The sequence below is a fragment of the Arthrobacter halodurans genome (assembly GCF_041877255.1).
Lineage (GTDB): Bacteria > Actinomycetota > Actinomycetes > Actinomycetales > Micrococcaceae > Arthrobacter_N > Arthrobacter_N halodurans.
The window spans coordinates 286,281-516,749 of the sequence record NZ_JBHDLJ010000001.1 but is presented as its reverse complement, the minus strand read 5'-3'; the positions used below and the strand labels follow the sequence as shown (position 1 = coordinate 516,749).

The 230,469-nt window shown below is 71.9% G+C and carries 201 protein-coding genes, 1 tRNA gene, 1 other RNA gene and 1 pseudogene (1 of these 204 cut by a window edge); 136 read left to right on the top strand and 68 right to left on the bottom strand.

Annotated elements, in window-relative coordinates:
* Positions 1-403 (bottom strand): hypothetical protein (locus ACETWP_RS02320; RefSeq protein ID WP_373970565.1); only part of this gene is annotated, 403 nt, incomplete at its 3' end.
* 206 nt (positions 404-609) lie between these two features.
* On the opposite strand from ACETWP_RS02320, the gene ACETWP_RS02315 reads away from it, so the two are divergent.
* Both ACETWP_RS02315 and ACETWP_RS02310 read left to right on the top strand, forming a co-directional pair.
* Entirely contained in the window at positions 610-1,002 is a 393-nt protein-coding gene (locus ACETWP_RS02315) for a chorismate mutase (protein WP_373970564.1), read from the top strand.
* Positions 1,003-1,040: 38 nt separating this feature from the next.
* The gene (locus tag ACETWP_RS02310; RefSeq protein ID WP_373970563.1) at positions 1,041-2,033 is read left to right on the top strand and encodes a uroporphyrinogen decarboxylase/cobalamine-independent methonine synthase family protein; all 993 of its coding nucleotides are present in this window, start codon (positions 1,041-1,043) and stop codon (positions 2,031-2,033) included.
* On the opposite strand, the gene ACETWP_RS02305 is transcribed toward ACETWP_RS02310, so the two are convergent.
* From ACETWP_RS02305 to ACETWP_RS02280, 6 genes are read right to left on the bottom strand one after another with little or no spacing between them, the layout of a single operon-like run.
* Positions 2,030-3,091, bottom strand: a complete 1,062-nt coding sequence (locus ACETWP_RS02305; RefSeq protein WP_373970562.1) for a phosphotransferase family protein — start codon at positions 3,089-3,091, stop codon at positions 2,030-2,032. The two genes, ACETWP_RS02310 and ACETWP_RS02305, sit on opposite strands and share 4 nt — an antisense overlap.
* A gap of 4 nt (positions 3,092-3,095) precedes the next feature.
* On the bottom strand, positions 3,096-4,388 hold the full coding sequence (locus ACETWP_RS02300) for a DUF58 domain-containing protein (protein ID WP_373970561.1): 1,293 nt from the start codon (positions 4,386-4,388) through the stop codon (positions 3,096-3,098).
* Between the two features lie 12 nt (positions 4,389-4,400).
* Positions 4,401-5,372 carry an AAA family ATPase gene (locus ACETWP_RS02295; protein WP_373970560.1) on the bottom strand — a complete coding sequence of 324 codons (972 nt, stop codon included), beginning with the start codon at positions 5,370-5,372 and terminating at the stop codon, positions 4,401-4,403.
* Positions 5,369-6,571, bottom strand: a complete 1,203-nt coding sequence (locus ACETWP_RS02290; protein ID WP_373970559.1) for a DUF4350 domain-containing protein — start codon at positions 6,569-6,571, stop codon at positions 5,369-5,371. The genes ACETWP_RS02295 and ACETWP_RS02290 overlap by 4 nt, the downstream gene beginning before the upstream one ends.
* On the bottom strand, positions 6,568-7,266 hold the full coding sequence (locus ACETWP_RS02285) for a DUF4129 domain-containing protein (protein WP_373970558.1): 699 nt from the start codon (positions 7,264-7,266) through the stop codon (positions 6,568-6,570). The genes ACETWP_RS02290 and ACETWP_RS02285 overlap by 4 nt, the downstream gene beginning before the upstream one ends.
* Positions 7,267-7,270: 4 nt before the next feature.
* The gene (locus tag ACETWP_RS02280) at positions 7,271-8,512 is read right to left on the bottom strand and encodes a DUF7847 domain-containing protein (RefSeq protein ID WP_373970557.1); all 1,242 of its coding nucleotides are present in this window, start codon (positions 8,510-8,512) and stop codon (positions 7,271-7,273) included.
* A gap of 145 nt (positions 8,513-8,657) precedes the next feature.
* Here ACETWP_RS02280 and mtrA point away from each other — a divergent pair, with 145 nt between their 5' ends.
* The 8 genes and pseudogenes from mtrA (at position 8,658) to secA (ending at position 18,648) form a co-directional block, all read left to right on the top strand.
* Entirely contained in the window at positions 8,658-9,335 is a 678-nt protein-coding gene (gene mtrA, locus ACETWP_RS02275; RefSeq protein WP_373970556.1) for an MtrAB system response regulator MtrA, read from the top strand.
* On the top strand, positions 9,332-11,095 hold the full coding sequence (gene mtrB / locus ACETWP_RS02270) for an MtrAB system histidine kinase MtrB (protein WP_373970583.1): 1,764 nt from the start codon (positions 9,332-9,334) through the stop codon (positions 11,093-11,095). Before mtrA ends, mtrB begins: the two co-directional genes overlap by 4 nt.
* Positions 11,088-12,779, top strand: coding sequence for an LpqB family beta-propeller domain-containing protein (locus tag ACETWP_RS02265; protein ID WP_373970555.1), 1,692 nt, complete (start codon positions 11,088-11,090; stop codon positions 12,777-12,779). Before mtrB ends, ACETWP_RS02265 begins: the two co-directional genes overlap by 8 nt.
* A gap of 94 nt (positions 12,780-12,873) precedes the next feature.
* On the top strand, positions 12,874-13,785 hold the full coding sequence (locus ACETWP_RS02260; RefSeq protein ID WP_373970554.1) for a ComF family protein: 912 nt from the start codon (positions 12,874-12,876) through the stop codon (positions 13,783-13,785).
* Between the two features lie 111 nt (positions 13,786-13,896).
* Entirely contained in the window at positions 13,897-14,592 is a 696-nt protein-coding gene (gene hpf / locus ACETWP_RS02255) for a ribosome hibernation-promoting factor, HPF/YfiA family (protein ID WP_373970553.1), read from the top strand.
* 25 nt (positions 14,593-14,617) lie between these two features.
* Positions 14,618-15,406 (top strand): annotated as a pseudogene (locus ACETWP_RS02250) (DNA glycosylase AlkZ-like family protein); the annotation flags it as partial.
* Positions 15,407-15,524: 118 nt separating this feature from the next.
* Positions 15,525-15,878, top strand: coding sequence for a DNA glycosylase AlkZ-like family protein (locus ACETWP_RS02245; RefSeq protein WP_373970552.1), 354 nt, complete (start codon positions 15,525-15,527; stop codon positions 15,876-15,878).
* A 46-nt stretch (positions 15,879-15,924) separates the two neighbouring features.
* On the top strand, positions 15,925-18,648 hold the full coding sequence (secA, locus tag ACETWP_RS02240; protein WP_373970551.1) for a preprotein translocase subunit SecA: 2,724 nt from the start codon (positions 15,925-15,927) through the stop codon (positions 18,646-18,648).
* Here the strand turns inward: secA and ACETWP_RS02235 are convergent.
* Both ACETWP_RS02235 and ACETWP_RS02230 read right to left on the bottom strand, forming a co-directional pair.
* Entirely contained in the window at positions 18,645-19,193 is a 549-nt protein-coding gene (locus ACETWP_RS02235; protein WP_373970550.1) for an Rv3235 family protein, read from the bottom strand. The genes secA and ACETWP_RS02235 overlap by 4 nt on opposite strands.
* Before the next feature lie 31 nt (positions 19,194-19,224).
* The gene (locus tag ACETWP_RS02230) at positions 19,225-19,983 is read right to left on the bottom strand and encodes a LysM peptidoglycan-binding domain-containing protein (protein ID WP_373970549.1); all 759 of its coding nucleotides are present in this window, start codon (positions 19,981-19,983) and stop codon (positions 19,225-19,227) included.
* A gap of 125 nt (positions 19,984-20,108) precedes the next feature.
* On the opposite strand from ACETWP_RS02230, the gene ACETWP_RS02225 reads away from it, so the two are divergent.
* The 5 genes from ACETWP_RS02225 to ACETWP_RS02205 all read left to right on the top strand — a co-directional run bounded on the left by ACETWP_RS02225 (position 20,109) and on the right by ACETWP_RS02205 (position 29,075).
* Positions 20,109-20,663: a hypothetical protein gene (locus ACETWP_RS02225; RefSeq protein ID WP_373970548.1), complete on the top strand. Its 555-nt coding sequence runs from the start codon at positions 20,109-20,111 to the stop codon at positions 20,661-20,663.
* Positions 20,664-20,779: 116 nt separating this feature from the next.
* Entirely contained in the window at positions 20,780-21,430 is a 651-nt protein-coding gene (locus ACETWP_RS02220; protein ID WP_373970547.1) for an SAF domain-containing protein, read from the top strand.
* A complete protein-coding gene (locus tag ACETWP_RS02215) occupies positions 21,427-22,704 on the top strand; it encodes a CpaE/TadZ family protein (RefSeq protein ID WP_373970546.1) in 1,278 nt (425 codons plus the stop codon). The genes ACETWP_RS02220 and ACETWP_RS02215 overlap by 4 nt, the downstream gene beginning before the upstream one ends.
* A gap of 62 nt (positions 22,705-22,766) precedes the next feature.
* The gene (locus ACETWP_RS02210) at positions 22,767-27,602 is read left to right on the top strand and encodes an NAD-glutamate dehydrogenase (protein ID WP_373970545.1); all 4,836 of its coding nucleotides are present in this window, start codon (positions 22,767-22,769) and stop codon (positions 27,600-27,602) included.
* A 3-nt stretch (positions 27,603-27,605) separates the two neighbouring features.
* Positions 27,606-29,075 carry a sensor histidine kinase gene (locus ACETWP_RS02205; RefSeq protein WP_373970544.1) on the top strand — a complete coding sequence of 490 codons (1,470 nt, stop codon included), beginning with the start codon at positions 27,606-27,608 and terminating at the stop codon, positions 29,073-29,075.
* Positions 29,076-29,101: 26 nt separating this feature from the next.
* Here the strand turns inward: ACETWP_RS02205 and ACETWP_RS02200 are convergent, their stop codons facing one another.
* Positions 29,102-30,448, bottom strand: coding sequence for a LysM peptidoglycan-binding domain-containing protein (locus tag ACETWP_RS02200; RefSeq protein ID WP_373970543.1), 1,347 nt, complete (start codon positions 30,446-30,448; stop codon positions 29,102-29,104).
* Positions 30,449-30,657: 209 nt separating this feature from the next.
* On the opposite strand from ACETWP_RS02200, the gene ACETWP_RS02195 reads away from it, so the two are divergent.
* Positions 30,658-31,011, top strand: a complete 354-nt coding sequence (locus ACETWP_RS02195) for an Rv2175c family DNA-binding protein (protein ID WP_373970542.1) — start codon at positions 30,658-30,660, stop codon at positions 31,009-31,011.
* Positions 31,012-31,028: 17 nt separating this feature from the next.
* Here the strand turns inward: ACETWP_RS02195 and ACETWP_RS02190 are convergent, their stop codons facing one another.
* Positions 31,029-32,171, bottom strand: a complete 1,143-nt coding sequence (locus tag ACETWP_RS02190; RefSeq protein ID WP_373970541.1) for a polyprenyl synthetase family protein — start codon at positions 32,169-32,171, stop codon at positions 31,029-31,031.
* Positions 32,172-32,275: 104 nt separating this feature from the next.
* On the opposite strand from ACETWP_RS02190, the gene dinB reads away from it, so the two are divergent.
* From dinB to nrdR, 25 genes are all read left to right on the top strand, one after another.
* Positions 32,276-33,484 carry a DNA polymerase IV gene (dinB, locus tag ACETWP_RS02185; protein WP_373970540.1) on the top strand — a complete coding sequence of 403 codons (1,209 nt, stop codon included), beginning with the start codon at positions 32,276-32,278 and terminating at the stop codon, positions 33,482-33,484.
* 176 nt (positions 33,485-33,660) lie between these two features.
* A complete protein-coding gene (locus ACETWP_RS02180; RefSeq protein ID WP_373970539.1) occupies positions 33,661-34,029 on the top strand; it encodes a DUF3040 domain-containing protein in 369 nt (122 codons plus the stop codon).
* 291 nt (positions 34,030-34,320) lie between these two features.
* A complete protein-coding gene (gene mraZ, locus ACETWP_RS02175) occupies positions 34,321-34,752 on the top strand; it encodes a division/cell wall cluster transcriptional repressor MraZ (protein ID WP_373970538.1) in 432 nt (143 codons plus the stop codon).
* Positions 34,753-34,871: 119 nt separating this feature from the next.
* Positions 34,872-35,903: a 16S rRNA (cytosine(1402)-N(4))-methyltransferase RsmH gene (gene rsmH, locus ACETWP_RS02170; protein WP_373970537.1), complete on the top strand. Its 1,032-nt coding sequence runs from the start codon at positions 34,872-34,874 to the stop codon at positions 35,901-35,903.
* A gap of 2 nt (positions 35,904-35,905) precedes the next feature.
* A complete protein-coding gene (ftsL, locus tag ACETWP_RS02165; RefSeq protein ID WP_373970536.1) occupies positions 35,906-36,628 on the top strand; it encodes a cell division protein FtsL in 723 nt (240 codons plus the stop codon).
* A 66-nt stretch (positions 36,629-36,694) separates the two neighbouring features.
* Positions 36,695-38,542: a peptidoglycan D,D-transpeptidase FtsI family protein gene (locus tag ACETWP_RS02160; RefSeq protein ID WP_373970535.1), complete on the top strand. Its 1,848-nt coding sequence runs from the start codon at positions 36,695-36,697 to the stop codon at positions 38,540-38,542.
* Positions 38,539-40,179: a UDP-N-acetylmuramoyl-L-alanyl-D-glutamate--2,6-diaminopimelate ligase gene (locus ACETWP_RS02155; protein ID WP_373970534.1), complete on the top strand. Its 1,641-nt coding sequence runs from the start codon at positions 38,539-38,541 to the stop codon at positions 40,177-40,179. Before ACETWP_RS02160 ends, ACETWP_RS02155 begins: the two co-directional genes overlap by 4 nt.
* A gap of 13 nt (positions 40,180-40,192) precedes the next feature.
* The gene (locus ACETWP_RS02150; RefSeq protein ID WP_373970533.1) at positions 40,193-41,659 is read left to right on the top strand and encodes a UDP-N-acetylmuramoyl-tripeptide--D-alanyl-D-alanine ligase; all 1,467 of its coding nucleotides are present in this window, start codon (positions 40,193-40,195) and stop codon (positions 41,657-41,659) included.
* Positions 41,656-42,762, top strand: a complete 1,107-nt coding sequence (gene mraY / locus ACETWP_RS02145; protein ID WP_373970532.1) for a phospho-N-acetylmuramoyl-pentapeptide-transferase — start codon at positions 41,656-41,658, stop codon at positions 42,760-42,762. Before ACETWP_RS02150 ends, mraY begins: the two co-directional genes overlap by 4 nt.
* Complete coding sequence (gene murD, locus ACETWP_RS02140; RefSeq protein ID WP_373970531.1) at positions 42,744-44,285, top strand: UDP-N-acetylmuramoyl-L-alanine--D-glutamate ligase; 1,542 nt, start codon at positions 42,744-42,746, stop codon at positions 44,283-44,285. The genes mraY and murD overlap by 19 nt, the downstream gene beginning before the upstream one ends.
* Before the next feature lie 9 nt (positions 44,286-44,294).
* Positions 44,295-45,665, top strand: coding sequence for a putative lipid II flippase FtsW (gene ftsW / locus ACETWP_RS02135; protein WP_373970530.1), 1,371 nt, complete (start codon positions 44,295-44,297; stop codon positions 45,663-45,665).
* A gap of 42 nt (positions 45,666-45,707) precedes the next feature.
* On the top strand, positions 45,708-46,850 hold the full coding sequence (murG, locus tag ACETWP_RS02130; protein ID WP_373970529.1) for an undecaprenyldiphospho-muramoylpentapeptide beta-N-acetylglucosaminyltransferase: 1,143 nt from the start codon (positions 45,708-45,710) through the stop codon (positions 46,848-46,850).
* Between the two features lie 4 nt (positions 46,851-46,854).
* Complete coding sequence (gene murC, locus ACETWP_RS02125) at positions 46,855-48,249, top strand: UDP-N-acetylmuramate--L-alanine ligase (protein ID WP_373970528.1); 1,395 nt, start codon at positions 46,855-46,857, stop codon at positions 48,247-48,249.
* Positions 48,246-48,998, top strand: coding sequence for a cell division protein FtsQ/DivIB (locus ACETWP_RS02120; RefSeq protein ID WP_373970527.1), 753 nt, complete (start codon positions 48,246-48,248; stop codon positions 48,996-48,998). Before murC ends, ACETWP_RS02120 begins: the two co-directional genes overlap by 4 nt.
* A gap of 206 nt (positions 48,999-49,204) precedes the next feature.
* The gene (gene ftsZ, locus ACETWP_RS02115) at positions 49,205-50,419 is read left to right on the top strand and encodes a cell division protein FtsZ (protein ID WP_373970526.1); all 1,215 of its coding nucleotides are present in this window, start codon (positions 49,205-49,207) and stop codon (positions 50,417-50,419) included.
* Positions 50,420-50,448: 29 nt separating this feature from the next.
* Positions 50,449-51,168: a purine nucleoside phosphorylase YfiH/LACC1 family protein gene (locus tag ACETWP_RS02110; RefSeq protein WP_373970525.1), complete on the top strand. Its 720-nt coding sequence runs from the start codon at positions 50,449-50,451 to the stop codon at positions 51,166-51,168.
* The gene (locus ACETWP_RS02105; RefSeq protein ID WP_373970524.1) at positions 51,165-51,944 is read left to right on the top strand and encodes a YggS family pyridoxal phosphate-dependent enzyme; all 780 of its coding nucleotides are present in this window, start codon (positions 51,165-51,167) and stop codon (positions 51,942-51,944) included. Before ACETWP_RS02110 ends, ACETWP_RS02105 begins: the two co-directional genes overlap by 4 nt.
* A 67-nt stretch (positions 51,945-52,011) precedes the next feature.
* Positions 52,012-52,527, top strand: coding sequence for a cell division protein SepF (locus tag ACETWP_RS02100; protein WP_373970523.1), 516 nt, complete (start codon positions 52,012-52,014; stop codon positions 52,525-52,527).
* Between the two features lie 18 nt (positions 52,528-52,545).
* Positions 52,546-52,833, top strand: coding sequence for a YggT family protein (locus ACETWP_RS02095; protein WP_373970522.1), 288 nt, complete (start codon positions 52,546-52,548; stop codon positions 52,831-52,833).
* A gap of 173 nt (positions 52,834-53,006) precedes the next feature.
* Positions 53,007-53,681 carry a DivIVA domain-containing protein gene (locus tag ACETWP_RS02090; protein WP_373970521.1) on the top strand — a complete coding sequence of 225 codons (675 nt, stop codon included), beginning with the start codon at positions 53,007-53,009 and terminating at the stop codon, positions 53,679-53,681.
* A 94-nt stretch (positions 53,682-53,775) separates the two neighbouring features.
* On the top strand, positions 53,776-54,348 hold the full coding sequence (gene lspA / locus ACETWP_RS02085) for a signal peptidase II (RefSeq protein ID WP_373970520.1): 573 nt from the start codon (positions 53,776-53,778) through the stop codon (positions 54,346-54,348).
* Positions 54,345-55,268, top strand: a complete 924-nt coding sequence (locus tag ACETWP_RS02080; RefSeq protein WP_373970519.1) for an RluA family pseudouridine synthase — start codon at positions 54,345-54,347, stop codon at positions 55,266-55,268. The genes lspA and ACETWP_RS02080 overlap by 4 nt, the downstream gene beginning before the upstream one ends.
* A 26-nt stretch (positions 55,269-55,294) precedes the next feature.
* Positions 55,295-58,858 carry a DNA polymerase III subunit alpha gene (dnaE, locus tag ACETWP_RS02075; protein WP_373970518.1) on the top strand — a complete coding sequence of 1,188 codons (3,564 nt, stop codon included), beginning with the start codon at positions 55,295-55,297 and terminating at the stop codon, positions 58,856-58,858.
* Positions 58,859-58,952: 94 nt separating this feature from the next.
* Positions 58,953-60,362, top strand: a complete 1,410-nt coding sequence (gene hisD / locus ACETWP_RS02070; RefSeq protein WP_373970582.1) for a histidinol dehydrogenase — start codon at positions 58,953-58,955, stop codon at positions 60,360-60,362.
* Between the two features lie 102 nt (positions 60,363-60,464).
* Positions 60,465-60,953 (top strand): transcriptional regulator NrdR, encoded by a 489-nt coding sequence (gene nrdR, locus ACETWP_RS02065; protein ID WP_373970581.1) that lies wholly within the window; start codon positions 60,465-60,467, stop codon positions 60,951-60,953.
* Between the two features lie 78 nt (positions 60,954-61,031).
* Here the strand turns inward: nrdR and ppgK are convergent, their stop codons facing one another.
* Together ppgK and map are read right to left on the bottom strand one after the other, a co-directional pair.
* A complete protein-coding gene (ppgK, locus tag ACETWP_RS02060; RefSeq protein ID WP_373970517.1) occupies positions 61,032-61,835 on the bottom strand; it encodes a polyphosphate--glucose phosphotransferase in 804 nt (267 codons plus the stop codon).
* A gap of 122 nt (positions 61,836-61,957) precedes the next feature.
* The gene (map, locus tag ACETWP_RS02055) at positions 61,958-62,833 is read right to left on the bottom strand and encodes a type I methionyl aminopeptidase (protein WP_373970516.1); all 876 of its coding nucleotides are present in this window, start codon (positions 62,831-62,833) and stop codon (positions 61,958-61,960) included.
* 133 nt (positions 62,834-62,966) lie between these two features.
* On the opposite strand from map, the gene ACETWP_RS02050 reads away from it, so the two are divergent.
* Positions 62,967-63,155, top strand: a complete 189-nt coding sequence (locus ACETWP_RS02050) for an SPOR domain-containing protein (protein ID WP_373970515.1) — start codon at positions 62,967-62,969, stop codon at positions 63,153-63,155.
* 24 nt (positions 63,156-63,179) lie between these two features.
* Here the strand turns inward: ACETWP_RS02050 and panB are convergent, their stop codons facing one another.
* Complete coding sequence (gene panB / locus ACETWP_RS02045; protein WP_373970514.1) at positions 63,180-64,046, bottom strand: 3-methyl-2-oxobutanoate hydroxymethyltransferase; 867 nt, start codon at positions 64,044-64,046, stop codon at positions 63,180-63,182.
* Positions 64,047-64,190: 144 nt separating this feature from the next.
* Here panB and glnA (ACETWP_RS02040) point away from each other — a divergent pair, with 144 nt between their 5' ends.
* Genes glnA (ACETWP_RS02040) through ACETWP_RS02030 form a run of 3 tightly spaced genes read left to right on the top strand, consistent with a single transcriptional unit; the run spans position 64,191 to position 68,920 of the window.
* Positions 64,191-65,531 (top strand): type I glutamate--ammonia ligase, encoded by a 1,341-nt coding sequence (gene glnA / locus ACETWP_RS02040; protein WP_373970513.1) that lies wholly within the window; start codon positions 64,191-64,193, stop codon positions 65,529-65,531.
* Positions 65,532-65,540: 9 nt separating this feature from the next.
* A complete protein-coding gene (locus tag ACETWP_RS02035; RefSeq protein WP_373970512.1) occupies positions 65,541-68,555 on the top strand; it encodes a bifunctional [glutamine synthetase] adenylyltransferase/[glutamine synthetase]-adenylyl-L-tyrosine phosphorylase in 3,015 nt (1,004 codons plus the stop codon).
* A gap of 35 nt (positions 68,556-68,590) precedes the next feature.
* Positions 68,591-68,920, top strand: coding sequence for a cupin domain-containing protein (locus ACETWP_RS02030; RefSeq protein WP_373970511.1), 330 nt, complete (start codon positions 68,591-68,593; stop codon positions 68,918-68,920).
* 289 nt (positions 68,921-69,209) lie between these two features.
* Here ACETWP_RS02030 and glnA (ACETWP_RS02025) read toward each other — a convergent pair whose 3' ends face one another.
* On the bottom strand, positions 69,210-70,634 hold the full coding sequence (gene glnA / locus ACETWP_RS02025) for a type I glutamate--ammonia ligase (RefSeq protein ID WP_373970510.1): 1,425 nt from the start codon (positions 70,632-70,634) through the stop codon (positions 69,210-69,212).
* Between the two features lie 209 nt (positions 70,635-70,843).
* Here glnA (ACETWP_RS02025) and ACETWP_RS02020 point away from each other — a divergent pair, with 209 nt between their 5' ends.
* A complete protein-coding gene (locus ACETWP_RS02020) occupies positions 70,844-71,278 on the top strand; it encodes an RDD family protein (protein WP_373970509.1) in 435 nt (144 codons plus the stop codon).
* A 145-nt stretch (positions 71,279-71,423) separates the two neighbouring features.
* Here the strand turns inward: ACETWP_RS02020 and ACETWP_RS02015 are convergent, their stop codons facing one another.
* Genes ACETWP_RS02015 through lipB form a run of 3 tightly spaced genes read right to left on the bottom strand, consistent with a single transcriptional unit; the run spans position 71,424 to position 73,897 of the window.
* Positions 71,424-72,185, bottom strand: coding sequence for a DUF4191 domain-containing protein (locus ACETWP_RS02015; protein ID WP_373970508.1), 762 nt, complete (start codon positions 72,183-72,185; stop codon positions 71,424-71,426).
* Positions 72,186-72,215: 30 nt separating this feature from the next.
* Entirely contained in the window at positions 72,216-73,220 is a 1,005-nt protein-coding gene (gene lipA / locus ACETWP_RS02010) for a lipoyl synthase (protein WP_373970507.1), read from the bottom strand.
* Positions 73,217-73,897, bottom strand: a complete 681-nt coding sequence (lipB, locus tag ACETWP_RS02005; RefSeq protein ID WP_373970506.1) for a lipoyl(octanoyl) transferase LipB — start codon at positions 73,895-73,897, stop codon at positions 73,217-73,219. The genes lipA and lipB overlap by 4 nt, the downstream gene beginning before the upstream one ends.
* 95 nt (positions 73,898-73,992) lie before the next feature.
* On the opposite strand from lipB, the gene ACETWP_RS02000 reads away from it, so the two are divergent.
* Together ACETWP_RS02000 and ACETWP_RS01995 are read left to right on the top strand one after the other, a co-directional pair.
* On the top strand, positions 73,993-75,567 hold the full coding sequence (locus ACETWP_RS02000) for a serine/threonine-protein kinase (protein ID WP_373970505.1): 1,575 nt from the start codon (positions 73,993-73,995) through the stop codon (positions 75,565-75,567).
* A gap of 61 nt (positions 75,568-75,628) precedes the next feature.
* Complete coding sequence (locus ACETWP_RS01995) at positions 75,629-79,123, top strand: S41 family peptidase (RefSeq protein WP_373970504.1); 3,495 nt, start codon at positions 75,629-75,631, stop codon at positions 79,121-79,123.
* Between the two features lie 83 nt (positions 79,124-79,206).
* Here the strand turns inward: ACETWP_RS01995 and ACETWP_RS01990 are convergent, their stop codons facing one another.
* The 5 genes from ACETWP_RS01990 to ACETWP_RS01970 all read right to left on the bottom strand — a co-directional run bounded on the left by ACETWP_RS01990 (position 79,207) and on the right by ACETWP_RS01970 (position 85,292).
* Positions 79,207-79,644 carry an OsmC family peroxiredoxin gene (locus tag ACETWP_RS01990; protein ID WP_373970503.1) on the bottom strand — a complete coding sequence of 146 codons (438 nt, stop codon included), beginning with the start codon at positions 79,642-79,644 and terminating at the stop codon, positions 79,207-79,209.
* 153 nt (positions 79,645-79,797) lie between these two features.
* A complete protein-coding gene (locus ACETWP_RS01985; RefSeq protein ID WP_373970502.1) occupies positions 79,798-80,151 on the bottom strand; it encodes a hypothetical protein in 354 nt (117 codons plus the stop codon).
* Between the two features lie 113 nt (positions 80,152-80,264).
* Positions 80,265-82,031, bottom strand: a complete 1,767-nt coding sequence (gene sucB / locus ACETWP_RS01980) for a 2-oxoglutarate dehydrogenase, E2 component, dihydrolipoamide succinyltransferase (RefSeq protein WP_373970501.1) — start codon at positions 82,029-82,031, stop codon at positions 80,265-80,267.
* Between the two features lie 143 nt (positions 82,032-82,174).
* Positions 82,175-83,554: a dihydrolipoyl dehydrogenase gene (lpdA, locus tag ACETWP_RS01975; RefSeq protein ID WP_373970500.1), complete on the bottom strand. Its 1,380-nt coding sequence runs from the start codon at positions 83,552-83,554 to the stop codon at positions 82,175-82,177.
* A gap of 208 nt (positions 83,555-83,762) precedes the next feature.
* Positions 83,763-85,292 (bottom strand): leucyl aminopeptidase, encoded by a 1,530-nt coding sequence (locus ACETWP_RS01970; protein WP_373970499.1) that lies wholly within the window; start codon positions 85,290-85,292, stop codon positions 83,763-83,765.
* Positions 85,293-85,495: 203 nt separating this feature from the next.
* Here ACETWP_RS01970 and ACETWP_RS01965 point away from each other — a divergent pair, with 203 nt between their 5' ends.
* The 4 genes from ACETWP_RS01965 (at position 85,496) to ACETWP_RS01950 (ending at position 90,587) form a co-directional block, all read left to right on the top strand.
* Positions 85,496-86,431 carry a proteasome assembly chaperone family protein gene (locus tag ACETWP_RS01965; protein WP_373970498.1) on the top strand — a complete coding sequence of 312 codons (936 nt, stop codon included), beginning with the start codon at positions 85,496-85,498 and terminating at the stop codon, positions 86,429-86,431.
* A 17-nt stretch (positions 86,432-86,448) separates the two neighbouring features.
* Entirely contained in the window at positions 86,449-87,783 is a 1,335-nt protein-coding gene (locus ACETWP_RS01960; protein WP_373970580.1) for an MFS transporter, read from the top strand.
* 122 nt (positions 87,784-87,905) lie between these two features.
* The gene (locus ACETWP_RS01955) at positions 87,906-89,033 is read left to right on the top strand and encodes a DUF4192 domain-containing protein (protein WP_373970497.1); all 1,128 of its coding nucleotides are present in this window, start codon (positions 87,906-87,908) and stop codon (positions 89,031-89,033) included.
* 240 nt (positions 89,034-89,273) lie between these two features.
* Positions 89,274-90,587, top strand: coding sequence for an RNA polymerase sigma factor (locus tag ACETWP_RS01950; RefSeq protein WP_373970496.1), 1,314 nt, complete (start codon positions 89,274-89,276; stop codon positions 90,585-90,587).
* Positions 90,588-90,796: 209 nt separating this feature from the next.
* On the opposite strand, the gene ACETWP_RS01945 is transcribed toward ACETWP_RS01950, so the two are convergent.
* Complete coding sequence (locus tag ACETWP_RS01945; protein ID WP_373970495.1) at positions 90,797-91,024, bottom strand: DUF7455 domain-containing protein; 228 nt, start codon at positions 91,022-91,024, stop codon at positions 90,797-90,799.
* Positions 91,025-91,281: 257 nt separating this feature from the next.
* Here ACETWP_RS01945 and ACETWP_RS01940 point away from each other — a divergent pair, with 257 nt between their 5' ends.
* A complete protein-coding gene (locus ACETWP_RS01940; RefSeq protein WP_373970494.1) occupies positions 91,282-93,387 on the top strand; it encodes a DNA gyrase/topoisomerase IV subunit B in 2,106 nt (701 codons plus the stop codon).
* Positions 93,388-93,438: 51 nt separating this feature from the next.
* On the opposite strand, the gene ACETWP_RS01935 is transcribed toward ACETWP_RS01940, so the two are convergent.
* Positions 93,439-94,371: a M56 family metallopeptidase gene (locus tag ACETWP_RS01935; RefSeq protein WP_373970493.1), complete on the bottom strand. Its 933-nt coding sequence runs from the start codon at positions 94,369-94,371 to the stop codon at positions 93,439-93,441.
* 27 nt (positions 94,372-94,398) lie between these two features.
* Entirely contained in the window at positions 94,399-94,776 is a 378-nt protein-coding gene (locus ACETWP_RS01930) for a BlaI/MecI/CopY family transcriptional regulator (RefSeq protein WP_373970492.1), read from the bottom strand.
* Positions 94,777-94,972: 196 nt separating this feature from the next.
* Between ACETWP_RS01930 and ACETWP_RS01925 the strand changes: the two genes are divergently transcribed.
* From ACETWP_RS01925 to cydC, 3 genes are read left to right on the top strand one after another with little or no spacing between them, the layout of a single operon-like run.
* Entirely contained in the window at positions 94,973-96,550 is a 1,578-nt protein-coding gene (locus ACETWP_RS01925) for a cytochrome ubiquinol oxidase subunit I (protein WP_373970491.1), read from the top strand.
* A gap of 12 nt (positions 96,551-96,562) precedes the next feature.
* Positions 96,563-97,585 carry a cytochrome d ubiquinol oxidase subunit II gene (gene cydB, locus ACETWP_RS01920; protein ID WP_373970490.1) on the top strand — a complete coding sequence of 341 codons (1,023 nt, stop codon included), beginning with the start codon at positions 96,563-96,565 and terminating at the stop codon, positions 97,583-97,585.
* Positions 97,586-97,591: 6 nt separating this feature from the next.
* The gene (gene cydC / locus ACETWP_RS01915; protein WP_373970489.1) at positions 97,592-101,191 is read left to right on the top strand and encodes a thiol reductant ABC exporter subunit CydC; all 3,600 of its coding nucleotides are present in this window, start codon (positions 97,592-97,594) and stop codon (positions 101,189-101,191) included.
* A gap of 137 nt (positions 101,192-101,328) precedes the next feature.
* Here cydC and ACETWP_RS01910 read toward each other — a convergent pair whose 3' ends face one another.
* Complete coding sequence (locus ACETWP_RS01910; protein ID WP_373970488.1) at positions 101,329-104,001, bottom strand: DNA gyrase/topoisomerase IV subunit A; 2,673 nt, start codon at positions 103,999-104,001, stop codon at positions 101,329-101,331.
* A gap of 124 nt (positions 104,002-104,125) precedes the next feature.
* On the opposite strand from ACETWP_RS01910, the gene ACETWP_RS01905 reads away from it, so the two are divergent.
* The 3 genes from ACETWP_RS01905 to ACETWP_RS01895 are packed head-to-tail and all read left to right on the top strand — an operon-like array spanning position 104,126 to position 108,813.
* Entirely contained in the window at positions 104,126-106,921 is a 2,796-nt protein-coding gene (locus ACETWP_RS01905) for a bifunctional acetate--CoA ligase family protein/GNAT family N-acetyltransferase (RefSeq protein WP_373970487.1), read from the top strand.
* Between the two features lie 31 nt (positions 106,922-106,952).
* On the top strand, positions 106,953-107,633 hold the full coding sequence (locus ACETWP_RS01900; RefSeq protein WP_373970486.1) for a DUF5998 family protein: 681 nt from the start codon (positions 106,953-106,955) through the stop codon (positions 107,631-107,633).
* A gap of 4 nt (positions 107,634-107,637) precedes the next feature.
* Positions 107,638-108,813: an alkaline phosphatase family protein gene (locus ACETWP_RS01895; protein WP_373970485.1), complete on the top strand. Its 1,176-nt coding sequence runs from the start codon at positions 107,638-107,640 to the stop codon at positions 108,811-108,813.
* Between the two features lie 67 nt (positions 108,814-108,880).
* On the opposite strand, the gene sepH is transcribed toward ACETWP_RS01895, so the two are convergent.
* Positions 108,881-110,044, bottom strand: a complete 1,164-nt coding sequence (gene sepH / locus ACETWP_RS01890) for a septation protein SepH (protein WP_445012764.1) — start codon at positions 110,042-110,044, stop codon at positions 108,881-108,883.
* Positions 110,045-110,409: 365 nt separating this feature from the next.
* On the opposite strand from sepH, the gene ACETWP_RS01885 reads away from it, so the two are divergent.
* The gene (locus tag ACETWP_RS01885) at positions 110,410-110,709 is read left to right on the top strand and encodes a DUF4193 domain-containing protein (protein WP_373970483.1); all 300 of its coding nucleotides are present in this window, start codon (positions 110,410-110,412) and stop codon (positions 110,707-110,709) included.
* Between the two features lie 110 nt (positions 110,710-110,819).
* Here ACETWP_RS01885 and ACETWP_RS01880 read toward each other — a convergent pair whose 3' ends face one another.
* Complete coding sequence (locus tag ACETWP_RS01880; protein ID WP_373970482.1) at positions 110,820-111,290, bottom strand: DUF3093 domain-containing protein; 471 nt, start codon at positions 111,288-111,290, stop codon at positions 110,820-110,822.
* A 105-nt stretch (positions 111,291-111,395) separates the two neighbouring features.
* On the opposite strand from ACETWP_RS01880, the gene dut reads away from it, so the two are divergent.
* The 4 genes from dut to ACETWP_RS01860 all read left to right on the top strand — a co-directional run bounded on the left by dut (position 111,396) and on the right by ACETWP_RS01860 (position 113,844).
* A complete protein-coding gene (gene dut, locus ACETWP_RS01875; protein WP_373970481.1) occupies positions 111,396-111,893 on the top strand; it encodes a dUTP diphosphatase in 498 nt (165 codons plus the stop codon).
* A 70-nt stretch (positions 111,894-111,963) separates the two neighbouring features.
* On the top strand, positions 111,964-112,800 hold the full coding sequence (locus tag ACETWP_RS01870) for a DUF3710 domain-containing protein (RefSeq protein WP_373970480.1): 837 nt from the start codon (positions 111,964-111,966) through the stop codon (positions 112,798-112,800).
* On the top strand, positions 112,793-113,146 hold the full coding sequence (locus tag ACETWP_RS01865; protein WP_373970479.1) for a hypothetical protein: 354 nt from the start codon (positions 112,793-112,795) through the stop codon (positions 113,144-113,146). The genes ACETWP_RS01870 and ACETWP_RS01865 overlap by 8 nt, the downstream gene beginning before the upstream one ends.
* Positions 113,143-113,844, top strand: coding sequence for a DUF3159 domain-containing protein (locus ACETWP_RS01860; RefSeq protein WP_373970478.1), 702 nt, complete (start codon positions 113,143-113,145; stop codon positions 113,842-113,844). Before ACETWP_RS01865 ends, ACETWP_RS01860 begins: the two co-directional genes overlap by 4 nt.
* Here ACETWP_RS01860 and ACETWP_RS01855 read toward each other — a convergent pair.
* Entirely contained in the window at positions 113,841-114,575 is a 735-nt protein-coding gene (locus tag ACETWP_RS01855; RefSeq protein WP_373970477.1) for a potassium channel family protein, read from the bottom strand. The genes ACETWP_RS01860 and ACETWP_RS01855 overlap by 4 nt on opposite strands.
* Complete coding sequence (locus ACETWP_RS01850) at positions 114,572-115,270, bottom strand: potassium channel family protein (RefSeq protein ID WP_373970476.1); 699 nt, start codon at positions 115,268-115,270, stop codon at positions 114,572-114,574. Before ACETWP_RS01850 ends, ACETWP_RS01855 begins: the two co-directional genes overlap by 4 nt.
* Positions 115,271-115,420: 150 nt before the next feature.
* On the opposite strand from ACETWP_RS01850, the gene ACETWP_RS01845 reads away from it, so the two are divergent.
* Positions 115,421-117,499, top strand: a complete 2,079-nt coding sequence (locus tag ACETWP_RS01845) for an APC family permease (protein ID WP_373970475.1) — start codon at positions 115,421-115,423, stop codon at positions 117,497-117,499.
* Positions 117,496-118,947 carry a class I SAM-dependent RNA methyltransferase gene (locus ACETWP_RS01840; RefSeq protein WP_373970474.1) on the top strand — a complete coding sequence of 484 codons (1,452 nt, stop codon included), beginning with the start codon at positions 117,496-117,498 and terminating at the stop codon, positions 118,945-118,947. Before ACETWP_RS01845 ends, ACETWP_RS01840 begins: the two co-directional genes overlap by 4 nt.
* A gap of 95 nt (positions 118,948-119,042) precedes the next feature.
* On the opposite strand, the gene ACETWP_RS01835 is transcribed toward ACETWP_RS01840, so the two are convergent.
* Positions 119,043-119,537, bottom strand: a complete 495-nt coding sequence (locus ACETWP_RS01835) for a MarR family winged helix-turn-helix transcriptional regulator (protein WP_373970473.1) — start codon at positions 119,535-119,537, stop codon at positions 119,043-119,045.
* A gap of 246 nt (positions 119,538-119,783) precedes the next feature.
* Between ACETWP_RS01835 and acnA the strand changes: the two genes are divergently transcribed.
* From acnA to ACETWP_RS01815, 4 genes are all read left to right on the top strand, one after another.
* The gene (gene acnA / locus ACETWP_RS01830; protein WP_373970472.1) at positions 119,784-122,489 is read left to right on the top strand and encodes an aconitate hydratase AcnA; all 2,706 of its coding nucleotides are present in this window, start codon (positions 119,784-119,786) and stop codon (positions 122,487-122,489) included.
* A 152-nt stretch (positions 122,490-122,641) separates the two neighbouring features.
* Complete coding sequence (gene dxs, locus ACETWP_RS01825) at positions 122,642-124,609, top strand: 1-deoxy-D-xylulose-5-phosphate synthase (protein ID WP_373970471.1); 1,968 nt, start codon at positions 122,642-122,644, stop codon at positions 124,607-124,609.
* Entirely contained in the window at positions 124,606-125,214 is a 609-nt protein-coding gene (locus ACETWP_RS01820) for a DUF402 domain-containing protein (RefSeq protein WP_373970470.1), read from the top strand. The genes dxs and ACETWP_RS01820 overlap by 4 nt, the downstream gene beginning before the upstream one ends.
* Positions 125,211-125,783: a hypothetical protein gene (locus ACETWP_RS01815; RefSeq protein ID WP_373970469.1), complete on the top strand. Its 573-nt coding sequence runs from the start codon at positions 125,211-125,213 to the stop codon at positions 125,781-125,783. Before ACETWP_RS01820 ends, ACETWP_RS01815 begins: the two co-directional genes overlap by 4 nt.
* 150 nt (positions 125,784-125,933) lie before the next feature.
* Here ACETWP_RS01815 and ACETWP_RS01810 read toward each other — a convergent pair whose 3' ends face one another.
* Entirely contained in the window at positions 125,934-126,182 is a 249-nt protein-coding gene (locus tag ACETWP_RS01810; protein WP_373970468.1) for a WhiB family transcriptional regulator, read from the bottom strand.
* 267 nt (positions 126,183-126,449) lie between these two features.
* On the opposite strand from ACETWP_RS01810, the gene ACETWP_RS01805 reads away from it, so the two are divergent.
* A complete protein-coding gene (locus tag ACETWP_RS01805) occupies positions 126,450-126,869 on the top strand; it encodes a hypothetical protein (protein ID WP_373970467.1) in 420 nt (139 codons plus the stop codon).
* On the opposite strand, the gene ACETWP_RS01800 is transcribed toward ACETWP_RS01805, so the two are convergent.
* The 4 genes from ACETWP_RS01800 to ACETWP_RS01785 all read right to left on the bottom strand — a co-directional run bounded on the left by ACETWP_RS01800 (position 126,866) and on the right by ACETWP_RS01785 (position 134,621).
* Positions 126,866-127,561 (bottom strand): potassium channel family protein, encoded by a 696-nt coding sequence (locus tag ACETWP_RS01800; protein WP_373970466.1) that lies wholly within the window; start codon positions 127,559-127,561, stop codon positions 126,866-126,868. The two genes, ACETWP_RS01805 and ACETWP_RS01800, sit on opposite strands and share 4 nt — an antisense overlap.
* Positions 127,554-129,008, bottom strand: a complete 1,455-nt coding sequence (locus ACETWP_RS01795) for a TrkH family potassium uptake protein (RefSeq protein WP_373970465.1) — start codon at positions 129,006-129,008, stop codon at positions 127,554-127,556. The genes ACETWP_RS01800 and ACETWP_RS01795 overlap by 8 nt, the downstream gene beginning before the upstream one ends.
* 129 nt (positions 129,009-129,137) lie before the next feature.
* Complete coding sequence (locus tag ACETWP_RS01790; RefSeq protein ID WP_373970464.1) at positions 129,138-130,481, bottom strand: phosphoribosyltransferase family protein; 1,344 nt, start codon at positions 130,479-130,481, stop codon at positions 129,138-129,140.
* A 288-nt stretch (positions 130,482-130,769) separates the two neighbouring features.
* A complete protein-coding gene (locus ACETWP_RS01785; RefSeq protein WP_373970463.1) occupies positions 130,770-134,621 on the bottom strand; it encodes an FtsK/SpoIIIE domain-containing protein in 3,852 nt (1,283 codons plus the stop codon).
* Positions 134,622-134,831: 210 nt separating this feature from the next.
* Between ACETWP_RS01785 and ACETWP_RS01780 the strand changes: the two genes are divergently transcribed.
* The 24 genes from ACETWP_RS01780 to ssrA all read left to right on the top strand — a co-directional run bounded on the left by ACETWP_RS01780 (position 134,832) and on the right by ssrA (position 155,887).
* Positions 134,832-136,058: a TadA family conjugal transfer-associated ATPase gene (locus tag ACETWP_RS01780; protein ID WP_373970462.1), complete on the top strand. Its 1,227-nt coding sequence runs from the start codon at positions 134,832-134,834 to the stop codon at positions 136,056-136,058.
* The gene (locus ACETWP_RS01775; protein WP_373970461.1) at positions 136,055-136,906 is read left to right on the top strand and encodes a type II secretion system F family protein; all 852 of its coding nucleotides are present in this window, start codon (positions 136,055-136,057) and stop codon (positions 136,904-136,906) included. The genes ACETWP_RS01780 and ACETWP_RS01775 overlap by 4 nt, the downstream gene beginning before the upstream one ends.
* The gene (locus tag ACETWP_RS01770; protein WP_373970460.1) at positions 136,903-137,844 is read left to right on the top strand and encodes a type II secretion system F family protein; all 942 of its coding nucleotides are present in this window, start codon (positions 136,903-136,905) and stop codon (positions 137,842-137,844) included. The genes ACETWP_RS01775 and ACETWP_RS01770 overlap by 4 nt, the downstream gene beginning before the upstream one ends.
* 87 nt (positions 137,845-137,931) lie before the next feature.
* Complete coding sequence (locus tag ACETWP_RS01765; RefSeq protein ID WP_373970584.1) at positions 137,932-138,168, top strand: hypothetical protein; 237 nt, start codon at positions 137,932-137,934, stop codon at positions 138,166-138,168.
* 78 nt (positions 138,169-138,246) lie between these two features.
* A complete protein-coding gene (locus ACETWP_RS01760) occupies positions 138,247-138,594 on the top strand; it encodes a TadE family protein (protein ID WP_373970459.1) in 348 nt (115 codons plus the stop codon).
* Positions 138,587-139,036, top strand: coding sequence for a hypothetical protein (locus ACETWP_RS01755; RefSeq protein WP_373970458.1), 450 nt, complete (start codon positions 138,587-138,589; stop codon positions 139,034-139,036). The genes ACETWP_RS01760 and ACETWP_RS01755 overlap by 8 nt, the downstream gene beginning before the upstream one ends.
* Positions 139,033-139,479 (top strand): hypothetical protein, encoded by a 447-nt coding sequence (locus ACETWP_RS01750; RefSeq protein ID WP_373970457.1) that lies wholly within the window; start codon positions 139,033-139,035, stop codon positions 139,477-139,479. The genes ACETWP_RS01755 and ACETWP_RS01750 overlap by 4 nt, the downstream gene beginning before the upstream one ends.
* A 53-nt stretch (positions 139,480-139,532) precedes the next feature.
* Complete coding sequence (prfB, locus tag ACETWP_RS01745) at positions 139,533-140,654, top strand: peptide chain release factor 2 (protein ID WP_373970456.1); 1,122 nt, start codon at positions 139,533-139,535, stop codon at positions 140,652-140,654.
* A gap of 353 nt (positions 140,655-141,007) precedes the next feature.
* On the top strand, positions 141,008-142,213 hold the full coding sequence (locus ACETWP_RS01740; protein ID WP_373970455.1) for a substrate-binding domain-containing protein: 1,206 nt from the start codon (positions 141,008-141,010) through the stop codon (positions 142,211-142,213).
* A 53-nt stretch (positions 142,214-142,266) separates the two neighbouring features.
* Complete coding sequence (locus ACETWP_RS01735; protein WP_373970454.1) at positions 142,267-143,028, top strand: ABC transporter ATP-binding protein; 762 nt, start codon at positions 142,267-142,269, stop codon at positions 143,026-143,028.
* Positions 143,025-143,816: an ABC transporter ATP-binding protein gene (locus tag ACETWP_RS01730; protein ID WP_373970579.1), complete on the top strand. Its 792-nt coding sequence runs from the start codon at positions 143,025-143,027 to the stop codon at positions 143,814-143,816. Before ACETWP_RS01735 ends, ACETWP_RS01730 begins: the two co-directional genes overlap by 4 nt.
* Entirely contained in the window at positions 143,813-144,685 is an 873-nt protein-coding gene (locus ACETWP_RS01725; protein ID WP_373970453.1) for a branched-chain amino acid ABC transporter permease, read from the top strand. The genes ACETWP_RS01730 and ACETWP_RS01725 overlap by 4 nt, the downstream gene beginning before the upstream one ends.
* Positions 144,682-145,890 carry a branched-chain amino acid ABC transporter permease gene (locus ACETWP_RS01720; protein ID WP_373970452.1) on the top strand — a complete coding sequence of 403 codons (1,209 nt, stop codon included), beginning with the start codon at positions 144,682-144,684 and terminating at the stop codon, positions 145,888-145,890. Before ACETWP_RS01725 ends, ACETWP_RS01720 begins: the two co-directional genes overlap by 4 nt.
* Positions 145,887-147,449 (top strand): class I adenylate-forming enzyme family protein, encoded by a 1,563-nt coding sequence (locus ACETWP_RS01715; protein ID WP_373970451.1) that lies wholly within the window; start codon positions 145,887-145,889, stop codon positions 147,447-147,449. The genes ACETWP_RS01720 and ACETWP_RS01715 overlap by 4 nt, the downstream gene beginning before the upstream one ends.
* On the top strand, positions 147,446-148,084 hold the full coding sequence (locus tag ACETWP_RS01710; RefSeq protein ID WP_373970450.1) for a TetR/AcrR family transcriptional regulator: 639 nt from the start codon (positions 147,446-147,448) through the stop codon (positions 148,082-148,084). The genes ACETWP_RS01715 and ACETWP_RS01710 overlap by 4 nt, the downstream gene beginning before the upstream one ends.
* Entirely contained in the window at positions 148,081-148,854 is a 774-nt protein-coding gene (locus ACETWP_RS01705) for a 3-hydroxybutyrate dehydrogenase (protein WP_373970449.1), read from the top strand. Before ACETWP_RS01710 ends, ACETWP_RS01705 begins: the two co-directional genes overlap by 4 nt.
* On the top strand, positions 148,851-149,789 hold the full coding sequence (locus tag ACETWP_RS01700; RefSeq protein ID WP_373970448.1) for an alpha/beta fold hydrolase: 939 nt from the start codon (positions 148,851-148,853) through the stop codon (positions 149,787-149,789). Before ACETWP_RS01705 ends, ACETWP_RS01700 begins: the two co-directional genes overlap by 4 nt.
* Before the next feature lies 1 nt (position 149,790).
* On the top strand, positions 149,791-150,594 hold the full coding sequence (locus tag ACETWP_RS01695) for a CoA transferase subunit A (protein WP_373970447.1): 804 nt from the start codon (positions 149,791-149,793) through the stop codon (positions 150,592-150,594).
* Between the two features lie 3 nt (positions 150,595-150,597).
* Entirely contained in the window at positions 150,598-151,254 is a 657-nt protein-coding gene (locus ACETWP_RS01690) for a CoA transferase subunit B (protein ID WP_373970446.1), read from the top strand.
* Positions 151,255-151,602: 348 nt separating this feature from the next.
* Complete coding sequence (ftsE, locus tag ACETWP_RS01685) at positions 151,603-152,376, top strand: cell division ATP-binding protein FtsE (protein WP_373970445.1); 774 nt, start codon at positions 151,603-151,605, stop codon at positions 152,374-152,376.
* Positions 152,373-153,287, top strand: coding sequence for a permease-like cell division protein FtsX (ftsX, locus tag ACETWP_RS01680; RefSeq protein ID WP_373970444.1), 915 nt, complete (start codon positions 152,373-152,375; stop codon positions 153,285-153,287). The genes ftsE and ftsX overlap by 4 nt, the downstream gene beginning before the upstream one ends.
* 89 nt (positions 153,288-153,376) lie before the next feature.
* Positions 153,377-154,852: a peptidoglycan DD-metalloendopeptidase family protein gene (locus tag ACETWP_RS01675; RefSeq protein ID WP_373970443.1), complete on the top strand. Its 1,476-nt coding sequence runs from the start codon at positions 153,377-153,379 to the stop codon at positions 154,850-154,852.
* A gap of 56 nt (positions 154,853-154,908) precedes the next feature.
* The gene (gene smpB / locus ACETWP_RS01670; RefSeq protein ID WP_373970442.1) at positions 154,909-155,385 is read left to right on the top strand and encodes an SsrA-binding protein SmpB; all 477 of its coding nucleotides are present in this window, start codon (positions 154,909-154,911) and stop codon (positions 155,383-155,385) included.
* Between the two features lie 114 nt (positions 155,386-155,499).
* Positions 155,500-155,887: a transfer-messenger RNA gene (ssrA, locus tag ACETWP_RS01665) on the top strand.
* A gap of 275 nt (positions 155,888-156,162) precedes the next feature.
* Here ssrA and ACETWP_RS01660 read toward each other — a convergent pair.
* Positions 156,163-157,026, bottom strand: a complete 864-nt coding sequence (locus tag ACETWP_RS01660; protein WP_373970441.1) for an SAM-dependent methyltransferase — start codon at positions 157,024-157,026, stop codon at positions 156,163-156,165.
* Between the two features lie 636 nt (positions 157,027-157,662).
* On the opposite strand from ACETWP_RS01660, the gene ACETWP_RS01655 reads away from it, so the two are divergent.
* Entirely contained in the window at positions 157,663-158,433 is a 771-nt protein-coding gene (locus ACETWP_RS01655) for a hypothetical protein (RefSeq protein ID WP_373970440.1), read from the top strand.
* A 362-nt stretch (positions 158,434-158,795) separates the two neighbouring features.
* Here the strand turns inward: ACETWP_RS01655 and ACETWP_RS01650 are convergent, their stop codons facing one another.
* Positions 158,796-159,827: a class I SAM-dependent methyltransferase gene (locus ACETWP_RS01650; RefSeq protein ID WP_373970439.1), complete on the bottom strand. Its 1,032-nt coding sequence runs from the start codon at positions 159,825-159,827 to the stop codon at positions 158,796-158,798.
* A 563-nt stretch (positions 159,828-160,390) separates the two neighbouring features.
* Between ACETWP_RS01650 and ACETWP_RS01645 the strand changes: the two genes are divergently transcribed.
* Entirely contained in the window at positions 160,391-160,837 is a 447-nt protein-coding gene (locus ACETWP_RS01645) for a YrdB family protein (protein ID WP_373970438.1), read from the top strand.
* Positions 160,838-160,860: 23 nt separating this feature from the next.
* On the opposite strand, the gene ACETWP_RS01640 is transcribed toward ACETWP_RS01645, so the two are convergent.
* The 11 genes from ACETWP_RS01640 to ACETWP_RS01590 all read right to left on the bottom strand — a co-directional run bounded on the left by ACETWP_RS01640 (position 160,861) and on the right by ACETWP_RS01590 (position 169,515).
* Complete coding sequence (locus ACETWP_RS01640) at positions 160,861-161,289, bottom strand: FluC/FEX family fluoride channel (protein WP_373970437.1); 429 nt, start codon at positions 161,287-161,289, stop codon at positions 160,861-160,863.
* Positions 161,286-161,768, bottom strand: coding sequence for a fluoride efflux transporter FluC (locus ACETWP_RS01635; protein WP_373970436.1), 483 nt, complete (start codon positions 161,766-161,768; stop codon positions 161,286-161,288). Before ACETWP_RS01635 ends, ACETWP_RS01640 begins: the two co-directional genes overlap by 4 nt.
* A complete protein-coding gene (locus ACETWP_RS01630; protein ID WP_373970435.1) occupies positions 161,765-162,385 on the bottom strand; it encodes a metal-dependent transcriptional regulator in 621 nt (206 codons plus the stop codon). The genes ACETWP_RS01635 and ACETWP_RS01630 overlap by 4 nt, the downstream gene beginning before the upstream one ends.
* Positions 162,382-163,239: a metal ABC transporter permease gene (locus ACETWP_RS01625; protein WP_373970434.1), complete on the bottom strand. Its 858-nt coding sequence runs from the start codon at positions 163,237-163,239 to the stop codon at positions 162,382-162,384. Before ACETWP_RS01625 ends, ACETWP_RS01630 begins: the two co-directional genes overlap by 4 nt.
* Positions 163,236-163,997, bottom strand: a complete 762-nt coding sequence (locus tag ACETWP_RS01620; protein WP_373970433.1) for a metal ABC transporter ATP-binding protein — start codon at positions 163,995-163,997, stop codon at positions 163,236-163,238. Before ACETWP_RS01620 ends, ACETWP_RS01625 begins: the two co-directional genes overlap by 4 nt.
* Entirely contained in the window at positions 163,978-164,982 is a 1,005-nt protein-coding gene (locus tag ACETWP_RS01615) for a metal ABC transporter solute-binding protein, Zn/Mn family (RefSeq protein ID WP_373970432.1), read from the bottom strand. The genes ACETWP_RS01620 and ACETWP_RS01615 overlap by 20 nt, the downstream gene beginning before the upstream one ends.
* Before the next feature lie 134 nt (positions 164,983-165,116).
* Positions 165,117-165,614 carry a hypothetical protein gene (locus ACETWP_RS01610; protein ID WP_373970431.1) on the bottom strand — a complete coding sequence of 166 codons (498 nt, stop codon included), beginning with the start codon at positions 165,612-165,614 and terminating at the stop codon, positions 165,117-165,119.
* 90 nt (positions 165,615-165,704) lie between these two features.
* On the bottom strand, positions 165,705-166,508 hold the full coding sequence (gene hisN / locus ACETWP_RS01605; protein ID WP_373970430.1) for a histidinol-phosphatase: 804 nt from the start codon (positions 166,506-166,508) through the stop codon (positions 165,705-165,707).
* A gap of 40 nt (positions 166,509-166,548) precedes the next feature.
* Complete coding sequence (gene rsgA, locus ACETWP_RS01600; RefSeq protein ID WP_373970429.1) at positions 166,549-167,652, bottom strand: ribosome small subunit-dependent GTPase A; 1,104 nt, start codon at positions 167,650-167,652, stop codon at positions 166,549-166,551.
* A 2-nt stretch (positions 167,653-167,654) separates the two neighbouring features.
* Positions 167,655-168,977, bottom strand: coding sequence for a 3-phosphoshikimate 1-carboxyvinyltransferase (gene aroA / locus ACETWP_RS01595; protein WP_373970428.1), 1,323 nt, complete (start codon positions 168,975-168,977; stop codon positions 167,655-167,657).
* Positions 168,978-168,987: 10 nt separating this feature from the next.
* Positions 168,988-169,515, bottom strand: a complete 528-nt coding sequence (locus ACETWP_RS01590; protein WP_373970427.1) for a DoxX family protein — start codon at positions 169,513-169,515, stop codon at positions 168,988-168,990.
* Between the two features lie 177 nt (positions 169,516-169,692).
* Between ACETWP_RS01590 and ACETWP_RS01585 the strand changes: the two genes are divergently transcribed.
* Together ACETWP_RS01585 and rsrA are read left to right on the top strand one after the other, a co-directional pair.
* The gene (locus ACETWP_RS01585) at positions 169,693-170,418 is read left to right on the top strand and encodes a sigma-70 family RNA polymerase sigma factor (protein ID WP_373970426.1); all 726 of its coding nucleotides are present in this window, start codon (positions 169,693-169,695) and stop codon (positions 170,416-170,418) included.
* Complete coding sequence (rsrA, locus tag ACETWP_RS01580; protein ID WP_373970425.1) at positions 170,415-170,681, top strand: mycothiol system anti-sigma-R factor; 267 nt, start codon at positions 170,415-170,417, stop codon at positions 170,679-170,681. The genes ACETWP_RS01585 and rsrA overlap by 4 nt, the downstream gene beginning before the upstream one ends.
* A gap of 100 nt (positions 170,682-170,781) precedes the next feature.
* On the opposite strand, the gene ACETWP_RS01575 is transcribed toward rsrA, so the two are convergent.
* The 5 genes from ACETWP_RS01575 to ACETWP_RS01555 all read right to left on the bottom strand — a co-directional run bounded on the left by ACETWP_RS01575 (position 170,782) and on the right by ACETWP_RS01555 (position 177,206).
* Complete coding sequence (locus tag ACETWP_RS01575) at positions 170,782-170,856, bottom strand: 50S ribosomal protein bL37 (protein WP_369299106.1); 75 nt, start codon at positions 170,854-170,856, stop codon at positions 170,782-170,784.
* Positions 170,857-170,963: 107 nt separating this feature from the next.
* Positions 170,964-171,695: a PadR family transcriptional regulator gene (locus ACETWP_RS01570; protein ID WP_373970424.1), complete on the bottom strand. Its 732-nt coding sequence runs from the start codon at positions 171,693-171,695 to the stop codon at positions 170,964-170,966.
* Entirely contained in the window at positions 171,695-172,552 is an 858-nt protein-coding gene (locus ACETWP_RS01565; RefSeq protein WP_373970423.1) for a DUF4097 family beta strand repeat-containing protein, read from the bottom strand. Before ACETWP_RS01565 ends, ACETWP_RS01570 begins: the two co-directional genes overlap by 1 nt.
* A gap of 138 nt (positions 172,553-172,690) precedes the next feature.
* The gene (locus tag ACETWP_RS01560; RefSeq protein ID WP_373970422.1) at positions 172,691-173,296 is read right to left on the bottom strand and encodes a GDSL-type esterase/lipase family protein; all 606 of its coding nucleotides are present in this window, start codon (positions 173,294-173,296) and stop codon (positions 172,691-172,693) included.
* A gap of 106 nt (positions 173,297-173,402) precedes the next feature.
* Positions 173,403-177,206, bottom strand: a complete 3,804-nt coding sequence (locus tag ACETWP_RS01555; RefSeq protein ID WP_373970421.1) for a multifunctional oxoglutarate decarboxylase/oxoglutarate dehydrogenase thiamine pyrophosphate-binding subunit/dihydrolipoyllysine-residue succinyltransferase subunit — start codon at positions 177,204-177,206, stop codon at positions 173,403-173,405.
* A 435-nt stretch (positions 177,207-177,641) separates the two neighbouring features.
* Between ACETWP_RS01555 and ACETWP_RS01550 the strand changes: the two genes are divergently transcribed.
* The 5 genes from ACETWP_RS01550 (at position 177,642) to ACETWP_RS01530 (ending at position 182,863) form a co-directional block, all read left to right on the top strand.
* Positions 177,642-178,967 carry a hemolysin family protein gene (locus tag ACETWP_RS01550; RefSeq protein ID WP_373970420.1) on the top strand — a complete coding sequence of 442 codons (1,326 nt, stop codon included), beginning with the start codon at positions 177,642-177,644 and terminating at the stop codon, positions 178,965-178,967.
* A complete protein-coding gene (locus tag ACETWP_RS01545) occupies positions 178,964-180,055 on the top strand; it encodes a hemolysin family protein (protein WP_373970419.1) in 1,092 nt (363 codons plus the stop codon). Before ACETWP_RS01550 ends, ACETWP_RS01545 begins: the two co-directional genes overlap by 4 nt.
* A gap of 51 nt (positions 180,056-180,106) precedes the next feature.
* The gene (locus ACETWP_RS01540; RefSeq protein ID WP_373970418.1) at positions 180,107-181,066 is read left to right on the top strand and encodes a metal ABC transporter solute-binding protein, Zn/Mn family; all 960 of its coding nucleotides are present in this window, start codon (positions 180,107-180,109) and stop codon (positions 181,064-181,066) included.
* A gap of 124 nt (positions 181,067-181,190) precedes the next feature.
* Positions 181,191-181,979: a metal ABC transporter ATP-binding protein gene (locus ACETWP_RS01535; RefSeq protein ID WP_373970578.1), complete on the top strand. Its 789-nt coding sequence runs from the start codon at positions 181,191-181,193 to the stop codon at positions 181,977-181,979.
* A 2-nt stretch (positions 181,980-181,981) separates the two neighbouring features.
* Positions 181,982-182,863: a metal ABC transporter permease gene (locus ACETWP_RS01530; protein WP_373970417.1), complete on the top strand. Its 882-nt coding sequence runs from the start codon at positions 181,982-181,984 to the stop codon at positions 182,861-182,863.
* On the opposite strand, the gene ACETWP_RS01525 is transcribed toward ACETWP_RS01530, so the two are convergent.
* Complete coding sequence (locus ACETWP_RS01525; RefSeq protein WP_373970416.1) at positions 182,860-183,282, bottom strand: Fur family transcriptional regulator; 423 nt, start codon at positions 183,280-183,282, stop codon at positions 182,860-182,862. The two genes, ACETWP_RS01530 and ACETWP_RS01525, sit on opposite strands and share 4 nt — an antisense overlap.
* Before the next feature lie 174 nt (positions 183,283-183,456).
* Here ACETWP_RS01525 and ACETWP_RS01520 point away from each other — a divergent pair, with 174 nt between their 5' ends.
* Entirely contained in the window at positions 183,457-184,119 is a 663-nt protein-coding gene (locus ACETWP_RS01520) for an MBL fold metallo-hydrolase (protein ID WP_373970415.1), read from the top strand.
* Between the two features lie 57 nt (positions 184,120-184,176).
* Here ACETWP_RS01520 and ACETWP_RS01515 read toward each other — a convergent pair whose 3' ends face one another.
* Positions 184,177-185,292, bottom strand: a complete 1,116-nt coding sequence (locus ACETWP_RS01515) for a PLP-dependent cysteine synthase family protein (RefSeq protein WP_373970414.1) — start codon at positions 185,290-185,292, stop codon at positions 184,177-184,179.
* 49 nt (positions 185,293-185,341) lie between these two features.
* Between ACETWP_RS01515 and ACETWP_RS01510 the strand changes: the two genes are divergently transcribed.
* The 4 genes from ACETWP_RS01510 (at position 185,342) to ACETWP_RS01495 (ending at position 190,385) form a co-directional block, all read left to right on the top strand.
* Positions 185,342-186,214: a sulfurtransferase gene (locus tag ACETWP_RS01510; RefSeq protein WP_373970413.1), complete on the top strand. Its 873-nt coding sequence runs from the start codon at positions 185,342-185,344 to the stop codon at positions 186,212-186,214.
* Positions 186,215-186,593: 379 nt separating this feature from the next.
* A complete protein-coding gene (locus tag ACETWP_RS01505; protein WP_373970412.1) occupies positions 186,594-188,747 on the top strand; it encodes a hypothetical protein in 2,154 nt (717 codons plus the stop codon).
* A 46-nt stretch (positions 188,748-188,793) separates the two neighbouring features.
* Positions 188,794-189,960 carry an NAD(P)-dependent alcohol dehydrogenase gene (locus tag ACETWP_RS01500; RefSeq protein WP_373970411.1) on the top strand — a complete coding sequence of 389 codons (1,167 nt, stop codon included), beginning with the start codon at positions 188,794-188,796 and terminating at the stop codon, positions 189,958-189,960.
* A complete protein-coding gene (locus tag ACETWP_RS01495) occupies positions 189,957-190,385 on the top strand; it encodes an HIT family protein (protein WP_373970410.1) in 429 nt (142 codons plus the stop codon). Before ACETWP_RS01500 ends, ACETWP_RS01495 begins: the two co-directional genes overlap by 4 nt.
* Before the next feature lie 76 nt (positions 190,386-190,461).
* Here ACETWP_RS01495 and hrpA read toward each other — a convergent pair whose 3' ends face one another.
* Positions 190,462-194,490, bottom strand: coding sequence for an ATP-dependent RNA helicase HrpA (hrpA, locus tag ACETWP_RS01490; RefSeq protein WP_373970577.1), 4,029 nt, complete (start codon positions 194,488-194,490; stop codon positions 190,462-190,464).
* A gap of 332 nt (positions 194,491-194,822) precedes the next feature.
* On the opposite strand from hrpA, the gene ACETWP_RS01485 reads away from it, so the two are divergent.
* The 3 genes from ACETWP_RS01485 (at position 194,823) to ACETWP_RS01475 (ending at position 197,594) form a co-directional block, all read left to right on the top strand.
* Complete coding sequence (locus ACETWP_RS01485) at positions 194,823-195,818, top strand: ABC transporter substrate-binding protein (RefSeq protein WP_373970409.1); 996 nt, start codon at positions 194,823-194,825, stop codon at positions 195,816-195,818.
* 79 nt (positions 195,819-195,897) lie between these two features.
* Complete coding sequence (locus ACETWP_RS01480; RefSeq protein WP_373970408.1) at positions 195,898-196,800, top strand: ABC transporter permease; 903 nt, start codon at positions 195,898-195,900, stop codon at positions 196,798-196,800.
* 2 nt (positions 196,801-196,802) lie between these two features.
* On the top strand, positions 196,803-197,594 hold the full coding sequence (locus ACETWP_RS01475; RefSeq protein WP_373970407.1) for an ABC transporter ATP-binding protein: 792 nt from the start codon (positions 196,803-196,805) through the stop codon (positions 197,592-197,594).
* 222 nt (positions 197,595-197,816) lie between these two features.
* Here the strand turns inward: ACETWP_RS01475 and ACETWP_RS01470 are convergent.
* The 6 genes from ACETWP_RS01470 to ACETWP_RS01445 form a co-directional block, all read right to left on the bottom strand.
* A tRNA-Arg gene (locus tag ACETWP_RS01470) sits at positions 197,817-197,892 on the bottom strand.
* Positions 197,893-198,017: 125 nt separating this feature from the next.
* Entirely contained in the window at positions 198,018-198,545 is a 528-nt protein-coding gene (locus ACETWP_RS01465; protein WP_373970406.1) for a hypothetical protein, read from the bottom strand.
* A 71-nt stretch (positions 198,546-198,616) separates the two neighbouring features.
* Entirely contained in the window at positions 198,617-200,014 is a 1,398-nt protein-coding gene (locus tag ACETWP_RS01460) for a DUF58 domain-containing protein (RefSeq protein WP_373970405.1), read from the bottom strand.
* Positions 200,011-201,063 (bottom strand): AAA family ATPase, encoded by a 1,053-nt coding sequence (locus tag ACETWP_RS01455; protein WP_373970404.1) that lies wholly within the window; start codon positions 201,061-201,063, stop codon positions 200,011-200,013. The genes ACETWP_RS01460 and ACETWP_RS01455 overlap by 4 nt, the downstream gene beginning before the upstream one ends.
* The gene (locus tag ACETWP_RS01450) at positions 201,060-201,557 is read right to left on the bottom strand and encodes a hypothetical protein (RefSeq protein ID WP_373970403.1); all 498 of its coding nucleotides are present in this window, start codon (positions 201,555-201,557) and stop codon (positions 201,060-201,062) included. Before ACETWP_RS01450 ends, ACETWP_RS01455 begins: the two co-directional genes overlap by 4 nt.
* A gap of 23 nt (positions 201,558-201,580) precedes the next feature.
* Entirely contained in the window at positions 201,581-202,387 is an 807-nt protein-coding gene (locus tag ACETWP_RS01445) for a DUF4129 domain-containing protein (RefSeq protein WP_373970402.1), read from the bottom strand.
* Positions 202,388-202,513: 126 nt separating this feature from the next.
* Between ACETWP_RS01445 and argS the strand changes: the two genes are divergently transcribed.
* From argS to ACETWP_RS01340, 21 genes are all read left to right on the top strand, one after another.
* Entirely contained in the window at positions 202,514-204,154 is a 1,641-nt protein-coding gene (argS, locus tag ACETWP_RS01440) for an arginine--tRNA ligase (protein ID WP_373970401.1), read from the top strand.
* Positions 204,155-204,156: 2 nt separating this feature from the next.
* On the top strand, positions 204,157-205,611 hold the full coding sequence (lysA, locus tag ACETWP_RS01435) for a diaminopimelate decarboxylase (protein WP_373970400.1): 1,455 nt from the start codon (positions 204,157-204,159) through the stop codon (positions 205,609-205,611).
* 7 nt (positions 205,612-205,618) lie between these two features.
* On the top strand, positions 205,619-206,926 hold the full coding sequence (locus ACETWP_RS01430; protein ID WP_373970399.1) for a homoserine dehydrogenase: 1,308 nt from the start codon (positions 205,619-205,621) through the stop codon (positions 206,924-206,926).
* On the top strand, positions 206,927-208,027 hold the full coding sequence (gene thrC, locus ACETWP_RS01425; protein ID WP_373970398.1) for a threonine synthase: 1,101 nt from the start codon (positions 206,927-206,929) through the stop codon (positions 208,025-208,027).
* A 12-nt stretch (positions 208,028-208,039) separates the two neighbouring features.
* Positions 208,040-209,041: a homoserine kinase gene (thrB, locus tag ACETWP_RS01420; RefSeq protein ID WP_373970397.1), complete on the top strand. Its 1,002-nt coding sequence runs from the start codon at positions 208,040-208,042 to the stop codon at positions 209,039-209,041.
* Positions 209,042-209,368: 327 nt separating this feature from the next.
* Positions 209,369-211,492 (top strand): transcription termination factor Rho, encoded by a 2,124-nt coding sequence (gene rho / locus ACETWP_RS01415; protein ID WP_373970396.1) that lies wholly within the window; start codon positions 209,369-209,371, stop codon positions 211,490-211,492.
* Positions 211,493-211,616: 124 nt separating this feature from the next.
* On the top strand, positions 211,617-212,699 hold the full coding sequence (prfA, locus tag ACETWP_RS01410; RefSeq protein ID WP_373970395.1) for a peptide chain release factor 1: 1,083 nt from the start codon (positions 211,617-211,619) through the stop codon (positions 212,697-212,699).
* A 3-nt stretch (positions 212,700-212,702) separates the two neighbouring features.
* A complete protein-coding gene (gene prmC / locus ACETWP_RS01405) occupies positions 212,703-213,575 on the top strand; it encodes a peptide chain release factor N(5)-glutamine methyltransferase (protein ID WP_373970394.1) in 873 nt (290 codons plus the stop codon).
* 29 nt (positions 213,576-213,604) lie between these two features.
* On the top strand, positions 213,605-214,294 hold the full coding sequence (locus ACETWP_RS01400; protein ID WP_373970393.1) for an L-threonylcarbamoyladenylate synthase: 690 nt from the start codon (positions 213,605-213,607) through the stop codon (positions 214,292-214,294).
* Entirely contained in the window at positions 214,291-215,400 is a 1,110-nt protein-coding gene (locus tag ACETWP_RS01395; RefSeq protein ID WP_373970392.1) for an MraY family glycosyltransferase, read from the top strand. Before ACETWP_RS01400 ends, ACETWP_RS01395 begins: the two co-directional genes overlap by 4 nt.
* 137 nt (positions 215,401-215,537) lie before the next feature.
* Positions 215,538-216,029: a hypothetical protein gene (locus ACETWP_RS01390; RefSeq protein WP_373970391.1), complete on the top strand. Its 492-nt coding sequence runs from the start codon at positions 215,538-215,540 to the stop codon at positions 216,027-216,029.
* Positions 216,019-216,270 carry a hypothetical protein gene (locus tag ACETWP_RS01385; RefSeq protein WP_373970390.1) on the top strand — a complete coding sequence of 84 codons (252 nt, stop codon included), beginning with the start codon at positions 216,019-216,021 and terminating at the stop codon, positions 216,268-216,270. Before ACETWP_RS01390 ends, ACETWP_RS01385 begins: the two co-directional genes overlap by 11 nt.
* A 75-nt stretch (positions 216,271-216,345) precedes the next feature.
* Positions 216,346-217,152, top strand: coding sequence for a F0F1 ATP synthase subunit A (gene atpB / locus ACETWP_RS01380; RefSeq protein ID WP_373970389.1), 807 nt, complete (start codon positions 216,346-216,348; stop codon positions 217,150-217,152).
* Positions 217,153-217,226: 74 nt separating this feature from the next.
* On the top strand, positions 217,227-217,445 hold the full coding sequence (gene atpE / locus ACETWP_RS01375; protein WP_343901976.1) for an ATP synthase F0 subunit C: 219 nt from the start codon (positions 217,227-217,229) through the stop codon (positions 217,443-217,445).
* A 53-nt stretch (positions 217,446-217,498) separates the two neighbouring features.
* Positions 217,499-218,050, top strand: coding sequence for a F0F1 ATP synthase subunit B (locus tag ACETWP_RS01370; protein WP_373970388.1), 552 nt, complete (start codon positions 217,499-217,501; stop codon positions 218,048-218,050).
* A complete protein-coding gene (locus ACETWP_RS01365; RefSeq protein ID WP_373970387.1) occupies positions 218,050-218,865 on the top strand; it encodes a F0F1 ATP synthase subunit delta in 816 nt (271 codons plus the stop codon). The genes ACETWP_RS01370 and ACETWP_RS01365 overlap by 1 nt, the downstream gene beginning before the upstream one ends.
* A 110-nt stretch (positions 218,866-218,975) precedes the next feature.
* Positions 218,976-220,613, top strand: coding sequence for a F0F1 ATP synthase subunit alpha (gene atpA / locus ACETWP_RS01360; protein ID WP_373970386.1), 1,638 nt, complete (start codon positions 218,976-218,978; stop codon positions 220,611-220,613).
* A 69-nt stretch (positions 220,614-220,682) separates the two neighbouring features.
* A complete protein-coding gene (locus ACETWP_RS01355) occupies positions 220,683-221,576 on the top strand; it encodes a F0F1 ATP synthase subunit gamma (RefSeq protein ID WP_373970385.1) in 894 nt (297 codons plus the stop codon).
* A 53-nt stretch (positions 221,577-221,629) separates the two neighbouring features.
* Positions 221,630-223,090 carry a F0F1 ATP synthase subunit beta gene (atpD, locus tag ACETWP_RS01350; RefSeq protein ID WP_373970384.1) on the top strand — a complete coding sequence of 487 codons (1,461 nt, stop codon included), beginning with the start codon at positions 221,630-221,632 and terminating at the stop codon, positions 223,088-223,090.
* A 2-nt stretch (positions 223,091-223,092) separates the two neighbouring features.
* Positions 223,093-223,377: a F0F1 ATP synthase subunit epsilon gene (locus ACETWP_RS01345; protein ID WP_373970383.1), complete on the top strand. Its 285-nt coding sequence runs from the start codon at positions 223,093-223,095 to the stop codon at positions 223,375-223,377.
* Positions 223,378-223,399: 22 nt separating this feature from the next.
* Complete coding sequence (locus ACETWP_RS01340; RefSeq protein WP_373970382.1) at positions 223,400-223,816, top strand: DUF2550 domain-containing protein; 417 nt, start codon at positions 223,400-223,402, stop codon at positions 223,814-223,816.
* A 118-nt stretch (positions 223,817-223,934) separates the two neighbouring features.
* Here the strand turns inward: ACETWP_RS01340 and ACETWP_RS01335 are convergent, their stop codons facing one another.
* The 3 genes from ACETWP_RS01335 to nucS all read right to left on the bottom strand — a co-directional run bounded on the left by ACETWP_RS01335 (position 223,935) and on the right by nucS (position 226,389).
* Positions 223,935-224,138 (bottom strand): cold-shock protein, encoded by a 204-nt coding sequence (locus tag ACETWP_RS01335; protein WP_373970381.1) that lies wholly within the window; start codon positions 224,136-224,138, stop codon positions 223,935-223,937.
* Positions 224,139-224,403: 265 nt separating this feature from the next.
* Entirely contained in the window at positions 224,404-225,654 is a 1,251-nt protein-coding gene (locus ACETWP_RS01330) for an N-acetylglucosamine-6-phosphate deacetylase (RefSeq protein ID WP_373970380.1), read from the bottom strand.
* Between the two features lie 39 nt (positions 225,655-225,693).
* The gene (gene nucS, locus ACETWP_RS01325; RefSeq protein WP_373970379.1) at positions 225,694-226,389 is read right to left on the bottom strand and encodes an endonuclease NucS; all 696 of its coding nucleotides are present in this window, start codon (positions 226,387-226,389) and stop codon (positions 225,694-225,696) included.
* A 68-nt stretch (positions 226,390-226,457) separates the two neighbouring features.
* Here nucS and ACETWP_RS01320 point away from each other — a divergent pair, with 68 nt between their 5' ends.
* On the top strand, positions 226,458-226,802 hold the full coding sequence (locus ACETWP_RS01320) for an Rv1322 family protein (protein ID WP_373970378.1): 345 nt from the start codon (positions 226,458-226,460) through the stop codon (positions 226,800-226,802).
* Between the two features lie 115 nt (positions 226,803-226,917).
* On the opposite strand, the gene ACETWP_RS01315 is transcribed toward ACETWP_RS01320, so the two are convergent.
* Positions 226,918-228,333 (bottom strand): AI-2E family transporter, encoded by a 1,416-nt coding sequence (locus tag ACETWP_RS01315; RefSeq protein WP_373970377.1) that lies wholly within the window; start codon positions 228,331-228,333, stop codon positions 226,918-226,920.
* Positions 228,334-228,558: 225 nt separating this feature from the next.
* On the opposite strand from ACETWP_RS01315, the gene ACETWP_RS01310 reads away from it, so the two are divergent.
* Positions 228,559-230,367 carry a hypothetical protein gene (locus ACETWP_RS01310; RefSeq protein ID WP_373970376.1) on the top strand — a complete coding sequence of 603 codons (1,809 nt, stop codon included), beginning with the start codon at positions 228,559-228,561 and terminating at the stop codon, positions 230,365-230,367.
* Positions 230,368-230,448: 81 nt separating this feature from the next.
* Positions 230,449-230,469 carry the beginning of a tetratricopeptide repeat protein gene (locus tag ACETWP_RS01305; protein ID WP_373970375.1) on the top strand. The gene runs 945 nt beyond the window's last position, so 21 of the gene's 966 nt are visible here — the first part of the coding sequence; its start codon is at positions 230,449-230,451; its stop codon lies off the right edge, out of view.

Sequence of the window (230,469 nt, the reverse complement as noted above, 5' to 3'; positions counted from 1 at the left end):
CAACCCCCGGCGGACCCGGCGGTTGCGGCGGAACCGCTACCCCCGGGGGAACCGGACGTTGCGGCGGGCGGGCGGGAACCGGCGGAACCGGCGGAACCGGGGCCGGGACGGGAACCGGGAGCGGATCCGGCGCCGGGCCGGGGGCCGGGGCCGGGACGGGAACCGGGAGCGGATCCGGTGCCGGGGCGGCAGCGGGGTCCGGGGCGGCAGCGGGGTCCGGCACGGACGCGGGGACCCCGGGGCCGGCAGGGGCGGCCACGGAACCGGAATCCTCCGCGCCGGGGTAGCCGAGCACGGCGAGCACCGCCGCCCAGCGCAGGATCTCCCCGGCCGTCATGTCCGCCAGGCCCGGCGGGACCGGCGACTCCCGCGGCGCCTGCCCTGTGGCCGTTTCCTCGTCCATGACCCCACGCTACGCCCGGTCACCGACAGAATGGGAACACATCTTCGAATGCGGAGAATCGTCGGCGCACGGAACCTGTGGAGGTCGAGTGGCCGGCACGACTGCTGGTGGCAGGCCCGCTGCCAGCCCGGGGAGGGTCGGCAAGTCAGCGCCGCGGCGCGGCGTAACACGGTGCCATCCGGTGGCCGCCAACTAGACTGGCACATATGAGCGACCAGCTGGACAACGACCCGACGACGGGACCGGACTACGACCCCACCGCCAGTTCGCTCACCGGGCACATCGACTCGGCGGTGATGGAGGAGCTGCTCGCCGTCAGGGGAAGCATCGACAACATCGACGCGACCCTCGTCTACCTGCTGGCCGAGCGCTTCAAGGCAACCCAACGGGTCGGCTACCTCAAGGCGCGCTACCAGCTGCCGGCGGGGGACCCCGGCCGCGAGGCGTCCCAAATCTCGCGCCTGCGTCGCCTCGCGGAGGAAGCCAACCTGGATCCGGCCTTCGCCGAGAAGTTCCTGAACTTCATCATCAGCGAGGTCATCCGCCACCACCAGGCGATCTCGGACTCGCACGTTCCCGATCGGGGCGAGCCGTCCTGAACGCGGTACCCACGGTCCGTGCCACGGCGCACGGGCCGATGCCCGGCACGGATCCCGTCGAATCCACCCTCATCGTTCGCGGCGAGCTCGGGGAACCGCATCTCCCGCATCTGGTCCAGCTGCCCGCCCGTGGCGTCGGTTCGGACGACGTCGGCCGGACGGCATCCATGCTCGAGGGCCTCTTCGTCGACGTGCAACCCTTCGGCTGGCGGCTCGTCGACCGCCCGGGGCAGGACCACCGGCGCGCCACATCCGCCCTCGCCACGGACCTGAACGTCCTCGCCGACGTGATCGGAGGCGAAGACCAGCCCGGGGACACGCTGAAGATCCAGCTTCGGGGACCCCTCGCGATGGCTTCGAGCCTCTACCTCCACCACGGCGAGCGTGCCCTGTCCGACGCCGGGGCGCGCCGCGATCTGGCCGACTCGCTGGCGTCCGGTGCGGCCGGGCACGTCGCGGACGTCCTGCGCACCAGCGGGAGCCGGGAGCTGACCGTCGTTGTCGAGGAGCCGGGACTCTCCGACATCCTCGGCGGCACGGTCCCCACCGCCAGTGGCTACCGCACGTTGCGCTCCGTGCCGCGCCACGAGGTTGCACAGGCCTGGAGGACACTTGCCGATGCGGTGCGCGCCGCGGGCGCGGCCCACGTCGTGATCGCCCCGGCGGTGCGCGCGGTGGATCTTCGGGCCGTGTTCGACGCCGCCGCGTCGGCCGGGGCAGACGGAACCTGCCTGCCGCTCGCCTCGTTGGACCGCGCCGGCTGGGAGCGCGCCGCGGAGACGATCGAGGCCGGCCGTCAGTTGTGGCTGGGACTGCTCGACCCCGCGCGCGAGGTCCCGGGCGTGGTCGCTTCGGTCCAGCGCATCCTGACGCCTTGGCGGCAGTTGGGGCTCACGGAGGCCTCGCTCGGCGCGCTGACCCTGCTCCCCGCCGCGGGTCTGGCGGGCACCGCCCCCGATGCCGCGCGCCGGCTGCTGCTGGCCCTGACGCGGACGGCGGAGGCGTTGAACCAGGTGCGGGCGGAGGCCTAACCCACCCAGCCGCGCCGCGAGGCCAGCAGTTCGAAGGTGATACGCGCCGTGAAGCGGCCATGGGCCCGGAGCCGCGGGCTCGTCGCGAGTTCCGGGCGGCCGCCGGCGTCGGCCATGTAGAGGCCCAACAGCGCGAGCCAGCTGTCGATGTCGTCCGGATCGGCGTCGCGCGTCAGCTCCCAGCCCAACAGCGCCCCCAGGGGCAGCCCGGCGTCGTACAAATAGGGGAACATGGCCGCCCAATCGGCCCAGGCTGGGCCCACCGCGAGCCAGTTCCAGTCGCAGATCCAGGCGGTGCCGGCCGCGCGCCCGGCCACCGGCGAGGACGCGATGACGACGTTGTCCGCGCGCAGGTCGTTGTTCAGCGGCGTGTCGCCGACCAGTGCGCTCGGACCCCGAGCGGCCAGCCGGACGAGATCCGCGGCGGCTTCCGGCGAACCGTTCGCGGATACGTGCCGCGCGAAACAGCGGGGCAGGAATGGGGGCCGTGTTGCGGGTTCCGCCGCCCAGCCACGCGCGAGGGCGAGGTGCGGACGGTCCCGCGTCCACTCGTCCGCGAGCCGCGCGGGCCCCAGCTCGCTGAGAATCCGCGCATCGCCGCGCAGGGCCGCATTCGTCTCGAGACAGCTGTCGTGGATGGCCCGCGCATCGGCGATCGTCCACGGACGCCCCGGCATGGCTCCCTCGACGGGTTCGAAGACCAGCAGGATCCAGTTGGCGGCTTGCGGGGCCACCGGGATCTCCTCGACCGCCAGCAACCGGGGGACAGGCAGGCCGGACGGCAGCGCGGAGAGTACCCGGGCCTCGCGCGCGTAGCCAGGGTAGACGTGCTCGTCGTCCACGGGAGTGGCCTTGGCGAACACCGTGCGGGGCCCGTCGACGAGGCCGGCGAAACCGTGCGTGAACCCGCCGCCGGCCAGACGGACGCGGTCCACGCGCCCGCCCGCCAAGGCCGCGAGCCGCAGTCGCACGGCGTCGGGCAGGTCCGCCCACGCGTGCCGTCGCGCGGTCGCGGCGTAGTCCGGCGCGGGCGCAAGCGCCTCGGGGGTGTCGCCCACGGGCCTAGAGCCTGCCCGTCGCCTTGAGGCGGATGTAGGTGTCCGCCAGCGCGGGCGGGAGATCGAGGGGCTCCTCGTCGACCACCTCGGCCCCCATGGAACGCAGTTGGTTCTTCAGCGCCTCGCGCTGCTGCAGCGAGCGTTCCGCGGCGGCGGAGCGGTAGACCCCGCCGACGGTCCGGAGGTCTCCGCGCCGGGCCGCCAGCTCGGGGTCCCGCACGGCGGCCACCACGAGCACATGCTTGGCCACGAGCCCGGGCAGCACCGGAAGGAGCCCCTCTTCGACGGCGCCCGAGTCCAGCGAGGTCAGCAGGACCACCAGCGATCGGTGGCTGGAGATGGCGTGGATGCGGGACGGGATGTCAGTCCAATCGGCCTCGATCAGCTCCGGCTCCAGCGGTGCCATGGCCTCGACGAGCCGGGTGAGCAGGGCGCCGCGGGAGGCGGAGTCCACGCGGGCCCGCGGCCGCCGGTCGTAGGCCAGGAAATCGACGCGGTCCCCGCCCCGCTCCGCCAGGACGGCCAGCAGCAGCGACGCTTCGATGCCGGTGTCGAGCCGCGGCTCGTCGCCGACGCGGGCGGCGGAGGTGCGCGAGGTGTCCAGGACGATCACGACGCGCCGGTCGCGTTCCGGGCGCCAGGTGCGCACGACCACGTTCTGCCGTCGCGCCGTCGCGCGCCAGTCGATGGATCGGACGTCGTCCCCGCGCACGTAGTCGCGCAGGGAATCGAACTCGGTGCCGGCCCCGCGGACCTGGATCGCGGCGCGGCCGTCCAGCTCGCGCAGGCGCTGCAGCTTCGAGGGGAGGTGCCGCTTCGCATGGAACGGCGGCAGCACGCGCAAAGTGCCCGGCGCCGCATGCGTCAGTTGCCGGCACGCCAGGCCCAGCGGTCCGCGGCTGCGGACGGTCGCGTGGTGCGCGGCGAGATCCCCCCTGCGGCGCGGCAGCAGCGGGACGTCGAACGCGCGGCGTTCCCCGGGGGGGAGGTCGACGGCGAACACCGTCCGGGCGGCGCCGGCGGCCGGCTGCCATCCGTCGTGCAACTGGCCCCGCAGCCGGCGCCGACCGGCGTTGGTCAGCAGGAGCCGCGCGGTCGCGGGTTCGCCGAGCCGGACGCTGCGCGGCAGCGTCCGTTCGACGACCACGGCCCGGGGCGACGGCGCCAGCGCCACGTCGGCGGCGGCCGCGGCGGCGAGGGCCGCGGCAACCAGCGCGGGCGTCCACCACGACGGGAACAACACCACGGGAACGAGTCCGGCCAGGGTCAGCCAGACGAAGCGCTGGGTCAGGGACACGGGGTCGGGTTCCTAGCGCGGGACGGGCACGGTGGCCAGGATGGACTGCAGCACGTCGTCGGCGCCGACACCGTCCATCTGCGCCTCCGGCCGCAGGCCGACGCGGTGGCGCAGGCACGGCAGGGTCAGGACCTTCACGTCGTCCGGCGAGACGAAGTCCCGGCCGCTCAGCCAGGCCCACGCCCGCGAGGTGTTGAGCAGGGCGGTCGCCCCGCGGGGAGAGACACCCAGCTGGAAGCTCGGAGCGCTGCGCGTCGCGCGGACGATGTCCACGATGTAGCCGATGACCTCGGGGGAAACCGTGACCTCGGCCACGGCCGCGCGCGCGTCCGCCAGGTCGTCCGCGGACGCGACGGCGGTGACGCCGGCGGCGCGCAGGTTCCTCGGGTCGAAGCCGCCGCTGTGCCGGCGGACGATCTCGATCTCGTCCTCGCGCGCGGGCAGTTCCATGGTCAGCTTCAGGAGGAAGCGGTCCAGCTGCGCCTCGGGAAGGGGGTAGGTGCCCTCGTACTCCACGGGGTTTTGCGTGGCCGCGACGATGAACGGCTCCGGCAACGGCCGCGTGATGCCGTCGACACTGATCTGCCGCTCCTCCATGGCCTCCAGCAGCGAGGCCTGGGTCTTCGGGGGAGTGCGGTTGATCTCGTCGGCGAGCAGGATGTTGGTGAACACCGGCCCCTCCCTGAAGCTGAAGGCCGCGGTGTTCTGGTCGTAGACCAGCGAGCCCGTGATGTCGCCGGGCATCAGGTCTGGCGTGAACTGCACGCGCTTCGTGTCCAGGCTCAAGGCCGCCGAGAGGGTGCGCACCATCAGGGTCTTGGCGACGCCGGGCACTCCCTCCAGGAGCACGTGCCCCTGCGCCAGGAGGGCGATCAGCAGTCCCGTCACGGTGGAGTCCTGTCCGACGACGGCCTTGGCGACCTCCCGGCGCACGTCGAGGAGGGCCTGCCGGGAACGGACGGGGTCTTGGACTTGCTGGCTCACGGGATACCGATCTCCTGTTCGAGGGTGTGCAATTCGTTGGCCCAGGCCACCAGGCGTTTCTCCGTGGTGACGTCGGCGGGATGGAGGAGCCGGCGTAGCTCGGACTCGGGCCGGTGCCCGGATTTCGCCAGCGTCGCGATGACACCGTCGGCCGTGACGTGCTGGCCCAGGCGCAGGTGCGCGGCGATCCGCGTCAGCGACGCCGAGCGCAGGCTCGCGGCGGCGGCCTCGACCGCGCGGGCGTCCTGATACAGCCGCGCGCGGCCTTCGGCGGTCTCCGCGGAGGGCACGACGACGGGCAGCGGCTCGGCGACCAGCGGCCCGTCGCGTCGGGCGCGCCACAGGATCGCGACGAGGCCGACGAACATCAGCCACGCCGCCGCCGGTCCGAACCAGGAGGGAAGCAGTTCGAACGGCGACGCCGGCGGTCCCTCGGAGACGAGGTCGGCGACGGTCGGCTGGTACCAGACGAGGGTCGGCTCGGCTCCGAGCGTCCAGAGGGCCAGCGCTGCGTGCCCGTGGTCGAGGACGCGCCCGTTCTCCAGGAACGCGGGGTTCCCGAGCACCGTGGTCGTGCCGTCGACGGCGAGGGAGTGGGCCGGCGCGCCGGCGCGCGCGTGGGCGAAGCACCCGGCCCCGCCGGTGTACATCGTGCCCCCGGCGGAGACCGCCGGGGCCTCCGCGGCGACGGGCGCGCCGCAGGACGCGGCGGAGGGCGACGCGGCGTCCTCGGGCACGACGCCGGCCGGCCGGATGTCGTCGCTGAAGGGCCGGAGCTGGTCGAAGCCGGGGCCGATCAGCACCGCCCGCCGGGAGGCGGCGGCCAGGCGTTCGAGCTGCGCGTCGTTGAGGATGGCCCCGGGGTCGTGGAGGAGCACGGTGGCCCCGGCGGGATCCCGCGCCGCGTCCACGGCGGCGTCGAGGGAGCCGGGGACGACGACGCCCACGCCGTGGCGGCCGAGGACCTCGGCCACGGCCATGGCGCCGTCTGGCGCCGGATTCCGGGGACTCAGCGGCACGCGGTCCGCGCCGGTGCCCGTGAGTGCGTAGAACAGCCCCGCGGCGACGGCGAGGGCCACCAGCGCGAGCCACAACCGGGCCCCGCGCCAGCGCCTCAGGCCCACGCTCCGGGCGCTGTCGGGCGCCTGGGCCCGCACCGTGCGGGTCCCGTCGAGCGGGGTGCGGGCTTCGGCGCTCACCGGGGAACCGCCAGGGCCCGCGCCGGGGAGGCCGCGCCGTCGCCCGGCGTCGCCGTCGCGAGCCGGGCGTCGAGCTCCCCGACCCGGACGCAGTCGTCGGCGGAGGCGGAGTGGTGCCCGTAGAGGACCTCGTTGAAGAGCGTGGCGGCACGGCGCAGTTCCCCGGCCTCCCCGGGGAACGCGGCCTCCAGCCGGCCGGCGACCTCGAACGCGGTGCGCCCGGGCTGCGCGTCGAGCAGCGTGCGTTCCTCGGCCTGCCGGACCAGAGCCCGGAAACGGTGGACGCATCCCGCGGACCAGTCGCCGGCGTCCGCCGCGTCGGCGGCGAGACGGCGGTAGGAGTCCGACGTCATGCCCTCGACCAGCCCCACGTCCGCCGCGGCCGGGGCCGCGCGCCGAAGCACCCGGGGCCGGACCAGCAGGACGGCCGCGGCCGCGAGCGCCGCCAGGAACAGCAGGACCACCAGCGAGCCGAGGTTGGGCTGCAGGGAGTCCAGGCCGGCCAGCCAGTCCATGAGTGCGGTCCAGGCGTCGCGCAGGAACTGCAGCAGGGGGTTGGGGACCGCCTGGGCGTATTCCGGGCGGGCCAGTTCCCGGGCCAGCTCGCTGCGTGCCTCGTCCCCGGAGGGGCGGAAGCCGTCCCCGGCGGGCGGGAAGGCGGGATCGGGTGCGGGCTCGAGGCGGGGGAAGGGCATGCGGTCAGCGGCCCCCGGACGTGGTCCGCCCGGGGATGCCGGCGTCCGCTCCGGCGTCGAACTCGCGCAGCAGCGCCAGGTCGAAGCCCTCGCGCCGGATCCGCAGGTCGGTGTACAGCAGGGAGGTGACCCCGCACTGGTAGGCGAAGCCGAGGCCGGCGGCGAGCGCGCTGAGGATCGTCATCACGATGGTCAGGTTCATGATGTATTCCGCGAACCCGTTGGGGTCCTCCGGGGCGATCATGCCCCCGCCGAGCCCGGTGGCGAAACTGATGGGCGTGGTGATCAGGCTGGTCACGATGCCGACGATCAGGCCGGTGAGCAGGATGATGCCCAGGCAGCGCCACCAGCTGGACCGGGTGAGCCTCCAGGAGCGGCCCATCGCCGCGAACGGACCGAGTCCCTCGGCGACGAGCGCGTGCGGCGACATCGAGAGCTTGATGCCGACCCAGACCAGGGTGCCCAGCACGCCCAGGAACAGCGCGGCGACCACAGGCACGCCGACCTGCGGCTCGCCCAGGGCGATCGCCACGACGACCGCCCCGATGAGGAGGCCGGTCAGGACGATGCCGGCGGCGGCCCACAGCAGCCCCAGGCCGATCAGGCCGCCCATGCTGGGGCGGGCGAGCGCGAGGGCGGCGCCGAATGCCGTGCGCCGGTCCAGCACCGCGCGCAGCACGGGGACGGTGACGAGGCCCTGCACGAAGACCAGGAACGCCGCCGACAGGACGCCGGCGAGCAGCACGCCGCCGCCGAAGAGCAGCAGCGAGCCGGTCAGCGCCTCGGGATCGGGTTCGGCGCCCGCCAGGACGTCGGGGGACAGGACCACGGAGTACAGGGGCGCGCTCAGCAGCGCGATGACCACGCCGGAGACCAGCTGCACCAGGACGGACAGCCCCAGGGTGGCCCCCGGGTTGCGCCGGATGGCCTGGAACGAGCCGTCGAGCAGGTCGCCGATGCCCAAGGGGCGCAGGGGAACGACTCCGGGCTTGCGCGGCGGGGCGTAGCCGTGGCCGAACTGCGGCGGGGCTGCCCCCGGCTGGCCCCAGGAATTCTGCGCGGGCGCCGCCCAGCCCTGTTGGGGAGGCGCGGACCAGCCCTGTTGGGGAGGCGCGGACCAGCCCTGTTGGGGCGGGGCCGACCAGCCCTGCGGCGCGGCCTCCCCGGGCGGAGCCGCCGCGGGTGCCGGCGCGTCGCCGTCGCGCGGTCCCGGCGCCGCGTAGGGGTTCGGAGGCTGGTCGGTCATGGTGGCATCGCCCCTTGTCGTGAGTCGTATTTTCCTCAGCCTAGCCCCCGCCGGTGCGGCGTGTCCGCTGGGCGCACCGGCGGTTCCTATAGTGTGGAGGCAGGACATCCGCCGCCGTTGGCGGCGGACGTCGGAAAGGGGTGCCATGAAGGCTCGAGTTCTGGTCGTCGACGACGACGAGGCGTTGGCGGAGATGATCGGGATCGTCCTGCGCAACGACGATTTCGATCCCGTGTTCTGCCACGACGGTGCGCAGGCGCTGGAGGCGTTCCGCGCGGCGAAGCCGGACCTGGTGCTGCTGGACCTGATGCTTCCCGGGATGGACGGCATCGAGGTGTGCCGCCTCATTCGTGCCGAGGCCGACGTCCCGATCGTGATGCTGACGGCCAAGTCCGACACCGCCGACGTCGTGCGCGGCCTGGAGTCGGGCGCCGACGACTACGTGCCCAAGCCCTTCAAGCCCGCGGAACTGATCGCCCGCGTCAGGGCCCGCCTGCGTCCGGGAGAGAAGCACGCCCCCGAGACGCTGAAGATCGCCGACCTGACGATCGACGTGGCGGGCCACGCGGTGACCCGTGGCGCCGAGACGATCTCGCTGACACCGCTCGAGTTCGACCTGTTGGTGGCGCTGGCCCGCAAGCCATGGCAGGTCTTCACCCGCGAGCTGCTCCTCGAGCAGGTCTGGGGCTACCGGCACGCCGCCGACACGCGGCTCGTCAACGTCCACGTGCAGCGCCTGCGCTCCAAGGTCGAGCGCGACCCGGAAAACCCGGAGGTCGTCCTCACGGTCCGCGGCGTCGGCTACAAGGCTGGCCAAGGCTGACCTTGTCGACGTCCGGGGAAACACCGGCCGCCCCCGCCGCGCCCCGCTGGAGCGTCGCGGCGCACGCGGGCCGGTGGTGGAGCCGCCTCACGACCTCGTGGCGGCGCTCCCTCCAGTTCCGTGCCGTCGCGGCGACCGTGGCGCTCTCGGCGCTGGCCTTGGCGGGCACGGGCGCGTTCCTCTCCAACCAGATCGCAGCCGGGCTCTTCGAGGAGCGGTTCCGCCAGATGCAGGGCGAGTCCGTCCGGGGACTCAACGAGGTCAAGTCCAACTTCGAGTCCGCGGCGACCACGGACCGTTCGAGCACCGTCGCGTTCGTCAACGACACCCTGAAGCTCGTGCAGGGCGACGGCGCCAGCGTGCAGCGCGACTTCGTGCTCACGCCGCTGCCGAGCTCCGAGAACATCTACGTCACCAACACGGCCAGCGGGGGCCTGACCACGGGTGTCATCCCCGCCGAGCTGGCCGCCACCGTTCGCGACAACCCGGGCGTCTACTGGCAGTCCCTCGAGTTCCCGCGCGACAACGCCGACGTTCCCGGCCTGGCGTTCGGCACGAAGGTCTCCCTCCCGCCGGGTCGCGAATACGCGCTCTACCTGGTCTACGACCTGTCCTCCGTGCAGGAGACGCTGGACTTCATCAACCGGGTGATGGGCATCGGCGGGATGCTCCTGCTGATCGTGACCGGCGGCATCGCCTGGTACACGACCCGCCTGGTGGTACGTCCGGTGTCGCACGCCGCGCTCGTCTCGGAGAAGCTCGCCGACGGCGAGCTGCAGGAGCGCATGGAGGTCCGCGGCGAGGACGAGGTCGCCCGGCTCGGGACGTCGTTCAACCGCATGGCGGCCAGCCTGCAGGACCAGATCACCCAGCTGGCGACGCTGTCCCAGATGCAGCAGCGGTTCGTCTCCGACGTCTCCCACGAGTTGCGGACCCCGCTGACCACCGTCCGGATGGCCGCGGAGGTGCTGCACGACGCGCGGGGCGACTTCGACCCCGTCAACCGCCGCTCCGCGGAGCTGCTCTACACGCAGGTGGAGCGGTTCCAGAACCTGCTCAACGACCTGTTGGAGATCTCGCGGTTCGACGCCGGCGTCGCGGCGCTCGACGCCGACACGCTGGACGTGGTCCCGATCGTGCGCCGCGTCGTCGACTCCGCCGAGCTGCACGCCGACCACGTCGGCTCGCCGCTGCGGATCCACGCCCCCGAGGGCGGCTGCGTCGCGGAGCTTGACCCGCGCCGGATCGAGCGCGTCGTGCGCAACCTCGTGATGAACGCCGTCGAACACGGCGAGGGGAACCCGATCGACATCACGGTCGCGGGCGACGACCACGCGGTCGCCGTCACCGTGCGCGACCACGGAATCGGCATGTCCCCGCTGGACGCCGCGCGGGTCTTCGACCGCTTCTGGCGCGCCGATCCGGCGAGGGCCCGGACCACCGGCGGCAGCGGGCTGGGACTGTCCATCGCGACCGAGGACACCCGGCTGCACGGTGGCTGGCTGCAGGCCTGGGGCGAGCCCGGCGAGGGCGCGTGTTTCCGGCTCACGCTGCCCCGCCGCCTCGGCGATCCGCTCGGCGCGTCGCCGCTGCCGCTGGCTCCCGAGCGCCGGGGCGCCGCCGCGCCGACGGACGCCTGGGCGCTGGACGGGCTGGCGGCCGCCGGCCACACGGCGGAGAATGAAGAGGCTGGCGGGTCCGCGGGACATGCGGATCCCGGCGGACCAGGCCCGCGGACGACAGGAGGACACGATGCGTAGGTTGCTCGCGGCGTGCGCCGCCTTCGTCCTGTTCCTCACCGGCTGCGCGGCCATCCCCGTCCAGGGCTCCGTGGGCACGATCGAACCCAACGACCCCAACGGCTCGGACTTCCGCTACGCCTTCAGCCCACCGGGGCCGGAGGACGACGCCACGCCCGAGCAGATCATCGACGGTTTCTACCGCGCCGGCATTGCCCCCCAGGACGACTACAACGTCGCGCGCGAGTTCCTCGCGCCGGAGCTCGCCCGCGACTGGCGGAGCACCACGCGGACCCTGGTCTACGAATCCGAGCCCAACGTCGTCGCGAACGTGACGGAGGGCAGCTACACGATCGAACTCGCCGTCACGGCGTCGATCGACGAGCACGGGATCATGACCCGCATGCCGGCCAACGCCACCGAGTCCTTCGAGGTGCAGCTGGTGCGGGTCGAGGACCAGTGGCGCATCGCCGGCGCGCCGGACGGGACCCTGGTGGAGCAGGGGAACTTCGCCGTGATCTTCTCGCCCTACGCGCTGTACTTCTACGACGCCACCTTCCACTACGCGGTACCGGACTACCGGTGGTACGCCAACCGGCAGTCGCTCGCCGCGACCCTCGTCGACTCCCTCCTGGCCGGGCCGGCGCCGTACCTGAGCAACGCCGTGCTGAGCGCGTTCCCCGAGGGCAGCGCCCTGTCCCGCGCATCGGTGCCCGTCGAGTCGCGGCACGCCACCGTGGATCTGGTGGACTCCGTGTTCGTCGACACCGGCGAGCTGGTGCGCCAGCAGATGCAGCAGCAGCTGGAGCTCACCCTCTCGGGGGTCAGCAACATCGCCACGGTGACGATGACCGTGGAGCAGCGTCCCGTGAGCCTCGGCAACACCTCGCCGGACTTCGTCGAGGCCGTCGTCGACCCGTCCGTTCCGAACACCCAGATCGCCGTCGCGGACGACGTGCTCGTCTACTACCAAGGCAACGGCGTCGTGCGCGTGGCCGGCGTCGAGGACATCGCGGCGCAGGGGCCGCGGGATCCGGCGATGGCCCCCGGCGGGAACCGCTACGCGTTCCTCAACCGCGACCGTACCCGGCTGTTCACCGTGGACGAGACCGGGGACGCGCGTTCCGCGTTGCGGGGCAGCACCCTGCTGGCCCCGAGCATCGACATCCACGGATGGACCTGGACGGTCGACCCGACCGACGGGACGCACGTGCACGCCGTGCCCGCGGACCAGGAGCGCGACGGCCAGCCCCGCGAGGTCGCCGCGGCGTGGATGGACGACGCCACCGTCACCTCGCTGAGGATCTCCCGCGACGGGGCGCGCGCCGTCGTCGTGGCCCGCGTGGACGGCGAGGCCGGCGTCTACGTCAGCGGCGTGATCAGGGACGGCGAGGGCGTGCCTCGGGGATTCACCGACCCGCTGCGTCTTCCCGCCAGCGTGCCGGTCACCGAGGCGGTCTGGGACTCCGCCACCTCGGTCATCGTCATGGGCGCGAACGACGCCGAGCCCGTGCAGGCGGAGCGCATCACGCTCGCCGGCGGCAGCGAGCTGTTCCAGCCGCTGCTGGGCATGACGGGAATCTCCGCGGGCCCCGGCGAGAAGCGGACCGTGTACGCGGAGACTCCCGAGGGGGTGTTCTCCCGGGTGAGCAACGTCTGGAAGCAGCAGGCCGGCGAGGCCCAGGATCTGGCCTACCCGGGGTAGGCCAGATCCCCCCACAGCACGGCGACGGGCCGCCGTGTCCACCGCGGCGGCGTCGGCCCGGACGCCGCCGCGGGGGCGGGTCCATGCTGGGACCATGCCGCCCACCGCAGGCGCCGGGTCGCCGGCGCGCCGACTCGACGCGCTACTCTCGCGCCCGCGGGTCCGCGGCGCGTTGGACGCCGCACGGGACTTCCTGTCCGTCGTGGCGCCGACCGAGTGCGTCGCCTGCGGCGCGGACGACGCGGTCCTCTGTCCCCGCTGCCGGGGCGCCGTGCGCGCGGCGACCGTGCGCCCCTTCCCGGCCCACGAGGCGGCCGAATCACTGCCGCTGCTGACGGGCCTGGAACCGGTGCCGGCCCTCGCGGCGGGCGTGTACCGCGGCGAGCTCGCGGCGGCCCTGCTCGCGTTCAAGAACCGGCAGCGCGTGTCGCTGGCGTCCGTCCTCGCGCCGGCCCTCGCCGGCGCCCTGCGCGGCGCCGCCGGCGGGTCGGAGGCCCTCGGCCCCACGGACGTCCCCGACGGGGGGATCGCGGTGGTGCCGGTCCCCTCCCGCTTCTCCGCGCGCGTCCGCCGCGGGTACGCACCCGTGGAGGTCCTGCTGGACTGGGTGGACACGCGCGGGCTGATGCCGCCCGGGTATCGGATCGCCCGCGTCCTGCGCCACCGTCCCGGCTGGCACCCCGGGCCGCCGGGGGCCGCCGGCGGGCCGCAGAAGGGCAAGGGGCGCCGGGCGCGCGGCCGCACGCGCGGCACCATGGCCGTGCGGCGCGGGGCGCGCGTCGCGGGCATGAGCTGCGTGGTCGTCGACGACGTCCTGACGACGGGCGCGACGGCCGCCGAGGCCTACCGGTGTCTGGTCGAGGCGGGGGCGCGCGTCGAGGGGATCGTCGTCTTGGCCGCCACCCGTCCGCCGCGACACGCCGATCCGACTAGACGTTTTTCGGCCGGTTCAGCGGACGGTGAACGAGAAATGTGGCAGGGGACACTTGATTCCGGGCGGGGGTGAAATAAGGTGAGGTATGGGCACCTCGCTCGAGGGTAAGCACCCATCTTCAGCGGCCGGAAGGAGTCATTCTTCGGCCGCTGATGTGTCACCCGAGTTCAGTAGGAGGACACCATGGAGATGATGATCACCGGACGCAACCTGGTCGTTTCGGACAGGTTCCGGGAGTACGCGGACGAGAAAGTCGCCAAGATCGAGCAGCTGGCCACCAAGGCGCAGCGCCTCGACATCAAGGTCACCAAGGAGACCAAGGCCCGCCAGTCGGACACGCAGCTGACCGTCGAGATCAGCGTGGTCGGCCGGGGACCGGCGATTCGTGCGGAGGCCAAGGCCCCCGACAAGTTCGCGGCGTTTGACATCGCCTTCTCCAAGTTGCTGGAACGATTGCGCCGGGCGCGCGACCGCAAGAAGGTCCACCACGGGCGGCAGACGCCCACGGGGGTTTCGGAGGCGACGTCGTCGCTGGAGCCCGCCAGCACCACGGTTCCGCTCCACGTGGAGACCGTGCGGGAACAGGCGGCCGAGGCGGCCGCGGAGGAGAAGGCCCCCGAGAGCCCGGTGGAGATCCGCCGCAAGGTCTTCCCGGCCACACCGATGAGTGTCGACGACGCCGTGGACCGCATGGAAATGGTCGGCCACCCCTTCTACCTCTTCATGGACGACGTGACGGGCGAGCCCGCCGTCGTGTACCGGCGCAAGGGCTGGTCCTACGGCATCATCTCCCTGGACAGCAACTGCAGCGACGAGGAGACCGTCGAAACCCGCCACTACCGCGAGGCCCAGCGGCAGGCCGCGGCGGCCACCGCCTAGTGGCGCGCCGCCCCGGACCGGCGGCATGACCGCACGCATGACACCGGCGCAGGCGCGACGCATCGCGCTGGCCGCCCAGGGTCTCGCGAAGGAACGGCCCACCGGCCCGGCGACAGCCCGGCAGGTGGGCCGCACCTTCGACCGGCTCGAGCTGTTGCAGATCGACTCGGTCAACGTGCTCTGCCGGGCCCACTACCTTCCGCTCTTCTCGCGGCTCGGGCCCTACGACCGCGGGGTCCTGGACCGCCTGGGTTCCCGCGGGCCGCGTCGCATGGTCGAATACTGGGCGCACGAGGCGAGCTTCGTGCGGCCGGAGCACTTCGCCGACCTGCGGGTCTGGCAACGGCGGACGTGGATGGGGGAGTGGTCCGGCGAGACCGGCCCCGTCCGCGAGGTCGGCGACCGCATCCTCGAGGCCCTGGAGTCGTCGCGACCGCTCACGGCGCGCGAGGTGCGGGACCGGCTGGGCCACGTGGAGCCGGTCGATCGGGAGAGCTGGGGCTGTAACTGGTCGGGGGCCAAGCGCGCCCTGGAGATCCTTTTCGCGGACGGCGAGGTCGGATCGGCCGGCCGGACGGCGCAGTTCGAGCGCCGCTACGCCCCGACGCGCCGTGTCCTGCCGCCCGGGCTGGATCCCGACGCGCGGCCGGACCCGGGCGAGGCGATGCTGCGGCTGATCGAGGCGGCCGCGCGCGCCCACGGCGTCGGCACGGTTCGCTGCTTCGCGGACTACTTCCGCGTCCCGGCGCGCCCGGCGGCCGCCGCCGTCGGGCGGCTGGTGGAGCGCGGGATCCTCGAACCCGTCGACGTCGACGGGTGGGCGGGGGAACAGTACCTGCACCGCGACGCCGCGCGACGCCGCGCGGCCCCGCGCGGCGCGGGGGCGCGCGCTGCTGAGCCCCTTCGACTCGCTGGTCTTCGAGCGCCGCCGCTTGGAACGGCTTTTCGGCTTCCGCTACCGGATCGAGATCTACACCCCCGAGGCGCAACGCCAGTACGGCTACTACGTGCTGCCGTTCCTGTTGCGGGAGCGGATCGTCGCCCGCGTCGACCTCAAGGCCGACCGCGCGGCGGGCGCGCTGCTGGTGCAGGGCGCCCATGCCGAGGCGGACGCTCCGGCGGACACGGCCGCGGAGCTCGGCGAGGAACTCCGGCTCATGGCCGCCTGGCTCGGGCTGGGCGACGTCGTCGTCCGCCCGGTCGGCGACCTCGCCGGCCCGCTCGCCAGGTCCCTTGGGGCGCGGCCTGCCGGAACCTTCCCGGGCTGGGGATCGTGTCTCACGTAGACTGGCCAAGCCAGAAATCCTGTGCCTGAGATTTGGGAGCTGCCACGTGGCATCACTGCTTGAACGCGTACTGCGAACCGGCGATAAGAAGACCCTGAAGCGGTTGCGCGGCTACGCCGATGCGATCAACCTCCTCGACGAGGAATTCAGCGGCCTGAGCGACGCCGAGCTGCGCGCCGAGACCGACAAGCTCAGGCAGCGCCACCAGGACGGGGCCTCGCTGGACGAGTTGCTGCCGGAGGCCTTCGCCGCCGTCCGCGAGGCGGCCGGCCGCACCCTCGGGATGCGGCACTTCGACGTGCAGCTCATGGGCGGCGCGGCGCTGCACCTGGGCAACATCGCCGAGATGAAGACCGGCGAGGGAAAGACGCTGGTCGCCACGGCGCCCGCATACCTCAACGCGCTGACCGGCAACGGTGTCCACATCGTGACCACCAACGACTACCTGGCCCAGTATCAGTCCGATCTCATGGGCCGGGTCTTCCGGTTCCTGGGGCTGACGACCGGGTGCATCCTGTCCAACCAGGATCCGGCGGTCCGGCGCGAGCAGTACAACGCGGACATCACCTACGGCACGAACAACGAGTTCGGCTTCGACTACCTCCGCGACAACATGGCGTGGTCCAAGGACGAGCTCGTCCAGCGGGGACACCACTTCGCGATCGTCGACGAGGTCGACTCGATCCTCATCGACGAGGCCCGTACGCCGCTGATCATCTCGGGCCAGGCCACGGGCGACGTCAACCGCTGGTTCGGGGAGTTCGCCCGGCTCGTCCAGCGGCTGACGATCGACGAGGACTACGAGGTCGACGAGAAGAAGCGCACCATCGGCGTCCTGGAGTCAGGGATCGAGAAGGTCGAGGACTACCTCGGCATCAACAACCTCTACGAGGCGGCCAACACCCCCCTGATCGGCTTCCTGAACAACGCGATCAAGGCCAAGGAGCTGTTCAAGAAGGACAAGGACTACGTCGTGATGAACGGCGAGGTCATGATCGTCGACGAGCACACCGGGCGCACGCTCTCCGGGCGGCGCTACAACGAGGGCATGCACCAGGCGATCGAGGCCAAGGAGGGCGTCGAGATCAAGGCCGAGAACCAGACGATGGCCACGGTCACGCTGCAGAACTACTTCCGCCTGTACTCGAAGCTCTCCGGCATGACGGGCACGGCGCAGACGGAGGCCGCCGAGTTCATGGGGACGTACAAGCTCGGCGTCGTGGAGATCCCGACCAACAAGTCGATGCAGCGCAAGGACCAGTCGGACCTGATCTACAAGAACGAGATCGCGAAATTCGACGCCGTCGTCAAGGACATCGTCGAGCGCCACGCGGCGGGACAGCCCGTCCTGGTCGGAACCACCAGCGTGGAGAAGAGCGAATACCTCTCGCGCAAACTGGCGAAGGAAGGCGTCCGCCACGAGGTCCTGAACGCCAAGCAGCACGCGCGCGAGGCCGCCATCGTGGCGCAGGCCGGCAAGAAGGGCGCCGTCACCGTGGCCACCAACATGGCCGGCCGCGGCACCGACATCATGCTCGGCGGCAACGCGGAGTTCCTCGCCGTGGCCGAGATGGACCGCCGCGGCCTGGATCCGCAGGACGACTCGGAGGAGTACGAGCGCGTCTGGGACGGGGTCTTCGAGTCCGCCTCGGCGCGGGTCGTGGAGGAGTCCGCGGAAGTCCGCTCCCTGGGCGGCCTGTACGTGCTCGGCACGGAGCGGCACGAGTCGCGCCGCATCGACAACCAGCTGCGCGGCCGCTCCGGGCGCCAGGGTGACCCCGGCGAGTCCCGCTTCTACCTGTCGATGACGGACGAGCTGATGCGCCGGTTCAACGCCAACGCGGCGCAACGGATCATGAACAACCCGTCGATGCCGGACGACATGGCGCTGGAATCCAAGATCGTCTCCAAGGCGATCGAGACGGCGCAGGGCCAGGTCGAGTCGACCAACGCCGAACAGCGCAAGAACGTCCTCAAGTACGACGACGTCATGAACCGCCAGCGCGAGGCCATCTACGGCGACCGCCGGCGGATCCTCGAGGGCGGGGACCTCCACGAAAAGGTCGGCCATTTCCTCGAGGACGTCGTGACGGCGATGGTCAACGAGGCGACCGCCGAGGGCCACGGCGACGACTGGGACCTGGAGCAGCTCTGGACCAACCTCCGGCAGCTCTACCCCGTCGCCCTGACCATCGACGAGGTTGTCGAGGAGGCGGGCGGCCGCGGGCGGGTCACCGCGGAGTTCCTGCACGAGGAGATCCTGTCCGACGCCCGCGTCCAGTACCAGGCGCGGGAACAGGCCGTCGGCGAGGAGAACATGCGCGAACTCGAGCGGCGCGTGGTGCTCAGCGTCATCGGGCGAAAGTGGCAGGAACACCTCTACGAGATGGACTACCTCAAGGAGGGCATCGGGCTGCGCGCGATGGCCCAGCGCGACCCGCTGGTCGAGTACCAGCGCGAGGGCTACGTCATGTTCCAGGCCATGATGGAGGCGATCCGCGAGGAGAGCATCGGCTTCCTCTTCAACGTCGAGGTCGAGGTGAAGGCGCCGGCGCCGGTGTCCCTGCCCGGGGTGACCGACGGCCGTGGCGCAACGCTCGCGCCGACCCTGTCCACGCCGGGACTGGAGGCGCCGGCCAAGCCGGCGAGCCTGCAGTACACCGCCCCGTCCGAGGACGGCGGAGCGAGCACCCGGGTCGAGCGCACCCGCGCCGAGGCCGAGGCGGCCAACCGCGCGGAGCGCCGGTCCAAGAAGGGCAAGCGCTCCTAGCCGATCTCCACAGCGCACACCTTCCACTGTCCGCGCCGCCGCTCGATCCTCAGAGCCGCGGCGCGGACGCGCGTCTGGTCGGCGACGACGAGCGAGACCTCGTAGGTCGAGGCCGCGACGCGGCAGACGCGGGTCCGGCGAATGGCGGTGTTCCGGTACAACCGCGACGTGCCGGCCGGATGGGCCGCCGTCGTCAGCTCGACTCTCTCCTGTAGCTTCTCGAAACTGGCCGGGTCCAGCCAGCGGGCCAGCTGATGCACCGGACGGAGCCCGGCCATCGACTCGAACGCCGCCTGGCCCACCACGCGCGCGATCCTCTCGATGTGGCGGCGCTCTTCCCGCAGCTCCCCGACACCCGGCCCGGTCGGTGGGCCCGCCGCGGGACCCGGACCCGGGCGGTCGGGGGTCTGCGGGGGCCGCGTCCGGGCGAGCGGAAGCACGTCCGCGAAGCGGCGCACCCCGGGCGCGGGCGGAGCCGCGCCGGCGGGCCCGGCTGGCGGGAGCTTGCGGACGGTGAGGGGCCGGGATTCGTTGCTGTCGGTCATGGTGTCCTCCGGAAGTGGTGCGTGTGGTTGATCAGGCGGCCGGAGCGTAAAGCACCGTGCCCACCGCCAGCAGATCCGGGTCCGCGCCGATGGCCTCGCGGTTGGCGTGGTACCAACGCGGCCATTCGCGCGCGATCTCCGCGTCCGTGGCGAGCCCGCCCAGGGTGCGGTCCGCGATCGACCAGAGGGAGTCGCCGGCCAGGACGACCAGCTCGCGACCGGCCGGGCCGGAAGCGCGGTCGGCCCGGCCGCCCCCGAGGATGCGGTCCAAGGTGGCCGCGGGGCGTTCGGGGCGCCAACCCGGGTCCGGCGGCGCGGCGCCGTCGTCGTCCGACGCGGAAGGGTGGGGCGCGGAAGGGTGGGGCGCGGAAGACGCCGACACCGCAATCGGCGCCGCAATCGACGCCGACGGTTGGTGCGCGCTCGTCGCCTGGGCCTGCGCGGCAGGAGCCAGCGCCAGCTGGGCCCCGACAACGGCCGCCGCCACGCGGCGCATGGACGCCGGGCTCAGGATGGCCAACCGCCGGGCCCGCGCGGGCCTGCCGGAGCGCGCCAGCAACGCGGCCGCGAAGGCCGCGCACCACGCGAGCGCCCACCAGAGCAGGACCGCGATCCCGCAGGCGGACAGCGCCAACGCGGCCCATCGTTCGGCGGACGCCGGCGAGACGGCGACGCCCCACAGGGCCCGAGCCGGGGCATCGGCGAGCAAGACCGCGCCCGAGGCGGCCAGCACGACCCCGAGGGCGCCCGTGGCGCCGCACGCCGCCGCATCGCGGAAAAGGGTGGTCATGTCGAATCGTCTCCCCACTCAACTGGTTCTTTGATGTCATTTGATGCTATTTGAAGTTGTATCATGGCATCCATGACCACCTCGCGTCTAGCCATTGACGCAAAGATCTCCCTAGGCTGTCCCGCATGAGATGGGAAGCCCTCTTCGCCGATCTGGAGGCGCAGCTGAACGGCGAGGCGGCGCGCGGGCGCGAGGTCGAGATCCAGGAGATGGTCCGCATCGAGAGATCGCGGATCGCCGTCGCCGAGCGTATGGCCGGGCACGTGGGGGCCGAGGTCACGGTGACGGCGCTGGGCGGGCTTCGCCTGCGCGGGCGACTGCTGCGGGTCGGCTCCGGCTGGGTCGCCGTCGCCGACGGTCCCCGGGAGTACCTGCTGCCGTCGGCCGGGCTGCGGACCATCGAGGGGCTGGGCGTCCGCGTGCTGCGCGCGGCCGAGGCCGTGCCGCGCGTGCGCCCCGGCCTGGGCGCGGTGCTGCGGGCCCTGGTGCGGGACCGCGCCAAGGTCACGCTCTACTGCGTGGACGGAGCGGAGGCCGGCACGGGGACGCTCGACCACGCGGGCGCGGACCACCTGCAGCTTGCCGCCCACCCGCTGGAGGACCACCGCCGCGGGCGGGAGGTCCGCTCGCTCGTCGTGGTGCCCCTCGCCGCGCTGGCGGCCGTGCGGCGCGAGGCCTGACGCCGCGGGCCCGTGCAGGCTGGTGTACGGAACCCCTTTCTCGACGAAAAATAAACCCCTAGGGTGGCATCCGGATGCCGTGTCATTGGGGGGCGGCCCGGGGGGACGGGGGACACATGGAGAAGGAAGCCGCGCCGACCGATGGCGCGCGGAGGCTGCGGAAGCCCGGCTGGAGGGACACCCGGCTGGTGGTCGGGGTGCTGCTGGTCCTGGCCTCGGTGGCCGGGGTGGTCGCCCTGGTGGCGGCACTGGACCGGACAGTCCCGATGTACGTGGCCCGGGACGACATCTCGCTCGGCGAGAGGGTGGATGCCTCGCGGCTGTCCGTCGTGGACGTCCGGCTCGACGCGGCGGCACGCAACTACCTCTCCGCCCAGGCGGACCTCGACGCCGGCGCCCAGGCCAACACGCTGATCCGCGCCGGCGAGCTGGTGCCGCTGAGGGCGCTGGGCGTCCCCGACGCCTCGCTGCGCAAGCCGGTGACCATCGAGCTGGAGCGGTCCCTGCCGCAGGCGGTCGCCGTCGGCAGCCGCGTCGACGTCTGGGCCGGGGAGCGCGACCGGTCCTCGAACTCCTACGGCCAGCCCGCGCTGCTGCTGCCCGCGGCGGAGGTCTCCGCGCTCCGGCCGCTGGACTCCGGCTTCGGCGGCACCGGAGGAACGGTCCTGGAGGTGCTCGTCGAGGACGCGCAACTCGCCGCACTGCTCGACGCGCTGGCCAACGAGGCCAGCATCACGGTCGTCCACAACCCGGGGGGCGCGCCGTGAGCGTGTCCGTCGTCGTCTGGGACGACCGGCACGGGCTCACCGACCGGTTGGAACGGCTCCGGGGAACCGTCACGGTGGTCCGCCGGTGCGACGAGCTGACGGAGGTCGTGGCGCTGGCCGAGACGGGTCTGGCCCACGCCGCCCTGCTGGCCGGGGACACCGCAGTGATCGACGCCGCGTCGCTCGACGCCCTGCACCGGCTCGGCGTCCCGGCCCTGGTGCTGACGGACGACCTCGACGAGCGGCGGCGCCTGTCCTCGCTCGGGGCCGGTCTCGAGTCCACCTCCGCCGGGGCGCAGTCGATTGCGGACCTGCTGGAGTTGCTCTGCGGAGCGCCCCCGGCGCCGGGCGGACCGCGGGACCGCCCGGGTGGCGACCTCGCGGCGGGACCCGCCGAGTCCACCGCGCCGGGAAGGATCGTGGCCGTCTGGGGGTCCGGGGGCTCGCCGGGGCGCACCACGCTCGCCGTGAACCTCGCCGTGGAGGCCGCCCTGGCCGGGCAACGGGTGTTGGTGCTCGACTGCGACACCTATGCGGCGAGCGTCGCCGTGCACCTGGGCCTGCTCGACGAGTCCGCGGGTGTCGCCCAGCTCTGCCGCCTGGCCGACCAGGGGGTCCTGGACCGGCCGGGCTTCGAGCGGGCGTGCCCCGAGGTTGCCGTGGCCGGCGCCAGGATGCGCGTCGCGACCGGGCTGCCGCGCGCAAGCCGCTGGCCGGAGCTGCGGTCCGCGAGCCTCGCGCGTGTCCTGGCGTACGCGCGCCGGAGGGCCGACCTCGTCGTCGTGGACATCGCCCCGTACGTGGAACGCGACGAGGACCTCTCGTTCGACACCGCGGCCCCGCAGCGCAACGCGGCCACGCTCGCCGTGCTCGAGGACGCCGACGAGGTCCTCGCGGTCGGGCAGGGCGACAGCGTGGGCGTTCCGCGACTCGTCAAGGCGCTGGAGGAGCTGCGCGAGATCCTTCCCGACGCCGCGGCCCGCGTGGTCTTCAATAAGGTCAGGGCCTCGTCCGTCGGGCATGCGCCGGAACGCCAACTGCGCGAGACGTGGGAGCGCTTCGGGCCCTCCGGGGCCGTGGCGGGCTTCCTCCCGTGGGACGGCGAGGCGGCCGACCGCGCCCTGCTGGCCGGCAGCGCATTGGCGGAATCGGCGCCCGCGAGCGCGCTGCGGACCGCGGTCGCCGGGCTCGCCGGAACCGGTGTCCCGCGGCGCCGCCGACTCCTCGGCAGGCGACCTCCCGCCAATGTGACCTTCCCCCCGGCGGGAGGCTAGGCTGGGAGGCATACCAAGGCCGCAATGGCGCGGCCCACATCCTTACACGGAGGCGTTCTTTGATGTCGTCGGGGTCCAGCATGCCCGCAGGGTTTATCGCTGACACGCTCACACCAGCATTTGTTGAGACCTACTACGGGCACATCGCCCCGGAGGACGCCGCGGGGTATCCGCCCGAGGAGTTGGAGTCCCGCGTCGGGGCCCACCTCGCGGTCGGTTTCGCCCGGCGGCCCGGCGAGGCCAAGATCGCGGTCGGGACGCACGCGGGGACATCTGTCGTCTACGTCGTCACCGACGACATGCCGTTCCTCGTGGACTCGATCACCGCCGAGATCAGCCGCCAGCACCAGGCCATCAACCTCGTGGTGCACCCCACGCTCATCGCGCGCCGCGACGATGGCGAGGGCGAGCTCACCGACCTCGAGCCGGTGTCGACAAACACCCCCATCGCCAGCGGCGACACGGCAGCCCTGCCGAACCTCGCGCGCTTCCTGCAGCGCGGCGACGGCCGCTCGCAGATCGAGTCGTGGATCGCCATCGAGATCGGCGGAGAGCCCGGCACCGACGCGGTGGCGTCCCTTGTCGAGGGGCTGGAGCATGTCCTGGACGACGTCCGCTTCGCCGTGGACGACTGGCGGCACATGCGCGACAAGGCCCACGAGATCGCGGATTCGCTCGCCTCCGTCACCAATGGCCACGAGGTGCCCGACCTGCACAGCGCCAGCGAACTGCTGCGCTGGCTCGACGACGGCAACTTCACCTTCCTGGGCTACCGCGAGTACGATCTCGCGGTCGAGGACGGCCAGGACGTGTTGCGCGTGCGCTCCGAGAGCGGACTCGGGCTCATGCGCCGGCCGGTCGCGCCGGGCACCATCCAGCACCTGACCTCGTTCGGCCGGGCCAAGGCGCGGGAAAAGCGCGCGCTGGTGATCACGAAGGCGAACTCGCGGTCCACCGTGCACCGCGGCGTCTATCTGGACTACATCGGCGTCAAGAGCTTCGACCCGCAGGGCAACGTCAATGGCGAGCGCCGCTTCATCGGCCTGTTCGCGTCCAGCGCCTACACCCGGTCGGTCCGCAGCGTCCCGTTGATCCGCGAGAAGGTCGACGCGGTGCTGCGCGAGTCGGGCTTCGCCCCGGACTCGCACTCCGGCAAGGACCTCCTCACCATTCTGGAGTCCTACCCCCGGGACGAGCTGTTCCAAATCGAGGTCGCCGACCTCCTGGAAACGGTCCTCGGCATCCTGCGCCTGCAGGAGCGCCGCCGCACCAGCCTCTTCCTGCGGCCGGACATCTACGGGCGCTTCATGTCGGCCCTGGTGTTTCTGCCGCGCGACCGCTACACGACGGCGGTCCGGCTGCGCATCGAGGGCGAGCTGAAGAAGGCCTTCGACGCGGAGTCCATGGACTTCGAGGTGCGCATGAGCGAATCCTCGCTCGTCCGCCTCTTCTACCGGATCCGCCTGCCGCGCGGGGGCGAGGTCCCCCAGGTCGACCGGCTGGATCTCGAGCAGAAGCTCGTCCGCGCCATCCGCTCCTGGTCCGAGGGGATCGACCAGGCCGTGCGCGGGCAGTTCTCCGGCGAGGAGGCCACCCGGCTGTCGCAGATGTGGGCCGAGGCGTTCCCGCCGTCCTACCGCGTCGACTTCGAGATCGAGGACGCGCTGGAGGACATCGCCCGCTTCTCGCTGCACGACGACCCCGCGCACGAGGGCCCGGTCGTCAACGTCTACGTCCCCGGCAAACGGGGCGAGGAGCACGGCGTCGACGCGCGCATCAAGCTCTACCTCACGGAGCCCCTCACGCTCAGCCGCATCCTCCCGGTGCTCGCCAACCTCGGGCTCGAGGTCGTGGACGAGAAGCCCTTCGCCATCTCGCGCGCCGACGGCCAGGGGTTCTTCCTCTACGACCTGGGGCTGAAGTACCCGGCCGGCGCCGATCCGCTCGGGACGCAGGAACTGCTCGCCGGCGCGTACTCCGCCGTCTCGCTGGGCCGCTCCGAGTCCGACTCGTTCGACCGGCTCGTGCTGGCCGAAGGCTTCCACTGGCGCCAGGTCGCGATCCTGCGCAGCTACGCCAAGTACCTGAGGCAGCTGGGGATCCCGAACTCGTACGGGTTCATCAGCGACACGCTGCTCGCCAACCCCGACGTCGCCCAGGCACTGATCGCCCTCTTCGAGCGGACCTTCGACCCGGAGGTCCCGGAGTCCGCGCGCGCGGAGGGCCTCGAGCTGGCGCGGGCCGGGCTGGCCGCCGGCCTGGAGAAGGTGCCGACGCTCGACGCCGACCGCCTCCTGCGGCGGTTCGTCAACGTCATCGAATCCACCCTGCGCACCAACTACTTCCAGGGGACGGACGCCCTCGCGTTCAAGCTCGCGCCGGGCCGCATCGAGGGTGCGCCCTTCCCGCGCCCCAAGTACGAGATCTGGGTCTACTCCCCGCGCGTCGAGGGCGTGCACCTGCGCTTCGGCGAGGTCGCCCGCGGCGGACTGCGCTGGTCCGACCGACGCGAGGACTTCCGCACCGAGATCCTCGGCCTGGTCAAGGCCCAGATGGTCAAGAACGCCGTGATCGTGCCCACCGGGGCGAAGGGCGGGTTCTTCGCGAAGAAGCTCCCCGACCCCTCCGTGGACCGCAACGCCTGGATGGAGGAGGGCAAGTCGGCCTACCGGATCTTCATCAGGTCCCTGCTGGACATCACGGACAACCTGGTCGCCGAGCCGGGCGGCCAGAAGGTGGTGCCCCCGAGGGACGTGGTCCGCCTCGACGGCGACGACACCTACCTGGTGGTGGCCGCGGACAAGGGCACCGCGAGCTTCTCCGACGTCGCCAACGAGATCTCCCTCGAGCTGGGCCACTGGCTCGGCGACGCGTTCGCCTCCGGGGGCTCGGTGGGCTATGACCACAAGGTCATGGGCATCACGGCGCGCGGCGCGTGGGAGTCCGTCAGACGGCACTTCTTCGAGTTGGACCTCGACACGCAGACGCAGGACTTCACGGTGGTCGGCGTCGGCGACATGAGCGGCGACGTCTTCGGCAACGGCATGCTGCGCTCGCGCCACATCCAGCTGGTGGCCGCGTTCGACCACCGCCACATCTTCCTGGACCCGCACCCGGACGCCGAGGCGTCCTTCGCCGAACGGCAGCGCCTGTTCGACCTTCCGCGCTCGAGCTGGGCCGACTACGACACGTCGCTCATCAGCGAGGGCGGCGGCGTGTATCCCCGCGGCGCGAAGACCGTGGAGATCACCCCGCAGGTGGCCGAGGCCCTCGGCCTGCCGGCCGGCGTCGACGTGCTGTCGCCGCCGGAGCTCCTGCGCGCGATCCTCAGCGCGCCGGCGGACCTGCTCTACAACGGCGGCATCGGCACCTACGTCAAGTCCTCCGCCGAGACGCACACGGAGGTCGGCGACCGCGCCAACGACTCCATCCGCGTCGACGGCAAGGACCTGCGCGTCAAGGTCGTCGGCGAAGGCGGCAACCTGGGCATGACGCAGCTGGGTCGGATCGAGGCCGCCCTCAACGGGGTCATCCTCAACACCGACGCGATCGACAACTCCGCCGGCGTCGACTGCTCCGACCACGAGGTGAACATCAAGATACTCGTGGACCGCATGGTGGCCGCGGGCAAACTGGACCCGTCCGAGCGCACCGAGTTCCTGCACTCGATGACCGACGAGGTCTCCAGCCTGGTGCTGCGCACCAATGTCGACCAGAACGTCCTGCTCCTCAACGACCGGCAGCGGCTGGCCGAATGGAGCCCGAGCTTCGAGCGGCTGATGGACTGGCTGGAGGCCCACGCGGACCTTGACCGGGAGATCGAGTTCCTCCCCGGCAACAGGGAGCTCGAGGCGCGCCTGGAGCGCGGACAGACCCTGACTTCGCCCGAGCTCTCCGTGCTGGCGGCGTACGCGAAGATCCAGTTGGCCACCGCGCTCGCCGCGACCGACTTGGCGGACGACCCGTACTTCGACCGGACCCTGCGCGAATACTTCCCGAAGCAGCTGGGGGAGCGCTTCCCCGAGGAGATCCTGGGCCACCCCCTGCGCCGGGAGATCGTCTCGACCGTCGTCGCGAACGACATCGTCAACATGGGCGGCATCACCTACGCCTTCCGCGTGATGGAGGAGACCAGCGCCCCGGAGACCGTCGTGGCCAGGGCCTTCGTCGCCCTGCGGGAGATCTTCGCCTTCGACGATTTCGTCGACAGCGCCATGGAGCTGCCGGCGGACTTCCCCACCGAACGCTGGTGCCACATCCAGCTCGACATGCGCCGGCTCCTGGACCGGGCGACGCGGTGGTTCATCACGCACGTCGGCCGCGGCACGCCGGTGCAGGAGGACATCGACGCCTTCCGGGACACCGTGCTGGGGCTCCGGTCGCGCCTCGGGTCGCTGCTGCGCGGGCAGGACGCCGACCGTGTCGCCGAGTGGAAGGCCGAGGGCCTGTCCTGGGGCCTGCCCGACGCGTTGGCGGGACGCTGGTCGGAGCAGTTCGAAAGCTTCGCGCTGCTGGACGTCGCGCTGACCGCGCGGGAGGTCGGGCTGCCTGCCGAGGAGGTCGCCAAGGTCTACTACGTGGTCTTCGACCGTTTCGACGTCGACTCCCTCCTCGAACGCATCACGAAGCTGCCGCGCGAGGACCGCTGGCAGGCGCTGGCCCGGGCGGCGCTGCGCGACGACCTCTACTCCACCGTCGTGGACATCACGGAGGCCGCGCTGGCGGCCGCGCCCGACGAGGCGGACCCCGCGGCGCGCGTCCTGGAGTGGGAGCGGCAGAACGCGGACAGCCTGGACCGAGCCCGCAACATGTTCGACGAGGTCAACAGCCTGGAGCGGGACGACATGGCGTCGCTCTCCGTGGCCCTGCGCCTCCTGCGCTCGATCGTCCGGAGGTAGCGCTTGGCGATCTTCACGGATCCGGTCCGCGAGTTCGCGGACTTCGGCCCCGGGGACGAGGAATGGCTGCACCTGCTGGTCGGCGACTGGCAACTCGTTGCGGACCTGGCGTTCGCCGACCTGGTGCTGTGGCACCCGGCGCCCGGCGGGACGTACGTGGCGCTGGCGCACGTGCGTCCCTCGACGAGCCACACGGTGTTCCACACCGACTTCGTGGGGGAGAGGATCCGCCGGGACCTCAAGCCCCTGGTGGAGGAGGCGTGGACGACGGGACAGATCCAGCGCGCCGACGAGGACCATTGGACCCGGGACGCCGCCATGCGGATCGAGGCCGTGCCGATGGTCCGCAACGGGCGGACGCTGGCCGTCGTCACGAGCCACATGGACCTCTCCAGTTCCCGCCTGCCCTCGCGCCTGGAGATGACCTACCGGCAGTGCGCGCAGGACCTGCTGAAGATGGGCACACAGGGGCTGTGGCCGGATTTCGCCACGCCCACGGGTTCGCGCCGCGGCGCGCCGCGCGTCGGCGACGGCCTGATCCGGCTGGACGCCGAGGGGATCGTGCAGTACGCGAGCCCCAACGGCGTGTCGGCCTACCGGCGGCTTGGCGGCGTGAGCGACCTCGAGGGAAAGTCGCTCGCCGAGGTCACGACCGGGCTGCTCAAGGACCGGCGCATGGTCGACGAGTCGCTGCCGCTGGTGGTCACCGGTCGGATGCCGTGGCGGACAGAGGTCGAGTCCCGGGGGGTCACCCTGTCGCTGCGCGCGATTCCCCTGCGCGACGGGAGCCGCCGCTACGGCGCGCTGGTGCTCTGCCGCGACGTGACCGAGCTGCGGCGCCGGGAGATGGAGTTGGTGTCCAAGGACGCCACGATCCGCGAGATCCACCACCGGGTCAAGAACAACCTCCAGACGGTCGCGGCCCTGTTGCGCATGCAGTCGCGGCGGATGGGCAGCGAGGAGGGCAAGCTGGGCCTGGAGCAGGCGATGCGTCGCGTCGCGACCATCGCCTTGGTGCACGACACGCTGTCCCAGGGCTTGACCCAGAACGTCGATTTCGACGAGCTGATCGACCGGCAGTTCAGGCTGGCGGCCGAGGTGGCCTCCCCGGGCCAGGTCGTGCGCACGGAGCGGACCGGGAGCTTCGGGGGACTGCCGAACGAGCTGGCGACCCCGCTGTCGCTGGTCATCAACGAGTTGGTCGCCAACGCCGTCGAACACGGCCTGGGTGAGCGCAACGGGACCGTCGCCCTCGGCGCGGAGCGCCGCACCGACCCCGACGGCTCGGTGTGGCTGCGCGTGACCGTCTCGGACGACGGTGTCGGCCTGCCGCCGGAGCCGCGCAGCGAGGGGCTGGGCCTGCAGATCGTCAGGACCCTGGTCACCAGCGAGCTTGCCGGGACCATCGCCTGGGAGAAGGCGGTCGGTGGCGGGACGCGGGTGGTGCTGGACCTGCCCGTCGCGGCGGCCTAGAGCAGCCCCGCACCCCGCCGGGCGCCTTAGAAGTCCTTCCGGAGCGCCTGGATGCTCCTGACGTAGCGCTTGGTGTCGGCGTACATGCCGTAGCGCTTCACCGAGCCCTGGCCCTGGTAGTAGGAAGCGATCCCGGTTTCGACACTGGTGCTGGTGCGCTGCAGGCTGCGGATGATCGCGATGCCGGCGGTCGCGTTGTCGTAGGGGTCCAGCAGGTCCAGCTTGCGCCCGACGAGCTGCGAGGCCCACTCGCCCGACGTCGGGATGACCTGCATCGCGCCGATCGCGTTCGCGGGCGAGACCGCCGCCATGTCGAAGCCGGATTCCTGGTAGGCATGGGCGAGTGCCAGCGACGGATCCACGCCCATTTTGCGCGCCGTGCCCGCGATGATGCCCTTCATCTGCGAGCGGCTCGGCAGCGTCCGGGAGAGCAGTTCGTGCTTGTTGTCGTTCGCGGAGCGCACGGTGGCCGTGGGGTAGCGGTAGTGCAGGAACGTGCTGGGGACGAGCTGTCGCCGGGTGGCGCCCGAGGCCGTCGGGGCCACCGCCGAGCCGCCGATCGTCAGCCGCTGGCCGGGGTGGATGGTCGAGGCGCCGGACAGCCCGTTGGCCTTCAGCAGCGACGGGAGTCCGATGCCGTGGCGCTGGGCGATGCCCGAGAGGGTGTCGCCGGCCGCCACGGTGTGGGTGGAGGCGGCGGCGCGGACGGAGCCGGCCGTTGTCGAGGACGACGACGCGCCCGCGCCGGTGAGGCGGAGCTTCGTGCCGGGGTGGATGGTCGAGGACATCGTCAGGCCGTTGGCCCGGAGCAGGACCGTGAGTCCCATGCCGTGGCGGTGCGCGATGCCGGAGAGCGTGTCGCCGGAGGCCACCGTGTGGGTCGCGGCCCGCGGGGCGGAGGAGGCCGTGGGCACCCCGGCGGCCGCCGTGAGCCGGATCCTCTGCCCCGGCTGGATCACCGCTTCCGCCGACAGGCCGTTGGCCCTCAGCACCGACGCCAGCGCGACGCCGTGTCGGGCGGCGATGTGCGACAGCGTGTCGCCGTCGCGCACCACGGCGGCGGCCGGGCGGGCCGCCGGGACGGCCACGCGGGCCGGGATATGCGAGGCGACGCGGTGCGATGCCACGCGGTGCGCGCCGACGCGGTGGGGGGCCGCCGCCACCTGGGCCCCGCTCGCCGGCAGCGGCGTCAGCGAGGAACGCAGGGCGGGAAGCTCGGCGGCGGAGGCGGGAGCCGCGGATCCGAGACCGCCGAGAACGACGGCGGGAAGCGCTGCCGCCGCGACGACGCCGCTGAGGGCGCGGCCACGGCCGCGTGCGGTGCGGTTCGCGCCGCCTGGGGATCGGACACTGGCGGTGCGGGGCTCTGGCATTGAGTGGATCCTCTGTTCGAGTCGGCGGCAGGCGCCTGAACACGCGCGATCGAGGGGCCGGGCGGGGCCCCTCGATGCCCGTGTTACCTATGGTGCGAGTGTGACTCAAGTGAATTTACACCATGTCGTCCGCATCACAACAGCCCCCGTTGAGTGTTCAGGCGCGGTTCCCGGCGTGTTCATTCGGCGGATTGTGGCACCCTTAGACGGTGAGCAACCTCGAAAACCTCGTAGCCGAATGGCTGCCCCTGCCCGATGTGGCGTCGCAGCTGGAAGTTTCCATCAAGAAGGTCCACAGCCTCTTGGACGAACGCGCCCTCGTTGAGGCGCGGATCGGTGATCGCAAGGTCCGGGCAGTGCCGGCCGCGTTCATCATGGACGGGCATATCGTCGACAGCCTGAAGGGGACCATCTCCGTCTTGGTTGACGCCGGCTTCAGCGACGAGGAGTTGCTGACGTGGCTGTTCACCGCGGACGACTCGCTTCCGGGCACGCCCATGCAGGCATTGCGCGAAGGCCGGAAGACCGAGATCCGACGGAGGGCCCAGGCCCTCGCCTGGTAGCCCCGGCCTCGTCGACCTCAGGCGCGGCGCGTGACGGCGGCGACGCCCAGGGCCCTGACGGCCCGGCGCACGTCGCCGTCCACCGGCAGCTCCGCCAGCGCCGAGAAGGCGCGGTCCGAGAGGTCGCGGATGGAGGCCTCGGTCTCCTCGAGCGCCCCGCAGCCGCGCATGGCCTCGCACATGCGCTCGACCTCCGCGTCCGTCAGGTCGTCCGCGCCCAGCCTGCGTTCGATGAATCCGCGGTCGTCCGGAGCCGCCAGGCGCAGCGCGTGGGCCACGAGCTCCGTCCGTTTCCCCTCGCGCAGGTCGTCGCCAGACGGCTTGCCCGTCTCCACGGGATCGCCGAAGACCCCCAAGACGTCGTCGCGGAGCTGGAACGCCTCGCCCAAGGGCAGGGCGAACCGGGAGTAGGCCCCCAAGAGGTCCGGCGCGGCGCCCGCGAGTGCCCCGCCGAGCAGCATCGGGTTCTCCGTGGAGTACTTCGCCGACTTGTACCGCAAGACCGTGCGCGCCCGCTCCACGGCGCCCGAGGGACCGTCGGACGGCCCCGCCGCCTCCTCCAGGACATCGAGGAACTGTCCCGCCATCACCTGCGTCCGCATGGCGTCGAACACCGCGCGCGCGGCCGGAGGCACCGGCTGGATCGACCCGAAAAGCTGCTCGCTATAAGAGAGGCATAAATCCCCCGCGAGGATCGCCGCGGCCTCCCCGAAGTGGCGCCCGTCGCGGTGCCAGCCGCGGGCGGCGTGGATCGCCTCGAAGCGGCGGTGCACGCTGGGCTGCCCGCGACGCGTGTCCGAGCGGTCGATCACGTCGTCGTGGATCAGGGCAGCGGCCTGGAAGAGCTCCAGCGCGGCGCCCGCACGGACGATCACGTCGGCGTCGGGGTCGCCCCCGGCGCCGACGAAGCCCCAATACGCGAATTGGGGGCGTAGCCGTTTGCCGCCCCGGACGAGCCCCTGGATGCTGAGGACCAGTTCCGTGGCCCGCCCGGAGATCGCGCCGACCACGTCCTCCTGCGCCCGCAGGAAGCGCGCGATGTCGGCGTTGACCCGGGCCGTGTACGCGTCGACGTCCGCCCGCGGCGCGGGCGGAGCGGACGGGACGGCGTGAACCGGCGGGGCGGAGGGGGTGGGTGAAGCCGTGGGGGAGTCGTTCATGGCGTCCATCCGTTGCGTCGTGTCGGGTTCGGGTTCCACTCTATCCGCGCCCCACGCCGGACACGCCCGGCCAACGCGTCGCCGGCGCCGCCTACGATGGTTCCATGAGCGACGCCGCAGCCCCGCGCACCGTGCTCCACGTGGACATGGACGCCTTCTTCGTGTCCGTCGAGCTGCTCCGGCGGCCGGAGCTCGCCGGGCGCGAGGTCATCGTCGGACACCGTGGCGGGCGGTCCGTGGTGCTCTCCGCGTCCTACGAGTGCCGGCGCGCCGGGGTCCGCTCGGCCATGCCCATGACCACGGCGGTGCGGCTGGCCCCGCGGGCGGTCGTCCTGGAGCCGACCATGCCCGCCTACCGGCACTACTCGGCGCGGATGATGGCGATCTTCAGGGACATCACCCCGGTGGTGGAGCAGGTGAGCGTGGACGAGGCGTTCCTCGACGTCACCGGCAGCGTGCGAAGGCTCGGCGGTCCGCTGGAGATCGGCGCGCTGATCCGGCGGCGGATCCGCGACGAGCTCGGGCTGCCGGCCAGCGTCGGGATCGCCCGCAACAAGTTCGTCGCGAAGGTCGCCTCCACCCGCGCCAAGCCGGACGGGCTCCTGCGGATCGCCCCCGAGGACACGGTCGCGTTCCTGCACACGCTTCCCGTGGCGGCGCTGTGGGGCGTCGGCGCCAAGACCGGCGAGGTCCTCGCGCGCGCGGGGATCTCCACCGTGGCCGACCTGGCCCGGACGCCGGCGTCCTCGCTCGAACGGATGCTTGGCACGCAGGGCACCCATCTGCGGGCCCTGGCCTGGGGAATGGACGAGAGGCCCGTCGAACCGATCCGCGAGGAGAAGTCGATCGGGGCCGAGGAGACGTTCGCCCGGGACTCCGCGGACACCGGGCACCTCCGCCGCGAACTCCTGCGCCTGGCGCACCGCGTGGCCGAGCGCCTTAGGGCCGCGGGCAAGGAGACGCAGACCGTGGCGCTGAAGCTGCGCTACGCGGATTTCACGACGATCAGCAGGAGCCGGCGCCTCCCGCAGCCCTCCAACTCCGCCGTCGAGATCGCGCGCGCGGCGGAAGGCCTGCTGGATGCGCTCGGCGTGCGGCAGCAGGCCGTCCGGCTGATCGGGATCCGGGCCGAACAGCTCGTGCCCGAGGGGGCGGGATACCAGCTCACCTTCGACCGCAGCGACGGGAACTGGCGGCAGGCCGAGGAGACGATGGACAAGATCCGCGCCCGGTTCCCGGCCGGGGCCGTGCGTCCCGCGTCCCTGCTTCCCCCGGGGTCCGACCGCGCCGCGCCCCAGCCCCGCGACGGATAGCGGACGACTACCGTCCGGGGCTCGCGCGGGACTATCCTTGAGGGACACCGCGTCGCCGGAATCCGGCGACGCGGCACGGAAGAACAGCCGGAACCACTCCGGGGACGCAGTCGTTGTAGTGATTAGTTGTCAGGGCCATCCAGGCCAGTCTGGAACGAAGGATCGGGGAAGGGACAATGCCGCTTTCCGAACACGAGCAGCGGCTGCTCGAACAGCTGGAGAAACAACTCCACGAGGACCACCGATTCGCGTCGTCCATGAAGAACAGCACGTCCCCGGGCGGCTTCTCGACCCGTAACATCGCCATCGGCGCCCTGATCGGCGTGGCCGGCATCGTGGTGTTGATCCTGGGCATCTCGAGCCAGTGGATTCCCGTGGGAGTCATTGGTTTCGCCATGATGTGCGCGGGCGTGTATGTGGCGCTGTCCCGCAGTTCGCTCGGACGGTTCGGCGGCAAGTCCGCGTCGAAGGGCTCGCGCCAGAAGAGCTCGTTCATGTCGGACCTCGAATCCAAGTGGGACGCCCGGCGCAGGGACGACGAGTAGCCCGGCCCACCACTTCCCTCCACTTCGGAGGTTCACGACCCTGAATCCGCGTTTTTCGCGGGTTCATTCGTCGTTTAAGGCGTCTTCCGGGGCCCTGTGCCGACAAAAACCCTCCACCTCGCGCCACTCCCGCGCAGCCCTGTGTTTGCGCGGATTTTGCGCGGCGACGCGGCGCGAAATAGCCCCGCATGTCGTTGACAGTGGAGGAAAGTGGAGTAATGTGGGGGACAGAAGAGGGCAGTGGGATCGTAGGGCTGGAGGTAGCTCCTCAACATCGAGAAGGCGGTGCATGTGTTCCTAGGGACATACACGCCGCGTCTCGACGAGAAGGGCCGCCTCATTCTCCCTGCCAAATACCGGGAAGAGCTGGGCAACGGGCTGGTGTTGACGCGGGGGCAGGAACGCTGCATCTACGTCTTCAGCCAGCGCGAGTTCGAACGGGTCCATGAGCAGATGGCCCAGGCACCCCTGTCCTCGCGACAGGCCAGGGACTACATCCGCGTGTTCCTCTCCGGCGCCTCGGACGAGATGCCGGACAAGCAGGGGCGGGTCACGATTCCGTCCTCGCTGCGTTCCTACGCCGGGCTCGACCGCGAGGTCACGGTCATCGGCGCGGGCAAACGGGCCGAGATCTGGGACACCGGGGCTTGGAACGAGTACCTGGAGGAGAAGGAAGCGTCCTTCTCCTCGACCGACGAAGAAATCATGCCGGGGATCCTCTAGATCGCCGGTGGGCTGGGACTTGGTCTCCAGCCGCCCGACAGGCATCACCTGGCTCAACTTCCCCTGAGCCAGGCGGGGCCCGTCGGCGCGGAGGGGGACCTGGTTCCATCCCGGCCACCATGCACGACAACAGCAGGACGCGGAAAGGGGGAACGGTGACGGCAGACGACTCGACGCCGCGCCCCACCTCCGAACGCCACGTACCCGTCCTGCTCGAGCGTTGCCTCGCGCTGATGGAGCCGGCGATCCGGGCGGGAATCGATGCCCGCGGTACCGCCGTCGTCGTCGACTGCACGCTCGGCATGGGCGGACATTCCGAGGCCCTGTTGCGGCGCTTCCCCGAGATCCACCTGGTGGGCCTGGACCGCGACCTGCAGGCGCTCGCCCTGGCGGGGGAGCGGCTGGCGCCGTTCGCCGACCGGACCGACCTGGTGCACGCCGTCTACGACGAGATCGGCGACGTGGTCGAGGAGTTGGGCATCGGGGGCGTCGACGCCGTCCTGTTCGACCTCGGCGTCTCCTCCCTGCAGCTCGACGAGCGCGACCGCGGCTTCGCCTACTCCTACGACGCGCCCCTGGACATGCGGATGGACACCAGCGCCGGGCAGACGGCGGCCGACGTCGTGAACAACTACACCGAGCAGGACCTGGTGCGCATCATCCGCGCCTGGGGCGAGGAGAAGTTCGCCGGCCGGATCGCCGCCGCGATCGTGCGGGAGCGTGAGGCGGCGCCGTTCTCCACGACCGGCCAGCTGGTCGAGGCCATCCGCTCCGTCGTCCCCGCTGCCGCCGCGCGGACCGGTGGACACCCCGCCAAGCGCACCTTCCAGGCCCTGCGCATCGAGGTGAACGAGGAGCTCGACGTCCTGGACCGGGCGATTCCGGCGGCCATGCGGTCGCTGGCCGTCGGCGGCCGGGTGGTCGTCATGAGCTACCACTCCCTCGAAGACAAGATCACCAAGCGGCATTTCGCCGCGGGTTCCAAGTCCTCCGCCCCCGTCGGCTTCCCGGTGGAGCTGGAAGAGCACAAGGCGCAGTTCCGCACCCTGACCAAGGGGACGGAAAAGCCCACGGAGCAGGAAATCCACGAAAACCCCCGCGCGGCCTCGGCAAAACTGAGGGCCGTCGAACGAATCCTCCAGAGGAGATGACCATGAGCACACTGACTCAGACGCGTGTTCAGGCACGACGGATTCCGGCGCCGGCCTTCGACCACGGCGCCGCCGCGCGTCAGCTGGAACCCGACTACGGGCTGGAGGCCGCCCCGGAGCGCCGCCGCACCCCGCTGTCGGTCGTCCCCGCGGCCGTCCGGCACCGCAAGACGCACTTCGCCGTGTTCTGCTTCGGCGTGATGCTTGCGGCCCTGGCATCCGTCCTGGTCCTGAACATCCAGGTCACCAGCGGCCAGTACGAACTCGTCGGGCTGCGCAACGCCGAGCGGGCGCTCACCCAGGAGAACGAGGCGCTGACACAGCAGGCGCAGCACCTGGAGGCGCCGCAGAACGTCGCGGCGAAGGCCGCGAAGCTGGGCATGGTCGTCCCGGGTGCGGTCGCCTCCATCGACCTGGGGACGCTCAAGGTTTCCGGCGTGTCCACGCCGGCCCAGGAGGAGAAGGCTCCGACGTCGCTGGTCGCCCGCCCGCAGGCTCCGCAGTCGGGGCCGGCGGCCAATGCCGCGGCCCCCGCCGCCGAGGCGGAGACGCCTGCGGCTTCCAGCGCCGATACCGAGGCCGCGACACCGGCGCCCGAGGCCGCGGCCCCCGTGGCGGCGCCGACCGTCCCGGTCGAGGCCGGCGCGGAACGGCCGGAGTTCTCGGCAAGCGATCTCAACGGCGGAACCATTCCCGCCCCGGCGCAACAGGGCGCGGGTCGCTAGGCGGCGCCTGCGCGTCGACCCGGCACCATGGAAGAGAGAACACCACCCGCGACGCAAGGACTGACGATGGCGAACCCACGCACCCGGGGACCCGGCAACCTCCGCAAGACGCCGGCCGGCCTGCCGTCCCGGCTGCGCACCGGGCTCGCGATCGCGTTGGTCATGCTGGTCCTCCTCGGCGGTCGCCTCTTCTTCGTCCAGGGCCTGGACCCGGAGGGGATCGCGCAGGCGGCCGTGGACAACCGGATCCGCACGCAGAACATCGCGCCGCAGCGCGGGGACATCCTGGACTCGCAGGACCGCGTGCTGGCCACCAGCGTGGAGCGCTTCGACCTGGTGGTGAACCAGCGGCTCGTCAAGGACGAGTTCGCGCGCAAGAACCGGGAAACCGGCGACCGCGAATTGGTCACCCTCGAGGCGGCCATCGCCGAGCTCGGCCCGATCCTCGGACTGGACGCGGCGACCCTGCGCGACTCGGTCGTCGGCAAGGAGGGTGCCGCGAAGCGCGGCTACTCGGTCGTGGCCAAGAGCGTTACCCCCGAGGTCCGGAACGAGGCCATCGAGGTCGGCATCCCGGCGATGAGCAGCGAGCAGAACATCGAGCGGAACTACCCCAACGGCTCCGTCGCGGGCACGATTCTCGGGTTCCTCAACGCCGCGGACAAGGCGACCACGGGCGTCGAGACCGGCGCGGAGGGACTGGAGCTCAGCCAGGAGGAGCACCTGCGCGGAACCTCCGGCAAGCGGACGTACGAGGTCGGGGCCGACGGCGTGCGCATCCCGATGGCCACGATGCAGGAGGTGCCCGCCGTCGACGGCCAGGACGTCCGGCTCACCATCAACAACGACATCCAGTGGGCCGCCCAGGAGGCGGTCATGGCCAAGCAGAAGCAATTCAAGGCGGAGTGGGTCAACGCCGTCGTCCTCGAGGTCAAGACCGGCAAGATCCGTGCGCTCGCGGACTCCACGTCGGTCGACCCCTCGGACCCCGGCGCGACCGATCCGCGCTTCCGCACCTCGACCACCGTGACGCAGGCCTTTGAGCCCGGCTCCACGGGCAAGCTCGCGACGTTCACGGCCGCGCTCGAGGAGGGCGTGGTGGATCCCGAGGAGCACTTCAGGATCTCGAACTCGTACGAGGTGCAGAACGAGACCATCAACGACTCGCTCAAGCACGCGACCTACCCCATGACGGCGGCCGGCATCTTCGCCCGCTCGTACAACACCGGCACGGTCATGATCGGCGAGCGGCTGACCAACGAGCAGCGCTACGCCTGGTTCAAGAAGCTCGGCATCGGCAGCACCATCGACATCGGGCTCCCGTTCAACAAGGGCATCTTCATCACGCCGGAGCACTGGGAGCGCCGCCAGCAGTTCACCACCATGTTCGGCCAGTCCTACACGCAGACCGCGCTGCACACGGCCAAGATCTTCCAGAGCGTGGGCAACCACGGCCTGCAGATCGAGCCGTCGCTGATCGAGTCGTACATCGACCCGGACGGGACCGAGCACCCCGTCGAGGCGAACGCGCCGCGCCGCGTCGTCTCGTCGAAGACGTCCCAGCAGATGCGCCGCATGATGGAGACCGTGGTCGAGGACGGCACGGGCTACGGCGCGGCCATCGAGGGCTACCGCGTCGGCGGGAAGACCGGCACCGGGCAGGCCGCCGGGCCCAACGGCGGGTACGACGGGCACACCAGCTCCTTTGCGGGCATGGTCCCCATCGACGATCCGCGGTATCTGGTGGTCGTGACGATGCACCGCCCGCAGGGCAATTGGAGGAGCTGGACGGTCGCTGATACGTTCAAGCGCATCATGAGCCAGACACTGAACACCTACAACATCCCTCCCACGACCAGCAAACCCGACGGCTACAAGGTCTTCGTCGGCGAGCGCCAGGAGTACGGCTGGTGACGGCTTCCCCCGCCCCCGACGCCCGCGAGGCCGAACGCGCCTTCAGGCCGCGCGCGGCCCGCGCCACGAGCGTCGGGGACCTCGCCGCCGCAGCGGCGGAGCGCGGCGTGCGCTGCGACGTGGCGGGCACGGCCTCCGCTCGCGTCACAGGAGTGTGCATGGATTCGCGGGCCGCGCTCCCCGGCGACCTCTACGCGGCCGTGCCCGGCGCCAACCGGCACGGCGCGGACTTCTCCGCGCAGGCCGCCGCTGCGGGTGCCACGGCCATCCTCACCGACGCGGGCGGCCTCGACCGGGCCCGGTCCGCGGGCCTGCCCGTGCTCGTGGTCGATTCGGTGCGCGATGCCGTGGGCGAGCTGGCCGCGCTGGTCTACGGGACCGACGACGCCGCGCCCCGGCTCTTCGGCGTCACCGGGACGAACGGGAAGACCACCACGACGTACTTCATCAGGTCCCTGCTCCGCGCCCTCGGCGAGACGACGGGACTGATCGGCACGATCGAGATCGTGGCCGGCGACACCCGCATCCCCAGCGTCCTCACGACCCCGGAGGCGCCCCAGCTGCACGCGCTGCTGGCCCGCATGCGCGAGTCCGGCGTCGGCGCGGCGGCCATGGAGGTGTCCTCGCACTCCATCGACTACCGCCGCGTCGCGGGGCTGCGCTTCGCCGTGTCGGGTTTCACGAACCTCACGCAGGACCACCTGGACCTGCACGGCGGCATGGACGAGTACTTCCACGCCAAGGCCCGGCTGTTCGAGGCCGGGAGGAGCCGCCGCGCCGTCGTCACGGTGGACGACGCCTGGGGGCGACGCATGGCGGCCGCGAGTGGCGCCGAGACCTGGACCCTGGCCACCGCCGACGCGCCCGACGAAGGGTCCGCGGACTGGCGCGTGCGGGGCATCGGGGCCGACGGGCTCGGGCACCGGTTCGAGCTCCACGGCCCGGACGGCGCCATCCTGCGCGCCCGCACGGGCCTGCCCGGGCTGTTCAACGTCTCCAACGCCGCCCTGGCCGTGCTGATGGTCCATGCCGGCGGCGCCGGCCTCGGCGACCTCCAGGCTGCCCTGGACGCCGCCGACCCGCTGACCGTCTCCGTCCCCGGGCGCATGCAGGTGGTCTGCGAGCGTCCCGCGGGAATCGTCGACTTCGCCCACAACCCGGACGCCCTGGAGCGGGCCATCGACGCCGTGCGCGGCGCGCACCCGGACGCCCGGGTCATCGTGGTCTTCGGCGCAACGGGCCAGCGCGACGCCACCAAGCGCCCCGTCATGGGCGCCGTCGCGGCCCGGCGGGCGGATGTCGTCATCGTCACCGACGACGACCCCCACGACGAGGAGCCGGCGGGCATCCGCGCCGCCGTGCTGCGCGGGGCTGCCGACGCGATCGCCGCGGAGGGCCTGTCCAGCACCGTCGTCGAGGAGCACCCGCGGGCCCGCGCGATCGCCGCCGCGGCGGCGATCGCGCGCCCGGAGGACACCGTCCTGGTCGCCGGGCGCGGCCACGAGGTGTGGCAGGAGGTCCGCGGCGTGAACCTGCCGCTGGACGACCGCGTGGAGCTGCGCGACGCGCTGGCGGCGCGCGGCTTCGCGACCATCGCCGACCCCTCGGATTCAGCCGCGGGCGGGGCCAGGGAGTAAAGTCCTCTACGCCATGATTGAACTTAACACTGCCGAAATTGCGGCGATCACCGGCGGTCGGCCCACGGCCACCGCCCCACTGGGCCTCGGCGTGCGCGGCGTCGCCACGGACTCGCGGGAGTGCCGCGAGGGCTGGCTCTTCGTCGCCAAGCCCGGCGAGGAGTCCGACGGACACCGCTTCGTGGCCCAGGCGCTGGCCGCCGGGGCCGTGCTGGCGCTGGCCGAGCGCGAGACCACCGCGGAGGACGGCACCGTCCATCCGGCGGTCATCGTCCCGGACGCCGTCCTGGCCATGGGGCGGCTCGCCGAACACATCGTGGGACGGCTGCGCGCCGGCGGCCTGCGGGTCGTCGGCATCACCGGCTCCGCCGGCAAGACGACCACCAAGGACCTCCTCGCGGCCATCCTGGGGACCGCGGGGGAGACCGTCGCCCCGGTCGGTTCCTACAACGGGGAGGTCGGCGTCCCGCTGACGGTGTTCCGGGCCACCGAGGCCACGCGCTTCCTCGTCGTTGAAATGGGCGCGACCGGGATCGGGCACATCGACTACCTGGCGCGCATGGTCCGCCCGGAGGTCGGCGTGGTCCTGTGCGTCGGCAGCGCCCACGCCGGCGAGTTCGGCGGCGTCCACAACATCGCGCGGGCCAAGGGCGAGCTCGTGGAGGCACTCGAGGAGTCCGGCACGGCGGTCCTGAACCTCGACGATCCGCAGGTGGCGGCCATGTCCTCCCGCACGCGCGCCCGCCTGCTGGGCTTCGGGGAAGAAGCCGACGACGCCGGCGCGGTCGCCGCGCGGGGCATCGAGGTCGACCGGGACGGACACCCCGGGTTCACCCTGGTCCTCCCCGGCGGCGAGGAGCACCGCGTGCGCAGCGGGCTGATCGGACGGCACCACGTCGCCAACCTCCTCGCCGCGGCCGCGGCGGCACACGCGCTGGGCGTGGACGGCGCGACCATCGCCCGCACGCTCACCGGGCTCGGACCGGCCAGCCGGTGGCGCATGGAGCGCACCGACCGCCCGGACGGGGTCCGGGTCATCAACGACGCCTACAACGCCAACCCGGAGTCGATGCGGGCCGCGCTGCGCGCGCTGGCCGAGCTCGGCCTGCCCGACGCGCAGGGCCGCGCCCGCAGGACCTGGGCCGTGCTGGGGGAGATGCTCGAGCTCGGCGACGAGTCCCTCACCGAACACGACCTGCTCGGCCGCGTCGCCGTGCGGCTGAACATCAAGAAGCTGTTGGTCGTCGGACGCGGGGCCAAGGCCGTGCACACCTCCGCCGTCCTCGAGGGCAGCTGGGGCGACGAGGCCATGTTCGTGGAAACCGTCGACGAGGCGGAAGAGTTGCTCAACGGGCAGCTGGAACCGGGAGATATCGTGTTGTTCAAATCCTCCAACGGCGCGGGGCTTCGCTTCCTGGGCGATCGGATAGCATTGGCGGGAACTGGCGCGCCCCGCGCCGGGGAGGAGCCGGTCCGATGATCGCCTTGATCACGGGCGCGTCGATCGCGCTGATCCTCACCCTCGTCGGGACCCCGCTGTTCATCAAGCTGCTGGTGCGCCGCAGCTACGGGCAGTTCGTCCGCGACGACGGACCGACCTCGCACCACACCAAGCGCGGCACGCCGACCATGGGCGGCGCCATGATCGTCGGAGCGGTGATCGCGGCGTACTTCGCCACCCATGGGCTGCTCGAGCTGTTCAGCGAACACGCCGTCGGCCCCACCGCCAGCGGGCTCGTCCTGCTGTTCCTCATGGCCGGGATGGGGCTCGTCGGGTTCCTGGACGACTTCATCAAGATCTCCAAACAGCGCAGCCTCGGCCTGCGCGCCTGGCAGAAGATCGTGCTGCAGGCGACCGTCGGCGTCGTCTTCGCGCTGCTGGCGCTGCAGTTCGAGAACGAGAAGGGCCTGGCGCCCGCCTCCACCAAGATCTCCTTTATCCGCGACACCGGGATCGACCTGGCCTTCGCCGGGCCGCTCATCGGCACCCTGCTCTTCATCCTCTGGTCCAACCTCATCGTCACGGGCACCACGAACGGCGTGAACGTCACCGACGGCCTGGACGGCCTGGCCACGGGCGCGTCCATCATGGTGTTCGGCGCGTACACGCTGATCGGCATCTGGCAGTACAACCAGGCCTGCGGCTCGTCGCGGTCCATCGGTTCCGTCTGCTACGCGGTCCGCGACCCCATGGACCTGGCGCTCCTGGGTGCGATCCTCTGCGGCGCCCTCATCGGGTTCCTCTGGTGGAACACGTCTCCGGCGGCGATCTTCATGGGCGACACCGGCTCCCTGGCCATCGGCGGCGCGATGGCGGCGTTCGCGATCCTGTCGCGCACCGAGCTGCTGCTCGTCGTGCTGGCCGGCCTGTTCGTCGTCATCACCCTCTCCGTCATCATCCAGGTGGGCTTCTTCAAGCTCAGCGGCGGCAAACGCGTCTTCCTCATGGCCCCGCTGCAGCACCACTTCGAGCTCAAGGGGTGGGCCGAGGTGACCGTCACCGTCCGCTTCTGGATCGTCGGCGGGCTGTTCGTGGCCGCCGGCCTGGGCATCTTCTACGCCGAGTGGGTGGTCGGGCTGTGAGCCACGCGCCGCTGGAGGAACTGACCAGCTGGGACGCCGATTGGTCCGGACTGCGCGTCGTCGTCGCCGGGCTGGGCCTCACCGGTTTCTCGGCCGCGGACACGCTGATCGAGCTCGGCGCTCGGGTCGTTGTGGTCGACGGCACCGACTCGGCGGAGAACCGCGCCCGGGCGGACACCCTGCGGATCGTCGGCGCCGCGGACGTCCTGCTGGGGCCGGACGGGGCCGAGCACCTCGCCACGGTCGACGGCGGCGAGCCCGAGCTCGTCATCGCCTCGCCCGGGTGGAATCCCCGCCACCCCGTCCTCGCCGCGGCGGACGACGCCGGCATCCCGGTGTGGGGCGACGTCGAACTGGCATGGCGCGTGCGCGGACGCGCCGGGCGCAAGAGCGCCGAATGGCTCGTCATCACGGGCACTAACGGCAAGACGACGACGGTCGGCATGGTCGAGTCCATGCTGCGCGCGGCCGGGCTGCGCGCCGTGGCCGTCGGCAACGTGGGCACGCCCATCCTGGACGCGATCCGCGACCCCGAGGGGTACGACGTCCTCGCCGTCGAACTCTCCAGCTTCCAGCTCCACTTCACGCACACGCTGTCCCCGCTGGCCTCGGTCGTCCTGAACGTGGCGGAGGACCACGTGGACTGGCACGGGTCGCCGGAGTCCTACCTGGCCGCGAAGGCCAAGATCTACGCGAGGACCCGCGTCGCCGCGATCTACAACGCGGAGCAGCGCGAGACCGAGCGCATGGTCGAGGAGGCGGACGTCGTCGAGGGGTGCCGGGCCATCGGCTTCACCACCGGCGTTCCCGCGCCCAGCATGCTCGGCGTCGTCGAGGGTCTGCTGGTGGACCGGGCGTTCATCGAGGACCGCCGGACCTCCGCCGCCGAGCTCGCTTCCCTCGAGGACCTCGGCGAGGCGGTGCCACGCCACACCGCGGCGAACGCGCTCGCGGCGGCGGCGCTCGTGCGCGCCTACGGCGTCGAGCCGCGCGCCGTCCGCGACGGCCTGCGCGCGTTCGATCCCGGCGAGCACCGGATCCAGGCCGTCGCCCGGCGCGGTGACATCCTCTGGATCAACGACTCCAAGGCCACCAATCCGCACGCCGCCGCCGCGTCGCTGGGGGCGTTCTCCAGCGTCGTATGGATCGCCGGCGGGCTGTCCAAAGGCGTCGAGTACGCCGAACTGGTGGCGGCGCACGCCGCACGCCTGCGCGGCGTGGTCCTCATCGGAGCCGACAGCTCCGGCCTGCGCGAGGCATTGCGGCGACACGCGCCGGACGTGCCGGTGATCGAGGCCGGGGTGCGCGAAACTGGACGGGAGACCACGCCGGAATCGGGCCCGACCCGCGGCCGGGCCGTCATGGTGGACGCCGTCGCTGCGGCCGCCGGGATGGCCCGGGCCGGCGACACCGTCCTCATGGCTCCCGCGGCGGCCTCGATGGACCAGTTCGCCTCCTACGCCCACCGGGGAAACGCCTTCATCGAGGCCGTCCGGGGGCTCATGGGGGACCACACGACCTAAGGAGCACCCGTGCCTGCCCCCTCCTCCCACCAGCGCGGAAGCGCCGGGCGCAAGCCGACCCTGCGTCGACCCGCCCCGCGGGGGCCGCGGACGGCACCCGGGGCCACGGCGGGCCCGCACGGCGGGTCGCGCCGCGCCGACCCGCACGGCCGGACGACCGGCCACCGCCCGGCCGCGGACGCCGTCGGCGCCGGCGCGGTGGCGGACGCGGGCGCACCCGCGGGGCCGCTGGCCAGGTTGTGGCGCCGGCTGGAGGGCGAGCCCGGGAGCGACGGCACGACCGGCTACTACATGATCCTCGGCAGCGCGCTGGCGCTGACCCTGATCGGCCTGATGATGGTGCTCTCGTCCTCCGCCGTCGAGGCCATTTCCCGGGAGACGTCCTCGTACGCGCTGTTCCTGAAGCAGGGCGGCTGGGCGGTCGCCGGCTGCGTCGCCATGTTCCTCATGTCGCGCCTGTCCATCGATCGGCTCAAGCGCCTGGCGTGGCCCGCCATCGGCCTGGCCGCGTTCCTGCTGATCCTGGTCTTCACCCCGCTGGGCATCTCCGTCTACGGCAACAGGAACTGGATCGGGATCGGCGGGTTCACCGCCCAGCCGTCGGAGGCGGCCAAGCTCGCCCTGGCCGTCTGGGCCGCCCAGGTGCTGGCCACCAAGGGGCATCTGGTGAAGCAGACGTTGCACGCGCTGATCCCCGTGCTCGTCCCCGGCGGGCTGGTGATCATCGGACTGGTCCTGCTGGGGCGGGACCTCGGCACCGCGCTCATCCTCGTCCTCATCCTCGTCGCGGCGCTCTTCCTCGGAGGTGCACGCCTCCGGCTCTTCGGGGTGGCCGCGGCCGCGGCCGCGGCCGGCGCCCTCATCATGGTCGCCGTGTCCGGCAACCGCATGTCCCGCATCAACGCCTGGCTGGGGCTGAACTGCGACACGGAGCCCGGGGCGTGCTACCAGTCCCAGCAGGGCCTGTACGCGCTGGCCTCCGGCGGCTGGTGGGGTCTGGGCCTGGGCCAGTCCCGCCAGAAGTGGAACTACATCCCCGAGGCGGAGAACGACTTCATCTTCGCCATCATCGGCGAGGAGCTCGGGCTCATCGGCACCTTCGTCATCATCTCGCTCTTCGGGATCATGGCCGTGGCCATGTACCGCGTCGCGGCGCGCCACGACGACCGCTTCGTGCGGGTGGCCACCGGCGGCATCATGGCGTGGCTGATCGGCCAGTCGTTTGTGAACATCGGCATGGTCACCGGCCTGCTGCCCGTCATCGGCGTGCCGCTGCCCTTCATCTCCTACGGCGGCTCGGCCCTGACGTTCGCACTGATGGCCGTCGGCGTGGTGCTCAGCTTCGCCCGGCAGCGGCCCGACCCCTCCGATGCCGCGTAGCCCGCGGCCCACGCGCCGCACCGGACCCGAAAGCAGGAACACATGAACGCAGGACCCTCGGTCGTACTCGCCGGCGGCGGCACCGCCGGCCACGTCTCGCCGCTGCTCGCCATCGCCGATGCGGTCCGCGCGCGGTCGCCCCGCGCGCGGATCGTGGCCGTCGGGACGGAGACCGGCATGGAGGCCCGCCTGGTGCCCGACGCCGGCTACCACCTGGAGACCATCGGGCGGGTGCCCCTGCCCCGCCGCCCCTCGATGGACCTGCTGCGGCTGCCGGCGCGGTTCGCGCGGGCGGTTCGGCAGGCCGGCGGGATCCTGGACCGCGCGGGTGCCGACGTCGTTGTGGGGGTCGGCGGCTACGTCTGCACCCCCGTCTACCTCGCGGCGCGCCGCCGGAGGATTCCCGTCGTGATCCACGAGGCGAACGCGCGGGCCGGCATCGCCAACCGCGTCGGCGCCCGGGTGGCCGCGCGCGTGGCCACGGCGTTCCCCGGCACCGGGCTGGCCCGGGCCGAGGTGGTCGGCATGCCGCTGCGTTCCGGCGTCGCCCGGCTGGACCGGGCCGCGGAGCGGGCCGGCGCGCGGGAGGCGCTGGGGCTGGACGGGTCCGTCCCGACGCTCGTCGTCACCGGCGGCTCCTCGGGGGCCGCGTCGATCAACCGGGCCGTCCGGGGCGCCCTCCCCGAACTGGAGGCGCGCGCGGCTGCCGGACGCCCGATCCAACTGCTGCACATCACCGGCCGTGGCAAGGAGCTGCTCGACGACGGCGGCTCGCCGCTGGCGGCGCCCGGCTACCGGCAGGTCGAGTTCGTGGACGGGATGGAGAAGGCCTACGCCGCCGCCGACCTGATCGTGGCGCGGGCGGGCGCGGGAACGGTCTGCGAACTCGCGGCCGTGGGCCTGCCCTCCGTGCTGGTTCCGCTGCCCATCGGCAACGGCGAGCAGCGGCTGAACGCGGGTCCGCTCGAGCGGGCCGGCGGAGCACTCGTGGTGGACGACGCCGACTTCACGTCCGCGTGGTTCTCCGAGTATGTGCTGCCGCTCCTCGGGGACCCGGCCCGGCTGGACGCCATGTCCGCAGCGGCGCGCGCCCAGGGCCGCCGGGACGCCGCCGAGACGATGGCCGACATCGTGCTGGAAACCGCGGTCCGGCGCGGCGCAACCGCCAGCGGCGTGGGAAGCTAGAGGCATGCAGCAAAAGCATTCTCTCCCCGAACTGGGCCGTGTCCACCTCCTCGGCATCGGCGGCGTCGGCGTCTCCGCCGTCGCGCGGATCATGCTGGCCCGCGGCGTCCAGGTGTCCGGGACGGACGCCAAGGACCTGCCGGTGCTGCGCGAGCTCGCCCAGCTCGGGGCCCGCGTCCACGTGGGCTACGACGCTGGGAACCTGGGCGACGTGGACACGGTGGTGATCTCCTCGGTCGTGAAGGACGGCAACCCGGAGTACGACGAGGCCCGGCGGCGCGGGTTGCGCATCCTCCACCGCTCCGAGGGCCTCGCCGCGGCGATGGACGGCGACCTCGTGGTCGCGGTCGCCGGCACGCACGGCAAGACCACCACGACCTCGCTGATCGCCGTGATGCTCCGCCACGCCGGACTGTCGCCGTCGTTCGCGATCGGCGCGAACGTGGCCGGGCTCGGCGTGAATGCCGAGCTCGGGGAGGGTCGCATCTTCGTCGCGGAGGCCGACGAGTCCGACGCGTCGTTCCTGAACTACCGCCCCGACGTTGCCGTGGTGACCAACATCGAGGCCGACCACCTGGACCACTACGGCACGGCCGAGGCCGTGCACGAGAGCTTCCACCGCTTCGCCGGGCTCCTGCCCGAGGACGGCCTGCTCGTCTGCTGCGCCGACGATCCGGGGTCCCACGCGCTGGCGACGCGCATGCGCCGCGAACGGCCCGACCTTCGCGTCCAGACCTACGGCTTCAGCGACGCCGCGGACCGGCGCCTGGTGGACGCGTCCGCCGACGGCCTGCGCTACGGCTGCGACCTCGAGTGGGGCAGCGGCGAGGAAGGCTCGCTGGACCTCGCCGTGCCCGGCGACCACAACCTGCTCAACGCGGCAGCGGCGTTTGCCGTGGGGCTGGACTGCGGGCTCGAACCCGGGGAGGCGACGCGGGGCCTGGCGGCCTTCAGCGGCGCCGCGCGGCGCTTCGAGCTCCGCGGCGAGGCGGGCGGCGTCCGGGTGTACGACGACTACGCCCACCACCCCACCGAGGTGCTCGCCGCGCTGCGCGCGGCCCGCGCCGTGGCGGGGGAGGGGCGTGTCCACGTGCTCTTCCAGCCGCACCTGTTCTCGCGTACCCGCGAGTTCTGGCGCGCGTTCGCCGATGCGCTCTCGCTGGCGGACACCGCCCTGGTGCTGGACATCTACCCGGCGCGCGAGGAGCCCCTGCCCGGGGTGACCAGCGCGCTGGTCGCCGACGCGCTGAACACGGCCGGGGGGCTCGCCACGGCGGCCGGGGCGCCGGAGCGTCTGGCCGGCATCGCGCGTCCCGGGGACCTCGTGATGACCGTCGGCGCCGGCGACGTGACGGAGGCGGGACCGGCGATCCTGGCCGCGTTGGCGGGCCGCGCGTGAGCCCGGAGCCCGGGCCCGGCGAGACCAACATCGTCGAGCTTCCCGAGCCGGCCCGCAAGCGCACGCGCCGGAACGTGCTCATCGCCTCCGGCGCGGTGCTCGGGACCATCCTCGCGATGATCGCGGTGCTCCTGTACTCGCCGATCCTCGCCATCAAGACCATCGACGTGGAGGGCCACCGGCTCGCGAAGGACCAGGAGGTCCGGACGGCCCTGGAACCGCTGCTCGGCACCCCGCTGCCCCGCGTGGGCCCGTCCAGCGCCCTGGACCTCCTGGAGGGCCAGGCCGCCGTGAAGGACGTCGTGGTCCAGGCCGAGGCGCCGTCGACGCTGAAGGTGACGATCGTGGAGTACGAGCCCGTCGCCGTGGTCAAGCACCAGGGCAAGTACCGGCTCGTGGCCGCGGACGGCCGCACGCTCGCGCCCCTGGCCAAGCGCGACGGAGTGGACCTGCCGGTGATCTCGGCGAGTGACTCGACGTCGGATCCGGCCGTTTTCGCGACCGTCACGCGGGTCCTCGCGTCGCTGCCGGAGTCCGTGCTCAAACGCCTCGAGCACGCCGGCGGCAAGACGATCGACTCCGTGGAGCTCAAGCTCACCAACGGCAAGACCGTCCTGTGGGGCAACGCCGAGCGCAGCGCGGACAAGGCGCGCGTGGTCACCGCGCTGCTGCGTGTCGAGGACGAGCCGGAGGGCGCGGCCATCGAGGTCTACGACGTCACCAGCCCCGACCATCCCGTGACGCGCTAGCCCCGCCGCGGCCCCGCCGGTTTTCCGCCAATGTGGCGACACGCGGCGGCGGTCGTTGCATGCGGGGGACGCAGCCCCTAGCGTCTTCATAGCGGCTACTTGACATAACTCTAACCCTCAAGCTGAGGGTTAACGTTGGTCGGTTGAAGCTTCCGAGACCAGCAGCACACCGAACTCAGCAGCACATCGAACAAGGGAACCAGGACGTGGCAGCTCCACAGAACTACCTCGCCGTCATCAAGGTCGTCGGCATCGGCGGCGGTGGCGTCAACGCCGTCAACCGCATGATCGAGGTCGGCCTCCGCGGCGTCGAATTCATCGCGATCAACACGGATGCGCAGGCTCTGCTCATGAGCGACGCCGACGTGAAACTCGACGTCGGACGCGAACTGACCCGCGGCCTCGGCGCGGGCGCCAACCCGGAGGTGGGCCGCCAGGCGGCGGAGGACCACGCCGAGGAGATCGAGGAGGTCATGCGCGGCGCCGACATGGTCTTCGTGACCGCCGGCGAGGGCGGCGGCACGGGCACCGGCGGTGCCCCCGTCGTGGCCCGCATCGCGCGGTCCCTCGGGGCGCTGACCATCGGCGTCGTCACGCGGCCGTTCACCTTCGAGGGGCGCCGCCGCGCGAACTCGGCGGAGGCCGGCATCGACGCGCTGCGCGACGAGGTCGACACGCTCATCGTCATCCCGAACGACCGCCTGCTGTCCATCAGCGACCGCAACGTCTCCGTGCTGGACGCGTTCCGCTCCGCGGACCAGGTGCTGCTGTCCGGCGTCCAGGGCATCACCGACCTGATCACCACGCCCGGCCTGATCAACCTCGACTTCGCCGACGTGAAGTCGGTCATGCAGGGCGCCGGATCGGCGCTCATGGGCATCGGCTCGGCCCGCGGCGAGGACCGCGCGGTCAAGGCCGCCGAGCTCGCGATCGCCTCCCCGCTGCTGGAGGCGTCCATCGACGGCGCCCACGGCGTGCTCCTCTCCATCCAGGGCGGCTCGGACCTCGGCCTGTTCGAGATCAACGAGGCCGCGCGCCTGGTGCAGGAGGTCGCCCACCCGGAGGCCAACATCATCTTCGGCGCGGTCATCGACGACGCCTTGGGCGACGAGGCGCGCGTGACCGTGATCGCCGCCGGGTTCGACCAGGTGGACGTCACGTCCGCCCCGGCCCAGCAGTACCAGCAGCCGCAGGCGCAGCAGCCCCTGCCGCAGCACACCCCGGTGCGGGGCACCATGCCGCTGGCACCGGCGCAGCACGCCGCCCCGCCGGCCGCCGCGCCCGCCGCGGTGCCCGCCGCTCCCGAGGCGGCGCCGGCCGCGCACAACGGACCGCGCTACCAGGAGCTGCCCGCGATCGTGGAGCAGGACCTCAGCGGCGGATCGCACGACGACCTGGACGTCCCCGACTTCCTGAAGTAGGAAGCCACACCCACGCGAGGTTGCCGACCATGCTCCGATACGTACCCGCGGGTCTCCCCGAGATCCGCGTGGCCTTCACGTCGAGCGCGGACGGCAACCTCGCGTTGCACGTGGGCGACGATCCCGTGCGGGTCGCCGACGCCCGGGTCCGGCTCGAGGAGCGACTGGGCCTGGGGGCGGGCCGGCTGCGGTTCATGGACCAGGTGCACTCCGCGGCGACCCACACCGTGGGCGTGGACCCCGAGCCGCCGGGCGGCCGCGCCCCGACGGCCGACGCCCTCGTGAGTCCCGACGGCGGCTCCCCGCTGGCCGTGATGGTCGCGGACTGCGTGCCGGTCGTGCTGGTGGGCCGCACCGCGGACGGCGCCGCCACCGGCGTCGCGCACGCCGGCCGGGCCGGGCTGCTCGGCGGTGTGCTCGAGGGCGCGGTCCGGGCCCTGCGCGGCGCCGGTGCCGCCGAACTGCAGGCGTGGATCGGACCGTCGATCTGCGGCGCCTGCTACGAGGTGCCGCCGGACATGGCGTCGGACGCGGAACGGTCGATGCCCGGCATCGCCACCACCACGTCCCGGGGGACTCCGGGGCTGGACCTGCCCGGGGCGGCGGCCCGGCTGCTGTCCCGCGCCGGGGCGGCCGTGCACTCCGCGGGCGTCTGCACGCTGGAGCACCCCGCGTACTACTCCTACCGGCGCGACCGGGCCACGGGCCGTTTCGCCGGGCTGGTCTGGCGCGCCGGGGACCCCCGGTGAGCGCGGCGACGGCCGGCGGCGCCGGTCCCGCGCGCCGCGGGGAGCTTGCCGCGCGGCTGGACGCCGTGCGCGCGCGCATCGCCGCCGCGGCCCGCGCCGCCGGCCGCGCCGACGAGCCGGAACTGATCGTCGTCACCAAGTTCTTCCCCGCGTCCGACGTCCGTCTGCTCGCCGAGCTCGGCGTCCGGCGCGTGGGCGAGAACCGCGACCAGGAGGCCGCGGCCAAGGCCGCCGAACTGGCGGACCTCGGCCTGGAGTGGGACTTCATCGGGCAGCTGCAGACGAACAAGGCGAAGTCGGTGGTCCGCTACGCCGGGGCCGTGCACTCGATCGACCGTCCCCAGCTGGTGGCCGCGCTGGACAAGGCGGTGGCCCGGGAGAACGAGCGGCGCGGCGCGGAGGGGATTCCTCCCCGCCCGCGCCTCAAGTGCCTCGTCCAGGTCGACCTCCGCCGCGCCGCGGCCCCCGGGGCGGCCGATTCCCCGGCCGCCCGCGGCGGTGCCGCGCCCGCGGACGTCCCCGCCCTCGCCGCCGCGATCGCGGCGGCCGGGAACCTGGAGCTGTCCGGCCTCATGGCCGTGGCGCCGCTGGGGGAGGACCCGGCGGACGCCTTCGCGCGGCTCATGGTCGTGGCCCGGGAGCTCCGGAGGGAACACCCCGACGCGGCCATGGTGTCGGCCGGCATGAGCCAGGACCTGGAGGCGGCCGTCGCGGCCGGGGCGACACACCTGCGTGTCGGTTCCGATGTCCTCGGGCCGCGCCCGCCGTTGGGGTAGCGTCGATGGCAGCGGAGACTCTTGCGGAGCAGACCCTTGGACCGCGCACGATCATAAGGAGAAGACCATGGCTGGCGCACTGCGCAAGACGATGATCTACCTGGGCCTCGCCGACGGTGACGAGCGCTACGGCTCGGAGGACTACGACCTCGACGAGCGCGACGACGTGCGGCGCCACGAGCCGGCCATGGACGACCGCGGCCACCACGCCGTGGCCGCCGCGCCCGAGGCCGAGACCGAGTACCGGGCCCCCGTCACCCCCATCAAGCGCGCGCCATCTTCAAGGGACGAGGATTCCTCATTGCGGCAGATCACCACGGTCCACCCCCGGTCCTACAACGACGCCAAGATCATCGGTGAGAGCTTCCGGGAGGGCATTCCGGTCATCATGAACGTCACCGACATGGGCGAGGGCGACGCCAAGCGCCTGGTGGACTTTTCCGCCGGACTCGTGTTCGGCCTGCACGGCAGCATCGAGCGGGTCACGAACAAGGTCTTCCTGCTCTCGCCGTCGACCGTGGAGGTGCTCGGCGAGGACAAGAAGTCCTCCGAGGGCCAGGCCTCCTTCTTCAACCAGAGCTAGCCGGGCCGAACACCAGCCGTGGAACTCCTCCTCGCCCTGATCTACATCGCCCTGACGATCGTCCAGGTGTTCCTGATGGTCAGGATCGTCTTCGACGTCGTGCAGATGTTCGCCCGTTCGTGGCGCCCGCGCGGTCTGGCCCTGCTCGCCGCCAGCGTGGTCTACCGCGTCACCGACCCGCCCATGCGCTGGCTGCGCTCCAAGGTCAAGCCGCTGGACCTCGGCGGCATGCGGCTGGACCTCGCCTTCCTCATCCTGTACTTCGCCGTGTTCATCGCGAAGATCGTGGTCCGGAGCCTCGCGTAGCGGCGGACGGATCCGCGCCCGGCCGCCCGGGCAGGTTCGTCTCCCGAACCCAGACGCTATAGTCTTGTCACCGAGGCGCCCCGCGATGGACGGCGGGGGTTCCATGAACGGGATTATGCGTACCCCGGCCGCAGCAGCGGTCGGGGGAAGAACCACAGCATCGAGGTGACCAGATGGCGCTCACGCCAGAAGACGTAGTCAACAAGCGCTTCCAGCCGACCAAGTTCCGCGAGGGCTACGACCAGGACGAGGTCGACGACTTCCTCGACGAGATCGTCGTCGAACTGCGCCGCCTGAACCAGGAGAACGACGAGCTGCGCCGCCGCGTGGCCGAACTGCAGTCCGGCGACGGCGAGTCCGCGGTGCCGGCCCCCGTCGCGGCCGCGCCCGCCGCCGAGACCGCCCCCGCCGCCGGGTCCGAGGCGCGCGCCGACGTCGCCGGGAAGGACCAGTCCGCCGCGTCCCCGAAGGCCGGGCCGTCGCAGAACGCCGCCGCCCCGTCCGCGCCCGCCGCCTCGGGCGAGTCCGCGGCCTCCGCCGCGGGCGTCCTGGCGATGGCCCAGCGCCTGCACGACGAGTACGTCGGGGCCGGCGTCGAACAGCGCGACAAGATCATCGCCGAGGCGAAGGTCGAGGCCGACACCCTGGTCAACGACGCCGAGGAGAAGAGCCGCAAGACGCTCAGCGCCCTCGAGCAGCAGAAGTCCGTGCTCGAGCACAAGGTCGAGCAGCTCCGGGCCTTCGAGCGCGACTACCGCGCCCGCCTGAAGACCTACATCGAGGGCCAGCTGCGCGACCTCGAGTCCAAGGGATCCGTCGCCACGCCGGAAACCCAGGAGAGCGCCTAGCACGCAGGACGCAGCCCCGCCGCGGCGGGACGGCAACGCAGTGAACGTCGGCGGCCGGGATACCCGGCCGCCGACGCCTAGTTAAAGGGAGAGCATGGAGCACGAACCGATCCGCACCCCGGACGAACCCGCGGCCGCGGGCGAGCGGCCGGTGCGCCCCGCGCCCCGGCGTCGCGCGCTCGTCGCGACGCTGCTGTCCGTCGCGGCCGTGGGCTACGCGCTGGACCAGACCACCAAGTGGCTGGTGCAGGCGAACATGGCGCTCGGGGAGACCATCGACGTGTGGCCGCCGTTCCTGCGCTGGCACTACATCCTCAATCCCGGGGCGGCCTTCTCCATCGGCACCGAGGTCACGTGGATCTTCACGATCGTCCAGGCGGCCGTGGTGGTCTACGTGTTCTTCCTGCTTCGGAAGCTCGGCTCCTGGCCGTGGGCGCTGGCGCTCGGCGGCCTGCTCGCGGGTGCTGCCGGCAACCTGACCGACCGTCTCTTCCGCGAGCCCTCCTTCGGCATGGGCCACGTCGTCGACTTCATCTCGGTGCCGAACTTCGCGATCTTCAACATCGCCGACTCCCTCGTGGTCTGCTCGATGATCGCGATCTGCCTGATGATCTTCAGGGGCCTCGGCATCGACGGGCGCCCCGCCGACGCGGAGCCCTCCCGATGACCGGGTTCGTGGTGGGCGAGCGCCACGACGGGGCGCGCCTGGACGCCGTCGTGGCCGCCGAGCTGGGGGTCTCGCGGACGCGGGCCGCGCAGCTGATCGCCGACGGCCACGTCCTGGCCGGCGGCAACCCCGTCGCGAAGTCGCGGCGAGCCGCCGCCGGCGAGCGGATCGACGTGACCGTCCCGGAACGCCCGGACCCACTGGAAGTGAGAAGCGAGCTCGTGGAAGACCTCAGGATCCTGGCCGAGGACGACGACTACGTGGTCATCGACAAGCCGGTCGGCGTGGCGGCGCACCCCTCGCCGGGTTGGGTGGGACCCACGGTCGTCGGCGCGCTGATGGCCGCCGGCTACCGCATCTCCACCTCGGGCGCGGCCGAGCGCCAGGGCATCGTGCACCGCCTCGACGTCGGCACGTCGGGCGCCATGGTCGTGGCCACGTCGGAGCGGGCCTACACCGCGCTGAAGCGCGCGTTCAGGGAACGGACGCCGTCGAAGATCTACCGCGCCGTCGTCCAGGGCCTCCCGGACCCGCTGGAGGGCACCATCGACGCCCCGATCGGCCGGCATCCGGGCCACGACTGGAAGTTCGCCGTCATCGAGGACGGGCGGGACTCGGTGACGCACTACAAGGTGCTGGAGGCCTTCGGACGCGCCTCGCTGGTCGAGGTCCGGCTGGAGACCGGGCGGACGCACCAGATCCGCGTGCACTTCGCCGCGCTGCGCCACCCCTGTGCCGGGGACCAGACGTACGGCGCGGACCCGCGACTCGCCGCGTCGCTGGGGCTCACCCGGCAGTGGCTCCACGCGTACCGGCTGGGCTTCCCGCACCCGGTGACCGGCGACTGGGTCGAGTACACCAGCGAGTACCCGGCCGATCTGGACCACGCGCTCGAGCTGCTGCGGCACGGCACGAACTGACGCCCCGCACGGCCTAGAATGGATCGGTGGCCAGCTCAACTTCGGACGGATTCGTCCACCTTCACAACCATACGGAATACTCCATGCTCGACGGGGCGGCCCGGCTCGGGGACCTCTTCGCGGAGACCGACCGGCTGGGCATGACGGCCCTGGCGACCACCGACCACGGGTACCTCTTCGGGGCGTTCGACTTCTGGAAGAAGGCGACCGACGCCGGCATCAAGCCGATCATCGGCGTCGAGGCCTACGTCACCCCCGGGACCGCGCGCAACGACAAGACCCGCGTGCGCTGGGGCGAGGAGAACCAGCGCCGGGACGACGTCTCCGGTGGCGGCAGCTACACGCACATGACACTGCTCAGCCACAACAACCAGGGCATGCGCAACCTCTTCCGCGCCTCCTCGATCGGCTCCTTGGACTCCGCGTTCGGCAAGTACCCGCGGCTGGACCGGGAGCTCCTGGAGACCTACAGCCCCGGGCTCATCGCCACCACGGGCTGCCCCTCGGGCGAGGTCCAGACGCGGCTGCGCCTGGGCCAGTACTCCGAGGCCAAGCGGGCCGCCTCGGAGTACCAGGACATCTTCGGCAAGGAGAACTACTTCTGCGAGCTGATGGACCACGGGCTGGACATCGAGCGGCGCGTCACGAAGGACCTGGTCCGGCTGGCCCGCGAACTGGAGATCCCGCTGGTCGCGACGAACGACCTGCACTACACCCACGAGCACGACGCCAAGGCCCACGAGGCGCTGCTGGCCATCCAGTCCGGTTCCACGCTCCTCGAGCCGACCTACGACCAGGGCGGGTCGCGCTTCGCGTTCTCCGGCAGCGGCTACTACCTGAAGTCGCCGGCCGAGATGCGCCAGCTGTTCTCCGAGTTCCCCGAGGCCTGCGACAACACCCTGCTCATCGCCGAGCGGTGCGAGGTCTCCTTCAACACCGACGCCAACTACATGCCCAACTACCCCTGCCCGCCGGGGGAGGACGAGACCTCGTGGCTGGTCAAGGAGGTCGACGCCGGGCTGGCCTACCGCTACCCGGCCGGCATCCCGGACGACGTCCGCAAGCAGGCCGACTACGAGCTGGACGTCATCAACACGATGGGGTTCCCCGGCTACTTCCTCGTGGTCGCCGACTTCATCAACTGGTCCAAGGACAACGGCATCCGCGTGGGGCCCGGCCGCGGCTCCGGCGCCGGCTCCATGGTGGCCTACGCCCTGCGCATCACCGACCTGGACCCGCTGCGGCACGGGCTGATCTTCGAGCGGTTCCTGAACCCCGAGCGCGTGTCCATGCCCGACTTCGACGTCGACTTCGACGACCGCCGCCGCCCCGAGGTCATCGACTACGTGACCCGGAAGTACGGCGACGAGCGCGTGGCGATGATCGTCACCTACGGCACCATCAAGACCAAGCAGGCGCTCAAGGACTCCTCCCGCGTGCTGGGCTACCCGTTCAGCATGGGCGAACTGCTGACCAAGGCCCTGCCCCCGGCCGTGATGGCCAAGGACATCCCGCTGAGCGACATCGAGGAACCGCAGGCCAAGCGCTACGGCGAGGCCGGGGAGTTCCGCGAGCTCGTCGCGACCAACCCGGAGGCGGCGAAGGTCTTCGAGACCGCCAAGGGCATCGAGGGCCTGAAGCGGCAGTGGGGCGTGCACGCGGCCGGCGTGATCATGAGCTCGGACCCGATCATCGACGTGGTCCCGATCATGCGCAGGTTCCAGGACGGCCAGGTCATCACGCAGTTCGACTACCCGACCTGCGAGGGCCTGGGGCTGATCAAGATGGACTTCCTCGGCCTGCGGAACCTGACGATCATTTCCGACGCGCTGGAGAACATCAAGGCCAACCGCGGCGTCGACCTGGACCTCGAGCGGCTCGAGCTCGACGACGCCGAGTCCTACAAGCTGCTGGCCCGCGGCGACACTCTGGGGGTCTTCCAGCTCGACGGCGGGCCCATGCGCTCGCTGCTGAAGCTGATGCGCCCGGACAACTTCGAGGACATCTCCGCCGTCATCGCGCTGTACCGCCCGGGACCCATGGGCGCGAACTCGCACAACAACTACGCCCTGCGCAAGAACGGGCTGCAGGACGTCACGCCCATCCACCCGGCGCTCGAGGAGCCGCTGGCCGAGATCCTCGGCGGGACCCACGGCCTGATCGTCTACCAGGAGCAGGTCATGGCGATCGCGCAGAAGGTGGCCGGCTACTCGCTCGGCCAGGCGGACATCCTCCGCCGCGCGATGGGCAAGAAGAAGAAGTCCGAGCTGGACAAGCAGTACGCCGGCTTCCACCAGGGCATGGTCGACCGCGGCTACCCGGAGGCCGCGATCAAGGCGCTGTGGGACATCCTCCTGCCGTTCTCCGACTACGCGTTCAACAAGGCGCACTCCGCCGCCTACGGGCTGGTCTCCTACTGGACCGCCTACCTCAAGGCGCACTACCCGGCCGAGTACATGTCGGCGCTGCTGACCTCGGTCGGGGACGACAAGGACAAGTCGGCGATGTACCTGAACGAGTGCCGGCACATGGGCATCACCGTCCTCCCGCCGGACGTCAACGAGTCCGCCCTGAACTTCACCCCGGTCGGCGACGACATCCGCTTCGGGATGGGCGCGATCCGCAACGTCGGCACCAACGCCGTGCACGCGATGGTCGCCGCCCGGGAGGAGAAGGGCGCGTTCGAGAACTTCGGCGACTTCCTGCAGAAGGTGCCCGCCGTCGTGTGCAACAAGCGGACCATCGAGTCCCTGGTGAAGGCCGGCGCGTTCGATTCCATGGGCCACCCGCGGCGCTCGCTCGCGATGATTCACGAGGAGGCCGTCGACTCGGTCATCGTGCTCAAGCGCAACGAGGCCGCGAACCAGTTCGACCTCTTCAGCGCGTTCGACGACCCCTCCGTGGGCTCCGGGCTCGCCGTGGAGATCCCCGACCTGCCGGAGTGGGAGAAGAAGGATAAGCTCGCGTTCGAGCGGGACATGCTGGGCCTGTACGTCTCGGACCATCCGCTGCAGGGGCTCGGCGGCCTGCTGGACCAACACGCCGAGCTCTCCATCACGCAGGTGCTGTCCGAGGACGGTCCCGCCGACGGGCACCAGGTCAAGATCGCGGGGATGATCACCTCGCTGCAGCGCCGCATCGCGAAGAACAGCGGCAACGCCTACGCCAAGTGCGAGATCGAGGACCTGGGCGGCTCGATGGAGGTGATGTTCTTCGGGCAGGTCTACGGCCCGATCGCCACGCTGCTGGCCGAGGACCTCATCGTCGTCGTCCGGGGCCGGCTGCAGCGGCGCGACGACGGCGCGGTGAGCCTGAACGCGCAGGAGCTCACCATCCCGGAGATCAGCGAGGACGGCCTCGCCGGCCCCGTCGTCATCAGCCTGCCCAGCCACAAGGCGACCGAGGAGGTCGTGACCGCGCTGGGCGAGGTGCTGCGCACGCACGCCGGCAACACGGAGGTCCGGGTCAAGCTCTCCGGCACCCGGACCGTTCAGCTGATGCGGCTGGGCATGGAGTTCCGGGTCAATCCGAACCCGGCGCTCTTCGGGGACCTCAAGGTCCTGCTCGGTCCCGCCTGCCTCGACGTCTAGGGCCGCGGCGCCGGTCGGGCCGCCGGCGCGCCCCGCCGCGTAAACTGGTGGTGTGACTTCCCCAGCCCCCCAGAACACGTCAGGCCGCGCGACCCTGCCCGGCACCGAGGACCCCGCCGACGTCCGCGCCGGGTTCGCCCTGCGCACCATCGATCTCCGGGGCGCGGCGCTCGACCACGCGGGCCTCAAGGCCGCCCTGCCCCGTCCGGAGCTGGACGTCGACTCCGCGTCGGCCGCGGTCGCGGCCATCATCGCCGACGTGCGGTCCGGCGGCTTCGCCGCGCTCTCCGCGCTGGCCGCGCGGTTCGACGGCGTCGAGCAGGCGCACACGCGCGTGCCCGCGGCCGCGCTGGCCGAGGCGCTGGAGAACCTGGACCCCGCCGTGCGCGCCGGCCTGGAGGAGTCGATCGAACGGGCCCGCGAGTTCGCCGCCGCCCAGGTCCCCGAGGACGTGTCGGTGGTCTACCCGCACGGTGCGCGCGTGACCCAGCGCTGGGTGCCCGTGCGCCGCGTGGGCCTGTACGTGCCCGGCGGGCTGGCCGTCTACCCCAGCTCGGTCGTGATGAACGTCGTGCCCGCGCAGGCCGCCGGCGTCGCGTCGCTGGCCATCGCGTCCCCGCCGCAGAAGGAGTTCGGCGGCCTGCCGCACCCGACCATCCTGGCCGCCGCGGAGCTGCTGGGAGTGCGCGAGGTCCACGCGGTGGGGGGCGCGCAGGCCATCGCCGCGCTCGCCTACGGCGTCCCCGCGCCCGCCGGCTCGCCGGACGGCGCGGATCTGGCGATCGAGCCGGTCGACGTCGTCACGGGTCCCGGCAACCTCTACGTCGCGACGGCGAAGCGGCTGGTCAAGGGCGCCGTGGGCATCGACGCCGAGGCGGGGCCGACCGAAATCGCGATCCTCGCCGACGCCACGGCACACGCCGGCTACGTCGCCGCCGACATGGTGAGCCAGGCCGAGCACGACCCGAACGCGGCCGCGGTCCTCGTCACGGACTCGGAGGAGCTCGCCGCCGCCGTCCGCGGGGAGCTCGCGAACCGGGTGCGCGCCACGCGGCACTCCGCCCGCGTCGCCGAGGCCCTGTCCGGCCCGCAGTCGGCGGTCATCCTGGTCGACGACGTGGCCGCCGGCATCCGGGTCTGCGACGCCTATGCGGCCGAGCACCTGGAGATCCACACGGCGGACGCGCGCGCCGTGGCGTCGCGCATCACGGCGGCGGGCGCGATCTTCGTGGGCGAGGACAGCCCGGTCAGCCTCGGCGACTACTGCGCCGGCTCCAACCACGTGCTGCCCACCAGCGGCACCGCGGCGTTCGCCTCCGGCCTGGGCGTGGCGACGTTCCTCAAGGCGATCCAGGTCGTCGACTACGGCCGCGCCGCGCTGCGGGACGTCGGGGACCACGTCGTCGCGCTGGCCCGCGCGGAGGACCTGCCCGCCCACGGGGACGCCGTGCTGGCGCGGTTGGACCCGGAGCCCGACGCACCGGACGCCGGAGCGCCGCGGTAACCACTACATGTGGTAATGACACGCTTGTCATTCGCCCACATGTGGTCCTAGGATGATTCCGGTGGGGCCACGTCACCGCGTCGAGGAGAGAGGGTGGACGGCATGCATTGCCCGTTCTGCAGGAACTCCGATTCCCGGGTCGTCGATTCGCGGCTCACCGAGGACGGATCGTCCATCCGGCGCCGCCGCCAGTGCGGCGCCTGCGGCCGCCGCTTCACCACGGTGGAAACCACCAGCCTGAGCGTGATCAAGCGCTCGGGCGTCGCGGAGCCGTTCAGCCGCAGCAAGGTCATCACCGGAGTCCGCAAGGCCTGCCAGGGCCGCCCCGTCACCGACGACGACCTGGCGCTGCTGGCGCAGGAGGTCGAGGAGGCCGTCCGCGCCTCGGGCACCGCCGAGATCGACGCCCACGAGGTCGGCCTCGCGATCCTCGGCCCGCTGCAGAAGCTGGACCAGGTCGCGTACCTGCGCTTCGCGAGCGTCTACCAGGACTTCGACTCCCTCGAGGACTTCGAGGCGGCGATCGCCAAGCTGCGGCGCGAGGCCGTCGGGCCGCCCGGCGGGCGGCAGCGGCCGCTCGCCGCGCACTGACGCCGGCCGCCGGACAAGCTCCGGTGGCGGCCGCGGAGGGGAAGCCGCTGCCGCCACCGGCACCACGCCGGGGTTCCGCTAGGAAGCGAAGCCGAAGTGCACCGCCGCCTGCAGGGCGCCGCCGACGATTCCCGCGTTGTTCTTCAGCGACGCCGGGATGATCGGGGTGCGCAGGTCGAGCAGGGGCAGGAAGTCCTCGCTGCGCTTGGAGATGCCGCCGCCGACGATGAAGAGGCTCGGCGAAAACAGGAACTCCACGTGGGAGAAGTAGCGCTGCAGGACGACGCCGTACTCGTCCCAGGAGAGCCCGGCGCGCTCGCGCGCCGACGCCGAGGCGCGGGACTCGGCGTCGTGCCCGTCGATCTCCAGGTGCCCGAGCTCGACGTTGGGCACCAGCACCCCGTCGTGGATCAGCGCGCAGCCGATGCCCGTGCCCAGCGTGATGACCATAACCGTGCCGTCGACGCCCTTGCCCGCGCCGTAGCGCGCCTCGGCCAGGCCGGCGGCGTCGGCGTCGTTCATCACCTGGACGGGGCGGCCGAGCGCGGCGGTGAACAGCGCGTCGGCGTCCGTGTTGATCCAGGACTTGTCCACGTTCGCCGCCGACAGCGCGACGCCGCGGTGGATGATGGCCGGGAAGGTGACCCCGACGGGCGCGTCGGGGCTCGGGGCGTCCTCGCGGGTGGACAGCTCGGCGACGATGCGCGCCACGACGGCGGCCACCGCCTCCGGGGTGGAGGGCTGGGGCGTGTCGATGCGGAAGCGGTCGCCGACGAGCTTGCCCTTCTTCAGGTCGACGATTCCCCCCTTGATGCCGGTGCCGCCGATGTCGATGCCGATCGCGGTGGCGTTCTTGCGCTTCTTCTTGTCGTCCTTCGACATCTGGCTCCTTGGCGTGCGGTAGGGGGTGGGAAGGGTGGGTGGTCCGGGTTTTCGGGGGGGCGCCGGTGGTCCGGCGGCCGGCGGTGCCGCGGGGTTCCGGACTGCCGGGCGCGGTCGCGCGGCTACGGGAGCGTCAGGACCTCGGCGCCGTCGTCGGTCACGAGCAGGGTGTGCTCGAACTGGGCCGTGCGCCGGCGGTCCCGGGTGACGGCGGTCCACTCGTCGTCCCACATGTCCCAGTCCACGGTGCCCAGTGTCAGCATCGGCTCGATCGTGAACACCATGCCGGGCTCGATCACGCGGCTGTAGGCGGGCGCCGCGTCGTAGTGCGGGATGATGAGGCCGGTGTGGAAGGCCTCGCCGACGCCGTGGCCCGTGAAGTCGCGGACGACGCCGTAGCCGAAGCGCTTGGCGTAGGCGGAGATCGTCCGGCCGATGACGTTGATCTGCCGGCCCGGCATGACCGCCCTGATGGCGCGCCGCAGCGACTCCTCGGTGCGCTCCACGAGGAGGCGGGACTCCTCGTCCACGTCGCCGGCGAGGAACGTCGCGTTCGTGTCCCCGTGCACCCCGCCGATGTAGGCGGTGATGTCGATGTTGACGATGTCTCCGTCCCGGACGACGGTGCTGTCCGGGATGCCGTGGCAGATGACCTCGTTGATGGAGGCGCACAGCGACTTGGGGAAGCCGCGGTACCCGAGGGTGGACGGGTAGGCGCCGTGGGAGACGAGGTATTCGTGGCCGATCCGGTCCAGCTCGTCCGTCGTCACGCCCGGCCGGACGGCGCGGCCGACCTCCCGCAGCGCGCGCGCGGCGATCCGCGAGGCGACGCGGATGCGCTCGATCGTCTCGGCGTCCTTGACCTCGGAGCCCTCGAATTTCGCCGGTGCGGGGCGGCCGACGTACTCGGGCCGCGCGATCGACGAGGGGACGTGGCGCCCCGGGGTCGGCGTTCCGGGGACGAGGTTTCCTACGGGTGCTGTGGTGGCGCTGGGCATGTACCCGATCCTATCGCCCCGGCCGCGCGGGGGAGTAGGCCGACACTTGGCGGGGACCCGCGGGCGTGGTTGGCTGGTGGGGCGGAACCCGGGGCCAACCCGACCCCGGGCACCCAGGACACGAGGAGGCAGCATGAGCGAGGGCACCGGAGCAGGTCGGGGCGACTTCTGGTACAACGTGGTGACCAAGCAGGTCGAGGTCGGCGCGCAGTCGGACTGGTCCCAGCTGATCGGGCCGTACGCCACGCGCGCCGAGGCCGAGAACGCCCCGGCCAAGGTGGCCCAGCGCAACGAGGCGTGGGACGCCCAGGACGACGCGTAGCCCCGGGCGCGCGGCCGCTCCCGGCTAGAAGCCGTGTTCCGGCGCCGGGAACGTGCCGGCCGCGACGTCGTCGTGGTAGGCGCGGGCCGCCCCCGAGACGACGGTGCGCAGGTCCGCATACTGCTTGACGAACTTCGCGATCCTGCCGGTGCGCAGCCCGAGCATGTCCTGCCACACCAGGACCTGCCCCGTGGTCGCCGGACCCGCCCCGATCCCGATCGTGGGGACGGCCAGCCGGCGCTCGACGTCGGCGGCGACGTCGGCGGGGACCATCTCCATGAGCACGCAGAAGGCGCCGGCCTCCTCGAGGGCCAGCGCGTCGGCCAGGAGCGCGGCGGCGCCCTCGCCCCGCCCCTGCACCCTGTAGCCACCGAGCGTGTGCTCGCTCTGCGGGGTGAAGCCGATGTGCGCCATCACCGGGATGCCGGCGGCCACGAGGGCGCGGACGTGGCCGGCGAAGTGGGCGCCTCCCTCCATCTTCACCGCGTGGACGCCCGCCTCCTTCAGGAGCCGGACCGAGGACTCGACGGCCTGGGCAGGGGACACCTCGTAGGACCCGAACGGCAGGTCCACGACCACGAGCGGCCGCTTGGCGCCGGCGGTCACCGACTTCGCGAACACGATCATCTCGTCCAGCGTGATCGGCAGCGTCGTCTCGTAGCCCATGACGTTGTTGGCGGCCGAATCGCCCACGAGCAGGACCTCGATGCCCGCCTCGTCGAAGATCTGGGCCATGTACTGGTCGTAGGCGGTCAACATGGCGAACTTCCGGCCCTCGGCCTTGAACCGCGCGAGGTGGTGCGTCCTGATGCGCGAGGCGGGCTGCGGCGCGGCCGGGCGCGCCGGCGTCCCGGCCCCCTGGCCGTAGGGGGCGTTCTCTTCGGCATTCATGCCCGACAGCCTACTTCACCGCGCCCCACATGAAGCGGCCGCGGGCCCCCGCCGCGGAGGAACCGGCGGGCTTCCGAGTAGAGTGGCAACCGGCGGCGATTGCCTACGCCGCCGCAGCAGTGAGACGTGGAAGGAGTCCCGCACGTGGACCGTCAGCAGGAGTTCGTCCTCAGGACCATCGAAGAGCGCGACGTGCGTTTCGTCCGCCTCTGGTTCACCGACGTCGTGGGCTCGCTGAAGTCCGTGGCGCTGGCCCCCGCCGAGGTCGAGGGCGCCTTCGAGGAGGGGCTCGGGTTCGACGGGTCGTCCATCGAGGGGCTCTCGCGGATCTACGAGTCGGACATGCTGGCCCAGCCGGACCCGTCGACGTTCCAGATCCTCCCGTGGCGCGGCGAGACCGAGCCGACGTCGCGCATGTTCTGCGACATCCTCACGCCCGACGGCGCGCCGTCCGCGGCCGACCCGCGCAACGTCCTCAAGCGGCAGCTGGCGGCGGCGGCCGACATGGGCTTCACCTGCTACACGCACCCGGAAATCGAGTTCTACCTGCTCAAGTCCCCGGACATCGGCCCCGACGGCGCCCCCGTGCCGGTCGACTACGGCGGCTACTTCGACCACGTCACCGGGGGCGTCGGCCAGGACTTCCGCCGCCGCGCGGTCACCATGCTCGAGGCGGTGGGCATTTCCGTGGAGTTCAGCCACCACGAGAACGGGCCGGGCCAGAACGAGATCGACCTGCGCTACGCGGACGCGCTGCAGACCGCGGACAACGTCATGACGTTCCGCACCGTGATCAAGGAGGTGGCGCTCCAGCAGGGGATCTACGCGACGTTCATGCCCAAGCCGTTCTCGGACAACCCGGGCTCCGGCATGCACACCCACTTCTCCCTGTTCGAGGGCGACACCAACGCGTTCTTCGAGGCCGGGCAGGAGTACCAGCTGTCCACGACGGCCCGCCAGTTCATCGCGGGCCTGCTGCGCCACGCCCCCGAGTTCACGGCCGTGACCAACCAGTTCGTCAACTCCTACAAGCGCCTCTGGGGCGGGGGAGAGGCGCCCAGCCACCTCTCGTGGGGCCACAACAACCGCTCCGCGCTGGTGCGCGTGCCGCTGTACAAGCCCAACAAGGGACAGTCCGCCCGCGTCGAGTACCGCGGCATCGACTCCGCGGCCAACCCGTACCTGGCCTACGCCGTGCTGCTCGGCGCCGGACTCAAGGGCATCCAGGAGGGCTACGAGCTGCCGGCGGGCGCCGAGGACGACGTGTGGAGCCTGTCCTCCGCCGAGCGGCGGGCCATGGGCCACGACCCCCTGCCCGGCTCGCTGCACGACGCGATCCGCAGCATGGAGGACTCCGAGCTCGTCGCGGACATCCTCGGCGAGCAGGTCTTCGAGAGCTTCCTGCGCAACAAGCAGGACGAGTGGAACGCCTACCGCCAGAACGTCAGCCCGTTCGAGATCAACCGCTACCTCGGCATCCTCTAGGGACAGGCCGTGAGCCTCAATCGCCGGCTGATCGCCGCCGGGTTCGTGGACGTGGACCGCGCGAAGCGGTTCATGGGCGCCCCGGAGCTGGCCTCCCTCAGCGAGGAGGAGCTCCTGTCCGGCTTCGCGCTGTCCGCCGACCCGGACCAGGCGGTGCTGGCCCTCGTCCGGCTGGCCGAGCGCGAGCCCGGGGTTCTCCGGCTCGTCGGACGCGGGGACCGGTCGATGCCGCTCTTCCGCCTGCTCGGGGCGTCGGAGGCGCTGGCCGAGTTCCTCATCCGCCATCCGGAGCACGTCGGCCTGCTGGACCGCGAGCCCGACGCCGTGCCCACCGCCGTCCCGCCGAAGCGCCTGCGCGAGGAGCTCCTGCGCGCGGTCGGCGCGGATCCGGTCGACCGCGCGCCCGTGGCCGCGGCCGGAGGCAAGGAGGCCTACCGCGACCTGCGGGTCGCCTACCGCTGCTGGCTCACGGACCTGGCGGTGCGGGACCTGTGCGCCGCCGACCCGCTCGAGGCGATGCCGCTCGTGGGGCGCGAACTGGCCGACCTGGCGGCCGCCGCGGTGGAGGCCGGGCTGGCCGTGGCCCGCGCCGAGGCGGCGGAGCGCTTCCCGGCGGGGGACGTCGCGGCGGTGCGCCTGGCCGTCATCGGGATGGGCAAGTGCGGCGCCGGCGAACTGAACTACATCTCCGACGTCGACGTGGTCTACGTCCACGAGGCCGAGGGCGTCGGGGACGAGCGGGCGGGCGCCATCGCCGCCTCACTGGCTTCGGGCATCGCGCGTGCCCTCGGCACCCCCGGCATCGAACCGGGCCTGTGGGAGGTCGATGCGAACCTCCGCCCCGAGGGCAAGGACGGGCCCCTGTCCCGCACCCTGGACTCGCACGTGGCCTACTACCGCCGCTGGGCCCACAGCTGGGAGTTCCAGGCACTGCTGAAGGCCAGGTTCATCGCGGGCGACGCGGAGCTGGGCCGCGCGTACGAGGACGCCGTTGCGCCGATGATCTGGGCCTCCTCCGAGCGGGACGGCTTCGTGGAGTCCGTGCAGGCCATGCGGCGCCGCGTCACCGACAACATCCCGGCGCACGAGGCCGACCGCCAGCTGAAGCTCGGTCCCGGCGGCCTGCGCGACGTCGAGTTCACCGTCCAGCTCCTGCAGCTGGTGCACGGGCGCGTCGACGAGTCCGTGCGCCTGCGGGACACGACGGGCGCCATCGACGCGCTGAGCGAGGCCGGCTACATCGGCCGATCGGACGCGGCGGACTTCGACGCGGCCTACCGCTACCTGCGCGTGCTCGAGCACCGGATCCAGATGGTGCAGCTCCGCCGGACCCACCTGATGCCCGTGAAGGAGCCGGCGCTGCGGGCCCTGGCGCGCGCTGCACAGGGCGGGACGGCCGCCGCCCGCCCGACGGCGGCCGAGCTCGCCGAGCAGTGGCAGCAGACCAAGAAGGCGGTGCGCCAGCTGCACGAGCGGATCTTCTACCGGCCCCTGCTGGCGACGGCGGCGAACCTGAGCACCGACGAGGTCCGGCTGACCTCCGACGCCGCCGAGGCCCGGTTGAAGGCGCTCGGCTACGTCGACCCGCGCGGCGCGATGCGCCACATCGAGGCGCTGACCGCCGGCGTCCGCCGCCGCGCCGCGCTGCAGCGACAGCTCCTCCCCGTGCTGCTGGGGTGGATCGCCCAGGGCGTCGACCCGGACGCCGGGCTGCTCGGCTTCCGCCGGCTCAGCGAGGCGCTGGGGGAATCCCACTGGTATCTCGGCATGCTGCGCGACTCGCGCGCCGGGGCCGAACGGCTGTGCCACGTGCTCGCCAACAGCCGCTTCATCACGGACCTGTTGGAGGTCTCGCCGGAATCCGCGGCGTGGCTCGGGGACGACAAGGAGCTTACCCCGATGCCGTTCGAGCAGCTGTGGCAGGAGAACGCGTCGAAGATGCGCCGGCACCCCCGGCCCGATTCCGCGATGCGGCTGGTCCGGCTGAACCGCCGGCGCGAGATGCTGCGGGTCGCGCTCGCCGACTCGGCGGGGCTGGTGGACGTGGACCAGATCGGACGCGCGCTGTCGGATGCCGACCGCGCCGCGGTGCTCGGCGCGCTCCGTGTGGCCGAGACCGAGGAGTTCCGGACGACGCCGCGGGCGACCGCGCTGCTGGTCGTGGCCATGGGGCGGCAGGGCGGCCGGGAGATCGGCTACGGGTCCGACGCGGACGTGATGTTCGTGCACCGCCCGCTCGAGGGGGCCGACCCGCAGGAGGCGCAGCAGCAGGCCCAGCGCGTGGTGGCGCGGCTCGGGCAGCTGCTGACGCAGCCGCTCAAGCCCGCCGTCCAGGCCGAACCCAAGCTCGTGGTCGATGCCGCGTTGCGTCCGGAGGGCAAGCAGGGCCCGCTGGTGCGGTCCCTGGAGTCCTACCGCGAGTACTACGAGCGGTGGGTCCTCACCTGGGAGAAGCAGGCCCTGCTGCGCGCGCGCCCGATCGCCGGCGACGACGAGCTGGCGGCCGACTTCATGGGGCTCGTGGACTCGGTGCGCTACGCCGGCGACGCGACGCCGCACGAGGTGACGGAGATCCGGCGGGTCAAGGCGCGCATGGAGGCGGAGCGGCTGCCGCGCGGCGCCGATCCCGCGCGGCACCTGAAGCTGGGCCGCGGGGGGCTGAGCGACGTCGAGTGGATGGCGCAGCTCCTGCAGCTGCAGCACGCCGCGCGGTACCCGTCGCTGCGCACGACCTCGACGCGCGAGGCGTTGCGCGCGATCGCCGCCGAGGGACTGCTTCCCGCGGAGGACGTGGAGCTGCTGGACCGGGCGTGGTCGCTGGCCACGCGGATCCGCAGCGCGACCTACGTGTGCACCGGGCGCCCCTCCGATGTCCTGCCGCGCACGTACCGCGACCTGGAGGCCGTGGCCCGCTGGTGCGGCTACCCCCACGGCGCGGCCTCGCGGCTGGAGGACGACTACCGGAAGGCGGCGCGGCGCGCGCGGCACGTCTTCGAGCGCCACTTCTACGGATTCGAGACGTAGCGGCACCGGGCCGCGGACGAGGGAAGGGCAGAGCCATGCACATCACGAAGGCGCAACTGGACGAGCTGGCCCGCGAGCACCTGGAGAAGGCGCGGCACGCGCCGCACGGGCGCAGCGCCCACGCGGTCCTGAACGACGGGCGGCTGCGCCACACGCTGCTGGCGCTGACCGCCGGTGCCGTCCTGAACGACCACACGAAGCCGGAGGCGGCCACCCTGCTGGTGTTGGAGGGCGCGGTGACGGTGCGGTGGGACGCGGGGGAGCAGACGGTGCTGCACGGCGGCCTGTTCGTGCTGCCCGACGCGGTGCACCGCGTCACCGCGGAGCAGCCGGCCGCGTTCCTGCTGACGACGATCGCCGGCTAGCGGGGGCCGAAGCTCAAGATCCGCACAAGATTGGCGCAAGACTCGGCGGGGGCCTACCACGGGCCACTCTGGCCTCGTAGGCTGACAACAATTCGGCAAGAACTTGGGGAAGTGAGCCGAATGGCGTCCGGCTTGGGGCCGACGCCAGAGGGCGCTCCGTCCGGTACCGGCGGGGCGCTCTTCCCATGCCACCACCGCGCCGCGACGACGAAGGGCCCGCACGGGCCGCCCCACCGAGGTGGAGGCCGTCCGTGCGGGCCCTTTGTCCGCGGCTCAGCCGCGCGGGCCGCTAGCAGCCGTAGTACAGCTCGAACTCGTACGGGTTCGGCCGCAGCGAGAGCGGCTTGATCTCGTTCTCGCGCTTGTAGTCGATCCAGGTGCGGATCAGGTCGTCGGTGAAGACGTCGCCCGCGAGCAGGAACTCGTGGTCGGCCTCGAGGGCCAGCAGGGCCTCCTCGAGGGATCCCGGGGCCTTCTGGATGTCCTTGGCCTCGTCGGCCGGGAGCTCGTAGAGGTCCTTGTCGATCGGGTCCGAGGGCTCGATGCGGTTCTTGATGCCGTCCAGGCCGGCCATGAGCTGCGCGGCGAAGGCCAGGTACGGGTTGGACGACGCGTCCGGCGCGCGGAACTCGATGCGCTTGGCCTTCGGGTTGGAGCCCGTGATCGGGATGCGGATGCCGGCGGAGCGGTTGCCCTGCGAGTAGACCATGTTGACCGGGGCCTCGAAGCCCTTGACCAGGCGCTTGTAGGAGTTGACCGTCGGGTTGGTGAAGGCCAGCACCGCCGAGGCGTGCTTGAGGAGGCCGCCGATGTACCAGCGCGCCATGTCGGACAGACCGGCGTAGCCCTTCTCGTCGTAGAACAGCGGGTCGCCGTTGGACCACAGCGACTGGTGCACGTGCATGCCCGAGCCGTTGTCGCCGAAGACCGGCTTCGGCATGAAGGTGGCGGACTTGCCCCAGGCGTCGGCCACGTTCTTCACGATGTACTTGAACTTCAGGATGTCGTCGGCGGAGTGCACCAGCGTATTGAACCTGTAGTTGATCTCCGCCTGGCCCGCGGCGCCGACCTCGTGGTGCGAGCGCTCGACCTCGAGGCCGGCGGCGTCCAGTTCGACGCAGATGGCGTCGCGCAGGTCGGCCTGCTTGTCGGTCGGGGCCACGGGGAAGTACCCGCCCTTGAACGGCGTCTTGTAGCCTTGGTTGCCGCCCTCTTCCTTGCGGCCCGTGTTCCAGGGAGCCTCGTCCGAGTCGACCTTGTAGAAGGCGCCCTGGGGCTTGGACTCGTACTGCACGTTCTCGAAGATGAAGAACTCGGCCTCGGGGGCGAAGAACGCCGTGTCGGCGATGCCGGTGGAGGCCAGGTAGGCCTCGGCGCGCTCGGCGACGCCGCGCGGGTCGCGGTGGTACGGCTCGCCCGTGCGCGGGTTGACGATGGAGAAGTTGAACGCCAGGGTCTTCTCGATGCGGAACGGGTCGAGGAAACCGGTGGTCACGTCCGGGATGAGCTGCATGTCCGACTCGGCGATGCCCTGGAAACCGCGGATGGACGAGCCGTCGAACAGCTGTCCGTTGACGAAGAAGTCCGCGTCCACGGTCTTGGCCGGCACGTTGAAGTGCTGCTGCACGCCGGGAAGGTCGGTGAAGCGAATGTCGACGAACTTGACGTCTTCGTCGGCAATGAACTGGAGGACTTCGTCCGTAGTCTTAAACATCTGGAATTGCTCCTATATCGTCGCAATCGACCGGGCCACGGGGGCCACTTGGCTCGGGGATCGGTACCCGAAGTTGTATCAACCATAACTAATCGCGGTTTCCCCGCCGTCACGTGATTGTTTCCGTGACGTTACGCGGGCGCGTCGGGCGCCCGCGCGCGCGACCCCACCGGACGCGCCCGCAGCCGGCGCGGAGGTAGGCTGGATGGGTGGATAGAAAAGACCTGGGTTCCTGGCTGGGCGGGCCGCCGCAGCACCATTCCGAGGCCTGGCCCGGCAAGCGCCTCGGCCGGCCCGTCGACGGGCCCGGGAGCGTGGCCCGCTTCGGCCGCCGCGTCGCGGCGCTGTGCATCGACTGGGCCCTCTCGATGCTCGTGTCGTTCCTCTTCTTCGGGGGGGACCCAATCGCCAACCTCGCCGTGTTCGCCGCGACGCAGGCGGTGTTCGTCGGCGTCACCGGCCACTCGATCGGCCACCGCACGCTGGGCATGCAGGTGCAGCGGATGGACGGAACGGCGGCCCGGCCACTCGACGGCCTCGTACGCACCCTCCTGCTCTGCCTGGTCGTCCCGCCGCTCGTCGCGGACGCCGACCAGCGCGGTCTCCACGACCGCGCCGCCAAGACGATCCTCGTGCGGATCTAAAGCGCGGATCCCGGCCGCCGGCGGCGTTCCCGCGTCCACGCGGGCCGCTGAAGCCAACAACGCCCGGCCGTGGTCACCCGGCCGGGCGTTGCTCGTGGTCGACGACGTCGTGCGCCGGACATCGTGTCCGGGGGAGGTCCGTGGGTCAGCGTCCGCGCATGGAGCGGCGGTCCGGCCGCGCGCGCATCGGGTCGATGCCCTTGGGAATCGGCAGCTTCGCGGTGCCGAGGGTGGCCAGCCGCAGGTCCACGGCGTGGACCTCCTGCTTGTTCAGCGTCTTGGGGAGCTTCTTCATCGTCTTGGCCACGTCGCCCAGCGCGATCTGGCCTTCACCGCTGCCGGCGTTGAGCACCTTGATGGGCACGTTGGGCAGGACGCGGGACATGCGGCGCCGCTCGGCCTCGGCCAGCGGGCGCACCCGGGCGGTCGGCCCCTCGGTCACCAGCACGACGCCGGCCCGGCCGATCGCCATGAACACAAGGTCCTGCGTCTTCGGGCTGATCGCGACGGGCTGGTCCTTGAGGATCCAGCCGCGGCGCAACACGCTCATCGCCGCGCCCACGGCCCCGGGGCGCCCCTCGAGCTGCGCGAAGGCGGCGCGTTCCGCCCGGCGCGAGAGGATGAGGGTCGCGGCCAGCAGGCCCAGCGGGATGGAGATCAGCAGCAGGGTCACCCAGTTGTTGATCAGCAGGCCGATCAGCAGACCGACGGCGACGGTGCCGAGGAACGCCAGCAGCATCAGCCAGACGACCATCGGGTCGTTCCTGCGGGTCATCTGGAACACCTGGCCGAGCTGCTTCAGCCGGCCTGGTTCCTTGGCGGCCTTCTCGGCCTTGGGCTTGCGCGAGAACAGCCTGCGTTTGGGCTGCGCTGCGTCCGTCGGAGTGCTATCGGGGGTCTTGGCCATAGTGATCCAATTCTAGGGGATGCCGTGCCGTTAGTTGGCCGGGAGGAGGCTGGACGCTTCCTGGCGGGTGCTGCCCGAGCTTTCGATGTGCGCGAGGGCCTCCGGGATGGGCAGGCCCTTCTTGCGCATGGCGCCGGCCCAGAGGCGGCCCGCGCGGTAGGACGAGCGGACCAGCGGCCCACTCATGACGCCGAGGAACCCGATCTCCTCGGCCTCGTGCTGCAGGTCGACGAACTCCTGCGGCTTGACCCAGCGCTCCACCGGGTGGTGGCGTTCGGTCGGGCGCAGGTATTGCGTGATGGTCAGCAGGTCGCAGCCCGCCTCGTGGAGGTCCCGCATGGCCTCGGAAACCTCCTCGCGGGTCTCGCCCATGCCGAGGATGAGGTTGGATTTGGTGATCATGCCGTTGGCGCGTCCCTGGGTGAGAACGTCCAGGGAGCGCTCGTAGCGGAAAGCGGGCCGGATGCTCTTGAACAGCCGCGGCACCGTCTCGAGGTTGTGGGCGTAGACCTCCGGGGCGGAGGCGCAGATCTCGTCGAGGAACGCCTTCTTGCCGGAGAAGTCCGGGATGAGCAGTTCGACTCCGGTGCCCGGGTTGAACTGGTGGATGCGGCGGACGGTTTCCGCGTACAGCCAGGTTCCCTCGTCGTCGAGGTCGTCGCGCGCGACGCCGGTGACGGTGGCGTACCGCAGCCCCATCTTCTTGACGGACTGGGCCACCTTGAAGGGCTCGGCGCGGTCCACGGCCTGCGGCTTGCCGGTGTCGATCTGGCAGAAGTCGCAACGGCGCGTGCACTCGGATCCGCCGATGAGGAACGTGGCCTCGCGGTCCTCCCAGCACTCGAAGATGTTTGGGCAGCCGGCCTCCTCGCAGACGGTGTTCAGCCCCTCGGCCTTCACCAGCTTCTTGAGGTCGACGTACTCCGGCCCGATGTTGACCTTGGCCTTGATCCATTCGGGCTTGCGCTCCACCGGGGTGGATGCGTTGCGCGCTTCGATCCGCAGCAGGCGGCGGCCTTCGGGGGCGAGGCTCATGGGGTGGCTCCTTCGGGGACGGCGGTGGGGGTCCTGACGGCGGGGGCGAGGAGCGCGGCGAGCTCCGCCTCGACCCGCCCGATCACGTCGGCCGGGTCGACGGTCCGTCCGGTCTCGGCCGAGATGGTGGTGACGTCGGCGTCCGCGATGCCGCAGGGGACGATCTGCAGGTAGGGCGCCAGGTCGTTGGAGCAGTTCAGCGCGAAGCCGTGCATGGTGGTGCCGTGGTCCACCCGGATGCCGATCGCGGCGATCTTTCGGTCGCGGCGGTCCCCGTCCCCCTCGATCCACACCCCGGAACGGCCCTTGACGCGGGTGCCGGCGATGCCGTAGCCGGCGACGACGCGGATCAGGGCCTCCTCGAGGCGGTCCACGTAGTCGCGGATCGCGGCGGGGTCGCGCAGCTGGACGATCGGGTATCCGACCAGCTGCCCGGGCCCGTGCCAGGTGAGCTTGCCGCCGCGATCGACGTCGATCACGGGTGTCCCGTCCGCGGGAAGGTCCTCCGGTTCGGTGCGCTTGCCCGCCGTGTAGACGGCCGCGTGCTCCAGCAGCAGGACCGTGGGCCCGCCGCGGCCGGCGGCGACCCCTTCGTGAGTCCTCCGTTGGAGCTCCCAGCCCGTCGCGTAGTCAACGAACGCCGGCGCCAGTCCGACCCGTTGAAAGGTGATGGTCATGCGGTCAAGGTTACGCCCCGGCCGCGACAGGTTCGAATCCGCGAAGCCTGTGGACAACTTCTGCGGGGCACGCCCTCCTCCGCTATAACGGAGCCATGGAGGAAACACCGGAGACACGGGCGAACGGGACGGCGCCGACGGCCGACGGCTGGGTCCTGCTGCGGGAGATCGGCCGCGGCGGGGCCTCGGCCGTGCACGAGGTTCTCGATGAGGCGACGGGTGAGCGCCTCGCGCTGAAGATCGCGCTGGACACAGGCCCCAGCGGCACGCCGTCGGCCGACGCGGTCGCGCGCGAGGTGGAGGTTTTGCGGGGGATCCTGCATCCCCACCTGGTCCCCGTCGTCGGCACCGCTCCGACGTCCGCGGGACCCGGGATCCTGATGGAGTACCTCCCCGGCGGCTCGGCCGCGGACCTCGTCGCGGCGCGCGGTCCCGTGGGCCTGGGCGAGGCGGTCACCATCCTGGCTCCCGTCGCGCGGGCGCTGGCCCACCTGCACGGCGCCGGGGCGGTGCACGGGGACGTGTCGCCGGCCAACATCCTGTTCACCGCGGCGGGTCTGCCCAAGCTCGGGGACCTCGGGCTGGCCGGGCTCGTGGGGCGGCACGGCCCGACCGGCGGGACGCCCGGATTCTCGGCCCCGGAGTCCGTGGATCCGCGGGACCGCCGCCTGAGTCCGGAGCGCGACGTCTTCGCGCTGGGGGCGGTCGCCTGGTACCTGCTCACGGGCCGCGTCCCCGCCGCCACGAGCCACCGGCCGCCGCTGGGAAGCCTGGTGACCGCGGCGCCGGACGAGTTCGCCCTGCTGCTGGAGCGGTGCCTGTCCGAGGACCCGGCCCTGCGCCCCGCGGCCGCGGAGTTCGCGCGCGAGGTCTTCCGCGCGGCCCCGCCCGAACCCGTGGCGCTCACCGCGTCCGTCCACCCCGCGGCGCTGGGCCACATGGTCACCGTGGTGGGCGAGGTGGGCGAGGAGCCCGGGCGGCCGCGGCGCCGGCGGCGGTCCGCGCCGGTGCCCGGGAGGGCGCGGCCGGGGATCTCGGGACGGCGCCGTGGCGCCGTGCCCCGTGTCGCGGCCATCGCCGCGGGGGTTGCGGTGCTGGGGGTCGTTGGCGCGGCCGCGGCCGTCTTCGTCCAGGACCAGGGGGCGCCGGGTCCGGAGGGGCCGGGCGGGGAGGGTCCTCGGCCGACGGCCGTTGCGGCCGGCCCGGCCGTCTCCGCCCCGGAGGAGCCCGGCGCCGGAAACGCCGGGACGGTCCCCGCGGACCCCGCGGTCCCCGCGGACCCCGGCCGCGCCGCCGTCGCGCTGGCCGGCCTGCGAGACGCCGCGCTGGCCGGCGCGGAACCCGGGCTGCTGGGCCGCGTCCACCACCCGGACGGATCTTCCCTGGCCGCGGACGAGGAAACCGTGCGGTCGATGCGCGAACGCGGCCTGCGCTACGACGGCCTGCGCACCGTCCTCGCGTCGATCTCCGTCGCGGCTGGCCCGTCTCCCGGGAGCGTGGAGGTCTCCGCCGTGAGCACGATCGGCCCCTACCGGGTCCTCGCCGCCGACGGGCGGGTGGTGGACACGGTGGCCGAGCCAACGGTGCAGCGGGTGGTTCTCCAGTTGCGCCGCGACGACGGCGGGTGGCTGATCGGCCGGGTGCGGGAGGCGCGGACGCCGGCTCCGTGAGGGGACGTCACGGACCGGTCCGCGGCGAAGGCAACGGTCGCGCGGTCGCTAGGATCGGGTCATGAAGCCCACGAGCTACCTGCGCTACCCGCACCTTTCCGCCGACCTCGTCACCTTCATCGCCGAAAACGACGTGTGGCTGGCGCCGCTCGACGGCGGCCGGGCCTGGCGCATCTCCGGCATGGGACTGCCGGCGCGCGGCCCCCGGTTCACCGCGGACGGATCGGCGCTGGTCTGGAGCGTCGTGCAAGGCAGCGCCCCGGAGGTCGTCACCGCGGGAACGGACGGCGGGGGCTACCGCCAGCTCACCCACTGGGGGCACGCCAGCACCCGCGTCCGCGGATTCACGCCGGCGGGCGAAGTCGTCGCCATCAGCGCCCACGGCCAGGCCGACGCGCGGCACACCTGGGCGCGGGCCCTGCCGCTGGACGGCGGGCCGTCGAGGGTGCTGCCCCACGGTCCCGTGGACTCGCTGGCTTGGGGACGGGCCGTCGAAGGGAACCGGCCGCTGGTCGTCGGCAGCGCGCTGAGCCGCGAGCCGGCGTACTGGAAGCGCTACCGCGGGGGCGCGGCAGGCAAGCTGTGGATCGACCGCGACGGCGGCGGGTCCTTCGACCGGCTCGCCGCGCACCTCGAGGGAAACCTGTGCGATCCCGTCTGGATCGGCGGCCGGATCGCGTTCCTGTCCGACCACGAGGGGTTCGGCAACGTGTACTCGGTGGAGCCCGACGGCTCCGACCTGCGGCGGCACACGGACCACGGCCAGTTCTACGCCCGCCACCTCTCCACCGACGGCGAGCGGCTGGTCTACGAACACCGCGGGCGGCTCTTCGTCCTGGACTCCCTGGACCACGCGCACCCGCGGCGGTTGGACATCGCGCTGGGTTCCGCGGGACACGGGCGGCGGCGCCAGACGCTGGCGCCGGCGCGTCACCTCGCCGGCGCGGCCCCCGACGCCGTGGGCCGCGCCAGCCTGGTGGAGACCCACGGCACCCTGCACCTCCTGAAGCACCGCGACGGGCCGTCCCACACCATCGAGGCGACCCCGGGCGTCCGCGCCCGGCTCGGAAGGATCCTGGACCCGCGGCACGTGGCCTATGTCGCCGACCGCGGCGGCGAGGACGCGCTGTTCGTCCGCGACGTGGCCAGCGACGCCGTCTTCGGGACCTATGGCGCCATCCCGAACGCCCTGGAGGACGACGACGACGGCGCGGTGTGGGCAGTCGGCGGGGAGACCGGCGCGGCGGTCGGCCCGCCCGACACCGCGGAGCCGGGACTGCGGCCGGAGGACGGCCTGCGCCGCATCGAGCTGCCCTGCCGGGGGCGCGTCCGTTCGCTGGAGGCCAGCCCGGACGGCCGCTGGCTGGCGTTGGGCACCGAGTACGGGGAGGCCCACCTGCTGGAGGTCGGCCCGGGGACGTGGCGGCGTTTGTGCGACACCGATTTCGGGGCGGTCACGCACCTGAGCTTTTCCCCTGACTCCGGGTGGGTCGCCTGGATCGAACCGGTCACCGCGTTCGAGGGCCGGAGCCGGATCATGATGGCCTCGACGGCCGACGCGGAGCGCTCGCCGGTCACGGTCACGGACGGGCGGTTCCACGACCATTCGCCCTCGTTCAGCCACGACGGCCGGTTCCTGGCGTTCCTCTCCGAGCGCAGCTTCGATCCGGTCTACGACACCCACAGCTTCGACCTCAGCTTTCCGGCCTCCACCAAGCCCTTTATGGTGGCCCTGTCCGACGAGACGCCCAGCCTGTTCGGCCCCTCCGTGTACACCGCCGACGGGGGGAACGCCGAATCCGCGGGCCGCCCGTCCGCCCCGGCCGCGTTCGGTCCCGCCCCCACGGAGGTGGACGAGGACGGCATCGGCCAGCGGTTGTTCCCGGTTCCCGTGGCACAGGGGCGCTACAGCCGCCTGGTCGCGGTCGAGAAGGGGCTGCTCTGGCTGGTCGACGAGTCCACCGGTGTCACGGGGGACGGGCGCGTGCCCGACGCCAACGCGCCGGCCCTGCGGCTGGAGCGCTTCGACTACGCGGACCGGCGGACGACGACGCTCGTCCCGTCGCTCAAGGCGTACCGCGTGAGCGGGGACAAGCGGCGGCTCGTCTACATCGAGGGCCAGCAGGTGCGCAGCGTCCCCGTGGACAGGTCCCTGGACCGGGACAGCCCGGACGCGCAGACGCTGGACCTGGGCCGGATCCGGGTGGAGCTGGACCCGGTCCGGGTGTGGGAGCAGGCCTTCCACGAGGCCTGGCGGCTCCAGCGGGACTTCTTTTGGACCGCGGACATGGCCGGCCTGGACTGGCCCGCGATCGCGGAGAAGTACCGCCCGCTCATCGGCCGGCTGGGCAGCCACGACGACCTCGTCGACATCCTGCTGGAGCTGCACGGTGAGCTCGGCACGTCGCACGCCTACGTGTCGCCGTTCGCCGCGGTCGAACCGGGCGCCGGCCGCCAGGGGCTGTTGGGCGCCGACGTGGAGCGCGTGGACGGCGTCTGGACGATCCGGCAGGTCCTCGAGGGCGAGTCCTCCGACCCGCAGGCCTACTCGCCGCTGACGGCCCCGGGCGTCTCGGTGCGGGCGGGCGACGCCATCCTGGCCGTCGACGGGCAGAAGGTCCCCCGGGACGGCGGGCCCGACGTGCTGCTCAAGGGCGCGGCGGGCCGGACCGTCGAACTGGCCATCCTGGAGGGCCCGGCGGGCCGGAGCCCGGGCGCCGTCCGGCGCGTCGCCGTCGTGCCCGTGCGCGACGAGCAGCGGCTGCGGTACCAGAACTGGGTCGCCACCAACCGGCGGACGGTCCGCGAGGCGTCCGCCGACCGATTCGGCTACCTGCACATCCCGGACATGGCCGCCCAGGGTTGGGCGCAGCTCCACCGCGACCTGGACACCGAGACCGAGCTCGACGCGCTGATCGTCGATGTGCGGCGCAACCGCGGGGGGCACACGTCGCAGCTGGTGGCCGAGCTGCTGGGCCGCAAGGTGACGGCCTGGACGATGGCCCGCGAGACGCGCACCGGCACCTACCCCTCCAGCGCCCCGCGCGGACCCGTCGTCATCCTGGCGGACGAGTGGGCCGGATCCGACGGCGACATCATCACCCAGGTCGCCAAGCTGCGCGCCATCGGCCCGGTGGTCGGCGTGCGGACCTGGGGCGGCGTCGTCGGCATCGACAACCTCTTCGACCTGGCCGACGGCACCAAGGTCACGCAGCCGCGCTACGCGACGTGGTTCGCCGGCGGCGTCGGCTGGGGCCTGGAGAACCGCGGCGTCGATCCGGACATCCACGTGCCGTTCCCGCCGCACGCCCACGCGGCGGGGGAGGACCCGCAGCTCGAGCGGGCCGTCGCGGTGCTCCGGGAGCTGCTCCGGGAGGTTCCCATCCAGCGGCCGCCGCTGCTGGCGGGGTACCGGACGCTGCGTCCCGATCCGCTGCCGCCGCGCCCGCGCGCGACGGCGGAGGGCGCGACGGCGGAGGGCGCGACGGCGGAGAGCGCGGGGTCCGGCGAGGGACCGGCCCGGCGCGGGCCGGCCGTGGACCTCGCCGCGCGCTAGGCGGCCGACGCCCGCCGTGGCGCCGGACGCGACGGCGCCCCCACCGACCGGGCCGATGGGGGCGCCGTCGCGCGGTGTGGTCCCTACGCGGCCAGGGTGGCCTTCAGCGTGATGCTCGGGACGGACGCCAGCGCCTTGGAAACCGGGCAGCCTTCCTTGGCGGCCTGGGCGCTCTTCTGGAAGGTCTCCTCGTCGATGCCGGGCACGGAGGCCTCGAGCGCCAGGCGGATCTCGGAGATCTGCGCGCCGTCGCTCGTGTCGAAGTCCACCTCGGCCGAGGTCTCGAGGCGCTCGGCGGTGAAGCCCGCCTGCTTCAGGATGTTGCTCAGGGCCATGGAGTAGCAGGAGGCGTGCGCGGCCGCGATGAGCTCCTCGGGGCTGGTCTTGCCCTCGGACTCCTCGGTGCGGGCCTTCCAGGTGACGTCGTACGTGCCGATCCCCGAGGTCTCGAAGGTGGTCTGGCCGCTTCCGGTGGCCAGGTCGCCGGACCATACGGTGCGGGCGGAACGGGTGGTAGCCATGGGGTTTCCTCCACTGGTTGCTTCGGCCGCCGGTGCCGGCGGCCCACCTGCCATCCTAGGGGCGCGGCCGGGGCTGGCCAACAGAGCGCGGAGCCGCCCCGCGGTGGGGCGGCTCCGCCGTTGCCTGGACCCGCCGGGCGCGGGCCGGGGAGGCTAGACCCAGAAGACGGCCACCGCGATGTTGATCAGCGCGAGCCCGCCGACGCCGTGCGCCAGCCCCTTGGAGACGTCCTGTCCCGACTTCACCTTGCGGCGGCCGATGAACGCCGCGACGGCCACCCCGAGGGCCAGCACCAGCTTGACCGCGATCTTCGCGTGGTTCGGGCCGTCCCCGTCCGCCATCTCGGCGAGCCCCACCAGCAGGAGCCCGGTGACGAGCTGGGTGAGCGCGCCGATCCACTGCCACTGCGTGACGGTGGGGTTCTTGAAGGTGGCCAACCAGCCGCCGACGATGGCGGCCGCCCCGAGGATGTGGAGGAAGACGAGCAGAAGATGTAGGAAGTCCATGCTTCAAGCATAGGGCCGTGCCCGCGCGCCGTCGGGGAGAACGCGCGGCGGCGGCCGGCCTCCCCGGGGAAGCCGGCCGCCGCCGTCGTGCGCCCTGAGGGCGCCGGTGGATCCTAGAGCCCGAGCTCGGACTCGAAGGCGCCCTCCTCGAGCCGCGCCCGCAGGGTCTGCAGGAAGCGGCCGGCGTCGGCGCCGTCGACCAGGCGGTGGTCGTACGTCAGCGACAGGTACATCATGTGGCGGATCGCGATCGTGTCGTCGCCCTCGTCGTTGGTGACCACGACGGCGCGCTTCACGATCGCGCCGGTGCCGAGGATCGCCACCTGGGGCTGGTTGATGATCGGCGTGTCGAACAGCGCGCCGACCGAGCCGATGTTGGTGATCGAGAACGTTCCGCCGGAGAGCTCGTCGGGGGAGATCTTGTTGTCCCGCGTGCGCTTGGCGACGTCGGCGATCTTCCCCGCGATGCCGGCGAGGCTGAGGTCGCCCGCGTCGGAGATGACCGGCACCAGCAGGCCCTTGTCCGTGTCCACGGCGATCGCCAGGTGCTCGGCGCTGTGGTACGTGATCTCCTGCTTTTCCTCGTTGTACTCGCCGTTCAGCTTCGGGTGCTGCTTCAGCGCCTCGGCCACGGCCTTGGCGATGAAGGGCAGGAACGTCAGCTTGGTGCCGTTCGTGGCCGCGAAGGAATCCTTGGCCTTCGAGCGCAGCTTGGCGACGCGGGTCATGTCGACCTCGTGGACCTGCGTCAGCTGGGTCGAGATGTCCAGCGACTCGCGCATGCGGCGGGCGATGACCTGGCGGATCCGCGGGGCCTTTTGCACCGTCCCGCGCAGGTTCGACGCCGGTGCCGCCGACGGTGCGGCCTTGGCCGGGGCGGACGACGGCGCCGGGGCGGAAGGTGCCGGGGCGGAGGCCTTTTCGGCGGCCTCGATGACGTCCTGCTTGCGGATGCGGCCGCCGACGCCGGTGCCCGTCACGGTGGACAGGTCGACGTTGTTCTGGGCCGCCAAGCGGCGCACCAGCGGCGTGACGTAGCCGTCGCTCGCGGGGGCGGACTCGGCCTTCGGTGCCTCTTCCTTCGGGGCTTCTTCCTTTGGTGCCTCCTGCTTCGGTGCCTCCTGCTTGGGGGCTTCTTCCTTGGGTGCCTCTTGCTTCGGGGCTTCTTCCTTCGGTGCCTCTTGCTTCGGCGCTTCCTGCTTCGGAGCCTCGTCCTTCGCCGCGGGAGCTCCCGAACCGACGATCGCCAGGACGGATCCGACCTCCGCGGTCTCGTCCTCGCCGACGCGGATCTCCAGCAGCGTTCCCGCCACGGGGGAGGGGATCTCGGTATCGACCTTGTCGGTGGAGACCTCCAACAGCGGCTCGTCGACGGCCACCTCGTCGCCGATGGCCTTCAGCCAGCGCGTGACGGTTCCCTCCGTGACGGACTCGCCCAGGGCGGGAAGGGTCACCTCGGCGCCCTCGCCTCCGGTCGACTCGGACTTCGGGGCCTCCGCGGCGGTGGCCTCTTCCCCGGGCTCCTGCTCCGTGGAGGGCTCGGCGACGGGCTTCTCCCCGGCGGCGTCCTCCTCGGCGGCCTCAGCGGGCTCGGCCGCGCTCTCGTCGGCCGACGGCGATTCGTCGCCGCCGCCGGAGCCCGCGCCGTCGCCGATGCGCACGAGCGGCGCCCCGACGTCGGCGGTCTCGTCCTCGGCCACGAGGATCTCCTCGATCACGCCGGCCACCGGCGAGGGGATCTCGGTGTCGACCTTGTCGGTGGACACCTCGAGCAGCGGCTCGTCGACCTCGACGCGGTCGCCGACCTGCTTGAGCCAGCGCGTCACGGTACCTTCGGTGACACTCTCACCGAGGGCTGGCAAGTTCACGGTTTCAGACATGGCGTCCCCGTTCTCCTAAAGCTATGTATCTGGTCTGCGGCGGCCGGCGGCGTTGCTGGAGCGGCCTGTGGAATTCGTGTTCGAGCTTAGTGCAACGAGGTCCGGCCCTTGGCAGGCCGGACCTTTGTTGCGGCGCGGGGACGCTAGCCGTGGAGCGGCTTGCCCGCGAGGGCGAGCGCGGTCTCGCCGAGCGCCTCGTTCTGCGTCGGGTGCGCGTGGACGAGCTGGGCGACGTCCTCGGGGTAGGCCTCCCAGTTCACGATCAGCTGCGCCTCGCCGACCTGCTCGCCGATGCGGCTGCCGATGCCGTGCACGCCGACGATCGGGCCGTCCTTGACGCGGACCATCTTGATGATCCCCGCGGTGCCCAGGATGGAGCTCTTGCCGTTGCCGGCGAGGTTGTACTCCTGGATCTCGACCTGGTCGGCGCCGAACTTCTCCTTGGCCTTCGGCTCGGTGTAGCCGACCGACATGATCTCCGGCTCGCAGTAGGTGACCTTCGGGATGTTGATGTCCTCGACGACCACGGGGTTCTTGCCGGCGATCTCCTCGGCCACGAAGATTCCCTGCTGGTATCCGCGGTGGGCCAGCTGGAGGCCCGGCACGATGTCGCCGATCGCGTAGATGTTGCCGACGCCGGTGTGCAGGCGCTCGTTGGCGATGACGAAGCCGCGGTCCACGGTGACGCCCTGCTCCTCGAAGCCCAGTCCCTCGGTGACCGGGCCGCGGCCGACCGCCACGAGGACGATGTCGGCCTCGAGGACCTTGCCGTCGGCCAGGGTGACCTTCGCTCCGTTGTCGTCCTGCTCGACCTTCTCGAAGAACACGCCCGTGTTGAAGTTGATGCCGCGCTTCTTGAAGGTGCGCTCGAGGATCTTGATGATCGACGGGTCCTCGTTCGGCACCAGGCTGGGCAGGCCCTCGACAATCGTGACGTCGACGCCGAACGACTTCCACACGGAGGCGAACTCGACGCCGATGACGCCGCCGCCGAGCACGATCGCGCTCTTCGGGATGGTCTCCATGTTCAGCGCCTCGGTGGACGTCAGGACGCGGCCGCCGATCTCCAGGCCCATGGTCTTGGAGGTCGACCCCGTGGCGAGCACGATGTTCTTGCCCGTGTAGCGGGTGCCGTCGACGTCGATGGCATTCGGGCCGACGAGGCGTCCGTTGCCCTCGATGACGTTGATCTTCTTCATCTTCAGCAGCCCGGTGAGGCCCTTGAACTTGCCGGCGACGATGCCGTCCTTGTAGCTGCGCACCGCGGCCATGTCGATGGACTCGAGCGAGGTGTTGACGCCATACTTGGCGCTTTCCCGTGCGCTGTCGGCGAGCTCGGCGGAGTGCAGGTAGGCCTTGGTCGGGATGCAGCCCGTGTGGAGGCAGGTGCCGCCGAGCTTGGCCTTCTCCACCAGGCCGACAGTGAGGCCCAGCTGCACGGAGCGGAGCGCTGCCGAATAGCCGGCGCTTCCGCCGCCGAGGATCAGGACGTCGAATTCTTGCGTTGTTGCCGCTTCGGCCACGTGAACGCTCCTCGCGTGTGATGATGTGGCCCCCGGCGCGGGGGCCTTCCTTGGGTGCTCCGGCCGCGGCGGATGATCCCGCGCCGGTCCTGCCTAGTGATCTATCTGGTTCACCTTAGCCCGATGGGTGGCGCGGAGCCACACGGCGTGACCGAGCCCGTAGGGGCCCGTGACCAGCGTCACCGCGGGCCCCGCGCCGGCCCTCCCGCTACCGGGCGGCCAGCTCTTCGGCGTAGGCCAGCAACGTCCTGAGGGTCGAGCCCGTCGCGTTCTTCGGCGTGTAGCCGTAGGCGGCTCCGTCATTGAAGGCCGGGCCGGCGATGTCCAGGTGGGCCCACGGGATCTTCCGGCCGTCCACCTCTCCCACGAATTCGCGAAGGAACACGGCGGCGGTCATCATGCCGCCGTGCCGCTCGCCGATGTTCGCCAGATCGGCCACCTGCGAGTCGATCGAGGGGCGCAGCTCCTCGGGCAGCGGCATCGGCCACGCCGTCTCGCCCGCGCGGTCCGACGCCGCCTTCAGCGCGTCGCGGACCTCGTCGTCGCCCATGATGCCGGCAGTGCGGTTGCCCAGTGCGATCAGCTGGGCCCCCGTCAGCGTGGCGACATCGATGACCACGTCCGGCTTGTCCTCCGCGGCCGCCACAAGCCCGTCGGCCATCACCAGGCGGCCCTCCGCGTCGGTATTCAGGATCTCCACGGTCTTGCCCCCGAACATGGTCACCACGTCGCCGGGGCGGGACGCCGAGCCGGAGGGCATGTTCTCCGCCAGACACAGCCACGCGGTCGCCCGGACGGGCAGGCCGAGCTCGGCGATCGCGAGCACGGCCTGCAGGACCGTCGCGGCGCCGGCCATGTCCGACTTCATCTGGTGCATGTTCGCGGCCGGCTTCAGGGAGATGCCGCCGGTGTCGAACGTGATGCCCTTGCCGACGAGGGCCACGTGCGCCTCCGCCCGCGCGGGGGAGTAGTCGACCTTGACCAGGCGCGGCGGGCGGGACGAGCCGCGGCCGACGCCCATGAGGCCGCCGTAGCCGTCCTTCTCGAGCCGCTTCTCGTCCAGCACCGTCACCTTGACCGGGAGCGGCTTGGCGGCGTCGCGGGCCGCCTGTGCGAAGGATTCCGGATACAGCACGTTCGGGGCGGTGTTGACGAGGTCGCGAACCCCGCGCACGGCCCGGCCGACGACGGCGGCGCGCTTGAGCGCGGCGGGGAGGGCGCGGTCCGTGGACGCGGCGGTCGCGACGACGGCCTCGGTCAGCGGGCCCTTCTCGGCGGCGTTGGACTTCGACCGGTGGCTGCCGAACGAATAGGCACCGAGCGCCACGCCCTCGGCCACCGCGGCCGCGGCCTCGACGGTCGGCGCGGGCAGGGCGAACACGACGCGGGACAGGCCGGTCAGCTGACGGGCCGCGGAACCCGCGGCGCGACGCAGGGCCTCCGTGCCGACGAGCTCGCCGTCCACCGGGCCGAGGCCGGTGAGCACGAGCACGCCCGCCTTGATGCTGTCCGTCGCGGGGAGGCGCCGCACCTCGTCGGCGGCGCCGGTCAGCCCCAGGGCCCCCAGGCTGGCCTCCAGGGCGTCCGTTTCGATCTGCGGGAGCGGGGAGCCGACCAGGCGGGGAACCGCCCGGTCGCCCGAGGTGTCGCGGGCGACGCCGATGACCAAGGCGTCGGCGGTGACGCGCTTGATGTCGGCGGAGACGGCTGTCAGCTTCAGTTCGCTGGCGTTGATCACGGAACCTGTCCTTAATGCGGCGGGCGGGGATGCGCGTCCGCCGCGGTTGACTGCGGGATGACGGTGTCGATCCTCCGATCGTAGTCGTCCGCGCGGCGCCGGGCCCGGGCGGCGCGGATAGACTGGTCCGGGTGCCCGGGAAGCAATTCGGGGCACCCGGTGGTTAACACCGTGGAACGCACGCAGACCTGGAAGGAGACGCCATGCTCGATCCGCTGTCCCTCGTCAGGCTGAACGACGGGGTGGTCGACGACGCCGGCCTCCAGGGCCTGGGCCTGGTCGTCGCGCTGGACGGGCACGCCGACGCCGGGCGCGCCATCCGGCAAGTCCGCGCGGAACTGCTGGATACCCTGGATCCGGTCCTGGTCGCCACCTTCGACGCCGACCAGCTCGTCGACTACCGCTCGCGCAGGCCCCAGGTCTCGTTCCTCGGCGACCACTTCGCCGACTACCAGGCCCCCCGCATCGAACTCTTCCGGCTGACGGACGGCCTCGGCAAGGACTTCCTGCTGCTGACCGGCCCCGAGCCCGACCTGCAGTGGGAGCGGTTCGCGTCCTCGGTGGTCCTCCTCGCCGGGTCCCTGAACGTGCGTCTGGCCGCCTCCTTCGGCGCGGTGCCCATGCCCGTGCCGCACACGCGCCGGCTCGGCGTCACCGTGCACGGGAACCGGCCGGACCTGGGCGAGGGGATCTCGACGTGGAACCCCACCGCCGAGGTGCCGGCCTCCGCGCCGCAGCTCGTCGAGATGCGGCTGATCGAGGCCGGCCGCGACGCCGTCGGCTACTCGCTGCACGTGCCCCACTACCTCGCCGACGCCGAATACCCGCAGGCCGCCGTCGCGGCCCTCGAGTTCCTCGGCGCGGCGCTGGGTCTCGGGCTGCCCACGGACCGGCTCCGCGAGGCCGCGCGGCGCATCGAGGGCGAGATCGACGCCCAGGTCGCCGGCTCCGAGGACATCCAGCGCATGGTGTCCCGCTTCGAGGAGCGGTTCGACGACCACGTGCCGGACACCGAGCGCCGGTCGCTGCTCCTGGACCCGAACGACGACGTGCCCGACGGCGAGGACATCGCCTCGGCGGCGGAGGCCTTCCTGTCGGGGCGGGCGCCCGAAGGCGGCCCCGACGAGACCGGCGGGTGAGCGCCCGAACCCTGGGCCTGGACTCCGCACGGTCATGGTGGGTGTGGGCGGCCAGCGTCGTCGCCTACCTCATCGCGGTCACGCAGCGCACGAGCTTCGGCGTGGCCGGACTGCAGGCCACCGAGCGGTTCGACGCCACGGCCTCGGTCCTGGCAATGTTCAGCGTGGTACAGCTCGTCGTCTACGCGGGTCTCCAGATTCCCGTGGGCCTGATGATCGACCGGTGGGGGCCCCGGCAGATGATCGCCTCCGGCGCCGTCCTCATGGTCGTCGGACAGGCCCTCCTCGCGCTGGCCGCGTCGGTGCCGGCCGGACTCGTCGGACGGTTCTTCGTCGGGGCCGGCGACGCGATGACCTTCGTGTCGGTCATCCGCCTGCTCCCGGCCTGGTTCTCGGGGTACAGGATTCCGATGCTCACGCAGTTCACGGGGATGATCGGGCAGTTGGGGCAGCTCCTCAGCCTCGTGCCGTTCGCGGCGCTCCTGCTCTGGGCGGGCTGGTCCAACGCCTTCCTCTCGCTCGCCGCGCTCGGGGTGCTCGCGCTGGGGCTCGCCCTCGTCGCGATCCGCAACCAGCCGGGCCCGCGCCCCGCCGCCCCGCCGGGCACGCGCCCGAAGACCCTGGCCATGCTGGCCGGCGCGTGGCGCGAACCCGGGACCCGCCTGGGTTTCTGGACGCACTTTTCCACCCAGTTCAGCGCCAACGTCTTCCTGCTGGCCTGGGGCTACCCGTTCCTCGTCTCCGGCCAGGGGCTGGAGCCCTCGCTGGCCTCCGGGCTGATGACCATCTTCGTCGCGGTCGCGTTGTTGTTCGGTCCCTTCTTCGGCGGCGCCGTCTCGCGGTACCCGTTGCGGCGTTCCACGCTGGCCTTCGGGATCGTGTTCGGCATCGTCGTCGGCTGGCTGGCGGTGCTCCTGTGGCCCGGCCGCGCGCCCCTGTGGCTGCTGGTGGTGCTGATCGTGCTGGTGGCCATCGGCGGGCCGGGATCGATGATCGGCTTCGATTTCGCCCGGACCTTCAACCCGCCGAACATCACCGGGACGGCGACCGGGATCGTCAACGTCGGCGGGTTCTTCGCGGCGCTGGTCTCGGTCTCCGCGATCGGCCTCCTCCTGGACGTGCAGCACGCCGCCGCCGGCGGCGAGGGCGACCTGTACACCCTGGATGCGTTCCGGTGGGCGCTGGCCTTCCAGTTCCTCCCGCTCGCCGTCGGCGCGTGGGGCATGCTCAGCTCGCGGCGCGCCGCCCGCGCCGCCATGGCCCGGCGGGGCATCATCGTTCCGCCGCTGCTGGGATCCATCGCCCGCCGGGCCCGCCGGGCGCGGCGGGGCCGCCGCGACCCGGAGTCCTAGCCGGCGCCGGGCCCGCGGCGCACGGCCGCTCCCCAGGCGGCGCCGGCGGCCCGGACGGCGACGTTGTCCACAACGGGGCCGCGGCGCTGGCGGGCGGTCGCGCCACGGCGGAGGCTGGCAACATGACAGCCCCACCGAAACAGCTTTCCGTTGCCGACGCCGAGGGCGTCCTGTCCGTCGTCCCGCACACCCTGGGCTTCCATCCGCGCGAGAGCCTCGTCGTGCTGATCATCGCCGGCACCGTGCTCTCCGCCACCTTGCGCGTGGACCTGCCGGAGAAGGATCCGCCCGACTCCGACGCCGCCTCCGCCCACGCCGGCACGGTGGCCCGCTACGTCCGCGAGCTCCCGGGGGCGACCGGGGCGTTCCTCGTGGCGTACTCCGGGCGGGAACCGGACGTCCGTTCCCCCTACTTCCGGCTGGTTCTCGCGCTCGCCTCGACGCTCCGCCGGGGCGGAATCTCCGTGCCCGACGCTTGGTACGTCGGGCCGACGGGATGGCGGAGCTACTTCTGCCCGGACGGGGACTGCTGCCCGCCGGGAGGACATCCGCTGGAGAGCGTCTGGCTCTCCGACGCGAACCTCGACCTGGTCCTCGGGGGCAGCAGCCCCCGGCGCGGGCACTGGGACGGATCCCCCGTGCGGGTGTGGAAACAGCGGGACGCGGTCCGCGCGGCCGTCGCGGCGGCACTCGCCGGACGGGGCCCCCGCGCGCCGGAGTTGCTGGAGCGGTGGTGCGCCGCCCTCGTCGGGGACCCGGAGGCGACGTTGGAGCGGCTGCGTTCGGACCCGGTGGCGGCGGGGACGCTACTGGCCGGACTGCGCACCCTGCCGGTCCGGGACGCGCTGCCGTTCGCGGCGGGCGTGTCCGGAGCCGCCGCGCTGGCGGCCGTCGCCGACATCGAGGGCGGGGTCCAAGACGGACCGGCTGCGCGGCAGCTCGGACGGTTCCTGCTGGGCGACTCCCGCTCCGCGCCCGACTGGCGCCGGCTGGACCTCTTGTGGGAAGTCGGTCGGGAGCTGCTGGGCGCCGCGGACGGTGCGGACCGCAGCGCGCTGCTGTGCGTGCTGGCCTGGGTCGAGTGGGCGCGCGGGCGCAGCAGCCCGGCCGCCGTGCTTTTGGAGGCGTGCCTGCGTGCGGACCCCGGTCACGCGCTGGCCCGCGGACTGCTGGCGTTCGTCGGACGCGGCGTACTGCCCGGCTGGGCGCGGGACCCCGCCACCTCCTGGCACCGCTTCGGCGCCCCGTGATGCCCCGGCCCGCGGAACGTGAGAGACTGGTACCCGCAGACCCGGTTGGGTCCGTGTCCTTGGGCCGCATCAGCGGACCCGTTCAGCCCTTTGCGGGGCGGGAACAAAAGGTCGGCAGCAGGCGTTCCATGTACCGGACCCTGCTACCGGACCCGTCGTGCGACGGGACTCGGACTTGACAGGGTCATAGTGGTGTTACCCGAGGGGTACGCCGCGGACGATCCGTCAGAAAGGTATTTCGTGCCAGCTTCCGATTCGAGCTCACAGGCCAGTTCCCTCCAGGCCAACAAGCCCGCCGCCGCGGCAACCACCACCCTCGAGGCCGACGCGGCCGAGCTGACGCCGCAGCAGAAGGCGGCGAAGACGCGGGCGCGCAACAAGGCCGCGAAGGACGCCGCGACCGCGGCCGGAACCCCGGTGGAGCCGCCCGCCGCCAAGAAGCGCGCCACCAAACCCGCCGAGGAGCCCGAGGCCGACCTCGCCACCCAGGGCAGCGACGCCGTCGCGGACATCCCGGGCGACGGGCCGGACGCCGAGGATGTCGACCCGGCCGCCGTCCCCGCCCCCGAGGAGGAGGCGCGCGGATTCGTCATCAGGCCCGACGAGGACGACGCTCCCCAGCAGCAGGTCCTCGTCGCCGGCGCCACCGCCGACCCCGTGAAGGACTACCTGAAGCAGATCGGCAAGGTCGCGCTGCTCAACGCCGAGCAGGAAGTCGACCTCGCGCTGCGCATCGAGGCCGGGCTGTACGCCACCGAGAAGCTCGCCGCCGCGGGCGAGGACATGGACAAGCGCCTGAAGTGGGATCTGGAGCAGATCGTCCACGACGGAAAGATCGCCAAGAACCACCTGCTCGAGGCGAACCTCCGTCTCGTCGTCTCGCTGGCCAAGCGCTACACGGGCCGCGGCATGCTGTTCCTGGACCTGATCCAGGAGGGAAACCTCGGGCTCATCCGCGCGGTCGAGAAGTTCGACTACACCAAGGGCTTCAAGTTCTCCACCTACGCCACGTGGTGGATCCGCCAGGCGATCACCCGTGCCATGGCCGATCAGGCGCGCACCATCCGCATCCCGGTCCACATGGTCGAGGTCATCAACAAGCTGGCCCGCGTCCAGCGCCAGATGCTCCAGGACCTCGGCCGCGAACCGACCCCGGACGAGCTCGCCCAGGAACTGGACATGACTCCCGAGAAGGTCGTCGAGGTCCAGAAGTACGGGCGGGAGCCCATCTCGCTGCACACGCCCCTGGGCGAGGACGGCGATTCCGAGTTCGGCGACCTCATCGAGGACTCCGAGGCGGTCGTCCCCGCCGACGCGGTCAGCTTCACGCTGCTGCAGGAGCAGCTGCACTCGGTGCTGGACACCCTGTCCGAGCGCGAGGCCGGCGTCGTGGCCATGCGCTTCGGCCTGACCGACGGGCAGCCGAAGACCCTGGACGAAATCGGCAAGGTCTACGGCGTGACCCGCGAGCGGATCCGTCAGATCGAGTCGAAGACGATGTCCAAGCTGCGCCACCCCTCCCGCTCCCAGGTGCTGCGCGACTACCTGGACTAGGCCCCGCGGCGCCGCGGCGCCGCGGCGCCGCCCACGGAGGGCCGCTTCCCGTGCGGGGAAGCGGCCCTCCTTTCGTGCGTCCGGGGGCCATTGGATCCGGGGGTTGTCGCCCCGGGCGACCGCCGTATCGGGTGACGGGGCGACCGCCCAGCGGACGACGAGGGCCCCGGCGGTGGTCCGCCGGGGCCCTGCTCAAAGCCGTATCGAGGCTAGTCGTCTTCGCTGTAGACGGGCTTCTCGTGGAGCCGGCCCGTCTCGTCGTGCCATTCCGTGGTGAGGGGGCGAAGCTTCGGTTCGACCGCGCGGGCATGGTGTCCGCAGAAGAGGAGCTCGCCGTTCGATGATCCCAATACCGCGCGGACGTAGGCCTGTGCGCCGCAGCGATCGCAACGGTCCAGAGCGGTGAGTCCGCGAGTTGCCACTGATGTTGCCGTCATGACGACCTCCTTAGTTCTCGTATGATCAATACAACCAGCCGCGGGGTGTATTTCTTCGCTTTCCGGCGCACTTTCGCTCACCGCGTAGCCTCGAACGGGTAACGGCACGGTCGCGTGGGGGTCACGGCGCGGCGGCGTCCCACGTCAGGGGTCCGTGCGTCCGTCGCGGTCCGGCGGCGGGGGAACCCCGAGATGACGCAGCCACGGACTACCGTGGAGGTGGTCCGATTCCCTCGACGACAAGGAGCGCCCCGCCCGTGGCACCGAGTTCTGAATACAACGCCCGGCACCTGTCCGTGCTCGAGGGACTCGAGGCCGTGCGCAAGCGTCCCGGCATGTACATCGGTTCCACCGACTCGCGCGGCCTGATGCACTGCCTGTGGGAGATCATCGACAACTCGGTCGACGAGGCCCTCGCCGGACACGGGCAGAGCATCAAGGTCATCCTGCACCCGGACGGTTCGGTGGAGATCCACGACGACGGCCGCGGCATCCCGGTCGACGCCGAACCCAAGACCGGCCTCTCCGGCGTCGAGGTCGTCTTCACCAAGCTCCACGCCGGCGGCAAGTTCGGCGGAGGGTCGTACACCGCCTCCGGCGGCCTGCACGGCGTCGGCGCCAGCGTCGTCAACGCCCTGTCGGCGCGGCTGGACGTCGAGGTCGACCGCGGCGGCAAGACCTACCGCATGCAGTTCCGGCGGGGCGAGCCCGGCCGCTTCACGGACACCGGCCGGGCGAAGCCGGACGCGCCGTTCGCGCCGTTCGTGGAGAACTCGGTGCTCGACGTCGTCGGCAAGGCCAAGCGCGGCGTCACCGGGACGCGGATCCGCTACTGGGCGGACCGTCAGATCTTCACGCCCGACGCGAAGTTCTCCTACGAGGAGCTGCAGGCGCGCGCCCGCCAGACGTCCTTCCTGGTCCCGGGGCTGAAGATCGACGTCCGCGACGAGCGCCGGCTCCCCGGCACCGCGGGGGAGTCCGGGCCGGTCGAGGAGGTGTTCCACCACGACGGCGGCATTTCGGAGTTCGCGGACTACCTGGCCAACGACCCCGCCGTCACCGACATCTGGCGGATCCAGGGGCAGGGCACGTTCAAGGAATCCGTGCCCGTGTTCGACGCCTCCGGGCGCAGCCACATCACGGACGTGGAGCGCGTCTGCGAGGTCGACATCGCCCTGCGGTGGGGGATCGGGTACGACACCACCCTGCGCAGCTTCGTCAACATCATCGCCACACCCAAGGGCGGCACGCACCAGACCGGCTTCGAGCAGGCGCTGCTGAAGACCTTCCGGAAGTCCGTGGAGGCCAACGCGCGCAAGCTGAAGGCGGGAAACGACAAGATCGAGAAGGACGACGTCACCGCCGGGCTCACCGCGGTCCTGACCGTCCGCCTGGCCGAGCCGCAGTTCGAGGGCCAGACCAAGGAGATCCTGGGGACGTCCGCCGTCCGCCAGATCGTGGCCCGCGTGGTCGAGAAGGAGCTCGGCGCCCGCCTCTCCTCGACGGCCCGCGGGGACAAGGCGCAGGCCGCGCAGTTGCTGGAGAAGGTCGTCAGCGAGATGAAGTCGCGGATCTCCGCGCGCGTCCACAAGGAGACCCAGCGCCGCAAGAGCGCGCTGGAGACCTCCTCGCTGCCGACCAAACTCGCCGACTGCCGCAGCGACGACGTCGAGCGCTCCGAGCTGTTCATCGTCGAGGGCGACAGCGCGCTCGGCACGGCGAAGCTGGCGCGCTCCTCCGACTTCCAGGCCCTGCTGCCGATCCGCGGCAAGATCCTCAACGTCCAGAAGGCCTCCGTCGGCGACATGCTCTCCAATGCGGAGTGCGCCGCGCTCATCCAGGTGGTCGGGGCGGGGTCCGGGCGCAGCTTCGACCTTTCCGCCGCCCGCTACGGCAAGATCGTGCTCATGACCGACGCCGACGTCGACGGCGCGCACATCCGCACGCTCCTGCTGACACTCTTCTTCCGGTACATGCGGCCCATGGTGGAGAACGGGCGTGTCTACGCGGCCGTGCCGCCGCTGCACCGGGTCGAGGTGGTCAACCACGGCGCCAAGGCCAACGAGATGGTCTACACGTACTCCGAGGCCGAGCTGCACCGGGTGCTCAAGTCGCTCGAGGCGAGCGGCAAAAAATACCGGGAACCCATCCAGCGCTACAAGGGCCTCGGCGAGATGGACGCCGAGCAGCTCGCGGAGACGACCATGGACCCGCGGCACCGGACACTGCGACGCGTCAACATCGCCCACGCCGAGGCCGCTGAGCGGGTGTTCGAGCTGCTCATGGGCAGCGACGTCGCCCCGCGCAAGGAGTTCATCGTGTCGGGGGCCGAGCGGCTGGACCGCGAACAGATCGACGCCTAGGCACCTGCCCGCCGGCCCCAGGCGAGGCCCGCGGGGGCGGTGGTGGCGCGCTCAGCCGAGCAGGCCGGGGGCGATCAACAGCGTCGTCGGGGCGCCGATCAGCAGGATCGCCACGGCCAGCACGCAGCCGCGGGCCCCGACGGGCAGCGGGCCGGCGGGGGAGAGCAGCCGACGGAGCCGCCGCGAGGACAGCTCCTCGCCGGGAATCCCGGACTCCGCGGCGGGGGACGTCGCGTCGCCCGTGGCGACGGCGACGAGGGCCCGGAGGAGCGTCGGCGCGGAGACCTGGTGCAGCGCCGTGTCGTCCGCCATCATCTCGATCAGCTCCTGGACGGCGCGCCGGGCCAGCCGCGAGGTGGGCAGCCAGGGCAGCGCCTGGTGCCAGGACTCGAACGCCAGGACCAGCAGGTCGTGCCGCTGTTCCAGGTGTGCGCGCTCGTGCGCGATGACGGCGCGGAGCCCCTCGTCGTCGAGGACGTCGAGCAGGCCGCGCGAGAGCACGGTCAGCGACCCGTTGAAGCCGGGGAGGCAGTACGCCACCGGCGCGTGGTGCTGCAGCACGACGGTTCCCGGGTCCGCCGGCGAGGGATCGCCCAGCAGTGCCAGCAGGCCGCGGTGCCGGGCGCGCTGGCGGCTGACCCGGTAGGTCGTGAGCAGGAGGGTGAACACCAGGTGGGCGCCCAGCAGCAGGGCCGCGCTGAGTGCGAAGACGTGCAAGGGTCCGATGGGGGGCGCGCCGGGCTCGCCCGCCGCGACCCGGGCCAGACCGCCGAGCGCGGCGATCAGGTTGCCGCCCAGGGGTTCCAGCCCCCACACCAGCAGCGCCCCGATCATCGACAGGCCGCCGGCCAGGGCGATCGCCTGCCAGAGCACGAGCGCGGTGAACGGCGACCGCGCCGTCCAGCCCATCCGCGAAAGGACCACGGGGGCCGGCCAGGCCAGCACGATGGCTAGCCCGGCGAGGAGGTAGGAGGCGATCAGCACGGGGGCCGCGACGATTCCGCCGCGGCGCTAGGCGGACTGGTTCTCGTTGAGGATGCGGCGGAGGGCCGCCGCCTCTTCCCCGGAAATGCCCCCGATGAAGCGGGTCAGGACCGCCTCGCGGTCCATCACGTTGCCGAGCGCCTCGTTCATGAGCTCGACCGTGTGTTCCTCGCGGCTGGTCACGGCGCGGTAGCGGTGCGGCCGGGTGTCGCGCTCGCGGGTGACGAGCTGCTTCTTCTCCAGTCGGGCGAGCACCGTGAGCACGGTGGTGACGGCGAGTTCCTTGCCGTCCACGTCTCCGGTGGACTGCGCCAGCAGATCGCGCAGGTCGTTGGCGGTTTGGGCCTGCGTGCTGTCCCACAGCAGGTCCATTACCGCGCGTTCGAGTTCGCCAAGAGTGGCCAATGGGGTTCCTTAGGGTCATGCCGGTCACGGGGAGCAGGCTCTCGCGCGCGGGTCCGCGGCGTGATCGGCCGGCTCCGTCTTCCAATTTACACCGTTTCGACCCGCAGTTCTACATCCAGTAGAAGATAAGTTATTCTACGGACTGTAGAAGTTAGGCGGGCCGTCGGCGGCCCGCCCGCGTCGGGAAGGGAACCCCATGGATCCGCTCGAGATAGCCAGGTGGCAGTTCGGCATCACCACCGTCTACCACTTCCTCATGGTGCCGCTCACGATCGGGCTGGGCCTTCTCGTCGCCGTCCTGCAGACGGCCTGGCACCGCACGGGCAAGCCGGAGTACCTGCGCATGACCAAGTTCTGGGGGAAGCTCTTCCTCATCAACTTCATCATGGGGGTGGCCACCGGGATCGTCCAGGAGTTCCAGTTCGGGATGGCCTGGAGCGAGTACAGCCGGTTCGTGGGCGACGTCTTCGGCGCCCCGCTGGCCATGGAGGCGCTGCTCGCGTTCTTCGTGGAGTCGACGTTCCTCGGGCTGTGGATCTTCGGCTGGGACCGGCTGCCGAAGGCGGTCCACCTGGGCTGCATCTGGGCCGCGTCGCTGGCCACCATCCTCTCCGCCTACTTCATCCTCGTCGCGAACTCCTGGATGCAGCACCCGGTCGGCGTGGAACTCGTGGACGGCCGCGCCGTGATGACCGATGCCTGGGCGGTCTTCACCAACAACACCGCCCTCGTGACCTTCCCGCACACCGTGTTCGGCGCCTTCTCCGTCGCGGGCGCCTTCCTGCTGGGCATCTCCTGGTACCACCTGTACCGCCGCAGGGCCTCCGGCATCGACGCGGTCGACCCCGCCGGCCGCGTCGTTGTGGGGGAGGCCCCCGCACTCGGCGCGGGACGCGACCAGACCGACCACGCGGTCTGGCTCAAGTCCCTGCGCCTCGGCGCCGCCGTCGCCATGGTCTCCTTCGCCGGGGTGGCCCTCACCGGGCACACGCAGGCGCAGCTGATGTTCGAGCAGCAGCCCCTGAAGATGGCGGCGGCGGAGGCCGCCTGCCACGACGGCACGGGTTTCTCGGTGCTCGCGGTGGGCAACCTCGGCGGGGGCGGACGCACCACCTGCGACGACGTCGTCGGGGTCTACGAGATCCCGGGCCTGCTGTCCTTCCTGGCCAACAACGACTTCACCACCGAGGTGCGCGGCGTGAACACGCTGTTGCCCGAGTACCAGGAGAAATACGGGACCCACCTGCCCGACGACGCGCTGTACGGCGAGCGCGCGGGGCAGGAGATCGACTACCTGCCGCTCATGGAGGTCACCTACTGGGGCTTCCGGCTGATGATCACCTTCGGCGGGCTCGCCGCGTTCGCGGCGCTGGTCGCGCTCTGGCTGACCCGAAGGGGCACGGTGCCGGACAACAAATGGGTCTCCCGGCTCGCCGTCCTCGGCATCCTGGCGCCCTTCGCCGCGAACTCGGCCGGCTGGATCTTCACCGAAATGGGCCGCCAACCGTTCGTCGTCGTCCCCAACCCCACGTTCGAGGGCATCGACCAGGTCTTCATGTACACCGCCGCCGCGGTCTCCCCGGGCGTCTCGGCCGGGGAGATGGTCTTCTCGCTGGCCGCGCTGTGCCTCGTCTACGGCGCGCTGCTCGTCGTCGAGGTGCGGCTGCTCACGAGGTACGTCCGCGGCGGCGTCCCCTCCGCCATGCCGGAAGCCGCCACGCGCGGCGGCGGCCCGGCCGGCGACGACGGCGACGTGCTCGCCTTCGCCTACTAGATCGAGGACCCCATGGACTTCCTGCCCACCCTCTGGTTCATCATCATCGCCGTCCTGTGGATCGGCTACCTGTTCCTCGAGGGCTTCGACCTCGGCGTCGGCATGCTGATGAAGGTCTTCGCCCGCGGCGAAAGCCAGCGTCGCGTGCTGCTCAACACGGTCGGTCCGGTCTGGGACGGCAACGAGGTGTGGCTGCTCACCGCGGGCGGCGCGACCTTCGCGGCCTTCCCCTACTGGTACGCGTCACTGTTCTCCGCCCTGTACCTGCCGCTCGTGCTGGTGCTCCTGGGCCTGATCTTCCGCGCCGTCGCCTTCGAGTACCGCGGCAAGGCGCACCGCGCGTCCACCCGCGACGCCTGGGACTGGGCGATCGCGCTGGGTTCCTTCACCGCGGCGTTCGGCGTCGGCGCCATGCTGGCCCTCACCACCACGGGCCTGCCGCTGAACGCGAACGGCGACCGCGTGGGCGGGGCCTTCGCGTGGTTCAACGGATACGCGCTCCTCGGGGGCGCGGCCGTGGTGATGTTCTGCCTGGCACACGCCCTGGCGTTTGTCGGTCTCAAGACCGACGGCGACCTGCGCCGCCGCGCCGGGCGCGCGCTGTCCCGGTGGCTCCCGCTGGCGCTGCTGCCGCTCGCCGCGTGGGCGGCCGCCGTCGTCATGGGAGGCGGCAAGGCCTGGACCTGGGCCCTCCTGGCGGCCGCCGCCACGGCCGGGGCCGGCGCATGGCGGTCCGCGCGGGCGGGCCGCGAGGGCTGGACGTTCGTCCTGTCCGGCCTGTTCCTGCTCGCCGGTGCGTCGGCGATCTTCGGCGCGGCCTACCCGAACGTCCTGCCGTCGACGTTGGGGGCGGAATTCAACCTGACCGTGCTGAACGCGTCCTCGTCCCCCTACACGCTGCGCCTCATGAGCTTCGTCGCCGCGTTCGGCGTGCCGCTGGTCCTCGCCTACCAGGCCTGGACGTACTGGGTGTTCCGCCGCCGGTTGTCGGAGACCCACATCCCCGCGCCGCACCCGGTCTCCCCGATCGTCTAGGCGGACATGAAACCAGACATCCCGGACGGAACCGGAACACGCGGGACCCTGGCGCTGCTGGCCGCCCTGGCGGGCGCCAAGGCCGCCGGGATCGTTCTCCTGGCCGACGCCCTGGCCACGGCCATCGCCCACATCGCGGCCGGCGGTGTTGCCGACGCCCAGCGGCTGCTGTGGTGGGGGACCGCCGGAGTGCTGCTGCGCGCCGCTGCCGCCTGGGCCACCGAGCTGGCGGCTCGGCGCGCCGGGCTCGGCGCGAAGGAGACGCTCCGCGCGCGGCTGGTCGCCTCCGCACTGGCCGGGCGTGCCCCGGACCGGGGCGCTGACGCGGGCTCGGCTCGGGGCGTTGACGCGGGCTCGGCTCGGGGCGCTGACGACGGCGCGGGCGTGGCTCCGGTCGGCGCCGCGACACCGCCGACGGGGCACGGGGCGGTCTCCGCGCTGGCCAGCCGCGGGCTGGACGGGCTGGACGACTACTACACGCGCTACCTGCCGGCGTTGGCCACCGCGGCGGTCGTCCCTCCGGTGATCCTGGCCCGGATCCTGCTGGCCGACTGGGTCAGCGCGCTCATCGTGGCCTTGACGCTGCCGCTGGTCCCGGTCTTCATGATCCTCATCGGCCTGCACACCCGGGATCGGATCGCCGCGGCCGCGGCCGGGCTGGACCGGCTGGCGAACCAGCTGATGGAGCTGGCGCAGGGACTGCCCGCGCTCATCGGCCTCCGCCGCGCCCGGAGCCATGGCGAAGCGCTGTCCCGGGTGTCCGACGCCCACCGGGACTCGACGATGGCCACGCTGCGCACGGCGTTCCTGTCCGGGATGGCGCTGGAACTCATCGCCACCATCTCGGTGGCCCTCGTCGCGGTCTTCATCGGCCTGCGGCTCGTCCACGGGACCATGGGGCTCGAGGTGGGGCTCTTCGCCCTGATGCTCGCCCCCGAGTGCTACCTGCCCCTGCGCGCGCTCGGCGCGGCGTTCCACTCCTCGGAGGACGGCGTCGAGGCGCTCCGCCGCGCGCGCGCCTTGCTCGGTACCGGGGCGGTTCCCTGGGCGGAGGCCGTCCCGGGGGCGGCCGACCCGTCGGCCGACGGCCCGGTCCTGCGGGTGCGGGCCCTGGATGTCGCCTACCCCGGGCGCTCCGTCCGCGCCGTCGCGGGGTTTTCCCTGACGCTCCGCGCGGGGGAAACCCACGTTCTGGACGGGCCGAGCGGATCCGGCAAGACGAGCATCCTGCGCGCCGTCGCGGGACGGCTGGCGCCCGGTCCGGACGCCGCCGGTTCGGTCGCCGCCGGGACGGTCGAGGTGGACCGCGCGGCCATCGCGTGGGTGCCGCAGCACCCGGTTTTCTCCGAGGGGACCGTCGAGGAGGAGCTGCTGCTCCACGCCGCACGGACGGCCACGGACCGGGACGTGGAGGCCGCGCTGGCATCGGTCGCGGCCGGGGGGTTGCGTGCGCGGCTCCTGGTGGACTGCAGCCCGGGAGAGCTGCGCCGCGTCGCGGTGGCCCGGGCGCTGATCCGGGTCCGCACGGACCCCGCGGTGCGGCTGCTGCTGGCCGACGAGCCGACCGCGCACCTGGACGCGGCGAGCGCGGCGCGTGTGCGCGCCACGCTCGCCGGCCTGCGCGGGCGGGTGGCCATGCTCGTCGCCAGCCACGATGCGGAGTTGGCCGCGCTGCTGCGCGGCACCGGTCCCGCCGACGCGCGCGAGGCCGCCCCCGGCGTCGGGACCGCCGGATCGCCCGGCGAACGCGGCGCTTCCCCCGCGCCGGCCGCCCCGGCGGCCCCGGACGACCCCTGCGCCGGCACCGGAATCCGCGCGGCGAACGCCACCCGCGCGACCGGCCCCGGAGGGGGACACTGGGCGCTCCTGCGGACCCTGCCGTGGGGGCGGGGCGGCCTGCTGCGCGGGCTCGCGTTCGCCGTCCTGGCGTCCCTGGCCGCCGTCGGGCTGACCGGGGTGTCCGGCTGGCTGATCGTCACGGCCAGCCACCAGCCACCGGTCCTGCACCTGATGGTGGCGATTGTCGGTGTGCGCACGTTCGGAATCGGCCGGGCGGTCCTGAGGTACGCCGAGCGTCTGGCCGTCCACGACGCCGTCCTCCGGTGGGCGGGGATCCTGCGGACCCGGCTGTGGGACGCGTTGTCCACGCGGCCGCAGAACTGGGGGCGGCTCACCCGTTCCGGGGCGGCCCTCAAACATCTTGTCGCCGAGGTCGACGAGGTGCGCGACGCCGTGCCGCGCGTGCTGGTTCCGCCCGTGGCCGGGGTCCTCACCTGGGCGGCGGTCGCCGCCGCGATCGGACTGTGGGCACCCGCGGCGCTTCCGGCCGCGCTCGCCGTCGGCGCCGCGGCCTTCGTGGCGCTTCCGCTGGCGGTGTTGGCCGTCGAGCGCCGCTCCTCGGTCGCGGTGACGGCCCACCGCCTATGGCTCGGCGAACGTGTGCCCACGCTGCTGGCCGCCGCCGCGGACCTCTCCGCGAACGGCGCGGCGCCACGGGCCGCCGAACGCTTCGCGGACCGGGACGCCCGCGCCACCGCGGCCGTGCGCCGCGCCGCGTGGGGCAGTGGCGTCGCGCAGGCGGGGGCCGTGCTCGCGTCCGGTCTCGGTGCCGTCGCCGCGGTGGCCGCGGTCGGCGCCCACTCCGGTGCAGGCGAGGCCGCGGCCGTGGGCGGACTGCTCCTCCTGGCGCTGGCTGAACCCATCGCCGAGACCGCGACCTCGATCCAGGGCATTCCGGCTCTGGACGACGGCCTGCGCCGGATCACCGGCGGCCTCGACGGCGGACCGGCGGACGGCGCGCGGTCGGACCGGGGCGCGGAGGAAGGTGCGGGCGACGGTCCGACTACGGAGGAGGGCGGCGGCCGCGCGGCGGCCCCGCACGCCGCCACCGGGCCCGGTTCCCTGGGTGTGGGCCTGAACGACGTCGGCCTGGGCTGGGGCAACGGACCGGACGTGGTCGCCGGCATCACCGCGCGGGCGGTCCCGGGACGGTGGCTGGCGGTGACCGGGCCGTCCGGCAGCGGGAAGTCCACGGTGTTGGCGTGCCTGCTGGGGGCCCTGCGCCCCCGGGCCGGCCGGCTGGAGGCGCGTTCCGGCGCCGGGGCGTGGCGGGAGGCCGGCCCCGCGGACACGGCGAGGGTCGCGTGGTGCCCGCAGGAGGCGCATCTGTTCGACTCCACGGTGCGTCGCAACGTCTGCCTCGGGCGGGACGCCGGCGACCAGCCGGACGACGACGAGCTGCGCCGCGTGATCGGGCGCGTGGGTCTGGGCGCATGGCTGGCGGGGACGGTGGACGGGCTGGAGACCCGGATCGGCTCCGGCGGCCACCGGCTCTCGGGCGGGCAGCGCCAGCGGCTCGCCGTCGCGCGGGCCCTGCTCGCCCGGGCCGACGTGCTGCTGCTCGACGAGCCGACGGCCCACCTCGGCGACACCGAGGCCGTGGAGCTGATCGCGGACCTGAAGGCCGCTCTGGGTGACAAGGCGGTGGTCCTGGTGACCCACGACGAACGGCTCGAGGCGTATGCCGATGCGGTGCTGCGCCTCGGAGGCCCGGCGGGGAACGCGGCCCCGCCGGAGCCCGCGAGGTCCGGAGGCGTCGGCGCCTGACCGGCCGGCGCCTGACCCGCCGGCGGCCGGGGGGCGTCCTGATCGACCGCGCTGGCTCGGTCGACCGAGGACCAGTCGACCGCGGACCAGTCGACCTCTAGGGCTAGTCGACCTCGAGGGCTAGTCGACCTCGAGGGCTAGTCGACCTCGATCACGCCCGATCCGCCGAACGGCAGCGAATCCTCCTCGGGTGCGGCCAGCGGCGCCCGCCGGGCGGGCTCGACCGGCAGCCCCGGCAGTGCGGGGTTCCCGGACTGACCGGGCAGACCGCGCGATCCGGGGGCCGCCGACACCGCTGCCGACACCGCCGCCGGCGCGGAGCCCGCGGCGTCCCGGGCCGGCGTGCCGCCCAGCGCGTCCACCGGCTGCGCCAGGGGCACGCCGGAGCCGTCGCGGCGCCCGTGCTCCGTGGGGAGTGCCCGGGCGACGCCGGCGGCCGAGGCCGCCTTGGCGGGACCGTGGCCGGCCCAGGCCAGCGACAGCGAGTCCTCGCCCTTCAGGAAACGGTGCGCCCGGACCCCTCCGGTGGCACGTCCCTTGACGGGGTACTCGGAGAGCGGGGTGACCTTGACCGTGCCCGCCCCCGTCCCCGGCAGCGTGCCCGCGCCCGTGGCGATGGTGACCACCACGGCGGCGGCGTCGGCGGCGCCGGCCGTTCCGAAGAAGACCACCGAGTCGCCGGCGGCGAGCTTGATGCCCGCCACGCCCCCGGCCGTCCGCCCCTGTGGGCGCACGCCGGCGGCCGGGAAGCGCAGGAGCTGCGCCTGGGCCGTCACGAAGACGACGTCGTCGCCCTCGCCCGCGACGGCCGCCCCGACCACCCGGTCCTTCGGTTTGAGCGTGATCGCCTCCCAGTCGTCCCGGTTCAGCGGGTAGTCCGGCGAGACACGCTTGACCACGCCCTGCGCCGTGCCGAGCGCGAACACCGTGTCCAGCGGCACCAGCGCGACCACCGACTCGTGGCGCCCGAGCTGCGCGAACTCGCCGATCGGCACGCCGCCCACGAGCTGGGGGAACGACGCCGTCGCGGCCAGCGCCGGCATGTCCACGACCTGCAGGCGGAGCATGCGCCCGGTGGACGTCACCGCCCCCACCTCGCCGCGCGCGGTGGCGGGGAGCACGGAGGCCAGGACGTCGTGCTTGACGCGCGGGCCGGCGTCGGACAGCTCCAGGCGGTCAGCGGTGCGCGCCAGCTGTCCCGACCGGGACAGCAGGACCCAGCACGGGTCGTCGGCGATCTCCAGCGCCAGCGGCGCCTTGCCGCCCTTGCCCTCGGGCGCGGGCATCGCGGTGCCCTTCAGCGGGGAAGCCCCCTCCGCCTTGAGCAGGACGGTGCGCCGCGGCGTGGCGAAGCGCTCGCCGACCTCCGCCAACTCCGTGGACACGACCCCGCGCAGCAGCGTCTCGGACGCCAGGATGGCCTCCAACCCCTCGATCTCGCGCTTGAGCTCGTCCTGCTCCTTCTCCAACTCGAGCCGCGAGTACTTGGTCAGCTGGCGCAGCCGGAGCTCCAGGATGTGGTTCGCCTGGATCTCGGACAGGTCGTACACGGCCATCAGGCGCCCGCGCGCGGACGCGGCCTCCTCCGAGGTGCGGATGATCTGGATGACCTCGTCGATGTCGACGATCGCGACCAGCAGGCCCTCGACGAGGTGGAGCCGGTCCTTCTTGCGGCCCAGGCGGTACGCGGTGCGGCGGCGCACGACGTCGATCCGGTGGGCCACGTAGACCCGCAGCAGCTCCAGCAGCCCGAGCGTGCGCGGCTGTCCGTCGACGAGGGCGACGTTGTTGATGCCGAAGGAGTCCTCCATCGGCGTGAGCTTGTAGAGCTGCTGCAGCACCGCGTTGGGGTTGAAGCCGTTCTTGAGCTCGATCACCAGGCGCAGGCCGTGCTTGCGGTCCGTCAGGTCGACGACGTCGGCGACGCCCTGGAGCTTCTTGGCCGTGACCGCGTCCTTGATCTTCTCGATCACCTTCTCGGGGCCGACCATGTACGGCAGCTCGGTGACCACGAGACCGCTGCGGCGGGCGCTGATCTGCTCCAGGGTCACCTTGGCGCGGGTCTTGAAGGATCCGCGTCCCGTGGCGTAGGCGTCCGCGATGCCGTCCAGTCCGACGATCGTCCCGCCGGTGGGCAGGTCCGGTCCCGGGACGAAGCGCATGACGTCCGCCAGCGTGGCCTCGGGGTGGTCCACGAGGTGTCGGGCCGCCGCGACGACCTCGCCCAGGTTGTGCGGGGCCATGTTCGTGGCCATGCCCACGGCGATGCCCGTGGTCCCGTTGACCAGCAGGTTCGGGAACGCGGCCGGGAGGACCTCCGGCTGGAGCAGCTGGTTGTCGTAGTTCGGGATGAAGTCCACGACGTCCTCGTCGAGGAAGTCGGTCATGGCCACGGCGGGGGAGGCCATCCGCGCCTCGGTGTAGCGGGGGGCCGCGGGGCCGTCGTCGAGGGAGCCGAAGTTCCCGTGGCCGTCGATCAGGGGCAGGCGCAGGGAGAAGTCCTGGGCCATGCGCACCATGGCGTCGTAGATCGCGGTGTCGCCGTGCGGGTGGAGCTTGCCCATGACCTCGCCGACGACGCGCGCGCTCTTGACGTGGCCGCGGTCCGGCCGGAGTCCCATGTCCGTCATCATGTACAGGATGCGGCGCTGGACCGGCTTGAGCCCGTCGCGGGCGTCCGGCAGCGCGCGGGAGTAGATCACCGAGTACGCGTACTCCAGGAACGAGCCCTCCATCTCGGAGGTCACGTCGATGTCGACGATGTTTTCGGTGAAGTCGTCCGGTGGTGCGGGGGTCTGCCGACGGGCCATGGTGTGTGCGGGTCCTCTTTTCCGTCTCCTCTTCCAGCCGGCGGCTGGGGGGCCACCGGTCCCGGCTCGGCGACGCGCGGACGCGGCGCGGCTGCCCGGGAAACGGAGGCCGTAGGCTAACCCTATGGTGGATCAGACCGGAAACGTCGAATATCCCGCCCACTGGGAGGCCGATGTCGTGCTGCGCGACGGCTCGACGGGCCACCTGCGGCCCATCTCCCCGTCCGACGCCGAGGCGCTGCAGCGCCTGCACACCGGCCAGTCGGAGGCGTCGATCTACCTGCGCTTCTTCACCTACAAGTCCAAGCTGACGCCCAAGGAGCTCATCCGCTTCACGCAGGTCGACCACCGCGACCGGGTGGCCCTGGTGGTCCTGCGCGGCGGGGACATCATCGGCGTCGGGCGCTACGACCGCCTCGACGACCCCGAGGAGGCCGAGGTCGCCTTCAACATCGCGGACTCGTCCCAGGGCAAGGGAGTCGGCTCGATCCTGCTCGAGCACCTGGCCGCCGCGGCCCGCGAGAACGGGATCGAGCGCTTCAGCGCCGAGGTGCTGCCGGAGAACCGCAAGATGCTCGCCGTGTTCGCCGAGGCGGGGTACGAGGTCAAGCGCCGGTTCGACGACGGCGTCGTGATGCTCGAGTTCCCCATCGATCCGACGGACAAGTCGCGGGCGGTCATGGAGTCCCGCGAGCACCGGGCCGAGGCCCGCAGCCTGGGGGACCTGCTGGCCCCCCGGTCGGTGGCCGTCATCGGCGCCAGCCGGGAGTGGGGGTCCGTCGGCTACACCCTGCTGGAGAACATCATCGAGGGCGGCTACACCGGCGCCGTCTACGGGATCAATCCCGAGGCGCTCGAGCTGGCCGGCATGATGTCCTACGCGACCCTGGCCGAGGTCCCGGGGCCCGTGGACCTGGCCGTCGTCGCGGTGCCGCAGGAGGAGCTCGAAGGCGTGGTCGCGGACTGCGCTGCCACCGGGGTGAGGGGGTTGCTGGTGGTCACGGGGCGATTCCCGGACGGCGCGGGCGACGGGCTCCGCCGCCAGCGCGAGCTGGTGCGCACCGCGCGCAGCAACGGCATGCGCCTCATCGGCCCGGCGTCCCTGGGGATCGTGAACACCGACCCGGACGTCAGCCTCAACGCCTCGATGGCCCCGGGGATGCCCCAGCGCGGCAGCCTGGGCCTGTTCAGCCAGTCGGCCGCCATCGGCGTGCTGCTCTACGCCGCGGCGAGCCGCCGCGGGGTCGGCGTCTCCAGCATCGTCTCCGCGGGCAACCGGGCGGACGTCTCCGGCAACGACGCCATGCAGTTCTGGGAGGACGATCCCCGGACCTCGGCGGTGGGCCTGTACCTCGAGAGTTTCGGCAACCCGCGCAAGTTCTCCCGCATCGCCCGCCGGCTGGCGCGCAGCAAGCCGGTGATCGTGGCGAAGTCCGACGTCATGGGGCTGAGGCTGCCCCCCGGGCACGCGGTGCGGACCTCCCAGGCCCCGCTCGGGGCCGTGGACGCGATGCTCCGGCAGTCCGGCGTCATCCGGGTGCAGACCAACGAGCAACTGATGGACGTCGCCCAGATCGTGGCCAGCCAGCCGTTGCCCGCGGGCAACGGCATCGCGGTCGTGGCCAACTCGGACGCCCTGGCCAGCGTCGTCGCGGACGGCGCGGCGCAGCAGGGTCTGGACGTCGTTGTCCTGGACGACGCGCTGGCGCTCGACGACGGGCAGTCCCGCGCGCTGCCCCGGCTCGCGGAGACGGTCCTGCGCGCGCTGCGGGACCCCGGCGTGCACGCGGCGGTGGTCGCGCTGTTGCCCTCGCCGGGCGTCACCGTGGACGCGCTCGCGCGCACCCTGCGCGACTGCTCCGCGGCCAGCGGCAAGCCCGTCGTCGCCGCCTTCACGGGGATCCTCGACGCCTCGATCCCCGCCGAGGGGCTCCTGGCCGCCGCTCCCGGGGAACGGGGCGCCGCCGACGCGAAGCCCGCCCGCCCCGCGCCGGAACCCGCGGCCTCCGCCGCGCCGGATCCCGCCGACCCGGAGGCCGCGCCCGGGGCGCCGCTCCAGCACGCCCTGCCGAGCTTCGCCAGCCCGGGCCAGGCGCTGGCCGCCCTGGGCGCCGTCGTGCGCTACGCCCAATGGCGACGGCGCGACTTCGGCGAGCCCGTCGACTCGCCCGGCATCGACCGGGACCGCGCCGAGGACCTCGTCCGGGCGCACCAGGAGCGCGTCACGGGAACCGACCTGCTGCGGCTGGGCGGCGCCGAGGCCGCGGAGCTGCTGGCCTGCTACGGGATCCGGGTGTTGGAGTCCGTGCCGTTCGACGACGACGACGCGGCCGTGGAGGCCGCCGACCGGCTCGGCTGGCCGGTCGCGATCAAGGCCACCGACGAGCACCTGCGCCACCGCCTGGACCTGGGCGGCGTCCGGCTCAACATCGTGGACGAGTCCTCGCTGCGCGGAAACATCCGCCACATGCGGGAGATGCTGCGCCCGTTCGGCGCCGAGGGGCTGGAAGTGCAGTCCATGGCCCCGTCCGGGCAGGGGTGCATCGTCCGCGCGCTGGAGGACCCGATGCTCGGCCCGCTGGTGTCCTTCGGCCTCGCCGGGGACGCGGTCAACCTGCTCGACGACTGGGCGCACGCCATCCCGCCCCTGACGGACACCGATCTGGCCGAACTGGTGCGCTCCCCGCGCGCCTCGCGGAAGCTGTTCGGGTACCAGGGGCTGCCCGCGGTGGACGTGCGGAGCCTCGAGGACCTGCTGAACCGGGTCGCCACCCTCAAGGACGACCACCCGGAGATCGCCCTGCTGGAGTTCAACCCGGTGCTGGTTTCCGCCGCGGGCGTCACCGTCCTCGCCGCCGACGTCCGCATCGGCAACCCCGCGCAGCGCACCGACAGCGCGCGCCGGGCGTTGTCCCGGTGACCGGCGGCGCCCCGGCGGTAGACTGTGACGCATGATCTCCCGAACCTCGGCCGCAGGCCGTGACCTGCACAGTGCGTTGGAGCGGGCGGGTTTCTACCCGCGGCTGGTCGCGGACGTCGTCGACGACGCGCTGGACGGCATGGAGCCGCTGGCCCACCTGATCCACCTGGAAACACACATCGAGCACAACGAGGTGCACCGGCACGTCACCGTCCTCGTGCTGACGGCCGACGTCATGGTGGTCGTGCACGTGGACGACCAGCAGCTCGACGAGCTCGGAGGCAAGGCCATGGCCCAGGTCTCCACGGAGACGGTGGCGGTGACCAAGATCGGGTCCGTGGTGCTCAGCTACGTCTACCAGCAGCCGCAGGACTACCGGTCCTCGGACAAGGTGCGCGAGCTCACCCTGGGCATCGCCTGGTCCGGTGGGCAGCGGATCGACCTGACGCCCGCGGGTTGCGAGGATCCGCAGTGCGAGGCCGACCACGGCTACACCGGAACCATGCAGGAGGAGGACCTGGTGCTGCGCGTGAGCGCCGAGGCCGACGGCAAGCAGGCCGTGGAGGACGCCCGGACGTTCGCGCGGGCCCTGCGCAAGGTCAACACTGCGGCGTCGCTCGCGCCGGTCCCGCAGGCCGGCCCTCCCGCGGGCGCGGAGGCCCGGCCCGGCTGGGTCGGGGGACGTTTCGCCCGGGGACACCACCAGGGGTGATCCGTTGAGCGAGACCGCCGGGCCGACGCCGCCCGAGCCGCTGCCCCGCGCCCCGCGCTACGGCGCCGCCAGCCTCGGCGAGGTGCTGCCCAGCGCCGCCGCCGTGCTGGGCGTCCCGGGCTACGCCAACACGCTCGGGCTGCCCGCCGCGCGCCGCGTCTGCGTCGTGATGGCCGACGGCCTCGGCAAGTCGCTGCTCGCGGCCCGCGGCGGCCACGCCCCGTTCCTGCGGCAGAAGCTGGCGGGCGCGAGGACGCTGGACGCGGCCTTCCCCACCACGACGGCGGCCTCGCTCGCCACCCTCGGCACCGGGCTTCCGCCCGGGCGGCACGGCATCGTCGGCTACGACGTCGCCGACCCCGAGGGGCGCCGCACCGTCAACATGCTCGGCGGCTGGCCGGAGGACCTCGACCCGCGGCGGTGGCAGCCGCACCCCACCGTGCTCCAGAACGCCGCCGGGCACGTGCACGTCGCCACCGTGAGCCTGCCGCAGTTCGCCGACAGCTCGCTGACGGCGGCCGCCCTGAGTGGAGGGGAGTTCGCGCCCGCGCGCACCGCGCAGGCCCGCGTGCGCGCCGCGTCGGAGATCCTCGCGCGCCATCCGCGCGTGCTGATGTACTGCTATTGGAACGAGCTGGACAAGGCCGGCCACCGCTTCGGCTGCGGCTCCCCGGAGTGGGGCGAGCAGCTCGAGGAGCTGGATTCCGCCATGCGCACCCTCGCGGGACGCCTGCCGGCCGGCACCCTGTTGCTGCTGACCGCCGACCACGGCATGGTCGATGTGCCGCCGAGCCAGCGGATCGACTACTCGCTCGACCCCGGGCTGGTCGAGGACGTCGAGCTGACGGCGGGGGATCCCCGGGCCGTCCAGCTGCACCTCGCGCCGGGCGCGGACGACGCCGCGCGGGAGCGGCTCGCGGCGCGCTGGAGGGCGGCCCACGGGAAGCGCGCGTGGGTCCTCACGCGGCGGGAGGCGATCGGCCACGGCCTTTTCGGCGACGTCGACCCGGCGGTCGAACCGCGGATCGGCGACGTGCTGGTGATGCCGACGCAGCCGATGGCCTTCTTCGACGGCCGCCGCGCTCCGGCCGCCGCGTTCGACATGGTCGGCCAGCACGGTTCGCTGACCCGCGCCGAGCGCGAGGTCCCGCTGCTGACGCTGGCCGCGCCCCGCGGCTGACCGGCCGACGCGACAACGCCATCCGTCCCGGAGGGCGGATGGCGTTGTCGCGTGGCGCGCCGCGGCGCTAGTCGTTCTTGCGGCCGAAGACGATCTCGTCCCAGCTCGGGACGGAGGAACGCTTGTGCTTGATCTTCTTCGGCTGCGCGTCGTCGTCGCTGTCGGACGCTTCGGGCCGCTCGCCGGCGTTCGTGTCCGGGGTCTCGCGCTGGAACCGCAGCGCGTGCACGTTCGGGACCACCGTGAACTCGGTGGTCTCGGTGCTGACGCCGTCATGCAGCTCGGGCAGGCCGTCGTCCTCCCGGCCGTCGCTGTCCGGGCCCACCAAGCCCAGCCGGCGGGCCTCGGCCTCGTCGGCGAACTCCTCGTCGCGCGGGTGCGCCGCGGGGATGGATCCCTTCGCGAGCATCGCGGCCAGCGCGTCGTCTCCCGCCTCGTCCGCGCCCAGGCGCTGCCCGCGGCGGGAGCGGAGGATGTCGAGGAACTCGTCCCGTTCGGCCTCGGTCGCGCCGGGGATCTCCGCCGCGGCCGCGCCGGCGTCCGCCTCGAAGTCGAAGGGATGGTCCGCGACCGCGCTCAGCCGCCGGCCGGAAACGGGGGAGTCCATGGGTTCGAGTTCGCTGAGGACCTGCGCCCAGCGGTTGGAGTTCTGCAGCGACTTGCGCGCCGGGTGGAACACCCAGTGGGCCGGCGGCTCCTCGCCGATGTTGGAGCGCGGGTTGGCGTCGGACACGTCGAAGCGGGCCACCACGTCCCAGGCGCCGTCGGAGCGGCGCCAGGCGTCCCACTCCAGGGTCGCCGGATCCACGCCGAAGCTGAGCAGGCGGAAGGCCACCATGTCGCCGAGGTTCGCCGGCCCGTCGCCGAAGGCCGAGCGGTAGCCGTCGTTCCCCAGCGGGCCCGAGACCTCCACGTTGCGGGCCTGCTGGGCCACGTATTCGCGCTCGGCGCGGACGGGGCCGTCGTAGCGCAGCACGTGGGCCAGGGGCACGCCGGACTCCTCGGCCACCTGCTCGGCCGTGGCTCCGGAGCGGATCCGCGCTTGGATTTCGCGCGGGGCAAGCGTCGCGGCCGCCTGGTCGGCGGCCGGCGCGGCCGGCCGGCCGATCGGCCGCGCCGTCGCGGCGCGCAGCGCCTCGTCGATCCGCAGCACGAAGCCGGAACCGTCCTCACTGCTCAACAGCAGGTGCTCGCCATTCTCATGGACACCTACCAGCCTGAGTTGCCGCATGAAATCCCTCCACCATCACGTCACGTTCTCCCACAGCACTCTGCCACCGTGGCCGCCGTTCTCCTACGATATCCCGAGGTGTGGCGCGGATACTTCGGGCGGCCCCGGGATGGCCCCCGCGGGGCCGGCCCCGGCGACCCCGGGAATGATTGGATTTTTGCCCCGCGATGGTGAACAATCTGTGCGTCACGGGCACAAATCGGCCCGCGGCGGCGTTGTACGTCGCGGAACCGGGAAGCCGGGCCGCCGCTCGCGTCCCGCCCCCGGGACAGCCGACCCGTCCACCGCCCAGACATGGATTTCGCGCAGGCAGGGACCGGCGCGGACCAGCACTGCTGTTGATACCGGAGCGTGATTGAGAAACTATGGCGACCGACTACGATGCGCCGCGGAAAAACGAGGACGAACTCAGCGAGGACTCCCTCGATGAGCTGAAGGGGCGACGCACCGACAAGCAGTCCGCCGTCGTCGACGAGGACGAGGCCGAAACCGCCGACAGCTACGAGCTGCCGGGCGCGGACCTCTCCGGCGAGGAGCTGCTGGTGCGGGTGCTGCCGGCGCAGGCCGACGAGTTCACCTGCGCCTCGTGCTTCCTGGTGCGCCACCGCTCGCAGGTGGCCAAGGAAAAGGGCGGCCTGCTGTACTGCAAGGACTGCGAGGGCTAGGAGCCCGCGGACGCCCAGACCCGGCGGAAACACCAACGGCGACGCCCCGAGCGGATCGGGGCGTCGCCGTCGTCGTGTGTCGGGCGCCGCGCGACGACGGCGCGGAAGACCTAGGCCCGCACGGAATCCAAGGCCGCCACGAGTTCTTCCGGGCGGCGGGTGGAGGCCAGCCAATACGGGGTGGTGTCCTGCGGGTCGGTGATCTCGATCCTGACCACAGGGTCGATCCACCCGCGCAGGCACAGGAACGCGGTGGCGTTCAGCCCGCGGCCGCGCTGGAACGTGGCGTCCTCGCCGCGGTGTCCCGAGACCTCGCCCACGAACTCGCGCTCGATGGTCGCCCGGCCCACGCGCAGCGAGTCGGAGGTCACCGTCACGGCCGGCGTCGAGACCGTCAGGAGGACGATGAGCAGCAGCACGACGGCGATTCCCGCCACGATCCCCGCGGTGATGCTCACCGGGGCCAGCGCGACGAAGCCGGCGGCTCCGGTGCCCAGCACCAGCAGCCAGATCCACCAGGCCGGCCACAGCTTCTCGTGGAAAAGTGGCGCGGGGGAGGGGGACGAAGAGGATTCAGACATACCCCCACCTTATTCGCCCGGGGGAGGTGCGTCCGCGTTGGGCGTCCGGGCGAAGGCCGCTAGAGTGAAGTCGACCATCCCCGACCCTTGGAGAGCCCGGCGACCATGCCCGAGCAGTCGAACACCCCGCTGGACGTGCAACTGAAGATGCTGGACCCGGCGCTCGAGCCGCCGTCGTACGCCCACCCGGGCGACGCCGGGGCGGACCTGCGGACCCGCGAGGACGTCACGCTGGCTCCGGGGGAGCGCCGGCTGGTGCCGACCGGGGTCTCCATCGCGCTGCCGTTCGGGTACGTGGCGCTGGTCCACCCGCGGTCGGGGCTGGCGACGCGGCACGGCCTCACGATCGTCAACGCCCCCGGCACCGTTGACGCGGGCTACCGCGGCGAGATCTCGGTGACCCTGCTCAACACCGACCGCGACGAGCCCGTGCGCCTGGCGCGCGGGGACCGGATCGCGCAGCTCGTGATCCAGCGCGTCGAGACGGCCCGGTTCCTAGCCGTCGACGAGCTTCCCGACTCCGCGCGCGGGGCAGGCGGCTTCGGATCCACCGGCGGCTTCGGCCCGGCCGGCGGACCGCCCGCGGCCATTCCCTCCAGCTGACACCGACCCCGCCGCGGCCGCAGCCGGCCCGGCACGCAACGCCAGGCCGCCGGCCGGCAAGGAGCAACCCATGATCTTCAAGCGGAACAAGAAGAACGACGACGTCGCCTCGCGGGGCGCTTCCGGCGACGCCGCCGAGAACCCCGGCGCGGCCGACAACCCCGACGCGGCCGCGTCCGACGCCACCGCGGTGGCGCCCGGCGTCGCGGCGCCGGCCGCGCCCGCCGGAACGGCCGCCGCCGGAGCCGCGGCGGCGGACGGCGGGGCTGCCGGCGGTCCCGCAAGCGGCCCTTTCGACGCGGACGCCGACGAGGTCCCGGACCACGCCGCCTTCGTCGATCTCGGGGCGCTCCTGGTCGAGCCCGTCGAGGGAATGCAGCTGCGGCTCGAGGTCGAGGACCAGACGAAGCGCGTCGTGGCCGTGGCGCTCGAACTGGACGGCTCGCGGCTGCAGCTCCAGGTCTTCGCGGCGCCGAAGTCCGACAGCCTGTGGCCGGGCATCTCGGAGCAGATCGCCGCCGGCATCGTCGGGCAGGGCGGCAAGGTCGACCGCGTGCAGGGACGCTTCGGCGAGGAGCTGGTCGCGCGCGTGCCGTCGGCGGCGCCGGACGGGACGCAGGGCTTCATGGTCGCCCGCTTCATCGGCATCGACGGGCCGCGCTGGTTCCTCCGCGGCGTCGTCGGCGGCCCGGCGACGCTGGACCGCGCGCAGGCCGGGCGCCTCGAGGACCGCATCGCCCGGCTGATCGTCGTGCGCGGGGACCAGCCCATGCCGCCGGCCGAGCTGCTGCCCCTGAAAATGCCGGCGGGCGCCGTCGTCCGACCGGACAACGGCACCCAGCACAGCGCGGACGGGCGACCGATCGGGCGCCCCGAGCGCGGGCCGGAAACCACCCACATTGGCTAGCGAGGCCTCCGGCGCCGCGCGTTGCTCCCGCCTGGAGCAGCTGCCCCGGCGCGGGCGGGTCCTCGCGGTGGGGTACGTCGAGAACATCCGCATCCTCCCCGCCGACCGGGCGCCGAATTTCGCCGCCAGCCTCGTGGACGCCCCGGCGCCCCCGGGCGGGCGCCGCCGGCCCGCGCCGCGCGTCCAGCTCGTCTGGAACGGGCAGCGGCGCGTTCCCGGCATCGGCGCGGGCACACGACTGCGCTTCGAGGGCATGATCGCCGACGTCGACGGCGTGCCCACCATCTACAACCCGCGCTACGAGATCCTCCCGGGCGCCGACGAGGAAGCGGAGCAGACCACATGAGCGAGTCGACACCCCCAGGCGGCCCTTCCCCGGAGGAGTTGGCCCGCCGCATGGCCGCGGGCTCGGGCATCCACCGCGGCGAGGACGGGCAGGTCGACGTCCTGAAGACCGTCGGCGGAATCCGGGGCCTGCTGGAGAGCCTGCTGCCGGGGCTCGTGTTCCTCGTCGTCTTCACCGCGACGCAGGCCCTGAACCCGGCGCTGATCGGCTCGCTCGTCGTCGCCGCGGTCTTCACCGTCGTGCGGCTCGCGCAGCGCACGCCGGTGACGCAGGCGCTGGCCGGGCTCGTCGGCGTCGCCATCTGCGCGCTGGTCTCCCGCAGCACCGGCGAGGCCAAGGACTACTACGTCGTCGGTTTCTACACCAACGCCGCCTACGGCCTGGCCATGGGCCTGTCCGTCGCGCTGCGCTGGCCCCTCATGGGACTGGTCTTCGGGTTCGTCCGCGGCGAGGGCATCGAGTGGCGGAAGGACCGGCTGCGGCTGCGGGCCTATGCGCTGGCCACGTGGATCCTCGTCGGCATGTTCGCCTTCCGGCTGGCCGTCCAGTTGCCGCTCTACTACGCGGACCAGGTCGGTGCCCTCGGCGCGGCCCGGCTGGTGATGGGCGTCCCGCTGTACGCGATGGCTCTGTGGATCGCCTGGTCGGTGTCCCGCCCGGTCGCCGCGGACGGGCGTCCGGAGCGTCCGGCCCGCTAGTTCGCCGGGGCCCCGCCGGCCGCGCCCGGGGTCCCGCCGCCACCGGGACCGGCGTCGGCCGCGGCCTCGGTCCCGCCCGGCCGCAGGACCGAGCGCAGCTCGTTCTCCGCGGCGATCGTGGTGATGAAGAAGAGCTCGTCGCCGCTCTCGATGACGTCGTCCGCGCTCGGGGTGATGGGGGTGTCGTCGCGCAGGATCGCGACCACCGTTGAGTCGTCCGGCCACTCGACCTGGCCGAGCATGGTGCCGATGAGGCCGGAGTCGTGGGGCACGGTGAACTCCACCATGGACACCGCGCCGGTCTGCAGCGTCATAAGGCGCACCAGGTCGCCGACCTCGACGGCCTCCTCGACCAGGGCGGTCATCAGGCGCGGCGTGTTGACGGCGACGTCGACGCCCCACGCGTCGTCGAACATCCAGTCGTTCTTCGGGTTGTTGACCCGGCCGACCGTGCGGCCGACACCGAACTCGCTCTTGGCGAGCAGCGAGACCACCAGGTTGACCTTGTCGTCGCCCGTCGCCGAGACCACCACGTCCACGGTGTCGAGCCCGGCCTCCTTGAGCGTGGTCAGCTCGCAGGCGTCGCCGAAGAGCCACCGCGCCCCGAGCAGGCCGCTGCGCCCCACCACCTCGGGCTTCTCGTCGATCAACAGGACCTCGTGACCATGGGCCAGCAGTTCCCGCGCGATCGAGGAGCCGACGCTTCCCGCCCCGACGATGATGACCTTCACAGCCCGTTCTCCGATGCCTCGTGGTCCGGCGACGCCGCGGGCGCCTTGGACAGGATCCGGTCGATCTCCGCCGTGGAGTCCACCGGCATGATGGCGTGCAGCACGTCCCCCTCCTGGAGGCGGGCGTCCCGCGCGGGGATCATGCCCTCGCCGAAGCGCGTCAGGTAGGCCACGCGCAGACCGGCGGCCTCCTCGATCTCCTCCAGGCCGCGCCCGTACCAGCCGTCGTGGACGGTGACCTCGCCCAGCAGGAGGCGGCCCGAGGCCTCGCGGAAGTCTCCGTTGATGCCCTGCTCGGGCAGGATGCGGCGCAGCACCTGGTCGGCGCTCCAGCGCACCGCGGCCACCGTGGGGATGCCGAGGCGCTGGTAGATCTCCGCCCGGCCCGGGTCGTAGATCCGCGCCACCACGTTGGGCACGTGGTAGGTCTCCCGCGCCACCCGGGTGGCCAGGATGTTCGAGTTGTCGCCGCTGGAGACCGCCGCGAACGCGTACGCGTCGGCGATGTCGGCCCGTTCGAGGGTCTCCCGGTCGAAGCCCACGCCCGTGACCTTTCGGCCGGCGAAGCCGCGGCGCAGCCGGCGGAAGGCGCGCTCGTCCTGGTCGATGATGGCGACGGTGTGCCCCGCGTCGTCCAGGGTGTGGGCGAGGGTGACGCCGACGCGTCCGCAACCCATGATGACGAAGTGCGCCACGAACCGCTCCGAACTCTCTAGCCATGGGGCCCGCGGCGGTGCGCGGGATCCCCGATTCCTGCGCCCAGTCTTGCACGATTCGCCGTGCGCGGGGGGGGCGCGGGGGCCGCGTCGTATGACAGGGGACCCCGCACGGGCTAACTTTGACTGGTGCTCACGTTCCTCGACGCGCTTAAACGGATCCTGGTGGGCAAGCCCTTCCGGACCGAACGGCTGAAGCAGGCGCCCCTGCGCCGCCGGCTGGCGCTGCCCCTGCTGTCCTCCAACGCGCTCTCCTCCGTCGCCTACGCGCCCGACGAGGTGCTGTTGACCCTCGCCATCGCCGGGATCTCCGCCATCTACCTGTCTCCGCTGGTCGGCGTCGCGGTGATGGCCGTGATGCTCGTGATCATCGCCTCCTACCGCCAGTCCGTGAAGGCCTACCCGTCCGGCAAGGGCGACTACGAGATCGCCAGCGTCAACCTGGGTCCGCGCGCCGGCACCACGGTCGCCGCCGCGCTGCTGGTCGACTTCGTGCTCACCGTCGCCGTGTCGATGTCCTCCGCGGCGCACTACATCGTCGCGGCGTTCCCGGCGCTGGCCGGCCGGCATTCGCTGATCGCGTGCGCCGGCGTCGTGCTGCTGGCCCTGATCAACCTGCGGGGACTCGGCCGCTCGCGGCTGGGCAACGCCCTGCCGACCTACCTGTTCGTCGGCGGGATGCTGCTGATGATCGTGGTCGGCTCCGTCTCCGCGGCGCTGGGCACCCTCGGACGCGCGCCCAGCGCGGCGTTCGAGATCGTCCCCGAGGCGGGGTACGAGGCGGGCCTGACCGGGTTCCTCGGCGCGCTGCTGATCCTGCGGGCCTTCTCCACCGGGTCCGCCGCGCTGACCGGGATCGAGGCCCCCATCAGCAACGTGCACACGCTCGCCCCGCCGCGGGCCCGCAACGCGGCCTCGATCCTGCTCTGGCTCGGCGTCGCGGCGACGGCGCTGACGCTGGGCACCATGTTCCTGGCCCGGGCCACCGGCGTGCACGTCGTGGAGGATCCGGCCCGCAACCTCCGGCTCGACGGCGGGCCGATCCCGGACGGCTACGTGCAGAACCCGGTCGTCGGCCAGCTCGCGAACGCCATCTTCGGGCAGGGCAGCGTCGGCTTCTACGTCATCGTCGCGCTGACGGCGTCCGTCCTGTGGATGGCGGGGCATGCGGCGTTCAAGTCCTTCCCGAACCTCGCCTCGCACCTGGCCACCGACGGCTACCTGCCCCGCCAGCTGCGCACGCGCGGCGACCGTCTGGGCTTCAGCAACGGCATCATCGCGCTCGGCATCGCCGCCCTGATCCTCGTGGCCGCCTTCGACGCGCACGTGGCCACGCTCATCCAACTCTACGTCGTCGGGGTGTTCGTCTCCTTCACGCTGAGCCAGCTCGGCATGGTCCGGCACTGGGGGCGCCAGCTGGCCAGCACCGCGGACCGCCGGGTCCGCCTGCGCATCCAGCGCTCCCGGGCGCTCAACCTGGTCGGCTTCGTGCTCGCCGCCGCCGTGCTGGCGATCGTGCTGGCCACGAAGTTCATCTTCGGCGCCTGGCTGGCCGTCCTCGGGATCGCGGGCCTCTACCTGGTGATGTACACCATCAGCGAGCACTACAAGGCCGTGGACCGGGAGCTCGCGATCGACGACTCCGCGTCGGCGAAGGCGCTGCCGGCCCGCGTCCACGCGCTGATCCTCGTCTCCACGCTGCGCAAGCCGGTGCTCCGGGCCGTCGCGTTCGCCCGCGCGGGGCGGCCCTCCAAGCTCGACGCCGTGATCGTGGACATCGACGAGGAGAAGACGGCGCGCACGGTCGCCGAGTGGGACCGGCTCGGCATCCCGGTGCCGCTCACCGTGCTGGCGTCCCCCTACCGCGAGACCGCCGCGCCGATCATCGACTACATCAAGGGCATCAAGCGGGACTCCCCGCGCGACCTCGTGGTGGTCTACATCCCCGAGTACGTCGTGGGACGCTGGTGGGAGCAGCTGGTGCACAACCAGACGGCGCTGCGCATCAAGGCGCGACTCCACTTCGAACCGGGCGTGGTCGTGGCCAGCGTCCCGTGGCAGCTGTCCGAATCCACCCACGGGCGGGCGCTGTTCGAGCACCCCCACGACCCGCCGGCCGCCGCATCCGCGGCCGCCGGGGCGGACGGGCCCTCCGCGGGGGCCGGCCCGCGCGACGAATCCACCACCACCGGCCGGAGGCCCTCATGACCGACCACCCCACACCCCGCGAGACGGGGTCCGCCGAGACGCGTCCCCACGAGACGGCGCCCATCGAGACGGCGCCCGGCGAGACGCTGGAACTACGCGTGGGGGCGCCCGCGCACGGCGGCCACTTCGTGGCGCGCCACGAGGGCCGCGTGGTCTTCGTCCGCCACGCGCTGCCCGGTGAGCTCGTGCGCGCCCGGATCTCCGCCGGCGAGCCCGGGGCCCGCTACTGGCGGGCCGACGCGGTCGAGGTGCTCGAGCCCTCGGAGCACCGCGTCGCGCACCCCTGGCCCGCGGCGGACGCCCTCCTATCCGCCGGGTCCGGGACCCCTCCGGTCGGCGGGGCCGAGTTCGGCCACGCCGCGCTCGGGCACCAGCGCGAACTCAAGTCCCTGGTCTTCCGCGAGCAGCTCTCGCGGCTCGGCGGGGTGGATCCCGACGCGATCGGCTTCGGTGGCACCCAGGCGCCGACGGGCGAGCGCGCCGATGGGCTCGCGTGGCGCACCCGGGCGTCCTTCTCGGTCGACGGGCAGGGCCGCCTGGCCATGCACGCCTTCCACTCGGACCGGCTGATCCCCGTCCGGGAGATGCCGCTGGCGGTCGACGCCGTCAACGGCCTGCGGTTATGGGAGATTCCGCTGCCCGGGATCGAGCGCGTGGAGGTCGCCGCGCCGGCGTCCGGCTCCGCGCCGCTGGTGCTCTTCGTCGAGGCCGCCGGCGCGAAACCCGGCGCGGCCGACCGCGCCGCGCGGCGCCTGCCCGAGGGCGTGTCGGCCGCGGCGCTGACCCAGGAGGCGGGCGGCGCCGCGGACGGCGCCGGGTCGCTGCGGAGGCTGAGGGGCCGCACCTGGGTGGCCGAGACCGCCTGGGGGCACGACTACCGGGTGACGGGCGAGGGCTTCTGGCAGATCCACCGGCTGGCCCCCGAGACCCTGGTCGAGGAGGTGCTCGGTCTCCTGGACCCGCGTCCCGGGCAGCGGATCGCCGACCTCTACGCCGGCGCGGGGCTGTTCACCGTGCCGCTCGCCGAGGCCGTCGGGCCGTCCGGCGAGGTGCTCTCCATCGAGGGCGCTCCCGGGACCAGCCGCGACGCCCGGCGCAACCTCCATGGCCGCCCGCAGGCCGTGGTGGTCGAAGGACGCGTCGAGAAGCGGCTCCCGGTTCCGGGCGCCGGCGCCGGCGCGGACGGCGGCGGGGCGGACGACGGCGGGGCCCCGTTCGACGGCGTCGTGCTGGATCCGCCGCGCGCGGGGGCCGGCCGCGCCGCCGTCGCGCGCATTGCCCGGGCCCGGCCCGGGCGTATCGCCTACGTCTCCTGCGACCCGGCCGCGTTCGCCCGCGACGTGTCCGACTTCGCCCGGCACGGCTATGCCCTGCGCTCCGCGCGCGTGCTGGACCTCTACCCGCACACGCACCACATGGAGACCGTGGGGCTGTTGGTGCGCGCGTAGCCAGACGCGGCCGACGGGAGGGTCCCGCGGGTCCGGGCCTTCGCCCGGCGACGGACCCGTCGCGCCGGGCACCGACGTGCCCGGCACCGACGTGCCTAGGCCTCGATGCGCAGCAGCAGCTCGCGCAGCCGGTCGACGAGCTGCTGCCGGTCGTCGGCGCGGACGGCGTCCAGGAGCCCGTGCTCGATGCGCAGGAGCTCGACGAACGCCGCGTCGACGATCCGCCGTCCCTCCGGGCGGAGCCGGACCCAGACGATGCGCGCGTCCTCCGGGTCCGCGGAGCGGCCCACCAGACCGCGGGCCGCCAGCCGGTCGACGCGGCTGGTCATGGTGCCCGAGGTCACGAGGTTCTCCTTGGCCAGCGCACCGGCGGTCAGCGCGCCGTCCGGACTGCGCCGGATGGCCGCGAGGACGTCGAAGTCCCCGAGCTGCAGGCCGTGGGCGGCCAAGGCGTTGCGTCGGAGCGCGTCGAAGCGCTGGGCCAGCCGGCCGATCCGGCTGAAGACGCCCATCGGCTCGACGTCCTCGGAGGGCATCGCGCGCCGCCACCCGTCGACGATTTCGTCCACGGCATCCATGTTCGGGTCCATGCGCCCAGGGTCCTTTCGCCTCGATCCCACGGGACCACAGTATCTTGACATCAAGATATCCGGGAAGTACCGTGGACGATAAATCTTGATGTCAAGAGATCCCCGGTGGGGGTTGCGGAAATCACAGCGCGACTAGACTGGCAGCAGCTCTGCCGCGATGGATCGCGAACCGGCCAGTGAGGAAGTCCTTACTGGCGCCGGCCGCACGCGTGCAACCAAGATGAAATTCTGGCGAGAGGAGTCCCAATGAGCAATGTGGACAGCTTTGGGGCCAAGGGCGTACTGGACGTCAATGGCAACGAATACGAAATTTTCCGGCTGAAGGCCGTCGAGGGCTCGGAGAGCCTTCCGTACAGCCTCAAGATCCTTCTGGAGAACCTGCTCCGGACGGAGGACGGCGCCAACATCACCGCCGACCACGTGCGGGCGCTGGCCGAGTGGGACGCGAACGCGCAGCCCAACACGGAGATCCAGTTCACCCCGGCCCGCGTCATCATGCAGGACTTCACGGGCGTCCCCTGCGTCGTGGACCTCGCCACCATGCGCGAGGCCGTGAAGGACCTGGGCGGGGACCCCAAGCGGGTCAACCCGTTGGCGCCGGCCGAGATGGTCATCGACCACTCCGTGCAGATCGACGTGTTCGGCAACGCCGGCGCGCTCGAGCGCAACATGGAGATCGAGTACCAGCGCAACGGCGAGCGCTACCAGTTCCTGCGCTGGGGCCAGACCGCGTTCGACGACTTCAAGGTGGTGCCCCCGGGCACCGGGATCGTCCACCAGGTCAACATCGAGTTCCTGGCCCGCACCGTGATGACCCGCGAGGTCGACGGCGTGCTGCGCGCCTACCCCGACACCTGCGTCGGCACCGACTCGCACACCACGATGGTCAACGGCATGGGCGTGCTCGGCTGGGGCGTCGGCGGCATCGAGGCCGAGGCCGCGATGCTCGGCCAGCCCGTGTCCATGCTGATCCCGCGCGTCGTGGGCTTCAAGCTCTCCGGCAACATCCCGGCCGGAGCGACCGCCACCGACGTGGTGCTCACGATCACCGAGATGCTGCGCAAGCACGGCGTCGTCGGCAAGTTCGTCGAGTTCTACGGCGAGGGCGTCGCCGCCGTGCCGCTGGCCAACCGCGCCACCATCGGCAACATGAGCCCGGAGTTCGGCTCCACGGCCGCAATGTTCCCGATCGACGACGTGACGCTTGACTACCTGCGCCTGACCGGCCGCCCGGCCGAGAACGTGGCGCTGGTCGAGTCCTACGCCAAGGAGCAGGGCCTGTGGCACGACCCGTCCCGCGAGCTGCGCTTCTCCGAGTACCTGGAGCTGGACCTGTCCACGGTCGTGCCGTCCATCGCCGGGCCGAAGCGTCCGCAGGACCGCATCCAGCTCACGGATGCCAAGGAGCAGTTCCGCAAGGACATCCAGAACTACGCCTCGGCCGACGCCGACGCGCTGGGCATCGGACGGCCCTCGAAGGACGTGCCGGTGACGATGGCCGATGGGTGCGAGTTCTCGCTGGACCACGGCATCGTCTCGATCGCCTCCATCACCTCGTGCACCAACACGTCCAACCCGTCGGTCATGCTGGCCGCGGCACTGCTGGCGCGCAACGCCGTCGACAAGGGTCTGGCGTCCAAGCCGTGGGTCAAGACCTCCGTCGCCCCGGGCTCGAAGGTCGTCACCGACTACTACGAGAAGTCCGGTCTCACGCCGTACCTGGAGAAGCTCGGCTTCTTCATCGTCGGCTACGGCTGCGCCACCTGCATCGGCAACTCGGGCCCGCTGGAGCCGGAGATCTCCGAGGCCATCCAGGCCAACGACCTCTCCGTCACCTCGGTGCTCTCGGGCAACCGCAACTTCGAGGGCCGGATCAACCCGGACGTGAAGATGAACTACCTGGCGTCCCCGCCGCTGGTCATCGCCTACGCGTTGGCCGGCACGATGGACTTCGACTTCGAGACGGACCCGCTGGGCCAGGACGACGCCGGCACCGACGTCTTCCTGCGCGACATCTGGCCGAACCCGGTCGAGGTCCAGCAGGTCATCGACGCCTCGATCGACGAGGGCATGTTCGCCAAGGGCTACGAGGGCGTCTTCGACGGCGACGACCGCTGGAAGGCCCTGGAGACCCCGGCGGGCGACACCTTCGCCTGGGCCGAGGACTCCACGTACGTGCGCAAGCCCCCGTACTTCGAGGGCATGAAGTCGACGCCGGATCCGGTCGAGGACATCGCCGGCGCCCGCGTGCTGCTCAAGCTGGGCGACTCGGTCACCACCGACCACATCTCCCCGGCCGGCTCGTTCAAGTCGGACACCCCCGCGGGCCAGTACCTGCTGGAGAACGGCGTGGACCGCAAGGACTTCAACTCCTACGGCTCCCGCCGTGGCAACCACGAGGTCATGATCCGCGGCACGTTCGCGAACATCCGCATCCGCAACCAGATCCTGGACGGCGTCGAGGGTGGCTTCACCCGCGACTTCACGCAGGAGGGCGCGCCGCAGGCCTATGTCTACGACGCCGCGCAGAACTACGCCGCGGCCGGCGTCCCGCTGGTGGTCATCGCCGGCAAGGAGTACGGCTCCGGATCGTCCCGCGACTGGGCCGCCAAGGGCACCGCGCTGCTGGGCGTCAAGGCCGTCATCGCCGAGAGCTACGAGCGCATCCACCGGTCCAACCTCATCGGCATGGGCGTCCTGCCGCTGCAGTTCCCGGCCGGCGAATCGGCCGCGACCCTTGGGCTGACGGGCACGGAGACGTTCTCTGTCGCGGGCGTGACCGAGCTGAACAACGGCACCACGCCGAAGACGCTCACGGTCACGGCCACCGCGGAGGACGGCACGTCGAAGTCCTTCGACGCCGTGCTGCGCATCGACACCCCCGGCGAGGCGGACTACTACCGCAACGGCGGAATCCTGCAGTACGTGCTGCGCCAGATCTCCGCTTCCTAGCGGAGACACCCCACCGCGGGGGCGGGCGTCCGGGACACCGGACGCCCGCCCCCGCGGCGTTTAACCCGGCGCGGCGGGGCCCGTCCGGGAATCGTGGGAGCGGCCGGGCGGTAGGATTGTCGGACGCTTCACGAACTGAAAGGACGCGCCCCGTGGGACTTCTGGAGACCATCGACGACCCGCGGGACCTGCGCGGGCTGGGCATGGCCCGCATGAAGGAGCTCGCCGCGGAGATCCGCGGGTTCCTCATCGCCAACGTCGCGCGCACGGGCGGTCACCTGGGCCCGAACCTCGGCGTCGTGGAGCTGACCCTGGGCATCCACCGCGTCTTCGACTCCCCGCGCGACTCGATCGTGTTCGACACGGGCCACCAGTCCTACGTGCACAAGCTCCTGACGGGGAGGCGCGACTTCTCGACGCTCCGGCAGGAGGGTGGCCTGGCCGGCTACCCGGACCGCTCCGAGTCCATCCACGACGTCGTCGAAAGCTCGCACGCCTCCAGCTCGCTGTCCTGGGCGGACGGCATCTCCCGCGCCCGGCAGCTCACGGGCGAGGGCGAGCGCTATGTCGTCGCCGTCGTCGGCGACGGCGCGCTGACCGGCGGCATGGCGTGGGAGGCGGTGAACAACATCGCCGCGGACAAGGACCGCCGCGTCGTGATCGTCGTCAACGACAACGGGCGCTCCTACGCCCCGACCATCGGCGGGCTCGCCGACCAGCTGGCCGGGTTGCGCCAGACCCTGGACAAGGTCCGCACGCACAAGGCCTACGAGGGCACGCTGGACTTCTGGAAGCAGCGGCTCCAGGAGGGCGGCGCCGTCAGCCGCTTCACCTACAAGAGCCTGCACGCCACGAAGAAGGGCATCAAGGACTGGTGGGCCCCGCAGGGCCTGTTCGAGGACCTCGGCATGAAGTACATCGGTCCCGTCGACGGGCACAACCAGGCCGCCGTCGAGGAGGCGCTGCAGCTCGCGCGCAGCTACCGGGGTCCGGTGATCGTGCACGCGCTGACCGAGAAGGGCCGGGGCTACGCCCCGGCGCGCGCCCACGAGGCGGACCAGTTCCACGCCGTCGGCGTGATCGACCCGGAGACGGGGGAGTCCGTCGAACGGCCCGGCGCCCAGTCCTGGACCAGCGTCTTCGGCGAGGAGATCGCCGACATCGCCGACGAGCGCGCGGACATCGTCGGGATCACCGGCGCCATGCTTATCCCCGTGGGACTCAAGACCATGGCCGAGCGGCACCCCGCCCGCGTGGTCGACGTCGGCATCGCCGAGCAGCACGCGCTGACCAGCGCCGCGGGCATGGCCTTCGGTGGCCTGCACCCGGTGGTCGCCCTCTACGCGACGTTCCTGAACCGCGCCTTCGACCAGCTGCTGATGGACGTGGCCCTGCACGGGGCCGGGGTCACCGTGGTGCTGGACCGCGCCGGCGTCACCGGACCCGACGGCCCCAGCCACCACGGCATGTGGGACCTTTCGCTGCTGCAGATAGTGCCGGGCCTGCACCTGGCCGCCCCCCGGGACGCCACGCGCCTGCGCGAGGAGCTGCGCGAGGCCGTCGCGGTCTCGGACGCGCCCACCGTCCTGCGCTTCTCCAAGGGGTCCGTCGGCGCCGAGATCGAGGCGGTCGAGCGGCTGCACGACGGCGTCGACATCCTCGCCCGGCACGGCGACGGCGAGGAGCGCGACGTGCTGATCGTCGCCGTCGGATCCATGGCCGACATGGCCCTGGACGTAGCCGGGCGGCTCGCGGACCAGGGGGTCACCTCCACCGTCGTCGACCCGCGCTGGGTCCTGCCCGTTCCGCGGTCGATCATCGGCCTGGCGGCCCGCCACCGGATCGTGGTGAGCATCGAGGACGGCGTGAAGGCCGGCGGGGTCGGCTCGCGCATCCGCCAGGAGATGCGCGCCGCCGGCGTGGACACGGCGCTGAACGAGGTCGGGCTGCCGGTCGAGTTCCTGCAGCACGGCTCCCGCAACCAGGTGCTCGCGCGCGTCGGGATGACCGCCCCGAGGATCGCCCAGGACACGCTGGCCCAGGTGCTCGGCACCAAGGTGCCGTTCGCCCGCCCCCGCCCGGGCCAGGACCTGCCCACCGGCCAGATCCCCCAGCTGTGAGCCTTCCCGGCACGCTGGCCGGCGGCCCGGACGGCATCGCGCCCGGCGATCTGGTGGTGGCCCGCGCGTGGAAGTACGACGGCGCGGCACACTGGGTGGTTCCGGGCCGCTACCTCGGCGCCGACGAGCACGGCCACTGGGTCTTCCAACCGCGCGGATCGTTCGTGGCGCGGCCGGGGCTCGGCTTCATGGCCGCGTCCGACGCCGTCTGCCTCTTCCCGCACGCGGGCAGTTGGGTCGCCACGTTCTACGACGACGAGCACCCCGACGGCTGCCTCGTCTACGTCGACATCTCCACCGGTTTGGGCTGGCGACCGCTGCGGCCCGCCGGCTGGGAGGCGAACTCCATTGACATGGACCTGGACGTGGTCCGCTTCGCCGGCCGCCCGGCCTTCGTCGACGACGAGGACGAGTTCGCCGAGCACACCGTGACCAAGTCCTACCCCGCCGGCCTCGCCGCGGACATGCGCGCCGCGTGCGCGTCCGTCCACCGGGCCGTCTCCGCCGGCGCCGCGCCCTTCGGCGGCACCGCCGCGGGCTGGTTCGCCGCCGGCCGCCGCGCCGCCCCCACGACCACCGAGCACCACCCCGAGGAGACACCGTGAGCATCATCCGCCAGTACCGCCGCGACGAAGACGGCACCCTGCAGTTCCGGGAGGCGTGGTTCGAGGAGTTCGACGGCGACGCGTTGGGCGAGTTCGTCGTCAACCACGGGACCGTCGGCCACCAGTCGAAGACCCAGCAGGCCAAGGACGTGGATGCGGAGGCCGGGGCCGCCCTGATGGCCGCGTTCGCCGAGCAGTGCGCCGAGGACGGCTTCGCCGAGATCCCCGCGGGGGAGCAGCACTGGGTGATCGCGCAGTATGCGCTCAAGAGCACCGCCGGGACCGGACGGGACAACTACCTGCGCGACCAGGCAGTCGAGGCCATCACCGGCCATCTCGCCTGGCGCGGGCTGGGCACCGTGGAGTCCACCGACTTCGCGCCCGGCCGGCTGAACATCAGGATCCTCTCCCCGGAACCGGCCAAGGCAGTCTCCGCGATCAAGACCTGCATCCGGGAGGCGAAGCTGGACTACACGAAGCTCTCGATCGCCGTCGGCGCGCCCGGGGACGTCGAGAACCTCAAGCAAAAGCATCCGATGCCGCCCACCGGGCGGTTCACGCTCGCCTGAGTTGGGTGAGCTGAATGGAGCCGAGCCAAGCCGGACGTGCGGCAGCGGGCCGGACACGCGGCAGGTGACCGTGCACGCGGAAGGGGGCCGGCTCTTGGCGAGCCGGCCCCCTTCGGAGCTGTGTGCCCGCGCGGCGCGCGGGCGGCGGGGCTAGGAGGCCCGGCGGGCCCGGGCGGCGCGTCGCTTGAGGGCGCGGCGCTCGTCCTCGCTCATTCCGCCCCAGACGCCCGCGTCCTGACCGGATTCGATGGCCCACTGCAGGCAGGTCTCGATCACCGGGCAGCGACGGCAGACGCTCTTCGCCTCTTCGATCTGGAGCAGGGCCGGTCCGGTGTTCCCCACGGGGAAAAACAGTTCGGGGTCCTTGTCCAGGCAGGCTGCGCGACTACGCCAATCCATGCTCGCTGATGCTCCTTGTACGTTGGTGTCAGGGGTCCCGGCACCGAGAAACGTGGGCCGGGATGCGGCAGGTGCGGAAACGGGGCATTGCGATGCGTCCGCGCAACTGCCTATTCAGGTTGTCACGTTGCGGGGGGCTAAACAAGGGCTTCCCCTAAGTTTCCACACCGGTAACTTGAGGCATTCGTCACAAGCCGCTATCGTTCCACCGATTTGTGTAATTCGGGCCATTGGGAGGGAGCGCCCGCGCTCCGGTAGATTTCCCGTGTGATCTCCGAGCCGAATGCCGACCAGACCGCCCCCCTCCCGCGACCGGCCTCCATCGTCGCGATCGCGGGGCTCCTGGCGCTGGAAGCGGTCGGGGTCCTTGCCGCGGCCCTCTGGTACCTCTCCCAGTTGGGGGCTCCCGGGCCGGTGCCCCTCGGGGGCAGGATCTTCATGCTGGCGCTGCTCGTCGGAGCCGCCGTCTGGCAGGCCGCCGTCGCGCTGAACGTCTTCCGCGGCCGCCCGTGGACCCGGGCCGCGGCGTTGGTCTGGCAGGTCTTCCAGGTGATCTTCGCCGTGCCCCTGATCGGCGGCGCGACCACCCTCGCCGGCGTCGGGTTGCTGGTCCCGGCGGGCGCGATCATCGTGCTGCTTTTCGACCCGCGGGTCACGGCGTTCTACGGGGACCGGGCGGAGCGCTAAAGGAGCCGGCTGAAGGCCTCCGCCTTGGCCTTGTCGCCTTGGATGAGGACCTCGTCCTCGGCGTAGAGCACCGTCTGGGCCGTCGCGTGCTCCCAGCGCCCGCCCGGGCGCTTGAGCGCGACGACCGTGACCCCGTGCCGGTCCCGCAAACCGAGCACGCCCAGTGGCCGGTCCTGCGCGACCGCGGGGGGACGGGTGCGGATCATGACGAAGTCGTCCTCGAACTCGACGTAGTCGAGCATGGCACCGCGGACGAGGTGGGCGGCGCGCCGACCCATGTCGTGTTCCGGCCGGATCACGTGGTGCACGCCGAGCTGGCCGAGGATCTCCGCGTGCGGCTCGCTGATGGCCTTGGCCCAGATGATGGGCCGCGCGAACTTGAGCAGCCGCGACGTGGTCAGGATGCTGGCCTCGATGTCCGTGCCGATGCCCACCACCACGACGTCGAACTCGTGGACCGCGAGCTGGCGCAGGACCTCCTCCTTCGTCGAGTCCGCGCGGACCACATGCGTCAGGCGGCCGTTGAACGACTGCACGGTGTCCTCGTCGCTGTCGATGCCCAGCACCTCGGTCTTCTGCGACTCCAGCTCCAGGGCCAGCGAGCCCCCGAAGCGGCCCAGCCCGATGACGGCGACCGTGTCCGGGGCCGACACGCGGTTCGCCGGGCGGGGGAAAATGTGTGCCTTAGCCAATGAGGGGCCTTTCCTTGGGGAGTTCGTAGAGCGGGGCGCGTTGGCGCAGGGCCAGCGCGGAGGCGAGCGTGACGGGGCCGAGGCGTCCGACGAACATCAGGAGGATCAGGATCACCTGTCCCGCCGGGGGCAGGCCCGCCGTGATGCCGGTGGACATGCCCACCGTCGCGAAGGCCGAGACCACCTCGAACAGGATCCGATCCTGCCCGAAGTCGGAGAGCAGCATGAGGGCCATCGTGGAGGCCGTGACGAGGGCGACCGAGAGCAGCACGACCGTGATGGCCTGGCGGTGGACCGCCCGGGAGAGGCGCTTGCCGAAGATGTTGACGGCGACGCCGCCGCGGATTTCGGTGAGGAGGATGAAGTAGAGCACCGCGAAGGTCGTGATCTTGAGTCCCCCGGCCGTGCCGGCCGGGCCGCCGCCGATGAACATCAGGATGTCCATGCCCATCCACGAGACCGGGTTCATCTGGCCGACGTCGACGCTGTTGAAGCCGGCGGTGCGCGTCACCACGGACTGGAAGAAGCCGGCAAGGACCCGCTCCGCGGGCGGCAGGGCGCCCAGCGTCGCGGGGTTGGCCCACTCGAGGGCCGTGATGAAGACCGTCCCGCCGACCAGCAGCACCGCGCTGCCGAACACGACGAGCTTGGTGTTCATGCTCCAGTGGATGGGCCGCCGGTAGCGCCTCCGCAGTTCGAACAGCACGGGGAAGCCCAGACCGCCGATGATGACGGCCAGCGCGATCGGCAGGCAGACCCACGGATCGCCGACGAAACCCATGAGGCTGTCGGTGTAGAGCGCGAAGCCGGCGTTGTTGAACGAGGACACCGCATGGAAGACCCCGTGCCACAGCGCGCGGCCGGGCGGGTAGCCGTAGCCCGCCATGAACCGGGCAGCCAACGCGAGGGCCAGGAGCGCCTCGACCGCGACGCTGATTTTCAGGACGCCCACCAGAACGCTGCGGACGTCCCCGAATCCGGAACTCTTGGTCTCCGCGGCCGCGAGGATCCGCGAACGCAGGCCGAGCCGGCCTGCCAGCAGCACCCCGACCAGCGCCCCGAACGCCATCACGCCGAATCCGCCCAGCTGGATCAGGACAAGGATCACCACGTGCCCGAACGGCGTCCAGTACGTCGGGGTGTCCACCGTGATCAGCCCCGTGACGCACACGGACGACGTCGCGGTGAACAGCGCGTCCAGAAGGGACGCGCCGCCCGGTCCTTCCTTGGCCGCGGGCAGCATCAGCACGCCGGTGCCGACAACGACGGCCACGAAGAAGCCGGTGACGATGGCCTGCGCGGGGGAGGATGGGCGGAAGCGCCGGACGACGGCGTCCAGCCTCCCGGAGGGGTTGGCGGGGCCGGGTGGGCGTGCCGGGAAAAGTCGCGCGGCAACCGGGTCCACCGCCGCACGGACCCGCCTGGCCAATCGGGCCCTGAACAACATACGCGCCAGAGTACACCCGGAATGAGGGCCACGAATCACGCCGCCGGAGGAGCCGCCGGCCGGGCCGCTGGCGCCCAGGCGGCGATTCCGCGCGCAGGCGCCCCGGACGTCGCCGGGGCGCCGTGGAGGCTATCCCGCCACGGCTCCCGTCTCGCCGCCCAGCAGGTGCCGGACGAACCAGTCCCGGGCCAGCATGGCCGCCTCCGCGAGCGTCCCGGGTTCCTCGAAGAGGTGCGTCGCGCCGCGGACGATCGCCAGGCCGTTCTCGCAGCGCAGCCGCGCTTGCGCCTCGCGGTTGAGTTCGAGCACCACGTGGTCGGCGCCGCCGACGATCAGGAGGGTGGGGGACCGCACGCCGGCCAGCCGCGGTCCGGCCAGGTCGGGCCGGCCCCCGCGGGACACGACGGCGGAGACGGGGGCCTCGGCGTCGGGTCCGGCGTCTTCGGCGCCGTCGGCTGCGGCCCAGAGGGCGGCCGCGGCACCGGTGCTGGCGCCGAAGTACCCGATGCGGCTGGAGGCGGTGTCCGGGCGGCCGCGGAGCCAGTCCGTCGCGGCCTCGAGCCGCGTGGCCAGCAGCCCGATGTCGAACACATTGGTCCGGTGCAGCTCCTCCTCGGGCGTGAGCAGGTCCATCAGCAGCGTGCCGAGGCCGGCGTCGTTGAGGACGGAGGCCACGTAGCGGTTGCGCGTGCTGTGCCGGCTGCTGCCGCTGCCGTGGGCGAACACGACGACGGCGGCCGCGGGGTCCGGCAGGTGCAGGTGCCCGCGCAGGGCGGTGTCTCCGAGCGGGACCTCGACGTCGCCGTCGAAGTCCCCGTGGCGCGGGGTCCGCGTGCGCGCGTGCCTGCGCGCGGCGGCGTCGAGCAGCGCCACGACCTCGTCGTCGCTGGTGGGGGAGAAGTCGCGGTAGTGGTATCCGACGGCCGCGAAGTTCGCCGGCGTCCGGAGGCAGATGACCTCGTCGGCCTCCGGGAACCCGCCGATGGCGTCGGCGGGGGCGACGGGGACCGCGAGGACGACGCGCGCGGCGCCGAGATGCCGGGCCACCTGGCAGGCCGCGCGCGCCGTTGAGCCCGTGGCGATGCCGTCGTCGACGATCAGCGCGGTCGTGCCGCCCAGGTCCAGCGCGGGCCTGCCCCGGCGGAGCCGCTCCACGCGCGCGTCGAGCACTGCGCGTTCCCGGAGTTCGACCATGCGGAGCTCCTCGTCCGAGACGCGGGCGTGGTCCAGGACGCGGCGGTTGAGGACGCGGACGCCGTCCTCGCCGATGGCGCCCATGGCGAGCTCGGGCTGGTAGGGCACGCCCAGCTTGCGGACCACGATTACGTCCAGCGGGGCGTCCAGCGCGAGCGCGACCTCCGCGGCGACCGGCACGCCGCCGCGGGGCAGCCCGAGCACCACCAGGTCCCCGCCGCGCCGTTCCGCCAGGCGGGCGGCCAATTGGCGGCCCGCGTCGATCCGATCCTCAAACACCGGTCAACACCTTCGATCAGTTTGCGGACGCCCCGCGGGGATCCGACGCGCGGCGCGTGCGGGGCCGCTCCCGCTACGGTCGTCCCCGGCGGGCGTGGTCGGCGCGCTGCGCGGGCACGTCGGGCGGACGGCCGTGGATGATGCCTTCAGGATAGGACCGCGCGCCGACGCGGGCCAGAGCCCCCGGGCGATCGGCAGGTGCGGGGGCGCCGGACGGCCGGGGTGCCGGACGGTCGGATCGCCGGGCCGCCGTGAGTCGCCGTGCCCGTGCCGGGAGCCGCGGGCCCATCAACCCGCGGGGTCTGGGTAAAGCGCGCATTGGACGAAGCGCTGGGTTCCGTCGACGCAGACGAGGCCGCGGCCCGGGATGTCCTCGGAGAGCGGCTGGACGCGCCAACCCCAGAAGTCGCCGTCCGAAGCCGAACGCGGATTCAGGAGCAGGCCTGCCTCGGGATCCCGGGCGTGGGCGGCCAGCGGAAGGCCCGAAAACAGGCGCGGTGACGGCGACGCGGCCATCACGACGCGTGCCCCCCGCTCGAACCAGCCGTGCAACGCGCGGCGCTCGCTGTCCGTCAATTCCGTCGCGTCGTCCACCACGACCAGCTCGGGGACCGCGCCGCGGGCGTCCCAGACCGTCCACGCTTCGGCAACGTGGACCCCGGTTTCCCGCAGGCCGATCGTGGCGGCGCCCTTCCCGGCATGGTGCAGGACGCCGCGGAGCGCGCCGGTCTTTCCGCCGCCCGGCCGCCCGATCACCAGCCCCACTCCGTCCGGAGCCCAGGTCCACGCGGCATTGTCCGGCGCCGCCACGCCGCTCAGCAAGCCAGCGGACCGCCCCGTGGGGCGCGAAAGCCGTGGTTCCGCGACCAACCGGTCGAGTCGGATCTCCCGCGGAAGCGGTCGGCTGGCCAGCATCGGGCGGGACGCGGCGGGGTAGGGTGCGGGCGTGGCCCGCTCCCGGTGCTCCAACAGCTGCACCGCCACCCCGGGCGGCGCCGCCCCGGGCGACACCCAGACCGCGCGGCCGGGCACCAGGCGCACCCGGCGCAGACGTGGCCAGCCGAGAACCGTTTCGGGTCCCAGCCCGTAGGGGCAGTAGACGCGGTGTTCCGCGAGGGAGAAGAACCGCGAGGACGTGAGATCGCGGTCCCCGGCGACGACGACGGACAGCGACGACGACGCCGCCCTGCGCGCCAGGGCGGTGAGCCGGTCGTCGAGCTGGGCAAAGGCCGCGGCGCCGAGCACGGACGCCCACTCGGCTAGTCCGGTGACTAGTAGAAGGCGCGCGGCCGCCGGGCCGGCGGCCCCGGCTTCGGAGGGCCGGCGCTCCAAGACGCCCAAAAGGTCGGCCACGCGCTCGGGTTCGTCGGGACCGACGTGGCCCGCCACCCGCGGTACCGCGGCGAACGCGGACAAAGCACGGGTGCCGTCCAGGACGTATACGTGGCACTCCGGCTCGCGCCGGGCCGCTTCCTCGGCCAGCTGGCGCAGGGCGGAGTGGACCCCGCTGGACGGTCCGCCGACGAGAGCCAGTCGGCGATCCGAGTCCGGGTCCCAATCCAGCGGACGCTGGGTCTGGTCCTCCAGCATATCCAGCACGCCCAGAGGCAGCGCGCCGGGGCGCAGGGATCCCGCAAGACCGCCCGGGACGGCCCCCAGCCGCTCCGGCAACGAGGGGGAGAACATCGGGGCCGGAGGACCGCCGTCGGCCCGCCCCACCATGCGCGACCGAAGCCCGGCCGCCGGGTCGGCCACGGATGGGTCTGGCGCGCCCCGCCAGGCTCGCCCCCGTTCGCCCAGGCCCGGACCCACCTCGACCACGCTCCATCCGGCGGCCTCGGGGGCCGCGTGGAAGGACTGGAACGGCATGGGGGCCTCCCCGCCCCTGCGGAAGAAGCCACGTCCCGGGAGCGCCGTGGGAATAGCTGCCGCGGCACCCGAACCGATCAAGTCGTTGGAGTCGAAGGCGGCCAGCACACGCAGGCAGAGCACGGAGTTGATGTTGGCCCGCATCTCGGACGACACGGCACCCTGCGGCCGCTGGGTCGCCAAGACCAGATGGACTCCCAGGGATCGGCCGACCGCGGCGATGCGCATCAGCTCGCCGAGGGCGCCGGGCAACTCGTCGGTGAGCACCCTGAACTCGTCGACGACCACCACGAGCCGGGGCAGGGAATCGCGCGAGCGTTCCCGGAAGCCCGCGTAGTCGCTCGCGCCGGCCGCCTCCAGGAGACGCTCCCTGCGCACGAGTTCGCCGCGGAGACTGTCGAGCGTCCGCTCGGCCGTCTCGACGTGCAGATCCGTCACCAGGGCCTGGCAGTGGGGCAGTGTGGCCAGTGACGACAGCGTGGCCCCACCCTTGAAGTCCACGAGCATGAGGGCCACCTCCCGCGGCGGGTACGCCGCGGCGAGACCAAGCACCAGGACCCGGACCAGCTCGGATTTCCCGGACCCGGTGGTCCCCGCGACGAGCAGGTGCGGCCCGTCGGCGACGAGGTCCAGATCGAGGACGCCGTGCTCTCCGAGCCCCACGGGAGCGTGGAGCGATGTCGCCGCCGAACGGTTCCACAGGTGCTCCGGCACGTCGAGCGGCGCCGACGCGGGCAAGACGCGGCGCACGGTGCCCCGCGCACCGGGCGGTCCGTCGTGCGGTCCGTCGTGCGCGCGGCGTCCGGAGGCCGCGCCGTCGCCGGCCAGGACTTCCGCCAGGGCCGCGAGGTTCGCGAACCCCATGCGGTCGGGGCTGACCCGCCGCGGGCCCAGGTGGTCGATGACGGTGCCGCGGCCGGAGTCCAGCCGCCAACTGGGCTCCGTCGTCGTGCCGTCACCGAGAGCGACGACCGCCGGACCGGGCGCGCCGTCGAGTGCGGCCGCGCAGGCCGATGCCCAAGGCTCGGTCGGCGACGGCAGGACGACCGTCGCAGGGCCGGAGTGCGCGCGCCGAAGCCGAAGAAGCTCCGCGGGCGACTCGAGACACCGTACGCCCGAGACGCGGCGGAGCTCGGCGGGCAGGGCGGTCGCCCGGCCGGCCAGCCACAGCTCCCATCCGCCTCCGGCCGCATTGCAGGCGAGGCGACCGACAACGGCGCGCAGCACGCCCGCGGCCGGCTCGGCGGGGCCGTCGATCACCCCGAAGGTTCCGGCGGTCATGTCCACCAGCACCGGCGCGTCCTCGATCGGCGGGATCGGTGGCAGGGTGGAGCCGCCGGTGGCCTCCACGGCCGCCCGTGCCTCGCCCCGGCCCACGCGGAGGGGATAGGCCGGACCGTGGTCGGGACCCCCGCGAGCCGGGGACGTGCTGCGCGTCGACAGCGCCAATTCCCCCAGCGTCGGACAGGCGGCGTCCAGACGCGCCCGGTCTTCGGCAATGGCGCCGCGCAGCCGCCGACGAAAGCGTCGCCGTCCGCGTAGTTCGGCGAGCGCGGGAAGCCCGCCGGTGAACAGGCCGAGCGCGCTGAACGCGAGGAAATACCAGAGTCCGGTGGCGACGGCCAGGCCGGTCCCGACGGCCACGGGGACGGTCGCGCCCACGAGCATGAGCCAAGGCCTGCTGGCGGTCGGTGCCCCGTCGACCGGCAGCGGCTGGAGGGGCCATGGCGGCGTCCGGCGAGCCGCCGCGGCGTCCGGCGTCGACACGAGGAAGCGGGTGCCTCCCAGGACGAAGTCGTCGCCCACTGCGAGTCGCCTGCCGGATGTGGCGGCGCGCGCCGTGCGCGCGGCGAGGGTGATCGACGTGCCGTCGACCACGATCTCCGCATGATGGCGGGACATGGACGCGTCCATCACCCGCACGTCGCATGCGCCCCGGCCCAGCGTGGAGCAACCCCGGTGAAGCGGGACGGCAAGGCCCGCGTCCGGACCCTCGGCGGTGACGAGCCACACCGGTGGCGGTTCGGGATGCGCGCCGCGCGGCCGGGGAAAGGGCGTCAGGAAGAGGTGGCCCGCTTCAGGCACCGACGGGAGCTCGTCGAGCCGCGCCTGTCCCAGATACAAGGCGCCGGCGTGCCCCATCGTGCGCAGCGCCGACGCCAGTCCTGTCCCCGTGAGGTCCGCGGCGCCGTCGACGTCGAATTGCCTCGTCCCGGGCGGCCTCGCGGCCCCGCTCTCCAGGGGCTGCGCGACAGTGACGTAAAGCGTCATGGTCCTCCCTCGGCATGCTCTCGTGGCTCGAGGCTAGCGTCCGGAGATTCGTTCCGGGGCGTGTCCAGGACGGTTGTGGACAGCGGGGCCACCGTCCACATTCTTCGAGGCTTCTGTTGTATATGCCGCGGCTGCTGGGTAGCCTCGCCGAATCGAGTCGCTTGGGGAACTCGGGGGCGCGGGCCGGGGACCCGCGGGGGGAGTGGAGCTGTGGACGGCATACGGACCATCGAGGAAGAAGTACGGGAGCTGATCCGCCGCCGCGGGCTGGATCCGGCGAGTCAGGCGTCCGACGTCCGCCTGCTCGTCGACGCGGCCGTCCGGGACTACGACGAGCGGTCCCTGCTCGGGCCGCTGCCCCGGCTGGGCCAGCTCGACGAGGCGGTCCGCCTGGTGTTCGACGCCGTGGCGGGGTTCGGCCCGCTGCAGCCCCTGCTGGACGACCCAGAGGTGGAGGAGATCTGGATCAACGGGCCCAACGAGGTGTACGCGGCCCGGGGTGGAAGCTCCCAGCTGACCTCCATCCACCTCGGCGACGGGCAGATCGCCGCGCTCGTCGAACGCATGCTGAAGTCCTCGGGGCGACGCCTCGACCTGTCCTCGCCGTTCGTCGACGCCGCGCTGCCGGATGGTTCCCGGTTGCATGTGGTGATACCCGACATCACGCGGCGGCATTGGGCGGTCAACATCCGGAAGTTCATCGCCCGCGCGTCCCGCCTGGACCATCTCGTGGATCTCGACTCGCTCAGCCGGGACGCGGCCGACTACCTGGGCCACTGCGTCTCCGCCGGGCTGAACATCCTGGTCTCCGGCGCCACGCAGGCGGGCAAGACGACGATGCTCAACTGCCTGACGTCCGGCATCGGGGGCCGCGAGCGCGTCATCACGGTGGAGGAGATCTTCGAGTTGCAGGTTCCGCTCCGCGACGTCGTCGCGCTCCAATGCCGACAGCCGAACCTCGAAGGCGGCGGCGAGATCGACATGCGGAGGCTGGTCAAGGAGGCGCTGCGCATGCGGCCCGACCGGATCATCGTCGGCGAGGTCCGGGAGGCGGAGGCGCTGGACATGTTGATCGCCATGAACGCCGGTCTACCGGCGATGGCGAGCGTCCATGCGAACTCGGCGCGCGATGCCGTGACCAAGATCTGCACCCTCCCGCTGCTGGCCGGGGAAAACATCTCCTCGCACTTCGTGCTGCCCACGGTGGCCTCGTGCATCGACCTGGTGGTGCACTGCGAGCGCACCCCCTCCGGCAAGCGGCAGGTGTCCGAAATCCTCAAACTCGGGCGACGGGTCGAGAACGGGATCATCGAGTCGTCGAACGTCTTCACCCGCCGGCTGGGCGAGCTGGTCCTCGCGCCGGCGGCGGACCTGTCCCACGACAAGCTGGCGCGTGCCGGCATCGACGTCGCTCCGCTCATGGCGGGGACGCCATGAGCCTGATCCTCGGCCTGCTGCTGGGCATCGGAACCTTCCTCGTCTGGTGGTCCTTCTGGGCCGAGCCGCCGCGGGCACGTCCCCGCGGACCCCGGAGGCTCGAACTGCTGCTGTTGCGCGCGGGCCTGGAGAAAGTCAGCACCGCCGGCTTCGTCTCGGCCTCCGCCTCCAGCGGCGTGGCGGTGTTCCTCCTCATTCTGATCGTGACGCGCGGTCCGGTCATCGCGCTGCTCTTTGGGGCGTTCGGGCTCGCGGTGCCGCTGGCGGTCATCAGATGGAGGGCGAACAAGCGGGCCGCCGCGGTGCGCGAGCAGTGGCCCGACGTCGTGGACCACCTGCGGTCCGCCATCCGTGCCGGGCTGTCGCTGCCGGAGGCCCTGATCCAGCTGGGCGCCCAGGGACCGGAACAACTGCGTCCCGCCTTCGGGGAATTCGCGCGGGACTACCGGGCCACGGCGCGTTTCGACGAGTCCGTCGATCGGTTGCGGGTTCGCCTTGCCGATCCCGTGGCGGACAAGATCATCGCGGCCCTGCGGATCACGCGGGAGGTGGGCGGTTCAGACCTCGGGGAAATGCTGGCGACCCTCGGCGGCTTCCTCCGGGAAAGCGCCCGCACGCGGGGCGAGCTCGAGGCGCGCCAGTCGTGGACGGTCAACGCGGCCCGGCTGGCCATCGCGGCACCCTGGGTCATCCTGCTTCTCATGTCCCTGCAGCCGCAGGCCATCCGGGCGTACTCGACCCTCGGTGGTGCACTGGTGCTCCTCGGCGGCCTCGTCGTGTCCGTCGCCTGCTACCGCGTCATGCTCCGCATCGGAACCCTTCCCGAGACCGAGAGGGTGATCATGTGAGCGGCGGCATGGCCTGGGGAGCCGTCCTCGGTCTGGGGATGGGGTGCGGGCTCTGGCTGGCGTTCGTCCGGCTCCCGGTCATGCGGCGGCTGCGCTTCGCCGACAGGGTCGCCCCGCAGTTGCGCTCTGGGCGCCCGCTACCGGCCCTCGGCGCATCGCAGCTGGCCGCCGAATCCCCCTTGGGACCGCTCGGGCGGATCTTCGGACCGGTGCTGGCCGACGTCGTCCAGCGCATCAACCGGTTCAATCCCTCGAGCGGAGCGCTCGAAAAGCGGCTGGGGAAGGCGGGCTTGGACCTGTCGGTCTCCGACTTCAGGGCGGAGCAGCTGCTGTGGGCCAGCGGCGGCCTGCTGGTCGCGGGGGCCTTTGTCACCGGTTCCGCGGTCAACGGGAACTTCAACGCATTCCTGTCCATGGTCCTGCTTGCCGGGCTTCCCCTCTGCGGATTCGCACTCAGGGAGTGGTATCTCGGAGAACAGGTCCAACGCCGATCGCGGCGCATCCTCGGGCAGTTCCCCGGCATCGCGGAACTCATGGCGCTGGCCGTCGGTGCGGGCGAAAGCACCATCGGCGCCATGGAACGGATCGGACGGACCACGCGCGGCGACGTCTCGGACGAGTTCCGCTCCGCGCTCGCGGAGGTGAGATCGGGGCGCGCCCTCGGCGAGGCGCTGCGGCACATGGCGGACCGGGTGGACCTAGGCGTCATGACGCGCTTTGTCGACGCCCTCAACGTCGCGTCCGAACGCGGCACACCCGTGGCCCAGGTGATGCGCTCGCAGGCGCAGGACGTGAGGGACGCGGCCAAGCGGGATCTCATGGAGACAGCGGGCCGGAAGGAAATCGGCATGATGCTTCCGGTCGTGTTCGGCATACTCCCGCTGACCATCGTCTTCGCCGTGTACCCCGGCATCGCCCTCATCGACCTGAGCTACTGACCCCAAGCCGACTCCGGACCGAGACACCTGACCCAAACCCAAGACCCGACACGTGGCCGCGCGGCGGCCGGAAAAGAGGTAAGTGCGATGAACAACAGAATCAGCGGGCTGGCCATGCTGATGGCGACCTCGGCGCTCGTGGGGCTCGACCGGCTCGCGATGGCCGCGCGTTCCCTGCGCAAGAGCGAGCGCGGCGACGTCCCCGGCTGGGTGATGATCACCCTCATGACGGCCGTGCTCGTGGCCGCGCTCCTCGCCGTCGCCGGACCCAGACTGGGCGACCTGTTCAACCAGGCGATCGACCGGGTCTCCGGACTCGGCTGAGTGGCGCCCGTGCGTGCGGCGTCGTTCGGGGCCGCGTCGGCCCCAGCGGTGTCCGACCGTCCCTCGCGCGGCTCGGCCGTGGCCGAATTCGTCATGGTCACGGCGCTCCTGACTGCCGTCTTCGTGTCGGTCCTCCAACTGGCGCTGGTCCTTCACGTCCGGAACACGCTGATCGACGCGGCCGCCGCCGGCGCGCGCCACGGCACGCTCGCGGATCGCAGCCCGGCGGAGGGAGCCGAGCGGACGCGCGAGATCATCGCATCCTCGCTCGGTCCCGCGCTCGCCGACGGAGTGAGCTTCGAATCCACCGCCGTCGGGGGGAGCCCGGGGGTCCGCGTGACCGTGCGCACCGGGTTTCCCCTGGTGGGGCTCCTGCCCGTCGCGGGGGAACTCACCGTCCACGGAGAGGCGGTCCGGTATGGGTGAGAAGTCCCGGCCCGCCCCGGCGACGGCCGGCGGCCGTGCTCGCGAGCGGGGTTCCGCCGTGGTCGAGTTCGTCTTCCTCGGCGTGGTGCTGCTGATCCCCGTGGTCTACCTGATCATCACCGCCTCACAGCTGCAGGCGGCCTCCTACGCTGCCGTGGGGGCGGCCGACCACGCGGCGAAGGTCTTCGTGGCCGCCCGGAGCGAGGGCGCGGGCTCCGCGAGCGCCCGGGACGCCGTGGAACGGGCCGTCGGCAACATGGGGCTGGGGGCCGGAAGCGCGACCATGGAGTACCGCTGCTCCGGTCCCTGCCTCGACCCCGGCACGACCGTCACCGTCCGGGTCAGCGTCGCCATCGGGCTGCCGCTCATGCCCCCGGGGATGGGAGAGGGCATCGGAACGGCCTCGTCCGAGTCGACCAGCCGCGTGGACCGGTTCGGATGACGGACCCGTCCGACGGCCGCGAAGGGGGCCAGACGCTGATCCTCGTGATCGGCTACGTCGCCATCGCACTGCTGGCGGTGAGCGCGACGCTGGCCGCCACCGCCGTCAACACCGAGGCAAGACGGTTGTTGAGCGTGGCCGACGGGGCCGTTGTCGCGGCGGCGGACAGCTTCTCCGTCGCCGGCGGCGCGGAGGACACCGCCCTCGACCTGGTGCTGACCGACGCCGCCGTCCGCTCCGCCGCGGCGGCGTACGTGGGGGACACCGGCGCGCCGGCGCGCTTCGACGGCTTCGCCGTGCTCCTGGCCACGGCGGACGGCGACGGCACCACGGCGAGGGTGCGCCTCGGGGCGACGGTCCGCCCGCCCATCGTCGGCTGGTTCGTGCCGGACGGCATTCCCATCTCCGTGGAGAGCAGCGCCCGCACGGCGCTCACGCGTTGACCGCGGTCCGCGGAGGGTGGCCCGCCGGTGCCATGACGTAGGCTAGAACCACCATGGCTGCCACTGACTTCGCCGCGGAAATCCGCGCCCTCCGGACCACCTACGACTCGATCGAAGCCGTCACCGACGTCGAACGCATCCGGGCCGACATCGCCGAACTCTCCGAGCAGGCCGGCGCGCCCGACCTGTGGGACGACCCCGCCGTGGGCCAGCGGATCACCTCGAAGCTCTCCCACCGGCAGACCGAGCTGGAGCGCCTGCGCAAGCTCGCCGAGCGCATCGACGACCTCGAGGTCATGGTCCAGCTCGCCGAGGAGGAGCACGACGCCGACACGCTTGCCGAGGCGGAGAAGGAACTGCCCTCCCTGCACAAGGCGCTCGCCGAGCTCGAGGTGGTCACGCTGCTCTCCGGCGAGTACGACGAGCGTTCCGCCGTGGTCACCATCCGCGCGGGCGCCGGGGGAGTGGACGCCGCGGACTTCGCGGAGATGCTGATGCGCATGTACCTGCGGTGGGCCGAGCGCAAGGGCTACGCGACCACCATCATGGACACGTCCTACGCCGAGGAGGCCGGGCTGAAGTCCGCGACCTTCGAGGTCAACGCCCCCTACGCGTTCGGCACGCTGTCCGTCGAGGCCGGCACCCACCGCCTGGTGCGCATCAGCCCCTTCGACAACCAGGGCCGCCGGCAGACGTCCTTCGCCGCCGTCGAGGTCATCCCGCTCATCGAGCAGACCGACTCCGTCGAGATCCCGGACAACGAGATCCGCGTGGACGTGTTCCGCTCCTCGGGCCCCGGCGGGCAGTCCGTGAACACCACGGACTCCGCCGTCCGCCTGACGCACATCCCCACCGGGATCGTCGTCTCCATGCAGAACGAGAAGTCCCAGCTGCAGAACCGCGCGGCCGCGCTGCGGGTCCTGCAGTCGCGCCTTCTGCTGCAGCAGAAGGAGCAGCAGGACGCCGAGAAGAAGGCGCTCGCCGGCGACGTCAAGGCCTCCTGGGGCGACCAGATGCGCTCCTACGTGCTCAACCCGTACCAGATGGTCAAGGACTTGCGCACCGAGCACGAGGTCGGCAACACGAGCGCCGTGCTGGACGGCGAGATCGACGACTTCATCGACGCCGGCATCCGCTGGCGCGCCAACGCCCGCCAGGCGGCTGCCGCGGACTAGCCGAAGCGCCGAACGCACCCCGCACTCCGGCGGCCCGCCCCCCGACACCGTTCGGCGGGCGGGCTTCCGCGTCCGCCGCGCGGAGAGCCCGGCCCGGGGGCAGTGCGTTGCCCGACGGCGTTGCCAGCCGGCGTCGTCCGACGCGTCCGCCGCCTGCGCGGGAGACATCCCCCCGCGGCCCCGTTCCCGGGGCCGTGGGCCACTCGTGACCGGTCGCCGGGAAAGCCGGAGTTGACACCGGTGTGATGCCCGTCATAGCTTATCCGTAATCTGAATCACCTTTCAGGTTAGGTATTCGAGGACGGCTCCCAGCCGACGCGGGGGAGCGGCGCTCGCGACGAAAGGCACCCCACGTGAAGGCTCCCCAGAAGATCCTGGCCGCCGCGGTTCTGACCGCGGGCCTGACCCTGACCGCCTGCGCGCCCACCGGCGACGCCGGCGCCGCGGGGGGAGGCGGCGGCGAGGCCGCAGCCGGCCCCGTCAACGTCGGCATCGTCTATTCCAAGACCGGCCCGCTCGCCGCCTACGGCGACGCCTACTACGAGGGGCTGCAGGCCGGACTCGACCACGCCACCGGGGGCACCGGCAAGGTCGGCGACACGGAACTGAACATCACCTACCACGACGACGGCGGCGACCCGGACAAGGCCGTCACGGTCGCCAAGGAGCTCATCGGCAAGGAGTACAAGATCCTCGCGGGCACCGCGTCCTCCGGGATCGCGCTGAAACTCGTGGAGCAGGCGGAGCAGAACAAGGTCCTCTACATCTCGGGTCCCGCGGCGACGGACGCCGTCACCGGCGCCAACAAGTACACCTTCCGCTCCGGCCGCCAGTCCGTGCAGGACGTCGCCACGGCGGGCACGTTCGTCGACGACCTCGAGGGCAAGAAGGTCCTGGTCTTCGCCCAGGACAATGCGTTCGGCCAGGGCAACCTCGCCGCGGTGGAGGGCGTCCTCGGGGCGCAGGGCGCCGAGGTCTCCTCCGTTCTGGTGCCCGAGGACGTCACCGAGTTCACCCCGTTCGCCCGCCAGCTGGTCGACGCCGAGCCGGACCTGGTCTTCGCCGCCTGGGCCGGGGCCACGTCCGGGGCCATGTGGCAGGCGCTGACGCAGCAGGGCGCCTTCGATGCGGCGCCGATCGTCACCGGCCTGGGCGACGTCGCGACCTACGGCGCGTTCGGCGACGCCGGCACGGAGATCTCCTTCCTCAACCACTACTTCCCCGGCGCCGCGGGCAACGACGTCGAGAAGGCCATGATCGAGACGGTGGAGGCCGCCGGCAAGCAGGCCGACCTCTTCACCCCGGACGGTTTCATGGCCGGACAGATGATCGTCCAGGCCGTCAAGGAGGGCCAGGGCGATGTCGAGAAGATGGTCGCCGCGCTCGAGGGCTACAGCTTCGAGGGTCCCAAGGGCACGGCCACGGTCCGCGCGTCCGACCACGCGCTGATCCAGGACATGTACCAGGTCAAGCTCAACAAGGACGGTTCGGAGTGGGTCCCCGAGCTCGTCGCCACGATCCCCGGCGAGGACGTCGCCCCGCCGGAAGCCGCCGAGTAGCACCGGCGCACCGCACCGCCACACCCCGCACCCACGCCCACCGAAGGAAGCCCATGAGCACCACCGCCCCAGCCCTGGAGCTGGACGGCGTCGGCCTGAAGATCGGCGGCGCCCGGATCCTCGAGGACGTGAGCTTCGGCGTCGCCCGCGGCGAGATGGTCGGCGTGATCGGCCCCAACGGCGCCGGCAAGACGACGCTCTTCAACACCGTCTCCGGCCTGCTGCGGCCCACCGAGGGCACCGTCTCGATGGACGGGCGCCCGCTCGGCCCGCTGCCCATCCACCGGCGCGCCGCCGCCGGCCTCGGCCGAACCTTCCAGACGTCCAGCCTGTTCCCGGGTCTCAGCGTCGTGGAGAACGTGCGCCTTGCCGCGCAGGCGAGGCGCGGGGGCAGCCTGTCGCTGCTGCGCTTCCCGCGCCGCGGCGACGCGGCGACCGCCGTCGCGATGGACCGCCTGGACGAGGTCGGCCTGACGCCCCTGGCGGGCGCGTCGGCCGGCGGGCTGTCCCACGGCGACAAACGCAAGGTGGAGATCGCCATGCTGCTGGCCACCGACCCCAGCGTCATCCTGCTCGACGAGCCCATGGCGGGCGTCGGGTCAGCCGACGTCCCGGTGCTCTCCGCCATCATCGACCGCATGCACCGCGAGACCGGGAGGACCATCCTCATGGTGGAGCACCACATGGACGTGGTGCTGGGCCTGGTGGACCGTGTCGCCGTGATGCACCACGGCCGCCTGCTGGCCATCGACACGCCCGAGGCCGTCATGGCCGACCCGACCGTCCAGTCGGCCTACCTGGGAGAGGCGGTCTGACCGTGGGCAACATCCTGACCCTGTCCGGGCTCACCGGATCGATCGGCGGACAGCAGGTGGTCGAGGACGTGTCCTTCTCCGTCCCCGACACCGGCGTGACCGCGCTGCTGGGACGCAACGGCGTCGGCAAGACCAGCACCATCAAGGCGGTCCTCGGCCTGATTACCCGCACCGCCGGGACGGTCGAGCTGGCCGGCGAGCGGGTCGAGCGCGAGCCCACGCACAGGATCGTGCGCCGCGGCGTCGGCTACGTCCCCGAGGACCGGGAGGTCTTCTCCAAGCTCACCGTGGCCGAGAACCTGCGGCTCGCCGAGCGGGACGGCAGCCCGCGGCGGGAGCTCGTCGACACGCTCTTCCCCGACCTCGTCAAGCGTGCCGGCCAGGCCGCCGGGACGCTTTCCGGCGGGCAGCAGCAGATGGTCTCGCTCGCCCGCGCGCTGCTGAACCGCAACCGGGTGCTGCTGGTCGACGAGCCCACCAAGGGGCTCGCGCCGCGGATCGTGCAGGAGGTCGCCGAGGCACTCGCCGAGGCCGCCAAGACCGTGCCGATCCTGCTGGTCGAGCAGAACCTCGCCGTGGTGCGCCAGCTCGCCGCCGGCGTCGTGGTGCTGTCTGGCGGGCGCGTGGTCCACACGGGCGAGTCCGCGAGCGAGCTGCTCGACGACGCCGACATGGTCCGGCGCCTGCTCGGCGTCGGCTCCGACCACCACGGGGGCGCCGCGGCGGCTTCGCCCACCGCGGCGCCCACTCCGTCCGCGGCCGTGACCGAGCGGGGGGACCGCGCGTGAGCACCATCGTCCTGCTCCTCGTCACCGGGCTCGGCCTCGGCGCGCTCTACTTCCTCGTCGCCTCCGGGCTGTCCCTGATCTACGGCCTGATGGGCGTGCTGAACTTCGCCCACGGCTCGTTCCTCACGCTCGGCGCCTTCGCCGGCTGGGAGGCCGCCCGCCGCATGGGCGCCGACAACTGGGGCACCTTCGCGGCGTCCCTGCTGATCGGCGCCGCCGTCGGCGGGGCGTTCGCGGCGTTCACGGAGCTCGCGCTCATCCGGCCGCTCTACGAGCGGCACATCGAGCAGGTGCTCGTCACCGTGGGGCTGTCGCTGGCCTCCGTCGCCCTGTTCGAGGGCATCTGGGGCACCGACCCGGACTTCATCACCGGCCCGGCCTGGTTCCGGCAGACCACGAACGTCCTCGGCGCCACCGTGCCGAACGACCGCTTCGTGACCATCGTCGTCGCCGTGCTGGTCCTGCTCGGCATGGTCCTGTTCCTCAAGAAGACGCGCTACGGCATGGTCATCCGCGCCGGCGTGGAGAACCGCGCCATGGTCACCGCCCTGGGCATCGACGTGCGCAAGGCGTTCACCCTGGTCTTCACCATCGGCGGCGCCGCCGCCGGCATGGGCGGGGTGCTTGCGAGCCACTACTTCGGGTACGTGTCGCCGCTGCTCGGCGGCTCGCTGCTGATCTTCGCGTTCATCGTGACCGTCATCGGCGGGCTCGGCTCGTTGACCGGCGCGGCCGTCGCCTCGGTGGTGGTCGGGATCCTCCAGCAGTTCGCGAACTTCTACTGGGGGGTCGGGGACTTCGTGGTCATCGTCCTGCTGGCCGTCGTCCTCCTCACCCGCCCCAACGGACTGATGGGAAAAAAGGCATGAGCGCGGACACCACGGACCAGCACGCGGGCCCCGGCGGCGGAGGGACGCCCGGCACGACGGCGGGGCGCGGCCCCGCGGGCGGCCCGGCCGGGGGCGGCCCGGCCGGGGGCCGCCCCGTGGACGGCCGGGCCCCCGCGCGGCGGGCCGCGGCGCGCTGGGCGGCCGGGGGAGCCGGCGTCGTGCTGCTGGCACTGCTCCCGCTGCTCAACCTCAGCGTCCCCGGCATCCTGCCGACGCCCACCTACCAGCCCGGCGCTCTGCAGCTGCTGGCGCTGTGCATGCTCATGGCCGCCGCGGCGCTGAGCTACCACCTGCTGATCGGCGTGGCCGGCCTGCTTTCGTTCGGACACGCCCTCTACTTCGGTGCCGGCACCTACGGGCTCGCGATCCTCCTGGACCGGATGGAGCTGCCCCTGCTGCCCGCCATGGCGCTGACGCTCGCGGCCGTCGTGGTGCTGGCGAACGTCACCGGCGCCGTCGCCCTGCGCGTGACCGGCATCCCCTTCGCCATGGTCACCCTGGCGTTCGCCCAGGCCGGCTCGGTGCTGGTGCGGCGCAACCCGGCCGGCGCGACGGGTGGCGACGAGGGCATCAGCCTCAACACGGAACACGTGCCGGAGTTCCTCGTCGGCGTGGGCAACACCCGCAACCTCTACTGGATCGCGCTCGCCGCGCTGGTCGCCGTGTTCCTCGTGGTCAGCTGGATCCAGCGCAGCCGCGCCGGCCACGTCGCGGCGGCCGTGCGGGAGAACGAACTGCGCGTGCGCGTGCTGGGGCTGCGGCCGTACCTGGCCAAGCTGCTGATCTTCGTGGTCGGCGCGACGCTGGCCTCCGTCGTCGGGATGGTCTACCTGCTGCTGCAGTCCGGTGCCGTCCCGCGCGCCGTCTCCGCGGACCTCACCATCACCCTGCTGGTGATGGTGGTCCTCGGCGGCGTCGGCTCGCGCTGGGGCGCCGTGATCGGCGGGGTCATCTACACGCTGCTGGACCAGCGGCTGACCGCGCTGGCGAACTCGGAGGCGATCGCCGGACTGCCGCCCATCCTGCACGTCCCGCTGTCCGAGCCGCTGTTCATCCTCGGTACACTGTTCATCCTCGTGGTGCTCTTCATGCCCGGGGGCCTGACCGGCGCGGCCAGCAGGCTCACGCGCCGCGGCTCCGCGCGGAGCAGGCGCTCCCGCGACATCCTCGAGGAGGCCTCGTGAACACCACGCCCGACGGGCTGCACACGCTCGGCCGCTGGACCGCGGACCGCGCCGTCGCGACCCCGGACCGGGTCGCCATCGACGACCGCGGGGTCACGCTGCGCTACCGCGAGCTCGAGGAGCGGGCGGCGGACCTGTCCGCGGGCTTCCTCCGCGCCGGCTACGGCCACGGCGACCGGATCGCCACGCTCACCGGCAACAGCGCCGACCAGGTGGTCCTCTTCTTCGCGTGCGCCAAGGCCGGACTGGTGCTCGTGCCGTTGTCCTGGCGGCTGACCCCGACGGAGCTCGCCGCCCAGCTGGCGACCGCGGACCCGGCGCTGCTGCTCGTGGAGCAGGAATTCGACGCGCTGGCCGGCGCGGCGCGGGCCGCGATGGTCGCCGAGCCGACGACGGCGGCGCTCGGCCCGGGCGGCGTCGAGGCGCGGGTGCCCGCCCCGGCCAGCCATGGCGGGGAGCTACCGGTGCGCCGTCCGGTGTCCGACGACGACGCCCTGCTCATGCTGTTCACCTCCGGGACCGAGGGGCCCGCGAAGGCCGCGGTGCTGACGCACGCCAACTGCTTCTGGAACAACCTGGCGCTCTCGCGCACGCTCGAGGTGGGCAGCCGCGACGTGGTCCTCGCCGTGCTGCCCCAGTACCACGTCGGCGGCTGGAACATCCAGCCGCTGCTCGCCTGGTGGGCCGGCGCCACGGTGGTCCTCGAGCGCACGTTCGACGCCGGCCGCGTGCTGCAGCTGTTGGCCGAACGCGGCGTGACCACCATGATGGGCGTCCCCACGCACTACCAGATGCTGGCGGAACACCCGCGGTTCGCCGACACCGACCTGTCCACGCTGCGGCTCGCCGTCGTCGGCGGCGCGCCCATGCCCCCGGCCCTGCTGCGCTCCTGGCACCGGCGGGGCGTGCAGCTCGTCCAGGGCTACGGTCTCACCGAGGCCAGCCCCAACGTGCTCTGCCTGCCCGCCGAGGACGCGATGCGGATGGTCGGCTACGCCGGGCGGCCCTACCCGCACGTGGAGGTCGCCGTGGCGGATCCGGCGACGGGACGCATCCTGGAGGGGCCCTGCCGCGGGGAGCTCCGGGTCGCCGGCCCCGGCGTGTTCGCCGGGTACTTCCGCGACCCCGAGGCCACCGCGCGCGCCCTCGCCGGGGGCTGGCTGCACACCGGCGACCTCGTCGAACGCGACGCCGACGGCTACCACCGCGTCGTCGGACGGCTCGGGGACATCTTCATCTCCGGTGGCGAGAACGTGGCACCGGCCGAGGTCGAGCAGGTGCTCGCCGGGCATCCCGGTGTCGCCGAGGCCGCCGTCGTCGGGGTGCCCGACGAGCGCTGGGGCGAGGTGGGGGAGGCCTACGTGGTGCGCCGCCGCGGCGTCGCCGTGGACGGGCAGGAGCTCGCCGAGCACTGCGCGGTCCGCCTCGCGCCGTTCAAGCGCCCGGCGCGGTTCCGCTTCGTGGACGAGCTGCCGCACTCCGGGCTGGACAAGGTCTCCCGGATGCGGCTGCGTGCCGGCCTCGCCGCCGACCGCGCCGCCGCGGAGGCGGGACGGTGAGCGCCGCGCCGCGCACCGCGCGGGGAACCCGGACCCGCGCGAAGATCCTCGAGGCCGCCGAGCGCGTCTTCGAGTCGGTCGGCTACCACGAGGCGTCGATCGTGAAGATCACGGACCAGGCCGGCGTCGGCCTGGGCACGTTCTACCTCTACTTCGCCGGCAAGCAGGAGGTGTTCGACGAGGTCGTGGAGGACCTGAACCGCCGCGTGCGCCACGCCATGACGGAGGCCGCCCGGGCCGAGGACAACCGCATCGCCGCCGAGCGCGCCGGCTTCCGCGCCTTCTTCCGCTTCACCGCCGAGCACCCCGCGCTCTACCGGATCATCCGGCAGGCCGAGTTCGTTTCGCCGGGCGCGCTGCGCCTGCACTACGGGCGCATCGTCGAAGGCTACGTGGAGGGGCTGCGGGCGGCGCAGCTCACGGGCGAGGTCCGGCCGATGAACGCCGAGGTCGCCGCGTGGGCGCTCATGGGCATCGGCGAGCTCGTCGGCATGCGCTGGGTGCTGTGGCAGGAGGGCGACGACGGGACGGGGCGCCGGCCCGAGGTGCCCGAGGAGATTTTCGAAGAGATGATGCAGTTCATCGAACGCGCAATGGCGCCCGACGCGGGCGCAGGGAAAGGCGGCAACCAATGATCGAGCCAACCACGAAGGACGTCGCGGGGGACCTGGCGGGACGCACGGCCGTCGTCACCGGTGGGGCCAGCGGCATCGGCGAGGCGTGCGCCCGCGAATTCGCCCGGCGCGGGGCCGCAGTGACCGTCGCGGACCTCAACGGCGAGGCCGCCGAGCGGATCGCCGCGGAGATCGGCGGCACCGCGTGGCAGGTCGACCTCAGCGACACCCGCGCCCTGGAGACGCTCTCGCTGGACGCTGACATCCTCGTGAACAACGCCGGCATCCAGCGCATCGCACCTGTCCAGGACTACGATCCCGAGGCGTGGCGCCTGATCCACCGCCTGATGCTCGAGTCCCCGTTCCTGCTCATCCGGGCCGTGCTGCCCGGCATGTACGCGCGCGGCTTCGGGCGCATCATCAACCTCTCCAGCGTCCACGGACTGCGCGCCTCGCCGTTCAAGAGCGCCTACGTCTCCGCCAAGCACGGCCTCGAGGGGCTCTCGAAGGTCACGGCGCTGGAGGGCGGGGAGCACGGCGTGACCAGCAACTGCGTGAACCCCGCGTACGTGCGCACCCCGTTGGTGGAGCGCCAGATCGCGGACCAGGCGACGCTGCACGGCATCCCGGAGTCGGAGGTTGTCGCGAGGATCATGCTCACAGAGAGCGCCGTCAAGCGACTCGTGGAGCCGGAGGAGGTCGCTTCCCTGACGGCCTGGCTCGCCTCGCCCGACGCCGGCATGGTCACCGGCGCCTCCTACACGATGGACGGCGGGTGGACGGCGCGGTGAGCGGACAGCCCGGCTACGGCACCGCCGACGTCCCGGTCCCCGGGGGCGTCCTGCGCGTCGGCGTCTGGGGTCCGGGCGACCCCGGCGCGCCGACCGTCCTCGCGGTCCACGGCATCACGGCCTCGCACCGCGCCTGGGGCCTCGTGGCCGCAGCGCTGCCGGGCGTGCGGGTGATCGCGCCCGACCTTCGTGGCCGCGGCCGCAGCAACCGGCTGCCGGGACCGCACGGCATGCCGGCCCACGCGGACGACCTCGCGGCGGTGCTGGAGCACTTCGGCGCCGGACCGGTGCCCGTCGTCGGCCACTCCATGGGCGCGTTCGCCGCCCTCGTGCTCGCCCACCGGCGCCCCGACCTCGTGGAGTCGCTGCTTCTGGTCGACGGCGGCCTGCCCCTCGTGGTCCCGGACGGACTCGACAACGAGGGCATCGTGCAGGCCGTGCTGGGACCCGCCGCCGAGCGCCTCGCGATGGAGTTCGCCGACCTCGACGCGTACCGCGGCTACTGGGCCGCCCACCCGGCCTTCGCCGGACACTGGAACGACCTCGTCGAGGACTACGTCGCCTACGACCTGCGGGGGGAGCCGCCGCACCTGCGCGCCTCGACGAGCTACGGGGCCCTGGCCGAGGACACGGCGGAGCTCCACGGAGGACCCTCACTCGCGGCGGCGCTGGAGGGACTGGCCCGCCCGGCCCTCCTGCTACGCTCGCCGCGTGGGCTGCTGAACCAGGAGCCGGGATTGTTCACGGCCGACTACGCGCGGCAGTGGGCGGACCGGCTGCCCGGCCTGCGTGTCCGCGACGTCGCGGACACGAACCACTACACGATCATCATGGACCACCCGGGGGCGGCCGCTGTGGCCGCGGAGGTGCGGACCCTGCTGGGCGGCGGCCGCGACGCGGCCGCCGCCGGATCTACGACCACAGGAGGTCACTGAGTTGGCAATCGACAAGAGCTACGCGAGCGCGGCCGAGGCCGTCGCGGACATCCCGGACGGGGCGTCCCTGGCGGTGGGCGGTTTCGGCCTGTCCGGGAACCCGATGCAGCTGATCACGGCGGTGCTGGAGCAGGGCGCCACGGACCTGTCCGTGGTCTCGAACAACTGCGGGGTCGACGGCTGGGGCCTGGGCGTGCTGCTCGCGGCGGGCAGGATCAGGAAGATGACGTCCTCCTACGTGGGGGAGAACAAGGAGTTTGCCCGCCGGTACCTCACGGGGGAGCTGGAGCTCGAGTTGACCCCGCAGGGCACGCTCGCGGAGAAGCTCCGCGCCGGCGGGTCCGGGATCGCGGCGTTCTACACGCGCTCGGGGGTCGGCACGCAGGTCGCCGAGGGCGGGCTGCCGCAGCGCTACGACGCCGAGGGCAATGTGGTCCAGGCCTCCGAAGCCAAGGACGTGCGCTCCTTCGCACCCGGCGGGGTCGAGGGCGAGTACGTGCTGGAGGAGTCGATCGTCACCGACTACGCGCTGGTCCACGCGCTGCGCGGGGACCGGCACGGGAACCTGGTGTTCAACAAGGCCGCCCGGCAGTTCTCCCCGCCCGCGGCGATGGCCGGCAGGGTCTGCATCGCGCAGGTCGAGGAGCTCGTGGAGGCCGGGGAGATCGACCCGGACCAGGTCCATTTGCCGGGGGTGTTCGTGCACCGGATCGTCGAGGTCGGGCCGGACATCGAGAAGCGCATCGAAAAGCGCACCGTGTCCGCGGCCGCGGACACGGCGGACACGAGCGGAACGGGGGCCTAGGCCATGGCGTTGACACGGGAGCAGATGGCCGAGCGCGCCGCGCGGGAGCTCGGCGACGGGGACTACGTGAACCTGGGGATCGGTTTGCCGACCCTGGTGCCGAACTACGTGCCGGCGGGCCGGACGGTGGTCTTGCAGTCCGAGAACGGGATCCTGGGCGTGGGCCCGTACCCGCGCGAGGAGGACGTGGACCCGGACCTGATCAACGCGGGCAAGGAGACCGTGACGGTGAACCCCGGCGCCAGCTTCTTCGACTCCGCGACGAGCTTCGCGATGATCCGCGGCGGCAAGATCGACGCGGCGATCCTGGGTGCGATGCAGGTCTCGGAGTCCGGGGACCTGGCGAACTGGATGATCCCCGGGAAGATGGTCAAGGGCCCGGGCGGGGCGATGGACCTGGTCCACGGCGCGGGCCGGGTGATCGTGCTGATGGAGCACACGGCGAAGGACGGGTCCGCGAAGATCGTCTCGTCGTGTTCGCTGCCGCTCACGGGGCGGGCGGTGGTGCACCGGATCATCACGGACCTCGCGGTGATCGACGTGACCGCCGCGGGGCTGGTGCTGGTGGAGACCGCTCCGGGGGTGGGCGTGGACGAGGTCCGCGACGCGACGGAGCCGGAGCTGATCCTGGGGCCGGGCCTGGTGGGGGACCGCGACTAGCCCCGGCGAGTCGCCCCGGTCCGCGACCCGCGAGGTGGTCCGTTCCGGCGGCCCAGCCCCACGCCGTCCCGCGTCCGCGGGGCCGCGTGGGGCCGTCCGGCGTCGCGCGCGCGGACCAGCCGCGCTTCGCGGGGCCTGGAATCGCGTCCCGTGCGTTGCGCGGATCCCCCGATCCGCGGGTCGCGTGCGTTGCGCGTCCCGTGACCAGAGGGACGGGTGCGACACGCGGGCCGCCTCCGCGCGGATCCCCGCGCTACCGTTAGAGTGCTCTGTGCCGGTGCTGTAACTTCCCCCCATCAAAGCCCCGCATCCATGGCCGTGTACCGGTGCCGTGTGGGCAGAACCGACATGATCAGATTTGAGCACGTCACCAAGGTCTACGACCGGACGTCGCGGCCCGCGCTGGACGACATCGACATCGAGATCGACCGTGGCGACTTCGCCTTCCTCGTCGGTGCCTCGGGCTCCGGCAAGTCCACGTTCATCCGCCTGGTCCTCCGTGAGGACCGCGCCTCCAGCGGGTCGGTCCACGTGGCCGGCCAGAACGTCGCCCGCATCCCGAGCTGGCGCGTCCCGCGCCTGCGGCGCGGCATCGGCGTCGTCTTCCAGGACTTCCGCCTGCTTCCGAACAAGGACGTGTTCGGCAACGTGGCCTTCGCCATGCAGGTCATCGGCAAGAGCCGCGCCGTCATCCGCCAGACCGTGCCCGAGGTCCTCAGGACCGTGGGGCTCGAAGGCAAGGGCAAGCGCCTTCCCCACGAGCTCTCCGGCGGAGAGCAGCAGCGCGTCGCCATTGCCCGCGCCATCGTGAACCGCCCGGGCATCCTCCTGGCCGACGAGCCGACGGGCAACCTGGACCCCGCCACCAGCGTGGGCATCATGAACGTGCTGGACCGCGTCAACCAGAACGGGACCACCGTGGTCATGGCCACGCACGACGGCGACATCGTCAACTCCATGCGCCGCCGCGTGATCGAGCTCTCCGCGGGACGGGTGGTCCGCGACGAGGCCGCCGGCGAATACACCGCCATGATCCCCCACGTGCGGGCCGACGGCTCGCGCGAACTCCTCCCGGCCGGCCAGGCGATCGCCCCGTTCGACACCGAGGAGGACGAGGCGTGAGGCTGGCGTTCGTCCTGTCCGAGATCGGTTCCGGCCTTCGGCGCAACCTCTCGATGGTGGTCTCGGTTGTCCTGGTGACATTCATTTCGCTGACCTTCGTCGGCGGTGCCGCGCTGCTGCAGCTGCAGATCAGCCAGATGAAGGGATTCTGGTACGACCGCGTCCAGGTCGCGGTCTTCCTCTGTGGCGAGGACTACGGGTCGCAGACCTGCGCCGAAGGCGCGGTGACCGACGGCCAGCGGGCGGACATCGAGGCGATGATGGGCTCCGCCGCGGTCGAGCCGTACATTGAGAGCTACGAGTACGAGTCGCGGGAACAGGCGCTGGGCCACTTCCGCGACCAGTTCCGGAACTCGCCCATCGTCGACACGGTCACGGCCGACCAGCTTCCCGAGTCCTTCCGCGTCCGGCTCGTCGACCCGGAGAAGTACGAGGTGGTGAACGAGCTGTTCTCCTCCATGCAGGGCGTCGACGTGGTCATCGACCAGCGCGAGCTGCTGGAGAAGATCTTCTCGGTCATGAACATCGCCTCGCTGGTGGCCGTCGGCATCGCCGGCGTCATGATCGTCTGCGCGGTGCTGCTCATCGCCACCACCATCCGGCTCTCGGCGTTCAGCCGCCGCCGCGAGACGGGGATCATGCGCCTGGTCGGCGCCTCCAAGCTGGTGATCCAGCTGCCCTTCGTGCTGGAGGGCGTGATCGCCGCGCTGATCGGCGCGGCGCTCGCCTCCGGAGCGCTCTGGGGCGTCGCCCACTTCCTGGTCGCCGGACGGCTGGCGCGGGAGTACCCGGACACGGCCTTCATCTCCACCAGCGAGGTCCTGCTGGTGGCACCCGCCCTGCTCGCTCTCGGCGCGCTGCTCGCTGGTGTATCGTCGGTCCTAACCCTGAAGCGGTACCTGAAGGTTTAATGTCGAAGCTCTGGAATCGAGTACCCGGCACGAGACCGCAGCAACGCGTTGGAAAGGAAAACCCATTGGCGGACCGGAAACGGTGCAGCATGCCCATCGCGGCCCTGGGCGGCGCCCTCGCGGCCGTCCTCGCGCTGTCGCTGGCGTCGACGGGCGCCCATGCGGACAACCTCGACGACGACAAGAAGAACATCGAGCGGAACCTCGACACGCTGGAGACGGACCTCGAGTTCCTCGACAAGGACATCCAGCGCGTCGCGGCCGAACTGAAGGGCTACCAGTCCCGGCTGCCGGCGGCCCAGGAGGCCCTCGCCGAGGCCCAGGGCCGGGTGCGTGCCGCGACCGACGAGGTCGGCGCGCTGGCGGAGCGGGTCCGGCTGGCCCAAGAGACGCGTGACCAGATCAACCGGCAGATGGCGGAGGACGCCGCGCGGCAGACGGACACCCGCAAGGTCATCGGCCAGATCGCGACGCAGGCCTACAAGCGAGGCGGCGTGTCGAGCAACCTCAGCCTCTTCCTGGACGCGGGCGCGGACGGCGATCTCGCCAACGGCATGGATCTGGCGGACCAAGCCATGCGCAGCCAGAACGCCGTGCTCGACCAGCTCAACGAGCAGCACGCCACCAACCGCAACTCGGAGGTGCGCCTGCAGGCCGTCGAAGAGGAGATCCGCGGCCTGAAGATCGAGGCCGAGGCCGCCCTTGCGCGCGAGCAGCAGGCCCGTGACGCAGCCGAGGAGCGCAAGCGCGAGGTGGACGGGCTGGTCGGCAAGGCGCAGAGCCTCAGCGAGCAGCTTCGCGCCAAGCGGCCCCAGATCAGGGCGCAGATCCAGGCGCAGGAGAGCGAGCACCGCAAGGTGCTCGCCGACATCAAGGAGCGGCAGGAGCGCCTGATCCGCGAGGCCGCCGCCAAGCGCAAGCGCGAACAGGCCGCGGCCGCGGCACGGCAGCGCGCCGCCGAGGTGGCGCAGCAGCGCGCCGAGGCGGCCGCCCGGGCCCGCGCCGCCGAGGCCGCAGCGGCGCGCCGCGCCAACGCGGCCGACGCGGCCCGCAAGCAGTCCGCCGCGGACGCGGCGGAGCGTGCCGCGCAGGCGGCCCGCGACGACGCCTCGTCGGCCGGGGGAGACGCCGGAGCGTCCGGCGGGTGGGGGCTGCGCGTCCCCGCCGCGGGCGGCTACATCACCTCCGGCTTCGGGTGGCGTCCGACGCCGGCCGGCACCGTCGACTACGGCGGCACGGGCGGCTACGTCCACGCCGGCGTCGACTGGGGATTCGGTGGCGCCTGCGGGGCGCCGATCCACGCGGCGGCGGCGGGCGAGGTCTGGTACGCGCTCCGCTCGGGATCCTCGGGCAACAAGGTCACCATCAGCCACGGCGTGGTGAACGGCCACGCGCTCGCCACCAACTACCACCACATGTCGCACTACACGGTGTCCGCCGGCCAGCGCGTCGGGAAGGGGCAGGTGATCGGCTACGTCGGGACCACCGGCAACTCGACCGGTTGCCACCTGCACTTCGAAACCATCCTCGACGGAAGCGCCGTCGATCCCATGGGCCTGCTGTAGCGTAAGATTGATGTTCCGCCATTGGGTGGAGCCAATCACGCCAGAAGGAGGTCGCCATGGCCAAGGAAACCGGACGCAAGGTCATTGCGACCAACCGCAAGGCCCACCACGATTACCACATCATGGACACGTTCGAGGCCGGCATGGTCCTCAGCGGCACCGAGGTGAAGTCGCTGCGCGAGGGCAAGGCATCGCTCGTGGACGGGTTCGGCCAGTTCTACCGGGACGAGCTGTATATCGAGTCCGTCTACATCCCGGAGTACCTGAACGGGTCCTGGACGAACCACGCCGCGCGGCGCCGGCGCAAGCTGCTGCTTCACCGCGACGAGCTCACCAAGATCCAGCGCAAGATCCAGGAGTCCGGGTTCACCATCGTGCCGCTCCAGCTTTACTTCAAGGACGGCCGTGCGAAGCTGGAGATCGGCGTCGGCAAGGGCAAGAAGGAGTTCGACAAGCGGCAGACCCTCCGGGAGAAGCAGGACAACCGCGAGGCACTGCGCGCCATGCGCGAGCGGAACCGCGCCACCGCCTAGGTCGGCGGCCCTCGGCCGCGGGAATGATTCCGCGGCGCCGTGGGTTATAGTAGGTAATCCGCGGTCTCGGCCGCGGGTGTCGGGCGGGGAAACCCGCCATTGACAACAAAATACGGGGATGATCGGTTTCGACGATGTGAGTCGCGACAGGAGAAGCGGGCCGAGGATGCAGGGTTATCTCGGAAACGCCCTCTGCAAAACAATAAGTGCCGAATCTAAGCGCACTGACTTCGCTCTCGCTGCCTAAGCAGCCGGACAGTCCGTCAGCCAGGAATTGCTATCGCTCCTGATACTGGCGTCATTTAGATAGCCACTGACGGGTACCCATGTCACCGGGGTGCCCGGCATAACTTAGGTGACTGTGCCCAGGGAAGCCCGCAAGGGTCCAGCCGCTTGTTTGCGCGACGGCTGATGGGGCAGAGAAATCCCACAGCAAACTGCGCCCGGAGAAGTCCTGGCAACACCACATCGGACGGGGGTTCAATTCCCCCCATCTCCACCCGTGGGATTCAGGGAGTGTCTTCGCACTCCCTGAATCTTTTTAAGTCTCCTCTTGTCTCCCGCCCGGCCGCAGACAACTGCGTCGTCCACCCGGAAGCCGTCTGGGGACATGGCAATACGGATCGTACTTATCGACCGGCGTGTGCTGGTTGTCGAAGGCCTGCCCCTCGCCGAGGGGCAGGCCTTTCGGCGTTTCTCGGGCCCTCGCGGTCTTCGACGACAGGGGGTACTCGACGGTTTCCCGTTCGACAATGCCCGAGACGGTGCCGGTGCCGGTTAGCGCTGTCCCTCCGGCGCCCCCTTCTGCTCCGCCTTCGACAGCGTGAAGATCCCATAGCGCATCGCACCGGTGCGGTAGGCCAGGATCAGTCGAGGGATGCTCAGAACGAAGATCCGATTGCGTGCGCCCAGGGCAAGGCGACGGGTCTCGCGATCGACGGCCAAGGCCTTCAGGAGCCGACGGGCGCAGATCGTCCATGTGCGCGCGACGCGCGGGCTGACGTCCTCATAGCCATCGATCGAAAAGCCCGCCGCCATTGCCATCGCCTCATACTCCTCGCGCGTGCCCATCGAGGGCAGGCGCCCTTCGCGGCAGATCGGTTCGAGCAGGTGCCGAACCCTCCAACCGCTCGCATCTGTCTCGGCGAGCCACGCGCAGACGACGAAGCGGCCGCCTGGCGACAGCACGCGATGCGCCTCGGCGAAGAACTCGGGTTTGTCGACCATGTGCTCGCTCGACTCGATCGCCCATGCGGCATGGGCCGAGGCGTCGGTCAGCCCGTTGAAGAGCCAGTCGCGGAGCCGGATGTCGACATTGGGGGCGGGATGCGCGGCGGCGTAGTGGGCCTGCTCGGCGGAAAGCGTGAAGCCGGTAACGCCGACCTTGTGTGTCGCCGCGAGCCGCCTTGCGGTGGAGCCATAGCCGCAGCCGATGTCGACGCACGCCTCGCCAGGCCGAAGCCGCAGCCGATCACCGACCGTGTCGATCAGCGCCTCGACGGCCTCGGCGGGTGTCTCGCGACCCGTCGCCCATAGCCCGTGATGGACATGATCGCCCCACACTCGACGATAAATCGGATCGAGTTCGTCGTAGTGATCGGCAACCGCCACGGCGTTCTGGGGAATATCGGGGACGATCACGCCATCACACTACAGTGCCGATCCCTGTGACCAGAAGGTCTCAGCTCAATGCCTTTGGCTTCTCGGTCGCGGCGAATCCCGCCCCGGCTTCGCCCAGGCCTTGGACGTCCTGCGCCAGGGCGACGCCCGGGTGGTGTAGACGTTGGACTGCCTCGGGCGCAGCGTGAGGGACCTCGTGGACTTCGCCTCCTCGTGGGCTTCGTCGGCACCCTCAACGAGGGCGGCATCGGCTTCGTCAGCCTCACCGACGCCAGCTCCGCCCGCCCGCCCGCCCGGCGTGCAACCGGGGTCCGAGCATGGCGGCCGGGCTTCCACGGGCATCCCGGCAAAGGATCCGAAGGCCTGCCGGGTGATCCGTGCGTCACGGAACAGGTTCCGGCGAGGCGTGAACGTGGCGGTGGTGCCGGGCTGGACCACGAAGCTGGTGTCGTGGGATTGCCACCGCTGGCCCCACGGAGCGGCGCGACGGGGGCCCATCGGTCCCGGACGACGGCATCACCGGCGACGATCACCCTTCCGGGGTGATGCCTTGCCGTGGGGCGCGGCGTTGCATGGGAAGGAACCGCCCCGGCGCCGGGGTGTCCCCACGTGAGACCGCGTCGACCTCCGGCGGGGCACCACCGCGAAGGAGCCGACATGACCAATTCGTCACCCCGCCTCATCAGCGACGATCTCGCGAAGGTCCTCGAACTGGCGCGGGCGTCCGACAGCATCGAGCTGAAGTTGACGTTGCCTGAGCGGGCCTACCGTTCTGCGGCCGCCGCGCTCGGTGTGGACCCGCTCGACGCCCAGCTCCGTCAGGTCTTCTTCTTCGACACACCCGATCTCCGCCTCGACGCCGCCGGGGTGGTCGTGCGGGCCCGCCGGGTCCGCGATCGCGACGACACGGTCATCAAGCTCCGGCCCGTCGTACCGTCCGACCTGCCCGCAGACCTGCGCCGATCGCCCGAGCTCGTCGTCGAGGTCGACACGATGCCCGGCGGCTACGTGTGTTCCGCCACGCTCAAGCACCGGTTGACCTCACCGGACGTGGCTTCCGTAGTGGCCGGTAGGGTGCCCTTGCGCAAGATCTTCTCGAAGGCTCAGCGCGCCTTCTTCCTCGAGCATGCTCCCGACGGCGTGGCGCTGGAGGATCTGTCCATCCTGGGGCCGATCCTGGTGCTCAAGTTGAAGTTCCAGCCGGAGGGAACATCCCAGAAGTACGTCGCCGAGATGTGGATCTACCCCGACGGCACCCGCGTCGTCGAGCTCTCGACGAAGTGTCTGCCCGGTGAGATCATCACCATCGCCTTGGAGGCCCGCGCATTCCTCGAGGGCAAGGGGATACCGCTCAGCGGCGAGCAGCAGACGAAGACGCGGACGGCCCTACAGTTCTTCTCCAAGGAACTGCAGGACCTCCAGTCCTGACGTCGCACACGTCGAGATGGCCCATGCGCCGCCGCGCCGGCCGCTCGCGCCGAGCTTGCGGTGGATCGCGCGCAAGTGCGTCTTCACCGAGTTCGCCGAAGAACCGCCGCGGTGATCTCGGCCATGGTCATCGGAGAGCTCAGGCGGGTCGGGACGGTCGGCTCACGGTCCGCCAGCCCCCCAGAGGACCTTCTCCGGTGACCGCGGAGAACGTTCTTGGCTCCTGAAACGGGGCCGCTTCCGCCGCAGAACCCGTCCAAGGAAGGGATCCTTTCTGGCCAGCGGGCGGATTTCGCCGTCGGGTCCCGGGGATTAATGCCGAACTGGGCCAGGGTTGCGCGGCATCGCTCGTGAGACCGTGTTCAACGACGGCGGTCGGGGATCCTGTTCCGTGTCCCCGCCACGTCGGGCACCGTCGCGATGACGAAGCCTGCCGGCGGCGGCCCGCCGGGGACCCCGGTCCCGATCGGACGATGTTCCGCCAGGACCAGGCCGTGCCCGCCCAGGACGGCCGCCATGTGGCGTCCTGCCGGCGCGCTGGTCTCCAGTCCGTAGGCGAGCGGCTCGCCCACGAACCGCGCGGCGGCCCGCGCGTAGCGCATGAACGGGCCCCGCGACCGGAGGGTGTCGGCGGAGAAGTAGTCGAAGGCGACGACGCTGCCCGGCGCCGCGGACGCGATGCGGTCCAGGGTCCCCTCGACGGACCTCATGTCCAGGTACATCGTGACGGCCTCCCACAGGAAGAGCGCCGGCCCGGCGGGCTCGAAACCGGCCGCGACGAGGCTCTGCCACCAGTCCTGGGCCAGAAAGTCGACCGGGACGTAGGTGACACCGGGCCGGTCCATGCCCGTCCGCCGCAGGAGCCCGCGCTTGAGGGCCTGAGTGGCGGGCGTGTCGACCTCGAAGAACCGCACCGGAGAGTCCCGGTCCGCGCGGTGGGCGCGGGTATCGAAGCCGGCGCCGAGGACCACCAGCTGGCGCAGGCCGCGGGCGCCGTCGAGGTGTTTGGCGACCGCGTCGTCGTAGTAGGTCGTCCGTGCGGCCGCGTGATGGGTGAGCGGGGGCGTCCCGGTGTACGGGTAGCGGTACACCGGGGGGACATGGCCGGTGATGCGGTGGGCAGCCCGGGTGGGGAGTGTCACCAGGCACAACGCGCCGCGGGAGACGCCGGGCAGGGCGGAGAGCAGCCGGGTGGCCGTCTCGTCCGGCCGCGTTCCCAGCCGGTGCTGCATGTGTCGTGCATACAGGGAGGACACGGCCGTCGCCGAGACGCCGGAGGCGCGGCTGCGGATGAGCAGTTTCCCGACGAAGTAGGGGTAGGCCAGAACCGCCGCGGGAGCCAGGGCGGCCTGCGTCAGCCGAAAGGCCGCGGCCCGTGGTCGCTGCTGCGGCACGACACGCTCCTCCTTCCCGGGGCCCGGTGGGCTTCTGGAACCGCGGGCGGGGTCGTCGCGGGCCGAGGACGGTGCGGCCGGGATGCCGCGGTGTCCCAGCGTCCCGCGCGCTGTGGCCGGCGGTCAAGGGCCAGGCCCTTCGCCCGGCGCCCGGGCCCGCTGTGGGCGGTCTACGACGCGCCCGTCTGCGCGGTCCGTCCCCGCTGTCCTCGTGGACGCCGGACCCACGTCGTTCGAGCCGGCGCCGGTCTTCGGCTACGCGCGCGTCCTCGCGCAATGGGCGGACGAGCAGGAGGACGGACGAGCGGGAGGCCAGACGAGCAGGAGGCCGGACGCCGGGGATCGGGGAACCTGGGCTCGGCCCCGTGCGCGTCGAGGCGCGGGGAGCCGCCGGAGCAATGCGCCGGGGGCACGTTCCGCAGGACCATCCCGCGGGTGCGGGGGGTGAACAAATTGCGCCCACCACAACACAAGACACATGCGAAACACAAGTCACACCTAGACTGAACGCGGAGGAGTCGCGCGCGGCGCGCGCACGGTGCGGGAACGGGAAGGGCGGACTCATGGACAACCACGTGGACGAGCGGGCAGCGGCGCAGCGGCCGAACGCGGCGGCTGTGCTCGCGTTCGTGCTGGAGGTCGGCCTGTTGTGCGCCGCCGGGTTGTGGGCCATCGAATTCCTTCCCCTGCCGCCGTTTGCGGCAGCGGCCGCGGTCGCCCTGCCGCTACTGGTCTTCTGGGGCCTCTTCATGGCGCCCAGGGCGCGCCTCCGGATCCGGTGGCCGGCGCACCCCTTCGTCGCGCACGGGCTGTTCGCCACGGGAGCGGTGCTGCTCCACCTCGTGGACCGGCCTGTCCCGGGATGGATCATGCTGTGCCTGACGCTCCTCAGCGGCTACCTGGCGTGGCGCCACCGCCGGGCGCCGCGCGCCCACGGCGCGGGGGCCATGCGGCACCGGCCGGACGCGCCGGAAGGACGCCGGCCCAGCGGCCGCCGCGCCGCTCGCTAGCGCACCGGAGGGCCCCGGTCTCCCTACGCGACCAGCAGGCCGCCGACCCACCATCCGCCGACCCACCATCCGGCGGCCGCGCCGCCGAGACCGAGAGCCACGGTGGCCGCCACGTTGGCGGCGGCGCCGGCCCGCCGGCCCGCCTGCCATAGCCGCACGGTGGTGACGCTGAAGGTGCTGAACGTGGTCAGGCCGCCGCAGAGGCCGGCGGTGAGGACCGCGCCGAGCGCCGGCGCGACCGCGGACCCCGCCACGAGTCCCGCGATGATTCCCATGAGGAGGGATCCGGCGGTGTTGGCCACGAGGATTCCGCGCGGCCAGGGCACCGCCGTTCGCGCCTCCGCCGGGTCCGCCGTCGTCCGCGGGGCCAGCGCAGCGTCGAGCCACGCGCGCAGCACCGCGCCGGCCGCGCCGGCCGCCCCGACCCCCAGGGCCAGCAGCACCGCGCTCACGCGGTGTCCCCGTGTCCCCGGGCAGGACCTCTCCGGGAGCGGCCGCGCCGGGCCAAGCCGCCGCCGGCCCAGAGCCCTGCGGCGGCGGCGGCCAGTCCGGCGAGCAGGCTCGCGGCGAGGTAGCCCCACCACTGGACCGCATCCGGCGTCCCGTCCGCCGATGCGCCGATGCCGGAGGTCAGGTAGACCGCGACCGCGGAGTACGTGGTGAACGCCCCGAGCAGCCCGGGTCCGAGGGCCGCGCGCACCCACGCGGGGGCGGCCCCGGAGAGCGCCCAGAATCCGGTGAGGACGCCGAGTGCGAGGCTGCCGCCGACGTTGATTCCCAGCGTGGTCCACGGGAACCCGCCGCCATCGGGCCACGCGACGCCGAGGCCGTACCGCAGCAGGGTTCCGACGAAACCGCCGGCGGCCACGGCGGCGGCGACGCGAGGGTCCAGTGCCCGGGCGGCCGACGGGCGAACGGTGGCGCCGGTCACGAACGGAACCCGTGCGGGGCGACCCAGACCGCGCTGGCCTGCGCCGGGGTCAGCGGGTGGGCGCCGCCCTCCAGCAGCGTTCCGGGGCGGATGCCCGCCTCGGCGCAGAGCCGAAGGACCTCGGGATCGACATCGCTGACGCGGACCACCACGGCTGCGCCTCCCGGCGCGCGGTCCAGGCGGACGGCGCGGGGCCGGCGGAGTTCGCCCTCGCGCGTCGGAATCGGATCGCCGTGGGGGTCCGCGGCGGGGTAGCCGAGTCGCTCGTCGAGGCCGTCGATGAAGCGCGCGGACACGGTGTGCTCCAGCAACTCCGCCTCCTCGTGGACCTCGTCCCAGGAGTAGCCCAGTTCGCCGACCAGGAAGGTCTCGATGAGGCGGTGCCGCCGCACCACGGACAGCGCCGCCCGCAGCCCCGCCGGGGTCAGGGACACCGCGCCGTACGGCGGGTGGTCCAGCAGGCCGCGTCCGGAGAGCTTGGCCACCATCGTGGTGGCGGAGGCGGGGGAGACCCCGAGCTTGGCCGCGACCGCGCCCGTCGTGACGGGGTCCGGCTCCCACTCGCCGAGGCCGTAGACGGTCTTAAGGTAGTCCTCCTCGCTGCTGGAGAGCCTCACGCGGCCACCCGCTGGCGCTCCAGGGCGGCGCTGACGACGCCGGCGCGGGGGGCGAACAGGTAGGCGGCGAAGAACATCAGGGCCTGGGCCAGCACCACCGACGCGCTCGCCGACAGGTCCAGGTAGTAGCTGGCGTAGATGCCCGCCACCGCCGAGGCGACGCCGAGCGCCGAGGAGACCAGCAGCATCCCGCCAAAGCGCCGGGTCAGCAGGAAGGCGGTCGCCCCGGGGATGATCAGCATCGCGACGACCAGGATGATGCCCATCGCCTGGAGGCTGGTGACCACCGTCAGGGCCAGCAGGCCCAACAGGACGGCATTGAGGACCCGGGCGTTCAGCCCGATCGCGTGTGCGTGGACCGGGTCGAAGGCCAGGAGCGTGAGGTCCTTGCGCAGGTAGAGCACGATCCCCAGGGTCAGGGCCCCGAGCACGAGCACCTGCGCCAGCTCCGCCGGTCCGGTCCCCAGGACGTTGCCGAAGAGGATGTGTCCCAGGTCGACCTGGCTCGGCGTCTTGGAGACGATGGCCAGGCCCAGCGCGAACAGGGTCGTGAACACGACTCCCGTGGCGGTATCCGACTTCAGGCGCGTGGTGGCGCGCAGGCCGCCGATCAGGTAGACCGCGCCCAGACCAAAGACCAGCGCGCCGACGGCGAACGGGAGCCCCAGCAGGTACGACAGGGCGACGCCGGGGAGCACGGCGTGCGAAATGGCGTCGCCCATCAGCGCCCAGCCCATCAGCACCAGCCAGCAGGAAAGGACGGAGCAGACCAGGGCGGCGGCCACCGTGACGGCCAGGGCGTTGGTCATGAAGCCGTAGCCGAACGGCTCCGTCAGCCACACGTAGGGGTTCATCGGGCTTCCTCCCGCGGCTCTCCGCCGAAGGCGAGGGCCAAGTTGGCGTCCGTGAGGACGTCGTGGGGCGCGCCGGCGGCCAGCACCCGCCGGTGCAGGAGCAGCGCATGGGTGCAGAGCCGGGGCACGCCGGCGAGGTCGTGGGTCGACATCAGGATGGTCCGCCCGCCGGCCCTCAGCAGCTCCAGCTGTTCGCTGATGAGGCGTTCGGACCCGACGTCGACACCCGCGAAGGGCTCGTCGAGCAGCATGAGGTCGGCGTCCTGCGCGATGCCCCGCGCCACGAAGGCCCGCTTGCGCTGCCCGCCGGACAGTTCGCCGATCTGCCGAGAGGACAGGGCCCCCAGGTCGACGCGCTCCAGCGCCTCGCCCACCGCCGCGCGGTCCGCCGCGGACGGTCGCCGCGAGCGGCCCATGTAGCCGTAGCGTCCCATCATCACGACGTCGCGGACGCTGACGGGGAAGGTCCAGTCCACGGCCTCGGACTGCGGGACGTAGGAGATGCGCCCGCTCTTGCGCGCCCTGGCCGGGGTCAGGCCGAACAGCCGCACGCTGCCGGAGGTCGGCGACACCAGGCCCATCAGCGCCTTGAACAGCGTCGACTTGCCGCTTCCGTTGACGCCGACGAGCCCGCAGAGCTGTCCCGCCCCGAGCGTGAAGTCCACGTTCTCCAGGGCCACCGTGCTCCCGTAGCGCACGTCGAGCCCGGCGACCTCGATCGCCACCGGGGGCGGTGCCTCATTCGTTGGCGGCAGCATGGTCCAGTCCTTCCAGGATGGTGTCCAGATCGTAGTTGAGCAGTTCCAGGAACGTCGGCACCGGGCCGTCGGGCCCGGAAACCGAGTCGACGTAGAGCGGTCCCAGCAGCGGGACCCCGGCCTCGGCGGCCACGCGTTGCTGCGCCGAGTCGTTGACGGTGGATTCGCAGAACACGGCGGGGACGTCGTTGTCCTCGACGAAGCCGATCTGCTCGCGGATCTGCCGCGGGGTGCCCTCGGCATCCGAGTTCACCGGCCACAGGAAGTGCTCGCGCAGTCCCATGTCGCGGGCCAGGTAGGAGAAGGCTCCCTCGCAGGTGACCAGCGCGGCGCGGGGGTTGGACGCCACGCCCGCGCGGGCTCGTTCCTCGAGCTTGCGCAGCTCCCCGCGGAAGGCGTCCGCACGGGCCGCGAAGTAGTCGGCGTCCTTGGGGCTGAGACCGGCCAGGGCACGCTCGGCGTTGTCCACGTAGAGCCGGGCCTGGACGGGGGACATCCAGGCATGCGGGTTGGGCCGCCCGGAGTACGCGCCCGTGGCGATGTCGACCGGGACGACCCCCTCCGACAGGACCGCGTGCGGGACGTCGAGGTCGCGCACGAACCGGCCGAACCAGCGTTCCAGCCCGAGCCCGTTGTCCAGCACCAGGTCCGCCTCGTGGATGCGGACGAGGTCGGAGGGGGTCGGCTCGTAGCCGTGTATCTCCGCGCCCGGCTTGGTGATGGAGAGGACCTCGACACGGTCGCCGCCGACCTGCCGGACCAGGTCCGCGATGACGCTGAACGTCGTGAGCACCACCGGCCGGTCCGCGCCGGCGGGCTCGGCGGCGGGGGCCGCGCAGCCCGCGGTGCCGAGCACGACGGCGGCGCACAGCGTGGTGGCTGCCCGGCGCAGGAACGCCGCACCATGCGCGGCGGTGGTCCCCGGAACCGGCGCGGCGGGGTGTGCCCCGGGCCGGCCGCGCCGTTGCGGACGTTTTTTAGTCATGCCTAAATATTGCACCCGGGACGCGTCGCGGCGCAATTCGGCGTCGGGTTCCCGCCGTTGCGGACGGCCGCGTCCCGCGGCGGAGACCCGGTCTCGGGGGTGCCCCGGTGTCGGGGCCCGCGGGAGGGTACGCGCTACTTGGCGTCGCGGGCCGCTTGGCGCCGGGCCCCGGCGGCCTGGGAGGAGGCGCGGGTCTTCTTGGCGCCGGGCGAGGTGCTGTGTCCGGCCACCCGCCCGGTGTCGGCCCCGCCGGGAGGCGGGCCGTCCGGCCCCTGGGGTCCGCTGGATTTCCCCGCCTGCGCGCGTTCCAGGCGTTCGGCCTTGAGCGTCTCGTAGGCCTCCTGCGAGACGACGGCCAACCGCTGGCTGACACGGGAGAGGGCCTCCTCGAAGACCTCGGCGCGTTGGGCGGCCTTGCCGTGGCGGGGACGGGCGGCACCGCGGGCGCCCTCCGCGGAGACTCCGGCGGCGGCGCGCCGACGGTAGTTCTTGGTGTGCTTCGTGCGGGCCCGCCGCACGCGCTTGTGGAGCGCGAGGAGCTCGTCCTCGTCGAGGTGCTCCATCCGCTCGGGTTCGACCTCGCGGATGAGGTCGCGCTCGTCGTCCTTGAGGATTCCCAGAAGGTCTTCCACGGTCGGTTCTCCATTCCTCGCAGCATCCGGGGTTGTGTGGCCGACCTTAGGTGGGGAGCCGCCGGGACGCAAGGATGTGGGCGGGACCGTCTAGTCCCGGTCCCGGGCGAGGATGTCCAGCGCGGCCTGGTGCAGCTTGCCGTTGGTCGCCAGCGCGTTGCCCCCGAAACAGCCGTCCTGCCCCTCCAACGACGAGAAGCGGCCCCCGGCTTCGATGACGATCGGCACGAGGGCCGCCATGTCGTACAGGTTCAGCTCGGGCTCGCACGCGATGTCCACGGCGCCCTCGGCGAGGAGGCAATAGGACCAGAAGTCCCCGTAGGCGCGCGTCCGCCAGACGGCGTCGTGCAGGTCGAGCATCTGCTCCAGCTGCCCGCGCTCGCGCCATCCGCCGAGGCTGGAATAGGACAGCGACGCGTCGGAGAGCTCCGCGACGTTGGAGACGCGCAGGCGCGAGGCGGCGGCGAGCGACTTGCCCGTGTACGCGCCGGTGCCTTCGGCGGCCCACCAGCGCCGGCCGAGCGCGGGGGCGGAGACGAGTCCGACGACGGGTCGGCCCTCGTCCATGAGTGCGATGAGGGTCGCCCAGACCGGGACCCCGCGAACGAAGCTCTTGGTGCCGTCGATCGGGTCGATCACCCAGCGTCGCGCCCCGTGTCCGGTGCTGCCGAACTCCTCGCCCAGCACGGCGTCCCGCGGACGGGCCCGGGCCAGCTGGCTGCGGATGGCCTCCTCGGCGGTCCGATCCGCGTCCGTCACCGGGGTCAGATCCGGCTTGGTGTCCACCTTCAGGTCCAGCGCCTTGAAGCGGGACATGGTCAGGGAATCCACCGAATCCGCGATGACGTGAGCCAGTCGCAGGTCGTCGTTGTAGCTCATTACGTCGCGGGTCATGGCTTCCAACCTACCGCAGGAGCACGCGCGCCCCGCGGTCCTAAACCGTGCCCAGCTGCTTGGAGTCGACCTTGTCCTCGGCGCCGAGCAGGCGGCGCAGCGAGGCCAGCCGGGCTGCTCCCGCCGGTCCGGCCTCCGGCCGCGAGGCCCAGGCGTCGAGGGCGCAGCCGGCCGCGTCGGCCGCGTGCGTGCAGCCCCGGGGGCAGTTTGCGGAGGCGGGGAGCAGGTCGGGGAAGGACTGCAGGATGTTGTCCGGATCCACCAGGGCCAGCCCGAAGGAGCGGATGCCGGGGGTGTCGATGATCCACGTTCCGGGCGGGGCGTCCGCGACGCGCAGGGCCAGGGCCGACGACGACGTGTGCCGGCCGCGTCCGGTGACGGCGTTGACACCGCCCGTGGCGCGCTGGGCTCCGGTGAGCGCGTTGACGAGTGTCGACTTGCCGACGCCCGAGTGGCCCAGGACGACGCTCACCCGGCCGGCCAGAAGCCGGTGCAGTTCCCCGACCGCGCCCGCCTCCAGGCGGGCCGACAGCCCGTCGGCCGAGCGCGCGTCGATGCCCGTGGCACCGTCGCCCGCGGACCGGCTGACGACGACCTCGAGATCCAGATGGCGGTAGTTCTCCAGCAGCGCCGCCGGGTCCTTCACGTCCGCCTTCGTGATGCACAGGATCGGCTCGATGCCCGCATCGTACGCCGCGGCCAGGGCACGGTCGATGAAACCGATGCGGGGCTCCGGATTGGCGGCCGCGACCACGACCACCAGCTGGTCGGCGTTGGCGACGACGACGCGCTCCACCGGATCGGTGTCGTCGGCGCTGCGCCGCAGCAGCGTCCGGCGGTCCTGGATCCGCACGAGCCGCGCGAGTCCGTCCGGGGAGCCGCTGGTGTCGCCGACGAGGGCCACGAAGTCCCCGGGGACCACGGGGGAGCGCCGCAGTTCGCGGGCGCGCGCGGCGACGACCACGCGTTCGTCCGGGGAGTCCTCGTCCAGGATGGCCGTGTAGCGCCCGCGGTCGACCGTAACGATGCGCCCGATCACCGCGTCCTCGTACGCCGGGCGGTCCTTGGTCCGCGGACGGGTGCCCTTCTTGTTCGGGCGGATGCGGACGTCGGACTCGTCCCAGTCGTAGGTGTCGCGGCCCATGGTCAGCGCCGGTCCGCCGTCGCGGCGAGCGCCCGCCACAGCTCGGGGAACTCCGGCATGGTCTTGGACGTGGTGGCGATGTCCTCGACGCTCACGCCGTCCACGGCGAGCCCGATGATGGCCCCGGCCGTGGCCATCCGGTGGTCGGCGTAGCTGCGGAACAGGCCCCCGTGCAACGGGCGCGGACGGACGATCAGGCCGTCCGCGGTCTCCTCGGCGTCCCCGCCGAGGTTGTTGATCTCGGCGACCAGGGCGGCGAGGCGGTCCGTCTCGTGGCCGCGCAGGTGCGCGATGCCGGTGAGCCGGGATTCGCCGTCGGCCAGGGCGCACAGCGCGGCGACCGTGGGGGCGAGCTCCGAGGCGTCCGCCAGGTCGATGCCGCGGATCGGGGCGCCGCCCCGGACGGTGAGCGTTCCGCCGTCGTACTCGACCGACGCGCCCATGCGCGCGAGGATGGAACGCCAGGCGTCGCCGACCTGCGTGGTGTGCTCGGGCCAGTCCGGGACGCGCACCGTTCCCCCCGTGGCCAGTGCGGCCGCCAGGAACGGACCGGCGTTGGACAGGTCCTGCTCGATGCGCACGTCGAACGCGCGGACGGGGCCCGGGGAGACCACCCAGTGGTGGGGGACGGAATCGTCGACCTCGACGCCGGCCTCGCGGAGGACGGCCACGGTCATGCGGATGTGGTCCAGGCTGGGCACCGGCTTGCCCACGTGCTCCAGGTGCAGGCCCTTCTCGAAGCGCGCCGCGACCAGGAGCAGGGCGGAGACGAACTGCGAGGACCCGCTGGCGTCGATCACGAGGTGCCCGCCGGACACGGAGCCGGTGCCCCCCACCGTGAAGGGCAGGCGTCGCGCGCCGCCGTCCTCCACGGCGACGCCGAGGTCCCGCAACGCGTCGACCACCGCGTCCATCGGGCGGTTGCGGGCGTGTGGGTCGCCGTCGAAGCCCACGCGTCCGCGGACGAGCGCGGCGATCGGCGGGACGAACCTCATGACCGTGCCGGCAAGCCCGCAATCGACGGTGGCCTCACCGAGGTCCGCCGCGGGGTCCAGCGGGTGCACCAGCAGATCCGGGCCGAAGCCGCCGTCGCCGGGCACCTCCTCGATCCGCGCGCCGAGCGCGCGGAGGGCCCCCACCATGAGCACCGAGTCGCGGGAGTGCAGCGGCGCCCGGAGGCGGCTGGGGCCGTCGGCGACGGCGGCAAGGACCAGGTACCGGTTCGTGAGCGACTTCGACGCCGGGACGCGGACCGTCGCATCGACGGGGGCGCCGGCGCGTGGGGCGGGCCACGGTGCCGGGGCCACGGCTGCGGTGTTCGTCATGCGGCGTTTCCTAGTGGCCGATCACTTCACCGGCGGTCTTGCGGGCGTCCTTCGCGGTGCGGCGGACGGCGCGGCCGAGGTCCTTGTTCGTCTTGTGCAGCTGCTTGCGCGCGTCGGCGGTCAGGTGCTGGGCGCGCCACGCCAGCGAGGGGTTGCCCGCGGTGTCGACGGCGGCCAGCAGCACGCCGCCCGCCAGGGAGGCGTTGCGCAGGCGCGCGCCCGAGCTCGAGGGACCCCCGTTGGAGCCGTCCTCGAACGAGGTCAACGCGGAGGTGCCGACCAGCAGGGACGCCGACAGGCGCGGGAACTTGCCCAGCGCGAACAGGAGGCCGGCGACCACCTGGACGCCGCCGACGATGCGCGCGACGGACGCGGGCCGGTCGGCGGCCTCCGTGAACTGCGGAAGGACCGCGGAGATGCGGCGCAGTCCCGGGCGCAACCGCTCCCCGGACTCCTCCGGCTTGCGCAGCCGCTCCAGTCCGGACCAGACGAAGCTCGAGGCGAGCAGTGGGCGGGCGATCAGGCGGACAGGTGACATGGGTGCCTCCGGGTGCGTCGGGTTCTGTGAGCTTCCCTTAGTCTTACACTTTTTCGGCCCCGGCGAACCCCACCGCGGGAATACCGCCCAACGCAGCGGCGTTGTGATCATCGTGTGCGGGGCGTCGACAGGCGTCCCGGGACGGCGCCACCGCGCGCCGGGGAAGGGGCCATGCCGATGACCACCATGACAGCCACCAAGCCCGCCGATGCGGGTCCGACGCCCGGCGTACACTGGGGCGTGATGACCGAGAGCAGCCAGAGCACAGAAATCGTGCCCGACGGGGCCGAGTCCGACGAGCAGCGCCGCGAACGCTTCGAGCGCGACGCCCTCCAATATGTCGACCAGCTCTACTCCGCCGCCATGCGGATGGCGCGCAATCCCAGCGACGCCGAGGACCTGGTCCAGGAGGCCTACACGAAGGCCTACTCGGCGTTCCACCAGTACAAGCCGGGGACCAACCTCAAGGCGTGGCTGTACCGGATCCTGACGAACACCTACATCAACCTCTACCGCAAGCGGCAGCGGGAGCCCCTGCGGTCGAGCACGGACACGGTCGAGGACTGGCAGATGGCCCAGGCGGCGGAGCACACGCCCACGGGTCTGCGCTCGGCCGAGGCGGAGGCGCTGGACCACCTGCCGGATTCCGACGTGAAGGACGCGCTCCAGTCGATTCCGGAGGAGTTCCGCCTGGCGGTCTATTTCGCGGACGTCGAGGGCTTCGCCTACAAGGAGGTCGCCGAGATTCTCGGCATCCCGATGGGGACGGTGATGTCCCGCCTGCACCGCGGCCGCAAGCAACTGAGGGAGTTGCTGGCCGACTACGCGGCCGAGCGCGGGCTGGGCAAGGACAGAATAGCGAGCGGCCGGGCGACGGCGGCCGGTCAGGAGGGAAAACCATGAGCGATTGCCATTCACTGGGCGACTGCGAGGACACGCGGATCGTCCGGCTCTACGAATACCTCGACGGGGCGCTGTCCCTGGAGGACCTCAACGACGTGAAGAACCACCTGGAGCACTGCGACGAGTGCGCCCAGGAATACGACCTGGAATGCATCATCCGATCCGTCGTGCGCCGCAGCTGCCGCGAGGTGGCTCCCGAGACGCTGAAGTCGCGCATCATGGGCCGGATCAGCGAGATCCGCGTCGAGGTCGGACACGGCTGAGGCCTGCCTGAACCCGCCACGTCGGCGCCCCCGGGGTTGGCCCACGCACAAGGGCCCGCATCCTCCAAAAGGATGCGGGCCCTTGTCGACGGTCTACCGTTTAGGTGTTGGGACGCTTACCGTGGTTCGCGCCGCCGCGCTTACGGTCGCGACGCTTGCGTGCTCGCTTGCTCATGGCTGGCCTCCTCGCTTGTCGATGCCCGGAAATGGACTGCTACACAGTCTCCCACATGCCCGGTTCAGCACATAAACGGGCGCGCGTCGGCGCGCCCGGGGTCCCGCTCAGCGTAGCGCCGCCCGGATCGAGGATCTGGCCTGATCGAGCACGGCCTTGACCGTCGCGGGCGCCGACGCCGGGACCGAACCACCGGCGGCCGCGATCCGCAGGTCCAGGCGCAGCTGCGCGCGGAAGTCGTCCAACTGGTGCTCGAGCTCGAGCAGCTCGCGGGGTCCGTCCACGCGTGGCCCCGTATCGGCGGGGACCCGTGGTGCGCCCACCCGGGGTGGCCGCGCGGCGTCGTCGGAGGGGTCCGGGGGGCCGCCGCCGGCCGCGGCTGGCGGCGCCGCGTCGTGGCCGGGGCCGCCGCCGACCGGGCGCGTCCGCGGTCCCCGGCGCGCGGCGGTCCCGCCGAGGCGTTCCGCGGTCGCCGCGAGGTCGGCCCGCAGGCCGCGCATGTTGTCCCGGATCTCGCTGCCGAGCGTCTCGGCCAGCCGGGCGACTGAGGCCGAGATGTCGTCGTCGATGCCCTCCAGCTCGTCCCGCCGGCCCGCGACCTCTTGCGCCCCGGCCTCCGTGAGCGAGTAAACGGTCCTGCGGCCGATGCGCTCCGTGGCGACCAGGCCCTCCTCCCCGAGCTTCGCGAGGCGCGGGTAGACGCTCCCGGCGCTGGGGGAGTAGGTGCCGCCGAAGCGGTCCTCGAGCGCCTTGATGATGTCGTAGCCGTGCCGCGGGCCCTCCTCCAGCACGCGCAGGAGGTACAGGCGCATGGCGCCGTGCGCGAAGACCGAGGCCACTAGCGCCCCGCCCCGGAGGTCTCGGACGGGGCCGCGTGGAATACGGCAACCCGGCCGGAGACACCCTCCGTCCTGATGGCGACCGACGGGTCCGCCGGCCCCTCTGAGACGCGCACGTCCGTCCCGATCCCGCGGAACGACTGCTCGTTCAGGGCCACGGACCCGGACGCGGTCCTGGCCGCGAGCTGGATCCCGACGCCCTCGGGCACGCGGATGCGCACGGCCCCGGACACCGTGGTGGCGGAGACGGTCTCCGGCCGGCCGTGCAGATCGAGGTGGATCGAGCCGCTGACCGACTCGGCGATGACGTCGCTCAGGTCTCCGCTGGCGGTGATGTCGCCGCTGACCGACTCGGCGGCCAGCCGGCCGCGGTGCCCGCGGACGATCGCCTCGCCGCTGACGGTGTGGACGCTCAGGCGGCCGGAGGTGCCGTCGACCAGCAGCGGCCCGGTCACCGTCCGCGCCGAGACCTCGGCGTCGATCCCGGCAACGAGCGTCTCGCCGACGGCGGTCTTGACCGTCACGCGCGTCCGGGCGGGAACGGCGATCGAGGCGACGCAGCGCTCCTTCGCCTTCCCCGGCGGGACCTGGCCGCCGGTCAGCAGCCGTTCGAGGAACCGCGCGGCCGAGGTGCGGTGTGTCAGGGTCAGGATGCCGTCGCGCAGTTCGACGGCGAGGGGGTCGCCACGCACCTCGACGACCTCGATCCGGGCGATGTCGCCGGCGCGCCCCAGGACGTCGATGCGGCCGGCCGTGGAGTCGACCACGAGTTCGCGCACGCCGTCGAGGTCGATGGTCCGGGGGGCGGTGACTTTCCAGTCCCGCTGTTCCGCGTCCCCGTTGGGCAAGGATTCCATGACGGCACCTCTTCCGTGGCAAGAATTCGCGATGTATCGCGTTGTAAGACACGATATATCGCGTCTTGCCGGACGGCAAGGGGCGCGAACGCGCGAGCGCCCGTCACCGGAAGGGTGACGGGCGCCCGCACGGTACGGTCAGGAGTTGGCCGGCTCGGGAAGGTCGAGCCAACGGTGCCACCCGCGGTGCAGGACAAGCCAGGCGATGAGCCCGTGGCCGGCCTGTCCGGGTAGGCCGCGGTTGGCGGCGAGGTCGTTCCGCCACTGGTCGTGGCCGCGCAGGGGCGTAAACGTGTCCACGAACGCGTGGTGGCGGCGCGAGGCGACGTCGCCGTAGGCGGCCGACAGCTCCGCGAGGCGGGCGTTGCGCTCGTCGTCCAGCCCCGGCGTCGGACCGACCACCAGCGCCTTGATGCTCATCTGCGAGGCGGCATCCAGGATGTTGGCGAGGTTCAGCCGGCTGCGCGCGGTCGACAGCCCGAGGTCGAGGTCGTAGTCGGAAAGGGCCACCACGAGGCGGTTGTCGCACCCGTCCCCGAAACGCCGGCCGGCCTCCTCCAGCCAGCGCTGCGCCAACGCCTCGGTGCCCTCGTCCGGGGCGGCGAGCTGGTAGCTCTCCAGCCGGACGTCGTCGGCGGGCGTGCGGGCGATGACCCGGCCGTACCAGCCCAGGGCGCGGGGATCGCCGTGGCCCGCCAGGAGCTCGTTGCCTACTGCGGCGATGCGAATCGTGCGTTGTTCCACGAAAGACCTTTCTCGGTGGATAGGGCAACCCTAGCGGGGGGCCGTGGACGCCGGAGGGCGGGACAATCCAGTCCCGCCCTCCGGTCTGGGCGCCGTTCGGCCCCGGTCAGGCGCGGTCGAACGCCTGCTGCAGCAGCTGCGACTGCTCGATGTCGTGCCGCTTGTGGGAACCGGTCGACGTCGCGGCGGACGCGGCCCGGGAGACCAGCTTGACCGGACGGTCGAGCTGCGGCGCCAGGCTGAGGCCGATGAAGGGCCAGGGCCCCTGGTTGGCCGGCTCGTCCTGGGCCCACACGAGGTCGGCGTTCGGGTACTTCGCCAGCTCCGCGGCGATCTCCTCCAGCGGCAGCGGATAGAGCTGCTCGATGCGCACGATCGCGACCTTCCGGTCGTCGGCCTTCTTGCGCGCCGCCTCGAGATCGTAGTACAGGCGTCCGGAGACGAGCACCACGCGGTCCACCTGCGCGTCGTCCAACCCCGCGGTGTCGGGGATGACCGGCTGGAAGCTGCGCTCGGTGAAGTCCTCCACGGAGCACGCGGCGGCCTTGAGGCGCAGCAGCTGCTTCGGGGTGAAGATGATCAGCGGCTTGCGCGGCCGTGCGTAGGCCTGGCGGCGGAGCAGGTGGAAGTGGTTCGCGCCCGTCGACGGGTTGGCTACGATCATGTTGTCCTCGGCGCACATGAGCAGGAAGCGCTCGATGCGGGCCGACGAGTGGTCCGGCCCCTGGCCCTCGTACCCGTGCGGCAGCATCAGCACCAGCGACGAGCGCTGGCCCCATTTCTGTTCCGCGGAGGAGATGAACTCGTCGATGACGGTCTGCGCGCCGTTGACGAAGTCGCCGAACTGCGCCTCCCACAGCACGAGCGCGTCGGGGCGCTCGACCGAGTAGCCGTACTCGAAGCCCATGGCCGCGTATTCGGAGAGCAGCGAATCGTAGATCCACAGCTTGGCCTGGTCGTCGGAGAGGTGGTGCAGGGGCATCCATTCGTCGCCGTTGGCGCGGTCGTGGAAGACCGCGTGGCGCTGGACGAAGGTTCCGCGGCGGGAATCCTGCCCGGCGAGACGGACGGGCACCCCCTCCATCGAGAGTGAGCCGAAGGCCGCGACCTCGGCGAAGCCCCAGTCGATCCCGCCCTCGCGGGACATCTGCTCGCGGCGCTCCAGGAGTGCCTTGAGCTTGGGGTGCACCGTGAACCCGTCCGGGATGTCCGTGTGCGCGGCGCCGATCCGTGCGAGCGTCTCGGCGCTGATGGCGGTCTCGGTCCGGGACGGGGTGTCCGAATCGTCGCGCTGCGACGTCGGGACCTCCAGGTCGTGGACGGTTCCGCCGCTGCCGATCACCGGGATGGGGGAGGTTTGCGCGGCGTGGGTCTCCGAGAAGACACGCTCCAGGCGCTCCTGGTAGTCGCGCAGCGCCTGGTCGGCCTCCTCCTGCGTGATGTCGCCGCGGCCGACGAGGGCCTCGGTGTACAGCTTGCGGGTGGAGCGCTTGGCCTCGATGAGGTTGTACATCATCGGCTGCGTCATCGACGGGTCGTCGCCCTCGTTGTGACCGCGGCGGCGGTAGCAGACCATGTCGATGACGACGTCCTTGTGGAACTTCTGGCGGTACTTGAACGCGAACTGCGCCACGCGGACGACGGCCTCGGGGTCGTCGCCGTTGACGTGGAACACCGGCGCCTGCACCATCTTCGCGACGTCGGTCGAATACACCGAGGAGCGCGAGGCGGTCGGGGACGTCGTGAAGCCGACCTGGTTGTTCACCACCACGTGGATGGTGCCGCCGGTGCGGTAGCCACGCAGCTGGGAAAGGTTGAGCGTCTCGGCGACGACGCCCTGGCCGGCGAACGCCGCGTCGCCGTGGACGAGGATCGGCAGGACGCCGAAGCCGCCGTCGCCCTGGTCCAGCCGGTCCTGCTTGGCGCGGACGATGCCCTCGAGGACCGAGTCGACGGCCTCGAGGTGCGACGGGTTGGCGGCGAGGTAGACCTTCGTCTCGTTGCCGTGGTCCGACGTGAACTTGCCCTCGGTGCCCAGGTGGTACTTGACGTCGCCGGAGCCCTGGACGCTCCGCGGGTCCTGGGTCCCCTCGAACTCGCGGAAGACCTGGGCGTACGTCTTGCCGGCGATGTTGGTGAGGACGTTGAGGCGGCCGCGGTGGGCCATGCCGATGGCGACCTCGTCGAGGCCGTGGTCGGCCGCGTCGGAGATGATGCCGTCCAGCAGCGGGATGAGCGACTCCCCGCCCTCGAGCGAGAATCGCTTCTGGCCGACGAACTTGGTCTGCAGGAAGGTCTCGAAGGCCTCGGCGGCGTTGAGCGTGCCCAGGATGCGCAGCTGCTCCTCGCGCGTCGGCTTGCTGTATTCGTGCTCCAGCTCGGTCTGGAACCAGTCGCGCTCGGCGGGATCCTGGATGTGCATGTACTCGATGCCGGTGGTGCGGCAGTACGCGTCGCGGAGGACGCCGAGGATCTTGCGCAAGGGCAGGCGCGGCTGTCCGCCGAAGCCCCCGGTGACCCACTCGCGGTCCAGGTCCCACAGGGTCAAGCCGTAGGTCTGGATGTCCAGGTCCGGGTGGCGGCGCTGGACGTACTCGAGCGGGTTCGTGTCGGCCATGAGGTGGCCGCGCACGCGGTAGGCGTGGATGAGCTGCTGGATCCGGGCGATCTTGTTGACCTGGAGCTCGACGTCGACCTGGTTGTCGACAATCCAGCGGACGGGCTCGTAGGGGATGCGCAGCGACTCGAAGATCTCGTCGTAGAAGCCCTGCTCGCCCAGCAGCAGCGACTCGACCAGGCGGAGGAACTCGCCGGAGCCGGCGCCCTGGATGACGCGGTGGTCGTACGTGGACGTCAGCGTGATGACCTTGCCGATGCCCTGCGTGGCGATCGTCTTCTCGCTCGAGCCGCGGAAGGCGGCCGGGTACTCGAGGGCGCCGACGCCGACGATGGTCGCCTGGCCCTTCGAGAGGCGGGGCACCGAGTGGACGGTGCCGATGCCGCCCGGATTGGTCAGCGACACGGTGGTGCCCGCGTAGTCGTCGGCCGTGAGCTTCCCGTTGCGGGCGCGCTTGATCAGGTCCTCGTAGGTGTTCCAGAACTCGGAGAAGTTGAGGTTCTCCGCCTTCTTAATGTTCGGGACCGCTAGCATCCGGGAACCGTCGGGCTTGGGCATGTCGATCGCGATGCCGAAGTTCACGTGTGCCGGCTGGACGGCCATGGGCTTGCCGTCGACCTCGGCATAGGTCACGTTCTGCGAGGGGAAGAGCTTCAGCGCCCGGATGACGGCGAAGCCGATGAGGTGCGTGAAGGAGACCTTGCCGCCGCGGGCGCGGCGCAGGTGGCTGTTGATGACGATGCGGTTGTCGATCAGGGCCTTGGCGGGAACGGCGCGCACCGTCGTGGCCGTGGGGACAGTGAGGCTCTGCTCCATGTTGGTGGCGATCGCCTTGGCGGGACCACGCAGGGGAGTGCGCTTATCCTCCTCGGTCGCGCCCGCGGCGCCGGCGGACTTCGGCAACTCCGCGGGGATGGGCTGCGTCTTCGCGGCGGATTCCTGGGCCGGACGAGGGCGTTCCTTCTCGGTCTGCGGGGCCTTGTCGGCCTGCGCCGGGACACGGGTGGACGCCTCCCCTGCCGTGGACTCGGACGAGGAGCCGGACGTGGTGTCCGTGGCGTCGACGACGCGGGCCTGGGTCGCGGCGCGCGGCGCCGCCTGCGACTTGGCCGCGGAGTCGGCGGGGGCCGTGCCGCTGTTGGAGGACTCCGGGGCGCCGAACGACTCGAAGATGTCCCACCACTTCTTGTCGACCGAGTTCTTGTCGCGCAGGAACTGCTCGTAGAGTTCGTCGACGAGCCACTCGTTCCCGCCGAATTCCTCGGTCAGCCGGTGGTGCGGTTGGTCTGGCACGGTTACGCCTCTTCCTTGGTTGCCTCGTCGCTCGTTGCCGCGGATTCGGGACAGCACGACGATCCTGTCCCAAGCCCACCGCCAGTCTAATGACTTTCGCGCGGGCGTTGCGAATCTACCGCGGCCTTGCGCGCCGCATGACACGCGGGCGGGGGGCCGGCGAGGCGAACGCGCCGAAATGCGCCGCCGACCCCGCCGGAACGCGCCCGGCGGGATGGCCCGCGCGCCTGTCGGCGGACACCGGAACTTCTGTAGACTGGGGTCCTTATGGACAGCCACTCTCTGTGCCGGTCAGCCGCGAATTCGCGCCGGGCCGGCATTTCCCGTCATTGTTCCCCCCAGACCCCCGACGCCGCATCGGAGCCTTCCAGACCGGGCCGCACCCCGAGTGGACACGTCTCCGGCCGGCCGGCCCGCCGGGCGGTGGCGTCGTAGGTGGAATGGCTCTTCCTGTTCTTCGGCCTGCTGCTGATCCTCGGCACCGGCTTCTTCGTGGCCGTCGAGTTCTCGCTCGTGGCGCTCGACCAGACCACGGTGCAGCGAGCGATCGAGGCGGGCGACAAGGCGGCAATCCCGCTGTTGCGATGCCTCAAGTCGCTCTCGACCCAGCTGTCTTCGTGCCAGCTCGGCATCACGCTGACCACGCTGCTCACGGGCTACGTCATGGAGCCCTCGGTCGGCAAGCTCCTGACGCCCGTTCTGGAGTCGGCGGGTCTCGGCGCCGCCGCGGCGCCGACGTCGCTGATCGTCGCCATGGTCCTGGCGACCCTGTTCTCCATGGTCATCGGCGAACTGATCCCGAAGAACCTCGCGATTGCCAAGGCGTTCGCGATCGGCCGGGCCGTCGCCCGTCCGCAGCTGGTCTTCACCGCGGTGTTCAAGCCCGCGATCGTGCTGCTCAACGGCTTCTCCAACCGCGTGCTGCACCTGGTGGGCCTCGAGGCCAAGGAGGAGATCTCCGGCGCGCGCAGCCCGGCGGAGCTGGCCTCGCTCGTGCGCCGATCGGCGGAGATGGGAACTTTGGACCGCGACACCGCCAACTTCCTCTCCCGCACGCTGCGCTTCTCCGAGCGGTCCGCCGCCGACGTGATGACGCCGCGCATCCGCATGGAAACGGTCCGCCATGACGACCCGCTGACCGAGGTCATCGAAACGGCGCGCCGCACGGGGTATTCCCGGTTCCCGGTGATCGGCGACTCCGCCGACGACGTCCTCGGCGTCTGCCACGTGAAGAAGGCCGTGGCCGTCCCGCGGCGCAAGCGCGGCGGGCTGGTCGCGGCGAACATCATGACCGACATCATCTCGGTCCCCGAGACCGTGCACCTGAACTCGCTCATCTCCGATCTGCGCGAGGCCAACCTGCAGGTCGCCATGGTCCTGGACGAATACGGGGGGACCGCCGGGATGGTCACGCTGGAGGACCTCGTGGAGGAGATCGTCGGCGAGGTCAGCGACGAACACGACCGCACCAAGCCCGGGGTCCTGCAGTCCGCCTCCGGCATCTGGTACTTCCCGGGTCTGCTGCGGCCCGACGAGTTGGGGGACCAGGTCCCCGGTCTCACGGTCCCCGACGACGCGGCCTATGAGACGGTCGGCGGCTACATCATGAGCGAACTGGGCCGGATTCCCGCCATCGGCGACGAGGTGGAGACCGGTTCCGGCTCCCTCGTGGTCGAGCGCATGGACGGGCGCAGGGTGGACCGGGTCAGGTTCCTCCCCGCCCCCGAGACGGCCATCAACCACACGGAGGACGCACGATGAGCGACTGGGCCGGAATCGGCTGGCTGGTGGTGTTGCTGCTCGGCAACGCCTTCTTCGTCGGCGCCGAGTTCGCCGTGATGTCCGCGCGGCGCAGCCAGATCGAGCCCCTGGCAGACGCCGGGCGCAAGAGCGCGCAGACCGCGCTGCGGGCGATGGAGAACGTCTCGCTCATGCTCGCGGTCTGCCAGCTGGGCATCACGGTCTGCTCGCTGTTGATCCTCAATGTCGCCGAGCCGGCCATCCACCACTTGTTCGCGGCCCCGCTCGAGGCGATCGGGGTCCCGCACGGAATCGCCGACACCACGGCGTTCATCATGGCGCTGCTGATCGTCACGTTCCTCCATGTGACCTTCGGCGAGATGGTGCCCAAGAACATCTCCGTCAGCGTCGCCGACAAGGCCGTCCTCGTGCTCGCCCCGCCGCTGCTGTTCCTCTCCAAGGTCGTTCACCCCGTCGTCGCCTCGCTGAACTGGATCGCCAACCGCGCGCTTCACCTGCTCGGCGTCGAGGCCAAGGACGAGGTGACCTCCTCCTTCACGCTGGAGGAGGTCCAGTCGATCGTCCAGGAATCAACGAGGCGCGGACTCGTCGAGGACGCGAACGGGTTGCTCTCCGGCGCGCTCGAGTTCTCCGACTACACGGCCGAGGGCATCATGGTGCCCCTGGGCGAGCTGGTCGCGTTGCCGGCGAACACGACGCCGGCGCAGTTCGAGCGCGCCGTCGGCCGCACGGGCTTTTCCCGTTTCGTCATCCTGGACGAAGACGAGAACCTGTCGGGCTACCTGCACCTCAAGGACGTCATGAACATCCCGCCGACCCGGTACGACGAGCCCATCCCGGTCACCAAGCTGCGCACGCTGGCGAACCTGCGGCCGGACGACGAGATCGAGGACGCCCTGGCGGTCATGCAACGAACGGGCTCCCACCTCGCGCGCGTCAACGACTCCGCTGGGGCCACCCGCGGCATCCTCTTCCTCGAGGACGTGCTGGAGCAGTTGGTCGGCGAAATCCGCGATGCGACGCAGACCCAGGGCATTCGGCGGCAGAACGGCTTGAGCCATAATGAAAATGAATCGCATTTGAGTTAGAGTGGAGACTCCGCACGCCGACCCCGGCCGTCCCTGAAAGGTCGCCTCCCCATGCAGCTCCGCCGTCTCCTTCCCGTGGCCCTGGCCTCGTCGCTGGCACTTGCAGGCTGTGCGCCGGGGGAACCCGCCGCGGAGACCGGCGACGGCCGGTTGGCGGTGGTCGCGAGCACAAGCGTCTACGCGGACGTGGTGAGGTCCGTGGGCGGCGACCAGGTGGACGTCTCCGCGATCATCGACAAGACCTCGCAGGATCCGCACTCCTACGAGGCCACCGCGCAGGACAAGCTCCTCCTGTCGAAGGCTGACCTCGTGGTGAGCAACGGCGGAGGCTACGACGGCTTCATGGACGTTTTGGCCCAGGACCTCGACCTGCCCGCCGCATCGCTCGTCACCGCCGTGGACTTTGCCGAGGAGGCGCACGCCGGCGAGGCCGAGGACGCGCATGCCGGCGAGGCCGAGGCCTCCGACGACGGCCACGGACACGGAGACACCAACGAGCACGTGTGGTACGACCTGCACACCGTCGAGGCGCTCGCCGCCGAGGTGTCCGAGCGACTCACCGCGCTGCGCCCCGAGTCTGCAGAACTCTTCACCGCGAACGCCGAGGAGTTCGCCGCCTCGCTGGCCCCGGTCGAGGAGCGGATCGCCACACTGTCCGCGTCCGCCGACGGGCGGACCTTCGCCATGACGGAGCCCGTGCCTTACTACCTTCTGCTGGAGGCGGGGCTCCGTGACGGGACCCCCGAGGGCTTCAGCGAGGCCATCGAGGAGGGTGGGGACGTCTCGCCGCTGCTCCTGAGGCAGATCCAAGACGGGCTGGCGGACGGGGAGTATGCTGTGCTCGCGTACAACGCGCAGACGGCCGGCCCGCAGACCGAGTCCGTGCGGCAAGCCGCCGAACGGGCGGGTGTCCCGGTCGTCGAATTCACCGAGACCCTGCCGGAGGGCGAAGACTTCGTGTCCTGGATGACGTCCAACACCGCGGCCCTGGAGGCAGCACTTGCCAGCTGACCCCCCGTTGCCCGCCGACCTGGCGCGGCGGGCCCCCGGACGCGCCGCCCGGGCCGCCGGCAACGCCGAGCAGCCCGACGCGGCGGCGGCCGCCGACACCGCGCGCCGTGCGGCCGCACCCGCGGTGCGCCTGCGCGGCGCCGGACTGCGGTTCGGCCCGCGCCGGTTGTGGGAGGGGCTGGACCTCGACGTCGCGCCCGGAGAGTTCCTCGCGGTCCTGGGGCCGAACGGATCCGGGAAGACCACCCTGCTCCGGGTGCTTCTGGGCCTGCAGGGGCTCAGCGAGGGCACGGTGGAGGTCGCGGGCCGGCCGGCCACGCGCGGGTCCCGCCTCATCGGCACCATCCCGCAGCAGACGTCTTTCCCCGCCGACACGCCCCTGCGCGGTCGCGACCTGGTGGCACTGGGCATCGACGGGCATCGCTGGGGTCCCCGGATCTTCGGCCGCAAGGCCGTCGACGCGCGGGTCGACCAGCTGCTCGACAAGGTCGGGGCGAGCGACTACGCGGACCGACCGGTGGGGACACTCTCGGGCGGAGAGCAGCAGCGCCTCCGTGCAGCTCAGGCGCTGGCCGACGATCCGCGGCTGCTGCTCTGCGACGAGCCGCTGCTCTCCCTGGACATGCACCACCAGCAGGGCGTCTCCGCGCTCATCCACCGCCAGACCGAGGAGCGGGACGCCGCCGTCGTCTTCGTGACCCACGAGATCAACCCGATCCTGCAGTACGTGGATCGCGTGCTCTACCTCGCGGGCGGCCGCTTCCACATCGGGACGCCGCGCGAGGTCATGACCGGCGAGGTGCTTTCCGAGCTCTACGGCAGCCCGATCGAGGTCTTCAACAGCAACGGCAGGATCGTCGTCGTCGGCATCCCCGACGCCGTGGCGCACCACCACGGAGAGGACAAGGGATAGCCGTGGACTTCAACGAGTTCCTGCGCACCGCCTTCACCTTCGAGAACTACGGCGAGCTGCTGCCGCTGGTCACCAATTCGATCATCGCCGGCGCACTGCTCGGCCTCGTGGGCGGCCTCGTCGGGATCTTCGTCATGATGCGCGACATGGCCTTCGCGGTGCACGGCATCGCGGAGCTGAGTTTCGCCGGGGCGGCCTTCGCGCTGCTGATCGGAGCCAACGTCGTCTTCGGATCGCTGGTCGGGTCGGTGGCGGCGGCGCTGATCCTTGGCCTCCTCGGGGCCTCCGCCAAGGACCGCAACTCAATCATCGGCGTGCTGATGCCCTTCGGGCTGGGCCTCGGGATCCTCTTCCTGGCGCTCTACGAGGGCCGCAGCGCCAACAAGTTCGGCCTGCTCACCGGCCAGATCGTCGCCGTGGACGACGTCCAGCTGGGACTGCTCGCCGTGTGCGCCGTCGTCGTGATGGCCGGCCTGATCGCGATCTGGCGCCCGCTGACGTTCGTGAGCGTCGACCCGACCGTGGCCGCCGCCCGCGGCGTGCCCGCAGGGGCGCTGTCGGTCGGATTCATGCTGCTCCTCGGGCTCGCCGTCGCCCTGTCGATCCAAATCGTCGGCGCCCTGCTCGTGCTCGCGCTGCTCGTGACGCCGGCCGCCGCCGCGGTCCGCGTCAGCTCGCGCCCGGCGCTGACCGTGGCCCTGAGCATCCTCTTCGCCGTCGTCAGCGTCGTGGGCGGGATCATGCTGGCGCTGGCCGGCCGGCTCCCGATCAGCCCCTACGTCACGACGATCTCGTTCCTGATCTACATCGTGTGCCGCGGCATCGCCTGGCGCCGGAGCGCGGTCACCAAGGGCAGCGTCCCGCAGGCCGCGGTCCCCGCCTAGCCCCGGGCCGAGCAGGCCGGGCAGAGCCCGTAGATCTCGACGGTGTGCGTGGGATTCGTGTAGCCGTGCTCCGCGGACACCCGCGCCGCCCAGCTCTCCACGGCGGGCGCCTCGACCTCAACGGTCTTGCCGCACCCGCGGCAGACGAGGTGGTGGTGGTGGTGGTCCGCGCGGCAGCGCCGGTACACGGCCTCGCCCTCGGCGCCGCGCAGCACGTCGACCAGCTCGTCGTCGGCCATGGACTGGAGGATGCGGTACACCGTGGCCAGCGAGACCTTGTCCCCGCGGTCCCGCAGCCCCCGGTGGAGGTCCTGCGCGCTGACGAAGTCGTCGAGCTCGCGGAGCGCCGCGGCGACGGCGAGCCGCTGCTTGGTGACGCGCTGTTCGGTGCCGCGCCTCTCGGCGTCGGGGCTGGACATGCTCTGGGTGCTCCTTGGGGTGTGCGGGCGGTCCGGCGGCCCTCCGGACCGGCAAGAACGGTGCCCTTCAGCGTACCAGCGGCCGCCCGCCGCGTCGTCGGACGGTGCGTCCAGGCTCCGCCGCGTCATCGGGCGGGCCTCCCGCGGCACGATCCACGGCGGTAGGGTGGCGTCATGATGCTCACCAAGTTCGGCCACTCGTGCGTCCGCCTGGAGAAGGACGGGCGTTCGCTCGTGATCGATCCCGGGAACTTCAGCGACGTCGAGGCCGCTCTGGACGGCTGCGACGCCATCCTGGTGACCCACGAGCACGCCGACCACATCGATCCCGACCGCGTCCTGCCGTGGCTCGACGCGGCCGAGGCCGCGGAGCTGCACGCCCCGGATTCCGTGGTCCGGCAGCTCCGGTCCCACGGTGCGGTCGGCGGCGCGGGCCACCGTATCCGCGCGGTGGAGCCCGAGTCCTCCCTCAGCGTCGCCGGCTTCGACATCCGGACCTTCGGCGGTCAACACGCGCTGATCCATCCGCGTGTGCGCATCGTCGACAACGTCGGCTACCTCATCGACGGCAACGTGTACCATCCCGGGGATTCCTTCGTCGTTCCGCACGGGGCAGAGGTCCGGACCCTGCTGGTTCCCCTCCATGCGCCGTGGTCCAAGACCGCCGAGGTCATCGACTTCGTGGTGTCGGTGCGGGCCGGGCGCGCGTTTCCGATCCACGACGCGCTGCTCAACGAGCGGGGGATCTCCGTGGCGGAGAAGCACGTGGGATTCTTCGGTGCGGCCTACGGGACGGACTACCAGCGGTGGGGTTCGGGCGAAACGCGCGAGGTTTAACCCGCCCGGGGCCGGGCGGCCCGGCGGCATCCCGGATGCCCGGGGCGTCGCTCCGGGCTACGCCTCCCAGCGCCCTGTCGCGAGGAGACGCTCGATCACGCCTTCGTAGGGCGCGGTGCGGATGCCCGCGGCGGCCAGCCAGCCGGCGTCGTAGTGGGACGCCGCGTAGCGCTCTCCGCCGTCGCATAGGAGCGTGACGACGCTCCCGCGTCGTCCCTGCGCGACCATCTCGCCCACGAGTTGCCACACCAGCCACAGGTTCGTGCCCGTGGACGGCCCCGCGCGCAGGCCCGCCCACGACGCCAGGTGGCGCATCGCCGCGACCGACGCGCCGTCCGGCACCGTGCGCACGGTGTCGATGACGGACGGAATGAAGCTCGGTTCGGGCCGCGGACGCCCGATGCCTTCGATGCGGCTCGGCGTCCCGACCGCCGCGGCGGGGTTGCCGCCGTCGCGCCAGGCTTCCCATGCCGGCCGGAAGGCGGAGCCCTCCGGGTCGGCGACCGCGAGCCGGCTGTCGAGGCGGTGGTACCTGACGAACCGGCCGATCGTCGCGCTGGTGCCGCCCGTGCCTGCGCCGACGACGATCCACTCCGGCACCGGATGGGGCTCCATGGCCAGCTGGCCGAAGATGGATTCGGCGATGTTGTTGTTGCCCCGCCAGTCCGTGGCGCGTTCGGCGTGCGTGAACTGGTCCATGTAGTGCCCGCCCGTGTCGCGCGCCACGCGCTCGGCCTCGGCGTAGACCGACGACGGGTCCGCCACGAGCAGGCAGCGGCCGCCGAAGCGCTCGATGAGCGCGACCTTCTCCGGGCTCGTGGTCCGGGCCATGACGGCGACGAACGGCAACCCCAGCAGCTTGGCGTAGTACGCCTCGGAGACGGCGGTGCTGCCGCTGGAGGCCTCCACGATGGTGGTTCCCTCCGTGATCCAGCCGTTGACGAGTCCGTACAGGAAGAGCGAACGGGCCAGGCGATGCTTCAAGCTGCCGGTGCGGTGGGTCGATTCGTCCTTGAGGTACAGCTCGACTCCCCAGTGCGGCGGCAACGGCAGCTGGTGGAGGTGGGTGTCGGCGGATCGGGCGTTGTCCGCCTCCACGGCGCGGACGGCCTCGTCGACCCAGGCCCTCCCCGCGGGCCGCGGCGGGGGAGCGGGATGTGTTTCGTTCTCCACGGGCCCACCTTACCGGGGGCGGGTCCGGCGACGGTGCACAATGGTGCGCATGCGGACACTCATCAGCGTGGAGGAACTGCGCGACAGACTTGATGCGGGACGCCGAACGGTCCTCCTCGATGTGCGGTGGGCCCTCGGGGACTCCCACGGACGCGACCGCTACCTGTCCGGCCACCTTCCGGGCGCGGTCTACGTGGATCTCGAGACCGAGCTCGCGGCGCCCGGGTCCACCGCGGGCGGCCGGCATCCGCTGCCGCCGGACCGTGAGTTCGCCGCAGCGGTCCGCCGCTGGGGAATCGACGACGGCGACACGGTCGTCGCCTACGACGCCGTGGGTGCGATGTCGGCGGCCCGGGCCTGGTGGCTCCTGCGCCACGCCGGCGTCGACGGCGCGTGCCTGCTCGACGGGGGACTCGGGGCATGGGTTGCCGCGGGGCTGCCGCTGGAGCCGGGCGATCGGCGGCCGGAGCCCGGAACCGCGGCGGCCGGGTGGGGCGGGATGCCCGTCATCGGCATCGACGAGGCCGCGGCCTGGCCGCGCAGGGGCACGCTGCTGGACGCCCGCGCCGGGGAGCGGTACCGCGGAGAGAGCGAACCCGTGGACCCGCGGGCCGGTCACGTCCCCGGCGCGCTGAGCGCGCCCACCGCGGAAAACCTCGACGCGGAGGGCCGTTTTCTTCCGGCGGAAGAGCTGCGCGCGAGGTTCCGTGCGATGGGCCTCGGGGACGACGCCCGGCACGGGGCGGACCGCGATGCCCCGGGGCGCGGCCCGGTGGCGGTTTACTGCGGATCCGGGGTCACCGCCGCGCACGAGGTCGCCGCGCTCGCGGTCGCCGGGATCGACGCGGCGCTCTTCCCGGGATCCTGGTCCCAGTGGTCCGCAGACCCGGACCGCCCGGCGGCCACGGGACCCCGGCCGTAGCGGGATTCCGGACACCGGCCGTGACATGCGTCACCCGGCGCGCGATCCCTACCGGTCCGCCCGATCTTCCTCTAGGCTGAGCCCGAATCAGAGGGTCACTTGAGGGGCTCCTGCATGCCCGTCGCGCCTTCCGTGCGGCGGGGCGACAAGCTGAACGCAAGGTGCGAGCCGATATGGGGACGATCGTGACCAACGAGATGTGGATGGGGTGGGCCCGCTGGGGGTGGGCCGCCGAAGACGGGCACGACGGCGTCTGCCGGGGGATCCGGCGGTGAGCGGCGGTGACAGGACCCCTGGCTGGCCGTTTGACGCGCCGCCGGGGGAGCCGGCGGCACGGCCGTCGCGCTGGCGCGCCGGCACCAGGCGGACCCTCGGCGGGGTGGCGGTCATCGCCGTGGCCGCGATCGCGGGCACCGCGACGCTGCTGGCCGCGACGGGTCCCGTGCCACCGCCGCCGGCCGAGGTGGTGGTCAACATCGACCGGACCCAGACCGTCGGCCAGTTCGACGGAACCGACGATCTCGGCGCCGGGATCGACGGCCTCGAAAAGGGCGAGATCGACATCGTCTGGACTCCGGAAAACGTGAACCTGATGAAGTCCGCCGGCTTCGGCCCGCTGAGCTTCCGCCTGCGCACGGAGCTGGGCGTCAAGGCGTGGCACTGGAATCCCGAGGGCACCTGGAGCGAGCCGGGCGACCGGCAGGGCTACTGGGTGTCCGACTCCACCTCCAGCGGGGATCCCGGCGTGAGCTACGGCTACGACCTGCCGCGGCGCGGGAACACCATCGACCAGGCGAACAACGACGGCTACTCGCGGCTGACCGACGGGGACGCGTCCTCCTTCTGGAAGTCCAATCCCTACCTCGATCCGCACTTCACGGGCGAGAGCGACGCAGTGGATCCGCAGTGGATGATGTTCGCCTTCCTCGAGGGACCCGTGCCGGTCGACACGCTGCGGCTGTCCTGGGGCGAGCCGTACGCGGAGAAGGTCAAGGTCCAGTACTGGGTCGGCGAGGGCGGCGCGGTGTTCCCCGTCGAAGACGACGGCCGCTGGGTCGATTTCCCGACGTCGTCCTTTTCGGGAACCGGCGGCGAGCAGACGGCCAAGCTGGCGCCGCAGCCGATCGACGTCCAGTACGTGCGGGTGCAGATGACGGACGGCTCGGCCACCGGGCCGTCCGGTTCGCGGGACATCCGCGACCGGCTCGGGTTCGCCGTGCGCGAGGTCTCGCTGGGCAGCACGGCCGGCGGGGTCTTCGAGGACCAGGTGGTGCACGCGGCCTCCAAGCGGCAGACGGTCATGTACACGTCCTCGACCGACCCGTGGCACCGCGCCCGGGACATCGACCGCGACTACGAGCACGCCAGCCTGGACCGCATCTTCGCGAGCGGGCTCACGTCCGGGAAGCCGCTGCTTGCCGCGGTCCCGGTGCTCTACGGGGTGCCGGAGGACGCGGCGGCCCTGCTGCGGTACGTCCGCAGCCGGGACTTCCCGGTGGAGCAGATCGAGATGGGGGAGGAACCGGACGGCCAACTGACCGAACCCGAGCACTACGCCGCGCTCTACCAGCAGGTCGCCGACGCCCTGACCGACGTGGACCCGGACATCGAGCTGGGCGGCCCCGGCTATCAGACAACGCTCCCCGACTGGATCCACTGGCCGGACGAGGACGGCGTCAAGTCGTGGACGGGCCGGTTCGTGTCCCACCTGCGGGAGCGGGACGGCCTGGAGGACTTCGACTTCTTCTCGTTCGAGTGGTACCCCTTCGACGACGTCTGCGCCGACACCACCGAACCGCTGCAGCGGAACCCGCAGCTGCTGGAGGACATCCTGAAGCTGCAGGAGGAGGCCGGCCTGCCGGAGGACATCCCGAAGGTCATCACCGAGCTGGGGTATTCGGCGTTCGCCGGACAACCGGAGGTCGAGATGGCGGGGGCCATCTTCAACGCGGAGACCATGGCGAAGTTCTTCGAGGTCGGCGGCGACACCACGTATTTCTACGGGCTCGAACCCAACTGGGTGTTCCAGGAGGACGAGGGGAAACCCTGCGACACCTGGGGCAACCTCATGCTTTTCCAGTACTTCAACGGCTGGGAAACGCGCCCCATCGCCGCGTTCCACAGCGCCAGACTGGTGAACAGCGTGTGGATGAAGCCCGGTGGCGAGCGCCACGAGGTCCTCGCCACGACGGCGACCACCGCGGACGGCACGGTCGACCCGGCGGTGACCGCCTACGGGCTGAGGCGTCCGGATGCCCGCCTGTCCGTCTTGCTGTTCAACAAGGACCCGAAGACCACGACGTCGGTGCGCCTGGACAGCAGCGACGGCGGCGTTCCCGAGGTCATGTCCGGCATGATGAACGTGGCGCAGTACTCGGGCGACCAGTACGTCTGGGACCCGAAGGACGGCCCGGACGCCCACGGCAGGCCCGCGAAGAACATTCCGCCGCTCCGGGAGACGCGGAACGCGGAGGAGGGCGCCGTGCTCGACCTGCCGCCCAACTCCATCACGGTCGTGACCATGGCGGAGTAGCGGCACCTGGTGGCATGGTGCCCGGACGGGGCGGTAAGTTCGAACCATGACCGGACGCCCCGTTCCCCCCACGCCCACCGCACTGGCCCGCCTGCGGGACGCCCCGGCGGGGCGGCATTCCGCCGTCGCCCGGGGTGTTGCCGAGCCCGGCGGGCCGCTGGTGCCGCTCGAGGTGCCGCGGCGCGCGGCGCTGCCGGACGACGTCGTCATCGACATCGACTACTGCGGGCTTTGCCACTCCGACGTCCACGCCGCGCGCGGCGAGTGGGGGCAGCGGCAGCTGCCGCTGGTCCCCGGACACGAGATCGTCGGCCGGGTCGCCGCCGTCGGACACGGCGTGCGCGACTTCCGCGTGGGGGACCGGATCGGCGTCGGCTGCCTCGTGGACTCGTGCCGCGACTGCGATGCCTGCCGCGGCGGCGAGCAGCAGTTCTGCGCGAACGGCGCCGTGGGGACCTACGGCGCAACCGATCGGCGCACGGGCGAATACACCCAGGGGGGCTACTCCTCCACGATCGTGGTCAACCGGGGCTACGTGCTGCGGGTGCCCGAGTCCCTGGATCCGGCGGCGGCGGCGCCGCTGCTCTGCGCGGGGATCACGACGTACTCACCGCTCCGCCATTTTGGGGTTGCACCCGGGGACGCCGTCGGCGTCGTCGGGCTGGGGGGCCTCGGGCACATGGCCGTGAAGATCGCGAAGGCCATGGGCGCGACCGTCACGGTCTTCACCACCAGCGAGGGCAAGCGCGGGGCGGCGCGCGGGCTGGGGGCGGACCGCGTGGTCGTCTCGCGCGACGAGGCGGCGATGGGGGAGGTGGCCGAAAGCCTGCACCTGATCCTCGACACCGTCGCCGCTCCCCACGAGCTCGGACCGTACTTCTCGGCGTTGCGCAGGGACGGCACGCTGGTGCAGCTCGGCCTGCCCGCCGAACCGATGCCGCCGGTCGATCCGCGGCTGCTGCTCCGCCGCCGGATCCGGTACACCGGTTCGATCATCGGCGGCATCCCCGAGACGCAGGAGATGCTGGATTTCTGCGCCGAGCACGGAGTGGTTTCCGACGTCGAAATCGTCGACGCCGACAGCCTCAACGAGGCCTGGGACCGCATGGTCGCCGGCGACGTGAAGTACCGGTTCGTCCTGGACAACGCCACGCTGCGCGCGTCCGGGCCGGGCGAACCCACCCTTGCAAACACACCGGAGGACCAGTCATGAGCACACTCTTCACGAAAATCATCGACGGCGAGCTGCCGGGGCGCTTCGTCTGGCAGGACGCGGAGGTGGTGGCATTCCTCTCCATCGGGCCGCTGACGGACGGACACACCCTGGTGGTGCCGCGCCAGGAGATCGACCGTTGGACCGAGGCCGAGCCGGCCCTGCTGGCCCGCCTGACCGAGGTCGCGCGCGTCATCGGCGACGCGCAGCGGCGTGCCTTCGGCGCGGAACGCGCCGGGCTGATGGTTGCCGGTTTCGAGGTGCCGCACCTGCATCTGCACGTCTGGCCGACGAACTCCCTCGCGGACTTCGACCTTTCCCAGGCCGAGTCGGATCCCGACCCCTCGCGGCTGGACCGGAACGCGGACCTGCTGCGGGCGGCGCTGCGGGAGGATGGCTTCGGGGGGAACGTCCCCTCCGCCTAGGTGCCCCACGCCTCTCCCGTGTCGGTCGGCGCCGAACCGTGGGCCGTTGGGGTGTGCCGGTTCCGGGCCGTGGCCCCTACGCGGCCGCCTGCCGCAGCGCCGTGCGGATGCGCTTTTCGGAGACCGAGTACGCGGTGCCCAGCTCCTGCGCGAACATGCTGATGCGCAGCTCCTCCAGCATCCACTTGATGCCCGCGAGCGCGGCGGGCGTCCGGGTGCCGGGCACCAGCGCGTCCAGCGCCGCGTCGTACTCGTCCTCGAGGGCCTGCACGGCGAGCATGGCGACATGGTCGCGGGCGACGTTTCCCGTCTCGAGTTTGTCCAGCCGCTTCTCGATTCCGCCCAGGTAGCGGGGAAGTTGGGCCAGCTGGGCATAGCCGGTCCGCGCCACGAATCCCGGGAACACCAGCTGATCCAGCTGGGTGCGGATGTCGCTCAAGGCGTTCATGAGCGCCAGGCTCGAGGCCGACTTGATGCGCCGTTCGATGCGGCGGGCCGCGGACAGGACCTTCTCCACGATGGCCGTCACGGTGAAGACCGTGTCGATGAGTTCCGCGCGCACCGATTCGTAGAGGGCATCGAACGCTCCGCGGGTGAACGGCAAGTCGGCGGGCACCAGCTTGTCGACGGCCGCCATGGTGCAGTCCTCGATCAGCGACGCCACCGAACCGTGGGGGTTCTGCGTGAAGACGAGCTTCTCCTGGTTGTTCAGGTGGTCGAGCACGTACCTCGCGGGGGAGGGGACCTTCAGGAGCAGGAGGCGCACGACGCCGGACCGGTGCGCCGCGAGTTGCTCGGCCTCGTCGCGGAAAACCGTGAGGGCGGCGGAGGTTCCGCGATCGACCAGCGCCGGGTAGGCGGTGACACGCTGTCCGTGGATGTCCGTCACGACCTGGCGCTCGATCGTGCCGGACCGTCCGAGGTCGGGCGTCCAGTCGGTCAGGCCGTCGCGTTCCCACGGGCTCGACGGCGCTGCGGCACCGCGGGCCGCGGAGGCTCCGCCGCGGTCGCGGTCCGCGGTCTTCGTGGAACCCGGGGAACCCCCCGCAGGTCCCGAGGTGCTGCCGGCCGCGCCCTTCTGGGAGGCGGCACGGGAGGCCATCGCGGGGCCGGCCGCGACCAGGGCCGCGCCGCCGGCGCCCAGCGAGGCGGCGAGGGCCCGGCGGTTTTCCGCGGCGAGCGTCTGCTGCAGGAGCGCGAGGTCCTTGGACTCGTCGAGGATGCGGGCCGTTGAGTCCACGACCTGAAAGGACATCAGCAGGTGGGCGGGGACGGCGGACCAGTTCCACGACCCGGGCGGAACCACGTGTCCCTTCAGGCGGCGCAACACGAGTTCGAGGGAGGCCTCGAGCTGGTCGGTGGAGGGGTCGAAGTCGCGCTGGAGCGCCTCGGCCGCCTGCCGGGCCACATCGGGGGCGGGAACGAAGTTCTTGCGCACCTGCTTGGGCAGGGACTTGATGAGTGCGGTGACCAGTTCCGTGCGCGAGCCGGGGATCTGCCACTTGAAACGGTCGGGGTCCAGCTGGTTGAGGAAGAGGATCGGAACCCTGACCGTCACGCCATCGGACTCCCCGGGTGCCGCGCCGGGGTTGAACTCGTAGGACAGGTCCAGATCGAGCGTGCCGTGTCGCCACGCGCGCGGGTAGGCGGACTCGTCGAGCTGCTCCGCGCCTTCCTGCAGGAGGGCGTCGGGGTCGAAGTCCAGCAGGGCGGCGTCCGTCTGGCGCGCCTGCTTCCACCAGCGATCGAAGTGGCGCTCGGAGACGACATCCGCGCCGACCCGCGCGTCGTAGAAGTCGAAGAGGTCCTCGTCGGAGGCCCGCAGGTCACGCCGCCGCATGCGGGTCTCCAGCTCCTCGATGTCCGCGAGCAGGGAGCGGTTGCGGTGGAAGAACTTGTGGTGCGTCTTCCAGTCGCCTTCGACAAGCGCGTGGCGGATGAAGAGTTCGCGGCTCAATTCCGGATCCACGCGTCCGTACTGGATGCGGCGGCGGGGAACCACCGGCACCCCGTACAGGGTGATCTTCTCGTACCCCATCACGGACCCCATGCGCCGGGACCAGTGCGGCTCCGAGTAGGTTCTTTTCAGCAGGTGGCCGCCCACCTCCTCGACCCACAGGGGGTCGAACGAAGCCGCGGTCCTGGCCCAGAGTCGGCTCGTCTCCACCAGCTCGGCCGCCATGACCCACTCGGGGGACTTCTTGAACAGGGCGGACCCCGGGAACACCGCGAACCGGGTTCCGCGGGCGCCGGCGTACTCGCGCTTGCGTTCGTCGTAGGCCCCGATGTGGCTCAGCAGCCCGGCCAGCAGGCTCGTGTGGATCTCCCGCTCCAGCCCGGCCGGGTCGACCGGACCGGATGTCAGGGTCACGCCCAGCGGCTTGGCCAGCTGGCGGAGCTGCGCGAACAGGTCCTGCCACTCGCGCACCCGCAAGTAGTTGATGAACTCGTTGCGGCACAGGCGGCGGAACGCGGACGAGGAGAGCTCCTTCTGCTGCTCCTGCAGATGGCGCCAGAGGTTCAGGTAGCCCGAGAAGTCGGACTTCCCGTCCACGAACCGCCGGTGCAGCTCGTTGGCCCGCTCGCGTTTGCCGGTCTCCAGCGAAGGACGCTCGCGCGGATCCTGGATGGTGAGCGCCGCGGCCAGGATCATCACTTCCTTCGCGCATCCGCGCCGTCCGGCCTCGACGATCATGCGGCCCAGGCGGACATCGACGGGGAGCTGCGCCAACTGGCGGCCGATCGGCGTGATCCCCGCGTCGCGCCCCTCGCCCACGGCCCCGAGCTCGCGCAGGAGCATGACGCCGTCGTTCACGGCCTTGGAGTCCGGCGGTTCGACGAACGGGAAGTCGGCGACGTCCTTCGGTGCGCGCACGACCCCCATGGCCGCCATCTGGAGGATGACCGCGGCGAGATTCGTGCGGAGGATCTCGGGATCGGTGAACTCGGGCCGCGACTCGTAGTCCTCCTGCGAGTAGAGCCGGATGGCGATTCCGTCGCTGACCCGGCCGCAGCGGCCGGAGCGCTGGTTGGCGCTGGCGCGGGACACCCGCTCGATGGGGAGCCGCTGGACCTTGGTCCGGTGCGAGTAGCGCGAGATGCGCGCGGTGCCGGTGTCGATGACGTACTTGATGCCCGGGACCGTCAGGGACGTCTCGGCCACGTTCGTCGCGAGCACGATGCGGCGCTTGCTGCCCGGGTGGAAGACGGCGTGTTGCTCCGCGAGGCTCAGCCGGGCGAACAGGGGAAGGATCTCCGTCCCCGCCAGGCGCTTGTTCGTCTGGACCCGGGCCCGCAGCGCCTCCGCGGCGTCGCGGATCTCCCGTTCGCCGGAGAAGAAGACCAGGATGTCGCCCGGTGCCTCCAGCCCGAGCTCGTCGACGGCGTCGCACACCGCGTCCAGCGGATCCCGGTCCTCTTCCGCGGCATGCTCGGGATCCAGCTCGTCGGGATCGCGCCCCTCCGCCGGGTTCAACGGACGGTAGCGGACCTCCACGGGAAAGGTCCTGCCCGAAACCTCGATGATCGGGGCGGGCACGACGACGGGAGCGCCGTCCTCGACGCGTCCCGTGTCCCGGCCGAAGTGCTGGGCGAAGCGCTGGGGATCGATCGTCGCCGACGTGATGACGATCTTCAGGTCCGGGCGGCGGGGGAGGATGCGGCGCAGGTAGCCGAGCAGGAAGTCGATGTTCAGGCTGCGCTCATGCGCCTCGTCGATGATGATGGCGTTGTAGCGCTTCAGGAGCTTGTCGTGCTGGATTTCCGCCAGCAGGATGCCGTCCGTCATCACCTTCACCCGCGTCTGGCGCGAGACCTCGCCGGTGAAGCGGACCTGGAAGCCGATCTCCTGGCCGATCTCGCTTCCGACCTCTTCCGCGATGCGTTCGGCGACGGTGCGGGCGGCGAGGCGGCGCGGTTGCGTGTGGCCGATCATCCCCCCGTCGCCCAGGCCCAGTTCGAGCAACATCTTGGGCAGCTGCGTGGTCTTGCCCGAGCCGGTCTCGCCGGCGACGACGACCACCTGGTGCTCGCGGATGGCCGCCATGATGTCGTCGCGGCGCGCGCTGACCGGAAGGGCCTCGGGGTAGGTGATCGTCACAGCCATGGTGGTCACCAGTCTAGTGCCGCGCGCGCACCGCCCCGCGCGGGGAAGGGAAGGCGCGGCGCCGAGGACGTCGTTGTACGAACTGTGCCGATTGTGCCCCGCGACACATCAATCGTCTCCGATGGGCGACGTAGCCCTACAAGGCGTCCATGTGAGACGCAACGCGGTAGACATTGTGAGTTGGTTCACAGGTACTATCGATAGGCCGGTGCGTCAGAGAACCCGTCAAACCGACCGCCTCATCCACCCGCACCGGACCACGGGTCCGAGGGACGCGCATCAACGACGACCGCGCCCGGCCGTTGACCCGCATGTTGTGAAAGGAACCATCCATGAAACTCCTCCAGTCGGCCAAGGTGGCCGCGGGCCTGATGGCCACCGCACTCCTCGCCACCGCCTGCGGCGGTGGCGCCGAAACCGGCGACGCCGGATCGGCCGAGGACGCCGTCAGGATCGGCATCACGCAGATCGTGGCCCACCCCTCCCTCGACGCTTCGGCCAAGGGTTTCAAGCAGGCCCTCGCCGACGCCGGCTACACGGGAGACAAGGTCTCCTTCGACGAGCAGAACGCGCAGGGCGACCAGGGCACCGCGACGTCCATCGCCGGCAAGTTCGCCAGCGACGACCTCGATCTGGTGCTCGCGATCGCCACCCCGACGGCGCAGGCCGCCGCGCAGGCCATCGCCGACGTCCCCGTGTTGTTCACCGCCGTCACCGATCCCGTGTCCGCCTCCCTCGTGGACAGCCTCGAGGCCCCCGGCGGCAACGTGACCGGCACCTCGGACCGCAACCCGGTCGAACAGCAGCTCGCGCTGATCAAGGAACTGGACCCGGACGCCAAGTCCGTCGGCATCGTCTACTCCTCGGGCGAGGTCAACTCGACCGTGCAGGTCGAGTGGGCCAAGGAAGCCGCGGCCGGACTCGGCCTGGAGATCAAGGAGGCCGCGATCAGCACCTCCGGCGAGGTCCAGCAGGCCGCGCAGTCGCTCGACGTCGACGCGTTCTACGTCCCGACCGACAACAACGTGGTTTCGGCCCTCGAATCCATGATCCAGGTCGCCGAGACGAACAAGATCATGATGATCTCGGCCGAGGGCGACTCGGTCGACCGCGGCGCGGTGGCGACCTACGGCATCAACTACGAAAAGCTCGGCTACCAGACCGGCGAGATGGCCGTGAAGATCCTCAAGGGCGAGGCGACGCCGGAGAACATGCCGGTCGAGACGCTCACCGAGCTGGAGCTCTACGTCAACCCGGCCGCCGCCGAGCGCATGGGCGTGACCCTGCCGGCCGGCTTCACCGACAAGGCAGACCACGTCTCCGAGTAGCCAACATCCCCGTTGGTCCGGCGGAGCCCGAGAGGGCCACCGCCGGACCGGCAACTGAGAGAAACCAAGGTCCCACCCTATGACTACCGCGGTTGAGCTCGGGCTGATCTACGCGATCATGGCCCTGGGGGTCTACTTGACCTTCCGCATCCTCGACTTCCCCGACCTCACGGTCGACGGAAGCTTCACCACCGGCGCCGGCATCGCGGCGGTCGGCATCATCAACGGCATGCCGCCGCTCCTGGCGACCCTCATCGCCTTCCTCGGCGGAATGGCCGCCGGTGTCGTCACCGGACTGTTGCACACCAAGGGAAAGATCAACGGGCTGCTTGCCGGCATCCTGACCATGATCGCCCTGTACTCCATCAACCTGCGCATCATGGGCAAGGCCAACCTGCCCCTGTTGCGCGAGGAGACCCTCATGAGTCCGCTGCGCGACGCCGGCCTCATGGGTGGCGCCGTCAGCATCCTGGCGTTCTTCGTCCTGGCCATGGTGGTCAAGGTGCTCCTCGACTGGTTCCTGCACACGGACGTCGGCCTGGCCATGCAGGCCACGGGCGACAACGAGGAAATGATCCGCAGTTTCGGCGTCAGCACGGACAACCAGAAGATCCTCGGCCTGTCGTTGTCCAACGGGCTCGTCGCCGCCTGCGGGGCGCTCATCGCGCAGTACCAGGGCTTCGCCGACATCGGCATGGGCATCGGCATCATCCTGGCCGGTCTCGCCTCGGTGATCATCGGCCAGGCCATCTTCGGGGCGCGCCTCGTGATCATCGCGACCTTCGCGGTGGTTTTGGGATCGGTCCTGTACCGCGTCGTCATCCAGTTGGCGCTGGAGGCGGGCCTGCAGCCGAACGACATGAAGCTGGTCTCGGCCGTCCTCGTGGTGCTTGCGCTGATCCTGCCCCGCTGGAGCGGATTCCGGAAGCTGGGCGCCCGCATGGGAACGGCCAAGCCGGAAAAGAAGGGGGCGATGGTCTAGCCATGCTGGATATCACCAATGTCAACAAGACGTTCTTCCCGGGAACGGTCAACGAACGCAAGGCGCTGCGCGGCATCGACCTGCACCTGGCCGCCGGGGAGTTCGTGACCGTGATCGGCTCCAACGGGGCCGGCAAGTCGACCATCCTGAACATCACGTCGGGCAAGATGCGCCCCGACACGGGCACCGTCTCCATCGACGGCAAGGACGTCACCAAGATGCCGGACCACCGGCGGGCGCAGTTCATCGGCAGGGTCTTCCAGGACCCGATGGCCGGCAGCGCGCCGACGATGACGATCGAGCAGAACATGTCGATGGCCCTGGAGCGCGGCCAGCGTCGGGGTCTGGCCCTGGGCGTGACGAAGGCCAAGCGCGAGCGCTTCCGCGAGGAGCTCAAGTCCCTGGAACTCGGTCTCGAGGATCGGCTGAAGGCGAAGGTCGGGCTCCTGTCCGGCGGACAGCGCCAGGCGCTGTCGCTGTTGATGGCCACCTTCAGCGGACCGAAGATCCTGCTTCTGGACGAGCACACGGCGGCGCTGGACCCGCAGCGTGCGGCGCTGGTGTCCCGGCTGACCGCGGAGACCGTCGACCGCTTCAGGCTCACCACCCTGATGGTCACGCACAACATGGAACAGGCGTTGCGCCTCGGCACGCGGCTGATCATGATGCACGACGGCAGGATCATCCTGGACCTGAACCAGGAACAGAAGTCGAAGATGACCGTCCACGGCCTTCTCCAGGAGTTCGAGAAGATCAAGGGCGCCCAGCTCGACGATCGGACGATGCTCCAGTAGCGGCCCGTTCCCGGCGCGTCCGGGTGGAGCCTGCGGTGTCCGCGGTCGGTATTCCGGCCGCGGACACCGGTGCTTCACCGGGTTGCGCCGCGCCGTGCGGGGTGTTGGCGGGTCGTCGCACGGTGGCCGGGACTCGTGGCCGCGGCACGCGGCGCGGCGCCCCACGCCGGAACCCTTCCCGAAACGCCAGAAGACCCCGCCGCGGCGGGGTCTTCTGTCTGTTGGTGCCCTCGAAAGGATTCGAACCTTCGACCTTCCGCTCCGGAGGCGGACGCTCTATCCCCTGAGCTACGAGGGCGTGCCGCGAACCTGTCGCGGCGGGGAACGTATGAGAGCTTAGCAGGACTCGCGGACCTGTCGGTAACCGGGCGCGCCGACGCCCGTCGCGGGCGCCGGGGCCGGCGTGCGCCCCCGGCGCCGGGCTCACTCGGGGTTCCCCGCCCGGCGCGCGATCCGCACCGCGGCGTAGGCGGCGCCGCAGAGTACGCAGGCCGCGGCCATCCCGGCCACCGTCCCGAGGATGGGGCCGGAACCGGCCGGCAGCAGGCGCGCGCCGAGGGCCAGCGCGGCGAGGGCCTGCGCGCCGGCCTGGACGGGCAGCGCGGCCCGCGCCAGCGCCGCGAGCGCGCCGCCCGTCACGACGGCGGCCGACGGCGCCAGGGCCCGGACCCCGAGGAGGACGTAGACCACGTGCAGCCCGAGGACATACGGCGGCAGGGTCCAGGCGGCGACGGCGGACACGCTGGCGTACGCGGCCAGCATCAGGAGCAGCGGCGGCACCAGCGTGGCGTGGTTCGGCTTCCACACCGCCAGGGCCAGCACGGCCGCCGTCACGCCGAGGGAGACGGGCAGGCCGTCCGTCCCGAAGCGCGCCGCGTTCACGGCGGCGCCCGCGACGCATCCCGCGGCGGCGATGGCCGCGGCGGCCAGCCCCAGGACCAGCGACGGCACCGTGGGACGCCCCTCGACGCGGAACGAGGCGCGGCGGTGACCGGGCCCGGTTCGGAACCGGCCGCGGGGCCTCACCACGCCCCCGTCCCCGACCTGGCCCGGCGCACGCTCCAGGAGTCCAGGGACTCGGCCAGGGCATCGACGGGCAGCACCTCGATGCCCTCTTCCCGCAGTCGGGCCAGCGACGCCTCGCGTCCCGCCAACAGGACGGACAGGGCCCTCGACTGGGACACGGCGAGCCCCTCCGTGTCCAGCCGCGGCAGCGTGTCGACGGCCGCGACCACGTGGCCCGAACGGAACCACTGCGCCAGCCGGTCCGCGGCGTCGGTCTCGAGGAACGGACTGAGCAGGCAGACCAGGGCACCCGGAGGCGGGGAGGCCGGGCGCGACGGCACGAGGGACGACGGCGGAACCCCGAGGGCGGCGAGCCGCCGCCGCAGGATCTCCAGCTGGCGGAATCCCGCGGCGGGCCGCAACGGGGCGCCGAAACCGAAGGGGTCCATCAGGCCGACGCGATCGCCGGAGGAGAGGTACGCGGCCGCGAGGGTGCCCGCCGCCGCCCGGGTGAGCTGCAGCGAGGAGGCCGCGCCGAGAGGGACGTCCTCGGGGTTGATCCACCCGGCGACCAGCTGCGGAACATCCGCGCGGGCGTCGATGGCCAGGACAACGCCCGCGTCCGCGGGAGCGTGGTGGTGGCGCGCCAGCGGGACACCGTCCGTCGCGGCCGATCGGGCCGTCGCCCTCCAATCGATGCGCCGCAGGTCGTCCCCCGGCCGCAGGCGGTCGAGGTCGCGCACCTCCGCGCCGCCCCCGCGCAGCGGTCCGTGGTGCGCGCCCGCATGCGACCGGAGCCGCGCGGGCAGCGGGAGCCGCCGCAGCGGGACGGGAACGGGTTGCCGTGCGGCGACGAGGGCCCCGGACCCGGATTCGTCCCGGCACAGGCCCAGGTCCGCGCTCGCCGTCGACACCGCGTAGCTGAGGATCTCGCGGCGGCCCGCGGAGGGCATCCGCAGTGCGATCCCCACCGATTCGCCCGCCGCGCAGACCACCGCGGACTCGGCGGCGCCCGGCGCCCGGCCGCGCAGCACCAGCAGCGGACCGCGGGCCGGCACGGGACCGCCGGCCGGCCGCTCCACCGGGTCGCCAAACGTGGCCACGCGCCGGCCGTCGCCGCCCTGCCCATCGCCCGTGCCGTCGCCGCCCTGCCCGTCGCCCACTTCGGCGCCGTCCGCGGAGGGAACCTGGTGGCCGAAGGCGAGGGCGGGCGCGGAACCGGCGGGCAGCGCGGACCGCGAGGCGACGCAGAGGAGGCCGAACAGGCCGGCCAGTGCGGCGACGTCGGGCCGTGCCGCCACGACGGACCCGACGCCCAGGGCGAGGGCCAGGACCACGGCGACGCCCCATGCCTGCGAATGCGCCGGGGCCGCGAGGCGCGCCGGTTCGCTGCGGCGCCGCGGGGACCCGCTCACGGGCCGGTCGCGGTCGCGGGCGCGGTCGCCGGGACGGCCACCTCGGCGGCCACCCGCCGGACCAGGTCCTTGGCGTCGACGCCGCGTGCCCAGGCCGCGGGGGAGAGCACCAGCCGGTGGGCCAGCACGGGCACCGCGACGGACTTGATGTCCTCCGGAAGCACATAGGCCCGGCCGTCCAGCGCGGCAACGGCCCGGCCGAGCAGGACCAGGGCTTGCGAGCCGCGCGGGGAGGCGCCCACCTGCACCGCGTCCAGCGACCGCGTCGCCGCGGCGAGCCGCACGGCGTACGCCGTGACGTCCGCGGAGACGGGTACGGTCGCGAGGCCGGCCTGCAGTCCCGCGAGCCCGCCGGCGGTGAGCACCGGAGGCACCACGGGCTCGCGCAGGCCGCGTGCCAGCCGGAGCCCCACGATCCCGGCCTCGTCCTCGGCGGACGGATAGCCGAATTCGAGGCGGACCAGGAACCTGTCGAGTTGGGCCTCGGGCAGCGGGTAGGTCCCCTCGAACTCCACGGGGTTGGACGTGGCGAAGACATGGAAGGGGGTCGGCAGCTCCCGCGTTCCGCCCTCCACGGACACCTGGCCCTCGGCCATCGCCTCGAGGAGCGCGGACTGCGTCTTCGGCGAGGTCCTGTTGATCTCGTCGGCCAGGAGCAGCCCCGTGAAGATCGGACCCGGACGGAACTCGAAGCTCCGCTCGACCGGGTCGAAGATCGACGAGCCGGTCACGTCCGAGGGCATGAGGTCCGGAGTGCACTGCAGCCTGCTGAACGGGAGGCCGAGCGCCTGCGCGAGGGATCTGGCCGCGAGCGTCTTGCCGAGTCCCGGCATGTCCTCGAACAGCACGTGACCTCCCGCCAGGACCGCCGCCAGGGCGAGCCGGAGCGGTTCGCGCGAGCCGACGACCGCCGTGGCGACCCCCCGGAGGACCGAGCTGCCGGACGACGAGACCCGGGCGACGACGTCGTCCGGCGTGCCGACGGCCGGATCGTCGTCGCGGCGGCCCCGCGTGGCCGCGGCGGGGTCCTCGGGTGTGCTCTCGGTCATGGGGTCCCTTTCCCTGCGGATGGTGCGGTGTGCCGCTCGGCGAGCCAGCGGCGGATCTCCCCGGCCGCTGCGGCCGCCAGGCGGGGTTCCGGGCCGCGGTCGGCGGCGAGGTCCCCGGCGAGGCGGGCGGACGCGGGGCCGATCGCGCCCGGATCGCCCCCGGCGAGGGCCGTGGCTGTGGCCAGGGCTTGCGCGAGTGTCGCCGCGGCGGCGCCTTGGCGGTCCAGCCGCCCGGACAGCATGGCGAACGACATGCCCCGGAAGGCCTCGTTGCCGGTGGGCGGGACCGACGGCCGCAGAGGCTGCCGCCGCGTGGGACCCCACAGGGCCAGCAGCGCGTAGACGAACCCGAGGCAGACGCCGGCGGCGGTGAACACGGCCGCATGCCCCGGATCGATCCCGGCGTAGGTGCCGAACGCCAGGGCGACGGCGCCGAGGCACGCCGGGACCGCCCACCCCACACGACGGGCGGGCGCGCCGGGGCGTGCGCCCACCGGACGGACCGGGCGCCGCGTCCTCACGCGGCGCCGCCGCCGGACCGGGGGGATCCGCCCGGGGCGCCGGCCGCCCGTTCGCGGCGCGGGGGCGTGCCGGACGTGCCCAGATGCCGTGCCAGCGCCTCGAAGTCGGCGCGCGCCCCGGCCAGCTCCGCGGCGCCGACCCGTGCCGTGCCGGGATCGGCCGCGTACCGGACTCGCTGGTACAAGCGGAGGAGGCGGCGCAGGGGCTCGCGCGGCGGCCCGAAAGCGGCGAGCAGGACGGCCGCGTACTCCGTCGGCGTCTCGGCGCCCCGGCGGCCGCGGCCGTGCGCCGCCGCCACGTCCTCCAGGCCGCGCCAGGCGGCGACGACGGCGGTGCCCGCCGAGGCCGGCTCCCGGGGGCCCAGGGTCGCCGCGGCCGTCGCAAGGGCGCGCGAGAAATCGGTGCGCAGTTCGTCGGTGTCCGCGGGATCGTCGGATGCCCCGGGTCGCTCCGCCGCCGCGTCGTGGCCGTCCGCCCCGCGCAGGACGCGGATGATTCCCGTCACGATCAGCAGCGCGGTGGCGAACAGCGCGGCGGCGATCAGTTGGCCCGCGGCATCGGCCAGCGTGGCGTCCGCGGCGGCCTTCTCCCCGGCGTCCTCGGCCGGCGGCGGCGGCTCCTCCGCCTCCGCCGGCAGGTCGACGGCGGGCAGCGCCAGCCCCGGGGGACTGCCGTGGGTCAGGGGCCCGATGGCAGCGGCGGCGCCCACCAGGACCGCCGCGGCGAGCAGGACGCACAGGAACGCGCCCCACGTCCCGGCCGCCCCGCGCAGGGAGTGCGCCCACGGCGGGGGGAGTGACATCCGCGCTCCCCTCGTTGACCCGTTCGGTGAAGGCCGAATATACCAACGCCGGGCCGGTGGCGGCAGTGGGGGGCGCCGGCGCGGGGGCGGCACGTCGGCGCACCGCGTCCCCGCTATTCTTGTCTGGTGACTCCAGATCAGCTTTCCTCCGCCATTGCCGCCTGCCTGCGCGACGCCGTCGCCGCCGGCGATTTCGAAGTCGACGTGCCGTCCGAGGTGCGCGTGGAGCGACCGAAGAGCCGGGAACACGGGGACTGGGCCACCAACATCGCCCTGCAGCTGGGCAAGAAGGCCGGGTTGCCGCCGCGCCGGTTCGCCGAGCTCCTCGCGGATCGGCTCGCCGGCATCCCCGGTGTCGAGTCCGTGGACATCGCCGGTCCGGGCTTCCTGAACATCCGCCTCGACGCCGCGGCGGCCGGGGAGCTGGCCCGCACCATCGTCGAGGCCGGGGAGGCGTACGGCACGAACGAGGCCCTCGCGGGCCACGTCGTCAACATGGAGTTCGTCTCCGCCAACCCCACGGGCCCCCTGCACATCGGACACACGCGCTGGGCCGCCCTCGGCGACTCGATCGCCCGCGTGCTCAAGGCCAGCGGGGCCGAGGTGACCCGCGAGTACTACATCAACGACGCCGGCAACCAGATGAACATCTTCGCGCTGTCCGTCTACAACCGCCTCCACGGGCTGCCCGTCCCGGACGGCGGCTACCCGGGGGAGTACATCCGCGAGCTCGGCGACCAGGTCCTCCGCGCCCACCCCGGCATCCGCGAACTCACCCTGGAGGCCGCCATCCCGGTCATCCGGCAGCTCGCCTACGAGGCGCAGCTCAAGGACATCAAGGCGACGCTCGCGGACTTCGGCGTCGAGTTCGACGTCTACTACTCCGAGCTGGAACTGCACTCCACCGGCGCCGTGGAGGACGCCGTGGACCGGTTGCGCGAGCAGGGCCACGTGGACGACGTCGACGGGGCCGTCTGGCTGCGGACCACGGACTTCGGCGACGACAAGGACCGCGTCCTGATCCGCGCCAACGGCGAGCCCACCTACTTCGCCGCCGACGCCGCCTACTACCTGTCCAAGAAGGACCGCGGCTTCGAGGAGAAGATCTACCTGCTCGGCGCCGACCACCACGGCTACGTGAACCGCCTCAAGGCGCTCGCCGCCGCCGCCGGCGACGATCCGGAGCGGAACATCGAGGTCCTGATCGGCCAGCTGATGTCCGTCAACGGCGCCAAGCTCTCCAAACGCGCCGGGAACATCATCGAGCTGCGGGACCTCATCCAGTGGCTCGGCGCCGACGCGCTGCGCTACTCGCTGGGGCGCTACCCGGCCGACTCGCCCATGACGATCGACCCCGAGCTGCTCAAGCGGAACACGAACGACAACCCCGTGTTCTACGTCCAGTACGCCCACGCGCGCTCGCGGGCCGCGTCGGTGAACGCCGAGGAAAAGGGCGTCCGGCGCTCGGTCTTCGACGCCTCCCTGCTGGGCCACGAGACCGAGAACGAGCTGCTGTCCCACCTCGGGCGCTTCCCCTCCGTGGTCGCCCAGGCGGCCTCCTTCCGCGAGCCGCACCGGGTTGCCCGCCACCTCGAGCTCGTCGCGGGGGCGTACCACCGATGGTACTCCTCCTGCCGGGTCGCGCCCTTGGCGACCGAGCCGGTGGAGGACGTCAACCGCACGCGCCTGTGGCTCAACGACGCCACCAGCCAGGTCCTCGCCAACGGCCTGGGCCTGCTGGGGGTTTCGGCCCCGGAGAAGATGTAGCCGTGGGCGCCTCAGAGCTGGCCCCCGACTGGCTGACCCTCCCCGCCGACGTCAACGCGCTGCGCCCCGGCCTGTGGGCCGCGGGCGTCGCACGGGCCGGCGACGGCCAGGTCGCCGTGCAGGGCCTCGGTGTCCGCGACCTGCAGGCCGAGTACGGCACGCCGCTGTTCGTGCTGGACGAGGACGACTTCCGGGCCCGGGCCCGTTCCTTCAAGGAGGCGTACGACGCCGCCTTCGCCGACCTGTGCGGGGGAGTGGACGTGTACTACGCCGGCAAGGCCTTCCTCTCCGTCGAGGTTGCCCGCTGGGTCGCCGAGGAGGGCCTGCGCCTGGACACGTGCACGGGTGGCGAGCTCGCCGTTGCGCGCCGCGCCGGCGTGCCCGCCGCGGCGCTCGGGCTGCACGGGAACAACAAGTCGGTCGCCGAGATCGAGACCGCCCTGCGGATGGGACTGGGACGCATCGTCGTGGACAGCCTCGACGAGCTGGAGCGCATCGGCGGCATCGCCCGCCGCCTCAACCTGACCGCGAACGTCATGCTGCGCCTGACGCCGGGTGTTCACGCGCACACCCACGAATTCATCGCGACCGCCCACGAGGACCAGAAGTTCGGCCTTTCCATGGCCGACGGCGACGCCGCGCCGGATGGCGCGGGGCATGACGGCGCGGCCGAGGGCAAGTCGCCCGCCGCCGTCGCGGTGTCGCGGGCCCTCGCGGACCCGCTGGTCAACCTCCTGGGACTGCACTGCCACATCGGCTCGCAGATCTTCGAGCCGGAGGGCTTCGCCCTGGCGGCCGAGCGCCTGCTGACCTTCCTCGACGCCGTGCGCCGCGACCACGGCGTCGAGCTGCCCGAGCTCGACCTCGGCGGCGGCTACGGCATCGCCTACACCGAGGCGGACACCCCGCGTCCGCCGGCCGAACTGGCCGCGGCCATGGCGTCCGTCGTCGAGTCGGTGTGCGGCCGGCTCGGCCTGCGCGTGCCCCGCATCTCGATCGAGCCGGGGCGCGCGATCGCCGGCCCGTCGACCTTCACGCTCTATGAGGCGGGGGTGCGCAAGACCGTCGCCGTGGACACCGCGACCGGCACGTCCCCGCGGCGCTACGTGTCCGTGGACGGCGGCATGAGCGACAACGCGCGGCCGGTGCTGTACGACGCGGACTACTCCGCCGTGCTCGCCTCGCGTGTGACGGCGGCCGAGCCGATTGTTTCCCGTGTGGTTGGGAAACACTGCGAGAGCGGTGACATAGTCGTCAGGGACGTTTACCTGCCGGAGGACGTCGCGGCGGGCGACCTGATCGCGGTCCCCGGCACCGGGGCCTACTGCTGGGCGCTGGCCAGCAACTACAACTACGTGGGCCGCCCCGCGGTCGTCGCCGTCCGCCGGGGACAGGCGCGGCTGATCATCCGGAGGGAAACCGAAGCCGATCTGTTGGCCCGCGACATGGGAGCGTAGATAGCACGTGAAGACACTCAAGGTCGCCCTGTTGGGCTGCGGCAACGTGGGATCCCACGTCGCGCGCATCCTGCTCGACGACGCCGACGAACTGGCAGCCCGCACGGGTGCCCGCCTCGAGCTGGTCGGCATCGCGGTCCGCAGCCCGGACGCCCCGCGCGACGTGCAGCTGCCCCGCGGGCTCTTCACGACCGACGCCGAGGAGCTGGTGCGCGGCGCCGATGTCGTGATCGAGCTGATGGGCGGCTTGGAGCCCGCCGGCACGCTGATCCGGCAGGCCATCGCCGGCGGCGCCGCCGTCGTCAGCGGCAACAAGGCGCTGCTGGCGCGCCAGCTGCCCGAGCTCTCCGCGCTCGCGGACACCGCCGGGCTGCAGCTCTCCTACGAGGCGGCGGTCGCCGGCGCCATCCCCATCCTGCGCCTGATCCGCGACAGCCTCTCCGGCGACCGCGTCACCAAGGTCATGGGCATCGTCAACGGGACCACCAACTACATCCTCGACGCGATGGACTCCACCGGGGCCCAGTTCGCCGACGCCCTGGCCGAGGCGCAGCGCCTCGGCTACGCGGAGGCGGACCCGACCGCGGACATCGAGGGGCTCGACGCCGCCGCGAAGGCCGCGATCCTGGCGACCCTGTCCTTCCACACGCCGTTCGACCTCGGCGACGTGCACTGCGAGGGCATCACCGGGGTCACCGCGGCGGACGTCGCCGCTGCGCGGGACGCCGGCATGGTCATCAAGCTCCTCGCCATCGCGGAGCGCGTCGAGGGTTCGGGCGGGGAGGAGGGCATCTGCGTGCGCGTCCACCCGACCCTCCTGTCCCGCGACCACCCGCTGGCCGCCGTCCACGGGGCCTTCAACGCGGTGTTCATCGAGGCCGAGAACGCCGGGGAACTGATGTTCTACGGCCAAGGCGCGGGCGGCCGGCCCACGGCCTCGGCCATCCTCGGCGACGTCGTGAGCGCCGCGCGCCGCGTGGTCGTGGGCGGCCGCGGCCGCACCGAGACGACGACGGGCAACGTGCGCGCCGTGCCCATCGACGACATCCAGACCAGCTACAGCATCGGCCTCGAGGCGAAGGACGAGACCGGCGTGCTGGCCGCGATCGCCAGGATCTTCACCGAGCACGGCGTCTCCATCGAGGCCATGCGCCAGACGACCCACCCGGCCGACGCCGGGCAGACCGATTCGGCGACCCTGCGCTTCATCACCCACACGGGCCGCGAATCGGCGCTGGCCGCCACCGTGGAGGACGTCCGGCGCCTGCCCGTCGTCCGCGAAATCACATCCGTCCTGCGAGTTGAAGGAAACTAAGTGGCCCATCAGTGGCGCGGAGTCATCCGCGAATATGCCGACCGCCTGCCCGTCACGGAGCAGACGCGCGTGATCACGCTGGGCGAGGGCGGGACCCCGCTGGTCCCCGCGCCGGCGTTGTCCGAACTCACCGGGTGCGAGGTCTACCTCAAGGTCGAGGGCATGAACCCCACCGGCTCCTTCAAGGACCGCGGGATGACCATGGCCATGACGGCGGCCGTCGCATCCGGGGCCAAGGCGGTCGTGTGCGCCTCCACGGGCAACACCTCGGCCTCCGCCGCCGCCTACGCCACGCAGGCCGGGCTGACGTGCGCGGTCCTGGTCCCGGACGGCAAGATCGCCATGGGCAAGCTCTCGCAGGCCATCGCGCACGGCGCCGAGTTGCTGCAGGTCGACGGCAACTTCGACAACTGCCTCGAGGTGGCGCGCAAGCTTAGCGAGAACTACCCCGTCTTCCTGGTCAACTCGGTTAACCCGGCCCGGATCGAGGGCCAGAAGACCGGGGCCTTCGAGGTCGTCGACGCGCTCGGCGACGCCCCGGACTACCACCTGCTGCCGGTCGGCAACGCGGGCAACATCACGGCCTACTGGAAGGGCTACAAGGAGTACGCCGCGCCGTACGCCTCGCCGACGGCCGGGGAGCTTCCCGCCGTCGCCACGCGGCTCCCGGTGATGTGGGGCTTCCAGGCCGCCGGATCGGCCCCGCTGGTCGCCGGCCATCCGATCACCGAGCCTGACACCATCGCCACCGCCATCCGCATCGGCAACCCGGCGTCGTGGGAGCAGGCCATCGCCGCGCGCGACGAGTCCGGCGGGCTCATCGACGCGGTCACGGACGAGGAGATCCTCGAGGCCCACCGCTGGCTCTCCGCGCGGGAGGGTGTGTTCGTCGAGCCCGCCTCCGCCGCGGGCGTTGCCGGGCTGATCAAGTACCACGCGCGGGGCGAGGTCCCGGCGGGCAAGAGGATCGTCATCACGGTCACGGGACACGGGCTCAAGGACCCGCAGTGGGCGCTGCGCAACGCCGACGGGTCCGACGTCGCGCCCACCAAGGTCGAGTTCGACGTCGTGGCGGTCGCCGCGGCGCTCGGCCTGGCCTAGGCGGCCGGGAACATGGTGCAGCGCGCCTTCGCCGCGGTCCCGACCGGCGGGCGCATCGCCGCCGGCCAGTCCGTCACGGTCACGGTCCCCGCCACGAGCGCCAACCTCGGCCCGGGGTACGACAGCATGGGCCTGGCCCTCGGGCTGCGCGACACCCTCCGCGTCGCGACGACGGAGGAGGCCGGTGTGCGCGTCACCGTCTCGGGGGAAGGCTCGGAGAGCCTTCCCGACAACGAGACGCACCTCGTGGCGCGCACCATCCTCGAACGGTGGGAGGCGCTCGGTCTGCGCCCCGCGGGCCTGGCGATCCACGCCGAGAACCGCATCCCGCACGGGCGCGGCCTCGGCTCGTCCGCGGCCGCCGTCGTCTCCGCGCTGTTGGCGGCGGATGCGCTGGTGCCGCACGCCGTGCGCGACCGCCTGGACGGCGCCGACGCCACGTTCGCCGAGGCGGCCCGGCTGGAGGGGCACCCGGACAACGTCGCCCCCGCGGTGTACGGCGGGCTGACGCTTGCGCTGCAGGAGGAAGGGCGCACGGTGTCGATCGGTCTGGATCTCGACGACTCGATCGTGCCCGTCGTCGCGGTGCCCGACGTGGAGCTCTCCACGCACCGCGCCCGCGGGCTGATCCCCGCGTCGGTGCCGCACGCCGTGGCGGCGGAGAACGGGGCCCGCGTGGGGCTGCTCGTGGCCGCCCTCGGCGGACGCACGCACCTCCTGCTGGCGGGCACCGAGGATTTCCTGCACCAGCGGTTCCGGGCGGAGGCGATGCCGCACAGCGCGTCGCTGATCGCGGGCCTGCGCGACGCCGGCTTCGCCGCCGTCGTGTCCGGCGCCGGACCGACGGTGCTTGTCCTGACCGCGGGCGACGAGGAGGCGCGGCGCGCCGTCGAGTTCATCGAACGCCGCGCCGCCGCGGTGCCTTCGGCGGGGAACGACGGCGAAAACGGCGTGTCGTGGCGGGTGTGGATGCCCGGCGTGGACCGTACGGGTGCTAAGGTGGAAGTGCACTAGCGGCCAACGAGTCGCGGCTTCCGAGTCCCGGACCATCGCGCGTCCTGGACCTTTGGGCCCGATCACCGCGAGTCGTGCATTTCGAGAGCAACCTTTCAGGCGGGCCTTGTGTGCCGAATGAGGCGGTTGACCGCGTGCGGCATCACCGTGGCCGTTCCCCCGATTCCTGCGGGAACGCTCGACCAGATCCAACGCAAGCCAAGAGGGCGGCGGCGGTAGCATCTCCGCCGTGGCCGGCAGCCGGGATCCGCATCTGACGCGGATCCGGCGAAAACTGTTCCGCGGACCGTTCGCCTACGGTTCGCCTGACGAGGGGAAGGAACCTTCGTGACTGAAACCACCAGCCTGCCAGCAGGCGTGGAAACCACCGCAACCGCACCGCAGAGCTCCGGTCTGGCGGGCCTCAAGCTGGCCCAGCTTCAGGCCCTGGCCTCCCAGCTGGGCATCACCGGCGGTTCGCGGATGCGCAAGGGCGACCTGGTCGCCGCGATCTCCAACCACCAGCGCGGGGGCGCCGTCGCCGACCGCGAGAGCCAGCCCAAGCAGGGCTCCAACGGCACCGCAGCGGCCCCCGCCGCGGTGAAGGACGATGCGCCGGCCGCGTCCGCGCCCGCCGAGGGCGACGCCCGTGCTCCGCGCACCCGCAACCGCAACCGCCGCGCCAGCAGCGACGGCACCGGCGCCCCGCAGGCGCAGGCGGAGTCCGCCGCGCCCGCCGAAGCCGTCGAGGCCCAGCAGCCGGAGCAGACGGAGCAGCCGACCACGTCGCGCCGTAGCCGCGGATCCCGCCGCGCCGACGCCGCGCAGGGGGAGCAGGCTTCCGCCGAGACGCCCGCGGTCGAGTCCGCGCCGGCGCAGAACGGTCCGTCCGAGGACGGCGAGGACCGCCAGGAGCGCTCCGGCCGCAACCGCCGCGAGCGCGGCCGGAACCGCCGCGACGACCGCGACGGCGACGGCTCCGAGCAGCGCGACGGCGGCCAGCAGCGCGAGGCCCAGCGCGATGGTGGCCAGCAGCGCGAGGCCCAGCGCGATGGTGGCCAGCAGCGCGAGGCCCAGCGCGATGGTGGCCAGCAGCGCGAGGCCCAGCGCGATGGTGGCCAGCAGCGCGACGGTGGCCAGCAGCGCGAGGCCCAGCGCGACGGCGACGGTCAGGACCGCGGCCCCCGTTCCAACCGCCGCGAACGAAACCGCGACCGCAACGAGCGGAACGACCGCACCCGCAACGACCGCAACGAGCGCCGCCGCGGCCGCGGCCGCAACCAGCCCGAGGTCGACGACACCGAGGTGACCGAGGACGACGTGCTGCTGCCCGTCGCGGGCATCCTCGACGTCCTGGAGAACTACGCGTTCGTGCGCACCTCCGGCTACCTCCCGGGCCAGAACGACGTCTACGTCTCGCTGAACCAGGTCAAGAAGTACAACCTGCGCAAGGGCGACGCGGTCGTCGGCGCCATCCGCGCCCCGCGCGACGGCGAAAGCAGCGCGAACCAGCGCCAGAAGTTCAACGCGCTGGTCCGCCTGACCAACATCAACGGCAAGCCGGCCGAGGAGAACAGCAAGGACCGCGTCGAGTTTGCCAAGCTGGTTCCGCTCTACCCCTCGGAGCGCCTCCGCCTGGAGACCGACCCGAAGAAGATCGGTCCGCGCGTGATCGACCTCGTCGCGCCGATCGGCAAGGGCCAGCGCGGCCTGATCGTCTCGCCGCCGAAGGCCGGCAAGACGCTGATCCTGCAGTCGATCGCCAACGCGATCACGGTCAACAATCCCGAAGTTCACCTCATGATGGTCCTCGTCGACGAACGTCCCGAGGAAGTCACCGACATGCAGCGCACGGTGAAGGGCGAGGTCATCGCCTCGACGTTCGACCGTCCCGCCGACGACCACACCACGGTCGCCGAACTCGCCATCGAGCGCGCCAAGCGCCTGGTGGAGATGGGCATGGACGTCGTGGTCCTGTTGGACTCGATGACCCGCCTGGGCCGCGCCTACAACCTGGCCGCGCCCGCCTCCGGCCGCATCCTCTCCGGCGGCGTGGACTCGTCCGCGCTGTACCCGCCGAAGCGTTTCTTCGGCGCCGCGCGGAACATCGAGAACGGCGGCTCGCTGACGATTCTCGCCACCGCGCTGGTGGAGACCGGGTCCAAGATGGACGAGGTCATCTTCGAGGAGTTCAAGGGCACCGGTAACATGGAGCTCCGCCTGTCGCGCCAGCTGGCCGACAAGCGCATCTTCCCGGCGGTCGACGTCAACGCCTCCGGCACCCGGCGCGAGGAGAACCTGCTGTCGCCGGACGAGGTCCGAATCATGTGGCGCCTGCGCCGCGTGCTGTCCGGCCTCGACACGCAGCAGGCGCTGGAGCTCCTCACGGGCAAGATCCGCGAGACGCAGTCCAACGCCGAGTTCCTCATGCTGGTCAACAAGACCACCCTGGGCTCCAAGAACGACGCCTAGCTGACTCCACGCCCGGACCCCGCCGCCGCCCACCAGCGCGCGGCGGGGCCGGGCGTTGGTGGTTTAACGGCGGCCCCGCGCCGTCCCTACACTTGAAGCAGCCGCACCGAAAGAAGTGAACGCCATGTTTGAGTCCGTCCAGGGCCTGCTCGACGAGCACGCCGAGCTCCAGCGCCAACTCAGCGACCCCGCCGTCTACCAGGACCAGGGACTCGCCCGGAAGCTCGGCCGCCGCAGCGCGCAGCTCAACGGAATCGTCGAGGCGCACCGGCGCTGGAAGCAGATGACCGAGGACCTCGAGGCCGCGCGGACCATGGCGGACGAGGATTCGGAGTTCGCCGCGGAGGTGGCCGAGCTCGAGGAGCAACTGCCCGCCGTCGCGGAGAAGCTGCGCCGGCTGCTCATCCCGCGCGACCCCAACGACGCGCGCAACGTCATCCTCGAGGTCAAGGGCGGGGAGGGCGGCGACGAGGCCGCCCTGTTCGCGGCCGACCTGCTGCGCATGTACACGCGCTACGCCGAGACCAAGGGCTGGAAGACGGAGATGATCTCCTACAACGAGTCCGACCTCGGCGGGTACAAGGACGCGCAGGTCGCCATCAAGGGCGGCTCCAACGACCCGGCCGAGGGCGTGTTCGCCCACCTGAAGTACGAGGGCGGGGTGCACCGCGTGCAGCGCGTGCCCGTGACCGAGTCGCAGGGCCGCATCCACACCTCGGCCGCCGGCGTCCTGGTGCTGCCCGAGGTCGACGAGCCGGAGGAGGTCGACATCCACCAGAACGACCTGAAGATCGACGTCTACCGCTCATCGGGACCCGGCGGGCAGTCCGTGAACACGACCGACTCCGCGGTGCGCATCACCCACCTGCCGACCGGCATCGTCGTGGCCATGCAGAACGAGAAGTCGCAGCTGCAGAACCGCGAGGCCGCCATGCGCGTGCTGCGCTCGCGCCTGCTGGCCCACCAGCAGGAGATCATCGACGCGGAGAACTCCGAGGTCCGCAAGTCGCAGGTCCGCACGATGGACCGGTCGGAGCGCATCCGGACGTACAACTATCCGGAGAACCGCATCGCGGACCACCGCACCGGGTACAAGTCCTACAACCTGGACGCCGTCATGAACGGCGACCTCGAGGCCGTCATCCAGTCCTGCATCGAGGCCGACGAGCAGTCGCGGCTCGACGCGCTCGGCGACGACCAGAAGTAACGCGTGACCAGCGTGAACAGCGCGCCGGGCGACCTGGCCGCCGCCCTGCGCGCGGCCACCGCGGCGCTGGCCGGGGCGGGGGTGCCGAGTCCGCGCGCCGACGCCGAACTGCTGGCCGGCCACCTGCTCGGCGTCGGCCGCGGGAGGGTCGCCGCGCTCGCGCTGGCCGGCGCCGACGCGCCCGAGGGCCTCGCGGACCTCGTCGCCGAGAGGTGCCGACGCGTCCCCCTGCAGCACCTCACGGGCACGGCGCACTTCCGCCGCCTGGAGCTCGCCGTCGGCCCCGGCGTCTTCGTGCCCCGCCCAGAGACCGAGGGCGTCGCCCAGTTGGCCATCGACCGTGCCCGGTCCGTCGTCGCCGACCGCGGCCGCGCGCGCGTCGTCGACCTCGGCACCGGTTCCGGCGCGATCGCCGCCTCGGTCGCCTCGGAGGTTCCCGGGGCCGCCGTCGTGGCCGTGGAGCTCAGCGACCTCGCCGCCGCCTGGGCCGAGCGCAACCTCGCCCCGCACGGCGTGGAACTGGTGCGCGGCGACCTGCGCACGGCCTTGGGGGACCGGGACGGGACGTTCGACGTCGTCGTCAGCAACCCGCCGTACATCCCCGCGGGCGCCGTCCCCCAGGATCCGGAGGTGCGCGACCACGATCCGCACGTGGCGCTCTACGGCGGGGGAGCGGACGGCATGGAGGTGCCCGGGGCCGTCGAACGGACCGCGGCCCGGTTGCTGGTCCCCGGCGGATACCTGGTCATGGAGCACGCCGAGGTGCAGGCGGAGGCCGTCGCGGGCCTCCTGCGCGCGGCCGGGCGCTGGGACCGCATCGAGGGCCACCGGGACCTGACCGGCCGGGACCGCGCCACATCGGGCATCCGGCGGTGACCGGTGCCACAACATGGGAGAATGTCACCGTGACTTCACGCTTTGATTGCCAGGACGAGACGGACAGGGCCGCGGGACTCGACGCGGCCCGCGAGGCCATCGCCTCCAAACAGTGCGTGGTCCTGCCGACCGACACGGTCTACGGGATCGCCGCCGATGCGTTCTCGCCGCAGGCCGTGGCCACGCTGCTGGCGGCCAAGGGCCGCGGCCGGACCATGCCGCCGCCCGTGCTCATCCCGCGGCTCGCGACTCTCGACGGACTCGCGACCGGGATCTCCGAACAGGCGCGCCACCTGGCCAGCGAGTTCTGGCCCGGCCCGCTCACGCTCATCCTGCGCGCACAGCCCTCCTTGACGTGGGATCTCGGTGAGACCCGCGGCACCGTCGCCCTGCGCATCCCCGACGACGCCCTCGCCCGGGAGATCCTGGACGCCACCGGACCGCTCGCGGTCTCGTCCGCCAACCGCTCGGGCCGCCCCGCCGCGACGACGGCGGCCGACGCCGAGGAGCAGCTCGGGGAATCCGTCGCCGTCTACCTCGAGGACGGCCGGCGGCCCCGCGAGGGCGAGGCGGTGCCCTCGACCATTGTCGACTGCACGGGCGACGCGCCGCGCGTGGTCCGGCTCGGTGCCCTGGGCGTCGAGGAACTGCGGCGCCTGGTGCCGAACCTGCTCGAGCCTGGCGAGGAGCTCGAGGAGGAGACCGCGCGCCGCCCATGAAAATCTACCTGCTGCTCATCGCGGTGGCCTGCGTGGCCTCGTTCGCGCTGACCCCCGTGATGCGGCGCGCCGGGCTGCTCGTCATGGGGGCGGCGCCGCTGCGCGACCGCGACGTGCACGTGATGCCCATCCCCAAGCTCGGCGGGGTGGCGATCGTCGCGGCCATCGTCATCGGACTCGGCGTCGCCTCGCAGATCGAGTTCCTGGAGGGGGTCTTCACCGACTCGCGGCCCGTGATGGGGGTCCTCGTCGCGGCCGGCCTGGTGCTGGCCATCGGTGTCGCGGACGACATCTGGGACCTGCGGTGGTACTTCAAGCTGGTCGGCCAGACCCTGGTCGGCCTGGTGGTGGCCTTCTCGGGGATCCGGCTGGAGGCCATGCCCGTCGGCTGGATCCACATCCAGAACACGACGCTGCAGATCGTCCTCACGGTGTTCCTGGTGGTGCTCACCATGAACGCCATCAACTTCGTGGACGGGCTTGACGGGCTCGCCGCCGGCATGGCGGCCATCGGCGCCTCCGCGTTCTTCATCTACAGCTACGTGCTGGCACGGACGATCAACCAGTTCGACCACTCCAACTTCTCCGCCCTCCTCATGGCCCTGCTCCTCGGCGCGTGCCTGGGCTTTCTCCCGCACAACTTCAATCCGGCCAGGATCTTCATGGGCGAGTCGGGGGCCATGATCATCGGACTCATGATGTCGGTGGCCGCCATCGCCGTGACGGCGGACCTCGACGCGCTGGGCGGGTTCCGCTTCCGCAACGTGCCCGCCTACATGCCGATCCTGCTGCCCATCGCGGTGATCCTCCTGCCGCTCACCGACCTCCTGCTGGCCGTGATCCGGCGGACCGCCACGGGCCGGTCGCCGTTCTCCGCGGACCGCGGCCACCTGCACCACAAACTCGTGGACGGCGGGTACACGCAGCGGCAGGCCGTCCTGCTGCTCTACCTGTGGTCGGCGCTCGTCGCGTACGGCGTGGTGTCCTTCAACTTCTTCGACTGGCGCGTCCTCGTGCCGGTCCTTTCGGTCCTGCTGGTCGCCGCGGCCTACCTGACCCTGCAGCCGTGGCTCTCGCGGAGGCGCGCGGGGCGCGGGGACGCCTAGCCGCCCGACGGCGCCGCCGGCCGGGGACGACGGCGGCGCGTCCTGTGTTCTATCTCGTGTAGAATTCACGGGGGCCCCGGGCGGGGCCCGGTACAGGCCGCCCACCACCTCCAACCACCAGCAACGACGGGATGCGCATGCCAGCCGACAGCGCCGCGGGACAGCCGCGCGTTCCCCGCGCGTCGGGGGAAACCCCCGGCCCGTGGCTGGCGATACTCCGAGTCTGCTCGGCCGTCGCCGCGGTTCTCGTGGCGCTCCTGTGCGGCGCAGCGGGCCTCCTCGTGGGGTCCGGAGCCGCGGCGAGCGCCCTGGCGGGCGGCGTCCTCGTCGTCGTCTTCTTCGGCGTGAGCCTGTTGATCGGGCACTGGGTCGGACGGAGGAACCCCTCCGCCGCGCTCGGCGCCTTCATGGCGGGCTACGCGGTGAAGGTGGTCCTGCTCGGGGTCCTGGCGTTCGCGTTCGGGGCGCCCGCGTGGCTTGATGGCACGTGGTTCCTGATCGCCGTCGTGTCCACCGTCGTGTTGTGGCAGGCCGCCGAACTCTACGCCTTCTCGAAGCTCCGCTTCCACCTGTACGGAAGCGGGCCGGAGTCCCCGGCACCCACCCCGGGGGCCGGCCATGGGAACTGACCCGAACGCGCGAGCGACCGGTTGGCACCAGTCCGCGCTCCGGGAGTTCGTCAACTACACCGTTGGCGGGATCCTCGCCTGGGGTTTGATAGGGTGGGGTCTGGATTATCTGTTGCAAACCCGCTGGATCTGGATCGCCGGCGCCGTGCTCGGCGCGGGCGCGGGCTTCTATCTTGCCCACCTTCACCGCAAGGCGCGCGCCTCCGGGAGCGACCCGGGCGAACATCGTGACAGCCCATAACTTTATCCGGTGGATCGCCGCCAGGCGGCGCACCACCCACATGCCCAATGACGGACACTGCAGAGAGGAAACGCGTTGATCGCGCTTGCGCTTCCGGCGGCCACTGAAGAAGGTGGCTTCAAAGCCCCCGCCCTTGAAGACATGCATCTTCCCGAGATCCTTCCGTGGTACGCCGAATACGGGACCGGCTTCGGCAAGCAGATGCTCCTGGTGCTGCTGTCGGTGGCCCTGATCTCTTGGTTCTTCCTCGCGGCCTCGCGCCGCGGCTCGATGGTTCCCGGGAAGTTCCAGTTCCTCGGCGAGTACTCCTACAACTTCGTCCGCAACGCCGTGGGCAAGGACGTCATCGGCGAGCGGGACTTCAAGCCGTTCGTGCCCCTGCTGGTGGCACTGTTCTTCTTCATCGCGCTGAACAACTTCTTCGGCTCGGTCCCGTTCCTCCAGATCCCGACGACCTCGCACGTGGGCACGGCCTACGCGCTGGCCGGCATCGTCTACTTCACGTGGATCATCCTGGGCCTCAAGCGGCACGGCATCCGGTACTTCAAGATCGCGACGGTTCCGTCCGGCGTCCCGAAGGCCATCCTGCCGCTCATCGTGATCATCGAGATCATCTCCAACTTCTTCGTCCGCCCGGTCACGCACAGCCTCCGTCTGTTCGCGACCATGCTGTCGGGCCACCTGATCATCATGCTCGCCGCGTCCGGCACCTCCTACCTCCTGATCGAGGGGGAGGGCATCATGAAGGCCCTCGGCGTCCTGACGCTGGTCGGCGGCGTCGCCATGTACCTGTTCGAGGTCATGATCCAGATCCTCCAGGCGTACGTGTTCGTCCTGCTGACGGCCATCTACATCCAGGGCGCCCTGGTCGACGAGCACTAACCTCAAAGCTTTCCCTCTTCGGAGGGGATATCCCGTATCCACACCCTGCCAACAGGCATTCTGAAAGGAAAACAATGGAAATCTACGGTAGCCTCAACGCCATCGGTTACGGACTCTCCGCAATCGGCGGTGCTATCGGCGTGGGCCTGGTGTTCGCCGCCTACATCAACGGTGTCGCCCGTCAGCCGGAGGCGCAGCGCGTGCTGCAGCCGATCGCGTTCCTCGGCCTCGCGCTGACCGAAGCTCTTGCCATCCTCGGCCTCGTCTTCGCCTTCATCTGGGGCCGGGTCTAAGCCTTCTCCGTTCGCAGAACTGAAGCCTCGAGTCTTAGAAAGACGGGTGAATAATGAACGACGCAGTCATCTTCGCTGCAGCTGAGGGCTCCAACCCGCTGATCCCCAATGTCTGGGAGATCGTGATCACGGTCATCGGCTTCGGCATCCTGCTGTTCATCGTCTCCAAGTATGTCGTCCCGGCATTCGAGAAGACCTATGAAGAGCGTTCGGCCGCCATCGAAGGCGGCATCGCCAAGGCGGAGGCCGCACAGGCCGAGGCCAACGCGGCGCTCGACGAGTACAAGCAGCAGCTGACCGACGCCCGCACCGAGGCCAATCGCATCCGCGAGGACGCCCGCAACGAGGGCGCCAAGATCCTGGCGGAGCTCAAGGAGAAGGCGGCGGCCGAGTCCGCACGCATCTCCGAGCAGGCTCACGTCCAGATCGAGGCGGAGCGCCAGGCGGCCGTCGTGTCCCTGCGCACCGAGGTCGGAACGCTGGCCACCGAGCTCGCCGGACGCATCGTCGGCGAGTCGCTGTCCGACGACGCGCGCTCGGCTCGTGTCGTGGACCGCTTCCTCGCGGACCTCGAGACCCAGCAGAGCGCAGGTGCATCGAACTAATGGCAGGTGTATCGAGCGAATCCTTGGCCGCGGCCCTGACCGCGCTGGAGGCCAAGTTGCCGACAGCCGGGCTGTCCCTGGCCGAGGACCTCTTCAAGGTCCTGGCCGTCCTGGACGGCAATGCCGGCCTGCGCCGGGCACTGACGGACCCCGCCCGCGAGGGCGCGGAGAAGTCCGCACTCGTGTCGCAGCTGTTCGCGGGCAAGGTCTCGGACGACGCCGCCGCCACGGTCGCGGAGCTCGTCGCCATGCGGTGGCGTTCGGCCCGCGACATCGGGGATGCGCTGGAGACACTGGCCGCCACCGCGGCCATCGCCGTGGCCGAGCGCGAAGCGCCGGCGGCGGCGGGCCTCGAGGCCCTCGAGGAGGACCTCTTCGGGTTCATCCGCGTGGTCTCCTCGAGCCATGATCTGCAGCGCGCCCTCGACGAGCCGCAGGCCAGCGCCGACGCCAAGGGCGCCCTGGCGCTCACCCTGGCGCCCGGCGCCGGTGGCGCCGCGCGGCTCCTGATCCGCCAGGCGGTGACGGCCCCGCGCGGGCTGAAGCCGACGGCGCTGGTGCAGCGTTTTGTGGAATTGGTTGCCAAGCGGCAGCAACGGTGGATCGCGAACGTCAGCGTCACCCGTCCGCTGACTGACGAGCAGTTCAACCGCCTGCAGGCCGGGCTGAACAACCTCTACGGCCGCGATCTCAAGATCAACGTCACCGTCGATCCATCACTAGTTGGGGGCATCCGGGTCGTCGTGGGGGACGAGGTTGTTGACGCAACCGCCGCCACCCGCCTCACCGAGCTCCGCCGCAGGCTGGTGGGCTAGGAACCCCCCCCGGGGAACCCGGCCCACCGCCTCACCACAGACTGAATCAAACACCGGTCGTCGCCGCGAAACCGAGCGGCGATCACAACACAGGAGAGCAGGGACTGCAGATGGCCGAATTGACCATCAATGCCGATGACGTCCGCAATGCCTTGACCGACTTCGCCGCGTCCTATGAACCGGGCACTGCGCAGCGCGTCGAGGTCGGCCGCGTCACGACGGCTAGCGACGGCATCGCCAAGGTGGAGGGGCTTCCCTCCGTCATGGCCAACGAGCTGCTTCGTTTCGAAGACGGCACCCTGGGCCTGGCCCAGAACCTCGACACCCGCGAAATCGGCGTCGTCGTGCTTGGCGACTTCGCCGGCATCGAAGAGGGCCAGGAAGTCCACCGCACCGGGGAGATCCTCTCCGTGCCGGTCGGCGACGCCTTCCTCGGCCGCGTCGTGGATCCGCTGGGCGTGCCCATCGACGACCTCGGAGAGATCGCCGCCGAGGGCCGCCGCGCCCTCGAGCTGCAGGCGCCGGGTGTGACCCAGCGCCAGTCCGTCCACGAGCCGATGCAGACCGGCATCAAGGCGATCGACGCCATGATCCCGATCGGCCGCGGCCAGCGCCAGCTGATCATCGGCGACCGCCAGACCGGCAAGACGGCCATCGCCGTCGACACGATCATCAACCAGAAGGCCAACTGGGCCTCGGGCGATACGAAGAAGCAGGTCCGTTGCGTCTACGTCGCGATCGGCCAGAAGGCCTCGACCATCGCGGCCGTCCGCCAGACCCTCGAGGACAACGGCGCCCTGGAGTACACGACCATCGTCGCGTCCCCGGCCTCCGACCCGGCCGGCTTCAAGTACCTGGCTCCGTACGCCGGCTCGGCCATCGGCCAGCACTGGATGTACGGCGGCAAGCACGTCCTGGTGATCTTCGACGACCTGTCCAAGCAGGCCGAGGCGTACCGCGCCGTTTCCCTGCTGCTTCGCCGCCCGCCGGGACGCGAGGCCTACCCGGGCGACGTCTTCTACCTGCACTCCCGCCTGCTGGAGCGTTGCGCGAAGCTCTCCGACGAGCTCGGCGCGGGATCGATGACCGGCCTGCCGATCATCGAGACCAAGGCGAACGACGTCTCGGCGTACATCCCGACCAACGTCATCTCCATCACCGACGGACAGATCTTCCTCCAGTCGGACCTCTTCAACGCCAACCAGCGTCCCGCGGTCGACGTGGGCATCTCGGTGTCCCGCGTCGGCGGCGCCGCGCAGGTCAAGTCCATGAAGAAGGTTTCCGGCACGCTGAAGCTCGAGCTCGCCCAGTACCGCGACATGCAGGCATTCGCCATGTTCGCCTCGGACCTGGACGCCGCGTCGAAGCAGCAGCTGACCCGCGGTGCCCGTCTCATGGAGCTGCTCAAGCAGGGCCAGTACTCGCCCTTCCCGGTCGAGGACCAGGTCGTGTCCGTCTGGGCCGGCACGAACGGCTACCTGGACGACGTCCCGGTGGAGGACGTCCGCCGCTTCGAGGCCGATTTCCTGGCCCACTTGCGTCACCGCACCGACATCCTCACGACGTTGGCGGAGACGAACAAGATGGAGGACTCCACCGTGGAAGCGCTGAAGTCCACCATCGTCGAGTTCAAGAAGGGCTTCTTCGGGGAGGGCGACAACTATCTGGTCGGCGCCGGCCACGAGGAGTACTCCGCCTTGGACGAAGAGTCCGTCGACCAGGAAAAGATCGTCAAGCAGAAGCGCTGACACCATCCGTGACACGGTACCGGCCGCACGCCGGCCGGTACCGCGGTCAAGGATAAGGAAAGGAAAAACATGGGAGCCCAGATCCGGGTCTACCGCCAGAAGATCGCCTCGACGTCGTCGATGGGCAAGATCTTCAAGGCGATGGAACTGATCGCTACTTCCCGCATCGGCAAGGCGCGTAGCCGCGTCGCGGCGTCGCTGCCCTACGCCAATGCGATTACCCGTGCCGTTTCTGCCGTCGCGTCGCAGTCCGAGGTCGACCACCCGCTCACCACCGAGCCGGAGCAGGTTCGCCGCTCCGCGGTGCTGATCATGACCTCCGACCGCGGCCTCGCCGGTTCCTACTCCGCCAGCGTGATGAAGCAGGCCGAGTCCTTGGCCGAACTTCTGCGCGAAGAGGGCAAGGAAGTGAAGTCCTACCTGGTCGGCCGCAAGGCGCAGGCGTACTTCGATTTCCGCGGCCGGGAGTACACGAAGGTGTGGACCGGTGGCACGGACGCCCCGGAGTTCGCGACCGCGCGGGATATCGGCGCGACGCTCCTGGAGGATTTCGGCACCGCCTTCGAAGAGGGCGGCGTGGACGAGATCCACGTGGTGTACACCCAGTTCAAGTCCATGGTTGTGCAGGTTCCCACCGTTGTCCGTCTGCTCCCGCTCGAGGTGGTGGAGGAGGAGGTCGCTTCGGAGACCGATCTGCTGCCGCTCTACGAGTACGAGCCGGAACCGGAACAGGTCCTGGACGCGTTGCTTCCGCGCTACATCGAGTCCCGCATCTTCGCGGGCCTGCTGCAGGCGGCCGCTTCGGAGCTCGCGGCACGCCAGCGGGCTATGAAGTCCGCGGGCGACAACGCGAGCGACCTGATCAAGAAGTACACGCGACTGCGGAACAACGCCCGCCAGGCGGAGATCACGCAGGAGCTGACCGAGATCGTCGGCGGTGCGGACGCGCTCAGCGCGTCCTAGCCCACCGAGCACAACCAAACCCCCCCGCTAGACAGACAAGCGAAGTGAGAGAGATGACTGCCCAACTTAACGAGCAGGGAACCGCTGCCGCAGCGTCCGGTGCCACCGGCCGCATTGCGCGCGTCATCGGTCCGGTCGTCGACGTCGAATTTCCGGCCGATGCCCTCCCCGCCATCTACAACGCCCTGACCACCGAAGTCACGCTGAACGGCGAGACCCGGGTCATCACCTTCGAGACCAGCCAGCACCTCGGCGACAACCTCGTGCGCGCCATCTCCCTGCAGGCGACCGACGGCCTGGTCCGCGGCACCACCGTGGTGGACACCGGTTCCGCGATCACCGTGCCCGTCGGCGACGGCGTCAAGGGGCACATCTTCAACGTCCTGGGCGAGCCCCTGGACGTCCCGGCCTCGGAGCTCCAGGTGTCCGAGCGCTGGCCGATCCACCGCAAGCCCCCGGCCTTCGCGACCCTCGAGGGCTCGACGGAGATGCTGGAGACCGGGATCAAGTCGATCGACCTCCTCACCCCGTACATCAAGGGCGGAAAGATCGGCCTGTTCGGCGGCGCCGGCGTCGGCAAGACCGTGCTGATCCAGGAAATGATCACCCGCGTGGCGCGGAACTTCGGCGGCACCTCCGTGTTCGCCGGCGTCGGCGAGCGTACCCGCGAGGGCAACGACCTCTGGGTCGAGATGGAGGAGTCCGGCGTCCTCAAGGACACCGCCCTGGTGTTCGGCCAGATGGACGAGCCGCCGGGAACGCGCCTTCGCGTGGCGCTGTCGGCGCTGACCATGGCGGAGTACTTCCGCGATGTCCAGAACCAGGACGTGCTGCTCTTCATCGACAACATCTTCCGCTTCACCCAGGCCGGTTCCGAGGTCTCCACGCTGCTGGGCCGCATGCCCTCCGCCGTGGGCTACCAGCCGAACCTCGCCGACGAGATGGGTGTGCTCCAGGAGCGCATCACCTCCACGAAGGGCCACTCGATCACCTCGATGCAGGCGATCTACGTCCCGGCCGACGACTACACCGACCCGGCGCCGGCGACCACGTTCGCGCACCTGGACGCGACCACGGAGCTCTCCCGTGAAATCGCCTCCCGCGGTCTGTACCCGGCGATCGATCCGCTGACGTCCACGTCGCGCATCCTGGATCCGCAGTACATCGGCCGCGACCACTACGACGTGGCCGTGCGCGTCAAGCAGATCCTCCAGAAGAACAAGGAGCTGCAGGACATCATCGCGATCCTGGGCGTCGACGAGCTCTCGGAAGAGGACAAGATCGTCGTCTCCCGCGCGCGCCGCATCCAGCAGTTCCTGTCGCAGAACACCTACACGGCGAAGCAGTTCACCGGCGTCGAGGGCTCCACCGTGGCGATCAAGGACACCGTCGAGGGCTTCAAGGCCATCGCCGACGGCGAGCTGGACCACATCGCGGAGCAGGCCTTCTTCAACGTCGGCGGGCTTGACGATGTCGAGCGCCAGTGGGCCAAGATCCAGGAACAGACCAAGTAGCCATGGCCGAACTCGAAGTCGAAATCGTCGCGGCCGACCACTTCGTGTGGTCCGGCGCGGCCACCATGGTGAAGGCGCGGACCAGCGACGGCGAGATCGGCGTGCTGCCGGGCCACAGCCCGGTACTCGCCATCCTGGCGGAGGGACAGCTGGAGATCCTGCCGGTGCAGGGTTCGCGGATCACGGTCCAGGCCGACGGCGGGTTCTTCTCCGTCGACAAGGACCGGGTCGTGATCGTTGCGGACAATGCCCAGCTGGAGGATTCCGCCGCGGCGGGAAACCGATAGTCCTGCCTTGAACGACGTCGGCATGTCCTTTGTCATCCTGGCCGCGGCCCTGCTGCTGGTCCTGATGACGCTGGGTGCCATGGCGTTGCGCCGCCACCAGCTGCGGCGCGCACTCGGCACCTTCGACGCCTCCATCTCCACCGTCTCCGGACGGTGGACGATGGGGGTTTGTCGTTATGCGGAGGCGGACCTTGAGTTCCTCCGCCTGTTCTCGGTCTCGCCGGTGCCGGCGCGGCGTTTCCTGCGCAGCTCGCTCGAGCTTCGGGGGTGGCGCGAGCCCGGCGAGGCCGAGATCTCGCGCGTGCAGCCCGGCAGCGTCGTCGTCTCCCTGCTGTACGGGGACGAGGAGTTGCTGCTGGCCATGGACTACGGTTCCTACACGGGGCTCAGTTCGTGGATCGAGGCGGGCCCCGTCGTCGGCGTGGGCACCTGGCGGTAGGCCGGCCGCGCCGGATCCCGGTCGGGGGCGCATGTCCGCCGGCGCGACAAAGGGGCGCATCCCTCGGGATGCGCCCCTTGCCGTGCGGTGGCCGACGGCCTGGCGGCCGGGTGTGTTCCTAGAGGCCGGTGACGCCGGTGGCCTGCGGGCCCTTGGCGCCCTGGCCGATTTCGAACTCGACCCGCTGGTTCTCCTCGAGGGTGCGGAAGCCGTTGGTCTGGATTTCCGAGTAGTGAACAAAAACGTCGCCTTCGGATCCGTCGGGGGTGATGAACCCGAATCCCTTTTCGGCGTTGAACCACTTCACGGTGCCCTGGGCCATGTGTTTCTCCTACGGTAAAGATGTTTACGTCCGCTGCCCATCGCAGCGGCCGGGCGGTACCGAAGCGGAAGCGCGCCGGTCCGAGGGACCGCCGGAGCTCCACGCCCGCAACCTGCTTTGCGGGCATGACAAACACCAACACAAAGACTGCGTCAAGCATCACACACGCGTCGCCGCAGATCAACGACTCGGCCGCGGTGTTTTCGGCGGTGAACGCCTTTCCGGAGATTGTCGGCACGTGCGACCGTACCCGGGTGCGCGCAGGTCAGACCGGGGTCGGGTCAGTCCCGGGTTGGCTCAGGAGTCGTCCCTGCCGATACACGGCGAGGAGACGGCAGTCCGCGTCGACGACCACGACGTCGGCGCGGAAACCAAGGTGCAGGGATCCCACCTCGTCGGCCAGTCCCAGCACGGCGGCCGGGACGGCGGTGGCGCTGGTGACCGCGTCCTCCCACGGGACGCCGGAGGCCACGGTGGTCCGGACGACGTCCAGCAGGGTCGAGGTTCCTCCGGCCAACACGCCTCCGGAGGCGAGGCGGGCCACCCCCGACTGCACGTCGACCCGCGCGCCGCCCAGGCTGTAGCTGCCGTCGGGGAGGCCTGTGGCCTGCATCGAGTCCGTAACCAGTGCCACGGACTCGGCCCCGACCAGGGAGAACACCATGCGGACCGTGTCCGGGCTCAGGTGCGTGCCGTCGCCGATGAGTTCGAGCACGGCCCGGCCCTCCGAGGCCGCCTCGAGGCAGGCGGCCACGGGGCCGGGGGAGCGGTGGTGCAGCCCGGGCATGGCGTTGAAGAGGTGGGTGACGATGGGCCGCTCGGTGTAGCCGTCGAAGCCGGCCGAGGCCAGTTCCTCCGCCGCGAGCCGCAGGGAGGCCGCCGTCTGCGCGGCGTCGGCGTCGGTGTGCCCGATCGAGGGCACCACGCCGTGCGAGGCGAGCTGCTCGACGAGGGCGTCGGACCCCTCGAGCTCGGGCGCGTAGGTCATGGTGCGGAGCTGGCCGCGGGCCGCGCCCACGAGTTCGTCGACGAAGTCGGGATCGGGCTCGGCCAGCTCGGCCGCCAGTTGCGCGCCGCAGCGCGCGGGCGACAGGAACGGGCCCTCCGCATGGATGCCGGCGATGAGCCCGTCCTCGGCGAAGCCCGCCAGCCTCTCGGCCGCCGCGAGCATCTCGTCGTAGGGGGCCGCCACGATGCTGGCGAGCAAGGTGGTCGTCCCGGCGCGGTGCAGGAAGTCGACGGCCCCGGCGACCGCGTCGGTGTCGCTGCCCGGGAAGTCGCCGCCGAACGCGCCGTGGCAATGCAGGTCGACGAGCCCCGGCAGGAGCACCGCGTCGGCGGGCGCGTCCACCCGCGCGTACGTGCCGAAATCCGCGGTGCGCTCGAATTCCGCGGCCGGGCCCGCGAAGGATATCCGGTCGCCCTCGAAGGCGACCGCCGCGTCCTCGACGGTGCGTCCGTCGCTGACGGCGCGTCCCTTGATCCACAGGCGGGCGGTGCCCTGGTCCGAAGTCATGGCTCCATCATAGGGGGCCGCCGTCCGGAGGCCCCGGGGTCAGAAGAGCCGTGCGGCGCTGTCGTCCACCCCGCGCATGGCGTCGTAGTCGAGCGTGAGGCATTGGATGCCGCGGTCGGTGGCCAGCGTCCGCGCCTGGGGCTTGATCTGCTGGGCGGCGAAGACGCCGCGGACCGGGGCCAGGCGGGGGTCGCGGTTCATCAGCTCGAGATAGCGCGTGAGCTGCTCGACGCCGTCGATGTCCCCGCGCCTCTTGAGTTCGATCGCGACCGTCGCGCCCTGCGGGTCGCGCGCCAGGATGTCCACGGGGCCGATGGCCGTCATGTACTCGCGCCGCACGAGGGTGAAGCCGTCGCCCAGAAGGTCGATCTGGTCCGCGAGGAGCCGCTGCAGGTCGGCCTCGACGCCGTCCTTGATCAGTCCCGGATCGATGCCGAGCTCGTGGCTGGAGTCGTGGAGCGTCTCGTGGATGCGGATCACCAGACGGTCGTCGCTCTTGGCGTGCTGCACGTGCCACACGTCCTTCGCTCCCGCCTGGGCCTCGTCCTCGTCGGCCGGGAGCACGCGGAGGGTCGCCGGCGGACTCATCCAGTTCAGCGGCTTGTACGACCCGCCGTCGGAATGGATGAGGACGGAGCCGTCGGCCTTCACCAGCAGCAGCCGGGTGGCCAGCGGGAGGTGGGCACGCAGGCGCCCCTCGTAGTCGACCGAGCACTTCGCAATCACTAAACGCACACCGAGCACTCTACCGGGTGGCGCCGGGCACGCGGGCGGGGTGGTCGGCGGTGGGGCAGAATGTAGGCATGCCCCGCTCCAACCGTCCGCGCCGCCCCGCGAGCCCCGCCCCGGGCGGGAATCGGGGCCGGGGGCCGGAGCCGCGGGACGGCGAGGCGCCGTGGGAGCGCACCCGCTATGGGGTCCCGGAACTGCAGGAGGCGCCCGACGGGCAGTGGCATGTGCGCAGGATCTCGCCGCTGCGCGCGGAGAAAAGCTATACCTGTCCCGGCTGCCGCCGGACGATCGCGCCGGGGGTGGAACACGTGGTGGCGTGGCGTGCGGACCACTGGCTGGGGGAGGAGAAGTCCGCCGCGGAGCGGCGCCACTGGCACACCCACTGCTGGCGGACGCGCAGCCACCACTACCGCTGAGCGGTCGATGGCCGGTCCCGGCGACACCGGTTCTTGGCGGCGTCCGGTCCCTGCGGCCTGGGGTTTGGCGACGTTGGGTTTGGCGACACCGGGTCCCGACTCCGGCGGATTGCGGCTACAGCCGGTCCTGGCGGGCGATCAGGACCTCGCGGAGCAGGAGCATGGCGGCGGCCGCCAGCGGGATCGCCATGAGGGCGCCCGCGATGCCCATCAGCGCGCCGCCGGCGATGACGGCGATCACTGCGACCGCGCCGGGCACCGCCACCGCCTTCTGCATCACGTGGGGCGAGATGAAGTAGGCCTCGAGCTGCAGGTAGGCGAAGTAGAATCCCGCGTACACCGCGGCCGTCTCCCAGCCCACGGTCAGCGCGACCAGTGAGACCAGGATGCCGGCGATGACGGCGCCCACCAGCGGAACGAAGGCGAGCATCGCGACGACGAGGCTCAGCAGCAGGCTGAAGGGCACCCCGACGGCCGTCATCAGCACGAACGCGTAGAGCGCGTTGAGCCCCGCGACAAAGGCCTGGCCCATGACGTAGTTGCCCACGCTGTTCGTGATCTGTTCCGTCAGGGCCTGGACCTTGGGCCGGTTGGACCGCGGCGCCAGCCGGTAGGACCACGCCTTGAGGGCCGGCAGCGAGGCCAAGAAGTACACGGCCAGCACGAGGACGGTCAGCGTGCCGAACATGCCCTGGAGGATCACCGTCCCCACGCCCAGGACGCCGCCGAACACGCCGCCCACGGCGCCGGAGTCGGCGAAGAACCGGTTGACCTCCTCCGTCACCCGGTCCCGGACCTGGAACTGGTTGTCCACGGTGCGGAAGACGTCCGAATTCAGGAAGTCGTCGACGAAGCCCGGCGCGCTCCCGACGAATTGGGCCGTCTGGGCGACGATCGTGGGAATCAACACGCCGAAGACGCCGGCGAAGACGGCGGCCAGCATCAGCATCGCGATGAGGACGCCCACCGGGCGGGGCAGGCCCCGCTTCTCCACCCAGCGCACGACGGGGTCGAGGCCCAGCGCGATGAACAGCGCGATCGCGATCCAGACCACCAGTTGACCCACGTTGGTGAGGATGAAGTACCCCAGCAGTGCGAGGCCCACGCCGACGGTCCCCATGAAGCCGACCTGGATCGGGTGTCGGTACACGCGGGCGGCCAGCGCGGAGCTCTCGACCGCGTCGTCCGGCTCGGGGGGAACGTCGTAGCGTGACTTGCGGTCCGTCAGCACCAGGGCGGCGACCAGCCGCTCCCACAGGGTCGGCGATCCGTTCGCCGTCCCGGCGGACGCGGCGCCGGGCGAGCCGGCCGCCGGCGCGTCCGCGGGGTCCTCCACGCCGGGTTGTCCCGGACCGGCGCCGACGTCCTCCCCGGAGTGTGCGGTGGACGGCGGCGTGCCCCCGGTTTCGGGACCGGCGCCGCCGGACGCTCCGGGAGCCGGCTCGGCCACCGGTCCCGCCGACGCGTCGTGCCCCGTCGCCGCCGGGCCTCGGCCGGCGTCGGATCCTGCGCGTTCGCTGTCCCTTTTCACAGGTCGAGCGTACCCTCAGTCCCCGGACCGGAGACCCCCGACGCGACCGGTGCCCCGGGTCTGCATCTGCGGAGAACGTGTGCCCGGACACAGCCCGGAACACCGGCGGTGACCAATTCGTTATCATTGGAGTGTGGCCCGTGGACCCTCCCTGTCCGCGCGGCGCGTCGAGGCCGTTGAACGACCCCTTCCGTTAGGTGATGTGTAGTGCGAAAAGTATTAGCTGTGTTGGCGATCCTGCTGGGCGCCGCAGCCCTGGTGACGGGCATTGGCCAGCAGACGTTCTGGGCACCGCCCGCGACACTGACCGCGACGGTGCCCGCGCCGCTCGAGGACGCGCCGGTGACCGTGATCGAGCCGGGCATCTCCGCGGTGCACGGCGACCCGGTCGAGGTCACCATCAGGGGCGACGGCGAGTTCGTCGCGGCGCTGGGCCGCAGCGCCGACGTCGACGCCTGGGTCGGCGAGGCCGCGCACAACACCGTCTCCTCCGTCGACGCGGAGAACCAGGTGCTGGTCGCCGAGCACACGGACGGCGAGGCCACCGTGCCCGATCCCGGGCAATCGGATCTGTGGGTCGCCACCGAGACCTTCGAGGGCCAGCTGGAACACCAGTGGACCGAGCCCGCCGATGGGCAATGGTCGCTGCTCCTCGCCGCCGACGGGACCGAGGCCGCCCCCACCGACATCACCGTGACGTGGCCGAACGACGCCGGGACGCCGTTCGCGGTGCCGCTTGTCATCGGCGGTTCCCTGCTTCTGGTGCTGGGCCTCGTGCTGGCGGCGCTGGCCGCACGCGGCGGCCGTGGCCGCGGCCACGGCCACGGAACGTCCGCGCCGGTCGGACCCGAAACGGCCGGGGCGCCGACGGCCGCCGCCGGTCCGCACAACGCCGCCGGTCCGCACAGCGCCGCCGGTCCGAACGACGGTCCCGCGACGCAGGCGGCGCCCGTGTCCGCCTCCACGCCGCACGGCCGACGCGGGGAGTCGGGGGGCGCCTCCGGCGCCACCGTCCTGCGCGGCGCCGCGGTGGCCGTCGCCGCCGCCCTCATCCTGTCCCCGGCACTTTCCGCGTCGGCGAGCACCGGACCCTCGCCCAGCGGCTCCGCGGAGCCCGCGCCGGCCGCCGAGCCCGGGGACCGGTCCTCGGACGTCCACGCCGTCCTGCTCGACGTGCAGCTCGAGGGCATCCTGGACTCCATCGCGGAGACCGTCGCCGACGGCGACGCGGCCAAGGACGCCAAGAAGCTGCAGTCCCGGGTCGGCGGCCGCGCGCTGGAGCTGCGCGAGACCAACTACGGCCAGCGCGCCGACGGCATCAAGGTGGCGGCCCCGGCGGCCGTCGGCGCCGGCCCGGTGCTCTCCGCGGCCGTGACGACGACGACCGACTGGCCCCGCACGGTGACGGTCGTCACGAAGGCGGAGAAGGCCACGGTCCCGCAGGTGCTGGTCCTCAAGCAGCAGAGCCCCCGCTCGAACTACAAGCTCGTCTCCAGCGTCTCGATGCTGCCCGGCTCGGAGTTCCCGGGGATCGCGGTGGGCGACCCCTCGGTGACGACCGCGACGCCGCACGCCAAGGGCCTCGTGACCTCGCCGGCCTCGGCGGCGGCGCGGCTGGGGGAGGTCCTGACCAAGCCCGGGTCCGACCACAGCGACCTCTTCGCCGACAGCGTCTTCATCAAGGCCACGCACGAGGGGCAGAGCGAGGTCCAGAAGTCCAACAAGGACGCGGACATCTGGTACTCGCGACGGGTCGACGACAAGCGCACGACCGCGATGCGGACGCCCGACGGCGGCGCGATCGTCACGGCGTACTACGTCAGCACGATGAGCGCCGAGCCCAAGCAGAAGGGCGGCACCGTGCGCCTGGACAGCGTGAGCGCGAAGCTTGCCGGCGCGTCCACCACCAAGGAGCAGGCCTCCCTTTCCTACGGCGAGTCGGTCGTGTTCTACATCCCCGCGGCGGGTGGCAAGGACAAGATCCGGCTCGTGGCCGGGGACGTCGCGCTGCTGTCCGCCAAGGTGGCCGGCTAGCAAGAAACGCCGCGGACCGGACCCTCGGCCGCCACGCGCCGCTTTCGGCGCGTGGCGGCCGTTTTGCATAAGGTAGAGACCATGACCAGCACAGACGAAACA

What these genes read in the sequence shown, in the direction of transcription:
- ACETWP_RS02315 (WP_373970564.1), top strand. Translation starts at nt 610, where the DNA reads ATGAGCGACCAGCTGGACAACGACCCGACGACGGGACCGGACTACGAC.
- ACETWP_RS02310 (WP_373970563.1), top strand. Translation starts at nt 1,041, where the DNA reads ATGCCCGGCACGGATCCCGTCGAATCCACCCTCATCGTTCGCGGCGAG.
- ACETWP_RS02285 (WP_373970558.1), bottom strand. Translation starts at nt 7,266, where the DNA reads ATGCCCTTCCCCCGCCTCGAGCCCGCACCCGATCCCGCCTTCCCGCCC.
- ACETWP_RS02280 (WP_373970557.1), bottom strand. Translation starts at nt 8,512, where the DNA reads ATGACCGACCAGCCTCCGAACCCCTACGCGGCGCCGGGACCGCGCGAC.
- mtrA (WP_373970556.1), top strand. Translation starts at nt 8,658, where the DNA reads ATGAAGGCTCGAGTTCTGGTCGTCGACGACGACGAGGCGTTGGCGGAG.
- ACETWP_RS02265 (WP_373970555.1), top strand. Translation starts at nt 11,088, where the DNA reads ATGCGTAGGTTGCTCGCGGCGTGCGCCGCCTTCGTCCTGTTCCTCACC.
- ACETWP_RS02260 (WP_373970554.1), top strand. Translation starts at nt 12,874, where the DNA reads ATGCCGCCCACCGCAGGCGCCGGGTCGCCGGCGCGCCGACTCGACGCG.
- hpf (WP_373970553.1), top strand. Translation starts at nt 13,897, where the DNA reads ATGGAGATGATGATCACCGGACGCAACCTGGTCGTTTCGGACAGGTTC.
- ACETWP_RS02235 (WP_373970550.1), bottom strand. Translation starts at nt 19,193, where the DNA reads ATGACCGACAGCAACGAATCCCGGCCCCTCACCGTCCGCAAGCTCCCG.
- ACETWP_RS02230 (WP_373970549.1), bottom strand. Translation starts at nt 19,983, where the DNA reads ATGACCACCCTTTTCCGCGATGCGGCGGCGTGCGGCGCCACGGGCGCC.
- ACETWP_RS02225 (WP_373970548.1), top strand. Translation starts at nt 20,109, where the DNA reads ATGAGATGGGAAGCCCTCTTCGCCGATCTGGAGGCGCAGCTGAACGGC.
- ACETWP_RS02220 (WP_373970547.1), top strand. Translation starts at nt 20,780, where the DNA reads ATGGAGAAGGAAGCCGCGCCGACCGATGGCGCGCGGAGGCTGCGGAAG.
- ACETWP_RS02210 (WP_373970545.1), top strand. Translation starts at nt 22,767, where the DNA reads ATGTCGTCGGGGTCCAGCATGCCCGCAGGGTTTATCGCTGACACGCTC.
- ACETWP_RS02200 (WP_373970543.1), bottom strand. Translation starts at nt 30,448, where the DNA reads ATGCCAGAGCCCCGCACCGCCAGTGTCCGATCCCCAGGCGGCGCGAAC.
- ACETWP_RS02190 (WP_373970541.1), bottom strand. Translation starts at nt 32,171, where the DNA reads ATGAACGACTCCCCCACGGCTTCACCCACCCCCTCCGCCCCGCCGGTT.
- dinB (WP_373970540.1), top strand. Translation starts at nt 32,276, where the DNA reads ATGAGCGACGCCGCAGCCCCGCGCACCGTGCTCCACGTGGACATGGAC.
- ACETWP_RS02180 (WP_373970539.1), top strand. Translation starts at nt 33,661, where the DNA reads ATGCCGCTTTCCGAACACGAGCAGCGGCTGCTCGAACAGCTGGAGAAA.
- rsmH (WP_373970537.1), top strand. Translation starts at nt 34,872, where the DNA reads ATGCACGACAACAGCAGGACGCGGAAAGGGGGAACGGTGACGGCAGAC.
- ftsL (WP_373970536.1), top strand. Translation starts at nt 35,906, where the DNA reads ATGAGCACACTGACTCAGACGCGTGTTCAGGCACGACGGATTCCGGCG.
- ACETWP_RS02160 (WP_373970535.1), top strand. Translation starts at nt 36,695, where the DNA reads ATGGCGAACCCACGCACCCGGGGACCCGGCAACCTCCGCAAGACGCCG.
- ACETWP_RS02150 (WP_373970533.1), top strand. Translation starts at nt 40,193, where the DNA reads ATGATTGAACTTAACACTGCCGAAATTGCGGCGATCACCGGCGGTCGG.
- mraY (WP_373970532.1), top strand. Translation starts at nt 41,656, where the DNA reads ATGATCGCCTTGATCACGGGCGCGTCGATCGCGCTGATCCTCACCCTC.
- murG (WP_373970529.1), top strand. Translation starts at nt 45,708, where the DNA reads ATGAACGCAGGACCCTCGGTCGTACTCGCCGGCGGCGGCACCGCCGGC.
- murC (WP_373970528.1), top strand. Translation starts at nt 46,855, where the DNA reads ATGCAGCAAAAGCATTCTCTCCCCGAACTGGGCCGTGTCCACCTCCTC.
- ACETWP_RS02110 (WP_373970525.1), top strand. Translation starts at nt 50,449, where the DNA reads ATGCTCCGATACGTACCCGCGGGTCTCCCCGAGATCCGCGTGGCCTTC.
- ACETWP_RS02100 (WP_373970523.1), top strand. Translation starts at nt 52,012, where the DNA reads ATGGCTGGCGCACTGCGCAAGACGATGATCTACCTGGGCCTCGCCGAC.
- ACETWP_RS02090 (WP_373970521.1), top strand. Translation starts at nt 53,007, where the DNA reads ATGGCGCTCACGCCAGAAGACGTAGTCAACAAGCGCTTCCAGCCGACC.
- lspA (WP_373970520.1), top strand. Translation starts at nt 53,776, where the DNA reads ATGGAGCACGAACCGATCCGCACCCCGGACGAACCCGCGGCCGCGGGC.
- ACETWP_RS02080 (WP_373970519.1), top strand. Translation starts at nt 54,345, where the DNA reads ATGACCGGGTTCGTGGTGGGCGAGCGCCACGACGGGGCGCGCCTGGAC.
- nrdR (WP_373970581.1), top strand. Translation starts at nt 60,465, where the DNA reads ATGCATTGCCCGTTCTGCAGGAACTCCGATTCCCGGGTCGTCGATTCG.
- ppgK (WP_373970517.1), bottom strand. Translation starts at nt 61,835, where the DNA reads ATGTCGAAGGACGACAAGAAGAAGCGCAAGAACGCCACCGCGATCGGC.
- map (WP_373970516.1), bottom strand. Translation starts at nt 62,833, where the DNA reads ATGCCCAGCGCCACCACAGCACCCGTAGGAAACCTCGTCCCCGGAACG.
- ACETWP_RS02050 (WP_373970515.1), top strand. Translation starts at nt 62,967, where the DNA reads ATGAGCGAGGGCACCGGAGCAGGTCGGGGCGACTTCTGGTACAACGTG.
- panB (WP_373970514.1), bottom strand. Translation starts at nt 64,046, where the DNA reads ATGAATGCCGAAGAGAACGCCCCCTACGGCCAGGGGGCCGGGACGCCG.
- ACETWP_RS02030 (WP_373970511.1), top strand. Translation starts at nt 68,591, where the DNA reads ATGCACATCACGAAGGCGCAACTGGACGAGCTGGCCCGCGAGCACCTG.
- glnA (WP_373970510.1), bottom strand. Translation starts at nt 70,634, where the DNA reads ATGTTTAAGACTACGGACGAAGTCCTCCAGTTCATTGCCGACGAAGAC.
- ACETWP_RS02015 (WP_373970508.1), bottom strand. Translation starts at nt 72,185, where the DNA reads ATGGCCAAGACCCCCGATAGCACTCCGACGGACGCAGCGCAGCCCAAA.
- lipA (WP_373970507.1), bottom strand. Translation starts at nt 73,220, where the DNA reads ATGAGCCTCGCCCCCGAAGGCCGCCGCCTGCTGCGGATCGAAGCGCGC.
- lipB (WP_373970506.1), bottom strand. Translation starts at nt 73,897, where the DNA reads ATGACCATCACCTTTCAACGGGTCGGACTGGCGCCGGCGTTCGTTGAC.
- ACETWP_RS02000 (WP_373970505.1), top strand. Translation starts at nt 73,993, where the DNA reads ATGGAGGAAACACCGGAGACACGGGCGAACGGGACGGCGCCGACGGCC.
- ACETWP_RS01995 (WP_373970504.1), top strand. Translation starts at nt 75,629, where the DNA reads ATGAAGCCCACGAGCTACCTGCGCTACCCGCACCTTTCCGCCGACCTC.
- ACETWP_RS01990 (WP_373970503.1), bottom strand. Translation starts at nt 79,644, where the DNA reads ATGGCTACCACCCGTTCCGCCCGCACCGTATGGTCCGGCGACCTGGCC.
- ACETWP_RS01985 (WP_373970502.1), bottom strand. Translation starts at nt 80,151, where the DNA reads ATGGACTTCCTACATCTTCTGCTCGTCTTCCTCCACATCCTCGGGGCG.
- sucB (WP_373970501.1), bottom strand. Translation starts at nt 82,031, where the DNA reads ATGTCTGAAACCGTGAACTTGCCAGCCCTCGGTGAGAGTGTCACCGAA.
- ACETWP_RS01965 (WP_373970498.1), top strand. Translation starts at nt 85,496, where the DNA reads ATGCTCGATCCGCTGTCCCTCGTCAGGCTGAACGACGGGGTGGTCGAC.
- ACETWP_RS01955 (WP_373970497.1), top strand. Translation starts at nt 87,906, where the DNA reads ATGACAGCCCCACCGAAACAGCTTTCCGTTGCCGACGCCGAGGGCGTC.
- ACETWP_RS01945 (WP_373970495.1), bottom strand. Translation starts at nt 91,024, where the DNA reads ATGACGGCAACATCAGTGGCAACTCGCGGACTCACCGCTCTGGACCGT.
- ACETWP_RS01925 (WP_373970491.1), top strand. Translation starts at nt 94,973, where the DNA reads ATGGATCCGCTCGAGATAGCCAGGTGGCAGTTCGGCATCACCACCGTC.
- cydB (WP_373970490.1), top strand. Translation starts at nt 96,563, where the DNA reads ATGGACTTCCTGCCCACCCTCTGGTTCATCATCATCGCCGTCCTGTGG.
- cydC (WP_373970489.1), top strand. Translation starts at nt 97,592, where the DNA reads ATGAAACCAGACATCCCGGACGGAACCGGAACACGCGGGACCCTGGCG.
- ACETWP_RS01910 (WP_373970488.1), bottom strand. Translation starts at nt 104,001, where the DNA reads ATGGCCCGTCGGCAGACCCCCGCACCACCGGACGACTTCACCGAAAAC.
- ACETWP_RS01905 (WP_373970487.1), top strand. Translation starts at nt 104,126, where the DNA reads ATGGTGGATCAGACCGGAAACGTCGAATATCCCGCCCACTGGGAGGCC.
- ACETWP_RS01900 (WP_373970486.1), top strand. Translation starts at nt 106,953, where the DNA reads ATGATCTCCCGAACCTCGGCCGCAGGCCGTGACCTGCACAGTGCGTTG.
- sepH (WP_445012764.1), bottom strand. Translation starts at nt 110,044, where the DNA reads ATGCGGCAACTCAGGCTGGTAGGTGTCCATGAGAATGGCGAGCACCTG.
- ACETWP_RS01885 (WP_373970483.1), top strand. Translation starts at nt 110,410, where the DNA reads ATGGCGACCGACTACGATGCGCCGCGGAAAAACGAGGACGAACTCAGC.
- ACETWP_RS01880 (WP_373970482.1), bottom strand. Translation starts at nt 111,290, where the DNA reads ATGTCTGAATCCTCTTCGTCCCCCTCCCCCGCGCCACTTTTCCACGAG.
- dut (WP_373970481.1), top strand. Translation starts at nt 111,396, where the DNA reads ATGCCCGAGCAGTCGAACACCCCGCTGGACGTGCAACTGAAGATGCTG.
- ACETWP_RS01870 (WP_373970480.1), top strand. Translation starts at nt 111,964, where the DNA reads ATGATCTTCAAGCGGAACAAGAAGAACGACGACGTCGCCTCGCGGGGC.
- ACETWP_RS01860 (WP_373970478.1), top strand. Translation starts at nt 113,143, where the DNA reads ATGAGCGAGTCGACACCCCCAGGCGGCCCTTCCCCGGAGGAGTTGGCC.
- ACETWP_RS01840 (WP_373970474.1), top strand. Translation starts at nt 117,496, where the DNA reads ATGACCGACCACCCCACACCCCGCGAGACGGGGTCCGCCGAGACGCGT.
- ACETWP_RS01835 (WP_373970473.1), bottom strand. Translation starts at nt 119,537, where the DNA reads ATGGACCCGAACATGGATGCCGTGGACGAAATCGTCGACGGGTGGCGG.
- acnA (WP_373970472.1), top strand. Translation starts at nt 119,784, where the DNA reads ATGAGCAATGTGGACAGCTTTGGGGCCAAGGGCGTACTGGACGTCAAT.
- ACETWP_RS01810 (WP_373970468.1), bottom strand. Translation starts at nt 126,182, where the DNA reads ATGGATTGGCGTAGTCGCGCAGCCTGCCTGGACAAGGACCCCGAACTG.
- ACETWP_RS01795 (WP_373970465.1), bottom strand. Translation starts at nt 129,008, where the DNA reads ATGTTGTTCAGGGCCCGATTGGCCAGGCGGGTCCGTGCGGCGGTGGAC.
- ACETWP_RS01785 (WP_373970463.1), bottom strand. Translation starts at nt 134,621, where the DNA reads ATGACGCTTTACGTCACTGTCGCGCAGCCCCTGGAGAGCGGGGCCGCG.
- ACETWP_RS01775 (WP_373970461.1), top strand. Translation starts at nt 136,055, where the DNA reads ATGAGCCTGATCCTCGGCCTGCTGCTGGGCATCGGAACCTTCCTCGTC.
- ACETWP_RS01765 (WP_373970584.1), top strand. Translation starts at nt 137,932, where the DNA reads ATGAACAACAGAATCAGCGGGCTGGCCATGCTGATGGCGACCTCGGCG.
- ACETWP_RS01755 (WP_373970458.1), top strand. Translation starts at nt 138,587, where the DNA reads ATGGGTGAGAAGTCCCGGCCCGCCCCGGCGACGGCCGGCGGCCGTGCT.
- ACETWP_RS01750 (WP_373970457.1), top strand. Translation starts at nt 139,033, where the DNA reads ATGACGGACCCGTCCGACGGCCGCGAAGGGGGCCAGACGCTGATCCTC.
- prfB (WP_373970456.1), top strand. Translation starts at nt 139,533, where the DNA reads ATGGCTGCCACTGACTTCGCCGCGGAAATCCGCGCCCTCCGGACCACC.
- ACETWP_RS01735 (WP_373970454.1), top strand. Translation starts at nt 142,267, where the DNA reads ATGAGCACCACCGCCCCAGCCCTGGAGCTGGACGGCGTCGGCCTGAAG.
- ACETWP_RS01720 (WP_373970452.1), top strand. Translation starts at nt 144,682, where the DNA reads ATGAGCGCGGACACCACGGACCAGCACGCGGGCCCCGGCGGCGGAGGG.
- ACETWP_RS01705 (WP_373970449.1), top strand. Translation starts at nt 148,081, where the DNA reads ATGATCGAGCCAACCACGAAGGACGTCGCGGGGGACCTGGCGGGACGC.
- ACETWP_RS01690 (WP_373970446.1), top strand. Translation starts at nt 150,598, where the DNA reads ATGGCGTTGACACGGGAGCAGATGGCCGAGCGCGCCGCGCGGGAGCTC.
- ftsE (WP_373970445.1), top strand. Translation starts at nt 151,603, where the DNA reads ATGATCAGATTTGAGCACGTCACCAAGGTCTACGACCGGACGTCGCGG.
- ACETWP_RS01675 (WP_373970443.1), top strand. Translation starts at nt 153,377, where the DNA reads ATGCCCATCGCGGCCCTGGGCGGCGCCCTCGCGGCCGTCCTCGCGCTG.
- smpB (WP_373970442.1), top strand. Translation starts at nt 154,909, where the DNA reads ATGGCCAAGGAAACCGGACGCAAGGTCATTGCGACCAACCGCAAGGCC.
- ACETWP_RS01655 (WP_373970440.1), top strand. Translation starts at nt 157,663, where the DNA reads ATGACCAATTCGTCACCCCGCCTCATCAGCGACGATCTCGCGAAGGTC.
- ACETWP_RS01645 (WP_373970438.1), top strand. Translation starts at nt 160,391, where the DNA reads ATGGACAACCACGTGGACGAGCGGGCAGCGGCGCAGCGGCCGAACGCG.
- ACETWP_RS01625 (WP_373970434.1), bottom strand. Translation starts at nt 163,239, where the DNA reads ATGAACCCCTACGTGTGGCTGACGGAGCCGTTCGGCTACGGCTTCATG.
- ACETWP_RS01620 (WP_373970433.1), bottom strand. Translation starts at nt 163,997, where the DNA reads ATGCTGCCGCCAACGAATGAGGCACCGCCCCCGGTGGCGATCGAGGTC.
- ACETWP_RS01615 (WP_373970432.1), bottom strand. Translation starts at nt 164,982, where the DNA reads ATGACTAAAAAACGTCCGCAACGGCGCGGCCGGCCCGGGGCACACCCC.
- hisN (WP_373970430.1), bottom strand. Translation starts at nt 166,508, where the DNA reads ATGACCCGCGACGTAATGAGCTACAACGACGACCTGCGACTGGCTCAC.
- rsgA (WP_373970429.1), bottom strand. Translation starts at nt 167,652, where the DNA reads ATGGGCCGCGACACCTACGACTGGGACGAGTCCGACGTCCGCATCCGC.
- aroA (WP_373970428.1), bottom strand. Translation starts at nt 168,977, where the DNA reads ATGACGAACACCGCAGCCGTGGCCCCGGCACCGTGGCCCGCCCCACGC.
- ACETWP_RS01590 (WP_373970427.1), bottom strand. Translation starts at nt 169,515, where the DNA reads ATGTCACCTGTCCGCCTGATCGCCCGCCCACTGCTCGCCTCGAGCTTC.
- ACETWP_RS01585 (WP_373970426.1), top strand. Translation starts at nt 169,693, where the DNA reads ATGACCACCATGACAGCCACCAAGCCCGCCGATGCGGGTCCGACGCCC.
- rsrA (WP_373970425.1), top strand. Translation starts at nt 170,415, where the DNA reads ATGAGCGATTGCCATTCACTGGGCGACTGCGAGGACACGCGGATCGTC.
- ACETWP_RS01565 (WP_373970423.1), bottom strand. Translation starts at nt 172,552, where the DNA reads ATGGAATCCTTGCCCAACGGGGACGCGGAACAGCGGGACTGGAAAGTC.
- ACETWP_RS01545 (WP_373970419.1), top strand. Translation starts at nt 178,964, where the DNA reads ATGAGCGACTGGGCCGGAATCGGCTGGCTGGTGGTGTTGCTGCTCGGC.
- ACETWP_RS01540 (WP_373970418.1), top strand. Translation starts at nt 180,107, where the DNA reads ATGCAGCTCCGCCGTCTCCTTCCCGTGGCCCTGGCCTCGTCGCTGGCA.
- ACETWP_RS01525 (WP_373970416.1), bottom strand. Translation starts at nt 183,282, where the DNA reads ATGTCCAGCCCCGACGCCGAGAGGCGCGGCACCGAACAGCGCGTCACC.
- ACETWP_RS01520 (WP_373970415.1), top strand. Translation starts at nt 183,457, where the DNA reads ATGATGCTCACCAAGTTCGGCCACTCGTGCGTCCGCCTGGAGAAGGAC.
- ACETWP_RS01510 (WP_373970413.1), top strand. Translation starts at nt 185,342, where the DNA reads ATGCGGACACTCATCAGCGTGGAGGAACTGCGCGACAGACTTGATGCG.
- ACETWP_RS01500 (WP_373970411.1), top strand. Translation starts at nt 188,794, where the DNA reads ATGACCGGACGCCCCGTTCCCCCCACGCCCACCGCACTGGCCCGCCTG.
- ACETWP_RS01495 (WP_373970410.1), top strand. Translation starts at nt 189,957, where the DNA reads ATGAGCACACTCTTCACGAAAATCATCGACGGCGAGCTGCCGGGGCGC.
- hrpA (WP_373970577.1), bottom strand. Translation starts at nt 194,490, where the DNA reads ATGGCTGTGACGATCACCTACCCCGAGGCCCTTCCGGTCAGCGCGCGC.
- ACETWP_RS01485 (WP_373970409.1), top strand. Translation starts at nt 194,823, where the DNA reads ATGAAACTCCTCCAGTCGGCCAAGGTGGCCGCGGGCCTGATGGCCACC.
- ACETWP_RS01480 (WP_373970408.1), top strand. Translation starts at nt 195,898, where the DNA reads ATGACTACCGCGGTTGAGCTCGGGCTGATCTACGCGATCATGGCCCTG.
- ACETWP_RS01475 (WP_373970407.1), top strand. Translation starts at nt 196,803, where the DNA reads ATGCTGGATATCACCAATGTCAACAAGACGTTCTTCCCGGGAACGGTC.
- ACETWP_RS01455 (WP_373970404.1), bottom strand. Translation starts at nt 201,063, where the DNA reads ATGACCGAGAGCACACCCGAGGACCCCGCCGCGGCCACGCGGGGCCGC.
- ACETWP_RS01445 (WP_373970402.1), bottom strand. Translation starts at nt 202,387, where the DNA reads ATGTCACTCCCCCCGCCGTGGGCGCACTCCCTGCGCGGGGCGGCCGGG.
- thrB (WP_373970397.1), top strand. Translation starts at nt 208,040, where the DNA reads ATGGTGCAGCGCGCCTTCGCCGCGGTCCCGACCGGCGGGCGCATCGCC.
- prfA (WP_373970395.1), top strand. Translation starts at nt 211,617, where the DNA reads ATGTTTGAGTCCGTCCAGGGCCTGCTCGACGAGCACGCCGAGCTCCAG.
- ACETWP_RS01395 (WP_373970392.1), top strand. Translation starts at nt 214,291, where the DNA reads ATGAAAATCTACCTGCTGCTCATCGCGGTGGCCTGCGTGGCCTCGTTC.
- ACETWP_RS01390 (WP_373970391.1), top strand. Translation starts at nt 215,538, where the DNA reads ATGCCAGCCGACAGCGCCGCGGGACAGCCGCGCGTTCCCCGCGCGTCG.
- ACETWP_RS01385 (WP_373970390.1), top strand. Translation starts at nt 216,019, where the DNA reads ATGGGAACTGACCCGAACGCGCGAGCGACCGGTTGGCACCAGTCCGCG.
- atpE (WP_343901976.1), top strand. Translation starts at nt 217,227, where the DNA reads ATGGAAATCTACGGTAGCCTCAACGCCATCGGTTACGGACTCTCCGCA.
- ACETWP_RS01370 (WP_373970388.1), top strand. Translation starts at nt 217,499, where the DNA reads ATGAACGACGCAGTCATCTTCGCTGCAGCTGAGGGCTCCAACCCGCTG.
- ACETWP_RS01365 (WP_373970387.1), top strand. Translation starts at nt 218,050, where the DNA reads ATGGCAGGTGTATCGAGCGAATCCTTGGCCGCGGCCCTGACCGCGCTG.
- atpA (WP_373970386.1), top strand. Translation starts at nt 218,976, where the DNA reads ATGGCCGAATTGACCATCAATGCCGATGACGTCCGCAATGCCTTGACC.
- ACETWP_RS01355 (WP_373970385.1), top strand. Translation starts at nt 220,683, where the DNA reads ATGGGAGCCCAGATCCGGGTCTACCGCCAGAAGATCGCCTCGACGTCG.
- atpD (WP_373970384.1), top strand. Translation starts at nt 221,630, where the DNA reads ATGACTGCCCAACTTAACGAGCAGGGAACCGCTGCCGCAGCGTCCGGT.
- ACETWP_RS01345 (WP_373970383.1), top strand. Translation starts at nt 223,093, where the DNA reads ATGGCCGAACTCGAAGTCGAAATCGTCGCGGCCGACCACTTCGTGTGG.
- ACETWP_RS01340 (WP_373970382.1), top strand. Translation starts at nt 223,400, where the DNA reads ATGTCCTTTGTCATCCTGGCCGCGGCCCTGCTGCTGGTCCTGATGACG.
- ACETWP_RS01335 (WP_373970381.1), bottom strand. Translation starts at nt 224,138, where the DNA reads ATGGCCCAGGGCACCGTGAAGTGGTTCAACGCCGAAAAGGGATTCGGG.
- ACETWP_RS01330 (WP_373970380.1), bottom strand. Translation starts at nt 225,654, where the DNA reads ATGACTTCGGACCAGGGCACCGCCCGCCTGTGGATCAAGGGACGCGCC.
- ACETWP_RS01320 (WP_373970378.1), top strand. Translation starts at nt 226,458, where the DNA reads ATGCCCCGCTCCAACCGTCCGCGCCGCCCCGCGAGCCCCGCCCCGGGC.